203 protein-coding genes and 1 pseudogene (2 of these 204 running past the window's edge) are annotated in these 228,271 nt (G+C 66.3%); 86 read left to right on the top strand and 118 right to left on the bottom strand.

All coding sequences use genetic code 11. The annotated features are described in order from the left end of the window. The 3 genes from KHN93_RS01910 to KHN93_RS01900 form a co-directional block, all read left to right on the top strand. A protein-coding gene (locus KHN93_RS01910) for a hypothetical protein (protein ID WP_211921784.1) crosses the window boundary here: on the top strand, window positions 1–281 show its 3' portion. The gene continues 178 nt to the left of window position 1, outside the view; the window shows 281 of its 459 coding nt (coding positions 179–459); the start codon falls outside the window, past its left edge; its stop codon occupies window positions 279–281. Between the two features lie 58 nt (window positions 282–339). Beyond that, the gene (locus KHN93_RS01905) at window positions 340–672 is read left to right on the top strand and encodes a hypothetical protein (RefSeq protein ID WP_211921782.1); all 333 of its coding nucleotides are present in this window, start codon (window positions 340–342) and stop codon (window positions 670–672) included. A gap of 125 nt (window positions 673–797) precedes the next feature. Further along, window positions 798–1,151, top strand: a complete 354-nt coding sequence (locus tag KHN93_RS01900) for a hypothetical protein (RefSeq protein ID WP_211921780.1) — start codon at window positions 798–800, stop codon at window positions 1,149–1,151. 417 nt (window positions 1,152–1,568) lie between these two features. Here the strand turns inward: KHN93_RS01900 and KHN93_RS21505 are convergent, their stop codons facing one another. Further along, a complete protein-coding gene (locus tag KHN93_RS21505; RefSeq protein WP_244812189.1) occupies window positions 1,569–1,829 on the bottom strand; it encodes a hypothetical protein in 261 nt (86 codons plus the stop codon). A 1,589-nt stretch (window positions 1,830–3,418) separates the two neighbouring features. Between KHN93_RS21505 and KHN93_RS01890 the strand changes: the two genes are divergently transcribed. The 6 genes from KHN93_RS01890 to KHN93_RS01865 all read left to right on the top strand — a co-directional run bounded on the left by KHN93_RS01890 (window position 3,419) and on the right by KHN93_RS01865 (window position 8,068). Continuing rightward, window positions 3,419–4,171, top strand: a complete 753-nt coding sequence (locus KHN93_RS01890; RefSeq protein WP_211921776.1) for an HNH endonuclease — start codon at window positions 3,419–3,421, stop codon at window positions 4,169–4,171. Between the two features lie 111 nt (window positions 4,172–4,282). Then, window positions 4,283–4,603: a hypothetical protein gene (locus KHN93_RS01885; protein ID WP_146093930.1), complete on the top strand. Its 321-nt coding sequence runs from the start codon at window positions 4,283–4,285 to the stop codon at window positions 4,601–4,603. Window positions 4,604–4,991: 388 nt separating this feature from the next. Further along, on the top strand, window positions 4,992–5,300 hold the full coding sequence (locus KHN93_RS01880) for a hypothetical protein (protein WP_211921774.1): 309 nt from the start codon (window positions 4,992–4,994) through the stop codon (window positions 5,298–5,300). Between the two features lie 1,001 nt (window positions 5,301–6,301). After that, the gene (locus tag KHN93_RS01875; RefSeq protein WP_102583174.1) at window positions 6,302–6,748 is read left to right on the top strand and encodes a GNAT family N-acetyltransferase; all 447 of its coding nucleotides are present in this window, start codon (window positions 6,302–6,304) and stop codon (window positions 6,746–6,748) included. Window positions 6,749–6,820: 72 nt separating this feature from the next. After that, complete coding sequence (locus KHN93_RS01870; protein WP_211921772.1) at window positions 6,821–7,612, top strand: hypothetical protein; 792 nt, start codon at window positions 6,821–6,823, stop codon at window positions 7,610–7,612. A 99-nt stretch (window positions 7,613–7,711) separates the two neighbouring features. Next, window positions 7,712–8,068 carry a YfeK family protein gene (locus KHN93_RS01865; RefSeq protein WP_047126284.1) on the top strand — a complete coding sequence of 119 codons (357 nt, stop codon included), beginning with the start codon at window positions 7,712–7,714 and terminating at the stop codon, window positions 8,066–8,068. Window positions 8,069–8,082: 14 nt separating this feature from the next. Here the strand turns inward: KHN93_RS01865 and KHN93_RS01860 are convergent, their stop codons facing one another. From KHN93_RS01860 to KHN93_RS01850, 3 genes are all read right to left on the bottom strand, one after another. Further along, a complete protein-coding gene (locus tag KHN93_RS01860; protein WP_244812188.1) occupies window positions 8,083–10,182 on the bottom strand; it encodes a methyl-accepting chemotaxis protein in 2,100 nt (699 codons plus the stop codon). Further along, window positions 10,179–10,676: a hypothetical protein gene (locus tag KHN93_RS01855; protein WP_211921770.1), complete on the bottom strand. Its 498-nt coding sequence runs from the start codon at window positions 10,674–10,676 to the stop codon at window positions 10,179–10,181. The genes KHN93_RS01860 and KHN93_RS01855 overlap by 4 nt, the downstream gene beginning before the upstream one ends. A 499-nt stretch (window positions 10,677–11,175) precedes the next feature. Beyond that, window positions 11,176–11,610 (bottom strand): winged helix-turn-helix transcriptional regulator, encoded by a 435-nt coding sequence (locus tag KHN93_RS01850; protein WP_039513244.1) that lies wholly within the window; start codon window positions 11,608–11,610, stop codon window positions 11,176–11,178. 134 nt (window positions 11,611–11,744) lie between these two features. On the opposite strand from KHN93_RS01850, the gene KHN93_RS01845 reads away from it, so the two are divergent. Together KHN93_RS01845 and KHN93_RS01840 are read left to right on the top strand one after the other, a co-directional pair. Then, window positions 11,745–12,632, top strand: coding sequence for an SDR family oxidoreductase (locus KHN93_RS01845; protein WP_211921767.1), 888 nt, complete (start codon window positions 11,745–11,747; stop codon window positions 12,630–12,632). Window positions 12,633–13,176: 544 nt separating this feature from the next. Continuing rightward, a complete protein-coding gene (locus KHN93_RS01840; protein WP_211921765.1) occupies window positions 13,177–14,622 on the top strand; it encodes an OprO/OprP family phosphate-selective porin in 1,446 nt (481 codons plus the stop codon). A gap of 152 nt (window positions 14,623–14,774) precedes the next feature. Here the strand turns inward: KHN93_RS01840 and KHN93_RS01835 are convergent, their stop codons facing one another. The 3 genes from KHN93_RS01835 to msuE all read right to left on the bottom strand — a co-directional run bounded on the left by KHN93_RS01835 (window position 14,775) and on the right by msuE (window position 17,580). Beyond that, entirely contained in the window at window positions 14,775–15,806 is a 1,032-nt protein-coding gene (locus KHN93_RS01835) for a methionine synthase (RefSeq protein ID WP_104538886.1), read from the bottom strand. Between the two features lie 28 nt (window positions 15,807–15,834). Next, window positions 15,835–16,818, bottom strand: a complete 984-nt coding sequence (locus tag KHN93_RS01830) for a DUF1852 domain-containing protein (RefSeq protein ID WP_167704939.1) — start codon at window positions 16,816–16,818, stop codon at window positions 15,835–15,837. A gap of 168 nt (window positions 16,819–16,986) precedes the next feature. Then, a complete protein-coding gene (gene msuE / locus KHN93_RS01825; RefSeq protein ID WP_161961341.1) occupies window positions 16,987–17,580 on the bottom strand; it encodes an FMN reductase in 594 nt (197 codons plus the stop codon). Window positions 17,581–17,677: 97 nt separating this feature from the next. Between msuE and KHN93_RS01820 the strand changes: the two genes are divergently transcribed. The 4 genes from KHN93_RS01820 to KHN93_RS01805 all read left to right on the top strand — a co-directional run bounded on the left by KHN93_RS01820 (window position 17,678) and on the right by KHN93_RS01805 (window position 22,481). Then, a complete protein-coding gene (locus KHN93_RS01820; protein WP_024938835.1) occupies window positions 17,678–18,592 on the top strand; it encodes a LysR family transcriptional regulator in 915 nt (304 codons plus the stop codon). After that, window positions 18,592–19,257, top strand: a complete 666-nt coding sequence (locus KHN93_RS01815) for an epoxyqueuosine reductase QueH (protein ID WP_211921763.1) — start codon at window positions 18,592–18,594, stop codon at window positions 19,255–19,257. The genes KHN93_RS01820 and KHN93_RS01815 overlap by 1 nt, the downstream gene beginning before the upstream one ends. A gap of 114 nt (window positions 19,258–19,371) precedes the next feature. After that, on the top strand, window positions 19,372–20,238 hold the full coding sequence (locus KHN93_RS01810; protein ID WP_211921761.1) for a methylenetetrahydrofolate reductase: 867 nt from the start codon (window positions 19,372–19,374) through the stop codon (window positions 20,236–20,238). 284 nt (window positions 20,239–20,522) lie between these two features. Next, entirely contained in the window at window positions 20,523–22,481 is a 1,959-nt protein-coding gene (locus KHN93_RS01805) for a choice-of-anchor X domain-containing protein (protein WP_211921759.1), read from the top strand. 883 nt (window positions 22,482–23,364) lie between these two features. Here KHN93_RS01805 and KHN93_RS01800 read toward each other — a convergent pair. From KHN93_RS01800 to KHN93_RS01790, 3 genes are read right to left on the bottom strand one after another with little or no spacing between them, the layout of a single operon-like run. Next, window positions 23,365–24,813 (bottom strand): efflux transporter outer membrane subunit, encoded by a 1,449-nt coding sequence (locus tag KHN93_RS01800; protein WP_211921757.1) that lies wholly within the window; start codon window positions 24,811–24,813, stop codon window positions 23,365–23,367. After that, on the bottom strand, window positions 24,813–27,962 hold the full coding sequence (locus KHN93_RS01795; RefSeq protein WP_211921755.1) for an efflux RND transporter permease subunit: 3,150 nt from the start codon (window positions 27,960–27,962) through the stop codon (window positions 24,813–24,815). Before KHN93_RS01795 ends, KHN93_RS01800 begins: the two co-directional genes overlap by 1 nt. 9 nt (window positions 27,963–27,971) lie before the next feature. Then, complete coding sequence (locus tag KHN93_RS01790; RefSeq protein WP_280518752.1) at window positions 27,972–29,246, bottom strand: efflux RND transporter periplasmic adaptor subunit; 1,275 nt, start codon at window positions 29,244–29,246, stop codon at window positions 27,972–27,974. A 240-nt stretch (window positions 29,247–29,486) separates the two neighbouring features. Here KHN93_RS01790 and baeS point away from each other — a divergent pair, with 240 nt between their 5' ends. Then, the gene (baeS, locus tag KHN93_RS01785) at window positions 29,487–30,866 is read left to right on the top strand and encodes a sensor histidine kinase efflux regulator BaeS (protein WP_211921751.1); all 1,380 of its coding nucleotides are present in this window, start codon (window positions 29,487–29,489) and stop codon (window positions 30,864–30,866) included. Then, on the top strand, window positions 30,866–31,570 hold the full coding sequence (locus tag KHN93_RS01780; protein WP_126968184.1) for a response regulator: 705 nt from the start codon (window positions 30,866–30,868) through the stop codon (window positions 31,568–31,570). The genes baeS and KHN93_RS01780 overlap by 1 nt, the downstream gene beginning before the upstream one ends. Window positions 31,571–31,652: 82 nt before the next feature. Here the strand turns inward: KHN93_RS01780 and KHN93_RS01775 are convergent, their stop codons facing one another. From KHN93_RS01775 to KHN93_RS01745, 7 genes are all read right to left on the bottom strand, one after another. Continuing rightward, window positions 31,653–32,792, bottom strand: a complete 1,140-nt coding sequence (locus KHN93_RS01775; protein WP_126968185.1) for an MFS transporter — start codon at window positions 32,790–32,792, stop codon at window positions 31,653–31,655. Window positions 32,793–32,924: 132 nt separating this feature from the next. Continuing rightward, window positions 32,925–33,776 carry a formyltetrahydrofolate deformylase gene (gene purU, locus KHN93_RS01770; RefSeq protein WP_016901474.1) on the bottom strand — a complete coding sequence of 284 codons (852 nt, stop codon included), beginning with the start codon at window positions 33,774–33,776 and terminating at the stop codon, window positions 32,925–32,927. A gap of 68 nt (window positions 33,777–33,844) precedes the next feature. After that, the gene (locus KHN93_RS01765; RefSeq protein WP_047126299.1) at window positions 33,845–34,237 is read right to left on the bottom strand and encodes an XVIPCD domain-containing protein; all 393 of its coding nucleotides are present in this window, start codon (window positions 34,235–34,237) and stop codon (window positions 33,845–33,847) included. Between the two features lie 383 nt (window positions 34,238–34,620). Continuing rightward, window positions 34,621–35,496: an NAD(P)-dependent oxidoreductase gene (locus tag KHN93_RS01760; protein WP_211921749.1), complete on the bottom strand. Its 876-nt coding sequence runs from the start codon at window positions 35,494–35,496 to the stop codon at window positions 34,621–34,623. Window positions 35,497–35,533: 37 nt separating this feature from the next. After that, complete coding sequence (locus KHN93_RS01755; protein WP_211921747.1) at window positions 35,534–36,652, bottom strand: NADH:flavin oxidoreductase/NADH oxidase; 1,119 nt, start codon at window positions 36,650–36,652, stop codon at window positions 35,534–35,536. Window positions 36,653–36,712: 60 nt separating this feature from the next. Next, entirely contained in the window at window positions 36,713–37,594 is an 882-nt protein-coding gene (locus KHN93_RS01750) for an NAD-dependent protein deacetylase (protein ID WP_211921745.1), read from the bottom strand. Beyond that, window positions 37,591–38,256, bottom strand: coding sequence for a TetR/AcrR family transcriptional regulator (locus KHN93_RS01745; RefSeq protein WP_047126304.1), 666 nt, complete (start codon window positions 38,254–38,256; stop codon window positions 37,591–37,593). Before KHN93_RS01745 ends, KHN93_RS01750 begins: the two co-directional genes overlap by 4 nt. Before the next feature lie 95 nt (window positions 38,257–38,351). On the opposite strand from KHN93_RS01745, the gene KHN93_RS01740 reads away from it, so the two are divergent. The 3 genes from KHN93_RS01740 to KHN93_RS01730 all read left to right on the top strand — a co-directional run bounded on the left by KHN93_RS01740 (window position 38,352) and on the right by KHN93_RS01730 (window position 42,382). Continuing rightward, complete coding sequence (locus KHN93_RS01740) at window positions 38,352–38,618, top strand: hypothetical protein (RefSeq protein WP_146098506.1); 267 nt, start codon at window positions 38,352–38,354, stop codon at window positions 38,616–38,618. Window positions 38,619–38,789: 171 nt separating this feature from the next. Further along, complete coding sequence (locus KHN93_RS01735) at window positions 38,790–41,273, top strand: TonB-dependent receptor (RefSeq protein ID WP_230608483.1); 2,484 nt, start codon at window positions 38,790–38,792, stop codon at window positions 41,271–41,273. A 101-nt stretch (window positions 41,274–41,374) separates the two neighbouring features. Then, window positions 41,375–42,382, top strand: a complete 1,008-nt coding sequence (locus KHN93_RS01730; protein ID WP_244812187.1) for a phospholipase C/P1 nuclease family protein — start codon at window positions 41,375–41,377, stop codon at window positions 42,380–42,382. A 122-nt stretch (window positions 42,383–42,504) separates the two neighbouring features. Here KHN93_RS01730 and KHN93_RS01725 read toward each other — a convergent pair whose 3' ends face one another. After that, a complete protein-coding gene (locus KHN93_RS01725) occupies window positions 42,505–43,440 on the bottom strand; it encodes an alpha/beta fold hydrolase (protein ID WP_211921743.1) in 936 nt (311 codons plus the stop codon). Window positions 43,441–43,529: 89 nt separating this feature from the next. Between KHN93_RS01725 and KHN93_RS01720 the strand changes: the two genes are divergently transcribed. Further along, window positions 43,530–43,958 (top strand): MerR family transcriptional regulator, encoded by a 429-nt coding sequence (locus KHN93_RS01720; protein ID WP_065047153.1) that lies wholly within the window; start codon window positions 43,530–43,532, stop codon window positions 43,956–43,958. Between the two features lie 64 nt (window positions 43,959–44,022). Here the strand turns inward: KHN93_RS01720 and KHN93_RS01715 are convergent, their stop codons facing one another. Beyond that, entirely contained in the window at window positions 44,023–45,309 is a 1,287-nt protein-coding gene (locus KHN93_RS01715) for an MFS transporter (protein WP_211921741.1), read from the bottom strand. 97 nt (window positions 45,310–45,406) lie between these two features. Between KHN93_RS01715 and KHN93_RS01710 the strand changes: the two genes are divergently transcribed. Then, window positions 45,407–46,294 (top strand): LysR family transcriptional regulator, encoded by an 888-nt coding sequence (locus KHN93_RS01710; protein ID WP_102583142.1) that lies wholly within the window; start codon window positions 45,407–45,409, stop codon window positions 46,292–46,294. A 416-nt stretch (window positions 46,295–46,710) separates the two neighbouring features. Beyond that, on the top strand, window positions 46,711–47,379 hold the full coding sequence (locus KHN93_RS01705) for a VOC family protein (protein ID WP_211921739.1): 669 nt from the start codon (window positions 46,711–46,713) through the stop codon (window positions 47,377–47,379). A gap of 18 nt (window positions 47,380–47,397) precedes the next feature. On the opposite strand, the gene KHN93_RS01700 is transcribed toward KHN93_RS01705, so the two are convergent. Next, window positions 47,398–48,204 (bottom strand): TatD family hydrolase, encoded by an 807-nt coding sequence (locus tag KHN93_RS01700; protein ID WP_024939812.1) that lies wholly within the window; start codon window positions 48,202–48,204, stop codon window positions 47,398–47,400. 226 nt (window positions 48,205–48,430) lie between these two features. Then, window positions 48,431–49,348: a LysR family transcriptional regulator gene (locus KHN93_RS01695; RefSeq protein ID WP_211921737.1), complete on the bottom strand. Its 918-nt coding sequence runs from the start codon at window positions 49,346–49,348 to the stop codon at window positions 48,431–48,433. A 127-nt stretch (window positions 49,349–49,475) separates the two neighbouring features. On the opposite strand from KHN93_RS01695, the gene KHN93_RS01690 reads away from it, so the two are divergent. The 8 genes from KHN93_RS01690 to gvpU all read left to right on the top strand — a co-directional run bounded on the left by KHN93_RS01690 (window position 49,476) and on the right by gvpU (window position 58,678). Continuing rightward, window positions 49,476–50,528, top strand: a complete 1,053-nt coding sequence (locus KHN93_RS01690; protein ID WP_039511158.1) for an aromatic ring-hydroxylating oxygenase subunit alpha — start codon at window positions 49,476–49,478, stop codon at window positions 50,526–50,528. A 17-nt stretch (window positions 50,529–50,545) separates the two neighbouring features. Beyond that, window positions 50,546–51,505, top strand: a complete 960-nt coding sequence (locus KHN93_RS01685; RefSeq protein ID WP_181141987.1) for a PDR/VanB family oxidoreductase — start codon at window positions 50,546–50,548, stop codon at window positions 51,503–51,505. A 98-nt stretch (window positions 51,506–51,603) separates the two neighbouring features. Beyond that, entirely contained in the window at window positions 51,604–51,984 is a 381-nt protein-coding gene (locus KHN93_RS01680; RefSeq protein WP_211921735.1) for a hypothetical protein, read from the top strand. Window positions 51,985–52,020: 36 nt separating this feature from the next. After that, window positions 52,021–53,592 carry an adenosine deaminase family protein gene (locus tag KHN93_RS01675; RefSeq protein ID WP_211921733.1) on the top strand — a complete coding sequence of 524 codons (1,572 nt, stop codon included), beginning with the start codon at window positions 52,021–52,023 and terminating at the stop codon, window positions 53,590–53,592. 86 nt (window positions 53,593–53,678) lie between these two features. After that, window positions 53,679–54,860, top strand: a complete 1,182-nt coding sequence (locus tag KHN93_RS01670; protein WP_211921731.1) for a nucleoside hydrolase — start codon at window positions 53,679–53,681, stop codon at window positions 54,858–54,860. A gap of 4 nt (window positions 54,861–54,864) precedes the next feature. Then, window positions 54,865–56,325 carry an AtzE family amidohydrolase gene (locus tag KHN93_RS01665; RefSeq protein ID WP_211921729.1) on the top strand — a complete coding sequence of 487 codons (1,461 nt, stop codon included), beginning with the start codon at window positions 54,865–54,867 and terminating at the stop codon, window positions 56,323–56,325. Continuing rightward, window positions 56,325–57,905, top strand: coding sequence for a gamma-glutamyltransferase (gene ggt, locus KHN93_RS01660; RefSeq protein ID WP_047130218.1), 1,581 nt, complete (start codon window positions 56,325–56,327; stop codon window positions 57,903–57,905). The genes KHN93_RS01665 and ggt overlap by 1 nt, the downstream gene beginning before the upstream one ends. A 317-nt stretch (window positions 57,906–58,222) precedes the next feature. Then, window positions 58,223–58,678, top strand: a complete 456-nt coding sequence (gene gvpU, locus KHN93_RS01655; RefSeq protein WP_016901435.1) for a gas vesicle accessory protein GvpU — start codon at window positions 58,223–58,225, stop codon at window positions 58,676–58,678. An 87-nt stretch (window positions 58,679–58,765) separates the two neighbouring features. On the opposite strand, the gene KHN93_RS01650 is transcribed toward gvpU, so the two are convergent. From KHN93_RS01650 to KHN93_RS01640, 3 genes are all read right to left on the bottom strand, one after another. Beyond that, window positions 58,766–59,905: a GGDEF domain-containing protein gene (locus KHN93_RS01650; protein ID WP_211921727.1), complete on the bottom strand. Its 1,140-nt coding sequence runs from the start codon at window positions 59,903–59,905 to the stop codon at window positions 58,766–58,768. Window positions 59,906–59,985: 80 nt separating this feature from the next. Beyond that, entirely contained in the window at window positions 59,986–60,648 is a 663-nt protein-coding gene (locus tag KHN93_RS01645; protein ID WP_211921725.1) for an OmpW/AlkL family protein, read from the bottom strand. Window positions 60,649–61,085: 437 nt separating this feature from the next. Continuing rightward, entirely contained in the window at window positions 61,086–61,973 is an 888-nt protein-coding gene (locus KHN93_RS01640; RefSeq protein WP_212579576.1) for an alpha/beta fold hydrolase, read from the bottom strand. Window positions 61,974–62,366: 393 nt separating this feature from the next. On the opposite strand from KHN93_RS01640, the gene KHN93_RS01635 reads away from it, so the two are divergent. Continuing rightward, a complete protein-coding gene (locus KHN93_RS01635) occupies window positions 62,367–63,266 on the top strand; it encodes a LysR family transcriptional regulator (protein WP_167704953.1) in 900 nt (299 codons plus the stop codon). Here KHN93_RS01635 and KHN93_RS01630 read toward each other — a convergent pair. Continuing rightward, the gene (locus KHN93_RS01630; RefSeq protein WP_211921722.1) at window positions 63,255–64,454 is read right to left on the bottom strand and encodes an MFS transporter; all 1,200 of its coding nucleotides are present in this window, start codon (window positions 64,452–64,454) and stop codon (window positions 63,255–63,257) included. The two genes, KHN93_RS01635 and KHN93_RS01630, sit on opposite strands and share 12 nt — an antisense overlap. 316 nt (window positions 64,455–64,770) lie before the next feature. After that, window positions 64,771–65,664 carry a LysR family transcriptional regulator gene (locus KHN93_RS01625; RefSeq protein ID WP_024939822.1) on the bottom strand — a complete coding sequence of 298 codons (894 nt, stop codon included), beginning with the start codon at window positions 65,662–65,664 and terminating at the stop codon, window positions 64,771–64,773. Window positions 65,665–66,099: 435 nt separating this feature from the next. Here KHN93_RS01625 and KHN93_RS01620 point away from each other — a divergent pair, with 435 nt between their 5' ends. The 8 genes from KHN93_RS01620 (at window position 66,100) to KHN93_RS01585 (ending at window position 72,709) form a co-directional block, all read left to right on the top strand. Then, the gene (locus KHN93_RS01620) at window positions 66,100–67,371 is read left to right on the top strand and encodes an allantoate amidohydrolase (RefSeq protein ID WP_211921720.1); all 1,272 of its coding nucleotides are present in this window, start codon (window positions 66,100–66,102) and stop codon (window positions 67,369–67,371) included. Next, window positions 67,361–68,617 (top strand): pyridoxal-phosphate-dependent aminotransferase family protein, encoded by a 1,257-nt coding sequence (locus tag KHN93_RS01615; protein ID WP_211921718.1) that lies wholly within the window; start codon window positions 67,361–67,363, stop codon window positions 68,615–68,617. Before KHN93_RS01620 ends, KHN93_RS01615 begins: the two co-directional genes overlap by 11 nt. After that, window positions 68,614–69,504 (top strand): allantoinase PuuE, encoded by an 891-nt coding sequence (puuE, locus tag KHN93_RS01610; RefSeq protein ID WP_211921716.1) that lies wholly within the window; start codon window positions 68,614–68,616, stop codon window positions 69,502–69,504. Before KHN93_RS01615 ends, puuE begins: the two co-directional genes overlap by 4 nt. Continuing rightward, window positions 69,501–69,896, top strand: coding sequence for an oxalurate catabolism protein HpxZ (gene hpxZ, locus KHN93_RS01605; protein WP_184352970.1), 396 nt, complete (start codon window positions 69,501–69,503; stop codon window positions 69,894–69,896). Before puuE ends, hpxZ begins: the two co-directional genes overlap by 4 nt. Next, window positions 69,893–70,384 (top strand): 2-oxo-4-hydroxy-4-carboxy-5-ureidoimidazoline decarboxylase, encoded by a 492-nt coding sequence (gene uraD, locus KHN93_RS01600; RefSeq protein WP_016901424.1) that lies wholly within the window; start codon window positions 69,893–69,895, stop codon window positions 70,382–70,384. Before hpxZ ends, uraD begins: the two co-directional genes overlap by 4 nt. Beyond that, a complete protein-coding gene (gene hpyO, locus KHN93_RS01595; RefSeq protein WP_211921714.1) occupies window positions 70,381–71,802 on the top strand; it encodes an FAD-dependent urate hydroxylase HpyO in 1,422 nt (473 codons plus the stop codon). The genes uraD and hpyO overlap by 4 nt, the downstream gene beginning before the upstream one ends. Further along, window positions 71,772–72,131, top strand: a complete 360-nt coding sequence (gene uraH / locus KHN93_RS01590) for a hydroxyisourate hydrolase (protein WP_016901422.1) — start codon at window positions 71,772–71,774, stop codon at window positions 72,129–72,131. The genes hpyO and uraH overlap by 31 nt, the downstream gene beginning before the upstream one ends. Window positions 72,132–72,235: 104 nt before the next feature. Further along, a complete protein-coding gene (locus KHN93_RS01585) occupies window positions 72,236–72,709 on the top strand; it encodes a YehS family protein (RefSeq protein ID WP_016901421.1) in 474 nt (157 codons plus the stop codon). Window positions 72,710–73,329: 620 nt separating this feature from the next. On the opposite strand, the gene KHN93_RS01580 is transcribed toward KHN93_RS01585, so the two are convergent. After that, the gene (locus tag KHN93_RS01580; RefSeq protein WP_211921712.1) at window positions 73,330–75,447 is read right to left on the bottom strand and encodes a methyl-accepting chemotaxis protein; all 2,118 of its coding nucleotides are present in this window, start codon (window positions 75,445–75,447) and stop codon (window positions 73,330–73,332) included. Window positions 75,448–75,629: 182 nt separating this feature from the next. Between KHN93_RS01580 and hrpB the strand changes: the two genes are divergently transcribed. Further along, window positions 75,630–78,131, top strand: coding sequence for an ATP-dependent helicase HrpB (hrpB, locus tag KHN93_RS01575; RefSeq protein ID WP_211921710.1), 2,502 nt, complete (start codon window positions 75,630–75,632; stop codon window positions 78,129–78,131). Window positions 78,132–78,460: 329 nt separating this feature from the next. Beyond that, window positions 78,461–78,892, top strand: coding sequence for a hypothetical protein (locus tag KHN93_RS01570; protein ID WP_016903604.1), 432 nt, complete (start codon window positions 78,461–78,463; stop codon window positions 78,890–78,892). Between the two features lie 180 nt (window positions 78,893–79,072). Here the strand turns inward: KHN93_RS01570 and KHN93_RS01565 are convergent, their stop codons facing one another. Together KHN93_RS01565 and KHN93_RS01560 are read right to left on the bottom strand one after the other, a co-directional pair. Continuing rightward, entirely contained in the window at window positions 79,073–79,651 is a 579-nt protein-coding gene (locus tag KHN93_RS01565; RefSeq protein WP_104626053.1) for a pseudouridine synthase, read from the bottom strand. A gap of 354 nt (window positions 79,652–80,005) precedes the next feature. Next, window positions 80,006–80,860 (bottom strand): class I SAM-dependent methyltransferase, encoded by an 855-nt coding sequence (locus KHN93_RS01560; RefSeq protein WP_039517569.1) that lies wholly within the window; start codon window positions 80,858–80,860, stop codon window positions 80,006–80,008. Between the two features lie 232 nt (window positions 80,861–81,092). On the opposite strand from KHN93_RS01560, the gene KHN93_RS01555 reads away from it, so the two are divergent. The 4 genes from KHN93_RS01555 to KHN93_RS01540 all read left to right on the top strand — a co-directional run bounded on the left by KHN93_RS01555 (window position 81,093) and on the right by KHN93_RS01540 (window position 84,534). Beyond that, on the top strand, window positions 81,093–82,064 hold the full coding sequence (locus KHN93_RS01555) for an aldo/keto reductase (protein ID WP_211921708.1): 972 nt from the start codon (window positions 81,093–81,095) through the stop codon (window positions 82,062–82,064). A gap of 116 nt (window positions 82,065–82,180) precedes the next feature. Next, a complete protein-coding gene (locus KHN93_RS01550) occupies window positions 82,181–83,212 on the top strand; it encodes an NADP-dependent oxidoreductase (RefSeq protein ID WP_211921706.1) in 1,032 nt (343 codons plus the stop codon). Window positions 83,213–83,283: 71 nt separating this feature from the next. Continuing rightward, window positions 83,284–84,087, top strand: coding sequence for a 2,5-didehydrogluconate reductase DkgB (gene dkgB / locus KHN93_RS01545; protein ID WP_211921703.1), 804 nt, complete (start codon window positions 83,284–83,286; stop codon window positions 84,085–84,087). 144 nt (window positions 84,088–84,231) lie between these two features. After that, window positions 84,232–84,534 carry a hypothetical protein gene (locus KHN93_RS01540; protein WP_039517581.1) on the top strand — a complete coding sequence of 101 codons (303 nt, stop codon included), beginning with the start codon at window positions 84,232–84,234 and terminating at the stop codon, window positions 84,532–84,534. Between the two features lie 93 nt (window positions 84,535–84,627). Here the strand turns inward: KHN93_RS01540 and KHN93_RS01535 are convergent, their stop codons facing one another. After that, window positions 84,628–85,032 (bottom strand): hypothetical protein, encoded by a 405-nt coding sequence (locus tag KHN93_RS01535; protein WP_039517583.1) that lies wholly within the window; start codon window positions 85,030–85,032, stop codon window positions 84,628–84,630. 218 nt (window positions 85,033–85,250) lie between these two features. On the opposite strand from KHN93_RS01535, the gene KHN93_RS01530 reads away from it, so the two are divergent. Further along, the gene (locus KHN93_RS01530; RefSeq protein WP_425600165.1) at window positions 85,251–86,060 is read left to right on the top strand and encodes a DUF2884 family protein; all 810 of its coding nucleotides are present in this window, start codon (window positions 85,251–85,253) and stop codon (window positions 86,058–86,060) included. Window positions 86,061–86,314: 254 nt separating this feature from the next. Here the strand turns inward: KHN93_RS01530 and KHN93_RS01525 are convergent, their stop codons facing one another. From KHN93_RS01525 to KHN93_RS01505, 5 genes are all read right to left on the bottom strand, one after another. Beyond that, the gene (locus KHN93_RS01525; RefSeq protein ID WP_211921699.1) at window positions 86,315–87,016 is read right to left on the bottom strand and encodes an alpha/beta fold hydrolase; all 702 of its coding nucleotides are present in this window, start codon (window positions 87,014–87,016) and stop codon (window positions 86,315–86,317) included. A 283-nt stretch (window positions 87,017–87,299) separates the two neighbouring features. After that, window positions 87,300–87,728 carry an organic hydroperoxide resistance protein gene (locus KHN93_RS01520; RefSeq protein WP_039515670.1) on the bottom strand — a complete coding sequence of 143 codons (429 nt, stop codon included), beginning with the start codon at window positions 87,726–87,728 and terminating at the stop codon, window positions 87,300–87,302. Between the two features lie 107 nt (window positions 87,729–87,835). Beyond that, complete coding sequence (locus tag KHN93_RS01515; protein WP_047127839.1) at window positions 87,836–88,297, bottom strand: MarR family winged helix-turn-helix transcriptional regulator; 462 nt, start codon at window positions 88,295–88,297, stop codon at window positions 87,836–87,838. 147 nt (window positions 88,298–88,444) lie between these two features. Further along, a complete protein-coding gene (gene zapE, locus KHN93_RS01510) occupies window positions 88,445–89,539 on the bottom strand; it encodes a cell division protein ZapE (RefSeq protein WP_211921697.1) in 1,095 nt (364 codons plus the stop codon). Window positions 89,540–89,617: 78 nt separating this feature from the next. Beyond that, window positions 89,618–90,280, bottom strand: coding sequence for an alpha/beta hydrolase (locus KHN93_RS01505; RefSeq protein ID WP_166763901.1), 663 nt, complete (start codon window positions 90,278–90,280; stop codon window positions 89,618–89,620). 66 nt (window positions 90,281–90,346) lie between these two features. On the opposite strand from KHN93_RS01505, the gene KHN93_RS01500 reads away from it, so the two are divergent. Then, window positions 90,347–91,222: an EamA family transporter gene (locus KHN93_RS01500; RefSeq protein ID WP_211921695.1), complete on the top strand. Its 876-nt coding sequence runs from the start codon at window positions 90,347–90,349 to the stop codon at window positions 91,220–91,222. 97 nt (window positions 91,223–91,319) lie between these two features. Beyond that, on the top strand, window positions 91,320–92,549 hold the full coding sequence (gene xopR, locus KHN93_RS21500; RefSeq protein ID WP_244812259.1) for a type III secretion system effector protein XopR: 1,230 nt from the start codon (window positions 91,320–91,322) through the stop codon (window positions 92,547–92,549). A gap of 168 nt (window positions 92,550–92,717) precedes the next feature. Here the strand turns inward: xopR and KHN93_RS01490 are convergent, their stop codons facing one another. Continuing rightward, window positions 92,718–94,043 carry a GTP-binding protein gene (locus tag KHN93_RS01490; protein ID WP_211921693.1) on the bottom strand — a complete coding sequence of 442 codons (1,326 nt, stop codon included), beginning with the start codon at window positions 94,041–94,043 and terminating at the stop codon, window positions 92,718–92,720. A gap of 62 nt (window positions 94,044–94,105) precedes the next feature. Here KHN93_RS01490 and KHN93_RS01485 point away from each other — a divergent pair, with 62 nt between their 5' ends. After that, entirely contained in the window at window positions 94,106–94,492 is a 387-nt protein-coding gene (locus KHN93_RS01485) for a MerC domain-containing protein (protein WP_211921691.1), read from the top strand. A 4-nt stretch (window positions 94,493–94,496) separates the two neighbouring features. Here the strand turns inward: KHN93_RS01485 and KHN93_RS01480 are convergent, their stop codons facing one another. Then, a complete protein-coding gene (locus KHN93_RS01480; RefSeq protein WP_211921689.1) occupies window positions 94,497–96,215 on the bottom strand; it encodes an ExeM/NucH family extracellular endonuclease in 1,719 nt (572 codons plus the stop codon). Window positions 96,216–96,610: 395 nt separating this feature from the next. Next, complete coding sequence (locus tag KHN93_RS01475; protein WP_016902056.1) at window positions 96,611–97,129, bottom strand: c-type cytochrome; 519 nt, start codon at window positions 97,127–97,129, stop codon at window positions 96,611–96,613. A gap of 281 nt (window positions 97,130–97,410) precedes the next feature. Between KHN93_RS01475 and KHN93_RS01470 the strand changes: the two genes are divergently transcribed. From KHN93_RS01470 to KHN93_RS01455, 4 genes are read left to right on the top strand one after another with little or no spacing between them, the layout of a single operon-like run. Next, window positions 97,411–98,055 carry a DUF4198 domain-containing protein gene (locus tag KHN93_RS01470; protein ID WP_211921686.1) on the top strand — a complete coding sequence of 215 codons (645 nt, stop codon included), beginning with the start codon at window positions 97,411–97,413 and terminating at the stop codon, window positions 98,053–98,055. 25 nt (window positions 98,056–98,080) lie between these two features. Beyond that, the gene (locus KHN93_RS01465; protein ID WP_024939006.1) at window positions 98,081–98,392 is read left to right on the top strand and encodes a DUF3649 domain-containing protein; all 312 of its coding nucleotides are present in this window, start codon (window positions 98,081–98,083) and stop codon (window positions 98,390–98,392) included. Further along, window positions 98,389–100,005, top strand: coding sequence for a PepSY-associated TM helix domain-containing protein (locus KHN93_RS01460; RefSeq protein WP_211921684.1), 1,617 nt, complete (start codon window positions 98,389–98,391; stop codon window positions 100,003–100,005). The genes KHN93_RS01465 and KHN93_RS01460 overlap by 4 nt, the downstream gene beginning before the upstream one ends. Further along, window positions 100,002–100,337 (top strand): DUF3325 domain-containing protein, encoded by a 336-nt coding sequence (locus KHN93_RS01455; protein WP_104554611.1) that lies wholly within the window; start codon window positions 100,002–100,004, stop codon window positions 100,335–100,337. The genes KHN93_RS01460 and KHN93_RS01455 overlap by 4 nt, the downstream gene beginning before the upstream one ends. Before the next feature lie 9 nt (window positions 100,338–100,346). On the opposite strand, the gene KHN93_RS01450 is transcribed toward KHN93_RS01455, so the two are convergent. The 3 genes from KHN93_RS01450 to KHN93_RS01440 all read right to left on the bottom strand — a co-directional run bounded on the left by KHN93_RS01450 (window position 100,347) and on the right by KHN93_RS01440 (window position 101,952). Continuing rightward, window positions 100,347–100,874 carry an RES family NAD+ phosphorylase gene (locus tag KHN93_RS01450; protein WP_211921665.1) on the bottom strand — a complete coding sequence of 176 codons (528 nt, stop codon included), beginning with the start codon at window positions 100,872–100,874 and terminating at the stop codon, window positions 100,347–100,349. Beyond that, a complete protein-coding gene (locus tag KHN93_RS01445; protein WP_016902050.1) occupies window positions 100,871–101,245 on the bottom strand; it encodes a hypothetical protein in 375 nt (124 codons plus the stop codon). Before KHN93_RS01445 ends, KHN93_RS01450 begins: the two co-directional genes overlap by 4 nt. Window positions 101,246–101,331: 86 nt before the next feature. After that, window positions 101,332–101,952 (bottom strand): TetR/AcrR family transcriptional regulator, encoded by a 621-nt coding sequence (locus KHN93_RS01440; RefSeq protein WP_211921663.1) that lies wholly within the window; start codon window positions 101,950–101,952, stop codon window positions 101,332–101,334. Between the two features lie 128 nt (window positions 101,953–102,080). On the opposite strand from KHN93_RS01440, the gene KHN93_RS01435 reads away from it, so the two are divergent. The 4 genes from KHN93_RS01435 (at window position 102,081) to KHN93_RS01420 (ending at window position 109,325) form a co-directional block, all read left to right on the top strand. Continuing rightward, window positions 102,081–103,244, top strand: a complete 1,164-nt coding sequence (locus KHN93_RS01435; RefSeq protein ID WP_211921661.1) for an isovaleryl-CoA dehydrogenase — start codon at window positions 102,081–102,083, stop codon at window positions 103,242–103,244. Between the two features lie 10 nt (window positions 103,245–103,254). Next, the gene (locus KHN93_RS01430; protein ID WP_211921659.1) at window positions 103,255–104,865 is read left to right on the top strand and encodes a carboxyl transferase domain-containing protein; all 1,611 of its coding nucleotides are present in this window, start codon (window positions 103,255–103,257) and stop codon (window positions 104,863–104,865) included. 242 nt (window positions 104,866–105,107) lie between these two features. Beyond that, on the top strand, window positions 105,108–107,135 hold the full coding sequence (locus KHN93_RS01425; protein ID WP_211921657.1) for an acetyl/propionyl/methylcrotonyl-CoA carboxylase subunit alpha: 2,028 nt from the start codon (window positions 105,108–105,110) through the stop codon (window positions 107,133–107,135). 102 nt (window positions 107,136–107,237) lie between these two features. Continuing rightward, the gene (locus KHN93_RS01420) at window positions 107,238–109,325 is read left to right on the top strand and encodes a S9 family peptidase (RefSeq protein WP_211921655.1); all 2,088 of its coding nucleotides are present in this window, start codon (window positions 107,238–107,240) and stop codon (window positions 109,323–109,325) included. 158 nt (window positions 109,326–109,483) lie between these two features. Here KHN93_RS01420 and KHN93_RS01415 read toward each other — a convergent pair whose 3' ends face one another. Further along, a complete protein-coding gene (locus KHN93_RS01415) occupies window positions 109,484–110,668 on the bottom strand; it encodes a putative peptide maturation dehydrogenase (protein ID WP_081400588.1) in 1,185 nt (394 codons plus the stop codon). A gap of 158 nt (window positions 110,669–110,826) precedes the next feature. On the opposite strand from KHN93_RS01415, the gene KHN93_RS01410 reads away from it, so the two are divergent. Then, complete coding sequence (locus KHN93_RS01410) at window positions 110,827–111,132, top strand: NHLP-related RiPP peptide (RefSeq protein WP_039529008.1); 306 nt, start codon at window positions 110,827–110,829, stop codon at window positions 111,130–111,132. A 30-nt stretch (window positions 111,133–111,162) separates the two neighbouring features. On the opposite strand, the gene KHN93_RS01405 is transcribed toward KHN93_RS01410, so the two are convergent. The 4 genes from KHN93_RS01405 to aceB all read right to left on the bottom strand — a co-directional run bounded on the left by KHN93_RS01405 (window position 111,163) and on the right by aceB (window position 118,161). Continuing rightward, window positions 111,163–113,676 carry a putative peptide modification system cyclase gene (locus KHN93_RS01405; protein WP_104561068.1) on the bottom strand — a complete coding sequence of 838 codons (2,514 nt, stop codon included), beginning with the start codon at window positions 113,674–113,676 and terminating at the stop codon, window positions 111,163–111,165. A 3-nt stretch (window positions 113,677–113,679) separates the two neighbouring features. After that, complete coding sequence (locus KHN93_RS01400; protein WP_211921653.1) at window positions 113,680–114,756, bottom strand: GGDEF domain-containing protein; 1,077 nt, start codon at window positions 114,754–114,756, stop codon at window positions 113,680–113,682. A gap of 313 nt (window positions 114,757–115,069) precedes the next feature. Continuing rightward, window positions 115,070–116,365, bottom strand: coding sequence for an isocitrate lyase (aceA, locus tag KHN93_RS01395; RefSeq protein ID WP_211921651.1), 1,296 nt, complete (start codon window positions 116,363–116,365; stop codon window positions 115,070–115,072). A 179-nt stretch (window positions 116,366–116,544) separates the two neighbouring features. Then, window positions 116,545–118,161 carry a malate synthase A gene (aceB, locus tag KHN93_RS01390; protein ID WP_211921649.1) on the bottom strand — a complete coding sequence of 539 codons (1,617 nt, stop codon included), beginning with the start codon at window positions 118,159–118,161 and terminating at the stop codon, window positions 116,545–116,547. A 119-nt stretch (window positions 118,162–118,280) separates the two neighbouring features. On the opposite strand from aceB, the gene KHN93_RS01385 reads away from it, so the two are divergent. The 4 genes from KHN93_RS01385 (at window position 118,281) to KHN93_RS01370 (ending at window position 122,179) form a co-directional block, all read left to right on the top strand. After that, window positions 118,281–119,237, top strand: a complete 957-nt coding sequence (locus KHN93_RS01385) for a LysR family transcriptional regulator (RefSeq protein WP_211921647.1) — start codon at window positions 118,281–118,283, stop codon at window positions 119,235–119,237. A gap of 380 nt (window positions 119,238–119,617) precedes the next feature. Continuing rightward, window positions 119,618–120,880: a cation:proton antiporter gene (locus KHN93_RS01380; RefSeq protein WP_211921645.1), complete on the top strand. Its 1,263-nt coding sequence runs from the start codon at window positions 119,618–119,620 to the stop codon at window positions 120,878–120,880. 145 nt (window positions 120,881–121,025) lie between these two features. After that, on the top strand, window positions 121,026–121,754 hold the full coding sequence (locus tag KHN93_RS01375; RefSeq protein WP_104554620.1) for a helix-turn-helix domain-containing protein: 729 nt from the start codon (window positions 121,026–121,028) through the stop codon (window positions 121,752–121,754). 74 nt (window positions 121,755–121,828) lie between these two features. Then, the gene (locus KHN93_RS01370) at window positions 121,829–122,179 is read left to right on the top strand and encodes a VOC family protein (protein WP_104554621.1); all 351 of its coding nucleotides are present in this window, start codon (window positions 121,829–121,831) and stop codon (window positions 122,177–122,179) included. Between the two features lie 158 nt (window positions 122,180–122,337). Here the strand turns inward: KHN93_RS01370 and KHN93_RS01365 are convergent, their stop codons facing one another. Beyond that, window positions 122,338–122,970, bottom strand: coding sequence for a TetR/AcrR family transcriptional regulator (locus KHN93_RS01365; RefSeq protein ID WP_211921643.1), 633 nt, complete (start codon window positions 122,968–122,970; stop codon window positions 122,338–122,340). A gap of 101 nt (window positions 122,971–123,071) precedes the next feature. Between KHN93_RS01365 and KHN93_RS01360 the strand changes: the two genes are divergently transcribed. After that, complete coding sequence (locus KHN93_RS01360; RefSeq protein ID WP_211921641.1) at window positions 123,072–124,127, top strand: MBL fold metallo-hydrolase; 1,056 nt, start codon at window positions 123,072–123,074, stop codon at window positions 124,125–124,127. Between the two features lie 174 nt (window positions 124,128–124,301). On the opposite strand, the gene lepB is transcribed toward KHN93_RS01360, so the two are convergent. The 5 genes from lepB to arfB all read right to left on the bottom strand — a co-directional run bounded on the left by lepB (window position 124,302) and on the right by arfB (window position 129,715). Then, window positions 124,302–124,928, bottom strand: a complete 627-nt coding sequence (gene lepB, locus KHN93_RS01355) for a signal peptidase I (protein ID WP_211921640.1) — start codon at window positions 124,926–124,928, stop codon at window positions 124,302–124,304. A gap of 331 nt (window positions 124,929–125,259) precedes the next feature. Then, complete coding sequence (gene dcp / locus KHN93_RS01350) at window positions 125,260–127,428, bottom strand: peptidyl-dipeptidase Dcp (protein WP_054592058.1); 2,169 nt, start codon at window positions 127,426–127,428, stop codon at window positions 125,260–125,262. 108 nt (window positions 127,429–127,536) lie between these two features. Next, complete coding sequence (locus tag KHN93_RS01345; protein WP_211921638.1) at window positions 127,537–128,553, bottom strand: isoaspartyl peptidase/L-asparaginase family protein; 1,017 nt, start codon at window positions 128,551–128,553, stop codon at window positions 127,537–127,539. 98 nt (window positions 128,554–128,651) lie between these two features. Continuing rightward, window positions 128,652–129,281 carry a lysophosphatidylcholine acyltransferase gene (locus KHN93_RS01340; RefSeq protein WP_039517673.1) on the bottom strand — a complete coding sequence of 210 codons (630 nt, stop codon included), beginning with the start codon at window positions 129,279–129,281 and terminating at the stop codon, window positions 128,652–128,654. Between the two features lie 2 nt (window positions 129,282–129,283). After that, window positions 129,284–129,715, bottom strand: coding sequence for an alternative ribosome rescue aminoacyl-tRNA hydrolase ArfB (arfB, locus tag KHN93_RS01335; protein ID WP_006449817.1), 432 nt, complete (start codon window positions 129,713–129,715; stop codon window positions 129,284–129,286). A gap of 93 nt (window positions 129,716–129,808) precedes the next feature. On the opposite strand from arfB, the gene KHN93_RS01330 reads away from it, so the two are divergent. Then, a complete protein-coding gene (locus KHN93_RS01330) occupies window positions 129,809–130,354 on the top strand; it encodes a DUF2059 domain-containing protein (protein ID WP_047126714.1) in 546 nt (181 codons plus the stop codon). A gap of 221 nt (window positions 130,355–130,575) precedes the next feature. Here the strand turns inward: KHN93_RS01330 and KHN93_RS01325 are convergent, their stop codons facing one another. From KHN93_RS01325 to KHN93_RS01310, 4 genes are all read right to left on the bottom strand, one after another. Then, a complete protein-coding gene (locus tag KHN93_RS01325; RefSeq protein WP_180968578.1) occupies window positions 130,576–131,346 on the bottom strand; it encodes a pseudouridine synthase in 771 nt (256 codons plus the stop codon). A gap of 76 nt (window positions 131,347–131,422) precedes the next feature. After that, window positions 131,423–132,010: an O-methyltransferase gene (locus KHN93_RS01320; RefSeq protein WP_211921636.1), complete on the bottom strand. Its 588-nt coding sequence runs from the start codon at window positions 132,008–132,010 to the stop codon at window positions 131,423–131,425. Between the two features lie 97 nt (window positions 132,011–132,107). Continuing rightward, complete coding sequence (gene ubiB / locus KHN93_RS01315) at window positions 132,108–133,781, bottom strand: ubiquinone biosynthesis regulatory protein kinase UbiB (protein WP_024939032.1); 1,674 nt, start codon at window positions 133,779–133,781, stop codon at window positions 132,108–132,110. Continuing rightward, window positions 133,778–134,422 carry a ubiquinone biosynthesis accessory factor UbiJ gene (locus KHN93_RS01310; RefSeq protein WP_046345336.1) on the bottom strand — a complete coding sequence of 215 codons (645 nt, stop codon included), beginning with the start codon at window positions 134,420–134,422 and terminating at the stop codon, window positions 133,778–133,780. The genes ubiB and KHN93_RS01310 overlap by 4 nt, the downstream gene beginning before the upstream one ends. 193 nt (window positions 134,423–134,615) lie before the next feature. Here KHN93_RS01310 and ddlA point away from each other — a divergent pair, with 193 nt between their 5' ends. Next, window positions 134,616–135,722 (top strand): D-alanine--D-alanine ligase, encoded by a 1,107-nt coding sequence (gene ddlA / locus KHN93_RS01305; RefSeq protein WP_211921634.1) that lies wholly within the window; start codon window positions 134,616–134,618, stop codon window positions 135,720–135,722. Continuing rightward, entirely contained in the window at window positions 135,719–136,201 is a 483-nt protein-coding gene (locus tag KHN93_RS01300; RefSeq protein ID WP_211921632.1) for a GNAT family N-acetyltransferase, read from the top strand. Before ddlA ends, KHN93_RS01300 begins: the two co-directional genes overlap by 4 nt. Window positions 136,202–136,318: 117 nt before the next feature. Here KHN93_RS01300 and KHN93_RS01295 read toward each other — a convergent pair whose 3' ends face one another. Then, window positions 136,319–136,477 (bottom strand): DUF1328 domain-containing protein, encoded by a 159-nt coding sequence (locus KHN93_RS01295; protein WP_003468167.1) that lies wholly within the window; start codon window positions 136,475–136,477, stop codon window positions 136,319–136,321. Between the two features lie 64 nt (window positions 136,478–136,541). Then, window positions 136,542–137,552 (bottom strand): 2-alkyl-3-oxoalkanoate reductase, encoded by a 1,011-nt coding sequence (gene oleD / locus KHN93_RS01290; protein ID WP_047126370.1) that lies wholly within the window; start codon window positions 137,550–137,552, stop codon window positions 136,542–136,544. 198 nt (window positions 137,553–137,750) lie between these two features. On the opposite strand from oleD, the gene KHN93_RS01285 reads away from it, so the two are divergent. After that, entirely contained in the window at window positions 137,751–138,932 is a 1,182-nt protein-coding gene (locus KHN93_RS01285) for a serine hydrolase domain-containing protein (protein ID WP_244812185.1), read from the top strand. 374 nt (window positions 138,933–139,306) lie between these two features. Here KHN93_RS01285 and KHN93_RS01280 read toward each other — a convergent pair whose 3' ends face one another. Together KHN93_RS01280 and oleC are read right to left on the bottom strand one after the other, a co-directional pair. Then, window positions 139,307–140,854 carry a winged helix-turn-helix transcriptional regulator gene (locus KHN93_RS01280; RefSeq protein ID WP_104561092.1) on the bottom strand — a complete coding sequence of 516 codons (1,548 nt, stop codon included), beginning with the start codon at window positions 140,852–140,854 and terminating at the stop codon, window positions 139,307–139,309. 14 nt (window positions 140,855–140,868) lie between these two features. Then, window positions 140,869–142,521: an olefin beta-lactone synthetase gene (gene oleC, locus KHN93_RS01275; RefSeq protein ID WP_211921630.1), complete on the bottom strand. Its 1,653-nt coding sequence runs from the start codon at window positions 142,519–142,521 to the stop codon at window positions 140,869–140,871. A gap of 312 nt (window positions 142,522–142,833) precedes the next feature. On the opposite strand from oleC, the gene KHN93_RS01270 reads away from it, so the two are divergent. Next, entirely contained in the window at window positions 142,834–143,217 is a 384-nt protein-coding gene (locus KHN93_RS01270; RefSeq protein WP_039529059.1) for a YkgJ family cysteine cluster protein, read from the top strand. 145 nt (window positions 143,218–143,362) lie between these two features. Here the strand turns inward: KHN93_RS01270 and KHN93_RS01265 are convergent, their stop codons facing one another. The 4 genes from KHN93_RS01265 to KHN93_RS01250 form a co-directional block, all read right to left on the bottom strand. Then, window positions 143,363–144,265, bottom strand: a complete 903-nt coding sequence (locus tag KHN93_RS01265; RefSeq protein ID WP_039517700.1) for an alpha/beta fold hydrolase — start codon at window positions 144,263–144,265, stop codon at window positions 143,363–143,365. 127 nt (window positions 144,266–144,392) lie between these two features. After that, window positions 144,393–145,562 carry a Fic family protein gene (locus KHN93_RS01260; protein ID WP_211921628.1) on the bottom strand — a complete coding sequence of 390 codons (1,170 nt, stop codon included), beginning with the start codon at window positions 145,560–145,562 and terminating at the stop codon, window positions 144,393–144,395. A 115-nt stretch (window positions 145,563–145,677) separates the two neighbouring features. Continuing rightward, window positions 145,678–146,694 (bottom strand): 3-oxoacyl-ACP synthase III, encoded by a 1,017-nt coding sequence (locus KHN93_RS01255; protein WP_016903994.1) that lies wholly within the window; start codon window positions 146,692–146,694, stop codon window positions 145,678–145,680. A gap of 101 nt (window positions 146,695–146,795) precedes the next feature. Further along, on the bottom strand, window positions 146,796–147,116 hold the full coding sequence (locus KHN93_RS01250; protein ID WP_127159634.1) for a DUF4156 domain-containing protein: 321 nt from the start codon (window positions 147,114–147,116) through the stop codon (window positions 146,796–146,798). 395 nt (window positions 147,117–147,511) lie between these two features. Between KHN93_RS01250 and KHN93_RS01245 the strand changes: the two genes are divergently transcribed. Further along, entirely contained in the window at window positions 147,512–147,973 is a 462-nt protein-coding gene (locus KHN93_RS01245) for an XAC0231 family protein (protein WP_211921626.1), read from the top strand. Window positions 147,974–147,998: 25 nt separating this feature from the next. After that, window positions 147,999–148,475, top strand: a complete 477-nt coding sequence (locus KHN93_RS01240) for a tRNA (cytidine(34)-2'-O)-methyltransferase (RefSeq protein WP_039517704.1) — start codon at window positions 147,999–148,001, stop codon at window positions 148,473–148,475. 159 nt (window positions 148,476–148,634) lie between these two features. On the opposite strand, the gene KHN93_RS01235 is transcribed toward KHN93_RS01240, so the two are convergent. The 6 genes from KHN93_RS01235 to poxB all read right to left on the bottom strand — a co-directional run bounded on the left by KHN93_RS01235 (window position 148,635) and on the right by poxB (window position 156,488). After that, window positions 148,635–149,858, bottom strand: coding sequence for an MFS transporter (locus KHN93_RS01235; protein ID WP_104561102.1), 1,224 nt, complete (start codon window positions 149,856–149,858; stop codon window positions 148,635–148,637). A 104-nt stretch (window positions 149,859–149,962) separates the two neighbouring features. Further along, complete coding sequence (locus KHN93_RS01230) at window positions 149,963–150,595, bottom strand: hypothetical protein (protein WP_211921624.1); 633 nt, start codon at window positions 150,593–150,595, stop codon at window positions 149,963–149,965. Window positions 150,596–150,730: 135 nt separating this feature from the next. Continuing rightward, window positions 150,731–151,528, bottom strand: coding sequence for a hypothetical protein (locus tag KHN93_RS01225; RefSeq protein ID WP_211921622.1), 798 nt, complete (start codon window positions 151,526–151,528; stop codon window positions 150,731–150,733). 436 nt (window positions 151,529–151,964) lie between these two features. Next, window positions 151,965–153,305 (bottom strand): sigma-54-dependent transcriptional regulator, encoded by a 1,341-nt coding sequence (locus tag KHN93_RS01220; protein ID WP_211921620.1) that lies wholly within the window; start codon window positions 153,303–153,305, stop codon window positions 151,965–151,967. Beyond that, a complete protein-coding gene (locus tag KHN93_RS01215; protein WP_211921618.1) occupies window positions 153,290–154,732 on the bottom strand; it encodes a sensor histidine kinase in 1,443 nt (480 codons plus the stop codon). The genes KHN93_RS01220 and KHN93_RS01215 overlap by 16 nt, the downstream gene beginning before the upstream one ends. A gap of 46 nt (window positions 154,733–154,778) precedes the next feature. Then, the gene (poxB, locus tag KHN93_RS01210; RefSeq protein ID WP_181109686.1) at window positions 154,779–156,488 is read right to left on the bottom strand and encodes a ubiquinone-dependent pyruvate dehydrogenase; all 1,710 of its coding nucleotides are present in this window, start codon (window positions 156,486–156,488) and stop codon (window positions 154,779–154,781) included. Window positions 156,489–156,852: 364 nt separating this feature from the next. On the opposite strand from poxB, the gene KHN93_RS01205 reads away from it, so the two are divergent. Then, the gene (locus KHN93_RS01205) at window positions 156,853–157,449 is read left to right on the top strand and encodes an OmpO family porin (protein ID WP_016904049.1); all 597 of its coding nucleotides are present in this window, start codon (window positions 156,853–156,855) and stop codon (window positions 157,447–157,449) included. Window positions 157,450–157,721: 272 nt separating this feature from the next. Here KHN93_RS01205 and KHN93_RS01200 read toward each other — a convergent pair whose 3' ends face one another. From KHN93_RS01200 to KHN93_RS01175, 6 genes are all read right to left on the bottom strand, one after another. Continuing rightward, a complete protein-coding gene (locus KHN93_RS01200; protein WP_211921616.1) occupies window positions 157,722–158,747 on the bottom strand; it encodes an NAD(P)H-dependent glycerol-3-phosphate dehydrogenase in 1,026 nt (341 codons plus the stop codon). Between the two features lie 15 nt (window positions 158,748–158,762). Beyond that, window positions 158,763–159,278 (bottom strand): protein-export chaperone SecB, encoded by a 516-nt coding sequence (secB, locus tag KHN93_RS01195; RefSeq protein WP_016903394.1) that lies wholly within the window; start codon window positions 159,276–159,278, stop codon window positions 158,763–158,765. 110 nt (window positions 159,279–159,388) lie between these two features. After that, on the bottom strand, window positions 159,389–159,826 hold the full coding sequence (locus KHN93_RS01190) for a rhodanese-like domain-containing protein (protein ID WP_016903395.1): 438 nt from the start codon (window positions 159,824–159,826) through the stop codon (window positions 159,389–159,391). Window positions 159,827–159,902: 76 nt separating this feature from the next. After that, window positions 159,903–160,325 carry a hypothetical protein gene (locus KHN93_RS01185; RefSeq protein ID WP_039518349.1) on the bottom strand — a complete coding sequence of 141 codons (423 nt, stop codon included), beginning with the start codon at window positions 160,323–160,325 and terminating at the stop codon, window positions 159,903–159,905. Between the two features lie 28 nt (window positions 160,326–160,353). Next, window positions 160,354–160,824: a YiiD C-terminal domain-containing protein gene (locus tag KHN93_RS01180; protein WP_211921614.1), complete on the bottom strand. Its 471-nt coding sequence runs from the start codon at window positions 160,822–160,824 to the stop codon at window positions 160,354–160,356. 138 nt (window positions 160,825–160,962) lie between these two features. Further along, a complete protein-coding gene (locus KHN93_RS01175; protein ID WP_211921612.1) occupies window positions 160,963–161,772 on the bottom strand; it encodes a glycosyltransferase family 25 protein in 810 nt (269 codons plus the stop codon). Between the two features lie 206 nt (window positions 161,773–161,978). Between KHN93_RS01175 and KHN93_RS01170 the strand changes: the two genes are divergently transcribed. From KHN93_RS01170 to KHN93_RS01160, 3 genes are all read left to right on the top strand, one after another. Further along, window positions 161,979–162,755, top strand: coding sequence for a uroporphyrinogen-III synthase (locus KHN93_RS01170; protein ID WP_244812184.1), 777 nt, complete (start codon window positions 161,979–161,981; stop codon window positions 162,753–162,755). A 103-nt stretch (window positions 162,756–162,858) separates the two neighbouring features. Then, window positions 162,859–163,836, top strand: a complete 978-nt coding sequence (locus tag KHN93_RS01165) for a uroporphyrinogen-III C-methyltransferase (protein ID WP_211921610.1) — start codon at window positions 162,859–162,861, stop codon at window positions 163,834–163,836. Continuing rightward, window positions 163,833–165,098 carry a heme biosynthesis protein HemY gene (locus tag KHN93_RS01160; protein WP_211921608.1) on the top strand — a complete coding sequence of 422 codons (1,266 nt, stop codon included), beginning with the start codon at window positions 163,833–163,835 and terminating at the stop codon, window positions 165,096–165,098. The genes KHN93_RS01165 and KHN93_RS01160 overlap by 4 nt, the downstream gene beginning before the upstream one ends. 184 nt (window positions 165,099–165,282) lie before the next feature. Here the strand turns inward: KHN93_RS01160 and KHN93_RS21700 are convergent. Next, window positions 165,283–165,826, bottom strand: a pseudogene (locus KHN93_RS21700) (hypothetical protein). A gap of 122 nt (window positions 165,827–165,948) precedes the next feature. Further along, window positions 165,949–167,244, bottom strand: coding sequence for an acetyl-CoA C-acetyltransferase (locus KHN93_RS01150; RefSeq protein ID WP_024940494.1), 1,296 nt, complete (start codon window positions 167,242–167,244; stop codon window positions 165,949–165,951). 88 nt (window positions 167,245–167,332) lie between these two features. On the opposite strand from KHN93_RS01150, the gene KHN93_RS01145 reads away from it, so the two are divergent. Then, complete coding sequence (locus KHN93_RS01145) at window positions 167,333–168,217, top strand: hypothetical protein (RefSeq protein WP_211921606.1); 885 nt, start codon at window positions 167,333–167,335, stop codon at window positions 168,215–168,217. Further along, complete coding sequence (locus KHN93_RS01140; RefSeq protein ID WP_016903405.1) at window positions 168,214–168,651, top strand: VOC family protein; 438 nt, start codon at window positions 168,214–168,216, stop codon at window positions 168,649–168,651. Before KHN93_RS01145 ends, KHN93_RS01140 begins: the two co-directional genes overlap by 4 nt. Before the next feature lie 247 nt (window positions 168,652–168,898). Here KHN93_RS01140 and KHN93_RS01135 read toward each other — a convergent pair whose 3' ends face one another. From KHN93_RS01135 to glnA, 7 genes are all read right to left on the bottom strand, one after another. Beyond that, window positions 168,899–169,546: a superoxide dismutase family protein gene (locus KHN93_RS01135; RefSeq protein ID WP_065049999.1), complete on the bottom strand. Its 648-nt coding sequence runs from the start codon at window positions 169,544–169,546 to the stop codon at window positions 168,899–168,901. A gap of 49 nt (window positions 169,547–169,595) precedes the next feature. Next, complete coding sequence (locus tag KHN93_RS01130; RefSeq protein ID WP_181105515.1) at window positions 169,596–170,198, bottom strand: superoxide dismutase family protein; 603 nt, start codon at window positions 170,196–170,198, stop codon at window positions 169,596–169,598. Window positions 170,199–170,600: 402 nt separating this feature from the next. Further along, window positions 170,601–172,031 (bottom strand): nitrogen regulation protein NR(I), encoded by a 1,431-nt coding sequence (gene ntrC, locus KHN93_RS01125; protein ID WP_016903408.1) that lies wholly within the window; start codon window positions 172,029–172,031, stop codon window positions 170,601–170,603. Further along, complete coding sequence (locus tag KHN93_RS01120) at window positions 172,024–173,079, bottom strand: two-component system sensor histidine kinase NtrB (RefSeq protein ID WP_016903409.1); 1,056 nt, start codon at window positions 173,077–173,079, stop codon at window positions 172,024–172,026. The genes ntrC and KHN93_RS01120 overlap by 8 nt, the downstream gene beginning before the upstream one ends. A 264-nt stretch (window positions 173,080–173,343) precedes the next feature. Next, a complete protein-coding gene (locus tag KHN93_RS01115; protein WP_211921604.1) occupies window positions 173,344–174,786 on the bottom strand; it encodes an ammonium transporter in 1,443 nt (480 codons plus the stop codon). A gap of 22 nt (window positions 174,787–174,808) precedes the next feature. Next, window positions 174,809–175,147, bottom strand: a complete 339-nt coding sequence (locus KHN93_RS01110; protein ID WP_002808480.1) for a P-II family nitrogen regulator — start codon at window positions 175,145–175,147, stop codon at window positions 174,809–174,811. A 276-nt stretch (window positions 175,148–175,423) separates the two neighbouring features. Further along, complete coding sequence (gene glnA / locus KHN93_RS01105) at window positions 175,424–176,833, bottom strand: type I glutamate--ammonia ligase (RefSeq protein WP_016903411.1); 1,410 nt, start codon at window positions 176,831–176,833, stop codon at window positions 175,424–175,426. 221 nt (window positions 176,834–177,054) lie between these two features. Here glnA and KHN93_RS01100 point away from each other — a divergent pair, with 221 nt between their 5' ends. Together KHN93_RS01100 and KHN93_RS01095 are read left to right on the top strand one after the other, a co-directional pair. Further along, window positions 177,055–177,849: an undecaprenyl-diphosphate phosphatase gene (locus KHN93_RS01100; protein WP_016903412.1), complete on the top strand. Its 795-nt coding sequence runs from the start codon at window positions 177,055–177,057 to the stop codon at window positions 177,847–177,849. A 136-nt stretch (window positions 177,850–177,985) separates the two neighbouring features. Next, entirely contained in the window at window positions 177,986–178,798 is an 813-nt protein-coding gene (locus tag KHN93_RS01095) for an META domain-containing protein (protein WP_211921602.1), read from the top strand. A 106-nt stretch (window positions 178,799–178,904) separates the two neighbouring features. Here the strand turns inward: KHN93_RS01095 and KHN93_RS01090 are convergent, their stop codons facing one another. The 12 genes from KHN93_RS01090 to KHN93_RS01035 form a co-directional block, all read right to left on the bottom strand. Next, complete coding sequence (locus tag KHN93_RS01090) at window positions 178,905–179,516, bottom strand: YbhB/YbcL family Raf kinase inhibitor-like protein (protein WP_104595880.1); 612 nt, start codon at window positions 179,514–179,516, stop codon at window positions 178,905–178,907. A gap of 688 nt (window positions 179,517–180,204) precedes the next feature. Continuing rightward, complete coding sequence (locus tag KHN93_RS01085) at window positions 180,205–182,277, bottom strand: tetratricopeptide repeat protein (RefSeq protein ID WP_104626101.1); 2,073 nt, start codon at window positions 182,275–182,277, stop codon at window positions 180,205–180,207. Between the two features lie 58 nt (window positions 182,278–182,335). Continuing rightward, window positions 182,336–183,322 carry a YheT family hydrolase gene (locus KHN93_RS01080; protein WP_016904229.1) on the bottom strand — a complete coding sequence of 329 codons (987 nt, stop codon included), beginning with the start codon at window positions 183,320–183,322 and terminating at the stop codon, window positions 182,336–182,338. 63 nt (window positions 183,323–183,385) lie between these two features. Then, window positions 183,386–184,285 (bottom strand): lysophospholipid acyltransferase family protein, encoded by a 900-nt coding sequence (locus KHN93_RS01075; protein WP_172454346.1) that lies wholly within the window; start codon window positions 184,283–184,285, stop codon window positions 183,386–183,388. 21 nt (window positions 184,286–184,306) lie between these two features. Further along, window positions 184,307–184,735 (bottom strand): hotdog fold thioesterase, encoded by a 429-nt coding sequence (locus KHN93_RS01070; protein WP_016904231.1) that lies wholly within the window; start codon window positions 184,733–184,735, stop codon window positions 184,307–184,309. A 293-nt stretch (window positions 184,736–185,028) separates the two neighbouring features. Continuing rightward, a complete protein-coding gene (locus KHN93_RS01065; protein ID WP_026064751.1) occupies window positions 185,029–187,050 on the bottom strand; it encodes a phospholipase D family protein in 2,022 nt (673 codons plus the stop codon). After that, entirely contained in the window at window positions 187,047–187,619 is a 573-nt protein-coding gene (locus KHN93_RS01060) for a YceI family protein (RefSeq protein ID WP_026064752.1), read from the bottom strand. Before KHN93_RS01060 ends, KHN93_RS01065 begins: the two co-directional genes overlap by 4 nt. Window positions 187,620–187,622: 3 nt before the next feature. Then, window positions 187,623–188,099, bottom strand: coding sequence for a SixA phosphatase family protein (locus KHN93_RS01055; RefSeq protein ID WP_016904234.1), 477 nt, complete (start codon window positions 188,097–188,099; stop codon window positions 187,623–187,625). Window positions 188,100–188,113: 14 nt separating this feature from the next. Continuing rightward, complete coding sequence (locus tag KHN93_RS01050) at window positions 188,114–188,746, bottom strand: ParA family protein (RefSeq protein WP_016904235.1); 633 nt, start codon at window positions 188,744–188,746, stop codon at window positions 188,114–188,116. A 159-nt stretch (window positions 188,747–188,905) separates the two neighbouring features. Continuing rightward, window positions 188,906–189,979, bottom strand: coding sequence for a hypothetical protein (locus KHN93_RS01045; protein WP_211921600.1), 1,074 nt, complete (start codon window positions 189,977–189,979; stop codon window positions 188,906–188,908). Window positions 189,980–190,044: 65 nt separating this feature from the next. Next, the gene (locus KHN93_RS01040) at window positions 190,045–190,962 is read right to left on the bottom strand and encodes an AEC family transporter (RefSeq protein ID WP_065050168.1); all 918 of its coding nucleotides are present in this window, start codon (window positions 190,960–190,962) and stop codon (window positions 190,045–190,047) included. Window positions 190,963–192,064: 1,102 nt separating this feature from the next. Beyond that, the gene (locus tag KHN93_RS01035; RefSeq protein WP_039517757.1) at window positions 192,065–192,703 is read right to left on the bottom strand and encodes a tetratricopeptide repeat protein; all 639 of its coding nucleotides are present in this window, start codon (window positions 192,701–192,703) and stop codon (window positions 192,065–192,067) included. 193 nt (window positions 192,704–192,896) lie between these two features. On the opposite strand from KHN93_RS01035, the gene KHN93_RS01030 reads away from it, so the two are divergent. Next, complete coding sequence (locus KHN93_RS01030; RefSeq protein WP_211921598.1) at window positions 192,897–196,601, top strand: indolepyruvate ferredoxin oxidoreductase family protein; 3,705 nt, start codon at window positions 192,897–192,899, stop codon at window positions 196,599–196,601. A 255-nt stretch (window positions 196,602–196,856) separates the two neighbouring features. On the opposite strand, the gene KHN93_RS01025 is transcribed toward KHN93_RS01030, so the two are convergent. The 3 genes from KHN93_RS01025 to egtB are packed head-to-tail and all read right to left on the bottom strand — an operon-like array spanning window position 196,857 to window position 199,414. Continuing rightward, entirely contained in the window at window positions 196,857–197,126 is a 270-nt protein-coding gene (locus KHN93_RS01025) for a DUF3253 domain-containing protein (RefSeq protein ID WP_211921596.1), read from the bottom strand. A gap of 15 nt (window positions 197,127–197,141) precedes the next feature. Next, window positions 197,142–198,128 carry an L-histidine N(alpha)-methyltransferase gene (gene egtD / locus KHN93_RS01020; protein ID WP_211921594.1) on the bottom strand — a complete coding sequence of 329 codons (987 nt, stop codon included), beginning with the start codon at window positions 198,126–198,128 and terminating at the stop codon, window positions 197,142–197,144. Then, window positions 198,125–199,414, bottom strand: a complete 1,290-nt coding sequence (gene egtB, locus KHN93_RS01015; RefSeq protein WP_166772845.1) for an ergothioneine biosynthesis protein EgtB — start codon at window positions 199,412–199,414, stop codon at window positions 198,125–198,127. The genes egtD and egtB overlap by 4 nt, the downstream gene beginning before the upstream one ends. Before the next feature lie 65 nt (window positions 199,415–199,479). On the opposite strand from egtB, the gene KHN93_RS01010 reads away from it, so the two are divergent. Beyond that, window positions 199,480–200,661 carry an aminotransferase class V-fold PLP-dependent enzyme gene (locus tag KHN93_RS01010; protein ID WP_211921592.1) on the top strand — a complete coding sequence of 394 codons (1,182 nt, stop codon included), beginning with the start codon at window positions 199,480–199,482 and terminating at the stop codon, window positions 200,659–200,661. Between the two features lie 74 nt (window positions 200,662–200,735). On the opposite strand, the gene KHN93_RS01005 is transcribed toward KHN93_RS01010, so the two are convergent. From KHN93_RS01005 to KHN93_RS00990, 4 genes are all read right to left on the bottom strand, one after another. After that, complete coding sequence (locus tag KHN93_RS01005; protein ID WP_211921590.1) at window positions 200,736–202,208, bottom strand: ABC transporter permease/substrate-binding protein; 1,473 nt, start codon at window positions 202,206–202,208, stop codon at window positions 200,736–200,738. Beyond that, on the bottom strand, window positions 202,205–202,942 hold the full coding sequence (locus tag KHN93_RS01000) for an ATP-binding cassette domain-containing protein (protein ID WP_211921589.1): 738 nt from the start codon (window positions 202,940–202,942) through the stop codon (window positions 202,205–202,207). Before KHN93_RS01000 ends, KHN93_RS01005 begins: the two co-directional genes overlap by 4 nt. A 48-nt stretch (window positions 202,943–202,990) precedes the next feature. Next, window positions 202,991–203,233 (bottom strand): EF-hand domain-containing protein, encoded by a 243-nt coding sequence (locus KHN93_RS00995; protein WP_425600175.1) that lies wholly within the window; start codon window positions 203,231–203,233, stop codon window positions 202,991–202,993. Window positions 203,234–203,381: 148 nt separating this feature from the next. Then, complete coding sequence (locus tag KHN93_RS00990; RefSeq protein WP_016901218.1) at window positions 203,382–204,587, bottom strand: DesA family fatty acid desaturase; 1,206 nt, start codon at window positions 204,585–204,587, stop codon at window positions 203,382–203,384. A 154-nt stretch (window positions 204,588–204,741) separates the two neighbouring features. On the opposite strand from KHN93_RS00990, the gene KHN93_RS00985 reads away from it, so the two are divergent. The 3 genes from KHN93_RS00985 to KHN93_RS00975 all read left to right on the top strand — a co-directional run bounded on the left by KHN93_RS00985 (window position 204,742) and on the right by KHN93_RS00975 (window position 208,150). Then, on the top strand, window positions 204,742–205,587 hold the full coding sequence (locus KHN93_RS00985) for an ABC transporter ATP-binding protein (RefSeq protein ID WP_211921580.1): 846 nt from the start codon (window positions 204,742–204,744) through the stop codon (window positions 205,585–205,587). 189 nt (window positions 205,588–205,776) lie between these two features. Further along, window positions 205,777–206,787 (top strand): TIGR00266 family protein, encoded by a 1,011-nt coding sequence (locus KHN93_RS00980; protein WP_016901220.1) that lies wholly within the window; start codon window positions 205,777–205,779, stop codon window positions 206,785–206,787. Between the two features lie 325 nt (window positions 206,788–207,112). Continuing rightward, window positions 207,113–208,150, top strand: a complete 1,038-nt coding sequence (locus KHN93_RS00975) for a patatin-like phospholipase family protein (protein WP_211921579.1) — start codon at window positions 207,113–207,115, stop codon at window positions 208,148–208,150. Between the two features lie 362 nt (window positions 208,151–208,512). Here the strand turns inward: KHN93_RS00975 and KHN93_RS00970 are convergent, their stop codons facing one another. Both KHN93_RS00970 and KHN93_RS00965 read right to left on the bottom strand, forming a co-directional pair. Next, a complete protein-coding gene (locus tag KHN93_RS00970) occupies window positions 208,513–210,729 on the bottom strand; it encodes a TonB-dependent siderophore receptor (RefSeq protein WP_211921576.1) in 2,217 nt (738 codons plus the stop codon). 225 nt (window positions 210,730–210,954) lie between these two features. Next, on the bottom strand, window positions 210,955–211,437 hold the full coding sequence (locus tag KHN93_RS00965; RefSeq protein WP_016901223.1) for an Lrp/AsnC family transcriptional regulator: 483 nt from the start codon (window positions 211,435–211,437) through the stop codon (window positions 210,955–210,957). Between the two features lie 127 nt (window positions 211,438–211,564). Here KHN93_RS00965 and phhA point away from each other — a divergent pair, with 127 nt between their 5' ends. Then, window positions 211,565–212,455, top strand: coding sequence for a phenylalanine 4-monooxygenase (gene phhA, locus KHN93_RS00960; protein ID WP_211921574.1), 891 nt, complete (start codon window positions 211,565–211,567; stop codon window positions 212,453–212,455). A gap of 68 nt (window positions 212,456–212,523) precedes the next feature. Next, window positions 212,524–213,168: a DMP19 family protein gene (locus KHN93_RS00955; protein WP_039510571.1), complete on the top strand. Its 645-nt coding sequence runs from the start codon at window positions 212,524–212,526 to the stop codon at window positions 213,166–213,168. Between the two features lie 119 nt (window positions 213,169–213,287). Here the strand turns inward: KHN93_RS00955 and KHN93_RS00950 are convergent, their stop codons facing one another. The 12 genes from KHN93_RS00950 to KHN93_RS00895 form a co-directional block, all read right to left on the bottom strand. After that, a complete protein-coding gene (locus KHN93_RS00950) occupies window positions 213,288–214,904 on the bottom strand; it encodes a diguanylate cyclase domain-containing protein (protein WP_104561922.1) in 1,617 nt (538 codons plus the stop codon). A 2-nt stretch (window positions 214,905–214,906) separates the two neighbouring features. Next, complete coding sequence (locus KHN93_RS00945; protein WP_104561924.1) at window positions 214,907–216,373, bottom strand: ATPase domain-containing protein; 1,467 nt, start codon at window positions 216,371–216,373, stop codon at window positions 214,907–214,909. After that, window positions 216,370–216,804: a hypothetical protein gene (locus KHN93_RS00940; RefSeq protein WP_104554668.1), complete on the bottom strand. Its 435-nt coding sequence runs from the start codon at window positions 216,802–216,804 to the stop codon at window positions 216,370–216,372. Before KHN93_RS00940 ends, KHN93_RS00945 begins: the two co-directional genes overlap by 4 nt. 435 nt (window positions 216,805–217,239) lie before the next feature. After that, complete coding sequence (locus KHN93_RS00935; RefSeq protein WP_104561926.1) at window positions 217,240–218,976, bottom strand: M61 family metallopeptidase; 1,737 nt, start codon at window positions 218,974–218,976, stop codon at window positions 217,240–217,242. A 181-nt stretch (window positions 218,977–219,157) separates the two neighbouring features. Continuing rightward, window positions 219,158–220,276 carry a GDSL-type esterase/lipase family protein gene (locus tag KHN93_RS00930; RefSeq protein WP_104561928.1) on the bottom strand — a complete coding sequence of 373 codons (1,119 nt, stop codon included), beginning with the start codon at window positions 220,274–220,276 and terminating at the stop codon, window positions 219,158–219,160. Between the two features lie 221 nt (window positions 220,277–220,497). Continuing rightward, window positions 220,498–221,160, bottom strand: coding sequence for an RpiB/LacA/LacB family sugar-phosphate isomerase (locus tag KHN93_RS00925; RefSeq protein ID WP_039517782.1), 663 nt, complete (start codon window positions 221,158–221,160; stop codon window positions 220,498–220,500). A 229-nt stretch (window positions 221,161–221,389) separates the two neighbouring features. Then, window positions 221,390–222,145: a 2-dehydro-3-deoxy-D-gluconate 5-dehydrogenase KduD gene (gene kduD, locus KHN93_RS00920; RefSeq protein ID WP_016901228.1), complete on the bottom strand. Its 756-nt coding sequence runs from the start codon at window positions 222,143–222,145 to the stop codon at window positions 221,390–221,392. Between the two features lie 146 nt (window positions 222,146–222,291). After that, window positions 222,292–223,146 (bottom strand): 5-dehydro-4-deoxy-D-glucuronate isomerase, encoded by an 855-nt coding sequence (gene kduI, locus KHN93_RS00915; protein ID WP_104561930.1) that lies wholly within the window; start codon window positions 223,144–223,146, stop codon window positions 222,292–222,294. A 433-nt stretch (window positions 223,147–223,579) separates the two neighbouring features. Continuing rightward, the gene (locus tag KHN93_RS00910; RefSeq protein WP_024939515.1) at window positions 223,580–224,638 is read right to left on the bottom strand and encodes a LacI family DNA-binding transcriptional regulator; all 1,059 of its coding nucleotides are present in this window, start codon (window positions 224,636–224,638) and stop codon (window positions 223,580–223,582) included. A gap of 141 nt (window positions 224,639–224,779) precedes the next feature. Further along, a complete protein-coding gene (locus KHN93_RS00905) occupies window positions 224,780–226,363 on the bottom strand; it encodes a family 43 glycosylhydrolase (protein WP_102581745.1) in 1,584 nt (527 codons plus the stop codon). A gap of 236 nt (window positions 226,364–226,599) precedes the next feature. After that, a complete protein-coding gene (locus KHN93_RS00900; RefSeq protein WP_211921572.1) occupies window positions 226,600–227,883 on the bottom strand; it encodes a TRAP transporter large permease in 1,284 nt (427 codons plus the stop codon). After that, window positions 227,883–228,271, bottom strand: the 3' portion of a protein-coding gene (locus KHN93_RS00895) for a TRAP transporter small permease (RefSeq protein ID WP_211921570.1). 133 nt of this gene lie beyond the right edge of the window; only the last 389 of its 522 coding nucleotides appear in the window; its start codon lies beyond the right edge, outside the window — the gene reads right to left on this strand; the stop codon is at window positions 227,883–227,885. Before KHN93_RS00895 ends, KHN93_RS00900 begins: the two co-directional genes overlap by 1 nt.

The following is a 228,271-nucleotide window of genomic DNA, read 5'->3' as shown; positions in this document are numbered from 1 at the left end:
TTGGTAAAGACTGGTGGGTCTTTGCAACATCGGGCACGGGAGACGCTTGGCTTATTTCTACCGGCAACGATCAACGCGTCGCTTTTTTGGATCATGATTCCGGACTGGACGCGAAACCGCAAACTCTCGGGATCAATTTTGGCCAATGGCTTCAATTAGCCGACATCATTCGTCAATTCGAATCTGCCGACGATCCAAATCTGATCGCACACGCGGAACAGTCAATTGAGAAAATATCAATTGGCCTGTCTCTGCTGTACCCATACAGCCTTGCAGGCTAACAATTCATTCAAGCCGACGCCGCTTCGCGGCGCGGCTTAACTCAGGCGTTAGGCAGCTATGAAAAATTCCGTCTCGCGCTTTCAAGGCAAATCGTTTGGTTGGGGGTTCATCCTTTTCATCCGTTTGTTTTCGGCGTCCGCTTTCTGGGGCGAGTCGGTGGGCCTTAGTAAATTGACTGCCGCCATTCTGTTCGGTGTGAGCGGTTTTATTCCTTTCCTCATTCAGGCCTTTACTGGTTGCGCGCTTGATGGCGCGTGGGTAGCCAGATTCAGCCGCAGAGAGCATCCAACCAAGTATTGGCTGTTGCTTGCTCTTTCTGCTGCTATTGGCATCGGCTTCTCATATGACGCGTACAGCACGTACATGGAGGCTGCACATGTCGCGGCCTAACAATTCATTCAAGCCGAACCCGCATCGGGGCAGCGCTTGGGCGCTTTTTCCGCTACGCTAGCACCCAACCGCCGCCCCGCTACGGGTCGGCTTAATTCAGGCGTTAGGGCGCTCTAGTAGGTTCGATGCAGCCGAAGCCAACTGAAAACGAGCCCGGCATCGCACTAGGAGTGTCGCTTATCGCCATTCTGGGCGCCCTCCTTGTCAGCACTTTGCTCACCGGATTCAAGCCAGGCCCAGTGCGCACGGGCCCTAGCACCGTGCTATTGGGACTCTACCTGATGGCGTGGGGCACCATGTTCCTCGCCAGCTACTTCTACAGCCACAAGACATTCTTCTTACGCGCACTTATCTGGGTCTGCGAACATTGGTCCAGCCCGAAAGGGCGTGTCATGGCTTTTTTCTATGCGGCACTAGCGCTGGGACTCGGCGGCGTGGCCACATTGTCGGGTCTCGGGCTCATCAATGTCGCGCCCTAACAATTCGTCCAAGCCGACGCCGCTACGCGGCGCGGCTTAACTAAGGTGGCAGTGGTGGAGCAGATGCGTTGGTGGTTGCCGCTTCGGTGAGTTCGCAGGCATGCATGCGGTTGGCTCCGGACAGCAGTCATCACCGTTGCTTGTTGCGGTAAGTTCGGCGCTTCGCCTTGGCACATCGTTCCCGCGCTGCATTCATTGCACTTGGTTTCGGTGGCATCACGCGCCGCTGCATCGCTGGGCAAGCTCCATCCCGCAAGCTGTGGCACACTCGGTCAACGCGGCAGTGCTGGGGAGCATGGTTGCCGTCTCAACCGTTTCGGCCACTCACTGCCTAACAACTCATTCAAGCCGATGCCGCTTCGCGGCACGGCTTAATTCAAGTGTTAGGCCGCAGACAAAGGTGATTCGCTTCTCATGCTAAGCATCGTTGCAAACTCGGAAGGCAATGTCGTCCATATTCATGGTGACGTGTCTGGCCTCCTCGCGCTGGAACGGGAGATTCGCAGGCTTCGAGAGCATGCCGAGCAAGGTAGTTGCCAAGACGGCCACCTCTTTACGCAGGCCTGGGGCGGAGTCGATCTCACCGAGACCATGCTGGATAATGAGCGAGGCGAGGGCTGGCATCAGGTGCACCACGTCAAGCTTTTCAGTTGGTCCGCCGAGTGGAGCACGCGTCATGGTCTGTCGCCAGCTGTGCCCTAAGAATTCGTCCAAGCCGACGCCGCTTCGCGGCGCGGCTTAACTCAGGTGTTAGGGGGCACTGGTGAAGTTTCTCGTTGGTCTATTCCGCATGCTGCTTAAGTTCGGCATGCCTGCCTATTTGCTCCTGGTCCCGGTGGTAGCGGTGTACGACTGGCTGTCACCTTGGCCTCCAGCTTCCACAGGCCTCGCCCAATACTCCGATCAATCAGCAATTCTCGTGGGCGCTTCCTACCAGTCCCGCTACTCGACTCAGTCTCAGTACGTCAGATCTTCTCGCTCATATATCATCGTTCCGAGCGTCCTCGACGACCACAAGATCGTTACCTTCGCTCAAGAGAATGGCCAAGCCACAACGGCAGTCGAATCACGGTCTGGGTTCTGGTTTCTACTTGCGTGGCTGTTTGCATGTGGTATCGGCACATGGTGGTTCTGGTTCCGGCGCGTGCCCCCTAACAATTCATTCAAGCCGAAGACGCTTCGCGGCTCGGCTTAATTCCGGTGTTAGGGGGCAGTGACAGTTATGGATTTGCACCACGTTCTCTTTGCCGCGGAACAATGTATTCCCGGGCTCATCGGGCTCACCGTTCTCCTCCCGGCTTTTGTTCTCTCTTCGACGCCAAACCGTAAGCTCAAGGCCTCAGCCGCAGGCCTTTCTGCTTTCTTTTTCTTTGCGGCCTCATGCCTTGTGGCCGGCATTCCTGGCATTGAATCATCGCAACTCGCTAGGTATTTCCCACTGGCTGGGCTCGTCGTAACGGTCGCCCTAGTTGCCCCTTCGGTCTTGGCCCTTCGGTGGCGCTGGGTCGGCGTGCTGCACTTGCTTACTGTCGCAGCGGCTGCGTACTTGTGGTTCGTCGGCAGCCTGGCAATCAGTCATGACGCCACGTAGGCTGTCCCCTAACAATTCATTCAAGCCGACGCCGCTTAGCGACGCGGCTTAATTCAGGTATTAGACCGCCATGTACCGTCTCGGCCACCTTGTTAACGGCGAGTGGGCTGCCCACTCGCACCTGCCCGTTTTCGACGTCGGGCAGCACGTAATTGCGGGCGCTCCCGGCGGAGACCCTGTCGTTTTTGAGCGGTTAGTTGAGTGCTTGGAGCCACCGTACTACTTGCTGTACGTGCTTCACACTCCTCGCGGAGAGGCGCTGCCTGGCCGTTACCAAAGCCCAGCCTTGTCGCTGACTCAGGTCAAAGAGTTCCTAGCCCGGTTTGCGCCGTTTCTCTCTGCAGATGCACGCTTTGACCTCTGGGCATACTCTCCAGGAGACAAGGCCACTGTTGTGTGGGAGCGTCATAACCAAGTATTCGGCTATGGCCCACTTGAGCGGTACTCTTCCACTCTAAGGTCGATGGGTTTTGCCCTAGGGTGGCCTGAGGTTCCGGCACCACATGAGCATCACTACCGTGAGGAGTTCGATGCTCTGGCCAAACACGTTCTGACCGCTTTTGACTGGTCCCACTCTCCACTGCGCCCGGAAGATGAGCAGTGAGGGCGCGGTCTAACAATCATTCAAGCCGAAGCCGCTTTGCGGCTCGGCTTAATTCAGGCGTTAGCCCTCGGTATGAGCATCACGGATAAGACCAGAAAAGTACTCTGGGGCCGCTCTGGAAGTCTTTGTGCATTCTGCAAGACGCGCCTAGTGATAGACGCCTCGGACGTTGACTCTGAGTCAGTTGTCGGGGATGAGTGCCACATCATCTCAGGTGCCAAAAGCGGCCCACGCCACGACCCGACCATTGCCGCGGAGGCCATTGATGACCAAAGCAATCTCCTATTGCTTTGCCGTGTACATCACAAACTCGTTGATGATCAATACGAAACGTTTACTGCAGAGACCCTGCGGCAACTGAAAGACAATCATGAGAAATGGGTCAGAGAGCGGCTAGATCAGCGAGATCAGCCGGCACCAGTGCGAATCGTTCGGATCAAGCAAGAGATTCCAACGCACCTAGCTTTGGTCACATCTGCAAAAACACTAATAGATTTATCCTCGGACTGTCACGGCCGCTACGATGACTACCCAGAAGATCTATCAGAGGAAGAGCTAGGTTGTGTAGGTGGTTTTTTGCAGAACCTGACAGATTGGGTCGATCTCGGACTTCATGAGCCCTACGAGCGGATCAACGCTCAGAAGTCACTTGCGGAGAGCATGTCCTACCTCAACGACGCCGGCCTCCGCGTGTACGCTGCTCGCGAGAGGCAACAAATACGTGGTGGTGTTGGAGGGAACTCCGCCTTCCACGCCCTGCACATTCGCATCGTCAGGCATGGCGATCCAAGTCAAATACCACTTAGCTCAAAGCCAGAGGGCTAACAATTCGTTCAAGCCGAGCCCGCTTCGCGGCCTCGTGCAAGTTCTTGCAAGTTTCACTTGCCCAACGCCGCAAAGCGGTCCGGCTTAACTCAGGAGTTAGGCACCAGCACTATGTCCACTGAGATCGGAGAGTTCCGCCAGATGATTGAGGCCGCTCGACGCTACTTGGCAGGGACTTGTTCGATCCAGGAGCTCAATGGTCGCGTCAGTGAGCTCGCCACAGCCACAAAATTCTGGGGTGGTCACCCCGCGCTTGCTCAGGTCGCTGGCGACTGGTCCACTATGGTCGATCGCCGCTGGAACGAGTGGGATCATTGTCCCAATCCACTCTCAGAGCAGGAGTTCGTGGCATGGCTGGAGGAGCAACTCAGTTCTCTCGGGCAGATGCCTAACAATTCATTCAAGCCGAACCCGCTTCGCGGGTCGGCTTAACTCAGGTGTCAGGCTGCGGATGGAGATGGTTGTAGATGGAGCTCGCACACATGATTGATCGCCGACTTAGCCTAGGCTCGACGGCAACAATTCCGTCAGCGCTTATCGTTGCAACGCCCGCATCAAGCGCAACGCGTTTAGCATCACACCTTTCGCGCTCACTGCTCCTCGCGCAGGAGGACAAAGGTGTAGCACCAAGCCGTCGTCCTGCATCTCACGTTAGATCAGCTTGACTATGGCATGGCACATGGTCATGGGCAGCCACGCTGGCATAACGAGCGTTTGTTGCAAAAGCTTGCAGCGATTGACGGCCATGGACGACTCGGCGAGGATCGTTTTTTCGCCACACGGGCAGCCCCGGTAATAGTCAGGCGACTTGGAGGTTTGGATGAAGTTGATGCTTCTATTGGGTGTGATACTTGCGCTTGGCAATATCGTCGCATCGGTTGCCGTGCTTCGCGTTTCGGTGCTGTCGCCATCACAACGCGCATTGCAACTTGCCCTCATCTGGCTTGTTCCAGTCATTGGCGCGGTGGTTTGTGCGGCATTTGCTTCTTCTCAGGCAGCTGGCTCCACGTCGTCCGATACAAGTGACCCGCTCTATCTGTCATCCGATGGTGGCGCATCGGGTGGTCAGGACATTGGTTTTTCCGGGTGCGATGCGGGGGACTCTGGCTGTGCCGGGAGCAGTGACTAGCGGCGACGCCCAACAATTCATTCAAGCCGGATCCACTTCGCGGGCCTGTTTAATCCAGTTGCTGGACCGCTAAGATATTTCGAGAGAGACAGATGATTCTTTGGGGATGGGGCGAGCGAGTGCTGACCTTCGACCTGGCAGAGCATGAGCACTGCCAGAGGTGCGAGCAAGAGCAAGACTTTACATTGCGTCTCAAGTACACGTACGGACACTTCTACCATCTTTTTCGGATGGGTTATCTCCAAGCAGTACCAGCTCATTTGCCCCGTTTGCTCCCACGGCTGGATAGTTAACGCTTCGGCGGCGGAAGCGCAGATTGGGTGCAACCCAGTGCCGTTCCATCAGAGGTCAGGATGGATTGTCATGCTTATCCTTGCAGCAATCATTGGATTTGCAGCCGTGACGTATCAGCATGCGGCCTGACAATTCATTCGAGCCGAAGCCGCTTCGTTGGTCGACTTAGCTATTCGCTCAAGCCGAAGACGCCTAACAGTCCAACTTAGCCAGGCTATTGAAATCCATGTCTGACCCCCCACAAATATCGGCAATTGAGGCATCACACCTCTCATACAATGCTTTCCTCTTTACTGTAGAGACGTTGGCCGAGCCAGCGGAAGAGCGGTGCCAAGCGATGGGCGACTACAACACCGCTTGGGAGCTACGAGATGATGCTCTGTACGGACAGAACCTGATAGGTACTGGCTTCTTCACATAGCAGCAGGAATCTGCTGTTCTTGCATTTATGGCTGCGGCACATCTTGTTACGGCCAATGACATACAAGGAGGCTCGGGGCGCACAGTAAATCTTGTAGCAATGCAGCACCCCGCTTGGATGCAGGTTCGCTAGTTGGCTAAAGCTCTCCTGGAAATACTTGCTCCGGTGACCGAGGCAAACAGAGCATTTATTGGTTCTCCCGCTGATTCGTCCTAGAATTTCAATCAAGCCTCATCCACCCATCAAATCGAATGAGCGTAGCCGTTCGGTGCTACAGGGATTTGCAATGACTCACTCAGCGCCCTACCGCGTTGTGCATCAAACACCGACTGTCGAAGCGTATCGGCATCTTCGGCAAGCAAGCGGCTTGAGTCCGAAGGCACTTGAAGCCGCCGAGCGCGGGCTGCCCAACTCGCTCTTCAGCGTGCAGGTACTTTGCGATGGCGAGCCGGTGGCGATGGGGCGCGTTATCGGTGATGGCGGCTGTTTCTATCAGGTGGTCGATATTGCCGTCTTGCCAGAGCATCAGGGCCGTGGTCTGGGTAAGGCTGTCATGGGCGAGATCGCCAATTACATTGAGCAGGAAGTCCCTGATTCGGCGTACGTCAGCCTGATTGCGGATGGTCAGGCGTACAGGCTCTATCAGCAGTTCGGTTTCGTGTTGACTGCGCCCGCCAGTGTAGGCATGGCCTTCAAGAGGAACACCGCGAGCGCAGCGCCGAACCTTCGGTAGAGCTACCATTGTTCTGCTGCGCTCGCGCCCAGCGTTCCAATCTGTCACTCACGCACTGCCGCCAAGGAAAGCATGTTCTCCATCTTCGAGAAGAAAGCCGCTCCGTTATTGATCGTTCGCGCCGATGGGCGAGAGTTGTGCCGCGTTACCGAGAGCGATGTCCCATGTGAGCTCAAGCCTTCCGCATGGTTGAAGTCCAATAGCGTCCTGGAGTTTGCCGACTCGGCGGGAGAGGTGCATCGGCATGAACTTGGTGCTGCGACGGGGTGGTTCCACTTTTCCGTTCGCGTGCATCCCAACCTCGGGTGCCAGGCAGACTGTGTCATTTCGCAGACCGAGAAGCTCGATCCAGATGCGTTTGCGAATGGCCAAGCATCCGGGATCAGGTTTCAGCCGTTCTTTCTGCCGGGCGCCAGCGTCAGCAGTTCCGCACTTGCAGGCAAGGGGCTGTTTGCAAGGGGTCTGCACTTCAGCGGATTAGTCACCGGTGGCAACGTGCTGCTTTCTTGTGAATGCGACCACTGCAAACGTTCGTTCCTGATCCGCTCCTATCACGCGGGTTTTAGCAACGCGGGATACTTCTACTCGGGGTCCGGCAAGTACACCATCACCGTCGATAGCCATCTGCCTGGCAGCCCTGCAGCGCTGTCCGAGCCGGATGCCGAAGCGCTTGATGTGCTGGAAGACGCATTACCGTTGGCACCGGATGGGTCCCGCTACGCCTACCTCAATCCTTTTCGCTGCCCCCATTGTTCCGAGCCTTACATCGATTTTGAGGCGAACCCGGGGCTGAGGGCGAGCGAGTACTACGGGAATTACTTCGAGGGTTCGACGCTGTTGCGCTACGTCCCTGAGCCTGTTTAGCGTCAGTGGACTGAGCGATGGCTAGAAGGTCGATTGTTGTCACTGCGACCGATCGGCGTGCCTGCTGAGATGGTGGCCTGTTGCGCTAAGATTCGGCTGATGAACGCTAAATTTTTTCTAATTGCACTCCTGCTCAGCTCCTCTGCATCGGCGCAGGGTGTTTCGCCGGCCACGACACGTGAGGTTGGTCAGCTTTTCAAAGTCCTTGCGCAATCCAACTGCGAATTTTCGCGTAATGGGTCGTGGTATGCGGCACCGAAAGCCAGCGAACATTTGCAGCGCAAGTACGACTACTTGCAGAAGAAGGGACTAGTGACATCCACCGAGTCCTTTATCGAACTTGCCGCCACCAAGAGCAGCATGTCGGGCACGCCGTATCAGGTGCGTTGCGGCAACGCTGCGCCGGTATCGAGCCAATCCTGGTTCACTGGCAAGCTGCGGGAGCTGCGTAACTAATACGCCAGCGTCGATCAGGCAACGCGCAGCCTGTGCATTACAACAGCGCTGCCATCGCGCGCCTCCGCCACAAACGCACTCACTGCATCTTCCAGCTGCGCGGCATGGTCGCCCATGGCGCGTGCGGCGGCGCTGGCGTCCTGCATGCGGGTGACGCCGTCGCGCATGTCGGCGTCTACGCCGGCGAGGGTGTGATGCACCTGCGCGATGCTGCCGGCTTCCTGTTGCGAGGCGACGGCGATCCTGCTGAGCGTGCTGCTGACCTGGCCGATGGTGGCGACGATGTGCTGCATGCCTTCGCCGGCGTGGCGCACCTGCTGCACGCCGGCCTGCATATGCGTGACCGATTCGCCGATCAGCGTCTTGATCTGGCTGGCGGCGGTGGACGAGCGCAATGCCAGCGCGCGCACCTCGCCCGCAACCACGGCAAAGCCGCGGCCTTCTTCGCCGGCGCGCGCGGCCTCGACAGCGGCATTCAGGGCCAGGATATTGGTCTGGAAGGCGATGCCGTCGATGACCGAGACGATGTCCTGGATGCGGCGCGAGGCCTGTTCCATCTGCTGCATGGTGCCCATCGCCTGGTGCATGGTGTCGCCGCCGCTGCGTGCGGCCTCGGATGCGGCGGCGGTGAGCTTGTCGGCGTCGGCCGCCTGCGCGGTGTGCTCCTGCATGGTGCCGAGCACGGCCTGCATCTGGGTGGCGGTGCGGCCCAGGGTGGCCGACTGGCGCTGCACCTGCTGCTCCAATGCATCGTTGCGGGTCAGGATGTGGCCGGCGGCGTGATTGATCGCGGTGCTGGAGCTGCGGATCTGCGTAATGATGCGCGCCAGCTCGTCGGCAGTGGCATTGGCGTCGCGCTTCATCTGCTCGAACACGCCTTCGCAGTGGCGGTCGATGCGCTGGGTCAGATCGCCACGCGACATCGCCGCCAGCATGCGACGCATGTCCTGCAGGCTGTCGTCGGTGATGGCCAGGAACTGGTTGACGCCCTCGGCCAGCTGGCCGAGCGTGCCGCTCCTAGCATTCCCCTGCAGGCGGGCACCGAGCTCACCACGCGCAGCCTGGGCAATGACCGTGGCCAGCTGCTCTTCCAGCGCCAGGTCCTGGGTGCGGTCCTGCCACTCCACCACCACGCCCAGCGAGGCGCCGTCGCCATCGCGGACCGGGGTGATGTTTTCCTGCAGTTGCAACGCCGCCAGGGCGCGCGTTTTGCTGCTGCCTGCGTCATGCCCCAGCTGCACTGCATCGGCCAGTGCGGTGTGCAGCACGTGCGCATCGACCTGTTTGCTCAGTTGCTGGAACGACTGATTGCGATAGATGGCGGCGCCCTGCCCGTCGACGATGGCCACCGCCATTGCCGATGCATCCAACGCCAGGCGGATACGGCGATTTTCCAGCAGCAGCTGCTGCTGTTGGGCGATGCGCTCTTCCACCTGCACGCTCATGCGCACCAACGCCTGCGCCAGCGAGCCGCTGCGGAAGGGCTGCTGCAGGATGGCCGGCGGCAAGGTGGCGCCGGTGGCCAGGGTGTCGGCCAGTTCGGCCAGCGATTCGGCCTCGTGGTCGAGGGCATCGACCTGGCGGCGCAGCTGGATGGCCATCACGCAGACGAAGGCGGTTTCGACGATCACGTAGCCGGCATGCAGCACCACGATGCCGAAGCCGCTGCCGACGGTGAACGCCTGCACCGGCATGCCGCGCGATTGCAGCCAGTAGAACGCCAGGTGATGCACGGCGATGGCGCCTGCGGCGACCACCACCGGCAGCCAGTCGCGGTAGTACAGCAGCAGCGCCAGGATCACGAACACGCCAAAGTGCATTTCCACCAGGCCATGCGCCTGCTGGATGGTGGCCGCGACCAGGGCCATCAGCACCAGCGCGTTGGTGATGCGGGTCAGGCGCGTGCCGGGGTTGGCCTGCACTTGCCAGGCCATCAGCAACAGGCTGGGCAGCGTGACCGCCAGAAACGTGGTCCATTGACCCTGGTACCAGGCCAGGCCCAGCGAGCCGACGCTCTGCAGCACGGCCAGCCACAGAAACAGCCGGTCGGCCTTGATCGCCAGGCGGGTGGAGTAGGTGGAGGTCGGCGGTGCCGATGCGGACAGTTCCATCATGACAGCGACTCCACGGCACAGGGACAAGGGGACACCAGCGCGGCACCCGGGGTGCGCGCCAGGACATCGGGTAACCAGCGCGACCAATCCGCCGCGCCGGCCGTGCCGCACACCGCGCCGCCGTCTACGGGGCCGGCGTAGCGTGGCTGGCCGTCAGTGCCGAGCAGCCACACGGCATAGCCGCTGCCACGCAGTGCGGGGGTGTCGAGCATGCGCACCTGGCCGCCACGCGCACGTACCGCGTTGCTGAGCACGGCCCAGGCGCGATCGGCGGCCGGGTCGGTGCAGGCGCAGGCGCCTGCGACGCCGATTAGCATCGGCGCCTGCTGCGCGGCCGGCAGGCTGGCCTGGACCTGCGCCCACGCACTGGCGACGTCGGTGGCTTGCGCACGTGGCGTGGTCCAGGCCACGGCGATCCAGCCGCACCACAGCGCGAGCAGGGCAGCGCCCAGGGTGCGTCGCGTTGAGGCGGACAAGGTGCCGAAGACGGGCATGGCGCAGCGGATTCGCGAGATAAGGTGAGCCCCTTATCGGGTGCCGGTGCGTACGCTTGAGCCGGCTTGCGATTGAAATTAGCGATGGCAGCGATAGCGTGCGGCAGGCCCGTTACGCCGCAAGGGTTTGCGGGCGATGCGTGGCGTGGTCGCGCTGGTAGACGTTTATCCGGCGCGGGATTTTGTGAGCACGCGTTCACAGATCGATGGCGGGTCCGCCGCGTGCGTGGCAGGCCGTGGTGGCTGTGATGTGGCCACTCTGGAGTCGGGTCCAGGTGCCAGGGCGTGCCCTCGACAGCGGCGATGGACGGCGAGCCCGCTACTCAGCCGTCCACGCTTCCGGGCCGAGCACCGATGCTTCAACAAGGCACACCTGGCGGACGCGGAATCCATCCACCGCTGCGCCTAGTGCACGCGCCTAGGCGGTCAACCAACGCGCCGAGGCGCCCACCTGGCAGTCAGCGCCGTCAGCTCGCTTGCCATTGCTGCCGGCCGGCGCTTACGCCATCGCCTCGTCGGCATCCAGCGCAACCGCCGGCTGCTGGGCATGATCGAAGCGTTCGCGTGCGGAGCGGATGGCCGCATGATTCTCGCCTGCCCAGTTGAGCAGCTGCGAGATCGGCCCGAGCAGCGCCACGCCGAGCTTGGACAAGGCATATTCCACGCTGGGCGGCTTGGTCGCGTAGACCTTGCGGGTGATCATGCCGTTGCGCTCGAGGTTGCGCAGGGTCTGGGTCAGCATGCGCTTGGAGATGTCCGGCACGGCGCGCTGGATGGCGCTGAAGCGGGAGGGGCCGGGGATCAGCGTCAGCAGGATCAGCATGGTCCATTTGTCGCCGATCTGATCGAGCACGTCGCGCACCGGGCACTTGGTGGCGTCGAACGGCATGCCTTGCAGGGACGGCGGCGGCGGAAACAGAGCAATCGCGTTCACTGGGATATCTCACGGTAACCAGGGGGTAGAAAACTGCCTCCTTGCGGAGGTTCGAACGGCCCTGACAATAGGTGCGCGGACCAAGAGTCTAGATAGTAGACCACACCTCTTATCAATACCTACTGGAGTTCACCATGGCACACACCTCCCCCCTGATCCTCGTCACCGGCGCCAGCGGGCAACTGGGCGCATTGGTGGTCGAAGCACTGCTGGCGCGTGTCCCGGCCGCTCGGATCGTAGCAACGGCCCGCGATACTGCGTCACTCGCACAGTTCGCAAAACGCGACATCACCGTGCGTCGCGCCGACTACGCGGACCCGCAGAGCCTGGATCAGGCCTTCGCCGGCGTGGGCCGGGTGCTGCTGGTGTCGTCCAATGCGGTGGGCGAACGCGTGCCGCAGCACCGCAACGTGATTGAAGCCGCCAAGCGTGCCGGCGTGGAATTGCTGGCCTATACGAGCGTGCTGCATGCCGATACCAGCACGCTGGCGCTGGCACCCGAGCATGTGGCCACCGAGGCGCTGCTGCGCGAGGGCGGCGTGCCGCATGTGCTGCTGCGCAATGGCTGGTACACCGAGAACTACACCGGCTCGATCGCGGCCGAGGTGGCGCATGGCGCGGTGATCGGCAGCGCCGGCGAGGGCAGGATCAGTGCGGCCACGCGTGCCGACTATGCCGAGGCCGCCGCAGCGGTGCTGGCCGCCGACACGCCGCAGGCCGGCAAGGTCTACGAACTGGCCGGCAATACTGCCTTCACGATGGCCGAGTATGCCGCCGAGGTGGCGCAGCAGTCGGGCAAGCCGGTGGCCTATCACGACCTGCCCGAAGCCGACTACGCGGCGGCGTTGGTGCAGATCGGCCTGCCGGCTGCATTCGCACAGGTGCTGGCGCAGTGCTCGGCATCCTCGCGCGGCGGCAGCCTGTTCGACGACAGCCACACGCTGAGCCAGCTGATCGGCCGCCCGACCACCCCGCTGCGCGATGCGGTGGCGGCGGCCCTGCAGGCGACGCCGGCCGGCTGAGCCTAGCCCTGGCATGGTGTTGCGCGACACCGTGCAGCCGCACCGGCCTGGCGCTACGCCACACGGTGCGTGATCCGGCAAAGGCGGGCGATGACCCCGCCTTTGCCATGTTTCTGAGTCATCGTCCCTTGCCCACGCGTTGGCGACGACGACAGCACGCTATGGCCGTGCCAAGCACGCGCTTCGGCTTTTGCGTCGGCAACTGCTCCTGGCGGCACCATCTGCCCATGGCACCGCAGGCCGATGGGGCGGCAGCAACCAAAGCGTCACATCCGCGCCTGATGCCCGCGCCGCGCACCGCTGGGCCCGCCTTCTGCACGTCGCACAACTGACACGCGCCAGACACGCAGCTGACACAGCGTTGCGCTGTGCGGGGCCGCCGATGTCACCAAACTGACATCAAATCTAAATATAACTGCACGCATTGCCGCACCGTCAGGACGACCGGGCGCCTGGTGGGCGTGCCGGCGCCGTGTTCGCCGCCCGCCGGGCAGCGCCGGCCTGACGCTGCCGCCGACCCGTTTCCCTTGCACGAGCCGGACCAATGAAAAAACGCAATCTCGCCACCGTCCTGTGCGCCCTCAGCGCGACCGCCAGCGGCAGCACGCTGGCCGCCGAGCTGGAGCTGTACGTCGACCGCAAGACCAAGCAGATCTTCGCCGAGCCGGCTCCGGGCCGCGACAAGCTGGGCAAGTTCGTGCAGGTGGACGAGAACGGCAAGCTGCCGGCGTCGGCGATGCCGGCCGCACCGGCACTGCCGCCCGCCCCTGCGGCATCGGCGCCTGCCGACACCGCCATCGCCCAGGCCGCACCTGCACCCGTACCGGCTGCGGCACCGGCCAAGGCTGGCGAGGCCGGCAAGAAGTGGTACGACAAGCTGAGCCTGCGCGGCTACACGCAGATCCGCTACAACCAGGGCATCGGCGGCGACGCGCAGGATCTGCGCGCAACCGGCGACCGCTTTATCGGCAACGACCAGAGCCTGGGCATCCGGCGTGCGCGCCTGGTGCTGAGCGGCGATCTCAACGAGCACGTATCGCTGTACTTCCAGCCGGACTTTGCGAGCACGCCGACCGGGTCGACCACCTCCAACTTCGCGCAGCTGCGCGATGCGTATGCCGACATCTACTTCGACAAGAAGCGCGAGTACCGCGTGCGCGTGGGCCAGTCGAAGATGCCGTACGGCTGGGAGAACCTGCAGTCCAGCCAGAACCGTCTCACCCTGGACCGCGCCGACGCGCTCAACTCCGGCCTGCGCGACGAACGCGATATCGGTGCGGTGTTCTACTACAGCCCCACCGTGGCCAAGGGCCGCTTCCAGGACCTGGTCAAGTCGGGCTTGAAGGGCTCGGGCGACTACGGTGTGATTGGTGCCGGTGTGTACAACGGCCAGGGCGCCAACCGCGCCGAGCGCAACGACAGCATGCATGCGGTGGTGCACGCCACCTACCCGTTCAAGTTCGCCAACGGCCAGTACCTGGAAGTGGGTGCCGATGCCTACAGCGGCCGCTTCGTGCCGACCGCGGCGGCAGTCAACATCGGTGGCCGCAGCTTCACCCCGGTCATCACCGACCCGAACGGCTACACCGACCAACGCGTGGCCGCGCACATCATCTACTACCCGCAGCCGTTCGGCCTGCAGGCCGAGTGGACAGTGGGCCGCGGCCCGGAGCTGGATGTCGCACAGCGGCGCATCCGCACCCGTTCGCTGAGCGGCGGCTACGTGCAGGCGATGTACAAGCACGATGGCAGCTACGGCACCTTGCTGCCGTACCTGAAGTGGCAGACCTACCGCGGCGGCTCCAAGTTCGACACCAATGCGCCGCGCATGCGCCTGGACGAAGTGGAAGCCGGCGTCGAGTGGCAGCCGATGGATGCGCTGGAACTGGTGTTTGCCTACTCGAAGATGAAGCGCACCGACGTCACCACCGCGCCGTATCCGGTGGTGGAAGGCGACTTGCTGCGGCTGCAGTTGCAGGTCAATTACTGAGCCCTGCACCGTGATGGAAGACCAACAAGCCCCCGCATGCGGGGGCTTGTTGGTGGTTGCGTCGCGAGCCGTGGTGGCGACGTGCGTCGGCACGATGGCGCTAGCCGCAACCCTGTTGCTTCGGCCGCCGACCCAGCGCCAGCACCGACGCGTTAGCGGGCTGCCAGTTCTGCGCGAATGATGTCTGCGCCTGCACTCAGGGCCTTGAGCTTGCCTCTTGCAACGTCACGGGCCAGAGGCGCCATCCCGCAGTTGGTGGACGGGTAGAGCTTGTCGGCATCGACGAAGCGCAGCGCCTTGCGCAGCGTATCGGCCACCTCTTCCGGTGTTTCGATCGTATTGCTCGCCACATCGATGGCCCCGACCATCACCTTCTTGCCGCGCACCAGTTCGATCAGGTCGATCGGCACGTGCGAGTTGTGGCACTCCAGCGAGATGATGTCGAGCGTGGATGTCTGCAGCTTGGGAAACGACTCTTCGTACTGACGCCACTCCGACCCCAGGGTCTGCTTCCAGTCGGTATTGGCCTTGATGCCGTAGCCGTAGCAGATGTGGACGGCGGTCTCGCACTTGAGCCCTTCGACCGCACGCTCGAGGGTCGCAACACCCCAGTCGTTGACCTCGTCGAAGAAGACATTGAAGGCCGGCTCGTCGAACTGGATGATGTCCACGCCGGCCGCTTCAAGCTCCCTGGCTTCCTGGTTGAGGATGACGGCAAATTCCCATGCCAGCTTTTCGCGGCTTTTGTAGTGCGCGTCAAAGAGGGTGTCGATCATCGTCATGGGGCCGGGCAGCGCCCATTTGATCGGCTGGCGAGTCTGCTGGCGCAGGAACCTGGCATCGTCCACGAACACCGGCCTGGGGCGGCTCACCGGGCCAACGACGGTGGGGACGCTGGCGTCATAGCGATTGCGGATCCTGACAGTCTCGCGCTTTTCGAAATCGACGCCGCTGAGGTGTTCGATGAAGGTAGTGACGAAATGCTGGCGGGTCTGCTCGCCGTCGCTGACGATATCGATGCCGGCATGCTGCTGTTCCTGCAGCGACAGGCGCAATGCATCCTGCTTGCCTTCGATCAATTCCTCGTCCTGCAGCTTCCAGGGCGACCAGAGTTTCTCCGGCTGTGCGAGCCAGGACGGCTTGGGCAGGCTGCCGGCGGTGGAGGTAGGGAGCAGCTTTTTCATGATGAGTGGTGTCTTGCGTTCTTGTTGATTAGACAGCGTGATGGGAAACCCACTGCGCGAGAATCTTGCCGTAGGGCCTGATGAAGTGCTCCTCGGTGAATTTGCCCTGCGTCACCGCGAGCTGGCTGCGCTCTTCCCGGTCGTAGACGATCTGGGTAGAGGAATAATCCTGGTGCTTCAGGCTCGGCTGGTAGATGGCCCCCGCCGCGGAATTGGCGTTGTAGATCTCCGGGCGGTAAATCTTCTGGAACGTCTCCATGGTGCTGATGGTGCCGATCAGCTCGAGATTGGTGTAGTCGTTGAGCAGGTCGCCGAAGAAGTAAAAAGCCAGCGGGGCGACGCTGTTGGGAGGCATGAAATAACGCACCTGCAGGCCCATCTTCTCGAAGTAGCGATCGGTCAGGGAAAATTCGTCCTGCCGGTATTCGATGCCGAGCACGGGGTGCCGGTTGCCGGTTCGGTGATAGACCCTGCTGCTGGAGACGCTGATGCAGATGACCGGGGGCTTGGCGAAACGCGCCGTATAGGCGTCCGAGTCCACGAAGTGCTTGAACAGCTTTCCGTGCAGGCTGCCGAAATCATTCGGGATGCTGAAGCCGGACGCGTCCTGATTGTGCGCCGGCAGCAGCACGCTGAAATCGTAGTCGCGCACGTAGGAGGAAAAATTGTTCCCTGCGATGCCATCGATGCGCGCGCCGCTCGTCTTGTCGAGGAGGCTGGGCTTCAATATCTCGATCAGCGGAAATGCATCGCCGCTTTCGTTCTCACCGATGTTCATCCCGACAGAGATGATGTCCAGCTCCACCGCGTAGCGGTCGCGGGTGGGGTTATCCCAATGCGCCAGGTCGTTGCAGCGGTTGTTGATCATCGCAAGCGTGTTGCGCAGGTTTTCCTGCCGACGCTGGCCCCTGGCCAGGTTGGCAAAGTTCGTCGTGTTGCGCGTGTTGGCCGCGGGGCGGTAGTCCTCGTCAAACCGCTGACGTTTGATGCTGAAAGTGAATTCTTGAGTCATTGCAAGCTGACGCCTTGTTTCCGAAATTGATTACGAGCGCAGGTCTCGGCGCAGGGGTGGATCCCTGCTGGATGGATGCCGGGACTTTGGATCTGCGGACAGTTGCCAACCGATCCTGTAGCCGGAGAAGGGTGTGGTGGCCCGCCGAGCAACCGTGGCCGGGTGGCCTCAGGCCGCGGCCACGTTTTCTGCGGCAATGGCACCTGCCTGCCGCGTCAATGCGATCAGCGGCAGTGCCCGTTGCACCGCTAGCCTGGCCCGCTCGGCCAGGGCCTCGTTATGCACGCGGTAGTCCAGGAAGTCGCGGTCGGTGGCGTAGACGCCCAGCGCCAAGGTGCGTGCTTGGAAGAAACTGAAAAGTGGCCGCAACTGGTGGTCGATCACCAGCGCATGGCGCTCGCTGCCGCCGGTGGCCGCCAACAGCACCGGGGTGTCGATCAAGGCATCCTGGTGGATGAAGTCGAAGAAGTGCTTGAACAGCCCGGTGTAGGAGCCGCGATAGACCGGCGTGGTCACCACCACCACGTCTGCCTGCTCCACGGCCGCAAGTTCCTGCTCCACCGTTGCCGGCAGCTGCGAGCGCCAGACCGCGCCGGCGAACTGCGGCGCCAACGCCCCGAGTTCGACCAGATGTTGCTCGCACGGCACGGCATCGGCGATCAGCGCCAGCAGGTGTTCGGCCAGGGCGACGGCCTTGGAGGGGCGCTGCAGCCCGCCGGAGACCGCGACGACGCGGAGGGGGTGTGGCACGTTGACAGTCATGCGGGTTGACCTGAGACGACGAATCCCGATGCTAGGGCTCGCGTTCAATGAAGTAAAATGGTGTTATTTCAACATTCCATGAATTCGGATCATCTGAATGCTTGAGCGCATCCATCTCACCATCGTCCAGCAGGTCGAGCAGCAAGGCTCGCTGACCGCCGCCGCCGGCGTGCTGAACCTGACCCAGTCGGCGCTGAGCCACAGCATGAAGAAGCTGGAGCAACAGCTGGGCACCGACGTGTGGCTGCGCGAGGGACGCAACCTGCGCCTGACCCAGGCCGGCCAGTACCTACTGGCGGTGGCCAACCGGGTACTGCCGCAGCTGGACCTGGCCGAGGAGCGCCTGGGCCAGTTCGCACAGGGCGAACGCGGTGCGCTGCGCATCGGCATGGAGTGCCATCCCTGCTACCAGTGGCTGCTCAAGCTGGTGGCGCCCTATCTGGCCACCTGGCCGGATGTGGATGTGGACGTCAAGCAGAAGTTCCAGTTCGGCGGTATCGGCGCGCTGTTCGGCTACGAGATCGATCTGCTGGTCACGCCCGACCCACTGTACAAGCCCGGGCTGCGGTTCGAGCCGGTGTTCGACTACGAGCAGGTGCTGGTCGTGGCCAAGGGCCATGCGCTGGCGTCGGCCGCCTACGTCAAGCCCCAGCAGCTCACACGCGAGGTGCTCATCAGCTATCCGGTGGACCTCGAGCGCCTGGACATCTACAGCCAGTTCCTGCTGCCGGCCGGTGTCACGCCCAGGCGCCACAAGGCCATCGAAACCACCGATATCATGATGCAGATGGTGGCCAGTGGCCGCGGCGTGGCCGCCATGCCACGCTGGCTGGTGGAGGAATACGCCGCCAGGATGGACGTGGTGCCGGTGCGGCTGGGTGCGCGCGGCATCGCCAAGCAGATCTTCCTGGGCGCACGCGAGGCCGATATCGCCGTCGACTACCTGCGCGCCTTCATCGAACTGGCCCGCCAGCCTGCCAATGGCACCGCCACGACATCCGGAGCCCACTGATGGATACCACCGCAACCCGCACACCACTCCCACTGGCTGCCGGCCACGACAAGGTGTTGCTGCATTCCTGCTGCGCGCCATGCTCCGGCGAGGTGATGGAGGCCATGCTGGCGTCCGGCGTCGACTACACCATCTTCTTCTATAACCCCAACATTCATCCGCGCAAGGAATACGAGCTGCGCAAGGACGAGAACATCCGCTTTGCCGAGCAGTGCGGCGTGCCCTTTGTCGATGCCGACTACGATCGGGACAACTGGTTCGAGCGGGCCCGCGGGATGGAGAACGAACCCGAGCGCGGCGTGCGTTGCACCATGTGCTTTGACATGCGCTTTGAACGCACCGCGCTGTATGCGCACGAGCACGGCTTCCCGGTGATCACCAGCTCCCTGGGCATCTCGCGCTGGAAGAACATGCAGCAGATCAACGACTGCGGCGTGCGCGCTGCGGCCAGGTATCCCGGCTTGATGTACTGGGAATACAACTGGCGCAAGGGCGGCGGTTCCTCGCGCATGGTCGAGATCAGCAAGCGCGAGAACTTCTACCAGCAGGAATACTGCGGCTGCGTCTACTCGCTGCGCGACACCAACCGGCACCGCGTGGAAAGCGGGCGCAATCGCATACAACTGGGCGTGAAATTCTACGGCGATGCGGAACAGGACGATTGAGCGCAAGCGGGTCTTGGGCCGCGGCCGGGATCTCGATGTGCTCTTGGCCCCTGCCCGCTCGATCAGGGCTGACGCAGCGGCGCAGCCACTCGCCACCACAGGACGGCAACACCCTTGATCGATCCAGACACGCCCAGCCTCGCCAGCACCATCACCGAGGCCTATTCGCTGGAGGTCAGCGCAAAGCACATTGCCGGGCTGGCTGCTGCGGCGCCCCGGATCATGCATGGCGCAACCATTGCAATCCCCTACCTGCCCAACCAGGACGACGACGCGCGGCTGGCCGCGGCACGGATGGTGCGCACACTCGGCTTTCAGCCGATGCCGCACCTGTCCGCGCGCCGTATCGCCTCGCGCGAGCAGCTGCACGCCTTCGTCAGCCGCGCCGTCGAGGACGCCGGCGTCGAGCGCTGCCTGGTGATTGCGGGCGATCCGCCTGCTCCGCTCGGGCCGTTTCCGGACAGCTTGTCGCTGATCGATACCGGGATCTTTGAGCGCTCCGGCATCCGGACCATCGCCGTGGCGGGGCATCCGGAAGGGCATCCGAGCATGCCTGCAGCCGATCGATGGGAGGTGCTGCAGCGCAAGTGTCGCAGCATCGCCGAGCGCGGCATGGCGCCGCTGATCGTCACCCAGTTCGCGTTCGATGCCGACATCGTGCTGATGTGGTTGCAGGCGCTACGCGCGCACGGCATTGCACATCCCGTGCGTGTGGGCGTACCCGGCCCTGCCGGCGTGGCGGTGCTCGCACGCTATGCCGCCAGCTGCGGTGTCGGCGCATGCGCATCGATGCTGTCAAAGTACGGCATCTCGCTCGGCAAGCTATTGGGCACCGCAGGGCCGGATCGTTTTGTGGAACGGCTGGCCACTGGCCTGACTGATGCACACGGCGAGGTCCGCATGCACTTCTATCCCTTCGGTGGCATCGCACAGACTGTCGCGTGGGTGGAGCAGTACCGCTCCCGCTCCGCGCACGTTTAGGCGGACTGAGGCACGCCGAATTCGGCGCTGCATAGCGACCGCAGACCTGTGAGTTGTAGCAAGCAATGCGTCGTGGACCTCGACATGTCCACGACCTCGATCACAGTCTGTACTTTTTATTCCTGGCGGTTTGTTTGTCGCGCGTGAGGTGCTGCAGCGCACAGCAGACCTGTCACAAGCGCGCGGTATAACCATCGGCGAATCGCGGCGAGGGGGCGCTGCATCCGATGCCGTTGCCATGCGCGGCGGCATCGCTTCTGCAACGTTCAAGGAGAGATGTCGCCATGCCGAAGCCGTCGCTGTTGTCCCTGCTGTGCACCCTGTCGCTGGTCTCCACGCCGCTTGCCGCGGCCGAGCTGCAGCCCAAACAACTGGCTGGCCCACCGGAGGAGTTCGCGCAGATGCGCGCACCCGATCCGGCCGAGTCGGCGATCCTGTCCAAGAGCGCCTTGCTGCCGGTGGAGTTGACGCCGGCCGGCAAGTCCGCACGCTGGCAAGGCACCTTGCCGGTGGAAAACGGCCATCTGCGCTTCATGGTGCTGGCCGGCGACCAGCCGTGGGAGGCGGCGGTGACTGCACCACGCGTTGCCGGCGCACGTGCCGCTGCTGTTGCACCGCAACTGCAGGCACAACGCACACTGCTGGGCAGCGCAGAGAGCGGCAGCAGCGGCATGCGTTACGCGATGGAGTCCGCGCAGAACGGCAACTGGGCGCTGACGCTGCAATCGTCGACGCCGGTGGCGCAACGCGGGTATGTGCTGATGGAAGGCGATGCGCGTACGCAGCTGGCCTCGTACCCGCGCCATCGTCGGCAGCAGGTCGGCCAGTCGCTGACGCTCAACGCCTTGCTCAGCGGCAACGATGCAGGCGGCGCGAGCTTGCTGGCCGCGCAGGCGGGGCAAATCGAAACAGCGAGTCTGCGTGTGATCGACCCGCAAGGCGGCATCCGCACGCTGCCGATGGCCGATGACGGGCAGCACGACGACGGTGCTGCCGGCGATGGCGTGTATGGCGGCACGTTCCAACCGACAGCCGAAGGCACCTGGATCGCACAGGTGATCGTGCGCGGTCGCGACCAGGCCGGGCAGCCGTTCGTGCGTACCAGCGAGCATGTGTTGCCGGTGCTGGATACCTCCCTGCGTCTGCTCGGCAACGCGCTCAGCGCACGCGCTGCCGACGGCACCCGGCTCAGCATTGCCTTGCCGGTCGCCGCGCGCGGCAAGGCACCATCGCATTACCGCGTGTTTGGACAGGTCTGGGGCACCGATGCCAAGGGCAAGGACGTGCCGGTGGCGTGGATCGGCGGCATGCTGACGCCGCAGCAAGGCCAGCTGCCGTTGAGCCTGGACGAACGCTGGGTCGCGCGTGCCGGCGCGCGTGCGCCGTTTACGCTGCGCGGGCTGCGCATCGAAGACCCGGACCATTACATCCCGCTGGTCCAGGCCGACACGCTACCGTTGCAGCTGCCCGCGTTGCGCCGCGCCAGCATCGCGCGCTCTGCCGCCGCGATCGACGAGAGCATGCGCATGGGCCCGCGTCCGACGACGCTGGCCCGTGCCACTGCGATGGCGCAACCGCAGGCCGCGGGGTCGCAACTGGTGCTGGTGCATGGCTATTGCTCCAACGGCGTGTGGCCGCAGGCGCAGTTCACCAATGCGTCCTCGTTCCTTGATGCCAAACAGAACCGCAGCAACGACCAGTTCGCACAGCGCTTGGCGCAGTTCGCCAGTCAGTGGTCCTCTTTCGCAACAGTGGCGCACAGCCAGGGCGGCATGGCCGCGCTGCATCTGTACACCTACTACTGGAGCGGGCTGGATAACGCCACGGGTGGGCGGGTGATGCAGTCGGTCGGCACGCCGTACCAGGGCACCAATCTGTCCGGCATTCTGGCGGCGGTGGGCTCGTGGTTCGGCGTGGGTTGCGGCACCAATACCGACATGACTTACGACGGCGCCAAAGCCTGGCTGGCCGGTATTCCGGCCGATGCGCGCGCCAAGGTCAACTACTACACGACCTCGTTCGCCAAGACCAACTGGTACACCAACGACTACTGCAACGCGGCCTCGGACCTGGTACTGAACGACCCGGAAGACGGCACCGTGGAGCAGGTCAACGCGCAGCTGCCGGGCGGCGTCAATCGCGGCCACACCACCGGGCAATGCCACACCACCGGCATGCGCGACCCCGCGCAGTATCTGGATGCCAGCCGCAATGCAGTGATGAACGCCAACGCGGCGAAGTGATGCGGTTCTAGCAATGATTGAACGCTGTGGGTGCATCGGTTTCTAGAGCGGATGATCTGCGGCTTGGTTGCAAGGCCCTTGCCCGCCCACCATCGAAGGACACGCCGCAAGTACGTCCATGTAGGCTCTTATGCGGCATCCATGCCGCGTAAGGTCCCGCGACGGTGAGCGGGCAAGGACCCGTCGAGATGGTCGGTGTGCGTGGTTGCGAGCGGTGCATGACGGGCGCTGGTCGGATCACCGTGGGTTAGATCAACCCCTCACCATTTTTCCATCCCAACCCGAACAGCAGGCGGGCTTTCAACACACAAGCCACAGACTGTTGATTTGCCACCGCAAGCCGAGCAACAAGCTCTCAAGAAAGCAGCCGACCAACTCTCTGGTGCGGTGTCCTTGCCGGTTGCGGGACCCTCGGCGGCATGGATGCCGCCGAGGAGCCTCCACGGATGGATTCACGGCGTGTCCCGCAAGCGGTGAGGGCACCGCACGCTCGACTCACCTAGCTTTTGACTCAAGACTCGGAGCGCGCCTTGACGAAGCTAGGCTTCGAAGGCGTGGTTGCTTTATGCGTGGTGTCGCGATGCAGTGGATAGATCGGGTGTAGAGCTGCTGATCTGCGGCTTGGCTGCAGGGCCCTTGCCCGCCCACCCTCTCGGGACACGCCGCAAGTACGTCCTTGTAGGCTCTTACGCGGCATCCATGCCGCGTAAGGTCCCGCGACGGTGAGCGGCAAGGACTAGTCGAGATGGTCGGTGCATGATTGTGAGCAGCACGCTACGCGCTGCCCGATGAGGTGCGGTTTGAGCAGCTTCTTTTGATCCGGGTACTGTCGCTGCCATTGCGGATCTGACAGATGCGCTTGCGCTCGCGCATCCATGCAAGGCTACTGTTGTGCCAGCGGTTGCGATTGCGCATCGGCGCCGCCGCCGAGCACCTTGTACAAGGTCACCCGGTTGCTTGCCTCGGTCAGCCGCAGGCTGATCAAGGTCTGTTGTGCGCTGTAGAGCGAGCGCTGCGCGTCCAGTGCCACCAGATAACTGTCCACGCCGTTGCGGTAGCGCGCATCCGACAGGGTGAAACCGCGCTGTGCCGCATCCACCAGGGCGCGCTGCGCGTCCATGCGTTCGTCCAGCTGGGTGCGCTCGGCCAGCGCGTCGGCCACTTCGCTGAAGGCGGTCTGGATCGCCAGTTCGTATTGGGCGATGGTGATGTCCTTCTGCAGCTTGGCCACATCCAGTTCGGCCTTCAGCGCGCCGGCGCGGAAGATCGGCAGGCTCACGCTGGGCGTGAACGACCAGGTGTGGTCGCCATCGAACAGGCTGGACAAGGCATCGCTGCCGCGCCCGACATTGCCGGTCAGCGAGATGGTGGGGAAGAACGCCGCACGCGCTGCGCCGATGTCGGCGTTGGCGGCCTTGAGCGTGTGCTCGGCCGACACTACGTCCGGGCGCTGCAACAGCACGCGCGATTCCAGCTGCGCCGGCAACGGTGCCAATGCAACGCCGCTCTCGATCGCATCGGCAGCCGGCAACAACGCCGCCGGTACCGACGTGCCCACGACCAGGTTCAGCGCATTGCGCGACTGCGCCAGCTGGGTGGTGAAGCTGGCCACATCGGCGCGCGCGCTTTCCACGCTGGTCTGGATCTGCGCCAGATCCAGACCGGAGACGATGCCGTTGTCGTGCTGCAATTGGGTCAGGCGCAGCGTCTTGCGCTGGCTCTCCAGGGTCTGCTGGGCGAGTGCCAGCCGCTGCTGATCGGCGGCCACGGTGAGCCAGTCGCTGGCCACTTCGGCCACCAGGCTCAGGCGGGTGCTGCGCTGGGTCTGCTCGCTGGCCAGATAGGTCTCCAGCGCCTCGTTCTTGAGGCTGCGGATGCGCCCGAACAGGTCCAGCTCCCAGCTGCTGATGCCCACCTGCCCGGTGGCGCTGCGGATGATCTGTGGCGCGCCGGTGAAACTGGTCGCGGCCGCAGCACGTTGCGCCGTGTGCGAGACGGTGGCGTCCACCGCGGGAAACAGGTCCGCACGCTGGATGCGGTACTGCGCGCGTGCCTGCTCGATATTGAGCACGGCCACGCGCAGGTCGCGGTTGTTGTCCAGCGCCAGTGCGACCACCTGTTGCAGGCGCGCATCGACCAGCACCTGCCGCCAATCCAGCTCGGCCGCAGCGGTAGTGCGGCCATCGGCACTGTCGCCATGGGGCGCGCGGCCGGTGTCGCCGACCACGCCGGGCACCGGTGCGTCCGGGCGCGCATATTGCGGCGCCATGCTGACGCAGCCGCTCAATGCGATGGCACAGGCCACCGCCAGGCTGAGGGATGTGGTGCGCATCATGGCATTACCTCGGAGGTGGAAACGACGGGGGAGTGCGTGGCAGCCTTGCCGGGAAACAGGCTGCGCACCATCACGTAGAACAACGGCACGAAGAAGATGCCCAGCACGGTGGAGGCCAGCGTGCCGCCCAACACGCCGGTGCCCAGCGAATGGCGTCCACCGGAGCCGGCGCCGCTGCTGATCACCATCGGCAGCACGCCGAGCATGAAGGCCAGCGAGGTCATCAGGATCGGGCGCAGGCGCATGCGTGCGGCGTGCAGGGTGGCCTCGATCAAGGGCTGGCCTTTCTCTTCCAGCTCCTTGGCGAACTCCACGATCAGGATGCCGTTCTTGGCGGCCAGGCCCATCGTTGCCAGCAGGCCGACCTGGAAGTAGATGTCGTTGGACAGCCCGCGCATCCAGGTCGCCAGCAGCGCGCCGACGATGCCCACCGGCACCGCCAGCATCACCGAGATCGGGATCGACCAGCTCTCGTACAACGCGGCCAGGCACAGGAACACGAACACCAGCGACACCGCATACAACATCCAGGTCTGGGTGCCGGCGGCCTGTTCCTGATACGACATGCCCGACCAGGCGTAGCCCACGCCCTTGCCCATGCCGTCCACTTCGCCGGCGACCGCGGTCATCGCATCGCCCGAGCTGATGCCGGATGCGGCGCTGACGGTGATCTCCATCGATTCGCTGCCGTTGAAGCGGGTCAACACCTGCGGCGCATACGCCCAGGCGCTGCTGGCGAACGCGGAGAACGGCACCATGGCAGCGTCGCTGTTGCGCACGTACCAGCGGTCGATATCGCCGGGCAGCATGCGCGCAGACGCTTCGCCCTGCACGTACACGCGCTTGACCCGGTTGTTGTTGAGGAAGTCGTTGACGTAGCGCCCGCCCATCACCGTGGAGAGCGTGGTGTTGATGTCGGCTGCGGCCACGCCCAGCGCGCCGGCCTTGGCATCGTCGATCTGCACGCGGTAGGTCGGAGCATCGTCCAGACCGTTGAAGCGCACCGCCGTCAGGTTTTGATTGCCGTTGGCCAGCTGCAGCAACTGCTTGCGCGCTTCCACCAGCGCCTCGTGGCCGTTGCCGGCGGCATCCTGCAACTGCAGGGTGAAACCGGAACTGGTGCCCAGCCCGTTGATGGCCGGCGGCGTCAATGCAAACACCTGCGCGTCGGGAAGCGTCATCATCATCGCGCCGGTGATGCGCTGGGCCACTTCCTGCGCCGAACCCTCGCGGTCGGCCCAGTCCTTGAGGCGGATAAAACCCATGCCCGAGTTCTGGCTGCTGCCGGCCAGGCTGAAACCGGAGATGGTCATGATGCCCTGCACTTCCGGCTGCTTGAGAATGAACGCGGTGGCTTGGTCGATCGACTGCTGGGTGCGTTGCTGGGTGGCACCGGCCGGTGCACTGAACATCACCATCAGCATGCCTTGGTCTTCCTCGGGCAGGAACGCGCTGGGCAGACGCCAAAACAGCAGGCCAAGCACCACCAGCAACAGCGCGTAGACCAGCGAGCCAAGCTTGCGATGGCCGACCACGCGCTCCACGCCACGCCCATAGCGCTCGGTACCGCGATCGAAGCAGGTGTTGAACCAGGTGAAGAATTTGCCCAGCACGCCCTTGCGCGAGACATGGCCGCCCTTGTCGATGGGCTTGAGCAAGGTGGCGCACAGCGCCGGACTCAGGGTCAGCGCAACCACCAGCGACAGGATCATCGCCGCGGCAATGGTCACCGAGAACTGCCGATAGATCTCGCCGGTGGCGCCGCCGAAGAAGGCCATCGGCAGAAACACCGCGGTGAGCACCAGCGCGATGCCGACCAGGGCGCCGGTGATCTGGCCCATCGAGGTGTGCGTGGCCTCGCGCGGCGACATGCCCTGCTCGGCCATCAGGCGCTCGACGTTTTCCACCACCACGATGGCATCGTCCACCAGCAGGCCGATCGCCAACACCATCGCGAACATGGTCAGCGTGTTGATCGAAAAGCCCAGCAGCGACAACACCCCGAAGGTGCCCATCAGCACCACCGGCACCGCGATCACCGGCACCAGCGTGGCACGCCAGTTCTGCAGGAACAGGTACATCACCACGACCACCAGCACGATCGCTTCGATCAGGGTCTTGACCACTTCCTCGATGGAGATGCGCACGAACGGTGTGGTGTCGTAGGCGACCTCGTACTTCAGGCCAGCCGGGAAGTACGGCTTGAGTGCATCCAGCTTGGCTTCCACCAGCTTGGCTGCGTCCAGCGCATTGGCGCCGGTCGCCAGCTGCAGGCCCATGCCCGAGGCGGCCTTGCCGTTGAACTTGGAACTGGAGCCGTAGGATTCCGAGCCCAGCTCCACCCTTGCGACATCGCGCAGGTACACGGTGGCGCCGCCGGCATCGGACTTGAGCACGATGTTCTCGAACTGCGCCGGTGTGCGCAGCTTGCTGCGCGAGGTCACCGTGGCATTCAACTGCTGGCCCTGCAGCGCCGGCAATGCACCCAGCGCGCCGGACGAGACATCGGCGTTCTGCGCGGCGATCGCGCTGCTGACATCCGAGGGCATCAATGCGTAGGTGTGCAGTTTCTCCGGATCCAGCCAGACGCGCATCGCGTACTCGGCACCGAACACGTTGACGCTGCCGATGCCGTTGAGGCGGCTGATCGGGTCCTGCAACGAGGACACCATGTAGTCGCCGATGTCGGTGCTGTCCATGCTGCCGTCTTCGGAAGTGAAAGCCAGCACCATGAACATGCTGCCGCTGGCCGACTTGGTCACGGTCACGCCGTTGGTCTTGACCTCGTCGGGCAGCAGCGCCTCGCCTTGCGACACCTTGTTCTGCACCTGCACCTGCGCGGTATCCGGGTCGGTGCCGGACTCGAAGGTCAGTGTGAGTTGCGCAGTGCCCGCCGAGCTGCTGCTGGAGGACATGTAGAGCAGATTGTCCAGGCCTGTCATCTGCTGTTCGAGGATCTGCGTGACCGAGTTCTGCACGGTTTCTGCAGAGGCGCCGGTATAGGTCGCACTGACCGTCACCGAGGGCGGTGCGATGTCCGGGTACTGCTCCAGCGGCAGCGAGAAGATCGAGATCGCGCCGGCCAGCGTGATGACGATGGCGATGACCCAGGCGAAGATGGGACGGTCGATGAAGAAACGAGCCATGGGAGTTCCTCAGTCGGCCTTGAGCGTGGCGCTGGCCGGCGCTGCAGGCGTCGGCGTGGCCGCACGCGCAGCGGCAGCGGGTGCACTCGGTGCGACTGCAGCGGCTGCATTCGGCGCTGCCGCTGGGGTAGCTGTGGTGGCGCTCACCTCGCGCGTCTTCACCGGCATGCCGACCTGGATCTTCTGCAGGCCCTGCACGATCACGCTCTCGCCCGCAGACAGCCCTTCGCTGACCACCCAGCGATCGCCCACCGCATCGCCGGTCTTGAGCACGCGCTGCGCCACCTTGCCATCGGCGCCGACCACCATCGCCACCGCCTCGCCCTTGCTGTTGCGGGTGACGGCCTGTTGCGGCACCAGGATCGCCTGCTCGTTGACCGCCATCGACAGCACCGCCTTGACGTACATGCCGGGCAGCAGCAGATGGCCGGGGTTCGGAATCACTGCACGCAGTTTCACCGTGCCAGTGGTGGCATCCACCGCGGTATCCACCACTTCCAGCGTGCCGGTGCGCGCGTAGGCAGTGCCGTCTTCCAGCAACAGCTTGACCTCGGCCTTGCCATCGACCGCCTTGAGCTGGCCGGCATCGAGCTTGCGCCGCAGCTGCAGCAGCTGCGCGCTGGACTGACTGACATCCACATAGATCGGATCGAGCTGGTTGATGGTGGTCAGCACATCGGTCTGGTCGGCGGTGACCAGCGCGCCCGGGGTGAAGCTCGAGGTGCCGATACGGCCGCTGATCGGCGCGGTGATGCGGGTGAAATCCAGATTGAGCTTTGCGGTCTGCAACGCCGCCCTGGCCGCGGTGACTGCGGCCTCGTTCTGGCGCAAGGTGGCGGTGGCGTCGTCGCCGTCCTGCTGGCTGACCGCATCGAGCTTGACCAGCGTCTGATACCGCTGCGCCTTGGGCCTGGCCGACAGCACCGCTGCTTCGGCCTGCGCCAGTTCGCCTTGTGCGGACGCATAGGCAGCCTGGAACGGCGCCGGCTCGATCTGGTACAGCACCTGCCCGGCCTGCACCTGCTCGCCTTCGGTGAACAGCCGCTTGCGCAGGATGCCGCCCACTTGCGGGCGCACCTGCGCGCTTTGATAGGCCACGGTGCGCCCGGGCAGCGTCTGGTCCAGCGCCAGGCGCTGCACGTCCACGCGTTGCACGCCCACTTCCACTTGCCGCTGCTGCGGCGCTTGCGCAGGCGAACACGCCGCCAGCGCGATGGTGATCATGGCGGCCAGCAGCCACTGACGCGGCACCACGGCAGAACGGGAGGAAGCAACGCAACGCATACGGCGCACTCGGGAGTGATCGGAGGATGCGCACGCTACGCTGCGAATATGGAGCAAATTTGAAGATTTGCATCGGCAGACAGCAGGCGCTTGCTTTCGGGGTTTAATGAAGTCCCAATACGGTTGTGCACGACATGCGCTGCATCGGCAGCTGCAGTCGCCGCTGCTGAAACCTGCCATGCCTGCAGCAAGCGCACCTGCGTGCCTGACCTCATTCGCAACAAGGTTGTCCCAGCCTCGATGAAACTCGGAATCACCGCCAAACTCTTCCTCGCCATCCTCAGCGCCTGCATTGCAGTGCTGCTGATCAATGGCCTGGCCGGGCAGCTGCTGCTCAGGAAGCAGTTTCTCGACTATCTCAGCGAGCAGGGCATCGAGCGGATGCTGGAAGTGTTGCCGCGCGTGCAGGCCGACTACGCCAAGCACGGCGACTGGAACTTCATCCGCGACAATCCCGACGCCTGGTTCGTGCTGATGCGCCCGGAGCTGCCGCAGAACCTGCCGCCACGCGCGCCACCGATCTCCGATCAGACCGGCGCGGTGTTTCGTTTCGCGCTGCTGGATCGCGACTACCGGGTGATCATCGGCAACCCCGATGTCAGCCGCACCGACACGCTGCGCCCGGTGGTGGTGCACGGGCAGACGGTGGGCTGGATGGGCATGCTGCCCTTCGAGAAGGTGCTGACCGCCAACGACGCGCGCTTCTACCAGGCCCAGCAACGTCTGTGGTGGACCGTCGGCGCGGCGTCCATCGTGGTGGCCGCGCTGTTCGGCTGGCTGCTGTCGCGCACCTTGCTGCGCCGCGTGCGCAGCCTGACTGCGGCAACCCATCGCCTGGCGGCCGGCGACTACGGCACGCGACTGGAGGCGCGCATGCGCGATGAGCTCGACCAGCTCGCGCGCGACTTCAACCAGCTGGCGCAGGCACTGGACAACAACGAGCGCGCGCGCCGCGATTTCATGGCCGATGTCTCGCACGAGTTGCGCACGCCGCTGGCGGTGCTGCGCGCCGAGCTGGAAGCGCTGCAGGACGGCATCCGGCCGATGACGCGCGACTCGCTGACCTCGTTGCACCAGGAGGTCGGCCAGCTCGGCAAGCTGATCGAGGATCTCTACGACCTGTCGCTCACCGATGTCGGCGCGCTGGCCTACCGACGCGCGCCGATCGATCTGAGCGTGGTGCTGCAGTCCACGTTGGCCGGCATGCACACGCGCATTGCCGCAGCCGGGCTCACGCTGCAGGCCCAGGGCATCACCGTGCCCTTGCATGTCGACGGCGACGAGCGTCGCCTGCAGCAGCTGCTGTCCAACCTGCTGGAAAACGCCTTGCGCTACACCGATGCCGGTGGCCAGTTGCGGGTGCAGTGCGCACGGCGCGCGCACCTGGTGGAGATCGTGATCGAAGACAGCGCGCCCGGCGTGCCGGCAGACAAGCTCGATCGCCTGTTCGAGCGCTTCTATCGCGTGGAAGGCTCGCGCAATCGCGCCAGCGGCGGCAGCGGGCTGGGCCTGGCGATCTGCCGCAATATCGTCGGCGCGCACGACGGCGAGATCCACGCCACCGCCTCACCCCTGGGCGGCCTGCGCGTGACGCTGCGGCTGCCGGCCCTGGAGGCCTGATGGACGACACCGCCACAGCACCGAACGCGCACGTGCTGATTGTCGAAGACGAACCGCGCCTGGCCGCGGTGCTGGGCGAGTATCTGCACGCGGCCGGCTATTCGCATCATTGGGTGGCCGATGGTGCGCAGGCGATTGCCGCGTTTCACGCGCAGTCGCCGGATCTGGTCCTGCTGGACCTGATGCTGCCCAATCGCGATGGCATGGAGATCTGCCGCGAGCTGCGCAGCCTCAGCGCGGTGCCGGTGATCATGGTGACCGCGCGCGCCGAAGAGATCGACCGCCTGCTCGGGCTGGAGATCGGTGCCGACGACTACATCTGCAAGCCGTTCAGCCCGCGCGAGGTGATTGCACGGGTGCGTGCGGTGCTGCGCCGCCACCGGCACGATCCCAATGCGGTGCCCACGCATGGATTGCTGATCGATGAGGCCGCCTGCCGCGCCAGCGTGGCCGGGCGCGACCTGGACCTGACCCAGGTCGAGTTCCGCCTGCTGCGCACGCTGTGCGCAGCGCCGGGGCGTGTCTACTCGCGCGAACAGTTGATGGACCACGTGTATGTGGACCACCGCATCGTCACCGATCGCACTGTGGACAGCCACATCAAGAACCTGCGCCGCAAGCTGGCCGAGGTGGGCGGCGAAGAATGGGTGCGCTCGGTGTACGGAGTGGGCTATCGCTTCGAGTATCTACCCACCGAAGCGTAATCAATATCCCCCCTTCGTAGGAGCGTGCCTGCGCGCGACGCACTCCCGACACCCCATCAACCACAGGCGCGATCCCCAACACTCACACCTTCAACCAACGCGTCGAAACCGCCACACCCACCATCAGCACCGCAACACCGAGCAAGGCGCCGACCAGACCGATGCCATGCGCGGCGAAACCGATCAGCGCCGGCCCGGCCAGGATGCCGGCATAGCCCAGTGTGGTGACCGCGGTGATGGCGATGCTCTCCGGCATACGCGTCTGGTTGCCGGCCAACGAGAACAGGGCCGGCACGATATTGGCGCAGCCCAGGCCGACCAATACGTAACCGGCCAACGAGGCCTGCCATGGGCTCACCAGCGTGAGCACGCAGAAGCCCGCGCTGGCCAGCAGCGCGCCCACCACGATCGAGCGGATGCGCCCCAGGCGCTCCACCACCGCATCGCCCAGCAGGCGCGTCACCGTCATGGTCAATGCAAACACCACATAGCCCACGCCGGCGGTGCTCGGGGCGACCTGGTGCACATCGGCCAGAAACACCGAGCTCCAGTCCAGAATGGTGCCTTCGGCCAGGAACACCACAAACGCCAGGATGCCGATGAACAGCACGATGCCCCTGGGCAGCGCGAGCAACGGCCCCTGTTGCGCCACGCGCTCGGTCCGCCAGTGGCGCACCGACGCCACGGCGACAAGCAGCATGGCGATCACCCCGGCAACCGCCGCGCTCCGCGGGGAGAGCTGCGCCGACAGCAGCAAGGTCATCGCGCCGGCGCCGACAAAACCGCCGATGCTGAAAAACGCATGGAATCCCGACATCATCGCGCGCCCGGCATCGCGCTCGACCACCACCGCCTGCATGTTCATCGCGCAATCCATCGCGCCCACGCCGGCGCCGAACACGAACAGCACCGCGCCCAGCAACCACGGATCGGCAACAACCGCCAGCAACGGCAGGCTGAGGCAGATCAGCGCCGACGTCACCGCCATGACCGCACGGAAACCGAAGCGCGCCGACACCGCGCCGGCCAGCGGCATCGCCAGGAACGAGCCTGCTCCCAGGCATAGCAGGATCAGGCCAAGCGCGCCATCGTCCACGCCGGTCCTGGCCTTGGCGAATGGCACCAGCACCGCCCAGACCGCGGCAGCAAAGCCGGGAATGAAGAACGCCGCGCGGGTGGCGTGCTGTTGCGCGCGAGCGCTGGAGCCGGGGATTAGCGACATGCAAAAAATTCCAGAAGGAAGCGGCAAGGAGAGTGCGACGGTGGCACCAGTCCCGCGCGCTCGCTGGCCGGACTGGCCCGACCACGGCTCCATTGCGCGTGCTGCAACCGTCCGTGGGGATATGCGACGCTGCTAGCGAAACACCACCGTGCGATGGCCATTGAGCACGATGCGATGCTCGACATGGCGACGCACCGCACGCGCAAGCACCAGCGATTCGGTATCGCTGCCCAGCCGCACCAGATCGCGCGGCGTCATCGCGTGATCCACGCGCGCCACGTCCTGTTCGATGATCGGGCCTTCGTCCAGATCTTCGGTGACGTAATGCGCAGTGGCACCGATGATCTTGACCCCGCGTGCGTGCGCCTGGTGATACGGCTGCGCACCCTTGAAGCTGGGCAGGAAGCTGTGATGGATATTGATCGCCCGCCCCGCCAATGCGCGGCACAACGCGGGCGAAAGAATCTGCATGTAGCGCGCCAGCACCACCAGATCGATCTGCAGCGCCTCGACCAGCGCAAGCAGCTGCGCTTCCTGCGCGGCGCGCGTGTCGGCGCTCACCGGCAGATGGTGGAAGGCGATGCCATAGGAGGCAGCCAGCGGCGCGAAGTCGGCGTGGTTGGACACCACCGCCGCGATATCCACCGGCAATTGCCGGCTATGCATGCGGAACAGCAGATCGTTGAGGCAATGCCCCTGCTTGCTCACCAGCACCAGCAGCCGCGCGCGGCGGCGCGCATCGTGCAGCTGCCAGTCCATCTGGAATTCATCGGCCAGCTGCGCAAAGCGGCGTTCCAGCCCGGCAATGTCGGTGCCCGGCGGCTTGTCGAAGTGCACACGCAGGAAGAAGCGGCCACTTTCGTCATCGCCAAACTGCTGTGCGTCGAGGATGTTGCAGGCCAGATCGAACAGCAGCCCGGTCACGCGATAGACGATGCCGGTGCGGTCGGGGCAGGACAGGGTGAGGATGTAGTCGGAGCGCATCGGCGCAATGATAGCCAATGCGCCCGGCTGCGGGCGCAGTGCTTGCGCCCGTAACTTTCCGCTGCGACTCAGCGCGGCGGCAGGCGCAGCATCAGTCGCCGATTGATTTCGTCCAGTTGTGCCATCGATGCCTCCACCGAGGTCTCCATCGCTTCCTGGGTGGTGATGTGCGCACGCAGATGCGCCGGGTCGGCCAGCTCGCCACGCACCAGAAACACGTTCTCGCCCACCTCGCCGACGTGCCGGCTGAGCACCACGTGATCCACCTGGTCGAAGCCATGTTGCTTGGCCAGCGGTAGCAGGCGCGCGGCCATGCGGACACTGGCCTCGTCGGTGGGTTTGTTCAACTCGGCATCGAGCGCGGCCACCGCTTCGCGGATCTGCGCGAACAGATAGTGGTCCGGATGCTCGGGGTGGTCCGGGCCCACCGGGCCCTGGTCGACGACCGGTACGGCGGTCATCGTGTACCACCGGCGCAGGTCAGTGCGCGCGTTGTGCGCTCGGTCGAACCGAGCGTGATATGCAGGTGTCGCATCGCATCCTCCCTGGAGCGGCGGCTGTCACGAGCCGGCATTTTAGAAGGTCTGCTGCATGTTGAGGTGAGCAAGAGGTGGACCGTGTTGCTATGAAGCGAAGCGGCCTGAGAGTGGGGAGCAGATGGAGCTGACGGCGTGCGAAATCTGCTGCACGTGGCGTCGCCTCGTCCCCTCACCCCAACCCCTGCTCCGCGCCCCGGCCCGCGCCAGCAGCGCGGGCACTCCGAGGCACGCGCGCCAGTGACGCGCAAGCCGTGCCGCCCCACCGGGACGGGAGAGTGGCTAGCTCCGCTTTGCGGAGGCTGCGATCAGGCCTGCCCGGCCCGCCGCGCCCACACCTCTGCCAGCACCGCCCAGTCGGCGTTGCCGTCGCCATGCGCAATGGCCTCGTCCAGGCCGGCGCGCAGCAACTCGCCCAGCGGCATCGGCACCTGCTTGTCGGCGCCGGCCTGGATCGCCAGATCCACATCCTTGCGGCCCAGGGTGGCGGTGAAGCCGGCCGGTAGGTATTCGCGCTGCATGATCAGGCGGCCGTAGCCCTGGTACGCGGGCGCGGCGAACAAGGTGCTGGTGAGCATGCCCAGGAACTGGGTGGCATCCACGCCGTGGCCGCGTGCCAGCGCGCTGGCTTCGGCCATGGCGCCGATCGCGCTGGCCAGGCAGAAGTTGGCCGCCAGCTTGACCGCATTGGCCTGCTCGGGGGTGTGGCCGATCTCCCAGGTGCGTTGACCGAGCACATCGAACATCGGCTGCACGCGCGCCAGCGCCGCCTCGTCGCCGGCGGCCAGAATGTTGAGCTTGCCGGCTTCGGCCACATCGACCCGGCCGAGCACCGGTGCGGCCACGTAGGCCACGCCGCGTTCGGCATGCAGGGCGGTCAGCTCGTGCGCCAGTGCCACCGAGATGGTGGCCATGTTGACGTGCACGCTGCCGGCCGGCAGCGCGTCCAGCACGCCTTGCTCCAGCACGGTGGCACGCACCGCGTTGTCGTCGGCCAGCATCGAAAACAGCAGCGGGCCGTGCGCGGCGTCGCGCGGTGCATCCACCACCGTGGCACCAGCCTCGCGCAGCGACTGCGCGCGCTCCGGCGAGCGATTCCACACACGCAGTTCAAAACCGCCGCGCAGCAGGTTGTGCGCCATTGGCAGGCCCATCGTGCCCAAGCCCAGAAATCCTATCGGCATGCGTTGTCCTTGTTCGTTATGACGTCTATCGGATGGATCAGCTGGCAAATACGCCACGCGCATCGCGTGGCTCGCAGCGCAGGTATTGCGGCGAGGGCGTGACCGACGCGCCGAGTGCGGCAGCGGCATGCCACGGCCAGCGCGGGTCGTACAGGATGCCGCGCGCCAGCGCGATCGCATCGGCCTGGCCGTCCTGCAGGATCGCCTCGGCCTGCGCCGGCTCGGTGATCAGGCCCACACCGATCACCGGTGTGCTGACCTGCGCCTTGATCTGCTGCGCAAACGGAATCTGATAGCCCGCCTGCACCGGAATCTGCTGGCGCGGATCCAGCCCGCCGCTGGAGACATGGATGTAGTGCGCACCGCGCGCATCCAGCGCCTTGGACAAGGCGATGCTCTGCTCGAGATCCCAGCCGCCCTCCACCCAGTCGGTGGCGGAGATGCGCACGCCGATGGCAATCTTGTCCGACACCGCCGCGCGCACCGCGTCGAAGATGCGCAGCGTCAGCCGCATGCGGTTTTCCAGCGAGCCGCCATACGCATCGCTGCGCTGATTGCTCAGCGGCGACAGGAACTGATGCATCAGATAGCCATGCGCGGCATGCAGCTCGATCAGCGCCAGGCCCAGGCGTTCGGCGCGCTGTGCTGCATCGACAAAGGCCTGCACCACCGCATCGATGCCGGCCTCGTCCAGTGCCTGCGGCAACGGCTGACCGTCATGGAACGCCAGCGCCGATGCGGACACGGTCTGCCAGCCATGCGCGTGATCCGGCGCGATGGCCTCGCCGCCTTTCCACGGCAGATCGGTGGAGGCCTTGCGTCCGGCATGCGCCAGTTGAATGCCGATCGGCATCGGCGACCAATGCCGAACCGAGTCCAGCACCTCGCCCAGCGCCTGCTCGGTGGCATCGTCGTACAAACCAAGGTCGGCGTAGGAGATGCGCCCCTGCGGCTGCACCGCGGCCGCTTCCAGGATCAGCAGGCCGGCACCGGATTGCGACAAGGTGCCCAGATGGATGCGGTGCCAGTCGCTGGCGCAGCCGTCCTGTGCGGAGTACTGGCACATCGGGGCGATGACGATCCGGTTGGCGAGCGCAAGCGGACCGAAGCGGATGGGGGAGAACAGCTGGCTCAAGGGGGCATCCACAGATGACACGGGGATGCCCATTGCACTGCGCCGGGCGCGTGGGCACAACCGCTGCAATGGATCACTGCGTCATGCCGAACGCGCACTGGCATCGTTGACGCTGCGTGCACGCAGCGGATCGAACGGGGTGTGCAGGAACGCCAACGCCTGCGCGCACGACTGTTCGACCTTCAGGCTGAGCAGCTCGTCCGCACGGGTGCGCCCGAAGTTGAGCGCGGCGATCGGCAGGCCGGCCTTGGCCGCGGTCTGCACGAAACGAAAGCCCGAATACACCATCAGCGACGAGCCCACCACCAGCACCGCATCGGCCGCCTGCAGATGCGCAAATGCGCGCTCCACGCGCTCGCGCGGCACGTTCTCGCCAAAGAACACCACATCCGGCTTCAGCACGCCGCCGCACACCGGGCACGGCGGCACCACAAAGCTGTCGAAGGCCACATCGTCCAGGTCCGCATCGCCATCGGGCGCCTGCGCGGCGTCCAGGTCGGCCCAGCCGGGGTTGGCGTGCTCGAGCAGCAGCTGGAATTCGGTACGGGGCATGCGCCGCTCGCAGCCCATGCAGCGCACCACATCGAGCCGGCCATGCAGATCGATCACCGCTTGACTGCCGGCGGCCTGATGCAGGCGGTCCACGTTTTGCGTCAGCAGCAGTTCCAGCTGGCCGCGGGCTTCCAGTGCGGCCAATGCGTGATGGGTGGCATTGGGTTGCGCCAGCCCGAAGCGCGGCCAGCCGACCAGACTGCGTGCCCAATACCGCTGCCGCGTGGACAGCTCGCCCATGAAGGCCTGGAACGTCACCGGTTGCGGACGCTTCCAGCCGCCTTGCAGATCGCGGTAATCGGGAATGCCCGAATCAGTGCTGCAACCGGCACCGGTGAGCACGAACAGGCGCCGATGGCGTTCGATGAAGTCCTGCAGCGCGTTGCCGTCCTGAGCGAGTACCGCCGTCATCGCGCAACTCCGGTGGCCATGAGATAACTGTGCAGCAACACCACCAGTTGCGCCTGCAGCGGCGCAATCCGCACCGCAGGCGCACCCTCCTCGAGCAGGCTCTTTACCGGCCCGGTGATCGCCGCCATGCCAATCTCGGCCACCGCCTCGCAATCGTCGAAGCGCACATCCGCGGCGGTGGCCAGCGCAGCGGCAAACGCCTGCTGCGAGCGCTTGCGCGCCTGCGACCCCAGCGCGGCGCCACCATGCAGCTCGGCAATGGCGTACAGCGCGCGCGAGACATCCACGTGCTGCAGCTTGGCCTGCACGAAGGCATGCACCAAGGCCTCGCACTGCTGCGCCAGCGTGCGCCCGTGCTGTTGCGCGCAGGCCCGTTCCACCGCGTCGATCACCGCCTGCAGATGCCACTGCAGCAACGCGATCAACATCGCCTGCCGATTGGGGTAGTACTGGTACACGCTGCCGACCGACACGCCGGCACGCGCGGCCACCCGCGTGGTGGTGCAGCCGTGCAGTCCGTCGGCCACCAGCACCTGGATGCTGGCCTGGCGGATGACCTCCACGGTAGCGCGCGAGCGCGCTTGCTGCGGGGCCTTGCGCGGTGCTGGCAGGGGGAATGAGGTGCTCACGAAGGCGACTGTACACACGGATGGATGGCACATAGTCTGGGGGCCTTCTTGGTGATTCCAAGCAAGCGCCCCTCCAGCTCCGCACCCGTGGCGCTGCGCGACGGCGCCGAGCGCCCGATTGCTTCACCGTGTCGCTGGCGAAGGCACTGCGTAACGCAGGCTTTGCGGTCAATGCGCCGATGCGTTCAATGCGATCAATCACGCTCGCGCCGCTATCGATCTCAACGACCACGCCGGTCCAGGCAGCGTCGAACAAGGGGCTGCCAGCGTGGCGCAGCTTGCGATGTCCGAGCTGGCACCGGCGCGACGACACCGAGGGCGGAACGATTGACCGGGTGATGCGCACCGAACGACGCATAGCCGGCTACCTGCTGCGCACGGTTGAAACCGCTTGAAAACAGGTGCCACGTCACAGATCGGCACGCGCGCCCGCTAACTTAACGTGATCGGGCGCACACGCAACGCTGCGGAAACATGGCGCCGCGACAGTGGGCAGCTCCCCCGCTGACCCTACTCCTGCCATGCCCTACACCCACATCCGGACGCGCTCCGGAGTGCGTCGTGCCGTGTCGCGTCGTCCGCTCACCGTCCTGCTTGCACTGACCCTAACCACCCCCGCGCTCGCGCAGGAAGCCGCACCCGCCACGCCTGCCACCCGCAAGGGCGAGGACGGCATCTTCTCGCTGGACCGGATGATTGTCACCGGCGCCGGCCAGGCCCAGAACCAGTTCGACGCCTCGTATGCGATCACCGCGCTGACCGCCGAGCAGATCGACAAGCTGGCCCCGCTCAACCTCGCCAGCCTGATCGGCTCGATGCCCGGCATCTATGCCGAATCCACCGGCGGCGAAGTGCAGAACGTCTACCGCATCCGCGGCATTCCCGACGAAGGCTCGTTTGCGGTGATCCAGGAAGACGGCATCAGCCCCTACCCTGACAACAACGGCTACTTCTACAAGACCGAAGGCCTGGTGCGCCCGGACCTGATGGTCGAATCGGTGGAAACCGTGCGCGGCGGGCCGTCGCCGATCTTCGCTTCCAATGCCGCGGCCATCGTCAATTTCGTCACCCGCCAGGGCGGCGACACGCCCGAAGGCGCAGTGCGCACCACCGTCGGCGACACCGGGCTGTATCGGCTCGATGGCTATTGGTCGGGCAAGCTTGCCGACGGCTGGTACCTGGCTGCCGGCGGCTTCGTGCGACGCAACGACGGCTACCGCGACGTGGGCTTTCCGGCCGACGAGGGCGGGCAGTTCCGCATGAACCTCACGCACACGCTGGAGCACGGCAAGCTGACCTTCACCGCCAAGCATCTGGACGACAAGAACGCGTTCTACATGCCGATCCCGCTGTACGACCCGCGCGACACCTCGCGTTCGCTGGACCCGTTGATCGACCGTTTCACCGGCACCTTGAGCAGCGCGCAGCTGAAACGCGCCAGCATCGTCTCCAGCGATGCCAACGGCGCGCCGCAGCGCGAGTTGCGCGACCTGTCCGATGGCCGCCACATGAAGTTCAACCATCTGGGCGCCAACCTGGACCTGGCCTTCGACAATGGCTGGAGCCTGTCCAACAAGGCCATCGTCAATCGCCTGGACATGACCTTCGACGCACTGTATTCCAGCAATGCGCCGCAGGACGCCGCCGCGTATGCCAACAGCCGCCGCGCCGCCGCCAGCGCCGCGTTTCCCGGGCTGAGCTCGCTGGGCTACGTCTACACCGACGACGGCAGCCGCTTCGATCCGGCCAGCACCGACGGCCTGGTGATCCAGGGCCAGTACCGCGCCATGAACGTGCGCGCCGATTCGTTCGCCGACGACCTGCGCCTGCACCGCCGCTTCGACTGGGGCGGCGACACCCACGACATCACGCTCGGCGTGTACGGCGCCTATTACGCGCGTTCCTACAATTCGCGTTACCAGAGCTATCTGCTGGAGATGCGGCAGAACCCGCGCACGATCGACCTGCTCGGCTACGACGCGGCCGGCAACGTGGTCGGTGGCGTGACCAAGGACGGCGTGGTGATCTACGGCGCCGACCGCACCCAGGGCAAGGCCTACACCAGCATGCTGGCGCCCTACATCGCCGACACCTGGCAGGTGACCGACAAGCTGCGCCTGGAAGCCGGCGTGCGTCACGAGCGCTACCGCTACCGCGCCTGGAGCATGCTGCGCAGCACCGGCAACCTGGGCATGGCCGACACCCTGGCCGACGATGCCGCGCGCCTGTTCACCGGGGCCCGCGCGCACACCGCGCTGGACGTGGGCGTGACCAACTGGACCGCGGGCTTCAACTACGACATCAACCCCACCGTCGGCATCTACGGCCGCGCCTCGCGTGCGCACCGCGCGCCCAGCGAGGGCGCCAACGAAGGCAACGTCAACATTCCCACCGCCGACCAGTTCGAGCTCGGCACCAAGCTCAACTTCGACACGCTGGACGTGTTCGCCACCGCCTTCTACACCAAGTACGACCCGTACAACATCGGCACCAGCGCGGTGAATCCGCAGACCGGCGCGGCCGAATCCAAGGACTACCGCGGCAGCGTCACCAATCCCGGCATCGAACTGGCGGCGGTGTGGACGCCGGCGCAGTGGCTACGTCTTGATGCCAACCTGACCTACAACGACACCAAGGTGTCCGACCTGACCGAAGTGGTGGCCAATGGCGCAGTGGCCGTGGTCGACGTGGACGGCAACATGCCCAACCGCCAGCCGAAGCTGTACGGCAATGCCGGCCCGACGCTGTTGTTCACCACCGGTGCGTTCGATTGGGAAACCTCGTTGCGCTACGCCTATGTGGGCAAGCGCTACGCCGACCTGGAGAACACCACCGAGCTGGCCGCCTACGACACCCTGGCGGCCAACATCCTGGTGCGCAACGGCCCGTGGGACGTGCAGCTGTCGGTGGACAACCTGACCAACACCTTTGCGCTGACCGAAGGCAACCCGCGCACCGACACCATCTCCGGCCAGGGCACGCGCGCACCGATCTACGGCCGGCCAATCTACGAGCGCAACTCGCGGCTGGTAGTGACCTACCACTTCTGAGTGCGCCGGCGTCCGGGGTGTCGCAGCCTCGATGCCAGCGCTCCACTTCCCGATCCATCGCCTGCAGCGCCGCAGCTGCGCTGCAGGCCACAAGGACTGCCATGACAGCTTCCCGTCTTGCCTGTGCGCTGCTGGTTGCAGCAGCGACGTGTTCCGGCGATGCCGCCGCCTGGGGCCACCGCGCGCATGCCGCCATCGACAGCGCCGCGGTGCAGGCCCTGCCCGACGACGGCCCGGTCTTCCTCAAGCAGTACGCGCAGGTGATCGCCGACGGCGCCACGCTGCCGGACGGCTGGCGCAGCGAGAGCGAACCCTTCCTCAAGATTGACGAAGACCCCAACCACGGCTGGTTCCGCGAGCAGTTCGCCTTCATGCAGCATCCGCCGCGCTCGCGCTACGCCTTCGTGCTGGCGCTGTACGACGAACAACGGCGCATCGCCGGCAGCGACCCACAACTGGCGCAGCGCATGAACGTGCGTTGGGCCGGCACCTTGCCGTACGCCGCCACCGAAGGCTACCAACGCATCGTGGCGACCATGCGGCAACTCCGCACGCTGCGCGCCAAGGGCCAGGACACCCGAGAGCTCGAACGCAACTGCGCGTTCTACGTCAGCTGGTTTGCGCACTACATCGGCGATGGCGCGCAGCCGCAGCACGACAGCATCCATCACGACGGCTGGCAGGGGCCGAACCCGCACGGCTACAGCACCGACCCGAAGGTGCACGGCAAGTTCGAGAGCGATTACGTGGAGAAGATTGCGCTGACCCCGCAGGACCTGCTGAGCCGCATGCCGGCCCTGGCGCACCAGGATGGCGATGTGTTCGAGCAGATCCTGGGCTTTCTCGACATCGGCACCGGCCGTGTCGAGCAGGTCTATCGCCTGGAAAAGGCCGGCGCCTTCGACGACGCATCCAGCAGCGACGGCCGCGCGATGGTCTATCGCACCGCCGGCGACGGCGCAGCGATGCTGCGCGACCTGCTGGTGCGCGCCTGGCGCGAAAGCGCGCTGCGGCCGGGCACCTTCACGCCCCCCAGCATGGACCCACGCCATCCGCAGTACGACCCGGCGACCGGATCTGCACCTGCCGGCACCTCGCCCACGCTGTAACCGCCGATGACGCAAGGGTGTGCCGCCATCGGCGTGCCGACCTGCGCGGCGGCAACGGGCGCTGCGCGGGTCGGCAGCACAGCGCAGCGCGCCATACGGACCGCGCGTGCCATCACGCCGCGTCAGTGGGCGTTGGCGGCCTGTTCGACAAAGCGCAGCAGATCCTGATTGAAGCGCGGGCTGTCTTCCAGAAACGGGGCATGCCCGGCGTTGGGATACAGCACCGTCTGCGCACGCGGCTGCAGCTGCCGTGCACGCGCCAGCGTCGGCCCGGTGGTCACCAGTGCATCGCGCGCGCCGTACATCAGCAGCACCGGCAGCTGCGTGCGTTGCAGGCCGGCAACGTCGATCGACATGCCCTGCACAGCACGCTGCATGTCCCACGAGGCCAGCGACGCGTTGGTCAGCAAGGTTTCAAACACCGGCGCAGGCGGCTGGGTGGCAAAGCACAGCCGCAGGAAGTCCTGCACCGCCCGCAGGTGCGTGCGCAGGTCGTCGGAGACCAGATCGCGATAGATCGCCGGATGCGCGCCCAGTTGCTCTGCGCGCAATTCGATCACGCCATCGACATACACCACGCCGCCAAGCCCTTCGTCGCCGTAACGGGTGAGGTAGTTAGTGATCACCGCACCGCCCAGCGACCAACCCACCAGCACCGCATCGCGCGCGTCTGCGGCCTTCACCACGGCGGCAAGGTCGTCGGCCCAGCGCATGCCGTCCCGATACGCGGACGCTGCCGCCGGCTTGCCGGACAGCCCATGCCCGCGCAGGTCGTAGGTGATCAAGCGATAGCCTTGCAGGCAAGGATCGGCCAGCTGCGCGTCCCAATCGATGCGGCTGCCGAGCAGGCCGTGCACGAACACGATTGCCCTGCCATCGCTGGCGCCATGCTCCTGCACCGCCAGGGCCACGCCGTCGGGCGCGGTGACGGTGTAGCTGCGCGACGCCGGGGATGAGGCCGGCCCCGCCGCCGCCAAGGTTGAAGAGAACAGCAGCAGGCAGGCCAGCAGGTAGCGCATCGGCATCATGCCAATGACGGGGAGAAAGCGAACAGGCATCGGAGTGAGCTCCAGACAATGTGAGCCACCATCCTCGAGCCTCACACCAATGTGAGGGTCAAGCGTTGCGTGCAACGTATGCTGGGCGCATGACCACATCGTCCGAACCCTCACTGAGCATTGGCGCGCTGGCGCTGCAGACCGGCGCCAGCGTGCGCTCGCTTCGTCACTACGACGCGCATGGGCTGCTGACCTCCTCGCGCAGCGCAAACGGCTACCGGGTGTTTCCCGCCGCCTGCGTTGCACAGGTGCGGCAGATCCAGCGCCTGATCGCCACCGGCTTCAGCCTGGACGACATCCTCGGCTTCCCCGATTGCATGCGTCTGGTGGAAGGCGCGCAGATGTGCCCGGAAACCGCGCAGGCGCATCGGGCACGCCTGCAGCTGATCGAGCGCCAGCTGGCCGACTTGGAGCGGCGCCGTGCGCGCTTGCTGGAAACCCTGGCACAGGGTGCGGCGGATGCCGCGACCACGCTGCCGCCTGCAGCTCAGACCAGACGCAGCAAGCGGGCGCGCTAGAGCGGCTGACAGACACCGCGCAGTCTTGCAGCCAGTCGTTCTTGGACGCGGCGGTCGAACCGCGTCACTCGCCGCGTGCAGGATGCGGCGCAAAGCGCCCGTATGGCCGCGTGTCGTCGGCGCGCTGGCGCAGCACGTAGGCCGCGGCGAAGGCGAGCGCCAGCAAGGTCAGGCACATGCCGACCAGCGCGCCCCAGCCACCGTGTTGCCAGAACCAGCCGCCGAGCGCGCCGATCACGCTGGAGCCGGCGTAATACGCCAGCAGATACAGCGATGCGGCGTGACTGCGGTGCGCACCGCCGAGCCGGCTCACCCACGCGCTGGCCGCCGAATGCGCAATGAAGAAGCCGATCGTCAGCAACACGATGCCGGCCACCACCAGCGCCAGCACATGCGCCAGGGTCAGCGCCACGCCGAGCACGCACAGCACGATGCCGGTGGTGACCACCGGGCCGCGCCCGAAACGGTCCGACGCCGCACCGGCCACCGACGAACTGACGATGCCGAACACATAGGCGCTGAAGATCATGCCGATCTGGCTCTGGCTCAGGCCGAATTCCGGCCCGCCCAGCCGGAAGCCGGCGTAGTTGTAGAGGCAGACGAACACACCCATCAATAGGAACGGCAGCGCGAACAGGAACGGCAGGTTGCGGTCGCGCAGATGCCCGGCCCAGGCGCGCAGATGGAAGCGCAGGTTGATGCCGTGCCGGCGCACGAAGTTGCGCGACGGCGGCAGCAACCAGAAGAACGCCAGCGCGCACAGCAGGTCGAACACGCTCAACACTGCCAGTGCGGTGCGCCAGTCGTAGTGATCGGTCAGCACGCTCATCACGATGCGCCCGCTCATGCCGCCGAAGGCATTGCCGGCCACATACAGGCCGGTGGCCGCGCCCATCTTGTTGGCCGGCAGTTCCTCGCCCAGATACACCATCGCCACCGCCGGCACCCCGCCCAGCGCGATACCGGACAAGGTGCGCACCAGCACCAGCGCGCCCCAGTGCGGCAGGAAGGCGGCGATCAGGTTGAGCACCGCGGCCAGCGCGATCGACACGAACATTAGCCCGCGCCGGCCCAGATTCTCCGACACTGCGCCGGCACAGAAGATCGCCAGGGCCAGCGCGCCGGTGGCCAGCGACAACGGCAGCGAGGCGGTGGCCGCGTCCACGCCAAAAGAGCGCGCAAACTCCGGCAGCACCGGCTGCACGCTGTAAAGCAGCGAGAAGGTGGCAAAGCCGGCCAGGAACAGGGCCAGGCGGATGCGGCCGCTGGCCGGCGCATCGGCGGCGGCGGCGTTGTCGGCACGGCCGGCGGTGGCCGGCAGGCTGCTGGTGCGGCGATCGGGAGAGGACACAGGCGCAGCATCGAGACGTGGGACGGCAAGTATTCGCCTGCGCTGACCCCCTGTCCAATATATGATCCTGGCAGTTGCCATATGCAGAACAGATAGCATGGAACTTCGCCACCTGCGCTACTTCCTGGCTGTCGCCGAGGAGGGCAACTTCACCCGCGCCGCAGCGCGGGTCGGCATCGGCCAGCCGCCGTTGAGCCAGCAGATCCAGGCGCTGGAGCGTGATCTGGGCACGCCGCTGTTTCGGCGCACCCATAGCGGCGCCGAGCTGACCCCGGCCGGCGAGGCCTTTCTGGTCGAGGTGCGCCGCGTGCTCGCCGATGTGGAGCGCGCCGCGGAAACCGCACGGCGGGTGGCGCGCGGCGAATCCGGCCGGCTGCGGCTGGGCTTCACCGCCTCGGCCGCGTTCAACCCGGTGGTGCCGCACCTGATCCGCGACTTTCGCCGGCAATGGCCGCAGGTCGAGCTGTTGCTGGAAGAAACCAACACTGCCGGGCTGCTGCTGGCCCTGGCCGATGGCCGCCTGGACGCGGCCTTCGTGCGCTACGGCCTGAGCACGCCGCCCGACCTGCAACTGCTGCGCTTTGCCGACGAACCGATGAAGATCGCCGTGCCCACCGCGCATCGCCTGGCCGCCCGCAACAGCGCACCACTGGCGGCGCTCGCGGGTGAACCGTTCATCCTGTTCCCGCGTAGCTTCGGGTCCAGCCTGTACGACGAGATCCTCGCCGCCTGCCGCGCATCCGGCGTGACCTTGCGCATCACCCAGGACGCGCCGCAGATGTCGTCCATCGTCAACCTGGTCGCCGCCGAGCTGGGCGTGTCGGTGGTGCCCGCCTCCACCGCGCAGCTGCAGCTGCCCGGCGTGCGCTATCTGGATATCGAAGGACAGATGCCGCTGGCCAGGCTGGCCCTTGCAGTCGCGCCCGGCGCCTTGGACACCGCGCCGCTGGTCCGGCATCTGTGGGCGCTGGCGGAAGTGCTGTGAGCCAGGCTGGTCTTGAGCCGACAGCACCACGGTTGTTGTAGGAGCGCACCCGTGCGCGACGTGGCTCTCCCGGTAACGCCCTCGCGCACAAGTGCGCTCCTACACCTGCCCAGGCGGAAAGATGCTGGATTGCGTTGTCTGCCACCAGCGGTGGCGCTTGTTCTCTTGATCCGAGGTCTGATCCACACACCCTCAGCCGCACCCGAAGCCATTGATCCTGTGGAAGCACGCATGCCCGCAATGCTGCTTGCCTGGCGACATCATCGCGGCCAGGGCCTTCGCTGCAGACAGCATGCACGTTGCCAGCGCGCGCACGTGCCCTGCCGAATCCAGGTAACACCATCCGGGCACACCGCTTGACCTCAACCGCGATTGAGGTCGTTCAATGTCTGCACCTTCCATCACCTGCGCCCGCCATGCATCTTCGCCATCTGTTGCTGCCCTGCCTGGACCCCGACCTCAGCCTGCGCTTCTATCGCGAGGTACTGCAGCTGCCGCAGCACGGCAACAGCATCCGCATCGGCTGGAGCAGCCTGGAATGCGTGCAGGCGCAGCAGCCGGTGGGCAGCGTGCATCTGGCGTTCAACGTGGCGCCGTCGCGCTTCGACGCCGCTGCGCAGTGGATCGGCGCGCGCAGCAAGCTGCTTGCCGATCCACATGGCCGCCGGCAGTTTCAACTGGACGGCGTATGGCAGTCGCGATCGGTGTATTTCGCCGGCCCCGATGGCGCGGTACTCGAGTTGATCGCGCGTCGGGCGGTGCAGGACGTGGCCACCGGCGACGGCGCGTTCCACGGTGACGAGTTGCTGTGCGTGAGCGAGATCGGCTTACCCAGCAACGATGTCGCGGTGGTGACCAGCAGTGTCGCCCATCACTTCGGCGTGCGGCCGTTTGCGCCGGCGCTCGAAGGTTTTGCCGCGCTGGGCGACGATGATGGCTTGTTGATCGTGGTCGATCAGGCGCGGCGCTGGTTTCCACAGCAGCGGCAGCTGCCCTGGGCCAGCGGCGTGCGGGTCAGCGTGGATGCACCGCAACCGGGGCTGCGCTTGCGCGATGCGCAGGGCTGGGAGTTGCTGGCGGCGTGATCGCCCACGCCGCGCAGGTCATGCCGCAGCTGCAGGCGCGGGCAGACGGAAGAACGCACGCGCCGCCGCGGTGCTGTTGGCCGCGGTCAGCGCCACCTCCTCGCCACGATCGCGCGCGAGTTCGTCGACGATATGCGACAGGAACATCGGCTCGTTGCGGCGATCCTTGGGCATCGGCTTGAGCGTGCGCGGCAGCAGGTACGGCGCGTCGGTTTCGATCATCAAGCGGTTGGCCGGGATGTTGCGTACCAACTCGCGCAGATGCAGGCCGCGGCGCTCGTCGCACAGCCAGCCGGTGATGCCGATGTAGTAATCGCGGTCCAGGTAGTCGAACAGTTCTTCGCGGCTGCCGGTGAAGCAATGCACCACCGCCGGGCCGAGCCGGCCGTCGAAGCTGCGCATGATCGACAGGAAATCGTCGTGCGCCTCGCGTTGATGCAGGAACAGCGGCTTGCCGTTGTCGGCAGCCAGTTGCAGCTGGCGCTCGAAGGCCTTGTGCTGGGCCGGACGCGGGGCGAAATCGCGGAAATAATCCAGCCCGCATTCGCCCACCGCCACCACCTGCGGGTGCGCCTGCAGCGTGCGCATTTCGGCCTCGCATTCGGCGGTGAATTCCACGGCGTGGTGCGGGTGCACGCCGGCGGTGGCGTAGAGGAATCCGGGATGCTGCTGGGCCAACTGCAAAGCCAGCGGCGAATGCTCGCGGCTGGCACCGGTGATCACCAATTGCGCAACGCCTGCCTCGCGTGCGCGTTGCAGCACGGCGTCGCGGTCGCGGTCGAAGGAGTCGTGGGTGAGGTTGGCGCCGATATCGATCAACTGCATGCTGCGGTGTCGTGTGGGGAGAGCCGGGCAAGTGTAACGAGTGGGGGTTGTGTGCGCTTAGCGCTTCGCGTCCCTTCTCCCGCCGGGAGAAGCTAGCGCGCAGCGCCGGATGCGGGTGCAAGCAGAGCCTCGCATGACCAACCACCCAATGTGGCGTCGCCCCGTCCCCTCACCCCTCTCCCGCAGGAGAGGGGCTTTGCTCCGTTCTTCCAGGAGAGAGAGGGGTTCAACCCACCACCGGCACCGCCATCGCATCGATCTTCGCCGCCAGCGCCTGGATCGTCAGCAGCGCCGAACGCGACAGCTGCCGCTGCGGGGCCACGCACAGCGCCAGCGTCATCGGCTTGGTCAGGTGGCGGCGGAACGGCACGAATGCCAGACGGCCGTCGGCCACATCCGGCGCGGCATCCAGCCACGACATCAGGCCCACGCCGGCACCGGCGCGCACCAACCCGCGCAGGGTGCGCACATCGTTGCAGTGGGTCAGCCGCTTCACGTCGATGTGCTGGCGTTGGTACAGCACCTTGGCATGCTCGCCGACGATCAGCGGGGCGGCCGGCAGCAGCAGGCGGTGTTCCAGCGTTTCGCTCAGCTGCAGCTCGGTGCGGGTGCTGAGCGGGTGGCCGACCGGCATCGCAATCCCCAACGGGATGTCGGCAAAGGCGCGCACCTCCAGGTCCACGCTGCTCACCGGGTCCAGCAGCAGGCCGATGTCCACATCGGCCGAGGTCACCATTTCCATCACCCGCTGGTTGCGCGCGGTGGACAGGTTGAAGGTGATGCCGGGGTACTCCTGCACCAGCGCCGCCACCGCCTCCGGGACCACGCCCTCGCTGAGCGCGTCGATCATTGCGATCTCCACATGCCCGCGGCGCAGCCCCTTGAGCTCGTCGAAGCGCTCCAGGGTGCGGGCGTAGGCCTTCTCCCAGCCGCGTACGTCCACCAGCAGCAGCTCGCCGGCGGCGGTCAGCCGCAGCCGGCCCGGCAGGCGCTCGAACAGCTGCGCGCCCAGCTCTTCCTCGGCCTTGAGGATCTGCCGGTCGATCGCCGAGGCCGACACGTGCAGCACATCGGAGGCCTTGCGGATGCTGCCGCAGCGGGCCACTTCGATGAAGTAACGGGTGAAGCGGGAAAAGGTCAGCATGCGGCGGGGCTCGGTTGGCGTTGCATTTTTTGCAATGGCTTGGCTGAAAATCGATGTTTGATAACACACCCCGGGCTTCCTAGAGTCAATCCGGCACCGCTCCCGCCCTACGCCAGAGACTGGACCCATGGATGTCGCCGTCCCCGCCCTGCCGCTGCACTGCACCTTCGAGGCCGCCGACTGGCAGCGCCTGGCCCAGCACTGGCACGCGGTGGCGCTGAGCAGCGAGGTCGGGCAGGCACCGTTCAAGGCCACCCTGCTGGACGAGCCGCTGGTGCTGTACCGGCTGGGCGAGGAACTGGTGGCCGCGCGCGATGTCTGCCCGCACCGCGGCGTGCCGCTGAGCATGGGCACCGCCGATGGCGGCGGCGTGGTCTGCGCCTACCACGGGCTGCGCTTCGGCTCGGGCGGGCGCTGCAACCATATCCCCGCCAGCCCCAGCCAGAACATCCCGGCCAAGATGCGCCTGCACACCTACGCGGTGGCCGAGCGCTACGGGTTGATCTGGGTGTGCCTGGCCAAACCGGCCGGCGTCAGCGCGGCCGAGGTGCAGATTCCACCGATGCCCGGCTGGGACGAGGACGGCTTCCAGCAGATCGTCTGCCCGGCCTTCGACATCGGCGGCAGTGCCGCGCGCCAGCTGGAGGGCTTCATCGACGTGGCGCATTTCGCCTTCGTGCACACCGCCACCTTTGCCCAGCCGGACAAGCGCGAGGTGCCGGCCTACACCACCACCGAGACGCCGACCGGCTTCAATGCCGACTACCTGAGCTCGGTGGCCAACTATTCGGTGGACATGCCGCTGCCGGACGTGGACCCGGATTTCCAGTGGCTGCGCCATTTCGAGGTGCATCTGCCGTTCACCGCCACCCTCACCATCCACTTCCCGGTGCCGGGCAAACGGCTGGTGATCATGAACGCGGCCAGCCCGGTGTCCAAGCACAAGACGCGCCTGCTGGTGCCGATCGCGCGCAACTTCGACACCCATCTGCCGGTGGAGGACGTGCACGCCTTCAACCTGCGCGTGTTCGAGGAAGACCGCGCCATGGTCGAGGCGCAGCGCCCGGAATACCTGCCGCTGGACCCGCTGCTGGAAGTGCATATCCCGGCCGACCGCAGCTCCATCGCCTATCGCCGTGGCCTGCGCAGCCAGGGCTATAGCGACTTCTTCCTGCGCTGACCGCCAAGGAGCACGCCATGCAGTTGCACGAGGTCCGCGTTGCCGAGGTTTTCGACCAGGGCCATCGCCAACGCGCGATCCGGCTGGAGCCGGTCGGCGCGGAATTGCCGGCCTTCGAGGCCGGCGCGCATGTGGACCTGCATCTGCCCGACGGCATGATCCGCCAGTACTCGATCGCCAGCGCGCCGCATGTGCGCGACCACTACCTGCTGTGCGTGAAGCTGGCCGACGCCTCGCGCGGCGGCTCGCGGCATCTGTGCGAGCAGCTGAGCACCGGTGATCGCCTGCGCATCTCGACACCGCGCAACCTGTTTCCGCTGCATCCGGGCGAGCGCCACGTGCTGCTGGCCGCCGGCATCGGCATCACCCCGCTGCTGTCGATGGCCGAAGCGCTGGAAGCGCGCGGCGAACCCTTCGTGCTGCACTACTACGCCCGCCGGCACGCCGACGTGGCGTTCGGTCAGCGGTTGCAGCAGGGCTTCGCGCATGGCCAGGTGCAGGTGCATCTGAGCGACGGCGGCGAGAGCCCGCGCGTGCATGTGCCCGAGGAATTGGGCCAGGCGCGTGCGCGCGACCAGCTGTACCTGTGCGGGCCGGCCGCCTTCATGGACCACTTCACCATGCTCGCCAGGGCGCACGGCTGGACGGCGGAGCAGCTGCACCGCGAACACTTCGCCGCCGCCGAGTCCGGCATCGCCCACGCTGCCGACAGCGCCTTCGAAGTGGAGCTGGCCGCCAGCGGCCGCGTGGTGCAGGTGCCGGCCGACTGCAGCATCGCCAGCGCCCTGCTGGACGCCGGCATCGAGGTGCCGCTGTCCTGCGAGCAGGGCATGTGCGGCGCCTGCCTGACCGGCGTCCTGGCCGGCACCCCCGATCACCGCGACAGTGTGCTCAGCGACAGCGAACACGCGCAGAACCGGCAGATCACGCTGTGCTGTTCGCGTAGTCGCTCGCCGCGGCTGGTGCTGGATCTTTGAGGCGGCCTGGGTGTGGCGGATGCCTGTGCAGCGTTGCTGCGAGTGCAGCCATTGCCCCATGCCGATGGTCCTGCCGATGCGATCGCTAGGCACTGCAGATGACGATGCGTTTTGCTGCCGATCGTCATGACCTGCACGCAGCCGCAGTGCATCACCCGTACATCGCGTACCCGCTGCCGGAAAAGGCCTGGTCGCTGCAGCGCGCTTGTCTGCGCTGGTCTGGTGTGCAGCAGCAAGCCTGGCATGCCGACGTGCAGGACGCTGCGGGAGATTCGCAAGCGACGAAGAAAACCAGGTGCAGCGCTTGTCGATCCGCAGGCATTGATGGTGGCACGGAGCCTCATGCAGCACTAAGCCGCCTTGCAACCTCACCCAGCCATCCGCCCACCAACACGAGCTTCGGCACCAGCAAAAAACCACTCCAGCGCTGGCCGTCCACCACGCATGCAAGGCATGCTTCGCATCTACCGGCGGCGTAATCGCGCCATTGCCGTTCTTTCCGAGCTTTCCATCGCATGTCCATCGTTCATCGCAGTCTGATTGTGGCGCTATGCCTGCTGTTGCCCACCGCCGCACCGGCACGCAGCCAAGCCACCCCTGCACAGCAACGCGAGCAGCAGGTGGCGCAGCTACTGCGCACCGCCGCCGATCAGCCTGCGCAGCTGCGTGCCTGGCTGCAGGCGATGCCCAAGGGCGGCGACCTGCATAACCATCTGTCCGGCTCGGTGTATGCCGAGGACTACCTGCAGTGGGCCAGCGAGGATGGCGCCTGCGTGCAACTGGATGACCTGAGCCTGCGCGCGCCGCCGTGTGGCAACGGCCAGGAGCCGGCACGCGACCTGGCAATGCGCAATGCCGCGCTGTATGGCCGGGTGGTGGATGCCTTGTCGATGCGCAAGTTCCTGCCCAGCCCGTCGCAACCCACCGGACACGATCAGTTCTTCGGCACCTTCGGCAAGTTCGACGCGGTGGTGCGCACGCGCGTTGCCGACACCGTGGCCGCAGTGCTGGAGCAGGCCGCACGCGACCGCGTGCCCTATGTGGAAATCATCGCCAACCCACCGCAGATGGATGAGGCGGCCAGACAGATGCAGTCCTTGCCCTGGAAGGGCGACGACGACGCGGCCAACCTGCGCGCCTTGCAGGATGCCTTGCCGCCGCTGGTGCAGGCCGCACAACGCGCGCTTGCCGACACCGATGCCCAGGTGCGGCGCGTGCTGCACTGCGACCAGCCCGATGCACGTCCCGGCTGCCAGGTCACCTACCGCTACGTGCCTTACGTGCTGCGCGTGTTGCCGCAGCCGATGGTGTTCGGGCAGATGGCGCTGGCGCATGCGCTGATCGCCGCCGGCGGCAGCCGCGCGGTGGCGTTGAACATCGTCGCGCCCGAAGACAACCCGGTGGCGCTGGCCGATTACGCGCGGCACATGGCGATGTTCCACTTCTTTGCCGCGCGCTACCCCGACGTGCCGCTGTCCCTGCACGCCGGCGAGCTGGCCCTGGGCCTGGTGCCGCCGGCGCAACTGCGCTCGCATATCCGCCAGGCGGTGGACGCCGGTGCGCGCCGCATCGGTCATGGCGTGGACCTGCCTTATGAAGACGACGCCGACGGCCTGCTGCAGCGCCTGCGCCGCCAGCAGATTGCGGTGGAGATCAACCTCACCAGCAACGATGTGATCCTCGGCGTCAAAGGCCCCGCACATCCGCTGGCGATGTATCTGCGCGCCGGCGTGCCGGTGGTGCTGTCCACCGACGACGCCGGCGTCTCGCGCGCGGACATGACCCACGAGTATCAACGCGCGATGCAGGAACAGGGCATCGATTACCCCACGCTCAAACAGCTCGCCCGCAACGGTCTGACCTACAGCTTCCTGCCGGGCACCAGCCTGTGGGATGCCGACGGTAACGCTGCGCAGGCCTGCGCCACTGCGTTGCAGCGCGAAACCGATGATGCTGCCTGTCGCGCATTCCGCCAGGGCAGCGAGAAGGCCCGGCTGCAATGGCAGCTGGAAACCGACCTGGCCCAGTACGAGCGCACGTTGTTGCAGGTAGGAGCGCGCCAGAGCGCGAACGGGCTTTACCGGTAACCCGCCGTCGCGCGCAGGCACGCTCCTACCAACGCCCTTGATCCATCGCCGCTGCAATGCATTCAACCTTCCACGACAAAAGCGCAATGACCGACCCGCACGCCACCACATCCAGACGCCGCGTCATTCTCGAAGACGACATCGACGGCTTTACACCCGCGCAGCTGCTGCTGTTGCAGTCGCCCGAGGTCGAGGTGCTGGGCATCAGCGCGGTCAGCGGCAACATCTGGCGCGACGGAGTGCTGGCGCATAGCTGCCGCCTGCTGGAATTGGCCGGTCACCCCGACATCCCGGTGCTGCCCGGCCCGGTGCATCCGCTGCTCAACAGCGAACTGGCCACCGAGCGCTGGGAAGCGCTCTACGGCAAGCTGGTCTGGAAAGGTGCCTGGACCAGGCATTGGGTGGATGGCGACACCGTGCAAAGCGCGCCGCGTTATCACGCTCACGACGTGGTGCCCGACCTGCCGTTGGGCAATCCCAGCGTGGTGCGCGCGTCCGACGAGCCCGCCGCATTGTTCATGCTGCGCATGGTGCGCCAGTATCCGGGCGAGGTGAGCATCATTGCCACCGGCCCGTTGACCAATCTGGCGCTTGCGCAATCGCTGGATCCGGCCTTCGCCACGCTGGCGCGCGAGCTGGTCTACATGGGCGGCAGCCTCAACCCGCGGCAGCAACGCAACAGCATCAGCGCACAGCAATTCGCACGCGAGTTCGTCAACTCGCCACGCCGCGAATTCAATATCCGCTGGGATCCGGAAGCGGCCAGCATCGTCATGCGCGCCCCCTGGCGCAAGATCACCATGGTGCCGGTGGACCCATCGACCGCGACCGAACTCACGCCCGACCTGCTGGCGCGCATGAGCGCGGCCGATACCCGCATCGGCCATGCCTTGCGCCGCCGCGAACCGGGCTTTCCGATGTGGGACGAGCTGGCCACCGCGGTATGGCTGCGGCCCGAGCTGGCGACACGGACCGAGACGCTCTACGTCGATACCAACACCGCCTTCGATGCCGGCTACGGCGACATCCTGTCGTGGGCACCGGGGTACCAGCCGGGCCTGGGCGAGCAGGCGCAGACCGTGGTGCACGCGGTGGATATCGAAGCGTTCGAACAGCTGCTGGTAGACCACCTCACCGCGCCGCAGCCACCAGCAGTCGGCTTGCCGCTCCCCCTTGTCCCCTCGGGAGATGCTGCCCGAAGCGCGGATGAGGCTGCGGCATCCCAATCCCTAATCCCAACTAGCGAATCCCCGCTCCCAACCAGGTGACCCCATGCAACTCCCAGCGCAGTGGCAGGCCGGCATCGATCGCAATACCGAGGTCCTGCGTGGCCACGCGCAGCTGCTCGCCAGCTTCAACGCGCCGCGCCCCGCAGCGCCGGACACCACCACGCCGCGCGGGCTGATCGCCTCCATCGTCAGCACCACCCGCAGCCAGCCCAGCCTGGCTGCACGCCTTGCCACCCAGACGCTCACGCGCATCAACCAGGCCAACGACGGCCTGCGCGCGATCACCCGCCTGCTGCCCGCACGCGCCGCCGCCGATGCCGCGCGCGTGCAGGCCGCGCTGGCCGGCGGTAGCGACGGCGGTGCATTGGCCGGCGTGCCGTTCGTGGTCAAGGATCTGTTCGACGTCGCCGGCCAGGTCACCACCGCTGGCGCCGTCATGCGCGCGCAGTGCGCGCCCGCCAGCCGCGATGCGGCCGTGGTGCAACGGCTGAGCGATGCCGGCGCGGTGCTGGTCGGCACCGCCAACATGGACGAATTCGCCTACGGCTTCGCCACCGTCAACGCGCACTACGGCACCACCGCCAACCCGCACGATCATCGCCATCTGGCCGGTGGCTCGTCGGGCGGCTCGGCCGCCGCGGTGGCCGCCGGGCTGGTGCCGTTCGCGCTGGGCTCGGATACCAACGGCTCCATCCGCGTCCCGGCCGCGCTATGCGGCGTATACGGCCTGCGCCCCACGCACGGCGCGTTGCCGCTGGATGGCGTGTTCGGCTTCGTCGATGCGCTGGATGTGGTCGGCCCGTTCGCCAGCTCCATCGCCGACCTGCGCCGCGTCCATGAAGTCATGCTCGGTCGCCCATTGGCGTCGTGCAATGCCGGCAGCCTGCGCATCGCCCGCCTGGGCGGCTGGTTCCAGCACAACCTCGACCCCGAGCTGGATGCCGGCCTCGGCACATTGCTGACCGCCTGCAACAGCAGCACCCTCATCGAATTACCCGAAGCAGAACGCGCCCGCGCCGCCGCCTTCGTGCTCACCGCCGCCGAGGGCGGCCACCGCCATCGCGCCGGCCTGAGTACGCAGGCCGAGCGGTTCGACCCGGCCACCCGCGACCGCCTGCTCGCCGGCCTGCAACTGCCCGCCAGCGCGGTGGCCGATGCGCACCGCTTCGCGCAGTGGTTTGGCGCCGCCATGCAGCGCCTCTGGGACGAGGTGGATGTGTTGATCGCCCCGGCCACACCCTGCGTGGCACCGCGCATCGACCAGGACACCATCCAGATCGACGGCCTGCCGGTGTCCGCACGCGCCAACCTGGGAATCTTCACCCAGCCGCTCGGCCTGGCCGCCTGCCCGGTGCTGGCCGCGCCGTTGCCGCGCCCCAGTCACTTGCCGTTGGGTGTGCAGCTGATTGCCGCACCTGGCCGCGAAGACCGCCTGTTCGCGCTCGCCGCGCAACTCGAACGTGACGGCCTGCTGGCCTTCAGCCCACCGGCGGAGACACGCTGATGCTGCACACCTTGCGCGCACGCCGCGGCATGGTCGTGGCCCCGCACCATCTGGCCGCACAGGCCGGGCGCGATGTGCTGCGCGACGGCGGCAATGCCATTGAAGCCGCCGTCGCCACTGCCGCCTGCCTGGCCGTGGTCTACCCGCACATGACCGGTATCGGTGGCGACGGCTTCTGGCTGATCCACGACCCCGACGGCCGCGTGCACGCCATCGACGCCTGCGGCCGTGCCGCACAGGCTGCAACACTGGAGTTCTATCGCGGCCACAGCAGCATTCCGTGGCGCGGCCCGGGCGCGGCCAATACCGTCGCCGGCACCGTCTCCGGCTGGGCGCTTGCCCTGCAGCACGCAGGCGGCAGCCTGTCGCTGCAGCGCTTGTTGCAGGACGCCATCCACCACGCCAGCGCCGGCGTGCCGGTGACGCTGGGCGGTGCGCACATCGCCACCAGCAAGGGGGCCGAGCTGCGCGTGCAACCCGGTGCCTACGCGGACATCTTCGAACCCCACGGCACGCCGCTGCACGAAGGCGCACTGCTGTATCAGACGCAGCTCGCACACACCCTGCAACGGCTGGCCGACCAGGGCCTGGACAGTTTCTATCGCGGCGCACTGGCCGACGACATCGCCGCCGACCTGCAGGCGCTCGGCAGCCCGCTACGCGCGCACGATCTTGCTAGCCACCACGCCGACGCCAGCGTACCGCTCTCGGTCGCCATCCACGGTGCACGCCTCTACAACCACGCACCGCCCACGCAAGGCCTGGCCTCGCTGCTGATCCTTGCCCTGTTCGATCGCCTGCAGGTCGAACAGCCCGACAGCTATGCGCACCTCCACGGCCTGGTCGAAGCCAGCAAACAGGCCTTCCTGATCCGCGACGCACACCTCGGCGATCCCGACTGGATGACGCTGGATGCACAGGCGCTGCTCGATGACAGTGCCGCACTGGATGCGCTCGCCGCACGCATCGACATGCACAGCGCGCTGCCCTGGCCGCAGCCCTCGCAGGCCGGCGACACCGTCTGGTTCGGCGCCATCGACGCGCACGGCCGCGCGGTCAGTTGCATCCAGTCCACCTATTTCGAATTCGGCTCCGGCCTGGTGCTGCCACGCACCGGCATCACCTGGCAAAACCGCGGTTGCAGTTTCCGCCTCGCCCCCGACGGCTGGAACGCACTCGCCCCGGGCCGTAAACCCTTCCACACCCTCAACCCGGCGCTGGCCACCTTCGACGACGGCCGCGTCATGGCCTACGGCACCATGGGTGGCGAAGGCCAGCCACAAACCCAGGCGGCGATCTTCTCCCGCTACGCACGTTTCGGCGTGCCGCTGCAACAGGCCATCACCGCACCACGCTGGCTGCTTGGCCGCACCTGGGGCGAAGAGAGCACGTCACTCAAGCTGGAAGACCGCTTTGATCCGGCACTGGTGCAGGCACTGCGCGATGCCGGGCATGCGGTGGACCTGTTGCCCGCCTACACCTCGGTGATGGGACACGCAGGCGCGCTGGTGCGCGAGGTGGATGGCGTGATCAGCGGGGCAAGCGATCCGCGATCCGATGGTGCGGTGGCTGGGTGGTGATGGTTGGGGCGCGATGATGCTTGCTGCGCCTGCGTGGTGACGGACGGACATCGCTGGCAACCAATCAAGCGATCAGGTCAGAGCGTCCGCTTGCACGCCAGCACCGGCTAGCACTCAGGACCGAGACTCCAGCCAGTTGCAAGCCGACAAGGTGAACATGTCATAGACTCTGGACATGCTCTCCAAGGCGACGATGGCGGACTCAACCACGCCGATCACTGGACAAGACGTACCTGCTTTCTTGGGCATGCATGGCGATCGGTACTTCGCCGCGCTTATTTCGACAGACGCATCAACCTTCCACCAAGGAGAGCCACATGACAGAGCAAGAAGACAACCAACCCAGCCTGGAAGACGTCAAGCTGGCGTTTGATGGCCAGAGCCTGGACTGGTATCTGCAGAAGCTGGTCGCAACCGTCAACAGCTCGAACGTGCAGTTCGGCATCACGCTGTTTGTCGAGGGCATCATCGTGTCCGGCCAGCTGGTCAGCGGCAAGCAGTACTTCGAGGCGTTTGCGCAGGAATTCTCTGCCGCCTACCCCGGCGATGCCGAGGAAAAAGAGGATATCCGTCGTGCGTTTGCCAGCCACGCCAGCATCTACGACACCGAGGAAGATGCGCAAAGCAGCCGGCCGCCGCAGTTCATTCACCTGATCGACTCGCGTTGCTTCTCGCCCGGCGGCCAACCCCTGCCCAGCAACCGTGGCGTGCTCTGGCGCGGCAAGGTCAATGCCGTGTCCGGCTTCACCCTTGGCTTGCTTTCATCGGAGTAACAAGCCGGTACCGGCCGATGCGCTGTGAGGTGCTCTCATCTCACAGCATGCATCAGGTGCCAATCCCCCCATCGAGTGCGAGACGTGTCAAAACCGGCAGACCCGGTTGCGTCCCTCGTGCTTGGCGCGATAGAGCGCTTGGTCCGCACGCAGGATGACCGACTCGAAGCTCGGGTCGGCCGGCACCATTTCGGCCGCACCCAGGCTCAGGGTGACGGTGAGTTGCTGCTGATCGACATCGAATGGAACGCTCTCGATCAGCACGCGCAGGCGCTCGGCGAATAGTTCAGCTTCATCGATGCCGGCGTCGGGTAGAACGATCAAAAACTCTTCCCCGCCCCAGCGCACCGCCCTGTCTCGGTTGCGCAGGCTGCTCTTGAGCCGCTCTGCCAGTGCAATCAGCACGGTGTCGCCGGCATCGTGCCCCAGCGTGTCGTTGATGTCCTTGAAATGGTCGATATCACCGATCACCACGCTGCATGACGCACCCTGGGACAACCGCAGGTGCAGTCGTTCCAACAGCTGACGGCCGCCGCGCCGGTTGGACAGATCGGTCAGCGGATCGCTCTCGGCCAGGCGCTGGAAACCGAGGTTGGCGCGCTCACCCGCCATGGCGATGTAACCAAAATAGACCAGGATGCTGCTGACTTGATCAAAGATCATCGGCACCTGCCCGCTGTGGCTGACGTCGGCCGGAATCAGGCCGAAGGGGATTAGCAACGCCGGCAAGAGCAGCACGAGGAAGTAGCAGGCGAACCCAAACCCGACCACGTACTGAGAGATCAATCGGCGGTCAGGCGCGTTGACGATCTCAACCAGCACCATGCCCGCCGAGAAGGCGGCACTGAGGAAGATGATAGGCAGCGCAAACCGGTTGGGGACACCCACGGCAAGGGCCACGACGTAGGCCATCGCCGGCACCAAGGTCAGTAGCATAAGCAGGAGCACAGGCAGTGCTCGCCCGTAAAACAGGCGCATGCCGCTCCAGGAACCGACCAGACTCAAAAGGAACAGTGTGTAGATGATCAACGCCGGCAAGGGCGGGAGCACCACGCTGGCGTGATAGTTGATGATGATCAGCGAGGCCAGGGTGGAAGCCAGCAACGCCGCAGTCCAATGGTGCAAATAACGTGCTCTGGGCTGACCCAGCAAGGTGACCAGGAAGATCACCAGAAAGGCGGCACGGCCCAGCGCGCTGCTGAAATAGAGGGTTTTGATGTCGAGCATGAACGATCGCCTTACTCTTCGAAACGCGGGTGACACGCCAGGCGCAATACTCGCTTCAGTGTCCGAACCCAGTTCATGCGTCAAAACCGGTATCCGATTCCGGCCCCGACCACCAAGGTGTCGAGTTTGACGGTGGTGTTGAAACCGTGCCCGCGGAATTGATAAGTGGGGCTGAGCAGGTAGCGCACACTGCCACTGAGAAACCAGCGATCAGTCACGCGGTAATCCACCCCCAGACTGGCGATGCCGCTGGTGATGTCTGAAACCTTGAAATCCGGGATGCCTGCTGCGGGTTCGACATCGCCTGACCAAGCATAGTTGAGGCCCAACCCCAGATAGGGCTTGAGCTTGGCAGACGGGCGCAAGTGATACTGGAGCACCAGCGAGACGGCTCTCGTATGGATGCGGCCTACGTCGAAATCGCCGATAATCGACTGCCTCACCCGGTAGACGCGGACGAACGGCCCGCCTTGTCCTTCCACTGCCCAGTGGTCGGTTATGAAATAGCTCAGGTCTGCACCTGGAACGAGCTTGTCGGGCGTATTGACCTTGCCGCCGATGGAGGGGATCGTCGAGTCGATGTGCGCCACCGTGACATCGAGCGCCATCACCCGAACCAGCACATCGCCGCGCGCAGGCGCTGCCGCAGCTTGCTCCCCGGCGGCAAGACTTGGCGACATCGACAGCACCACCGCGCCAAGTAAGAAGCCGAGCCGAGAGATTCGCACCCATGGTCGCATCATGACCATCGACTGACTTCATTCTGCAAGGGTCGGGATGCCCCATTGATACAGCGGCAAGCGTCGCTAAAACTTTAGTAATGAACGATGAAACAACGCTGCACCCTATGCGCAGGCCCGATCGGTGCGGGAGACCTACAGCTGCAGCAGGCTTGCCCATGCGCACACACAACCGACCGATCACCCTGCTTGCGCCGGCCACGCGCGCCTGTCATTCACCCCGGATATCGAGCGGCGGTGGGGTCGAGTGAGAGGCGCGAAAGCAACCTCGACTGGCATCAAGCCACTTCAGCTGTGACGTCGGTGATCACTCCGGGTGACAGGACACATGCCGAGCGCGCGACAAAGCAACTACCGAGTCGGCCAGCTGCACCATCGGTGAGGACAGGTCTGAGCGTTGGCGGCGTCACACGCTGCAGCTCCCGGCGCGTGCCATGCGATTACGAAGACATGCCAAGCGCGCGTCCCAGAAAATCGCGGATGTACTGTGCAATCTCGACCGCATGCGTTTCCAGCGCGAAGTGTCCGGCATCCAGCAGATGCACTTCGGCGTTCGGCAGATCCTTGCGATAGGCCTGCGCACCCGGCGGGATGAAGGCGGGATCGTGCCTGCCCCACACCGCCAGCAGTGGCGGCTGATGGGTGCGGAAATACGCGTGGAAGCTGGGATAGGCCGCCACATTGCTGCGGTAGTCGAGAATCAGATCCAGCTGGATCTCTTCGGCATCCGGGCGGGCCATGTACGCGATGTCCAGGGTGTAGCCATCGGGCGACAGCCTGCTCGGGTCGGCACCGGTAGCGTACTGCCAGTCGCGAATGGTCTGCGGCGACAGCGAGTCACGGCAGGCGTCGCGGTTGGCTGCAGTCGGCTCACGCCAGTACGCCTGCCACGGACCCCACTGGTCGCTGAAGCCCTCCAGATAGGCATTGCCGTTCTGGCTGATGATGGCGCTCACCTTGTGCGGGTTTGCCGCAGCCAGGCGAAAACCCACCGGTGCGCCGTAATCGAACACGTACACGCTGTAGCTGGCCAGTCCCAATGCCTCGGTGAAGCCTTCGATGACTTTGTAAAGATTGTCGAACGTGTAATCGAACTGCCCGCGCGGTGGCGCCTTGGTGTTGCCGAAGCCGGGCAGATCAGGCGCGATCAGGCGGTACTGGCTTGCCAGCAGCGGCATCAGATCGCGGAACATATGGCTGGCACTGGGGAAGCCGTGCAGCAGCAACAGCACCGGCGCATCCTTGCGCCCGGCCTGGCGATAGAACACCTCGATATCGCCGACCTGTTGCGTGTGGAAGCTGACGCGGAATGCTTCATCGTTCGGCATGGTGTCCTCTTTGAGTGCAATCGTGGTGCTGGAAAGGTCGGCAGCGTCGAGCGCACCGGCGCCCAGTGCGAATGCGGTGCCTATGCACGACGCCCGCAGCAGGTTGCGGCGGCCGATATCTGTGCTGGCGTGAGCGATGTTGTCCGCGATGGGCGCATCGGAATGCTCCATGGGAAATCCCAGATCGACGAAGTGACGGCCATGCTAGGTGCGCAGGCAGATGCCGAGAACCACCAGGGAGGTCAATTCACCATTGACGTTGCTGCAATGCTGCGCACAGGTGCACAACCGCGTGCGATCGCCAGGCCGTGGTGTGTCGCGCAAGGTGCATCGGCAGGCTGTTAGGCTGCTGCCACATCCATCTCTGAGACGCACGTGGACCGCATTCAGGAAATGACGCTGTTTGCCGCATTGGCAGGGCAGGCAAACTTTGCCGGCGTTGCGCGGCGTCTTGGCATTTCCACCGCAACGGTCACCCGCACCGTCGCGCAGCTGGAAAGCCGCCTGGGCGTGCTGCTGGTCATGCGCAGCACGCGCAAGATGCGGCTTACCGTGGCCGGGCAGCAGTACGCCATCGACTGCCGGCGCCTGCTTGCCGATTTGGAGGATGTCGAAAACAGGGCGGCCGGCTTGCACGCACTTCCCAGCGGCTTGCTAACGGTGACGGCGCCGCAGATGTTCGGCGCATTGCATGTCACCCCGGTGGTGACGCGCTTTCTCAGCGAATATCCGTCGATGACTGCGCGCGCCATCCTGGTCGACCGCGTGCTGCCGCTACTGGACGAAGGCATCGATGTCGCCGTGCGCATTGGCGCCCTGCCGGACTCATCGCTGACCGCGATCCCGGTCGGCAGCGTACGTCGCATGGTCTGCGCCTCGCCCGGCTATCTGGCAGCACACGGTACTCCGCAGCAGCCGGACGATCTGCCGCAGCACGCCACCATCTCCACCGCACCGTCCGAGCGCCCACCCAAGTGGCCGTTCCGCATCGATGGGTGCGAGCATCTGGTCGATGTCGCCTCGCGGCTGAGCGTGACCTCGTTCAACGCCGCCATCACCGCCGCAGTACAGGGTTGGGGACTAACGCAGGTACCGGCTTACCAGATCCGCGAACACCTTCAGAGCGGCAAGCTCACCTGCATCCTCGACACGTTCGAAATCGCACCGGAGCCGGTGCACGTGGTCTACGTGGAAGGCCGTCGCAGCTCATCCAAGGTACGCACGTTTGTCGACTACTGTGTGGATGCCCTGCGCCAGGATCTGGATTTTCATCACCATCCCTCACGGTTGTAAACGATCGCCCCGTCCTGCAACCAGTGACGCGGCCAGCAGCAACATGCTGGCACCGACAAAGGTGGCGCCGATCGACACATGATCCAGCAGCACGCCGCCCGCGGCACCACCCAGCATGATGGAAAGCTGGATTGCGGCAACCATCAGGCCGCCGCCGCTTTCCGGTGCGTCCTTGACGCAGCGGCTCAACCAGGTGGACCAGGCCACCGGCATCGCCGAGTTGAGCGTGCCCCAGGCAATCATCGCCACGGCCACGGCCCACACCAGGTGACCGGCCAGCAGCATGCTGATGGTCGCCACACCCAGCGCGACCGGCAGCACGCTGAGCAGGGTGAACAAGCGCTTCGGCACCAACGCGGTGGCGGCATAGGTACCGACGAATCCGGCCAGGCCCAGGCCGAGCAACAGCAATGACAGTTGCGACACATCGACCTGCGCAACGGTTTCCAGAAACGGGCGGAAGTAGGTGAACGCAGAAAACGCACCAGCAAATCCGAGCATCACCGCGAGCATGGCGCGCGCCACATAGCGACGCTTCAACAAGGTGACGATGCCACCCAGCGAAGTTGTGCCTTGCGCAGGCATCGATGGCAGGCTGCGCCATTGCCAGGCGATGGTCAGCGCAACCAACGGCAACATGCCCCAGAACACCCCGCGCCAGCCGATGGTGGCGCCCAGATAGCTGCCCAATGGCGCGGCGAATGCAGCAGCGACCGCGTTACCGATAAATATGATGCCCAAGGCCTTGGGCACCGCATGCTCAGGCATGATGCGCATCACCGTGGCAGTGGACAACGCCCAGAAGCCGCCGATGGTGATGCCGAGCAACGCGCGCGCCACCATCAACATGCCGAAGCTGTGCGCATTGGCGATCAACAGCAGCGACAACAGCATCACCCCGGTCAGGGCAATCAACACATGGCGCCGGTTGAAGCGCGACGACAGCGGTGCGATCAGCAGGCTGGCGACCACCGCGAACAGGCCGGAGATCGAGATCGCCTGGCCGGCCATGCCGGCACTGGCGTGCAGATCTGCGGCGATCGGCGTGAGCAGGCTGACCGGCATGAATTCGGAGGCGATCAGCAGCGCAACGCAGAGCGACATCGAGCCGACCGCGCTCCAGGTCTGGCGGGTTGCGACGGCTGCGGCGCGCGAGGATGGATCGGTAGCGAGCGTACTGGCTTGCATGTGGGGTCCTTGTGCGAAGTGGGATGCGAGACGAACGCCACGCCGCAAGCGCGCTGATGCCGCGCTCGATAGCGAACCTGGTGTTCGGAAGGGATGCGCTGCAGGCAGCGATGCACTGCATCGACCTGCCACCGCAGCGACGCACGACGGGCGCAATGCAGCAACGGATGCTGCGGCTCGGGCGTGCGCGTGTCTGGATGTGCTGCAGCTTACGCAGGCAGTGGGCAGCGATAAAGATGGTGGATGCGCACGGGCTTATGAAGCCCGCTCATCAACGATGTGCCTGCGTCAAACGCCTCTCCCTGGCGCAGGTCCTTCAGCCCTTGTAGCGCAGCGCATCCACGACGAGGTTGAAGGCGGACGAGGAATGGCGGCGGCTGGGATAGAACGCGTGCAAGCCCGGCCAGGTCGGCGACCAGTCCTTCATCACCCAGCGCAGCCGTCCGGCCTTGATATGCGGGCGCGCCAGATCCTCCTGCACGAACGCGATACCGAAGCCGTCCACTGCCGCGTCCAGCGCTTCGTAGGTGCCGTTGAAGGTCAGCTGGCCATCCACGCGCACGATGACTTCGCGGCCATCCTTTTCCAGCTCCCAGGCGTAGATGCCACCGGCGGTTTTCATGCGCAGGTTGATGCAGCTGTGCGCGGTGAGGTCCTGCGGCGTCTTGGGGATGGGCCGACGCGCGAAATAGGACGGCGCGGCGACGATGGCCATGCGCATGTCCGGCGCGATGCGCGCGGCGATCATGTCCTTTTCCACCTGGTCGCCCAGCCGTACACCCAGGTCGTAACGGTCGGCGACGATGTCGGTCAGGCCGTTGTCGACCACGATCTCGACCTTGATCTCCGGGTAGTCGCGCAGCAGCCTGGACAGCTTGGGCCACAGGATCGCGCGCGCGGCGTAGTCGGTGGCGGTGATGCGCACGGTGCCTGCGGGTGTGTCGCGCATTTCGCCGAGCGCAGACAGTGCCTCCTCGATCTCGGCAAAGCGCGGCGCCACCGTCTGGATCAACCGCTCGCCGGCTTCGGTGGGCGCCACGCTGCGCGTGGTGCGGGTCAGCAGGCGCAGACCCAGCGTCGCTTCCAGCCCGCGAATGGTGTGACTCAGCGCCGACTGCGAAACGCCCAGCTTGGCAGCAGCGCGGGTAAAGCTGCCCTCGCGAACGATGGCGATCAGCGCCAGCAGGTCCTTGAAGTTGTCGCGCGCCATTGGTGAATCTCTTTCATGGAATCCGCATGACTGTAGCAGCCGGTGAAAAAGGAATCCCAAAGCCCCGCTCATGCGGGAGAGGAGTTGGGGTGGGGGTACGGCTGCTCAGCTACCTTGATGCTGCCGCACCCGCATCCGCTCTGCTGGAACCTGCTCCCGGCGGGAGAAGGAACAAAACGGGCCACAAGCTGCCCGTCGCATTTTTTGCAACGCCCAGCCCTAAAAAAACCGCTTTGGGGTGACGGGGCCGGTTCGTATAGTCGATTCGACGGCCGCCGCCGGCCGCGCAAGCACCTGATGCCATTGCTGCGAGGCGACCAACGTTGGCGATACCCGCCCCCCTTTCCACACCGCCTGCGGAGGCTCCATGCATCAGTCCCTGTCGCATCGCGGTCCTGGCAGCTGCGTTAAAACAACACTCCTGCACGGCACCCCATGCTGAGCGCGCAACGCAGCTCACCCGTCCACAGCTCGGGCGCACGCGCGGTCGACCGCTGCGACGCATTGGGCCTGCCGCCCTACAGCGACACATCCGGCGGGCTGTTCCGCGCCTGGCTCAGCCCGGCGCATCGCGCCGCCGTCGCACAGGTGGGCGAATGGATGCGCCATGCCGGCATGCAGGTGCGTCTGGACGCAGCGGCCAACCTGATCGGGCGCTACGAAGGCGCGCGTGCCGACGCACCGGCGCTGCTGATCGGCAGCCATCTGGACAGCGTGCGCGATGCCGGGCGCTATGACGGCCCGCTCGGCATCCTGCTCGGCATCGAATGCGTCGCCGCGCTGCATGCCCAGGGCCGGCGCCTGCCGTTCGCGATCGAGGTGATCGCTTTCGGCGACGAGGAAGGGTCGCGCTTTCCTGCCTCGATGTTCTGCAGCCGCGCAGTCGCCGGCACGCTCGACCCCGCCACGCTGGCGGTCACCGACGCGGCCGGCACCGACGTGGTCAGCGCGCTGGCCGACTGGGACCTGGACATCGCGCACATACAGCAGGCCGCACGCGCGCCCGGCAGCGTGCTGGCCTATCTGGAAACGCATATCGAACAAGGCCCGGTGCTGGAAGCCGAAGGCCTGCCGGTCGGCATCGTCACCGCGATCGCTGCGCAACGGCGCTTTGCCCTGCGCTTCGACGGACGTGCCGGCCACGCTGGCACCACCACCATGGCCTTGCGTCGCGATGCATTGAGCGCCGCTGCCGAAGCCCTGCTGGCGATCGAAGGGATCGCACGCGCCGGCAGCGACGACCTGGTCGCCACGGTCGGCAAGCTGCAGGTCGCACCCGGTGCCACCAACGTGGTGCCCGGCCGGGTGGACTGCTCGCTGGACGTGCGCGCCGGCGACGATGCAACGCGCGATGCGGCAGTGCTGGAGATCGAACGCGCACTGGCCCGTATCAGCAAAACCCGCAACATCGCCATCGCCATCGACCCGTTGCAGACGCTCGCCGCCAGCCCCTGCGCACCGGTACTGATGAGTCGCCTGGCACACGCAGTCGCCGCACAAGGCATCGCGCCGCGCCAGTTGGTGTCCGGCGCCGGCCACGATGCGATGGTGATGGCCGCGCTCTGCCCCACCGCGATGCTGTTCGTGCGCTGCGCCGGCGGCATCAGCCATCATCCGGACGAACACGTGGCCCCGGCCGATGCCGAACTCGCACTGGCGGTCATGCGCCACTTCATCGAACACCTGGGAGATCCCCTTGTCACCTGATCTGCGTCACCTGCACACCTTCGGCGAGCTCGATCCCCCGCAACGGCTGTTGATGGGCCCGGGCCCGGTCAATGCGCATCCGCGCGTGCTGCGTGCGATGGCCGCCGATCTGCTCGGCCAGTTCGATCCGGAAATGACCACCTACATGAACGAGGTGATGGCGCTGTACCGGCCACTGTTCGGCACCGAGAATCGCTGGACGTTTCTGGTCGACGGCACCGCGCGCGCCGGCATCGAAGCGGCGCTGGTGTCGCTGGTCAGCCCGGGCGACCGCGTGCTGGTGATCAACTTCGGTCGCTTCGGCCTGCTGCTCACCGAGATCCTGGGCCGGCTCGGTGCCGACGTGCACACCGTGGATGCGCCCTGGGGCGAGGTGGTGCCGCTTGCTGCAATCGCCGAGGCGATCGAGCGCGTGGCACCCAAGTTGGTCGCTACCGTGCATGGCGACACCTCCACCACCATGGCCCAGCCGCTGGATGGCCTCGGTGCGCTGTGCCGCGCGGCCGGCGCGCTGAGTTACGTCGATGCCACCGCCACCATCGGTGGCATGCCCATCGCCAGCGATCGCTGGGGCGTGGACGTGGTCACCGGCGGCCTGCAGAAATGCCTGGGCGGGCCGTCCGGCTCGGCGCCGATCACCGTCTCCGACGCGGCGGCCGAGGCGATCTTCGCGCGTCGCCATGTCGAGCGCGGCATCGTGCGCGAGGACATCGTCAACGGCAGCGGGCCGCGCATCGCCTCGAATTATTTCGATCTGGCGATGATCATGGATTACTGGTCGGACAAGCGCCTCAATCACCACACCGAAGCCACCACCATGTTGTACGGCGCCCGCGAATGCGCGCGCGTGGCGCTACAGGAAGGCCTGGACGCCCGCTTCGCCCGCCACGCCGCCGCCGGGCGTGCGGTGAGTGCCGGCATCCGCGCGCTGGGGCTGGAGGTGTTCGGCGATGATGCGCATCGCATGACCAATGTCACCGGCGTGGTGATTCCGCACGGCATCGACAGCGATGCGGTGCGCCGGCGCATGCGCGAGGATTTCGAGATCGAGATCGGCACCGCGTTCGGGCCGTTGCAGGGCAGGATCTGGCGCATCGGAGCGATGGGCTACAACGCGATGAAACACAAGGTGCTGATCACCCTGGCCGCCCTGGAAGCGGTGCTGCGCGCCGAAGGCTACGCCTGCACACCAGGGCTGGCGGTGGAAGCCGCACTGGCTGCCTGGCACGCGGAGCCGCATGCATGAACACAGCGCGCGACCTGGTCGGCTATGGCGCCACCCCGCCTGCAGCACAGTGGCCCGGTGGCGCACGCATCGCGGTGCAGTTCGTCATCAATTACGAAGAGGGTGCGGAAAACTGCGTACTCAACGGCGATACCGGCTCGGAGGCCTTCCTGTCGGAGATGGTCGGCACGCAAGCACAGCCCGGCGCGCGCGCCATGGCGATGGAAAGCCTGTACGAATACGGCAGCCGTGCAGGCTTCTGGCGGCTGCACCGGCTGTTCACTGCGCGCAATGTGCCGGTGACCGTGTTCGGCGTGGCGCAGGCATTGGCCTCCAATCCCGAAGCGGTCGCCGCGATGCAGGCCGCCGACTGGGAGATTGCCAGCCACGGCCTGCGCTGGATCGATTACCAGCATGTGGATGAAGCCACCGAGCGTGCGCATATCGCCGAAGCCATCGCCGTGCACACCCGCGCCACCGGCAGCCGCCCGCTGGGCTGGTACCAGGGCCGCACCAGCCCCAACACCGCGCGGCTGGTCGCCGAGGAAGGCGGCTTTGTCTACGACGCCGACAGCTACGCCGACGATGTGCCGTACTACAACCACCGGCATGGCCGTGCGCAGTTGATCGTGCCGTACACGCTCGACGCCAACGACATGAAATTCGTCGCCTACAACGGCTTTGCCGATGGCGAGCCGTTCTTCCGCTATCTGCGCGATGGCTTCGAGCAACTGCGCAGCGAAGGCGGGCGCATGCTGTCGGTCGGCCTGCATGGGCGCATCGTCGGCAAGCCGGCGCGCGCGGCGGCCCTGGCACGTTTCGTCGATCATGTGCTGGCCAGCGGCGATGCCTGGATTGCGCGCCGCATCGATATTGCGCGGCATTGGCTGCAGGTCCATCAGGCATGAGCATCGACACCGCCGACATCGACCTGCCCGAGGTGATCGCGCAAGTGACCGCCGCCTTCCATGCTTACGAACAAGCCCTGATGGACGACGACATCGCCGCAATGGATGCGCTGTTCCACCCCGCACCCAGCACGGTGCGCTACGGCGTGGGCGAAGTGCTGTACGGCATCGAGGCAATCCGCGCCTTCCGCATCGGCCGCGGCGGCTCGCCACAGCGCCAGCTCGCACATGTGGAAGTGCATGGCTTCGGCCACGACTTCGCCACCACGCATGCAGAATTTATCCGCGACGGCAGCATCGCGCGCGGCCGCCAGAGCCAGAGCTGGGTGCGTTTTGCCGACGGCTGGAAAGTGGTGGCCGCGCATGTGTCGCTGCAGGGGACGCATGCATGAGCGTGATCGACGACAGCGTGCTGGACGATGCCGCCTTCGTGGCGCGCTATCGCGAGCTGTTCGAGCATTCGCCGTGGGTGGTCGAACGCGCTGCGCGGCGGCGCCCGTTCGCCGATGTGTACCGCGGGCTGATGCAGGTGGTGTTCGACGCGTCGCAGGAAGACCAGGTTGCGTTGATCCGCGCGCATCCGGAGCTGGCCGGCAAGGCGGCGATCGACCGCACCCTCACCGCCGCGTCGGCCGCCGAGCAGGCCTCGGCCGGATTGGACCGGCTCAGCGAAGCCGAATTCAAGCGCTTCCACGCGCTCAATCAGGCCTATCGCCATCGCTTCGGATTTCCGTTCGTGATCTGCGTGCGGCTGCACGACAAGGCCGGCATCCTGGCTGCGCTGGAACGCCGGCTGGATGCCTCGCGCAGCGAAGAACTGTCCACCGCCCTCGCCGAGATCGGCAAGATCGTGCAACTGCGCCTGGAGGCACTGCCATGAGCCTGGCCCAACTCGAACGCGAGCTCCACCACGACCTGCAACGCCTGGCCCATGGCGGCGATGCCTGGGTGCAGCCGCGCGTGCATCCGGCAGGGCACGTGTATGACGTGGTCATCGTCGGCGCCGGCCAGAGTGGCCTGGGCGCGGCCTTCGCACTGCAACGCGAGCGCGTGCACAACGTGCTGGTCATCGATGAGAACCCGGCCGGGCAGGAAGGCCCGTGGGTGACCTACGCGCGCATGCAGACCTTGCGCACGCCCAAGCAGATCACCTCGATCGACCTGGGCGTGCCGTCGCTGACCTTCCGCGCCTGGTGGGAAGCGCAACACGGCAGCGCCGGCTGGGACGCGCTGGACAAGATCCCGCGCGGCAGCTGGATGGATTACCTGCGCTGGTACCGCGCGGTGCTGCGCCTGCCGGTGCGCAATGCCACGCGGCTGGCGCGGGTGGAGCCGGACGTGGCGCCGGGCATCCACCGCCTGCATCTGGCGATGGGCGCGCCGCTGCTGACGCGCAAGCTGATCCTGGCCACCGGCATCCAGGGCGGCGGCCAGTGGATGGTGCCGGACTGGATCAGCCGCGCCCTGCCCGCACAGCGCTATGCGCATACCTCCGGCCACATCGACTTCGCCGCGCTGGCCGGCAAGCGCGTGGGCATCCTGGGCGGTGGCGCCTCCGCGTTCGACAATGCCTGTTTCGCGCTGGATCAAGGCGTCGCCAGTGCCGAGGTGTTCGTGCGCCGCAGCGCATTGCCGCGCATCAATCCATTCCGCCACATGGAACAGGCCGGCATCATCCCGCGCTTTCTGACGCTGCCGGATGCGGACAAGTACCGGATGATGGCCAGCTTCTTCGCACACAACCAGCCGCCGACCAACGACACCTTCCAGCGTGCCTGCGCGCATGCCGGCTTCGCGCTGCACCTGGGCGCGCCATGGCTGGAGGTGGCCGAGCGCGATGGCGAGGTGGTGGTGCGCACGCCGCAGGGCGAGCACCGCTTCGATTTTCTGGCCGTTGCCACCGGCCTGGTCACCGACCCGCAACTGCGCCCGGAACTGGCCGCGCTGTCCGGGCGCATCGCCTGCTGGGGCGACCGCTACCAGCCGCCGCCGGGCCAGGCCAATCCGGTGCTGGATGCGCACCCCTACCTGGGCCCGGGCTTCGAACTGCTGCCGCGCACGCCCGACGATGCCGCGCTGCTGCACGGCTTGTTCGCCTTCAACTATTCGGCGCTGATCAACCACGGCCCGTCGGCGGCGGCGCTGTCCGGGCTCAAGGTCGCGCTGCCGCGGCTGGCCCGCGCGGTGGCCGACCAGCTGTTCCTGGACGACCGCCAGGCCATCGTCGAGAGCTACCTGGCTTACGACCAACCCGAGTTCATCGGCCAATGGCCGCAACCGACCCAGGCGGTGGCATGAGCACGCTGTCCACCCACGTGCTGGATACGGCCACGGGCCGCCCCGCCGCCGGTATCGCCTTGCGCCTGTTCGCCGGCGCCACGCTGCATTTCGACGGCGTCACCAACCAGGACGGGCGCTGCCCCGAACTGGCCGCACTCACGCTGCAACCCGGCCGCTACCGGCTGGAATTCGAGGTGGCCGGCTATTGGCGGGCCGCCGGCACCGCACTGCCCGACCCGCCCTTCCTGGAACAGGTGCCGATCGCGTTCGGCATTGCCGACGACGGCCATTACCACGTGCCGCTGCTGCTCTCGCCGTACGGGTATTCCACCTATCGCGGCAGCTGAGCGGCAGCCGGTTCGGCAACGGATCGGCGGGGCACACGCCGCGTTCCGCGTCGGCCCCGTAGAATGGCGCCTTTCCGGCGACAGGCCGGGGCCCCGGAATTGTCATGATCCACAACGATGTACTGCGCAGCATCCGCTACATGCTCGACCTCAGCGACGACAAGGTGGTGGAGATCACCCACCTGGCCGACCCGGAGTTCGCGCTCGACAAGCCGCAGGTACAGGCCTGGCTGAAAAAGGAAGACGAGCCCGGTTTCGAGCCCTGCACCGACGCGATGCTGGCGCGCTTCCTCGACGGCCTGGTGCTGCGTTTCCGCGGCCGCGACGAGAGCCAGCCGGTGCGCCCGCTGGAAACCCGCGTCGGCAACAACCTGGTGCTGAAGAAACTGCGCGTGGCCTTCGAGCTGAAAGACGTGGACATGCACGCCATCTTCGCCAGCGCCGGCTTCCCGCTGTCCAAGCCGGAACTGTCCGCGCTGTTCCGCCAGCCCGGCCACAAGAATTTTCGCCCCTGCGGCGACCAGCTGCTGCGCGCCTTCCTGAAGGGCCTGACCGCGCGGATGCGCGAAGCGGGTTGATGACCGGATACTGAGGTCGGACTGGTTTGGCCTGGCTTGGTCGTCCGACGACGCTGCGACTTGAATCCGCAGGTTTTTAGCGCAGTTTTCGTGTGTCTCGAAGTGACTGGATGGTGTCGGTGGATCGATCGTGGAGCGGTCGATCTGCGGCTTGGTTGCAGGGCCCTTGCCCGCCCACCATCGCAGGACACGCCGCAAGTACGTCCATGTAGGCTCTTACGCGGCATCCATGCCGCGTAAGGTCCCGCGATGGTGAGCGGACAAGGACCAAGCGAGATGGTCGGTGTGCTTGGTGCAAGCAATGCATGACGTGCATTGTGCGAATTATGGGCGTCCAGTTAGCCTCTTAATCGACGCCTAGCAACAGGCAAGCTTTGAACAAGGCGACCTCGAACTCCTCGGCGTCCCAAAGCAAACACAGGTTTTGACCGGGCCACCGACCACCACTCTGGTGCGGCGTCCCCGCCGCTTGCGGGACCCTTGGCGGTATGGAGGCCGCCAAGGAGCCTCCACGGACGGATGCACGGCGTGTCCCGCAGGTGGCGAGGGCACCGCGCCCTCGACGCACCGGGCTTTTGATTCAAGCAGCTGCACCTGGGCCGCTACAACGCCTCACGCAATCAAGCCGCAGCCGCCAGGCTTGGCCGGCGTGCATCCAGGCGGAACACCGATACCGCTTCGCTCAGTTCCACCGCCTGCTCTTCCATCGCACGGGCTGCGGCAGAGGCTTCTTCCACCAGTGCGGCATTGCGCTGGGTGGTTTCGTCCATGTCGTTGACGGTGCGGGCGACCTGCTCGATGCCGGAGGATTGTTCGCGCGATGCGGCGGAAATCTCCGCAATCAACGTGGTCACCTGCTGCACCGACTGCACGATCTGCTGCATCGTCTGCCCGGCCTGATCCACGCGCGCGCTGCCGCGCTCCACGCTGTCCACCGAGGCGTCGATCAGCTGCTTGACCTCCTTGGCTGCGCCGGCCGAACGCTGCGCCAGCGCACGCACTTCCGAGGCGACCACGGCAAAGCCGCGGCCCTGTTCGCCGGCACGCGCCGCTTCCACTGCCGCGTTCAGCGCCAGGATGTTGGTCTGGAAGGCGATGCCGTCGATGACGCTGATGATCTCGGCGATCTTCTTGGACGACACCTCGATCTCGCCCATGGTGTCGACCACGCTGGCCACCATCTCGCCGCCACGGCCGGCAATCTCCGCGGCCGCCTGCGCGCCGCGGCTGGCCTGCTGCGCGGTGTCGGCGTTCTGGCGCACGGTGGAGGTGAGCTCTTCCATCGAGGCGGCGGTTTCTTCCAGGTTGGCAGCCTGCTGTTCGGTGCGCTGCGCCAGGTCGTTGTTGCCGGCGGCAATCTCTGCCGACGCGGTGCGAATGGTCTGCGCGGCCACGGTGATGTCGCCGACGATATCGGTCAGGCGCTGCACGGTGGCGTTGGCATCGTCGCGCATGCGTGCGAACACGCCTTGTTGGTTGCCGTGCATGCGCGCGGTCAGGTCGCCATCGGCGATCGCCTTGAGCAGCTGCGACAGCTCGGCCAGATTCTGGTCCACGTTCTGCATCAGGCCGTTGACGCCGCTGACCATGGCGCGGAATTCGAACTGGTAGGCCTCGGCATTGCCGCGCGTGGCGAAGTCGCCGGCCGCAGCTGCGTCGACCAGGCCACGGATTTCGCCATTGATCGCCGCCAGGTTGCGCTTGGTGGTGTCCATCGCCTCGGTGATCTGCGCTTTCTCGCCCGGCAGGCGCGGCATGTCCACCGACATGTCGCCGACCGCGTAATGCTGCATCACCTGCAGCATGTCGCCGATCAGACCGACCTGCGCGCCGATCAAGCCATTGGTGTCGTCGACCATGCGGCCGTATGCGCCCGGGAAGGCCTGCGCGTCCATGCGGTAACTCATCTGCCCGGCTTCGTGGCGCTGCGCCATGTCGGCCTGCGCGGTGGAGACGTCGGTGAGCGTGTTGACCACCTGGCCCATGGCCTGGCCGAGCAGACCGATTTCATCGCGCGTGCTGACCGCTGCACGCGCCGACAGATCGCCGGCCGCCACCTGGCGTGCCGCACGTGCGACGTTTTCGATCGGGCGCACGATCGAGCGACGGATCCACCAGCCCAGCACCGCCACCAGGCACAGCGCCGCGGCGATCGTGGCCACCGCCGACAACACCAGCTTGTGCTGCGCCGATTGCGAACTGGCCAGCACCGCCGCATCGGCCAGGGTCTTGCTGCGCTTCACCAGTTCTTCGAGGGTGTGGCTGGGCGCGCGGTCCTGGCCCTTGACCAGCTGGTCGCCCACCTGGGTGTCGTAGCCGGCCTCGGCAAACTTGCCCAGCGCCGCTTCGTAATTGCGCTGCAGACCCAGATGCGCCTTGGCAAAGTCCTGCGCCAGCGTGCGCGCCTGCGGGTCCTGGGTTGCCTTGGCCAGCGCCTCGGTGCTGGCCTGCACCTTCCTGCCCTGCTCGCGGAAGGCGCTCAGGTGCTTGTCCAGCAGCGCCGGATCGCGCCCGCGGATCAGCACGTTCTTCCATTCCTGCACCTGCAGGCGGAAATCGCGGGTGATCTCTTCGCTGCTGGAGGCTTGCGCCACCTCCGGCGGCACCTTGCCGGACAGGCTCAGCCACGCCGTGCCCAGACCGCCCAGGGCACACAGCAGGATGACCGACAGACCCAGCGCGAGCGCGCCGAGCAGCTTGCTTTGCAGGCTGACGAATTTCGGGGTGGCAGCAGACATGGGGCGTCCAAATCGGGGAGTAGAGCGGTTATCGACAGGCACGCTGCCGGCCTGAAGCAGCGCCGGCGCCAAAGTCAGCCTTGAATGCCTAAAAGGTAATAGCACCTCCGGATTCCCTGACAGGCTTCACCCGACGGCCCGACCGTCGCGCCATCTGTGGCGTGCCCGTATCCTTCCCGCGCATGACCGAGCCTGCCTTTCCGATCTCCCCCCTGCTGCCGCAGCTGTGCGACAGCCTGGCCGCCCATCCGCGGCTGGTGCTGGAAGCCCCGCCCGGCGCCGGCAAGACCACCCAGGTACCGCTGGCCTTGCTGGACGCACCGTGGCTGGCCGGTCGCAAGATCGTGATGCTGGAACCGCGGCGCGTGGCCGCCCGCAGCGCCGCCGTGTTCATGGCGCGCCAGTTGGGCGAGCCGGTCGGCGAGACGGTGGGTTACCGCATCCGCTTCGAGAACAAGACCTCCGCGCGCACCCGCATTGAGGTCGTTACCGAGGGCATCCTGACCCGGCTGATCCAGGACGACCCGATGCTGGAGCACATCGGCGCGCTGCTGTTCGACGAGTTCCACGAGCGCCATCTGGCCGGCGACCTCGGCCTGGCGCTGGCGCTGGACGTGCAGGCGCAGGTGCGTGAGGACCTGCGCATCGTGGCGATGTCGGCCACGCTGGATGGCGAGCGCCTGGCCGGTTTTCTCGACGCACCGCGCCTGAGCAGCGCCGGGCGCAGTTTCCCGGTGGAGATTGCGCACTTCCCCGCGCGCCGCGACGAAGCGCTGGAGCCGCAGACCCGGCGCGCGGTGGAACACGCCTTGTCCACCCATCCGGGCGATGTGCTGGTGTTCCTGCCCGGCCAGCGCGAGATCGCACGCGTGCACAGCGCGCTGCAGGACGTGCTGGACCCAGCGGTGCAGGTGCTGCCGCTGCATGGCGAGCTGTCGGTCGAGGCGCAAAGCCAGGTGCTGCAACCCGACCCGTCCGGCCGCCGCCGCGTGGTGCTGGCGACCAACGTCGCCGAGTCCTCGGTGACCCTGCCCGGCGTGCGCGTGGTCATCGACAGCGGGCTGGCACGCGAGCCGCATTACGATCCCAACAGCGGTTTTTCGCGCCTGGACATCACCACCATCGCGCAGGCCTCGGCCGACCAGCGTGCCGGCCGCGCCGGACGTGTGGCCAGCGGCTGGGCGTACCGGTTGTGGCCGCAATCGCAACGGCTGGAACCGCAGCGGCGCGCGGAGATCACCCAGGTGGAACTGGCCGGCCTGGCGCTGGAACTGGCCGCCTGGGGCAGCGCCGCGCTGCGCTTCGTCGATACCCCGCCGGCCGGTGCATTGGCCGCCGCGCACGAATTGCTGCAGCGGCTGGGCGCGCTCACCGGCAGCGGCGGCATCACCGCGCTGGGCCGCCGCATGCTCGCGCTGGGCACCCATCCGCGCCTGGCCGCGATGCTGGCGCAGGCTGGCGACGCGACACGTGTGGCGCTGGCCTGCGACCTGGCCGCCTTGCTGGAAGCGCGCGACCCGCTGCGTCAGGGCGGCGATGGACTGGCTGCGCGCTGGCGCGCACTGGCCGCATTCCGCCAAGGCCGCAGCGCGCACGATGCCAACCGCGGCGGCCTGGCCGCGATCGACAGCGCCGCCAGACAATGGCGCCGCCGGCTGCGCTGCGACAGTGCCCCGCCCGCCAGCGTGGAGGCGCACGCGCTCGGCGACCTGCTCTCGCACGCCTTCCCCGACCGCATTGCCGCACGCCATCCCAACGACCCGTTGCGCTACCTGCTGGCCAACGGCCGCAGCGCGCGCCTGTTCGACCACAGCGACCTGCGCGGCGAACCCTGGCTGGTTGCCAGCGAGTTGCGTTACGAAGCCAAGGACGCGTTGCTGCTGCGTGCCGCGCCGGTGGACGAAGGCTATCTGCGCCGCAGCGTGCCCGAGCGTTTCGTGCAGCAGGATCTGGTGCAGTGGGACGCGGACAAGCGCGCCCTGGTCGCGCGTCGGCAATCCAGCTTCGACCGCATCGTGCTCGACAGCCGCCCGGCCGGCCGCGTCGATCCGGCGCAAGCCGCCGGTGCGCTGACCGAGGCGGTGCGGCAGCTGGGCCTGGATGCCTTGCCGTGGACCGACGGCCTGCGCCAATGGCGGGCCCGCCTGCAGTCGTTGCGTGCCTGGATGCCCGAGCTTGCGCTGCCCGACCTGTCAGACACCGCGTTGCTGGAGACACTGGACACTTGGCTGCGCCCGGCCTTCGCCGGCAAGACCCGCCTGGATGCGCTGGACGAGGCCAATCTGGGCGAAGCACTCAAGGCCGCCCTGCCGTGGGACCGCCGCCAGCTGATCGACCGCCATGCGCCCACCCGCATCAGCGTGCCCTCGGGCATGGAGCGGCAGATCGTCTACGCCCTCGACCACGCCGAGCAGCCGTTGCCGCCGGTGCTGGCGGTCAAGCTGCAGGAACTGTTTGGCCTGGCCGAAACCCCGCGCATCGCCGACGGCCGCATCCCGCTGACCCTGCATCTGCTCTCACCCGGCGGACGCCCGTTGCAGGTGACCCAGGATTTGAAGAGCTTCTGGGTCACCACGTACTCGGATGTCAGGAAGGAGATGAAGGGACGGTATCCCAGACATCCGTGGCCGGAAGATCCATGGACCGCGACTGCAACCCATCGGGCAAAACCGCGCGGTACCTGATGTAAGCCCCTTTCCCCTCGGGAGAGGGGTTGGGCTGCGGGTACGGGGCGAAGCCCACGCGCTGCTCAAGTGCACGTGGCTTCGCCCGTCCCCTCATCCGCTCCTGCGGGGCACCTTCTCCCGGCCTGAGAAGGGAGTCGACGTCGACACCGGCCAGGGCAGGCTTCTGTCGCACCCAGGTAACTACCGAAGCCAGGTAAGCACCGATTACAGCGTCGCCTAACTTCATTACTTAACCGCAACCCAAACAAGCCCTGCCACCGCTAACACCGTCTATACGCAGCAGCCCACACACTGCGGCCCACGTACTCAGAAAGGAAACGCCTCCAATGAGCAAGCTGACTGTGATCACCGAACGCGCCCTGGAGCGTGCCCTGGAACTGGCTGGCAATGCTGGCGACCACCTGCGTCACGCCGCTTCCAACGCTGGCGATCAGGCCCGTCATGCAGGCAGCAGCCTGCGTCATTTCGGTCCGGGCGCCAGCGAATGGCTGAAGACCGGCGCTGCCCTGGGTGCCGTGCGCACCGGCGGCAAGGTCGTCAGCAAAGTGGTCAAGCGCAACCCGGCCGTCACTGTGGCCGCTGCGGTCGCCGGCCTGGGCCTGATCGGTTACGCCGTGTATCGCAAGCGCCAGCGTGACCAGCAGGTGCTCGGCGGCAACGTCCACCGTCTGGACCGCGAACACGCCAGCAACGCCAGCGCACGTCGCGCCGCCTACCAGCGCCGCGGTGCAGTGACCCCGAGCGACGGCATCGAGTAAGCCGTCGTTCCAGGCACAAAACATGACGCCACGGCCCTGCGCCGTGGCGTTTTTGTTTGTGGATCGGTTCCACAATGAAACGGCTAGTCATCGCCGCATGAACGGTTCTGTAAGCAGCACCGTCCAAGATGCATCGAGCTCAGCACCGCGTGCGGTGCAGCGACCGCTGTACCGGATGCATCAGGCGCCGCGTCGCGTCCTGCCCGGGCGCGCGCCATGCGTTTGTTCGATGCGCCACTGGCCGGGCGCGAGCGCATCCAGGGTCCAGTCGCCGATCGCCACGCGGATCAGACGCAAGGTCGGAAGGCCCACCGAGGCGGTCATGCGCCGCACCTGGCGATTGCGCCCTTCGGTGATCTGCAGCTCCAGCCAGGCATCGGGCACAGTCTTGCGCACGCGCACCGGCGGATCGCGCGGCCACAGCTGCGGTGCCGGATCGAGCCTGCGCACTTCGGCCGGGCGGGTCGGGCCGTCGTTGAGCAGCACGCCATCGCGCAAGGCTTGCAGTTGCGCAGGTTCCGGGTCGCCTTCCACCTGCACCCAATAGGTCTTGGGTTGCTTGTGGCGCGGGTCGGTCAAGCGATGCGCCAGTGCACCATCGTCGGTCAGCAGCAACAGGCCTTCGCTGTCGTGATCCAGGCGACCGGCTGCATAGACGTCGGCCGGCAGGCCGAATTCGGCCAGCGTGCGCTTGGGCGGCTGCGAGCGGTCGCTGAATTGCGACAGCACGCCATAGGGTTTGTTCAACAACACCAACATGCCAATCCTGTTGCGCAAGGTCGTTGCAGGCCCCGCGCGTGGCGCGTGGGTCGTGCACCGGGTTGAAGAGGCGCGCCACCAGCGGCAGGCGATGTGCTGCTGCCTGCAACCGCGTTGCACGCTGAGCCGACGGCATCGCTACGCGGGGCAGTTGTGCATCAGTGGCCTGACGCATGCAAACCAGTGCAGCGTTGGTCCAACTGGCCATCGTTGCGCTGTCCGTGCCGTCCTTACAGTCGTGCAGCCGATTGCGCAGTCATCGCATGCCGCGCGCCATGACAGCATCGACGCACTGCGGCAGGCAGCCAAAGACCTGCATGCCGACGCGCGGTGCGTCGGCATGCAGGCCGCGTCTCACTGCTTGACGAACTTCAAGGTCATGCGGTCGCTCTCGCCGATCGCCTTGTACTTGGCATCGTCGGCCTTGTCGTGGTTGTTGCTCGGCGGCAGGGTCCACACGCCACCGGCATAGTCCTTGGTGTCGCGCGGGTTAGCATTGACTTCGCTCTTGCCGGCGAGCTTGAATCCGGCCGCTTCGGCCATCGCGATCAACTGCGCCTGGCCGACATAGCCGCTCTTGTCGTCGGCCGGCACGTCGGCCTTGGCACGGTGCTCGACCACGCCGAGCACGCCGCCGGGCTTGAGCACCTTGTAGAAGCCGGCAAACATCGCCTCGGCATTGCCGGCCATGCGCCAGTTATGCACGTTGCGGAAGGTCAGCACCAGATCGGCCGAGTTGTCCACGCCGAATGACGGCGTCTTGGGCACATAGGAAACGAACGACGGCTTGCCGTACACCTCCGGCTTAGCGGCAAACTTCTTCTCCAGCTCGTCGCGCCCACGCTGTGCCGAATCGCGGCCGCGCCCCTCCGGCACCGCCGCCGGGTCGACCACCGCGGCAACATACTTACCCTTGTCGCGCAGGTACGGCGCCAGGATTTCCGAGTACCAGCCGCCGCCCGGCGTGATTTCGATGACGGTCTGGGTCGGCTTGATGCCGAAGAACGCCAGCGTCTGGCCCGGATGACGATAGACATCGCGCTGCACGTAGACACGATCGCGCCAGTTGCCGTCGATGGCTTTTTGCAGCGCCGCATCGGGCGCCGGCAAGCTGGCGCTATCGGCTGGTTTCATTGCCATTGCCAGTGGCGCGCTCATCGCCACTGCCATCCCCACCACACATGCACACACCAGCTTGTTGCGGATCATTGCAGCGCCCTTTGCGGGAAAAAGTAGCGCGAGCCTAGCATGCGGCCCGAAGCCTGCCATGTGCACGGATCCGTGCGCCGCATGACGCGCCGCACCAGGCGCGTCGGGCGACATGTTCAGACGACGTGAGTCGATGAGGGCGATCTGCGGAACGCTGAATCCACGCAGGTGTCACACGCAACATCGACACGCATGACTATCCTGTCGGCAGTTCGAATCAGGAGCAACCGTGATGACCCACTCCCGCGCGCTAGGCCGCTCCGGCCTGCAGGTTCAACCGATCGTGTTCGGTGGCAATGTGTTTGGCTGGAGCGCCGACGAGGCGACCTCGTTCGCGTTGCTCGATGCCTTCGTCGATGCCGGCTTCAACCTGATCGACACCGCCGATGCGTACTCCGGCTGGGTGCCGGGCAATCGCGGTGGCGAGTCGGAAACCATCATCGGGCGCTGGCTCGCAGGCAGCGGCAAGCGCGACAAGGTGCTGATCGCCACCAAGGTGGCCAAATGGAGCGAGCATCCGGGCCTGTCGCCGGAGAACATCGCCGCCGCGGTGGAAGATTCGCTCACCCGCCTGCAGACCGATGTGATCGATCTGTACCAGGCGCACGAAGACGACGAATCGATTCCGCTGGAAGCCACACTGGCCGCGTTCGGCCGCTTGATCGAACAGGGCAAGGTGCGCGCGATCGGCGCGTCCAACTACAGCGCCGCACGCCTGCGCGATGCCCTGGATATCTCCGAGCAGTACAAGCTGCCGCGTTACGAAAGCCTGCAACCGGAATACAACCTTTACGACCGCGCCGGCTATGAGGCCGAGCTGGAGCCGCTGGTGCGCGAACGCGAGCTCGGCGTGATCAGCTACTACTCGCTGGCCAGCGGCTTTCTGACCGGCAAGTACCGCAGCGCCGACGACGCCGGCAAGAGCAGCGCGCGCGGTGCGTCAGTGGTCAAGCAATACGTCAATCCGCGCGGCCTGCGCATCCTGCAGGCGCTGGACGATCTGGCGGCCACCCACCGCGCCACGCCGGCACAGATCGCACTGGCCTGGTTGATCGCACGCCCGGGCCTGACCGCACCGATCGTCAGCGCCACCAGCGTGACCCAGTTGCACGATGTGCTGGCCGCCGCGCAGCTGTCGCTGAGCGCCGATCAGATTGCACAGCTCGATGCCGCAAGCGCCCCCGAGCCGGCCGACGCCGCCTGAAGCATCGGCTTGCGCCGCATATGTAGTCGACCACGCGTGTCTTTCCGCGCGCAGCCGCCATTGCGGCTGCGCTCCCCCGGTCGCGTACGCGCGGCCCTTTCCGCAAGGAATCCCCCATGAAATCGATCACCAATCGCCGCATCGTGCTGGCCTCTCGCCCGCACGGCGAGCCGAGCGCCGACAACTTCCGCATTGAAGACGTCGCCTTGCCGCCCACCGGGCACGACCAGATTCTGGTGCGCAACCGCTTCCTGTCGCTGGACCCGTACATGCGCGGACGCATGGACGACGGCCCGTCCTACGCCGCACCGGTGGAGATCGACGCGGTGATGGAAGGCGGCACCGTCGGCGAAGTGCTCGAGTCGCACCATGCCGGCTATCAGCCGGGCGACCTGCTGGTACTGCCCGGCGGTTGGCAGAGCCATAGCCTGCTCACGCCCACCGCGCCGTTGCGCAAGCTGCCCAAGGACGATGCCCTGCCGCTGAGCACCGCGCTCGGCGTTTACGGCATGCCCGGCTTCACCGCCTACGCCGGCCTGCACGAGATCGGCAAGCCGCAAGCCGGCGAAACACTGGTGGTGGCGGCAGCCAGCGGGCCGGTCGGCGCCACCGTGGCCCAGCTGGCGCGTCTGCAGGGGTTGCGCGTGGTGGCCATTGCCGGTGGCGAGGAAAAGGTGCGCTACCTGCGCGAGGTGCTGCGCGTGGATGTGGCGCTGGACCATCGCGCCGACGACTTTGCCGAGCAGCTGCGCGCGGCCACTCCGGACGGGATCGATGTCTATTTCGAGAACGTCGGCGGCAAGGTCTTCGACGCGGTATTGCCGCAATTGAACGACTTCGCGCGCATCCCGGTGTGCGGCGTGATCGCCACCTACAACAGCCGTGGCCAGGCCTTGCCGGGGCCGGATCGGCTGCCGGAGTTCATGGGCCAGGTGCTGCGCAAGCGGCTGACCGTACGCGGCTTCATCCAGCACGATTTCATCCGTCTGATGCCCGCCTTCCTGCGCGAGATGGGCCAGTGGCTGCGCGATGGCCAGATCCAGTACCGCGAACATGTCCTGCACGGTCTGGACAGCGCCCCCCAGGGCCTGATCAGCCTGCTGCGCGGCGAGAACTTCGGCAAGGCCGTCGTCGCACTGGACCAATAGCTCACAGCGCCCCGCACGACATCAGTTTTTGCGATTCACGATTCCCCATTCCCGATTACCAAAGGAACACAATGACAGTCCCCGCATTCGGCCTCGGCACCTTCCGTCTCAAGGACCAGGTCGTCATCGACTCGGTGCGCAATGCACTGGAGTTGGGCTACCGCGCCGTCGATACCGCGCAGATCTATGACAACGAAGAACAGGTCGGCCAGGCCATTGCCGCATCCGGCCTGCCGCGCGATCAGCTGTATCTGACCACCAAGATCTGGGTCGACAAGTTCGACCGCAGCGCCTTGCTGCCCAGCCTGCAGGAAAGCCTGCGCAAACTGGGCACCGACGACGTCGACCTGACCCTGATCCACTGGCCTTCGCCCAAGGATCAGGTGCCGATGCGCGACTACCTGGAAGCCTTGAATGAGGCCCGGCAACAGGGCCTGACCCGCGCGATCGGCGTCTCCAACTTCACCATCGCGCTGATCAAGCAGGCCATCGAGATCCTGGGCGCCGAGGCCATCGCCACCAATCAGATCGAAGTGCATCCGTACCTGCAGAACCGCAGCCTGATCGCGTTCCTGCGCGAGCAAGGCATCCATGTCACCTCGTACATGACGCTGGCGGTGGGCGAGGTGCTGAAGGACCCGGTGATCCAGGCGATCGCCGCACGCCATGACGCCACCCCGGCGCAGGTCACCCTGGCCTGGGCACTGCAGCAGGGCTATTCGGTGATTCCGTCCTCGACCAAGCGCGACAATCTGGAGAGCAATCTCCAGGCACAGACGCTGCGGCTGAGCGAGCAGGACATGAGCGAGATCGCCGCACTGGACCGCGGGCAGCGGCTGGCCAACCCGAAGGCCATCGCACCCGACTGGGATTGAGATCCCGGCTGCCACGGGTCGGCACTGTCCGGCCCGTGGCATCACCACCGCGATGACCGCTCGTCGTCGCGTGCTGGTTGCACGCGGCAGGCGCTGCTACGGTGCTGGACACAGGGGGGTAGTCTCGGCAACGGAGTCCTACCCATGCACAGCGCATCCGTCTTGACCCGCCGCAGCGTCGATCTCGACACGGAGATCGCCTATTGGCGCGATGTCCACGCCGAAGGCCATCTGGGTGGTTACGCCTTTGCCGATTACGCCCGGCTACTCACGCTCGGCTACGACATCTATCTGGCCTATCCGCGCGCGACCGAGGCGCAGCTGTATCGCGTGCTGCAGGACGGCTATTACCACTATCAACCGCTGCTGTCGGTGCCCTGGGACCAGGCGCGCTGGATCGTGCGGCATGCCTGGCGGCATCTGGAAGAGGCCGCCGTCCGGCATTGAAGCAAGCGTTCTGAGAAGCAAGCCTTCTGACATGAAGCCAACGCTTAGACCGCCGCACAGCCCGTGCGGCCGCGCAGCGCGGTCAGCTCACTGTCACAGTGCCATCGCCTGGCGGTCGATGCGGTGTTTGTCGGCCAGTGCCTGCATGCCCTGCAGGGTGGCGGCGATCAGGCTGGCATAGCGCAGCCGCCACAGCGTGGCGCGGTCGTTGTCGTCGTGCGTATTGCCCAGGCCGTCGAGCACCTGCGGCAGACGGCGGTCGGCCAGCGCGGAGGCGGCCAGATAGGGCTTCTCGGGTGCGATCACATCCACCGGTGCGCGCCAATCGTTGGCAACCTGCTGGGAAATGCCAGCCAGGTGCGAGAGCTGGTGCATGCCGATCAGCGTCTCGTGCAGCATCTCGCGGCACGCCCACTGCCACAGCGCCACCTTCTCCGATGGGTCCTTGGCAATCTCGGTGAGTGCCAGATCAACCTTTTCGATGCGTGAGTCGAGCATTGCTGAGCTCCGATGCTGCTGTGCAACATAATTCACACCATACACCGTGAGAATCAAGTGAGCCAAACGTTTGCAGGATGTCGGCGCACCGATGCTCGACCCGGTTCACGCTTTGCGCCGTCGAGGCCAAGACGCCGCTGCGGCACCCTGACTTCCTGCCCATGGCAGGCGTGCAGCCGCGCGCCATGCTGCCGCATCACCACTCCCGGGCATCCGCCATGCGCATCCGCACCGTCCTGGCCCCCCTCCTGCTGCTGGCGGCCTGTAGCGCACAGGCTGCAACCGCCAGGCCGCAGGTGTCCGCACAGCAATGTGACGTCAGCACCTCCTACGATGTGCTGACCGACAGCGGCGGCATCTGGCTGCGTCGCAAGCAAGGCGTGCCGCGCGAGATTTTCTTCCACGGTGGCGAACTCAATATCGATCGCCAACCGCAAGCGGTCAGCGCTGCCGACGCGCAACGCCTGCGCGAACTTGAGCAGGGTGCCCGCGCACTGATGCCGGCCGTGACCGCCGTTGCCCACTCGGTGGTCGACATCAGCTTCGACGCACTGGCCGGCGTGGTGCAGATGCTGACCGACAGCACGCGCCAGGAGCGCAAGGTGGAGCGGCTGCGCGGCACCGCACTCGCGCAGATCGATGCCACGCTGGGGCGTGGGCGCTGGGAGCAGGCCCTGTTCGACGAACGTTTCGAAGCCAGTGTCGAACGCGCTGCCGACGACCTGGCCGGCAGCCTGACCCGCAGCGTGATGTGGACGGTGATGACCGGACGCGCTGCGCAGCTGGAGCGACGCGGCGAGCAACTGGACGCGCGCATGGAGCAGCAGATGCAGGTACGCAGCCAGGCGCTGGAAGCGCAGGCACAGACGCTGTGCACGCAGGCGCAGGCCCTGTATGGGGTGCAGCAGGCGCTGGAATATCGCTTCCAGGGCCAGCCGCTGCAGATGCTGGAACTCCACACGCATCAGCAGAAAGACGACGCCGATGCGCCGGTGTCCAACAGCGTTGTGGCGACGGCCACGCGATGACGGCGCCGATGCAGCGCAGGCGAACTTGCACGCCTTGTGGCAGTCCAACGAGTCGCTTCGGCCAGATGGCTGCCGTGACTGCGTATGACGCCTTGCATGCATGAATGCAGGCATTGCGTAGCAGCCGACGGCGCACTGATCGTCTTCCCAAGACCGCTGGTTCAGAGCCCCTCATCGCGCACTGCTTGATGCCATCCCGCCGCATGGGATCGCACGGCGGCAGGCCTGGCTGTGTCGGCTCGGTCGTCGCCGTATCAGGCGAGCAGCCATTGCCGCAGTGCATCCGACACCGCCTGCGGCTGTTCCAGCGGCGACAGATGGCCACACGCAGGCACTTGCACCAAGCGCGCCTGCACTGCGAGTGCGGCCATTTCCTCGTGCAATGCCGGCGGGGTGATCGCATCGTCCTTGCCGCACAGCACCAGCAGCGGGCCGGCATAGGCGCGCAGCAGCGCGCGGCCGTCTTCCCGCTCCAGCCGGTTCTGCCGCAGGAACACCTCCCCGCCCAGTCGCTGGGTCATGCCACGCACCCGCTCCAGCAAGGCCTCGTCCTGCCAGCGCGAGGGATGCACATAGTGCCGCAGCAGCCGTTCGCCAAATCCGTGGAAGGCACTGGCGCCACGCACGCTCGCTTCCTGCGCGCGCCGTTGCGCCGCACGCTCGGGCGAATCGGCACGTGCGGAGGTATCCAGCAAGGCCAGCCGCTCCACGCGCTCCGGCGCGATACGCAGGATTTCCTGCGCGACGTAGCCACCCAAGGAAAATCCCGCCAGTGCAAAACGCGGCGGCATCTGCGCCAGCAGCTGGGTTGCCAGCGCGCGCATGCTCTCGCCCTGGGTGATGTCGCCGACCACGCAGTCGGCAAGCTCGGCCAGGGCCACGCGCTGTGCCTGCCACAACTGCGCATCGTTGAGCAGACCGGGGAGCAGCAACAAGGTGGGACGCGTTGCGCTCATGCGCAGGAAAGTCCGATCGGGATCGCAGAAGCAGGCACTGTCATCGCAACAGTGTGCCGCGCGGTGACGCGCATCGCCAGCGCGTGCATGTGCGCCTCGAGGCGGGTGCATCGACTCGTTGGCGTGTCTTGCGTCCACACTAGGTCGCGCTGACACAGCGACGCCGGCTGCCTGTGTTCTTCAGGGCAGCGCTCCTGCTGCTGCAACAAAAAAAACGGCCCGACGCAGGCGCCGGGCCGTTGCTGACTCCACCACGTGTGACGCGTGGTGGTGCTGGCGTGGATCAGGCCAGGGTCAGGGTGACGTCGATGTTGCCGCGGGTCGCGTTGGAGTACGGGCAGACCTGGTGGGCCTTGTCGACCAGCGCCTGCAGTTCAGCCTGGTCCATGCCCGGCACTGCGATGCGCAGTTCCACGGCAATGCCGAAGCCGCCCGGAATCTGGCCGATGCCGACGCTGCTGTCGATGCTCACTTCGCCCGGCAGCTTGAGCTTGTCCTGCGCCGCGACAGCCTTCATCGCGCCGATGAAGCAGGCTGCGTAGCCGGCAGCGAACAGCTGCTCCGGGTTGGTACCGTCGCCGCCGGCGCCGCCCAGCTCGCGCGGGGTGGACAGCTTGGCGTCCAGCGCCTTGTCGGAAGACACGGCGCGGCCTTCGCGGCCACCGGTGGCAGTGGCGTGGGCGGTGTAGAGGACTTTTTCAGGTGAGGCCATGGTGGTTCTCCAGAATGAGCGCTGTCAGCGCGTGATGTAGCTGAGTAGTTGACGATTAAATCGTGTACGACATGTTGCAAAAAACGTGCGGACCTTGCGGGGCCGGCTCACCCGGTGCCGAGGTTTGAGCGCAGCGTTTCCAGCTGCTGCTTGAGTTGACGCAATTCGTCCAACGAACACGCTGAGGCGCACAACACCTGCTCCGGCACCGCCCCGGCCTTGGCGCGCAGTGCGCGGCCGGTATCGGTCAGCGCAATGATCACCTGGCGCTCGTCGCTGGCAGCACGCGTGCGGGTGACCAGTCCAGCAGCCTGCAGACGCTTGAGCAGCGGGGTCAGCGTGGCCGAGTCCAGGTACAGGCGCTCGCCGATCTCCGATACGCTGCGGCCGTCGGTTTCCCACAGCACCAGCAGCACCAGGTATTGCGGATAGGTCAGGTCCAGCGTCTTCAGCAGCCCGCGGTAGAGCTTGTGCATCGCCAGGTTGGCCGAATACAGCGCAAAGCACAGCTGGTTGTCGAGCTGCAGCAGCGCATTGGTCCGGGCGTCAGTGGCTGTGGCGGTGTCCATGGCTGCAATTTACATAGCGCACAATTTAATTGCAAGCGATTTTTTTATTGTCGTGCAACCGGGTGCTATCACCGACCCGGCTCAGGCCGCCGTTCTGATCGGTCACAACGATCTTGTGCAATCCAGGGCCGGGCCGCGTCTGCATGTCTAGGCCCGATGTGCGGTCGCCAGATACTCGGCGCTCTGCATCTCGATCAGGCGCGAGGCGGTGCGCTCGAAGGCGCCGGCCAGGCGCTGGCCGCTGTACAACGCGGGCGGGGCGTCCTGCGCGGTGCAGACGAGGTTGACGTGGCGGTCGTATAGCTCGTCGATCAGATTGACGAAGCGGCGTGCGGCGTCCTCGTTCATGCGGTCGAAGTGCGGGATGCCGCCCAGCAACACGGTGGTGAATTCACGCGCGATCTCGATGTAATCGCCGGGGCCACGCGGGCCCTCGCACAGCGCGGCAAAATCAAACCAGGCGATGCTCTTGCCGCGCGCACGCACGGCAATCTTGCGCGCCTCGATTTCGATGTTGCCACTGCGCGGCTCGGAATTTCCGCTCAGCTCGCCCCAGCGCTGCGTCAGCCACGCATCGGCCTGCGCATCCAGGGGCGCGCGATACACCGGTGAGCGCGTCAGCGCGCGCATGCGGTAATCCTCGGTGCCTTCGGCATAGAGTTCCACGCAGAATTTCTGCAGCAGACCGATCGCCGGCGTGAAGCTGTCGCGCTGCAGGCCATTGGCGTAGAGGTTTTCCGGTGCGGTGTTGGAGGTGGTCACCAGGGTCACGCCTTCGGCGAACAGGCGTTCCAGCAGACGCGCCAGCAACATCGCATCGCCGATGTCGGTGACGAAGAATTCGTCCAGCACCAGCACGCGCAGATTCTCGCGCCATTGCTGCGCGATCTTGGCCAGCGGATCGCTTTGCCCGGCGTGCTCGCGCAGTTGCTCGTGCACCCCGCGCATGAAGCGATGGAAGTGCGTGCGGTACTTCTGCTTGATCGGCAACCCGTCGTAGAACAGGTCGACCAGGAAGGTCTTGCCGCGCCCCACTCCACCCCAGAAATACAGGCCGCGCACCGGCTCGGGCTTTTTCCAGAACGCCGACAGCCGATCCAGCCAGCCGTCCTGCGCGCTGTCCACCAATGCCTCGTGGATACGATCCAGCTCGGCCAGGGCCGCTTGCTGCGCGGGGTCGGCGCGCCAGTCGCCGCGTTGTACGCCGGCGGCGTAGCGCTGCGACGGGGTCATCTCACTCATCGTGTTCTCCGCGGTCCGGCTGCTGCCTTGCCCGCTCAACGGCGCATCGCCGGGCGATACGCATGGGCCCTGCCGCGGTCAGACGGCCGCCGGCAACCAGCGCCGGACACCATGCTGGATCGCACCGCGCAGGTCGATCAATTTGCGGTGGAAGAAGTGGCTGGTGTCGGGCATGCGTACCAGCTCGGGCTGCTGCTCCAGAGTCTCCAGCCAGTCATACACCGCCTGCGGGTCGACGATTTCGTCGGCATCGCCCTGCACCACCAGCCACTGTGCCGGCGGCTGCATGTCGCTGAAATCCCAACGCCCGGCCGGCGGCGCGATCGAGATCAGCACCTGCGGTTCAAGCGAGCCGGCGGCGCGCAACGATACATACGCCCCGAAGCTGAAACCGGCCAGCCACAGCGTGTCGCCCGGGCGCTGGCTGCGCACCCATGCAGCGACCGCACGCAGGTCGTCCTGCTCACCTTCGCCATGATCGAACGCACCGGCCGAGTTGCCGACACTGCGGAAATTGAAGCGCACCACGGTGATCCCCAACTCGCGCAGCGCGCGCGCAGCCATGGTGACGACCTTGTTGTGCATGCTGCCGCCCTCGGTGGAGAGCGGGTGGCAGACGATGGCGGTGACCGGTTGCACGGCAACGTCCGGCTCGGGCAGATCGACCGCGACATCAAGCGGGCCGACCGGCCCATCCAACGTCAGTGCAGACGATTCGGTGGGGAATAAGGGATTGGACATACCGTCATAATAGCCGCCCCGCCGGCCGCGTTCATCGCCCTGCCTGCACACTTCGTTGCGTTGCCCATGCATTTTCTGCTGTTTGCCGTCGTTTGCAGTGTCCTGGTGTCGGTGGTTCTCAAGCTGCTGCCGCGCTATCGCCTGGACGCTGCGCAGGCGATCACCTGGAATTACGCCACCGCCGCGCTGCTGGCGTGGCTGACCCTGCATCCGTCACTGGACACGCTGCGCGCGCCGACCACGCCCTGGCTAGCACTGTTTGCATTGGCGGTGGCGCTGCCGTCGATCTTCATGCTGCTGGCACGCGCGGTCGCCACCGCCGGCATCGTCCGTACCGACATTGCCCAACGCCTGTCACTCCTGCTCTCGCTGGCGGCGGCGTTTACGCTCTTCGGTGAACCGGTCAATGCCTGGAAGCTGGCGGGACTGGGTCTGGGTCTGCTGGCCATCGTCTGCATCCTGCAACGGCCACGTCAGGCCGCCGGTGCGGATTCAGCGCCGGCCTCGATCGGCTGGCCATGGCTGGCAGGCGTGTGGTTGGGCTTTGCCCTGATCGATCTGTTGCTCAAGCACATCGCACAAGCCGGTACGCCGTCGCTGACGTCGTTGACGCTGTGCTTTGCGCTGGCAGGTGTGCTGATGCTTGGCCTGCAAGTCGTTCGCCGGGGCGGTGTCGCGCGCCTGAGCTTTCGCAACCTGCTCGCCGGCGTGCTGCTGGGCGCGCTTAATTTCGCCAACATCCTGTGCTACGTGCGCGCCCATCAACTGCTGCCACACAGCCCGGCCACCGTCTTTGCCAGCATGAACCTGGGCGTGGTCATCCTGGGAGCGCTCGTCGGCAAGCTGGGGTTCGGCGAACGCATCGGCCGACGCGGCTGGGTGGGGCTGTTGCTGGCGGCGCCGGCAATCGCAGCGATCGCCTGGGGCATGCGGCTAGGCTGATGGCGGCATTCGGCCGGCGCGACGCCGGTTCGCAACTCGCCTTGAGGGGGATGCAGCGCTGGCTATCATGCGTGCAGACGACCCACGGGAGTGTGTGATGCGCCTGAGTCAGTTGTTTAACAGCCGTCATCGCGTCGCCCCGGAACCGCATGGCGCCAATCCGACCAAGACGACGCCGTTGATTCCAGCCGCATCGTCGCAGCACCCGCTCTCTCAGGCTCCCAAGTCAACAACAGCACAGGGCGCGTCGAAATCCCATCGCAGCATGCTCGCCTCGGCGCGTAAATCGCTGGCATCGTTACGCAAGCAGTTGCCGTTGACGTGCATGGGCTCTTCTCCAACGCTTGAAACAGTGGAAAGCCCACCTGCGCACACGGCAGCCGTGACGCCCGGTCGCACACAGCAACTGCACGGAACGCAGGCCCGCGTCGATCAGCGTCGGCAGCCACCGGTGCCCAACGCAACGGATCATGAGCGGGCGCAGCGACCGCAACCGCAACAGACCCCGCCCAAAAGACAGTCGATGTCGGTTCCGCTCAAGCCAGCGCCTGCGCAGCAACTGCACGGGCCGCAACGTCCCGTCGATCGGAGAATGCAACCGCCCATTCCCGAAAGAATGCGCCGTGACGAGTGCCAGCCGCCGCAGCACGGCAAGCCGGCATCGCCCCCGGTACCGATCACGCCCACACAATCGTCGCCGCCCTCCCCACGTCCCCAGCCCGGACGGCAGCCCTCGTTGCGCCGCCTGGATCTGCAACTGGAAGAGATCACCAGGCAGTGCAGCGATATTCAAAAGCAGCTGTTCATGGAGGACCGCGAGGCAACTCCACAGGAGCAACACCTGCTCAAGACACGGGCGGCCCTGATCGCGTGGCGCAACGAGGTCCGCGATAGTCAGCTCGAGGCACTGCTGGTCGCACTGGCACCGATGGAAGACATCCGCGCACCGCGCACCACGAGCAGCGGCCTGGCCATGGTGCAGATGGACGCCATGCAGCACAACCGGCGCGAAGTGCTCAAGGCACGGCGTAAATCCGTCGACAGAGCCGCCCTGGCCAGAAACTACGCACGCGCGCAGCGGCGCCTGGAGTCATTGAAGCAAGGCGACGCACCCAAGGACCAGATACGGCGCCTGCAACGCATGATGCAGGGCTACCAGAACATGCTTGCGTTGGAACAGATCGTCAGAAGCACCGACGACCAGCTGGAAAGGTTGGGAGCGCCGTGCCTGATGTCCGGCATCCCCACCACCGCCGAACAGCGTCGACAGTCGCTCGAAAAAGAAAGAGATGCCCATCAAGAGGCAATCGACAACGGCTACTACTGAAGATCCTGGCAGCGCAGCTTGCACGTGCACGCCGCGCGCAGCCACAGGTAGGGCATGCGACGCCGCTCAGTGCGGCGCATCCGCACGCCGCACTGAAGGATACAAGCCCGCTTCCGATTGCATCCGGTACCAGGCGAACGGATGTCGACAGCGTGATGCAATCCACCATCAACGCTGCCAGTGCGGAAACGGATCGTCCAGCAGTTGCCATTGCGCCGGGCCCTGGCGCAGTTCGTGATCGCTGAGCAGGCAGGCATCCAGCGCAGCGCGCGTGCGCGGCGCGTCCATGTCCACGCCGATCACCGCCAGCTCCTGGCGACGGTCGCCCCATAGCGGGTGCCAGAGCCGCTGCATCGCGGCGTATTCGCTGGCATCGCCAACCTCGTGCAGTTGCGGCAGCGGCGCGGTCCAGCATTGCGTCTGCTGACGCTGCCAGCCGATATCGGTATACGGCAATGGCGTGATGCTGGTCTGCAGTGGCTCGCCGATGGCATGCGCATCCACGCGGTGGCGTGCGGCAAACCAGAAGCCCGCTGCGTTGGTCTGGGTCGCGCCACCCACGCTGGACAATTCGCCGACCCAATCCATGCGGCTGGCCAGCCAGAAAAATCCCTTGCTGCGAATCACCTGCGGCAGCCCGCCTTGCACCATGCGCGCAAAACGCTGCGGATGAAACGGCCGGCGTGCACGATAGACGAAGCTGCTGATGCCGTATTCCTCGGTTTCCGGCGTGTGCTGGCCGCGCAGTTCCTGCATCCAGCCCGGCGCCAGCTGCGCACGGGTGAAATCGAAGCGGCCGGTGTCGAGCAACTGGCGCAGCGGCACCTCGCCATGCACCGCGTCCACGATCGCCGCCTCGCGATTGAGCGCACGCAACACCGCACGCAGGCGTTGCAGCTGCTGTGCATCGATCTGATCGCACTTGCTGATCACCAGCACGTCGGCAAATTCCACCTGTTCGCCCAGCAACTGCACCAGCCCGCGGCTATCGTCCGGGCCGGCCTGCTGGCCGAGTTCGGCCAGCGTGGCGGCCGAGCCGAAGTCCTGCAGGAAGCGGCTGCCGTCCACCACCGTCACCATGGTGTCGAGCCGGGCGATGTCGGCCAGGCTGAAGCCGTCGGCATCGCGCACCGCAAAGGTGGCCGCCACCGGCATCGGCTCGGCGATGCCGGTCGATTCAATCAACAGATAGTCGTAGCGCCTCTGTTCGGCAAGCTTGCGCACCTCCTGCAGCAAATCGTCGCGCAACGTGCAGCAGATGCAGCCGTTGCTGAATTCCACCAGCGTCTCTTCGGTGCGTCGCAAGGCCGCGCCGCCCTCGCGCAGCAGCTGCGCGTCGATGTTGACCTCGCTCATGTCGTTGACGATCACCGCCACGCGCAGGCCGTCGCGGTTATGCAGGATGCGGTTGAGCAAGGTGGTCTTGCCGGCGCCGAGAAAGCCGGACAACACGGTGACGGGGAGGCGTGAATCGCGCTTGGGGGACAGGGACATCCTGAGAGCCTGGCTGGAGTGAAGTGTTACTATATAACATTCGCTCGACAGGACACCCCCCGATGCGCGTTACCGCTTCCGTGCTGGACAACTCGGCCATCGCCTTATCCAGCCTGTGCCTGCTGCACTGCCTGGCGCTGCCATTGCTGGCCGCTGCACTGCCGCTGCTGGGTGCCTGGAGTCAGGCCGAATGGGTGCATGTGGTGTTCGCCACGGCTGCCGTGCCGCTGAGCGGCTACGCGCTGTGGAGCAGCCATCGCCGGCATGCGCTGCCCGCGCCGGTGTGGGCGCTGGCGGTCTTCGGCCTGAGCGACCTGGTGCTGGGCGCCAGCGGGCTTGCCGGCGGCAGCTGGGAAACCCCGATCACGGTGACCGGCAGCCTGCTGCTGGCCAGCACGCACCTGCTCAACCTGCGGCTGCGCCGCCGTGGCGGAACGTGCGCCAGCTAGCGCGCTACAGCGAAAAACCCAGCAGCACCGGGTCGTGGTCGGAACTGCGCCACGGGCCGGGCAGGTTGCGCTTGGCATAACCGGCATCGTCCATGACATCGGCATTGACATGCCATTCCACCGCGCCGCGCAGTTGCCTGGCCATCGCCGGGCTGAGCAGGGCGTGGTCCAGCCGCCCGCTCATGCCATCGTAGACGTAGCTATAGGGCTGCTTCACGCCGGCCACCGCAAAGGCGTCCTGCCAGCCGCTGGCGCGCAGGCTGCGCATCGGCGTTTCCATCGCGTAGGCGTTGAAATCGCCCAGCAATACGGCCAGCTTGGTCTGCGCGCCGGTGGGGTCGGTCTGCAGCCACTGGTGCAGGCGCTTGGCCGATTCGGTGCGGGTGGCGTTCCAGCAGGCCTGGCCGTCGCGCTGGTCGGCATCGGCGCCGCTGGCGCTGCCGCAGCCCTTGGACTTGAAGTGATTGGCGACCACCACGAAGGTTGCCCCGCGGGTGCTGCGAAACGCCTGCGCCAGCGGCACCCGGCTGTGGCTGTCGAACGGCCCGCCGGTCAGCGTGGCCGGCTTGCCGACCGGCGTGACCTGCGAACTGCGGTACACGATGCCGACCCGGATCGCGTCATCGCCCGGGCCGCTGCCGGTGTCGACGAACTGCCAGTCCTTGTCCTTGTCGGTCGCGTTGAGCGCGGCGACCAGTTGCGCCACCGCCGCATCGGCGCCATTGCCGTCGTTTTCCAGCTCCATCAACGCGGCCACATCGGCGCGCAACGGCACGATGGTGGACACCAGCTTGGTCAGCTGCGCCTGGAACTGCTCGTGCGTGCGCGCACCGCGCTTGGTCGGAAAGCCGCCACCGCGGCCATTGCCGTTGAAGAAGTTCTCCAGATTGAACGAGGCGATACGTAGGTCACCGCCAACCTGCGGCGCCACCGCGGTCGGCATGGCCGGCAGCGTCAACGGACTCAGCACCTGGATGCGGTAGTTGCCGTCGTAGCGCTGGTCGACGATGCCGTCGACCGACTTGAGCAGGCTGCCACTGCGCAGCACCGGATCGACCGGCAGATAGGCCACCGTCTTGGGGCTGCGGCCATTGCGCGCGTCGTCCAGCAACACCTGGCGACGGGCGTTGTCGGCCTGCACCTGCGCGAAGGCCGGGGTGCCGGCGGCGGCCACTTCGCTGGGCTGCCACAAGCGCCCGCCGAACGCGGCGATCAACTCGCCATAGGTGTCCAGACGATCGCTGCCATTGAGCGTCAGCGCAGCGATGCGCACGTGCTCGCCCTCCAGCGCTTCCCAGTTGGCCGGCGGCCCGCTGAGCATGCGCACCGGCACCGGCTGGCCGCTGGCGAGTCGCTCGATGCTGCTGGCATCCACCGTGGTCAGGCTCGCCTCGCCGCCTGCCGACACCTCGCGCACGGTGCCGACGACGCGCACGCGGTCACCCACCGCCACTTCGGCATCGCCGGCACCGGTGACGAACAGACCGTGCGAGCGCCGCGGCTCGAAGCCGGGCTGCTGCACGAACAGCCCGGCCAGGCCGGTACGCGTATCGGCGGTGACGATGCCCTCCACGTCGACCACACGGCCGTCATAGGGGCTACGGGTGTCTTCGCCCTGCACGTCGGCGATCGACAGACGTTGCGGCGCGCCCTCGGCGGCGCTGCCCAGCAGTGGCGCCAACAGACCGATCACACCGAGCACAACCAGCGAGCAACGCGACATCGACACACTCCAGAAAGACGTAGACCACATGCAAGCGCCGCCCCGAAGGCGGCGCGCGAGAACCGCGACAGGCTAGCAAAACGTTGCGAGTGGCGACCAGCTGCTGCGTGGGTAGCGTGGTCGATCTGCAGGTGCCGGCAGTTGCGGGCATTCCCCGAAGCAATTGCACTGGCGTGGGTGACCAAGGCTGACGTCAGCTTGCAAGCACGTCGTGCAGCGAGTGCAAATGCTCGCGCAATGGCTGCCGCCCTACGAAAGCAAAGCGTGCTCCAGCGCGCGCAAGCCTCACGATTGACCGGTCGACGCACCCGCGCACGGCAGGCGCTGCAACTTGGCCGCACCCCGACCGCTTGTGTCAGTCGCTTGTTGCGAACGCTTGCTACTGCTGCAGGCGCTTACTTCAGATTGCTCAGCATCCAGTCGACCGTGGCCCGCACCTGTTCTTCGGTCAACGCCGGGTTGCCGCCCTTGGGCGGCATGATGCCGCCATCCGGGCCGGTGTAGCCCTCGATCGCATGCTTGTACAAGGTGTCCTTGCCTTGGGCGATGCGCGCGTCCCAATGCGCGTGGTCCAGCGTCGGCGCCTTGCCCACGCCGGTGGTGTGGCAGGCGGTGCACAGGTTGTCGAAGATGGTCTTGCCATCGGTGCTGCCGCCGTAGGCAGACTGCGAGGCGGCCTTGGCCAGCGCTGCCGCCTGGGCTGCGGCCTGTGCGGACGCGCCAGTGGTGCCGGCATAGACCGCGCCGGCCGGAGCGATGCGTTGCTGCACGCGCTTGGCCGCGGTGGGCGAGACTTCGTCGGGAATGGCGCGTTGCAAATAGGCTGCCAGGGCAATCAGGCCCAGGGTGATCACCACCAGTAGTCCGATCACCATCGAGAATTTCTTCAGGAACTCGAGGTCGTAATTCCGCACGCGCTCACCCCTGGCTGTTGGTCGAAGACCTCTGCTAGCGCCGGAGTATAGAGCACAGTTCGCGCCCGTCTGGCCACTGTGCATGACAGTGATTGCAGCGGTGTGCGCTGCGCCCTGGCGCGCTATGGGTCTTGCAGGCACGCCGGTCTGCGCAGCCCGATGAATTGCCGCAATGCCGCATGGGACATTGGTCTCGCTTGAGGGAATTGCGTATCATTCCCATCAATCCACGGTGACGCGGTTCTCGCCTCGCCCGGTCCCGCTTACGAGGAGTCGCCGCGATGAAGTCCTTCCTGCTGTCCTGCCTGGCCTTGGCCAGCATCAGTCTGTCAGCCCAGGCCCACGAGATCTGGATCGAGCGCGACGGCAGCGGCCCGGTGCGCATCTACTTCGGCGAGCCGGCGCAGGAGGCCCTGGATCACGGCGAGGACGAGATCAAGCGGGTGGTCAAGCCGACTGTGTTCGGCAGCGCCGGCAAGGCTGGCGCCCTGCAGCGCGGCAGCGAGTTCCTCACCGCGCCGTTGTCCGGCACCGGCGATGCCTGGCTGAGCGATGACAGCGTGTTCGAGCCGTGGAAGGGCGAGGCCGGCGGCTTCGAGACCGTGAGCTACTACGCACGCGCCGGGCGCGCCACGCCCTCGGCCAAGCTCGATTTCGAACTGGTGCCCACCGCCGCCGACAGCAGCACGCTGACCGTGCTCTATCGCAACAAGCCGCTGCCCAAGGTTGAGGTGACGGTGATCGACCCGCAGAAGTGGCAGAAGACGCTGACCTCCGACGCCAAGGGCCAGGTGACCCTGCCCAAGCTGCACGCCGGCCGGCACATCCTGGTCGCCACCAACAAGGAGCCGGTGAAGCGTGAGATCGCCGGCAAGCAGGTGTCGATGATCCATCACATCAGCACGTTGACCTTCCTGGCCGAGTAAGTCGGCCACACGCCTGGCTGATCCGATGTCCACCGCACCGTCCCTGCCGCTTCCCTGGTTCAGGCGTCCCTGGCTGGGCGTGCTTGGGCGCACGCTGGCGGCGATGTTTGGCGGCTATGCACTCGCCAGCGCCACCAATCTGCTGCTGGCGCTGGTCCTACCGATGCCACGCAGCGAGGCGGTGTTGACCAGCATGCTGGTCGGCATCGTGGTGTGCGCCTGCGCGCCGCTATGGGCCTTCGCCACCGCCAGCGTGTGGCGCGCCTGGGCCGGCATCGCGGTACCGGCGGCGCTGATGTTCGCACTGGCCGCATGGCTGCAACGGGGCGTGGCATGAAGCAGGGATTCCGCCAGTCGATGGCGTGGCTGCACACCTGGACCGGTCTGCTGGTCGGCTGGGTGCTGCTGTTGATCTTCATGGGCGGCACGGCGAGTTATTACCGCGACGAAATCAGCCGCTGGATGCGCCCGGAATTGCCCACCACCACGGTGAGCAACGCAACCGCGCTGCGTAGTGCCGAGCAGTATCTGCAGACGCATGCAGCCGATGCGCAGAGCTGGAACATCACCTTGCCGGACACGCGCAATCCGGTAGTCAGCATGTACTGGCAAAACCCTGCGCCAGCCGATGGCAAACCGGCCAGCCGCCGCGAGATGTACGGCAACGCCATCATCGACCCGGCCACCGGCAAGGAGATCGCCGCACGCGACACCCTGGGCGGCGAATTCTTCTACCGGCTGCATTTCGATCTGCATTATCTGCCTGTGATGTGGTCGCGCTATATCGTCGGTTTCTGCGCGATGTTCATGCTGGTGGCGATCATCAGCGGCGTGATCACGCACAAGAAGATCTTCAAGGATTTCTTCACCTTTCGCCCGGGCAAGGGCCTGCGCTCGTGGCTGGATTTCCACAATGTCAGCGCGGTGACCGCGTTGCCGTACCACGCGATGATCACCTACACCGGTATCGTGACCTTGATGTTCATGTACCTGCCGTGGGGCATCAAGGCGCAGTACCCCGACAACGAAATGCGTTTCTACGAAGAGTCCGCCAACCGGGTCGCCGATACGCGAAGCGCCTCTGGCACGCCGGCGCGCATGCTGCCGCTGGAACAATTCGTGGCGCGTGCGCGCAGCGACTGGCGCGGCGGTGAGGTTGGCAATGTGGCGGTGTCGCTTCCCAACGACGCGCATGCGGCGGTCGGCGTCACCCAGCGCGCTGGCAACCTCTCCACCGATGCGCCGTCCATCCTGTTCGATGCAATCAATGGACAGCGCCTGCAGCGTAGCGGGCCGCCGGGCGGTGCCAGCCAGACGCGTGGGGTGATGGTGGGCCTGCATATCGCCCACTTCGCCGGGCCGTGGATGCGCGCGCTGTTCTTCGGCTCCGGCTTGCTCGGTTGCCTGATGGTGGCCAGCGGCGTGGTGATGTGGGCAGTGAAGGAACGCCCCAAACACCTGAAGGCCGGGCGCATCGGCTTCGGGCTGCGGTTGGTGGATGCGCTCAACATCGGCACGGTCGCCGGCCTGCCGATCGCCTTTGCCAGTTTCTTCTGGGCCAACCGCTTGTTGCCGGTGGGCCTGGAGGGGCGCGCGGCGATGGAGGCCAATCTGTTCTTCGTCGCATGGGCCACCGCATTGCTGGCCGCGTTCGTGTGGCCTCGGCGCGCGATGTGGAGCTGGCAGCTGTATCTGGGTGCGGCCTTGTTCGCGTTGGTGCCGGTGGTCAATGCGATCACCACCGATGTGCATCTGGGCGTGACGTTGCCGGCCGGGCAATGGACGCTGGCCGGGGTCGATCTGGTCTGCCTGTTCCTTGGCGTGTCCCTCGGGATCGCGGGATGGCGCCTGCAACACTGGAAGGCGCCGCAACCGGCATCGGCACGACGCGCGCGCGCCACTGCCGCCGCGCCTGCGCAAGGCAGCGTGCCGATGCAGGAGAGCGCATGAGCGTGTGGCTGTTGCTGGCGCTGAATTTTTCCGGATTCGCCGCGCTGTGCCTGGCGATGGACAAGCATCAGCAGGAAGTGCGTGGCCGCACGCTGGGCGCCGCGCGTTCGCGGCAACTGCGCGTGCTGGGTTGGTTGCTGTTGCTGCTCACCTTCGGCATGGCGGTACACGCGCAAGGCTGGGGCATCGGCCCGGTGTTGTGGCTGGGCACATTGACCGGCGCTGCCGCGCTGCTGTCGCTGTGGCTGCTGCCGTATCGGCGTGGGTTGATTCTGCCCACAGCTGTGGCCGCGCCGGTGCTGGCGGGTGCGCTGCAGCTGTTGCTGGGTTGAAGGACGTCGCTACGCCTCGATCGGCGGATCGCCCCAACTACGCCCGTCGCGCGGCAGGCGGCCATCGTCGAGCACGCGCAACACCTGTTCGGGCTGCAGCATGTCCAGAAACAGCACCACGTTGATGCCCTCCGGCAACGCCATGCTGGGAAAGATCACGCCAGGGATCTCCGCCTCGCGCAGCATGTCGCCGAGCACCCAGCTCACCGGTTCGATCTTGTTGACCAGGGCCTTGCGCCAGTCCTCGGTCCAATCGGCCCAGAGCGGATCCCAGCTTGCATCGAGCAGGCGCAGATCGGCCAACGCCGGCAGCTCGGCGGCGTAACTGACCAGGGTCAATGGCGGCAGGAACAGCGCGGACTGCGCGTATTCGGCAGCAGCGGTTTCCAGCTGCAGCGATAGATACAGCGCCGGCTGCCCAAAACGATTGAAACGCCCGCCCGAGCGTGCCGCACCGGCGCCGCTCAGCGGTTCGGCGGCCCAGCGCGGGGTGAAGGCGCGATACAGCGTGCAGTGCGCCGGGGCGCTCAGCTTCAACCGGCGGCCCCCGAGGCGACGGTGCGCAGATAGGTCAACGCATCGTCGGTACGGCCCTGTTTGACCACTTCCAGCAAGGTGGCGAATTCGAACGCGGGGATCGGGGTGTTCTTGAGGTGGAACACCACCTGGCGTTCGTCCGGCTGGAGCTGCGTCATCGCCACCAGCAGGCGCGACAGGTTGCGTAGCAGGTCCTGCACGCGCGGGCTTTCCGGATGCACGCGCAGGCTGTTGCGATGCACACCGGCCAGCTCGGCCAGCTCCTGCTGCGACAGATCCAGCAGGCCGGCCATGGCCGAGGGCGACAGGATGGTGCGATCCGGTACGCGCAGGCGTTCGGTCAGGGCCAGGGGATTGAGAACGGCGACCATCGCACGACTCCAGCAGGACGGGTGCACAGTATATGCACAGTCAGAAGCATCCATACAGCCCAGCTGGACGCTCAGTCAGTGCACTGTCAGCCCGTCGGCTGGCGCGCGCCGACCGCGCGCAGGCAGAACCCGCAGATCGCCTCGACCAATTGCTCGCCCTGCTGCGGGTCGCCGCGACTGGGAGCGATCGGTCCCACCAGCGCCTCGGTGAAGGCGCCGACGATGCAGGCCGCCGCCGCGTCCAGCGATTGCGGCGGGAACTCGCCAGCCGACACGCCTTCGGCGAGCAACTGACGGAACACTTCGCCAAACAGGCGTCGGCCACGGATGCGCTCGGCATCCACCTCGCTTTCCACCGGCTCGGCGATGAAGGCGTACGCCAACGCCGGGCCGGCCAACGCGCGCCGCACAAAGGTGGCGATCGCATTGCGCAGGCGCTCGGCAGCGCTGGCCTGGGTGGTGGTGATGGCGCGCAGGATGGTCATCTCGCGCTGCACTGCCGCGTTGAGAACTTCCACGAAAAGCTCGGCCTTGGACGGGAAGTGTCGATAAATCTGCCCGGTGGACACGCCGGCGGCAGCGGCAACGGCGGTCACCGGCGCATTGCGGTAGCCGCCTTCGGCGATCAGGGCGCGGGCCGCGTGCAGGATGCGTTCGCGATTGCCGGCCAGGCGTTCTTCCATCAGGGCGGAGCGTCGATAAGCCATGGTGTGATTCTGGGTTCAATAGTTGAATTTTAGTTCACTTTTTCATTGCGGACCGCTAGGCTGCGCACAAACGCCGTGCGGCCTGCCCGCTCCCACCCGGCACATCCCGATCCCTGCGGAGTCGCTCCATGCACGTGCCGTCCCTGAATTTTGCGCTTGGCGAAGACATCGATCTGCTGCGCGAAAGCGTGGCAGCCTTCGCCAGCCACCATATTGCCCCGCTCGCCGCTACGGCCGACCAGGACAATGTCTTCCCTGCCCAGCTGTGGCGCCTGTTCGGCGAGCAGGGCCTGCTCGGGCTGACCGTGGAAGAAGAGTACGGCGGCAGCGGCATGGGCTACCTGGCGCATGTGGTGGCGATGGAAGAAATCTCGCGGGCCGGCGGGGCCATCGGCCTGTCGTACGGCGCGCATTCCAACCTGTGCCTCAACCAGCTGCGCAAGAACGCCACACCGGAACAGAAGCAGCGTTACCTGCCCAGACTGTGCACCGGCGAGCATGTCGGCGCGCTGGCGATGAGCGAGGCCGGCTCCGGCTCGGATGTGGTGTCGATGAAGCTGCGCGCCGATGCGCGCGGCGACCGCTATGTGCTCAACGGCAGCAAGATGTGGATCACCAACGGCCCGGACGCCGATGTACTGGTGGTGTACGCCAAGACCGACCCGGATGCCGGCGCACGCGGCATCACCGCCTTCATCGTCGAGAAGGGCATGCCGGGATTCTCCACCGCGCAGAAACTCGACAAGCTGGGCATGCGCGGCTCCAACACCTGCGAGCTGGTGTTCACCGATTGCGAAGTGCCGGCCGAAAACGTGCTGGGCACGCTCAACGGCGGCGTGCGCGTGCTGATGTCCGGGCTGGATTTCGAACGTGTGGTGCTGGCCGGTGGCCCGTTGGGCTTGATGGCAGCGGCGATGGACGTGGTGCTGCCGTACGTGCACGAGCGCAAGCAGTTCGGCGCGCCGATCGGCACCTTCCAGTTGATGCAGGCCAAGCTGGCCGACATGTACGTCGGGCTCAACGCCTGCCGCGCGTACGTCTATGCGGTGGCGCGCGCCTGCGATGCCGGGCTGACCACGCGCCAGGATGCGGCCGGCGCGATTCTCTACGCCGCCGAAAAAGCCACCTGGCTCACCGGCCAGGCGATCCAGGTGCTGGGCGGCAACGGCTACATCAACGACTACCCCACCGGGCGCCTGTGGCGTGATGCCAAGCTGTACGAAATCGGCGCGGGCACCTCGGAGATCCGACGCATGCTGATCGGCCGCGAGCTGTTCGAACACACCGCCTGACGGAGCCACCATGAGCGCGATCACCAGCCAGCTGCAGGTCAGCGGCGAGAGCTTCCAACAAAACGCTGCTGCGATGCGCACCGTGGTCGAGGATCTGCGCCGCACGCTGGCGCAGACCGCGTTGGGCGGCAGTGAGGCTGCGCGTGCCAAGCACAGCGCACGCGGCAAGTTGCTGGTGCGCGAGCGCATCGATGCCTTGCTGGATCCGGGCAGCGCCTTGCTGGAAATCGCGCCATTGGCCGCGCACGGCATGTACGACGATCAGGTGCCATGCGCCGGTGTGGTGGCCGGCATCGGGCGCGTGTCCGGGGTGGAGTGCGTGATCGTGGCCAACGATGCCACCGTCAAGGGCGGCACCTATTACCCGATGACGGTGAAGAAGCATCTGCGCGCGCAGGAAATCGCGCAGCAGAACCGCTTGCCGTGCATCTACCTGGTCGATTCCGGCGGTGCGTTCCTGCCGCTGCAGGATGAAGTGTTTCCCGACCGCGATCACTTCGGGCGCATCTTCTACAACCAGGCCAACCTCTCGGCCAACGGCATCCCGCAGATCGCCTGCGTGATGGGCTCGTGCACCGCCGGCGGCGCCTACGTGCCGGCGATGAGCGATGAAACGGTGATCGTGCGCGAGCAAGGCACGATCTTTCTCGGCGGCCCACCACTGGTCAAGGCGGCCACCGGCGAAGAAGTCAGTGCCGAAGACCTCGGCGGTGCGGATGTGCATACGCGCATCTCCGGCGTGGCCGACCACTTTGCCGACAACGACCTGCAGGCCCTGGCACGCGTGCGCGCCATCATCGCGCAGCTCAACTGGCGCAAGCCGCCTGCATCGCTGGCACTGCAGGCACCGCTGCCGCCGCGCTACGCTGCCGACGAACTGTATGGCGTGATTCCCGCCGATACGCGCAAGCCCTTCGATGTGCGCGAAGTGATCGCTCGCATCGTCGACGACTCGCAGCTGGACGAATTCAAGCCGCGCTACGGCAGCACCCTGGTCACCGGCTTTGCACACCTGCATGGCTACCCGGTGGGCATCATCGCCAACAACGGCATCCTGTTTTCCGAGTCCGCGCTCAAGGGCGCGCACTTCATCGAACTGTGCACGCAACGCGGCATTCCGCTGGTGTTCCTGCAGAACATCACCGGCTTCATGGTCGGGCGTAAATACGAACATGGCGGCATCGCCAAGGACGGGGCCAAGCTGGTGATGGCGGTGGCCTGCGCCAAGGTGCCCAAGTTCACCGTGGTGATCGGCGGCTCGTTCGGTGCCGGCAACTACGGCATGTGCGGCCGCGCGTACTCGCCGAACTTCCTGTGGATGTGGCCGAATGCGCGCATCGGCGTGATGGGCGGCGAGCAGGCCGCCAGCGTCTTGGCCACCGTGCGCCGCGACGGTATCGAAGCCAAGGGTGGCGCCTGGTCGGACGAAGAGGAAGCTGCGTTCAAGGCGCCGATCCGTGCGCAGTTCGAGCAGCAGGGGCATCCGTATTACGCCAGCGCACGCCTGTGGGACGACGGCATCATCGACCCGGCCGATACCCGTCGCGTGCTGGGGCTGGGACTGTCGGCCGCATTGAATGCACCGATCGAGACGACACGCTTTGGCGTGTTCCGGATGTGAGGTGGTGATGTCCGTTTGCAGGTGCTGCTCTTGGCTGTCTGGCGGTGCACACGCACCTGCGAGCAAGGTATTGCGTGTCGTCTGGAGCATTGCATGAGGGCGCGTGCGTTGTCTGCGTCGAGCAGCGCATCGCGCTGGGGCGCAGCGGCGTCAGCTGCCATCGCACGGCGTGTCGCGCAATCCATGCAACCGTCTTTCCATCGCAGCGCCCGCCAGCATGGCGGCGTGCAGAGAACTTCGTCATGACCCAGCGCGAACTCACCACCGCAGCAAGACCGCCCTATTTCGACAAGATCCTGATCGCCAATCGCGGCGAGATCGCGTGCCGGGTCATCGCCACCTGTAGCAAGCTCGGCATCGCGACCGTGGCGGTGTATTCGGATGCCGATCGCGATGCGCGGCATGTGCGGCTGGCCGATGAGGCGATCCATATCGGCGCCGCACCGGCGCAGCAGAGTTATCTGCGTGGCGATGCGATCCTGGAGGCGGCACGCGCAAGCGGTGCGCAGGCGATCCATCCGGGCTACGGCTTCCTGTCGGAAAACGCGGCGTTTGCCGATGCCTGTGCGCAGGCCGGCATCGTGTTCATCGGCCCACCAGCGGCAGCCATCCGCGCCATGGGCGACAAGAGTGCGGCCAAGGCGCTGATGCAACGCGCCGGCGTGCCGCTGACGCCGGGCTACCACGGCGACGAACAGGCGCCGGCCTTCCTGCGCGCGCAGGCCGATGCGATCGGCTATCCGGTGCTGATCAAGGCCAGCGCCGGCGGTGGCGGCAAGGGCATGCGCCGGGTGGATGCCAGCGCGGCCTTCGAAGAGGCCTTGGCCAGCTGCCAGCGCGAGGCGCAATCGGCGTTCGGCAATGCGCAGGTGCTGGTGGAAAAATACGTCGAGCGGCCGCGCCATATCGAGATCCAGGTGTTTGGTGATACCCGGGGCGAGGTCGTCTATCTGTTCGAACGCGATTGTTCGGTGCAGCGCCGGCATCAGAAAGTGCTGGAAGAGGCGCCTGCTCCCGGCATGAGCGAACAACGCCGCGCCGCCATGGGCAAGGCCGCCGTGGATGCCGCGCGCGCTGTGGGTTATGTCGGTGCCGGCACGGTGGAGTTCATCGCCGGCCCGGATGGCGATTTCTATTTCATGGAAATGAACACCCGGCTGCAGGTCGAGCACCCGGTCACCGAGTTGATCACCGGCACCGACCTGGTTGAGTGGCAATTGCATGTCGCCGCGGGAGAGCCGTTGCCACTGCGGCAGCAGGACTTGCGCATCCATGGCCACGCGCTGGAAGCGCGCCTGTATGCCGAAGATGCCGACCGCGGCTTCCTGCCGTCGACCGGCACGCTGCGGCAGCTGCAGTTTCCCGCAGCCGGTGCGCATGTGCGCGTCGATGCCGGGGTGGAGCAAGGCGACAGCATCAGCACGTACTACGACCCGATGATCGCCAAGCTGATCGTATGGGATGTGGATCGCCCCGCTGCACTGGCACGCATGCGCGAGGCGCTGGCGCAATTCCATGCGGTGGGCGTCACCACCAACAGCGCGTTCCTTGCGCGCCTGATCGGCACCGCGTCGTTTGCGTCTGCCGATCTGGATACCGCGCTGATCGAACGCGAGCAGGCCGCGCTGTTTCCCCAGGCGGTCAGTCCGGCCAATGCCTGGTGGTGTGTGGCAGCGGCGTTGAATGCCGACGCGTTGCCGAAGGCCGCCGCCGATCCGGCCGACCCGTTTTCGCCATGGCAACACACCGATGGCTGGCGCATCGGCGCGCATGCGGCGCGCAGCATGACGCTGGAGGCCGCGGGCGAGCGCCGCCAGTTCGGCGTGCGCCCGCTTGGCGATGGCTGGCAGGTCACGACTGCAGGCGATACCCACACGTTGCGCTACCACCTGAAGGGCGATGCGCTGCGCGTGGAAATGGATGGCCGGCAATGGCGCATGCAGGCACTGCGCGACGGCGACACCCTGACGTTGCGCGATGCCACGCAGCGGGCGACCTTCCGCCACCATGACGCGCTGGCCGAAGCAGATCAGCCCGCGCACGACACTGGTGGCCTGACCGCACCGATGCCGGGCCGCATCGTGTCGCTGGTCGCCCCGGTGGGGCAGTCGGTCACCCGCGGGCAGGCCCTGGTGGTGCTGGAAGCGATGAAGATGGAGCACACCTTGCACGCGCCCGGCGACGGCACCGTGGCGGCGTACCTGGTGGCCGAGGGCGAGCTGGTCGCCGAGGGGGTCGCGTTGGTGGAATTTGTGTCCGCGTCTGCGTAGCGGCACCTGCCGGCGTGACCAACGGCACGTCCGCAACGGCCGGCCTTGGCCCTAGCGTGGGGAAAGCGGCTGGAGTGGCCGCGCCCCAGACCGGAGACGTCCATGCAACGCCTGCTTCTTGTTTCCAGCATGCTGCTCGCGCTGTCTGCCTGCAGCGACAACGCCGCACCCACCACCGACAAGGCTGCCACGCCAGCCCCGGCCGCTACGCAAGCACCTGCGGCGCCACCCGAACTGATCACCCGCGATGCGCTGTTCGGCAACCCGGAACGGGCGAACGTGAGCATCAGCCCGGACGGCAAATACCTCAGCTGGGTCGCGCCGCTGCAGGGCGTGCTCAATGTCTGGGTCGCCCCGGTGGATGCACCGGATCAGGCGCGCGCGATCACCAAGGACACCGCACGCGGCATCCGCACTTATTTCTGGACCTATCAACCCAACACGCTGCTGTACCTGCGCGACAACGGCGGCGACGAAGACTTCCATCTGTTCTCGGTGAATCTGAGCGATGGCAGCAGCAAGGACCTCACCCCGTTCAAGAAGACCAACGCCGAGGTGTATCGCGTCAGCGCGCAGCACCCCGAGTCGATCATGGTCGGCATGAACGACCGCGATCCCAAATGGCATGACCTGTATCGGGTGGACCTGGCCTCGGGCAAGCGCAGCCTGGTGCAGCAGAACACCGACAGCCTGGATTCCTATCTGCTCGATGGCAACTACCAGCTGCGCTACGCCACGCGCGCCACCGACGATGCGGGCAGAGAGCTGCTGGTGCCGGACGGCAAGCGCTGGAAGAGCGTGGACCGCATCCCGTTCGAGGATGTCAGCAACACTTCGCCCGATGGACTGACCGACGACGGCAAGACGCTGTACATGCAGGATTCGCGCAATCGCGACACCGCGGCGCTGTATGCCATCGACACCGCCAGCAATGCGCGCACGCTGCTGTTCGAAAACCCGCGCACCGATGTCGGCCCCACCTTGAACGACCCCAGGACCGGCGTGGTGCAGGCCGTGTCCACCGACTATCTGCGCGAGGAATGGAAGGCGCTGGACACCGGCATTGCCGCCGACCTGCAAAAGCTCAAGTCACTCGGCAGCGGTGATGCCAGCGTTGCCGCACGCACGCTCGACGATCGCATCTGGATCGTGGGGTATTCGGCGGCAGAGACACCGCTGAGCTACTACCGTTACGACCGTGCAGACGGCGGCAAGCTGACCAAATTGTTCTCCGCCCGCCCCGCGCTCGACGGCAAACCGTTGGTCCCGATGTGGCCGCAGGAACTGACCGCGCGCGACGGCCTCAAGCTGGTCAGCTATCTCACCCTGCCCTCTGAGGCTGACGCCAATCACGATGGCAAGGCCGACAAGCCGGTGCCACTGGTGCTGTTCGTGCATGGTGGCCCGTGGGCGCGCGACAGCTATGGCTACGGGCCGTATGAGCAGTTGCTGGCCAATCGCGGCTATGCGGTGCTGGCGGTGAATTTCCGTGGCTCCACCGGCTTCGGCAAGGCCTTCACCAACGCCGGCAACGGCGAGTGGGCCGGCAAGATGCATGACGACCTGCTCGACGCCGTGCAGTGGGCGGTCAAGCAAGGCGTGACCAGGCCCGAGGACGTGGCGATCATGGGCGGCAGCTACGGCGGCTACGCCACGCTGGTCGGCCTGACCTTTACCCCGGACGCGTTCAAGTGCGGCGTGGACATCGTCGGCCCGGCCAACCTCAACACCTTGCTCGGCACCGTGCCGCCGTACTGGGCCAGCTTCTATAAGCAGCTGACCAAACGCATGGGCGACCCGGCCACCGAGGCCGGCAAGCAGTGGCTGACCGAACGCTCCCCGCTCAGCCATGTCGACAAGATCAGCAAGCCGCTGCTGATCGGCCAGGGCGCCAACGACCCGCGCGTCAAACAGGCCGAGAGCGACCAGATCGTCAACGCGATGAAGGCCAAGAACATTCCGGTCACCTACGTGCTGTTCCCCGACGAAGGCCATGGCTTCCGCCGCCCGGAAAACAGCAAGGCCTTCAACGCGGTGACCGAAGGGTTCCTGGGCCAGTGCCTGGGCGGCCGCGTGCAACCGATCGGCGACGACCTGACCGGCTCCAGCATCACCGTGCCGGAAGGCGCCGACAAGGTGAACGGTCTGAGCGATGCGTTGAAGACGCATACGCAGGCGATTCGGCGGTAGGTGGGCAGTCGTGGCGCCATCCGCCGAGGATGCGTTGGCGTCGCACTGCATCTGCACGTGTTGTCGGGACCGGCGGCTTGGCCGCCGGTCTTTGACTTGAAAGCTCTTCAATCAAAATAAGACGGCTGGTTCAATAGCGTGCGTGTTCCTACACGGAGCTACTGCTGATTGAGTTGATCGGAATCGCTTGCTCCAGTCCAGATCGCACCGGCTGGATCCAGCTCTGTAGTGACCATGGTCTGTGCGCGCCAACCAAAGCCACAGACAGCTAAAACACCTTGCGATACCGGGTCCAGTCCCAACGCGCGTTCGAGATGTTTCTCGTTGACAGCGCCGGTGATGAATGCACCCAGGCCAAGATCGGTGGCCGCAAGGTAGAGGGTCTGCGAGAGGTGACCAGCCTCCAATGCGACCACACGATAACCTTTGGCGTGTTGCCGGTATTTCCAGAAGGTCCTATCGAAACGCGGAACCAGCGCAATCAGTACGTGTGCATCTGCAAACCAGTGCTGCTGCCCGACAGCCTGCATGACGAAATCATCCGAGCATTCAACCCCTGCTACAAGCTCGAGCGCGTGAACATCTGCACGATAGTGATAAACGCCTGCCGGCAACCCTTCCACACACCTGACCAGGATATACGCCTCGATCGGATGCAAACCGCCGCCGGATGGGACGTTTTTTTTCAAAAAGACCAGATCGTCGCCGACCTTCACCTGAGCCTGTGCGGCAAAAACCCGCTGCAGCATGTGGGAGAACATCTGAAAGGGAACTGCTTTGTTCCGGTCAAAATTACGGCATGTGACCCGGCGACCCAGCAAGTCGTCGAAATCGTTCCGGGGCATCGATGGCAAGCCGATCAATGCATCGTTATCAACGGTCCGTTGAACCTCCGGAGGTGCGGGGCCGAGGACACGACGCATCGCCACAGCCGTTTCGGTTCCAGAGTCCCGTGTGTTCTTGACCGCATCCACACCATCCCAACGCGTAAAAGCATGCAGCACGGCCGCGAGCGGATGCCAATGCGATTCCCTGAGGCGTTCATCGTTTTGGGCAAAGGACGCATCTGGTGCTCGCTCATCCAGCACCAGGCCTTGGTCAATCAACCCCTCCAGTGTTTCCTGGTCAAAATGCGATCGGTCCGTCCAATGCGAAGGACTAAGTTCACCCAATAACCGGCGCTGATCTTCCGTCACTGCTACTGGTGCATCGAGATGGGGCGCTAGCGCAAACCACTCCATGACATGCTGTAGCCCATTGCCACCCTGCAAAAGACTGTCCAACGTATAGAACACGGTTTCCCGTGGCTCCAGCAGGACAACTGCACAACGTCTGATCCGCATCAGCTTCTCCAGCGAAATGAAGTGCACCTCACGCAGGTGTACCTGAGGTAGCTATAGCGTCTCCCAGCAGCCCAAACTTGAGTCTGTTGCATGATAGCCCTCAAGCCGACAACGCTAGCGCCGCTAAGTGATACTTCACCCACTTGAAGAATTCAAAGATGCCGACGCTGAAGCTTGATCCTGCGGTTGCAAGCAAATTGATCGACCTGCTCTCCACAGACGACACCTTTCGCGCGTTATTCGTCTCAAACACCATGACAGCGTTACAGCAGGTCGGACACACCGCCGCACCTGAAGACGACCTTGAGGCCTTTGTGCGCGATTGCGCAAGCAGCATCCAACTTGCCGACAAGCATGTGATCGCGAGCGCCCGTGCACAAATCAACACCATGCTCACGTCAGGAACATCCCACATCGTTCCCCAACTGGATGCTGGCTATGACGGCGACAGGACTCTCAAATAATTCGATGGATTCGCGACACCGGTAGCAGGGTCAGCCCTGCGCCTCCGCAATCCAGGAGGCTTCTGCGGCTTTCAGATCCACTACGTTGAGTGGCTGCAAGCAGTATCCACACTCGATTTCTGCGTAGGCCAGGCCCCGGTGCTGCCGCATCCAGTCATTTTGGATGCGTGCATCTTCATTGCGTTGCGCTAGTCGTGCCGCACGCATTGCGGTGGCCCGTGTCTGGAAGCGGGATGCTGAATCCAGATAGGGAGCGAGCGAGCGGAATGCATCGTCCGGCCTCCGATTTGCCAACAGGATTTCGGCATCCACTACCGCGCCCAGTTCGACGATCAGGCGGTTGGCATAGACCAGCGGCGCTGCTCTGACCTGTTCCCGAACCTTCGCCGCACTCGACGCATCTCCCGCACGCACCATCACCAATGCTGCTGCCAGGGCAGTGGAAAGATTGTCGATGGTATCGATTGGCACGTCCTTGCTTACGTCGTGCAGCGCTAGCTGTGCACCTTCTTTTGCTACCTCTACAGCTTTAAGGCGCTGCCCCGACGCCAACAATGCAGTCGCCAGCGGAACGTAGTAATTGATGCGGTCAGTCCCTCGCTTGGCCAGGCCCGCGTTCAAACCGGCTTGGGCGTGCGTGATTGCGCCACGCAGATCACCCTCGTCCAGAGCGACAGATGCCCGGGTGATGCCGGCATGAAAATTGGTTGTCTCCACTTTTGCAAGCGCACTGCGCGCACTGAAGAAATCACGCTTGGCGGCGGCTACGGCGGCCTGGCGGAGCAGCGCGCCATTCCAACCCGCAGTCACTGCTTGTGCCACTGCATGATCGGCTTGATCGTATTGCCCCAGAGCAAGCAGGATACGCCCATGCATATCGAGCGATATGCTGGAGAGATCGTATTTGCTCTGCGTCGACATACGCGCATGAGGCAATGCCTCAGTAAACCGGTTTGCAACAAATAGATCCATTGCTGCATTGGCTTGAGCAGGAGCATAGTCTGGATACAGCTCTGCCATCTGGACCCAGGAATCGGCTGCCTGCGCCGGGTCAAGAATCTGCACCCCCCAGCTTTTAACGTAAAGCGCCTCACGCGGCGGAAGCCTGGATTTGAATTTTTCAGCGACCCTGAGTGTCTCGGTCGCCTTTCTGTAATCGACATTGGCAAAGTAAGCACGCACTTGGCCCAGCCAAGCCAATGCGAAGTGAGGATCTATCTCTACTGCTTTCTGGAAGAAATCCAATGCAGCGGCATATTTCCCCTCCGCATAACGCTTTTGGCCAAGCGCGTACGCACGTAGGGCGTCCAGACTGGAAGTCGTTACATCCGGCAAAGCAGGGCTATTGTTACGGATGCTCTCGCGGTTTTCGCCAAGTTGATTTCTTAATTCGCCGGTGACCTTGTCGACAGCAGCAAGAATAGAAGGGTTGGAACCGAAAGCAGTGCTTACTGCTACTGTCTGCTGTGTCTTCGGGTCAACGACTTCCACAATGAAACGCGTGCGTCCACCAACGTAGCCAACCGAAGGAAGCAACACCGCACGCGCGCCACTTCGAAGTGCAACATCTGAGGCGTTCTTGCGATCCAAGGGCTCCTTGTAAGGGTCCTTACGCATCAGCGCCAGCAGCTTGAGCGTTCTGTCCTCACTCAGCACATTGACGTAGCGCGACTGCTCCAGACTGATTCGGAAAGCCTGGTCCAGCGAACTTTCCAGCATGACGTCGTCGGTAAGGTTGCGTACTGTTCCCACAACTACCCAATCCCGCTCGGCGAACGCAAGCGCCGGCTGCGGGCGCGCAAACAGCCAGACAGCAAGACTGATGCCGAGGACGACTCCCAACTCTGCAACTAATGCCGCCGGCCGCCGCCACAGCGGAATATCTCGCCATGCCTTCGGCGAATGTTTCGGCGCGCGTAATGGCGTGACATCGATCTCGCCAACCTCATAGATCTCCATCGGCGTGGGCACGCCCTTGAAGCGCCAGCGGCCGTGGGATTTCCACAGGATGCGTTCGCCGCGGTCGCCCAGTTCGCGTGCGGCGCGGTGGGTCAACGACTCGGCCACCGCCGACAACAGGATCTGCCCGGGCCGCGCCATCGACATCAGGCGTGCGGCGGTGGGCTTGGCCAGGCCTTCGACTTCCAGCGGCTTGGCACCGATGCTGACCGCTTCGTCGCTGTTGCGCCAGGTCAGCACCTCGCCGACGTGCAGGCCCTGGCGTGCGCATAGCGTCAGCGCGCGCGCATCGCCCATCGCCTTGAGGCCGCGGGCGTAATCCAACGCAAAGCCCAGGCCGTCGATGGGGCGATCGAACAACAGCAACAATCCGTCCGAGCGGTCGATCAGCCGGCCGCGCCACTGCTGCTGCAGTTTGACCACCAACCGATCGTGCTCGCGAAATAGCGCGGCGGCGGCATTGTCACCGATGCGCTCGACCAGCGCGGTCGAGTCGCACAGGTCGGTCAGCAGCAAGGTGCGCAAGCGCGGCGCCTGGATCGCTTCCGACGACGCATCCTTGCGTGCGTGGGTGCGGGCGCTCATTGCTCAGTGCTTGTCCGACGTGGCTGCGTTGCCGGGTGGCTGCGTGCTGCCCGACCCCAGCGCTTCATGCATGCACAGCACATTGCCGCCTTGCCGCTTTGCTTCGTACAGCGCGCTGTCGGCCAGCGTGTACCAATCGTTCCATGCCGCGTCGGCATCGATCATGCACAGGCCCAGGCTCACCGAGCAGCCCTGCTCGCTCTGGCCGTTCCACAGCCGCGCTTCCACTGCGCGCACGATGCATTCGCCGATGTGATGCAGCAGCTCCCGGGTGCCCTGCGCGACCAGCACACAGAATTCGTCGCCGCCGAGCCGGCAGGCCAGGTCACCGTCGGCGATCACCGAACGCAGCGCGTGGGCGACGTTCTGCAGCACGCGGTCGCCAGCGAGATGGCCGAATTCGTCGTTGATGCGCTTGAAGCGGTCGCAATCGATCAGGATCAGGCCCACCCCGGGCACGCGACCGGCGCGCCGGCATTCCTGCAGATGCAGGGCGAGCCCGCGGCGGTTGTGCAGGCCGGTGAGTTCGTCGGTGCGGCTGAGTTCTTCGGTGTGGTTGAGCTGGTGCGAGGTGACGTAGAGGTTGTCCAGCGCCGCTTCCAGGTCGTGGTTTCGCCGGCGCAACTGGCGGATCAGCAGCTGCTCGTTGTTGACCACCCGCACGATGGAGCGGCGCAGGAAATGCGCCACCATCGACGGGTCGTGATCGACCAGGCGCTGGAAGTCCTCGTGCGCCAGTTCGATCAAACGGGTGTCGGTGGATGCGCTGGCGCCGGCACTGCGCGCATGGTCGCCGATCAACAGGCCAAGTTCGCCGAAGAATTCGCCCGGGCCCAGGTGCTTGAGCATCAGGTCTTCGCCGAAATCCAGATCGATCTGGCCACTGACCACGATGAACATCTGCGTGCCCACTGCACCGCGCTCGAACAGCGCCTGGCCGGCGGCCAATTCGCGGGCGCGGCCAAAGCGGGCGAAAAACCCCAGCTCTTCGGCAGTCATGAGCGCATGCAGCCCGTCCGACAGCGTCTTTGCAACGCTCCCCGTCGGCTCCACTGCGCCGGCAGTGTTATGGCACGTCATCCCAAAATCCCTTAGACCGACCTGCAGCGCCGGCCTGCCTCAGCATCGTACAGGAGCGTTTTGTTCAGCACCAGGTCACACTCCCTCTCATTGAGCTTGAGACGAAATGACGGGTATTGGCAAAAAAAATCGGGCTCGGTTTCCCGAGCCCTTCTCCCCTGCTCCCGGCAGAGCCCGCCATCCTCTTCGACAGGCCACCACCACCCCCAGCGTTGCTCTGCGGTGCTAGCGGGGGCTTGGCGGTGGGCGAAGCCCGCTGCTCCGTTTCACCCGTCAGCCGGCCGGCACGCGGTCGCGGCGCCTGCGCGCTGGGTTATGCGGCCTTTTCGCCGTGAAACTGCTCTTCCTCGGTCGAGCCACGCAGCGCGGTGGTGGACGACTGGCCCTGCTGGATCGCCTGCGTCACCGCGTCGAAATAGCCGGTGCCCACCTCGCGCTGATGCTTGACTGCGGTAAAGCCCATCTCGGCCGCCGCAAACTCGGCCTGCTGCAACTCGACGAAGGCGCTCATCTGGCGGCGTGCGTAGCCGTGCGCCAGGTTGAACATGCCGTAGTTCAAGGCATGGAAGCCGGCCAGGGTGATGAACTGGAATTTATAGCCGTAGCTCGCCAACTCGGTCTGGAATTTGGCGATGGTGGCGTCATCCAGGTTCTTCTTCCAGTTGAAGCTCGGCGAGCAGTTGTAGGCCAGCAATTTGCCGGGGAATCTGGCATGGATGGCTTGCGCAAAGGCGCGCGCAAATTCCAGATCTGGCTTGCCGGTCTCGCACCAGATCAGATCCGCGTACGGCGCGTAGGCCAGCCCGCGGCTGATGGCCTGATCCAGCCCGTTGCGGGTCTTGAAGAAGCCTTCGACGGTGCGCTGCCCGGTAGTGAACGGCTGGTCGTTGGCATCCACATCGCTGGTGATCAGATCGGCCGCCTCGGCATCGGTGCGCGCGATCAGCAGCGTGGGCACACCCAGCACATCGGCCGCCAGACGCGCGGCATTCAATTTTTCGATTGCCTCGCGGGTAGGCACCAGCACCTTGCCGCCCATGTGGCCGCACTTCTTCACCGACGCCAGCTGATCCTCGAAGTGCACACCGGCCGCGCCGGCTTCGATCATCGCCTTCATCAGCTCGAAGGCGTTGAGCACGCCGCCAAAGCCAGCTTCGGCATCGGCCACAATCGGCTGCAGGAAGTCGATCTCGTCATTGCCTTCGGCGTGATGCAGTTGATCGGCACGCAACAAGGTGTTGTTGATGCGCTTGACCACCGCCGGCACCGAGTCGGCCGGATACAGCGACTGGTCCGGATACATCTGCCCGGCCAGGTTCGCATCGGCGGCGACCTGCCAGCCGGATAGGTAGATCGCCTTCAACCCGGCCTTGACCTGCTGCATCGCCTGGTTGCCGGTCAACGCGCCCAGCGCATTAACGAACGGCGTGGCGTGCAACGCGCTCCACAACTTGTCCGCGCCCAGCCGCGCCAGCGAATGCTCGACATGCACGGTGCCGCGCAAGCGCACCACGTCGGCGGCGGTGTAGTTGCGGGTGATGCCGGCCCAGCGCGGGTTGCTGGCCCAGTCTTGCTGGATCTGTTCGGCGGTCTGCAGTGTGCTGCTCATGGTGCGTTCTCCTGGCAGGGATACGACGGATGCAACGAGGAAGGAAGGGCGCATTGACACGCGCGCCGGGCATGGCAAGGCCGTCGTTGCGCGCGTGGGCGCAACCGGCGGTGTGGTGCATGACGTGGATAGATTGCAGCGGCAGCGGGCAAGCGCTGGCGTGTCGCTGCAGCGTTGGCTCAATCGATCAGGCGATACGCCGGCACGGTGAGGAAGTCGGCCAGCGCATCGGCGCGGCTGAGCGTGTCCAGCAATGCAATGGCGTCGTCGATGCGCGCGGCGCCCGGCAGTGCATCGGTCGCGCCCAGGCGTGCCGGCAGCGCACGCAACGTGGCCTGCAACAGGGGCTGATCGATCGCAGTGCCGTCGTCCAGGTGCTGGCCGTGATGCAACCACTGCCACAGCTGCGCGCGGCTGATTTCGGCAGTGGCAGCGTCTTCCATCAGGTTGTGGATGGGCACGCATCCATTGCCGTCCAGCCAGGCGGCCAGATAACGCACGCAGACTTCGACATTGCCTTCGAACCCGGCGCGGGTGACGGTGCCCGGCGAAGGCGCGATCAGCATGTCGCGCGTCACCTGCACGTCGTTGCGCAAGACATGCTGCTGATGCGCGGTGGGCATGTGTTCGTCGAAGATCTTCATCGCCACCGGAATCAAGGCCGGATGCGCCACCCAGGTGCCATCGTGCCCGGCGCTGACTTCGCGCAGCTTGTCGGCACGCACGCGCGCCATCGCCTGCTCGTTGGCGGCCTCGTCGTGATTGATCGGAATCTGCGCGGCCATGCCGCCCATCGCATGGGCGCCGCGGCGATGGCAGGTCTTGATCAACAGTTCCGAATACGCCTTGAGGAAGGGCTGGGTCATGGTGACCTGGCCACGTTCGGGCAGCACGCGGTCGCGATGCGCGCGGAAGGTTTTCAGATACGAAAAGATGTAGTCCCAGCGGCCACAATTGAGCCCGACGATCCGCTCGCGCAGCGCGTGCAGGATCTCGTCCATCTCGAACACCGCCGGCAGCGTTTCGATCAGCACGGTCACCTTGATCTGCCCGTGCGGCAGGCCGAGCATCGCTTCGATATGCGCCAGCGCGGTCTCCCACAGCGCGGCTTCTTCCATGCTCTGCAACTTGGGCAGATACAGATACGGGCCACGGTCCTTGGCCAGCAGCGCGCGGCCGTTATGGAAGGCGAACACCGCCGCATCGAACAGGCCGCCGGCCAGCGGCTGCCCATCGATGAGCACGTGCTTCTCATCCAGATGCCAGCCGCGCGGGCGCACGATCAACACCGCGCGCTCGGCTTCCGGACGCAACGCGTAATGCTTGCCGTTGGGCGCATCGAAGCTGAGATCGCCGCGCACCGCAGCGGCCAGCGTGCGCTGGCCGGCCAGCAGGTTGCGCCAGGTCGGCGCGGTGGAATCCTCGAAGTCGGCCATGAACACCTTGGCGCCGGAGTTCAGCGCGTTGATGACCATCTTCGGATCGGTGGGGCCGGTGATCTCCACCCGGCGGTCCTGCAGCGCCGATGGCAGTGCGGCGACGCGCCAGTCGCCATCGCGGATGGCGCGGGTGTCGGGGCGGAAATCCGGCAGCTGGCCGGCATCGAATTCGGCCTGGCGGGCGCGCCGCTGGGCCAGGCGCTGCTGGCGACCAGGCTCGATCGCGCGGTGCAGCGACACCAGCAAGGCCAGCGCGGCGGCCGGCAGCAGTTCCGCCTGGCCTGCAACCTGCGTGGTCAGCGACAGACCGGGCGTGGCGCGTTCGGCGGGACGTGGGGCAAAAGCGGTGGCAGACATGTCGGGGATTCCTTGTGCATCCGGACCTGCACCGTGCGCCGCCGGCAACTATTTGACAAAGCAGTTTTATCAATGCTGTAAATAAGCCTGACTTATATTGCGCTTCATAACATACCCAGATGTCGCCAACCCCGCGATTTTCCTACAAATCCGACCGGCTCAAACCGCTGCGCGCGTTCTGCCAGACGGTGCGTCTGGGGTCTGTCTCACGGGCAGCTGAGGCGCTGTATGTGAGCCAGCCGGCAGTGACCCTGCAACTGCAGTCGCTGGAACGCGACCTGGGCGTGGCCTTGTTCGAGCGCTCGGGGCGACGCATGGCGCCCAGCCGCGAGGGCCAGCTGCTCTACGACATGGCACTGCCGCTGGTGGAGAGCCTGGACGGGCTGGAGGCGAGCTTTCGCGAGAAGGTGCGCGGGCTGGATGCGGGCGAGCTCAATATCGCCGCCAACAGCTCCACCATCCTGTACCTGCTGCCGCGCATCGTGGCGAACTTCCGCGCGCGCCACCCGGACGTGCGGCTGACCCTGCATAACGCCATCAGCGCCGACGGCACCGACCTGCTGCGCGAAGACGCGGTGGACCTGGCAATCGGCTCGATGCTGGACGTGCCGGCCGACCTCAACTATGCGCCGGTGTATCGCTTCGAACAGCTGCTGATCACCCCGCCCGACCACCCTTTGGCCAGCAAGTCAACGGTCACGCTGCAGGATCTGTCGCCGTATCCGCTGATCTTGCCACCGCGCCGGCAGGTGACCTATCGCTTGGTCGATCTGATCTTCCAGCAGGCACGCGTGCCCTACACCGTGGCGCTGGAGGTGGGCGGCTGGGAAGTGATCAAGCAATACGTGGCGATGGACATGGGCATCTCCATCGTCACCGCAATCTGCGTCACCGATGCAGACCGCGACAAACTCGCCACTCGCTCGCTGAAGGACTACTTCCCCACCCGCAGTTATGGCGTGGTGGTGCGCAAGGGCAAATATCTCTCGCCGCAGGCACGCGCGTTCATCGAGTTGATCCAGCCGGACCTGTTCACCCCGCGCGGGTATGACGAGAGCGGCGATTCGGAGCGGTGAGTCTGCTGCCTGCTGTGCGCGCGTGAGCTCGCATCGCACCTGAGCTTGCTCGCCAAGCACGGCGCATGAGGCCGTTACGCGCGCTCCATCTGCGATGCCGTGTGCGACATGCGGGTTGCCGTTGAAGGCGTCGTTCGATCAAGCCGTGCAAGCGCACACAAGCAGCACCGACGGGTGGTTCCTGCTGCAGTACGAATCACTCCGCACTGCGCCGCATCATGTCGGCTCGATGCCACTGCACGGCGGTTGTCGTCATAGACTAGGCCGATGCTATGAGGACGGCATGTCACTGCTGATCAGTCCGGGGGAAACAACTGACCAGATGCGCAGCCGTCCCGCACTGCAGAAGCGAGCCGACTCAACCAACCAAGGCTGACGCAATGAATCCGACCATGCTATTGCTGGTGCAGTTGGCGCTGATACTGGGCGCGGCGCGTGCATGCGGTGCGCTGCTGCAACGCTTCGGGCAGCCGCCGGTGATCGGCGAGATGGCCGCCGGCCTGCTGCTGGGGCCGATCGCATTCGGCGCGTGGCTGCCGGAGTTGCATGGCGTGTTGTTCGCCTCCAGCAGCTTGCCGCCACTGTCGGGCCTGGCCAACATCGGCGTGGTGCTTTTCATGTTCATCGTCGGCGTGGAGTTGCGTGCGCCGGAAGGCACCACTGCGCAGGTGCGCGCGTCAGTACTGGTGGGGCTGTCCGGTATCGTGCTGCCGTTGCTGCTGGGGCTGGCCGCCGCACCGTGGTTGTTTGCGCGCTTTGCTCCGCAAGGCATCGGCTTCTGGCCCTTCGCCTTGTTCATTGCCGCAGCGATGTCGGTGACTGCGTTTCCGGTGCTGGCGCGCATCCTCAAGGACCGCAACATGACCCGTACGCCAGCCGGCCGCCTGGCCCTGGGCGCGGCGGTGATCGACGATGCCACGGTGTGGATGTTCCTGGCGATCGTGCTCACCCTGACCGGCGGCAACAGCCATGGCGGCGTTGCGTTCACTGCGGCCGGTGCGGTGGTGCTGATTGCGGTGGTGTTCGGCGTGTTGAAGCCGATGTATGCGCGCGTGCTCACCCCGCACGCAAGCGATGGAGGCTATGCTCCGACTGCGCTGGTGTGGGTGCTGATCGGTGTGCTGGCCTGCGCCGCAGCGGCTGAATGGATCGGCCTGCATGCGATCTTCGGCGCATTTCTGTTCGGCATCTGCGTACCGCGCGATGACCGCCTGCTGGAACACCTGGCCGGGCGCATCGAACCCCTGGCGATCAGCTTGCTGATGCCGGTACTGTTTGCGGTCGCCGGCCAGGCCACCAGCCCCGGTGTGTTCGTCGGCGCAGGTGTGGCGGGCTTTGCGTTGGTGGTCGGCGTGGCGGTCACCGGCAAGCTGCTCGGCTGCACCCTGGGCGCGCGCCTGAGCGGCCACGATTGGCGCGATAGCCTGAGCGTGGGTTCGCTGATGAACGCACGCGGCCTGATGGAACTGGTGGTGATTAAGATCGGCCTGGATAGCGGCGTGATCGGGCCGGACCTGTTCACCCTGCTGTTCGGCATGACGCTGGTGACCACGGTGATGGCCTCGCCGATGGTGGCCTGGTTGCAACGCGGCCGGCACACTGTCACCGCCAACGTGCTGGGCGCGGGCAACCGGCCGCATTGACGATGCAGCGCCAGCCTGCCGGATGCGGCCACGATGGTTGCGTCGGCGCGGGCCTGCGATGTCGACCGAATGCGGTCGACGCCATGCACTCTGATCGCCGCGGCCACCGAGCCGCACGGCATCCACCTCTTCGCACAACACACTGATGTCCGAACTCTCCGAGTCCTGTTATGCCGAAAGCCCGGCACCGCCGGCGTTACACGCGCAGCTGCAGTGCAGTTGGCGGTTTCGCCAGGGCACGGCCGCAACGGACCCCGTGCTGGTCTTGCCCGATGGCAGCGTCGATCTGATCTGGGATGGCACGCTGCTGTTGGTTGCCGGGCCCGATCGCACCGCCGCCATGGCAGCGCTGGCACCGGGCAGTGCGCTGAGCGGGGTGCGCCTGGCAGCGGGTGCGGCAGCCGGCCTGCTGAAGCTCCCGCTACATGCCATTGCCGACCAACGCGTTGCACTGGAATCGCTGTGGGGCGTGCAAGGGCGCACCTGGCAACACCGCCTGGAAGACGGTGCCGACCCGCTGCACACCTTGCAGGCGCTGTGTCGACAGCACGGCACATCGCAAGACCGCCAGATGGCGTGGCTGTTCGATCGATTGAGTGCCGGCACCCCCGCCCGGCTGAGCGAATTGACCCAGGCGCTGGGTCTCAGCGAGCGCTCGTTGCGCCGCCGTTGCCAGGATGCGTTCGGCTATGGCAGCAAGACGCTGGAGCGGGTACTGCGTCTGCAGCGCTTTTTGCGTATCGCCAGCCAGCACCGCAGTCTGACCGACGCAGCGCTGGATGCCGGTTACGGCGATGCGCCGCACCTGGTGCGCGATGCGCGCCAGCTCACCGGCCTGAGCCCGCGCGTGTTGGTACGGCGCCACGCACGCTAAGTTGGCCGTTTTCGCCAAGCCGGGCACGTGCACCGACTGCATGCTGTACCTCCACTCCCGGAGGAAGCCACGCCATGACCGACAACACGCCGCAGCACAGCATCGACTACCTCGAACTCGCCGTCGACTCGATCGCCGTCGCCAAGGCATTTTACGGGCAAGCCTTCGACTGGACGTTTCAGGATTACGGCCAGGATTACTGCGAATTCCGCGACGGCCGGCTGAGCGGCGGCTTCTTCCACGGCCCCGCCCAGCCCGGTGGTGCGCTGGTGGTCCTGGCCTCCGACGACCTCGCCTACAGCCAGGCACGTATCGAAGCGGCGGGCGGGCACATCACCAGGCCGGTCTTTGCGTTTCCCGGCGGGCGACGTTTTCATTTCACCGATCCGCATGGCTATGCGCTGGCGGTGTGGTCGAAGGACTGAGCGTGCAACATGCGCAGGCTGCAGCGGCATGGGTTGCACAGACAGCGCGGCGCAAGACGCAGTCGTTGCACCTGCAGCGCTGCGGTCGACCTGCAATGCGAGGAAGGTCCGGCCTGCGATGCGGGGCGGCGCTGCGCGGGCACCCGCAACGCAGGCCATCACTCGCGCCCGTACAAACCCAGGAACATCGCCACTGCCGATTCGGCCACCTGGGTGCGTTGCTGTGGCGACAGCGGCGGCTGGCCCATGGCGATCTGCGGCCAGAACGCGAAGCCCTTGATCAGTGCCTGCAGTTGCTGCGCGCCGACCTCCGGCTCCACGCCCACCAGCCGGCAGTCGGCCAGTGCGGCGCGCACCCAGGTGGTGGTGCCTTCTTCCTTGCTGCCCAATTGCGCGATCAGCGCACGTGCGCGCTCGGGCGAATGGATGCCTTCGGCTATGGCGACACGCGACAGGTCGATAAACGCCGGGTCGTCGAGCAGGTGTAGCTTCTGCTGCAGCAGCTGGATCAGCTGAGCGCGCAGCGGCTGGTCGGACCGGTAGACAAGATTCACCGCGTCGGCGCTGCGTTGCCACAGCCCGCGCAGGATCTCGCCGAACAGCGCATCCTTGCTGGGGAAATGGTTGTAGACGGTGCGCTTGGACACGCCCGCAGTGGCCGCCACGCGGTCCATGCTGGTGGCCTCGAAGCCATGCTGGCGGAACTCGACAATGGCCGCCTCGACGATGGCGTGGCGCTTGCGGTCGGTCAGCCGCTGCGGAGCGGGCCGGGGGGAAGATGCGCTCGACATCGGATCATTTTACACCCGACAGTTTACTTTCAGCGGAATGAAACTACACTGCTCAGTGTAATTTCCTCCTGTTGTCGCTCCCTGCCCCGGTCGGACTCCCCATGGCTTCCTCTCGCCCTTCCCCGTATGCCGATTCGCCGCAGTTTCGCGGCGGCCGGTTCCGCAATGCGTTGCCGCTGCCGACCACCGCGCTCAGCTTGCGCAAGCAAATCGGCCTGATCTGGACGTTCCTCTTCGACAAGCCCAGCACCACGGTGCCGTCCGCGCCGCTGCCGGTACAGCCGCTGACACGCACGCAGCTGCTTACCGCGCCCGATCGCAGCCTGTATCGCCTGGGCCATTCCACCGTGCTGATGAAGCTGGCCGGTGGCCTGTGGCTGACCGACCCGGTGTTCTCCAGGCGCGCCTCGCCGGTGCCATTCGCCGGGCCCAAGCGCTTCCATGCGCCACCGATCGCGCTGGACGAACTGCCGCCCCTGGCCGGGGTGATCCTGTCGCACAACCATTACGACCACCTCGACCGCGCCAGCATCCGTGCCCTGGCCGACCGCGTCGGCGTGTTCGTCGCGCCCCTGGGCGTGGGCGATCTGCTGGTGCGCTGGGGCGTGGACCCGGGCAAGGTGCGCCAGCTGGACTGGTGGGACACGATCAACATCGATGGCCTGCAACTCACCGCCACTCCGTCGCAGCATTTTTCCGGGCGCGGCCTGTTCGATAGTGGGCGTTCGCTGTGGTGCTCCTGGGCGATCCAGGAGCGCGAGCTGCGCGTGTTCTTCAGCGGCGACGGCGGCTATGGCCCGCACTACAAGACCATCGGCCAACAGCTCGGTCCGTTCGATGTAGCGCTGATCGAAAACGGCGCCTACGATCAGCAGTGGCCGCATGTGCACATGCAGCCGGAGCAGAGCCTGCAGGCCTACCTGGACGTCGGCGGGCAGACCCTGCTGCCGATCCACAACGGCACCTTCGACCTGGCCATGCACGCGTGGCAGGAACCGCTGGACCGGATCGTGGCCTTGGCCGACAGCGCCGGCGTTGCGCTGGCGACGCCGCGCATGGGCGAGCGGGTGGATCTGAACGCGCCCGGCAATCGCCTACGCTGGTGGCGACAGGATGCTGCGACTCAGGCGTCGGATGGCCTGGTGGCGCCGCGCTAGCCAGTGCATGGCGGCGCGGCGCATGAGCAGGTGGCGGTCGCGCGTTTGCCCTGCGTCATCGTCATGGTCATCGAAGCAACGTGCGCGATTGCTGCCGACAATGCCATGCGCTGCCTCGCTAGCGCAGGGCGCTAACGCCGTTGCTTCTGCTGGCGTCTACGCGCAGACCATGCATCACAGGCGCTGCCACTCCAGCCCTTCGCCACGCCGGTAATACACCGCCACCGCCTTGCCGTAGACAGCCGCTGCATCGACTAATCCGAAGTAACGTCCATCCAGGCTGTTGCCGCGGTGATCGCCCAGCATCAGCAGCTTGCCGGGCGGCACAGTCAGCCCGGCGATGTTCGGGCCGCCGCCATTGCCAAGATTCAACTGCGCCAGGTGCGCGCCGAAGCGTTCGGCATCGCCACCTTCCACTGCCAACGGCTTGTGGTTGATCTGCAGATGGCCATCGATCAGGTCGACCCGGTCGCCTGCCACCGCCACCACACGCTTGATCAGGCGTGTACCATCGCGCGGCGAATCGAATACCACCACCTCGCCACGCTGCGGTCGATCGCTATCGACGAGGATGCGGTTGCTCAACGGCAGTCGCCAGCCGTAGGCATGCATGTCCACCACCACGCGATCGCCCGGCTCCAGGGTGGGCTGCATTGAGCCGCTCGGCACCTGATAGTGATTGGCGAACGAGGAACGCGCTGCAGTCATCAGCACCAGCAGCACCAACAACGGCAGCAGTTCCTTGCGCGCCCAGTGCGCGGCGCGTTGCAGACGTGAGGTGGTCGCAGTGGCTTGGCTCATGAGGCACCTGTTGGTGTGAATGGTGGCGCGGGGATGGCCTGTTGAAGATGCGCTTGCGCAGCGGGTCGGTGGAAGTGACGAAAGGCATGGCACCAGTTGGGTGTTACTTCGAATGCTGCTTAGGTCACTGCCCCGTTATTGCCAGTTCCGCTAGGGACTGGCGGCCCCAAAAGGCAACAGCAAGGCGCCACCGGCAAAGGCAGTCGCAACACCATCACCTGATGCACCATCCACAAACAAAAACGGGATGGCGCGTGGCCATCCCGTTTCGATTGCTGTTGCAGCTACTGCACACGCATGCGCCAACGACGCAGGCGCGTCATCCAGTCGCTCACTCCGTCAGACCGCGATTTTCCAGCAACGCCTTGACGCTGGGATCCTTGCCGCGGAAATCGCGATACAACGTGGCCAAATCGACGGTATTGCCGCGCGAAAGGATCTTGGCGCGGAAGGTGTCGCCGTTCTTGCGGTTCAAGCCGCCGTTTTCCTTGAACCATTCGAATGCGTCGTCGTCGAGCACTTCCGACCAGAAATACGCGTAGTACCCAGCCGAATATCCGCCGCCCCAGATGTGGTCGAAATAGCTGCTGCGATAACGCGGCGGCACTTCGGCCAGGTCCACCTTGAAGCGCTTCAGGGCGTCGGCTTCGAACTTGCTCACGTCCTGCAGCGGCGCATCGGCCGGCTGGGTGTGCCAGGCCAGATCGAGCAACGCGGCCGATAGGTACTCGGTGGTGGCGTAGCCGCTGTTGAAGGTCTTGGCCTTCTTGATCTTCTCCACCAGCTCGGCCGGCATCGCCGCGCCGGTCTGGTAGTGCTTGGCGTAATTGGCGAAGACCTTGGGATCGGAGGCCCAGTGCTCGTTGAACTGCGAGGGGAACTCGACGAAGTCGCGCGAGGTGCTGGTGCCGGCGATCGAGGGGTACTTCACCTTGGAGAACATGCCGTGCAGCGCGTGGCCGAACTCATGGAACAAGGTGGTGACGTCATCGAAGCTCAGCAGCGCCGGCTGGCCGGCGGCCGGCTTGGTGAAGTTGCAGACGTTGTAGACCACCGGCTTGGCGCCGGTGAGACCGTCCTGCTCGACGAATACATCCATCCAGGCGCCGCCGGACTTGCTGTCGCGCTTGAAGTAGTCGGTGTAGAACAGCGCCATCGAGGTGCCGTCCGCGTCGAACACTTCATACACCTTCATGTCCGCGTGATAGGTCGGGATGTCGGTGCGCTGCTTGAAGGTGATGCCGTACAGCTGCGTGGCCGCGTAGAAGACGCCGTTCTGCAGCACGTTGTCCAGCTCGAAATACGGCTTGATCTGCGCCTCGTCCAGGTCGTACTTGGCCTTGCGCACCTGCTCGGCGTAGAAGTCCCAATCGGAGGCGGCGAGTTTGAAGTCTCCCTTCTGCGCGTCGATCACCTTCTGCATTTCGGCCACTTCGCGGCGTGCCTTGGCGGTGGCCGCCGGCACGGTGTCGGTCAGCAGCTTGAGCGCGGCGTCCGGGGTCTTGGCCATCTGGTCGCCCAGGCTGTAGGCGGCGTAGTTGTCGAAGCCGAGCAGCTTGGCCTTCTGTGCGCGCAGCTGCGCCAGGCGCTGGATGGTCTGGCGGGTGTCGTTGGCATCGCCTTTTTCCGCGCGCGTTTCCGAGGCCTTGAGCACGTCGGCGCGCAGCTGGCGGTCCTTCAGCGAGGCCAGCACCGGCTGCTGGGTGGTGTTCTGCAGGGTCAGCAGATACTTGCCATCGAGCTTGCGCGCCTTGGCCGCATCGGCGGCAGCGGCAATGTCGCCCTCGCTCAGGCCGTCGAGCCTGGCCTTGTCGTCCACCACCACCGCACCGGCGGCCGAGGCGGCCACCAGACGGGTATGGAACTGGGTGGAGAGCGTGGTTTCTTCGATATTGAGCTTGCGCAGGCTGGCCTTGTCGGCCTCCGACAGCTGCGCACCGGCACGCACCAGCTCTTCGTAGTCGCGCTCGACCAGACGCTTCTGCTCCGGCTCCAGGTTCAGCGTGTCGCGCTGGTCGTAGATCGTCTTGACGCGTGCGAACAGCTTCGGGTCGAGATTGATCTCGTCCTGGTGCGCGGCCAGCTTGGGCGCGATCTCTTCCTGGATCTTCTGGCGTGCGTCGCTGGTGTCGGCCTGCACCAACCCGAAGAAGATGCGCGACACGCGCGTGAGCGTTTCGCCGCTGCGCTCCATCGCCTCGATGGTGTTGTCGAAGCTGGGCGGCTCGGGGTTGTCGGCGATCTTGCGGATGTCGGCCAGGTGCAGGCGCATGCCTTCTTCGAAGGCCGGCAGGTAATCGGCGTCCTTGATCTTGTCGAACGGCGGCGCCTGGAACGGCAGCGTGCTGGCGGTCAGCAGCGGGTTCGGCGCAGCATCCGCGGCCGGGGTGGTGGCGGTCTTTTCGGGCACGGTGGTGGACTCCTTACCGGACGAATCTTTTCCAGAACAAGCAGCCAGTGCCAGGGTGATGGCAGCGGCCAGAACGACGGTACGCGACATGGCGTGTGATTCCTGAGTGGGTAGCGCAGCCGGTCACGCTAGCGGGTTTGCGCAGCGTCGGCATGTGCCGTTGGATTGGGAAGATGGGTGCGATTGAGGATGCGCGCGCTACAGCGTCTCGTCCTTGAAGATCGCCACGTGCGGGGTGCCGTCGGCGCCGATCCAGCCGCGGTACATGCCTTCGTTATTGAACGGGAATGCGGCGTTGCCCTGCGCGTCCAGCGCGATGGCGCCGCCATCGCCGCCGGCCTTGGGAATCTCCTGGTCGATCACCGTGTCGGCGGCCTGTTGCAGCGACTGCCCGGCGTATTTCATGCGTGCGCAGATGTCGTAGGCGGCCACCGCGCGAATATAGAACTCGCCCCAGCCGGTGCCGGACACCGCGCACTGGCTGTTGGCGTAGGTACCGGCGCCGATGATCGGCGCATCGCCGACGCGGCCGTAGCGCTTGTTGGTCATGCCGCCGGTGGAGGTGCCGGCGGCCAGGTGTCCTGCGCGATCCAGCGCCAGCGCGCCCACGGTGCCGAAATGCTTGGCGGTTTCCAGGTCCAGTTCGGCCTGCGCCTGGCGGTCGCCGGCTTCGGCCTTGCGCGCTTTCTGCAGTTGCTGCCAGCGCTTGTCGGTGCGGAAATAACTGGGGTCGACCAACGTGACGCCCTGCTCGCGCGCGAATTGTTCGGCGCCGTCGCCGACCAGCATCACGTGTTTGGAATGGTCCATGACGCTGCGCGCCAGCTGGATCGGGTTCCTGACCGTGTGCACGCCGGCAATCGCACCGGCCTTGCCGGTGGCGCCGTCCATGATCGCGGCATCCAGTTCGTTCTTGCCGTCATGGGTGAACACCGCACCGCGCCCGGCGTTGAACTGCGGCGCATCCTCCAGCACGGAGATGGTGGCCGCCACCGCATCCACCGCGGTGCCGCCACGTTGCAGCACCGCGTGCCCGGCGCGCAGCGCGCGTTGCATCGCCTCGCGCGCCTGCGCCTGTTCCTCGCCGGAAAGGCTGGATTTTTCCACCCCGGCGCCTCCGTGGATCACCAGCATCGGCGTGGCCGCCAGCAGCGGGCCGGCAGCAAGCAGGAGCGAGAGCGACAAACACAGTGCGCGTGCGGACAAGCCCATCATGGTGTTTCCTCGGTGGAGGCAGCGAGGTGCCTGGCGGCGCCGGTCATGAACGCAGTCGACCGGCAGCGACAAAACCTTTCAAGCACGCGGCCGCATTCTCACAGCGTATCGCGATGCTTGCCGCGCCATGGCCGGTACCAGGTGCGGATGGCGGCGATATCGGCGGCCATGTCGGTGCCGGTCCAGAATGGCTCACCGATACCCACGGTCTTGCTGGGGTAGTCGAAATACACCGGCAGGATCGGCACTTTGGAATCGGAGGCGATCTTCCAGAAGCCGGCCTTCCAGTGCTCCACCCGCTTGCGGGTGCCCTCGGGGGTGATCACGTACCACATCTGTTCGGAATTGCGGATCAGCCGCACCGCCTGGCCGATGGTGCCCTGCGGCGAGCTGCGGTCCAGCGGGATGGCGCCGAGCTTGCGCAGCAGCGGACCCAGCGGCCACCAGAACAGCTGCGCCTTGCCCAGCACGCGCACGTCGAAGCCCAGCGCGAACTTGGCCGCAAAGCCCAGGAAGCCGTCCCAGTTGGACGAATGCGGGGCGACGATCATCACCAGCTTGGGTTCGTCGGGCAGCCGCCCGAGCAGGCGCCAGCCGGTCAGACGCAGTGCCGTGCGCCCCAGCCAGCGGCCGAAGCGGCCATGGGCGCGTGGCATTCTGGGTGGAGAGGGCTGCAGCAGGATGTTGGCCTGTGTTACCGGTGGCAACGACGGGTCGGTCTGACTCACGCTTACTCCCAGTGGGACGCAGAGCGTCCACGCTTGATATGGCTGCGCTCACGCTTGGCATCCAGCCGCCGCAGCTTGGCACCATGACTCGGTTTGGTGGCGACCCGGCGCTTGGGCACCGACAGGCAGGCACTGATGATCTCGACCAGCCGCTCGCGCGCATCCTCGCGGTTGCGGTCCTGGGTGCGGAAGCGCTGCGCGTCGATCACCAGCACGCCATCGGCGGTCATGCGCCGGTCGCGCCGCGACAGCAGCCGCGCGCGCAGGGGTTCGGGCAGCGACGGCGACCCGGCCACGTCGAAACGCAGTTCCACCGCGGTGGAGACCTTGTTGACGTTCTGCCCGCCCGCGCCGCTGGCGCGCACGAAGCGCTCGACGATCTCGCTGGGCGGGATCGTCAGGCTGGGGGTGATCTGGATCGGGTCGCTGGCCATCGGGCCGATTGTATCGGCACCGGCATGGACGCGCGCGCGAACGCCGGCTTCCCGTATGCTGCGGCCGGTTCCCCGACTCTGCAGGATGCTCCGATGACACCGCCCCGTTCCGTTGCCGCCGCCCGCGCCTTGGCGCGCCGCCTGATCGTGCTGGCCGCGCTGGCACTGGCCACGCCCGCCGCGTTTGCGCAGGCGCCCAGCGATGCCGACATCAACCGTCTGCTGGCCGCCTCACGCGCGCAGACCATGCTGGACACGATGCTGCCGCAGATCGAGGCGATGCAGCAGCAACAGTTCGCCCAGCTCACCGCCCAGCGCCAGCTCGACGCCGACCAGCAGGCCCAGCTGCAGCGCATTCAGGAGCGCACCCGCCAGACCGTGCGCAAGGCGCTGTCGTGGTCGGAGCTGCGCCCTATGTATGTGGACATCTACAAGCGCTCGTTCTCGCGCGAGGACGTGCTGGCCATGGCCGAGTTCTACGAGAGCTCGGCCGGCCAGAGCCTGCTGGACAAGACCCCGGCACTGACCCAGAACCTGATGGGCGCGATCCAGCAGAAGATGCTACCGCTGTTTGCCGACCTGCAGAAGGATCTGGAGAAGATCGTCAATACGCCGGCGGCGGCACCGCAGAAGCCCTGAAGGGCGGGGATTGGGGAATCGGAACAGCGTGCCTGCTGTGGCGGTTGCTGCTTGCGACGGTGGCGGTAGTGGCGCTGACGACGATTGCGCCAACCCGCTTGTCCCACTCGGTGAGGAGGCGCTTGGCCCCTCTCCTGCGGGAGAGGGGATGGAGTGAGGGCACGGTTGCGCGGATTTCCAGCAGATCGAGTGGGCGTGTTGACTAGTAGCCGCAGACCGCATCAAGCCGTCTGCACCGCTCCCAGCGCGGCCATCTCCCACCCGAGCAATGCGCAGGCCTTGGAAAATTCCACATCCAGCGGCGCGGTGACGCTGATGCGCTGCCCATCGGCCGGATGCGGAAACCCCAGCCGCTCGGCGTGCAGCAGCATGCGGTGGATGCCAAGCATGCGGAAGCTGCGGTTGTGCCGGCCATCCCCGTGGCTGGTGTCGCCGATCATGTGGTGCGACAGGTGTTTCATGTGCCGGCGGATCTGCCGGAACCGCCCGGTCTGCGGCTGGCAGCGCAGCAGCGCATAGCGCGAGGTGGCAAAGCCGGTGGACGGGATCTCCAGCTCGCCGGTGGCCAGGCGCTGGAAGTGCGTCACCGCCGGCTTCTTGACCGGCTTGCCGGGGCCGCCGTCCAGATCGTGGTCGACGATGAAGCGCTCCTCGGCCGGCCAGCCGCGGCAGACGGTCAGATAGTCCTTCTCCAACTCGCCGGCCATCAAGGCCTTGCCCAGCGCGCTGGCGGCCTCGCGGTCGAACGCCAGCAGCAGGCAGCCGCTGGTCGCTCGGTCGAGCCGGTGCACCAGAAAGATCGGCCGGCCCAGCTGTTCGCGCAGGCGGTCGGCCAGGAAGTCGTCCTCCCCGCGCGCCAGCTTGCTGTCGTGGACCATCAGGCCGGCGGGTTTGTCGACGACGGCCAGGAGCTCGTCCTGGAAGAGAATCTGCAAGTGCTTGGGGGATGTGCTCACCGGCGGATTATCCGCATCGTCGACACCGCATGCCACTGCGCCGCCGCGCCGTATGGCGCATGCCGACCACGCGCCTTGAGGCCTGAGGGCGTGGCAGCTCGGCGGCGCACCCTCAGGCCGCGCCGCACACCGCCAGCAATTCGCCCTTGCCCACCGGCACCACGCTGCAGGTGACTGCCGGATCGTCAGCCAGCAGCGCGGTGAATGGCGCCAGTTCGTCGGCATGCGAGAGCGCATTGTCGACCACCAACAGGCCACCACCGCGCAGCACGCGGCGCAGTGCCGGCCACCAGCGCACGTACTCGCCACGCGCCGAATCCAGGAAGACCAGATCGATGCTGGCGCTGGCGGCCTGGGTCAGCCACGCGCCGCCGTCGCCGTGTACCACATCCACCGACGCGGCCAGGCCGCTGCGTGCAAGCGTGGCCTGCGCCAGGGCCACCTTGTCGGCCGCAAGCTCCACCGTGGTGACCTGCCCACCGATTGCGGCCGCCGCTTCGGCCAGCCACAGCGTCGAATAACCGTTGGAGGTGCCGATTTCCAGCACGCGCCGCGCAACGGTGGCACGTACCAGCACGGCCAGCAATTGCCCGGTGTCGTGCGTGATGTTGAGCATGCGCCGGCCACGCTCCAGCTGCTGCGCATCGTTGTCGCTACCGAACCGTGCCAGTTCGTCCTTCAACGCCTGCAGATCGATCATCACTACCTCGCCGGGGACGGCTTCGTCATCGTGCCGCTGCAGGCGCTGCCGCTATCCAGCCGGATGCGGCAGGCCGCCTGCGCAGTGCTTGAGTGCTTCAGCGCCGCAGCCAGGCGACCAGCAGGGCCACCGAGCCGGCGCCGCCGCTGACCCAGCTCCATACCGGCACCGTACCCAGGTACCAGCCATTCGGGTGCAGGCCATACAGCACGGCAGCCACCACCAGCAGGCCGCTGCCGGTGATGGCAGTGACCACGCGCGTCTGCAGCTTGCGCAGGCTCAGGTCCAGTGCGCGCAGCTCGGCCGAGCGGATGTCGATCTGGTGGCGGCCTTCCACCTGCTGCTTCAACCAGCTGTGCACCAGGCGCGGCATGTCCGGCGCATGGGTCATGATTTCCGGCAGGCGCTTGCGCAATTCGCCGAGCACGCGGCGTGGGCTGTAACGCTCGCGCAGGATGCGTTCGAGCACCGGCCGCGCCACCGCCCAGATATCCAGCCTGGGGTCGAGCTGGCGACCGACGCCTTCGATGTTGAGCAAGGTCTTCTGCAACAGGATCAGCTGCGGCTGCAGCGTCAGTTCGTAGCGCTGCGCGACGCGGAACAGCTTGATCAACACTTCGGCCAGCGAAATTTCCGACAACGGGCGGGTGAAGTACGGTTCGCACACCGAGCGCGCGGCCGCCTCCAGTTCGTCGATGCGCACGTTGTCGGGCATCCAGCCCGCCTCCACGTGCAGCTCGGCCATGCGGCGGTAATCCTTGTGGAAGATCGCCATGAAGTTCTCGGCCAGGTAGTACTGATCTTCCTGCGAGAGCTGGCCCATGATGCCGAAATCCAGCGCGATGAAACGCGGATTGAGCCGGCGCTCCGGATCACTGTCGACCCAGATGTTGCCGGCATGCGCATCGGCATGGAAGAAGTTGTCGCGGAACACCTGCGTGTAGAACACCCGCACGCCCTTGGCCGCCAGCGCCTTGCGGTCGATACCGGCCGCATCGAGCTTGGCGATGTCGTCGGACGGAATGCCGTACACGCGCTCCAGCGTGAGTGCACGCTCGGCGGTGTGCGACCAGATCACCTCGGGCACGTACAGATCGTCCGAGCCTTCCCAGAACCGGCGTAGCACGCTGGCGTTAGCGCCTTCGCGCTGCAGGTCGAGTTCGGCCGACAGGGTGCCTTCGATCTCGGCCACCACTTCGCGCGGCCGGATCTTGTCCGCGCGCGGGTGGGTGCGTTCGACCAGCGTGGCCAGCGACTGCAGCAACGCGATATCGGCATCGATCTGGCGCTCGATATCCGGGCGCAGCACCTTGACCACCACCTCGCGGCGCACGCCGTTGGCATCCGGCGGCAAGGTGGCCGCGTGCACCTGCGCGATCGAAGCCGAGGCCAGCGGCACGGTATCGAACGCGGCAAACGCCACACTCACCGGCAGGCCCAACGCGCGCTCGACGATCAGCCGCGCCGCTTCGCCGTCGAAGGGTTTGACGCGGTCCTGCAGCAGGGTCAGTTCATCGGCCACGTCGGCCGGAATCAGGTCGCGCCGGGTCGACAGGATCTGCCCGAACTTGACGAAGATCGGCCCCAGCTCCTGCAGCGCCAGCCGCAGCCGCGCACCGCGCGATTGCGCGGCGATCTCGGCACTGGCGCGTGGCACGAACGGCTTGGCCAGGCGCAGCCAGCGCTCGGCCGGCGTGTCCTGCAACAGGTCGTCCAGGCGATAGCGCAGGATCACCCGGCCGATGCGGCTGGCCCGCAGCAGCGCCTTCATGCCGCACCTCCGGCCGCGCGCAGGCGCGCCACGCGTGCGGCCAGCCGTTCGACGTCGTCGCGCAGTTCATCGACATCGTCGTGAAAGGCGTCCAGTTCGGCGCGCGGCACCACGTCGCGCGATTCCTCGGTCACGAATTCGGCCGCGCTATGCGCCAGATCCACCGCGCTGCGCCGCGCCTGCTGCAGCGCTGCACGCACCGCATTGGCGATCTGCACGCCGAGGATCTCGCCGAACACCGCCACGAACGGCAGCTGCCAATCCGGATCGAAACGGCCGGCCAGTTGCTGCAGCTGGCGCGCCAACTCGGCATCGCCGGACACCTTGAGCCGCCCGGCCGGTGCGCCGCTGCGGCGCGCGTTGGCCAGGAACGGCAGCTGGCCGAGCAAACCGGCCAGGCTGCTGCGCACGGCTAGGTCCGGCTCCTGCGCCTGGTCGACCGGCCCGACCAGCAAGCGGCGCTCGTGCACGCGGATCTGCAGGGCCAGCGCAGGTGCCTCCAGGGTCAGTGCGATGCGTTGGCCTTCCAGTGGCAGCAGGGCGTCGCGGGTATCGGGGTCCAGTGCCAGCGCGCGGTTGAGCGCGGCTTGCAGGGCCTGGCCGGCGAGCGGCTTGAGTGAGTTGAACAGGGATCCGGGCATGGGCGCATTCTACCGTCCCCGCATGTCGCCACTGCTTGACGGTGGTGTGGCACGTGCAAGCCGGAGGCCGGGGTGGCGATCATGGCAGGGCGCCTTGTGACCAGGCCGCGTGTCTTGGTCAGGCAGGACTTCCTTCGGCGCGCCTGCCGCGGGCATGCTGGCGACCTCATCATGCAGGTGGCAGGAGCAGGCAATGCGCAAGATCCGGGTCGGTCTCATCTTCGGCGGCAAATCGGCCGAGCACGAGGTCTCGCTGCAATCGGCGCGCAACATTCTCGATGCGCTGGATCCGCAGCGCTTCGAGCCAGTGCTGATCGGCATCGACAAGCAGGGCCAGTGGCACGTCAACGACCCCGACAGCTTCCTGCTCAATGCCGATGACCCGACCCGCATCGCCCTGCATCGCAGCGGTCGCGGCGTGGCCCTGCTGCCGGGCGCGCAGCAACAGCAGCTGCGCCCGACCCAGCCGGAGCAGGCGCTGGCGCAGATCGATGTGGTGTTTCCGATCGTGCATGGCACGCTCGGCGAAGACGGCTCGCTGCAAGGGCTGCTGCGTATGGCCAATCTGCCCTTCGTCGGCTCCGGCGTACTCGGCTCGGCGCTGGCGATGGACAAGGACCTGGCCAAGCGCGTGCTGCGCGATGCCGGGCTTGAGGTGGCGCCGTTCGCCTGCTTCAACCGCCACACCGCCGCACATGCCGACGTGGATGCATTGATCGTGCAGTTGGGTTTGCCGTTGTTCGTCAAACCGGCCAACCAGGGTTCGTCGGTCGGTGTCAGTCAGGTGCACAGTGCCGATGCATTTGCCGACGCGCTCGCACTGGCGCTGGCATACGACCACAAGGTGCTGGTGGAAGCGGCGATCGCCGGGCGCGAGATCGAATGCGCCGTGCTGGGCAATGCCACCCCACAGGCCAGCGTGTGCGGCGAAGTGGTGGTGCACGACGCGTTTTACTCCTACCAGACCAAGTACATCAGCGAACACGGCGCCGACATCGTGATCCCGGCCGACATTGATGCGCAGACGCAGCAGCGCATCCAGCAGATTGCGGTGCAGGCCTACCAGGCGCTGGACTGCGCCGGCATGGCGCGTGTGGACGTGTTCCTGTGCGCCGATGGCCGCATCGTGATCAATGAGGTCAACACATTGCCGGGCTTCACCCGGATCAGCATGTACCCCAAGCTCTGGCAGGCAAGCGGGCTGGACTACCGCAGCTTGATCACCCAGCTGATCGAGCTGGCACTGCAACGGCATGCTGACGATCAGCTGCTGCGCAGCGCGGTCGAGCCAGGCGCATGAGCCAGGCCCTTGTGCGCACCGTGCAACCGCACGACCACGGCGCACTGCTTGCGCTCAACAATGCGCACGCCACCGAGCTGTCGTTGCTGAATGCCGACGGGCTGGCTGCATTGCTGCAACTGGCGTGGCACGCACGCCTCGTCGCGCCGGCGGATGGCCTGCTGATCGCGCTGGATCAAGGCGCGGCCTACGCCAACCCGAACTTTGCATGGATGGCGCAGCGCTTCGCGCGCTTTGTCTACATCGACCGCATCGTGATCGCCGCGCATGCGCAACGGCGCGGGCTTGCCAGGCAGCTGTATGACGAGCTCATCCACGCCGCGCGTGCAGCGGCACAACCGCGCCTGGTCTGCGAGGTCAACCTGCTTCCACCCAATCCGGCATCGCTGGCGCTGCATCTGCAGCAGGGTTTCCAGCCGGTCGGCGATGCGCTGCTGGGCAACGGCAAGCACGTGCAATATCTCGAAAAACTGCTTTAAAACAAAAGCGATTCAACGATGGAGCGTCCAGAATGCACATGGCCCGCCTCCTTGCGGAAGCGGGCCATGCGAGCGTCGACCGGCAGCGCCGCTGCCGTGACGTATCGCAGCTAGGCGTTATACCTTGCCGCGACGGAACATCGAGATCACAGCCAGGATCAGGAACACCACGAACAGGATCCAGGCGATGTTGGTCGCCGCACCGGCGATACCGCTGAAGCCCAGCACGGCGGCGATGATGGCGATGACGAAGAAGATGATGGCGTAATGCAGCATGGCAAGGATTCCAGAAGTTGTCGTGCCGAATCGGCGCAGACGTATCCTGAAGATGTGGCGGTCTTTATCGAGTGATGGCGATGTCGTTGGAAGATGAGGATCGCAGTCGTTGCAGCCCTTCTTCGATGCTGACCTGCGGCACATAGCCGAAGTCGCGACGCGCCGGCTCCATGCTGTACCAGTGCGGCGTGCACAGCTGTTCCACCAGAAAACGCGTCAACGGCACTTCGCCAGGCAGACGCAACAGTGGCCACATGGTCTCGCAGATTGCACCAATTCTATACGCGGTCTTGAACGACAACGAACGCGTCACCGCCGGTGCATCCACCGCAGCCAGCAGGCGATTGAGCAACTCGCGCATCGGCAAGGGCTCGCCGTTGGAGATGAAGTACGCCTTGCCCGCACACGCAGCACCTGCAGCGAGATGTGCGAACGCATCGAAATGCGCCTGCGCGGCGTTGTCGATGTAGGTGCTGTCCACCAAATTGCTGCCGTCGCCGACCATGCGCAGCCGCCCGGCGCGCGCGCGCGCGGCCAGACGCGGCAACAGATGATTGTCGCCCGGCCCCCAGATCAGGCGCGGACGCAAGGCCACCGTCGCCAGTTGCGCATCGTTGGCCGCCAGCACCGCGCGCTCGGCGATCGCCTTGGTCGCCGCGTACGCCGCGCGCAGGTCCTCGCCATACGGCACTTCGTCGGCGCCCAGCCCTTCCACCGGATTGGTGGCGCGGTGGGTCACGCTGGGCGTGGAGGTATAGATCAGGCGCGACACACCATTGGCCCGACACGCGTCGAGCACGTTCTGCGTGCCCACCACATTGGCTTGGTGATAGCTGTCATAGCTGCCCCACGCACCGGCCTTGGCCGCGTTGTGGAAGACCGCATCGATGCCGGCGAAGGCATGCCGCACCGCCTGCGGATCGGCCAGGTCGCCACGGATCTGGCCCACGCCCAAACTCTGCAGCACCGGATAATCGCCGCGCTGGAAACTCACCACCTCGTGCCCACGCGCGATCAAGCCGCGGCACAACGCCTGGCCAAGAAAGCCACCACCACCGGTTACCAACACCTTCATTGCGCCACACCCATTGCTCCTGCAGGGCGCACACAATAGCCGGACCGGACCGTTATCGCGACGCGGCGCAGACGGGTAACCGTTTGCGCCAGACGCAAGCCATTGATCGCAAAGAGCTTCATAAATCTTCATCGAGACATCAGGCAGTTCATTCGCACCGCTGGCGTCATGGTGGCTCCGTCGATCTCTGGAGCCACCATGACCCGCCCGTCTCTGCTGTTACCCGCGCTATTCGCCATCTCTGCGCTGCACGCCGCACCACCTGTTGCCACGCCCAGAGCTGCCACGCCGACGGCCACCACTCCGGCACCTGCAGCTTCAACGGCCGCCACGCCACCTGCTCTGGATGACGGCTGGCCGGTCGCCAGCGCGGCCGCCCGTGGCTGGAGCCGCACCGTGCTCGCGCAGATGGAACAGGCGCTGGCCGCCGATCTGGCGCCATCCACCACCAGCGTGCTGATCGTGCGCGACGGTGTGCTGGTCTACGAAAACTACCTGGGCGGTGCCGATCGCCAGATCTTGCACGACACCCGCTCGCTGACCAAAAGCGTCACCGGGTTGCTGGTCGGTGCGGCAATCGAGCGCAAACTGATCCCAAACGCGCAGGCCAAGGTCTACGACTACTTTGGCGATCGCCAGTGGCAGCATCCCGATCCGCGCAAGCGCGTCATCAGCATCGAGGACCTGCTGACGATGAGCTCGCAGCTGGAATGCAACGACGACAACGAATTTTCTGCCGGCAACGAAGAGCGCATGTACGTGAGTGCAGACTGGACCCAGTTCGCCCTAGATCTGCCGATCCGTGGCTACGCGCCTTGGATGCAGCGGCCTGCGCAAAGTCCGCACGGCCGCGCGTTTTCGTACTGCACGGCAGGCTCCTTCCTGCTCGGTGCATTGCTGGAAAAAGCCACAGGACAGCGGTTGCAGGCATTCGCAGCCCAGGTCCTCGAAACGCCGCTCGGAATCACGCAGGCGCAATGGAACGTCTCGTCCGAAGGAGTGGGTATGGGCGGTGGCGGCACCCGTTATCGCAGCCGCGACCTGGCCAAACTCGGTCAACTGCTGCTCGCACAGGGGCGTTGGCAAGGCCGCCAGGTCATTCCCGCAGACTGGGTGCGGGCGATGACCAGCGTGCATGCGCAGGCACGCGAGGATGCCGATTATGGCTATCAACTCTGGCACTTCCTGTTTCCTGTACGCGGCGTACAACGCGACACCTGGGCGATGTCCGGCAATGGCGGCAACTACGTATTCGTCGTGCCCGAAGAGCGGTTAGTGGTCGTGCTCACCCGCCGTGCCTACAACACCCGGCAGATGCACCAGCAATCACACCGGTTGCTGACCGACTATGTGCTCAATGCGCTCCCCGAAAGCAACTGACAGACGCATCCACACCGCTCGATCACTTCTCGACGTGGCCAAGAGTTTGCGCTTTTAGCGTCGTTTGGATGCTGCCAAGGGAATCCAATGCCCTAACGCTTGCGGGACGCGCCGTAACTCCGTCCCCAAAGGCTCCTTGGCAGCATCCATGCCGCCAAGGGCCCCGCAAGCGGTAAGGACATCTCACCTGCCAACATGGTCGTGTGCGGATGGGAACCACAAGCCGGCTGCGCCCGGCTGGCGGCGTGCTTAGCAGTTTTCCAAGGCGGCTCACCATACGACTGCGCAACCAGCAAGCGCAGTTGTTCTATGAGGCACGCAGCGCATGCAATGCGATTTGAGCATGCAGCGCACAAACGACACATTGCAGTGTCTTAGCCCCGCTCGGACGTCGCTTCTGCCGGCGGCAGATTGCGCTCACGCAGCTGCGCACGCTGGGCAGCAAGATCGGCATCGATGCGTGCCAGCAGCGCAGCAAACTCCGGTAGCGTGCGCAGCGGTTGCAGCAGCGGTGACTGCCGCAGATAGCCGGCGTTGCGGTAGCCGGCGGCTTCGGCACGCTGCAGGGCGCGCATCGCTGCATCCGGCGCCTCTGCACACAGCAGCAATACCGCCGCATCGACTGCATCGAACGGATCGCCACCGCGCTCCACGCTGACCAGCAATTCCTGTGCGCGCGCCTGCAGCGTCGCGGCTGCCGGTGGCGGCTGCGCCTGCAGCGTCCACGCCACGGTCTGCGCAAAGCTGCCTTGTGGACGCAGCTGCGCCGCCCGTAGCACCGCTGCATGTGCAAGCGCCTTGTCACCACGCACCCAGGCAAGTTCGGCCTGTAGCAACGACAGCCCCGCATACTCGGTGCCGCGGCCCAGCGCCTCGCTCAAGGCGGTCTGCGCTTCAGCCGCGCGGCCATGGTCGAACAGGAACCTGGGCCAGGCCAGATTGGAGAACGGGTCGTCCGGATACAGTTGAAAATTCTTTCGGTAGCGCGCCTCGGCGGCACTCGCATAGCCGAGCAGGCTCAGATTGCTGGCGATCTGGATCCGCAAGAACCGCACGCGCGAGGGATCGCGCACCGCCAGATTGGCCACCAGCGCCTGCACCAGTTTCCCCTGGCGTTCGTACAGATAGGCGGCCGAGCCGCGCACCGCATCGGCAGCGGGATCCAGCTGCAACGCCTGCTCGTAGGCCGCCAGCGCATCGCCATTGCGACCCTGACAATCCAGTGCGTAGCCACGCGCCGCGTATGCCGCGGCAAGACGCGGCTGCACGGCCAGCACCACATCGGCCAGTTGCAAGGCCTGCTGCGCAAACGCCGCATCGGCGTCGTATTGGCACACGCGCGCACTGTAGGCGTGACTGAGGCCGAGTTGAGCCTGCCGATCGTCCGGTGCTTGCTGCAAGCGTTGCCGATACAGCCCGATGGCGCGTTCGTTGTCGTCGCGCTGACCGATGCCGGCATAGTAGTCGGCACGCTGCAACAAGGCCGATTGTGCTGGCGGGGTGTCACGCGACTGCAGCCGCCAGGTCGCGCCAACGCAGAGCAGCACCACGCCTGTCGCAATGATCCAGGCACCACGCCGCCGCACCCCAAATGCAGGCGAAGCCTCTTCCAACTGTACCGGCACGCATAGTTGATAGCCCTGCCCGCGCACCGAGCGCAGGTAACGCGGCTGGCGCGAGTCGTCGCCCAAGGCCTGCCGCAGCAGGCGCACACGTTGGGTGACGGTTTCTTCGTTGACCAGCGCAGGTGCCCACACGTTCTGGATCAACTCGTCGAAACCGACCACCCGCTGCCCCTGCTGCAGCAAATAGTGCAGCAGGCGGAAACTCAACCCGCCGACCTCCAGTGCGACGCCGTCACGCTCCACACGCTGGCGCGCCACATCGATGCGCAGGTCATCCAGTCGATAACGCGCGCGCATCGTGAGGCTCGGCGCTACTGCTGCGACGCCCAGATCGCCAGCGTTTCGCGGCCGATCTTGGCGTTGTGGCGAATATCCACCGGAAATCCGGAATGGCGCAGGAAACGCGTGACTCCAGCCGTGTGCGGGTGCGCAGCGCCCAGCGCGCGCAATGCGGTTTCCACTTGTGCAAATGCCGATGCCGGCACGCCAGGCTGCAATTCCACGCACAGCACCGGCTGTTGCTGTCCGGGTGCGCCGACACCGACCAAGGCGGTGCGCCGCACCTGCGGATGCACGTTGAAGACCGGCTCCACCTGCTCCGTGTAGAGCGGGCCGGTGGCGGTTTCCACGCGGTGGGTCTTGCGCCCGCAGAACCACAAGCGCCCTTCGGCATCGAAGTAGCCCACATCGCCCATGCGATGCACGATGCGTTCGCTGCCATCCGCGTTGCGCTCGCGGATCTTGGCAATCCGCGTGGCCGCGTCGCGGTTGAAGTAGGTGTCGGTGGTGGTGGGGCCAGCGACGGTGATCTCGCCCACCTCGCCCGCCGCCAGCACGCGCGCGCCGCTCCACTCGGGAATGGCCGCATCGTCGATGGCGATGATGCGCACCTCGTTCGGCGCGACGACCTGACCGACGCAGGTGCCGGCACCGGCCTCGGTGGCCGCGCGGGTGGCGTCCAGCGTACGCCCTTCAATCGCTGCCACCGGCAGGCATTCGGTGGCGCCATACGGCGTCCAGAATTGCGCATCTTCCGGCAGCAACGCGCGGATCTTGGCCACCACGTCCGGCGGCACCGGCGCACCGGCCGAGGTGGCCAGGCGCACGTTTGGCAAGGGCTGGCCGTAGTCGGCCAATACGCGCATCAATGCCGGCGAGCCGAACAACTGCGTGACTCCGAAGCGGTCGATCGCATCGTGCAGCTTGCGCGGATCGGCAGTGGCCGGGCGGGTCGGATCCATGTCCGGAATCACTGAGGTCAGCCCCAGTGCCGGATCGAACAGGGCAAACGGCGGGAATGTCGGCAGATCCACACCGCCGGGCTGCATGCCGAAGGCATTGCGCAGCAATTCGATCTGGCCGACGAAATGCCGGTGGCGGTACACCACACCCTTGGGCACGCCGGTCGAGCCGCTGGTGAACAGGATGGCGGCCACATCGTCCGGCCCGGTGTTGGCCAGCTGACTGCCGGCGCCGGCGCCATCGCGCTCCACGCGCGCCAATGTCACCCCGCCCCAGCCGTAACGGCCACCGACGCTAACGATCTGCTTTGCAGAGCGCGCCCACCGCAACAGACGACGCGCCAGCTGCGCAAGCGGAATGCCGATAAACGCCTGCGGCTGCGCTTCGTCCAGGCATTGCTTGAGCGCACGCTTGTCGATGCCCGGATCCACCAGCACCGGCACCGCACCGGCCTTGAACAAGGCAAACATCAGCAGGAAGAATTCCGGCGACGGGCGCACCATCACCACCGCGCGCGCACCGCGTCCGATGCCGTGCAGGGCCAGACCGGCAGCGATCGCATCACTGCGCGCGTCCAGCTCGGCATAGCTCAAGGTCACATCGTAGGCGGCAAACCCGTTGGCGGCGCGGCGGCCCGGGCAACGGATGGCGATCTGCTCGGGGCGCTCGCGCGCGAGTTCCGGCAGGGTGGCGGCGATATTGCAGAGAGTTGTCGTAGTCATTGCCGCATTATCACCCATGCGCCGACGGTGCCGGCCGCTTGATCGCGCTCAAGTCAGCTGCGCTGGTGCGTGCCCCCATCGCAGCGATGGCTGACGCGGTGATTGCGCGTCATCGAGCCGCAACGATGCAGCGTAGTGCTCACTCGACATGCCCTGCCCTGCGCAAGGCGCAGCGCCTTGCACACACGCGCTGCGTCGAGCGACGCAGATGAACCACTAACCGGCGCATGGCGGTGCCACTTGTATCGCAGCGTGGTTCGGTCAGAATGCCGCGCTCACCACGTTGTTTCGCCGCGCAAGGCCCGGCATTCCATGGCACATCCCTGCCTTACCTGCGGCGCCTGCTGCGCCTACTTCCGCGTCAGTTTTCACTGGAGCGAGGCCGATCCCGCATTGGGCGGCAGGGTACCGATCGAGCTGACCGATGCGCTGCGCACGCACGAGCGCGTCATGCGCGGCACCTCGCAATCGCAGCCGCGCTGCATCGCGCTGGACGCAGACATCGGCCGCTACAGCCGCTGCAGCATCCATGATCGCCGGCCCTCCGCCTGCGCCGCCGTGCCGGCCTCGCTGGAATTCGGCCAGCGCAGCGCGCAATGCGACAAATCCCGGCTGGCGCACGGCCTGCACGCGCTGACTGACGCCGACTGGCTGGGCGTGGACGAGGCCCAACGCAATCCGCTGCCACCGTTGTAACGGCCATCGCTGCGAGTGACTACACCATCCACTCGCAACGTCCAATAGAGCGACGGCATTGCCGGTCCCATCCACTAGTGCATCCGCGTTCTGCACACCGCAGGCCCTCACCTAGCGAGCGCCTGCGCGGCGATGCCAGCAGCGCTTACAGCGGGTTGCGCTCCAGAAATGCACGGATCGCCGGCACCAGCACTTCATGCTTGTCTTCCAGCACGTAGTGATTGGCATCGTCGAACGCGGTGACCTCGGCATTCGGTAGTGCCTTGCGGAAGCCGGCCAGGAAATGCTTGTCGAAGCAGATATCGCGCAGGCCCCAGGCGATGAACGCCGGGCGATCGGCGAACGACGGCAATGCCTGCGCCGAGCGCTCCAGCAGTGACCAGGCCTGGTCGGCGGGCGACAGCGGAATATCCTGCATGAAGCGGATGGTGGAGATGCGGTTGCGCCAATTGTCGTAGGGCGCCACATAGGCGCGACGCACCTCCGCCGGCATCCGCCGCGACACGCCGAACCAGGACGCGCCGGAGGAAAACGCATTGAACGTGCGGATGAACCACTCGCCCGGCCCCCAATGCCGGCCCATTGCGATCTGCCACGGCATCGGTTTTTCCGGCGGCAACGGGAACGCAGCGGTGTTGGTGATCACCAGCCGCTTGACCTGCGCATGATGTGACAACGCCCAGCCGAACCCGATCATGCCGCCCCAGTCGTGTACCGCCAGCGTGACCGGACCGGTGATGCCCAGATGCCGCAACAACGTGTCCAGATCATCCACGCGCGACTGCAGCGTGTAGTCGTAACGCGGCTGCGCGTCGGGCGCATCGTCCGGCTTGTCGGACAGCCCCATGCCGATATGGTCCGGCACGATGCAGCGGTAACGATCCGACAGGCCGCTCACCAGGTGTCGCCACAGATAACTCCATGACGGATTGCCGTGCAGCATCACGACCACCTCGCCATCGCGCGGACCTTCGTCCAGATACGACATCGCAATGCCGGGACGCACCTCAAGGCGCTGGGGAGTGAAGGGATAGCCGGGGTAGTTCATGGATCTCTCTATTTGCTAAAGCTTGGGCTGGGTGAGTGGCAAGTCGCCAGCTACATCGCCACGACAGTATCGAAAATACGCTGGATGTCCCTGCATCGTCGGCAACGGCCGTGCGCAAACGCATCGCTCACAGCGGCTGCGCTCCTTCGCTGAGGATGTCGAGATAGGCGTGATAGGCAAAAATACGATGCCGCTGCTGGCCGGTGAGTTCGTTGACGATTTCCAGCTCCTGCAGGGTGCGTACTGCGGCACGGATGGTGGGCGCACTCAACGACAGGGCGGGCGCCACTTGCGGCACCGCCAACACCACGCGCCGCGCGAACTGCTCAAACACCAGGCCAACGTTGCCTGCTCGCTGGCCCAAAGCGGCAATGCGGGCCCGATCACGTGCCAACAGTGCCAGCAGGCGCTGCGCGGTGTCGACGGCTTGTTGCGCGGTCTCTGCCACACCATCCAGAAAGAAGCCCAGCCATCCTTCCCAGTCACCGTTGAGTCGCACCGCATTGAGGCGATCGTAGTAATCGGCACGACGGCGCTTGAAATACAGGCTCAGATACAGGCTGGGCTCCCGCAGCACGCCTTCGCTGCACAGGATCAAAGTAATCAACAGCCGTCCCAGGCGCCCATTGCCATCGCTGAAAGGATGGATGGTTTCGAACTGCACATGGGCAAGCGCCGCCTTCACCAACGGCGGCATCTGCCCCTGCGGCGCATGCAGAAACTGTTCGAGTGCCGACAGCGCGTCGGGCAATGCATCTGGCGGTGGCGGAACAAAGTGCGCAAGTGCAGGCGAGACCCCGCCTACCCACACCTGACTCCGGCGGAATTCACCTGGCTGCTTGCCGGCACCACGCCCACCCTGCAGCAACAGCGCATGCATCTCGCGGATCAAACGCAGCGACAGCGGGAAATCGTCCTCGCGCAGGCGCCGCAAGCCATGGTTGAGGGCCGCGACATAGTTGGACACTTCTTCGACATCGTCGACAGGCACGCCCGGTGCCGCATCCATCTCGAACAGCAACAGGTCCGAGAGCGATGACTGGGTTCCTTCGATCTGGGACGACAGCAAGGCTTCCTTGCGGATGTACTGATAAAGAAACAGTTCCGGGTCGGGCAGCATCAGCGTGATGCCGTCCAGTCGCCCTAGTGCCTGGTCGGCGCGCTCTTTGCGCGCCACCAGTTCGGCCTGTGCGAAATCCAGCGCCGGCACTGGCGGCAACGGATCAGGGACGAACGCCTGGTAACGGCTCCCTGCGAGAGCGCCAGCAACATAGTGTCCGGTGATGCGCGGAGCCATCGTCTTTCCTTACAGACCGCAACTGTTCCTGCAAGGAAACTTAGATACCACTTTTTTTCCTAAGCAGTGATATTGCCCGGCGTACAAGAGCATCGGCCGGGCACTATCACACGCATTACCAGACCACTTCCGCCATCGAGCAGTTCAGGCCAGAACCAATCCCCATCAGCGCGATGCGGTCGCCCTTCTTCAAGCGGCCGAGTTCCTTGAGCTTGCTCAGCACGATCGGTACCGAAGCAGGGCCGATATTGCCGTGTTCGCCGAAGATCGTCATGACCTTGGCCGGGTCGATGCCGAACGACTTCACGAACGAAGCGGTATGCGGGCGGCTGACCTGGTGGATGACGAACTGGTCCAGCTCGTCCACCGCCCAGCCCATTGCCTGCTTGGCAGCCAGGAAGGTCTTCTGCGCCAGCTTGATGCCTTCGATCAGCAACAGGCGGGTGTCGGTGACCATGCGGTCCAGGTTGCCGCGGCACAGCTTGTTCCACTCGGTGGCCGAGCGGGTCACGCCACCCTTGTAGCGCGGGGCGTCGGGCACCAGCTCGGTGCGCGCCATCACCATCGCTGCGGCACCGCAGCCCAGGGTCAGCGCGGCGAGTTCATTGCGGAACTCTTCTTCGGTGACGTCGGGCGAGGTCATGCGCTCGAGGGTCTTTTCGTACACCAGGTTGGCGGTTTCGCCATCGACGACCAGCGCATAGTCGATCTCACCGCGCTCAAGCATGCGGGCGGCGATGTCCATGCCATTGATGAAGGCAAGGCAGGCGTTGGCGACGTCGAAAGTGACGCAGTGGTCGCCGACCCCGAGGTTGCCGGACACGATGGAGGCGGTGGACGGCTCCAGGTAGTCGCGGCTCACCGAGGTGTTGACCAGCAGGCCGATCTTCTCGATGCCGATGCCGGCGTCGAGCAGTGCCTTGCGCGCAGCCTGGGTGGCAGCGTCCGAGGCCTGGACATCTTGGTCCCACAAGCGCCGTGCATGAATACCGGCAACGTCGCCCAACACGTCGGTTCTGATGCCGAGGCGGTCGTAGGTCGGTTGCAGGCGCTCGTTGATTTCCTTGGAAGTCAGCGTGTGCGGCGCATCAATATGCGCCAGTCCCGCGATGGAGACATTCTGGAAGAGCATCGAAGTAGCGCCATGGCGTCAGGCGAGGGGGCGCTAGTCTAGCCGCTGGCTGGTTTTACCGCATCTTTACAATTGCAGCGGCCGCGCCCCAGCCCAACGGTTCAGCGCGGCGGGCAGCGGAAGGCGTTGAAGCGCTGGCTGCCATCGGCCGGCTGACCCTGCGCCTGCACCGTATTGGCGCTGGCGCCCGGCGCCTCGTTGCGTGCCAGCGTTTCCAGTTCTTCCTGCACCCGCAACGGGTTGCGGTTGTAGAAGCCGACCTTGCTCTTGACCGACACCACCACCTCGCCCTGCTGCTGACAGCCAGCTGGCACAGGGCCTGCGGGCAGCACCTGCACGCCTTTGCCGCTTTGCTCGATCGGCACCCAGGTGCAGGCCGTGGCAGTGGTGGCAACCAGAACAGACAGCATCAGCACGCGCATAAGTCTTAGACACCTGAGGACGAAGCCGGATTGTGCCGCAGTTGCCGGGTGGCGATCGGCGTGCGCTGCATGACCGCACGCCGCGCATTCAGCGCGCTGAACACCAAGCAGATCGTCGTGTTCTCTCGCTTCGGCCGGTGTCCGGCGCCCGCAACCGCGTCCGGGTGTCCGGACGCGGACACCGCTGCGGCGCATAAATCCCTTTAAAAACAATCCACTGGAACTGGCACGTGGTTTGCTGCATGGAATGGGCAAGCAGCGGGAAGCGACCTCGATCAATGAAAATGACTGCCAGCTGAATAAATAAAACTGCGCCGCGAAAATTATTGCATTTACCGGAACGGTGTACTACCTTACTACCACACCACTGATCGCCCACACCAAGAGACCTCGCCATGAAGACCCAGACCCTGCGCATCGCCCTCTCCGCCGCCCTGTTTGCCGGTACCGCCCTGGCCGGTTTCGCCCAGGCCGCCAGCCTGACCACGCTGGACACCGTGCAGGTCCGCCCGTCGGCCGACCAGATCGCCCAGCAGGCGCTGGAGCGCAGCAGCGACATCCCTACCCTGGCCGCCGTGCAGGTGCGTCCGTCGGCCGAGCAGCTGGCCGCCCTCGCCGCCGAGCAGGCCGGCCCGCGCATCCTCACCCTGGCTGCGGTGCAGGTGCGTCCGTCCGCCGACCAGCGCGCCGACCTGGTGACCCGCAACGCCGCTGCCAGCGCGCAGAGCACCTCCGGCCAGGCTGCTGCCGCCATCGGCGCGCTGATGGGCCAGGTCATCGTCAACCTGCCGGTGCCGCAGCTGCAGCCGTCGCCGGTCGAACTGGAAGCGCTGGTCAACGCCGCCATCCGCCTTTGAGCACGCGCGCAGCTACACTGCGCGCATGTCAGCCCCCGTCCTCGATGTCATCCTGTTTCAGCCGGAAATTCCGCCCAATACGGGCAATGTGATTCGCCTGTGCGCCAACACCGGCGCGCGCCTGCACCTGATCGAGCCGCTCGGCTTCGACCTCAGCGACAAGCAGCTCAAACGCGCCGGCCTGGACTATCACGAATACGCAAGCCTGCAGGTGCATGCCGACCTGCCCACCGCCCTGGCCGCGATCGCGCCCAAGCGCGTGTTTGCACTGAGTACGCGCAGCACCGTGCGTTACGACACACCGCAATTTGCCGATGGCGATGCCTTCCTGTTTGGCCCGGAAACACGCGGCTTGCCCGCCGACGTGCTGGAGTCGATCCCGCCACAGCACCGGCTGCGCCTGCCGATGCGCCCGGACAACCGCAGCCTCAATCTGTCCAACACTGTTGCGGTGATGGTGTTCGAAGCCTGGCGTCAGTGGGACTTCAGCGGCGGCCGATAACCGTGGCGATGCAGACGGCTGGCTGACTGCGGCATCGTCCGCCCCGATCCCGGCGCGCAGCATGGTTCCCGTACCGGTCTGTCACTCAACGCGTGCTCCGCGCGTATGTCAGTCGCGGGCGTTGCCGTTTGCGTGCTGCTCCGCGCCGCTGCCATGACCTCATTGCATCACCTGGGCATCGGTCGCTGCCTGCAACATGCCGCGGCAGCCTGCCCAGAGCGCCACCGCCAGCAGGGCGATGGCGCCCAGCGCTAGAAACGCGATGCGATAGCCGAAGGCGTGCGCCAGCCAGCCGCCCAAGGCCGGGCTCAGCGCCGCGCCCACACCTTGCACCGTCATCACCGCGCCCTGGCCGACATTGACGCGCCCGGTGCCCTGCAGCAATCGCGCCACCAGTGCCGGCACCACCACGGCCTGCAGGCCGGCGCCAAGTCCGTCGAGGATCTGCACCGGAAACACGCCCCAGCCATGGATCAGCGACGCCGCCACCAATGCACGCAGCGGCAAGGCCATGAAGGCCACCAGCAGCACCCACCAATGTCCGTGCACGCGGATCCAGCGCATCGCCAGCAAGGCCACCACCACCATCGTGGCCTGCGCGACCACGATGGTGGTCGCCGTCAGCGCGTTGGCATCGCCCGCATGCGCGGCCACGATGGCCATGCCGTAGAGCGGCAGCATCGCCGCATTGCCCAGGTGGAACAGCCCCAGGGTGATGGCCAGCAAGGCCAGTGGCCGGCAGGTCAACAACACCCGCCACCCGCTGAGGGTGTCCGCGCCGTCGGCATGGCCCAGGCCGCGCGCGGCACGATGGTCGATGGCCGCAGCTGGAATCATCAGCACCGCCGCGATCGCCAGCACACCGAACGCGGCGGTGAGCACGAACACCGCCGCAAACCCGTAGCGCCAGCCCAGCCAGCCGGCCAGTACCGCAGCCAGCATGTTGCCGGCGTGGTTGGCGACCTGATTGCGCGCCAGTTGATGATCGAATCCGCGCGCGTGCACCAGCCCCAAGGTGATGCCGGTGAGTGCCGGGCCGATGCCGGCTGCCGCCAACGCCGAGACGATCTGCGCGGTGACCACACCGGAGGAGGTCGGATGCAGCCAGATTAGCGCCGTGGCCAACAGGATCGCCAGGCAACCGACCACCACCACGGCGCGCTTGCGCCGGGTGCTATCGACCAGTGCACCGGCCGGGGTGGTGGCGAGCATGCCGGCGATGCCGCCCACGCTCATCACCGTGCCGATCGCCGCCACCGACCAGCCCCTGGATTGCAGGAATACGCTGAGAAATGGCCCCAGGCCGTCCTGCACATCGGCCACGCTGAAATGCAGCGCCTCCAGTGCGCGACTGCCACGGGGACGCGGTGTGCTCATGCGCATCGGCGCTCTCCACGAAACGATGAAAGGCGACTGCGCGCGCCGGCCTGCATGTGCGACCCGATTGCGGTCGCACGGCGCCAGCACGGCAGTCGCATTGCAGGCTGCTAGCGCTTCGGCTTCGGCTTCGGCTTCGGCTTCGGCTTATGCGCACCCGGACCATGCGGATGCTCGATCTGCTTCAGCGACGCGGCCTTGGCGCCCAAGGCATGCGCGTGGACCAGCACGCCGTGCGGGGTCGTCCTGGTATCGCCTTCGGCCACCAGCGCCTTGCCGACCACCAGCTGTTTGGCGAAGTCCTCTCCGGCATGCGGTGGGAACCGCACCGTGACCTCGTCGTCCAGCAACACGCCGTGCACCTGCCCGTGCGGGCCGTGCAGCAGGCGCGCGATGGTGCCGCTGTGCTGGGTGAGCTGCGGCTTGGGCGGCTTGCCGGCGGGCGGCTTGGGCTTGGGCTTGGCATGCGGCCCATGCGGGCCTTCATCGACGATGCGCTTGCCACCCTCCGGATCAATCGCCAGGGCCACCAACATGTCCACATCGCGCGGCTTGAGGCCACGCACGCTCAAGGTGCTGCCGGGCTTGAGTGCCTTGAGCAAGGCGGCGGACAGGTGCGGCGGCGTGTGCACCTCGGTGCCGTCGGTCAGCAGCAGGCCGTCGATATCGGCCTTGGGATTGAGCAGAAAGCGCGCCAGCGTGCCGCGGGTTTCGGGAAGGAAATCAGGGTCGACCCAATGCATGAAAAACTCCAGAGAAGTGAGAACCGGCCGATGCCGGCAAGCCGCGCCCGTCGCCACGCATGCGGCGTGGTGAACAGGTGCGTAGAGGGGAACGAAACGATGTGAGCGCCGCCGCGTGGGCGGCGGCGCCCTGGATCAACGCGGCGCCGGAGCCGGCGCTGGTGGTGCGGCCGGCGGGACAGGCGGGGCCGGTGGTGCGGGCGGCACCGGGCCGTCGGGTCGCGGCGGGCTGAACAACGCACGCTGCGAGGCGCGATCACGGCCCAGTTGGGTGGCTTCGATGGCGCGGCCGTTGGCGGTGGCAACCCCGAAGCCGCTCACGCTCAATGGCGCACCGGCCCGCAACAGATCGCCGAACTGCAGCGCCAGATGCGGCGGCATCCGCACCAGCGTGCCATCGCTCAGCAACGCGCCATTGGTCTCGCCACCCGGGCCGTAGACCAAGCGCTCGATGCGTCCTTCCGCCTGCAACGGCGTCAACGCGGCAGGTGCTGGCGGCACCGGCGGCATGGCGCCTGTCGGCGGCTGGTCGACCACTTCGCGCCCACCACGATTGGAGCGGATGCTGCTGGCGCGCAGCACCGGCAGGCTGCCCAGGCGATAGCCCTGCACGCTCACCGTATCGCCACGGCGCACCGCAGCCTGCAACTGTGCGGACAGATGCGGTGCAAACGCCACCTGGGTGCCATCGCGCAACCACAGGCCGTCGACCTCGCCATTGGGATTGAGCATGAAGCGCTCGACCGTGCCGGTGATGCGCACCGGGGTGGCGGCCAACGGCGCAGGCGGTGCGGGCGGCACCGGCGGGGCCGGCGGTGGCGTGCCGACCGGCGCACGCGGCGCCACCGGTGCTGCCGGCGGTGTGGGAGCCTGCGCGGCAGCGGTCGCCACGCTGCAGGCCAGTGCAAAAGCAAGTGCGGTCTGACGAATCATGCGATGTCTCCAACGCGGCAGGAGCGCCGCTCGCCCTGGAGATAAAGCAGCAATCGTGCCAACAGCGAGTCCGTTGTTTTATAAGGGTTTTGTGTCTGCACGCGCGCGGACAATCGTCTGCGTTTCATCCACCACTGTCCGCTTTGCAGACACTTTGCAGCTGGTTGCGTGTCACCCCTGCAAGGCAAGAACGTGCCTAGCATCCTCGACGGTAGCGTGCGCGTGCCGATGTCCGGGCTGGATCTCGAACGCGTGGTGCTGCGCTTTCCGGCTGCACCGTTTGCTGGGGGAAGGCCATTGGCCAATGCTGCGAGTGGCAGCGGCGGCATGCAACCAACAGGTGCGCATGACAACAGGTGCACGTGCTGCTGTGCGCGTACTGCGTCGTGACCGAAGCGGCAGCCTGCAACCATCGCGTCCGGTCTGATCGCTGCAACTACTGCAGGCCGTACTCATCGAGCTTGCGGTACAGCAGCTGGCGATGAATGCCGAGCCGGCGCGCGGCTTCGGCGCGGTTGCCGCCACTGTGCGCCAAGGCGTCCTGGATCATCTGCCTTTCCAGCCGCGCCACCGCCTCGGGCAAGGTGCCTTCCAGTGGCGCTGCAGTCACGGGCTGCTCGGCATCGTACTCGAGCGCGTCGTCCAGATCCGCGGCAACGATGCTGTGGCCGCGCACCAGCAGCTGGCTGCGTTGCATGACGTTACGTAGCTCGCGCACGTTACCGGGCCACGGGTAGGCCAGCAGCCGCGCTTGCGCGTCCGCCGACAGCGCGCGCGCCGCGCCTTCGCCGCTGCGCAAAAAATATTGCGCAAGCAGCACGATGTCCTGCCCGCGTTCGCGCAGCGGCGGCAGTTCGATCGGCACCACATTCAGGCGATAGCGCAGATCGCTGCGGAACTGTCCTGCCGCCACCCACGCCGCCAGATCGCGATGCGTGGCTGCCAGCACGCGCACATCCACTTTTTGCGCGCCGCGCCCGCCCAGCGGCGTTACTTCGCCCTCCTGCAGGAAGCGCAACAACTTGGCCTGCATCGGCAGCGGCATGTCGCCGATCTCGTCCAGGAACAACGTGCCGCCATCGGCTTCGCGAATCAGGCCGATGCGATCGCTGGTCGCCCCGGAAAAGGCGCCCTTGCGATGGCCGAACAATTCGCTTTCCATCAACTCCAACGGGATCGCCGCACAATTGACTGCCACGAACGCCGCATTTGCGCGCGCGCTGGCGCGATGCAGGGCGCGCGCGACCAGTTCCTTGCCGGTGCCGGTTTCGCCGGTGATCAACACCGGCAGATCGGAAGCTGCCGCCAGCCCGATGCGTTTATGCACGGTACGCATCGCCGGACTGTGGCCGACCAGGCCGTCGTCGTCGTCGGAAGGTTCGCTCGCTGCGGCATCGGCGTCGGCATCGGCGCGACTTGCCAATGCACGCTCCACCACCTCGACGATATCCGCACGCCCCACCGGCTTGACCAGGTGATCGAATGCACCCAGCGTCATCGCTTCGATGGTGTTGCCGCTGGAGGCGTACGCGGTGAGCATCACCAGCGGCACCTGGCGCGCGCGGGGATCGTCCGCACGCGCACGCAGCACCTGGATTCCGTCCATGCCGGGCATGCGGAAGTCCACAAACGCCAGCTCGATGCCGCCCTCGTTCAGGCGCAGCAAACCGTCGGCGCCGTTGTCGACCGCGATCACCGTATGGCCGAGTGAGCGCAGCGTTGCCTGCAAGGTGGTCAGAAACGCCGCATCGTCGTCGATGATCAGGATGCGCGCCATGGCAGCTCCAGAATGAAATGGGTCATACCGTCGGCGTGTGCGTAATGCACCTGCCCGCCATGCGCACGGGCGATCTCGCGCACCAGCGCAAGCCCCAGGCCATTGCCGTCGGCGCGACCGCTGACGAACGGCTCGAACAATTGCGAAGCGATGGCATCGGCGATGGCCGCGCCACGATTGCTCACCCGTAGCTGCAACAACCCATCGCTGGCGCTGGCCTCCAGTGTCACCGCGCTGCCTGCATCGGCGTGCTGGAGCGCGTTGCGCAGCAGATTGTGCACGGCACGGCCGAGCTGCTGCGGATCGAGCATCCACTGCAGCGGCGCGTCCGGGACGCGCAGCTGTGGCGCCGGCGCGCCCGGCGGCAGCACGGCAGGATCGAGCAAGCTCGCCAGCCAGTCCTGCACCATCACCGTCTCCAGCTGCAGCCGGATCGGCTGCACCATGCCGAGCAGGCTTTCGACCACCCCATCCAGGCGACGGATCTGCCCCAGCATCAGCTCACCGTGCGCGGCATCGTCCGGCGTGCCCTGGCGCGTGGCGATTTCGTTCTCCACGGCCAGGCGCATCGTGGCGATGGGGTTGCGAATCTCATGCGCCACCGTGGCGGTCAGGCGCCCGAGTGCGGCCAGCCGCTCGTGCCGTGCCAGCTCGTCGGCCAGCCGCCGCGTCTGCGCCAAGGCCTGCGCATTGCGCTGTGCGTAATCGCTGACCGCAGCGCCCAGCCGGTCCAGCTCGGGTGCGCCGGTGACCGGTATCTGCGGGAGTTCGGTATCGGCGGCCAGCGCCTGCTGGATGCGCTGCAGGCGCTGACTCCAGCGCCGTACCACCACGCCAAGGGCAATCGCCGACACCGCCACCATGGCGAAGATCAGCAGCATGCCGATCGCCAGTGGCCGCCAGGCATCGGAGGTGCTGGCCGGCACCCGCGACATGGTCCAAGCGGCGGTTCCCGCGGCCAATGGGCAGGCGCTGATCAACACCACTTCGCGGCTGCCGTCGCGACGAAAATCCACGGCCTTGTTGCCCACCGCACTCTGCCGCGCGGTACTGACGATCGTGGTCCACTCGGCGGCCGGGATATCGGTCTTGTGATCGCTGCCGTCGTAGGTGGGATAGGCGTAGGCAACGAATCCCTTGTCGAGGTTCCACACCCCGCCCTCCACACCGGGCGCATCGGCCAGCACCAGTTGCACCACCACCGCGGCCAGCCCGGCGCCATTGTCGCCGCTGCGCGCCGCCTCGCTTGCGCCGGCGTAGCGCTGCACGATGCGTGCGCATTGCGCGGTCAATTGCTGGCGCGCATCGTCCAGTCGCACGCCTTCGGTCTGTCGGTACAGGCCATACAGCATCGTGGCCACGCCCACGCAGGCAGCCAGGATCACCACCCAGATCAGCAGCAGCTGGCGCAACAACGAACGAGGCATGCGAGGGTCCGGTAAAGACGTACAGTTTCAGAACGCGGTAACTGTGTCAGCGCATGTTGGTCTTGACCAGATCGATCACCTCGTCGCCGCGCCCGCTCATCACTGCCTTGAGCAGATACAGGCCCATGCCCTTGGCCTGTTCCAGCTTGATTGCCGGCGGCACCGCCAGTTCCTGCGTGGCGATGCGCACATCCACCAGCGCCGGACCGGAATGCGCGAAGGCCTGGCGCAATGCCCGCTCCAGCTGCGCGGATTCATCGACCCGGATGCCCAGGATGCCCATCGCATTGCTCATCGCCGCGAAGTCCGGATTGCGCAACTCGGTGCCGGTATCCAGATAGCCGGCGGCCTTCATCTCCATCGCCACGAATCCCAGCGAGGCATTGTTGAACACCACGATCTTCACCGGCAGGCGCAGCTGCGCCAGCGAGATGAAATCGCCCATCAGCATCGCAAAACCGCCATCGCCGGACAGCGCAATCACCTGACGGCCCGGATACGCCGACTGCGCACCCAGCGCCTGCGGCATCGCATTGGCCATCGAGCCGTGGTTGAACGAACCGAGCAAGCGGCGTTGTCCGTTCATGCGCAGGTAGCGCGCGGCCCACACCGTCGGCGTGCCGACATCGCAGGTGAATACTGCATCCTGGTCGGCGATCTGGCTGATCATGCGCGCCACGAATTGCGGATGCAGCGGCTCGCCTGGATCGGCCGGCACCGCCAGATCGTCCAGCCCCTCGCGCGCCTTGCGGTAGTGCGCAAGCGACTTTTCCAGGAAGTCGCGTTTCTCGCGTCGCTGCAGCTGCGGCAACAAGGCGGCAATGGTTTCGCCTACGTCCGCTGCGATGCCCAGCTGCAACGGCGTGCGCCGTCCCAGCGCGCTCGGGTCGCGGTCCACCTGCACGATGGTCGCGTCCTTCGGATAGAACTGCCGATACGGGAAATCCGTGCCCAGCATGATCAAGGTGTCGCAGTTGAGCATTGCGTGGTAGCCGGAGCTGAAACCGATCAGGCCGGTCATGCCGACATCGAACGGGTTCTCCCACTCCACGTGTTCCTTGCCGCGCAAGGCATGCACAATCGGCGCGCCCAGGGTGTCGGCCAATGCCACCACCGCATCGTGTGCGCCCGCGCAGCCGCTGCCGCACAACAGCGTGATCGCTTCACTCTGTTGAAGCAGCTCGGCCAGTTGCTGCACATCTTCGGGAGCCGGCAGTACGCGCGGTTGGCGCAGTTGCGGCCACGCCGTGGGAATGTGCTTGTCCACTTCCAGCAGTGCGATATCGCCGGGGATCACCACCACCGCCACGCCTTGCTGCAGGATGGCCGCACGCATCGCGCGGTGCAGCACTTCCGGCAGCTGCGCCGGATTGGTCACCAACTCCACAAAGTGACTGCACTCGCGGAACAGTTCCTGCGGATGCGTCTCCTGAAAATAGTTCAGCCCGATCTCGGACGAGGGAATATGCGCGGCGATCGCCAGCACCGGCTGGCGGCTGCGATGGCAATCGAACAGCCCGTTGATCAGGTGCAGGTTGCCCGGCCCGCAGCTACCCGCACACACCGCCAGCTTGCCGGTCACCGCCGCCTCGGCGCCGGCAGCGAACGCGGCCACCTCTTCGTGGCGCACGTGCATCCATTCGATCGTCTGCATCTCGCGCAAGGCATCGGTCAGGCCGTTGAGGCTGTCGCCGGTCAACCCCCAGATCCGCTCCACCCCCGCGCTCTGCAGCGTCTCGGCCAGAAACCGCGCCAACGTCTTTTTCTTCGTCACGATGCAGCTCCACGCTTGTTCGACAAGCCTGGCATGCTCCCAGTCACGGTGTCAGCGCAATGTGCTTGCACGCTGCAAACACGGTAAAAATCACTGAAAAACAGCCACTCCTATACATGCGCGTCACATCGACGCGATGTAACCGCCAGTGCATCACGCTTTGCATGTGCGCTACGCGCATTGCAGTTTGATGACAAGGAAGCGGAGCTGAACTGGGCGCGATGATTCATGGACCAGTCAGTCCAAAATTCATGTCGCGTTCCATCGAATAACGGAGAATTTACATCTCGGCAGCGAACGGCATCCGCCTCAGCGCCGGCCCAAACCATAAGTACAGGTATCGATCATGAAGAATTCCCTGCTGGCCCTCGGCCTTCTCGCAGCCCTGCCGTTTGCGGCCTCCGCTGCTGAAAACCTCTCCTACAACTTCGTCGAAGGTGACTACGTGCGCACCCCGACCGAAGGCCGCGACGCTGATGGTTGGGGCGTGAAGGCGTCCTACGCCGTCGCTCCCAACTTCCACGTGTTCGGCGATTACAGCAAGCAGAACGCTGACGACAACGACAACGTGTTCGAAAGCTCCAACTCCGACTTCCAGCAGTGGGGCGTCGGCGTGGGTTACAACCAGGAAATCGCCACCAGCACCGACTTCGTTGCTCGCGTTGCCTACCGCAAGCTGGACCTGGACACCCCGAACATCAGCTTCGACGGTTACAGCGTTGAAGCCGGCCTGCGTAACGCCTTCGGCGAGCACTTCGAAGTCTATGCCCTGGCTGGCTACGAAGACTTCTCCAAGAAGCGCGGCATCGACATCGGCGACAACTTCTACGGCCGCCTCGGCGCCCAGGTCAAGTTGAACCAGAACTGGGGCATCAACGGCGACATCCGTATGGATGGCGACGGCAACAAGGAATGGTCGGTCGGCCCGCGCTTCAGCTGGTAAGCCGCACGTTTGACTGCAACGCGACTCTCTCTCCCGCGTTGCATTGGAAGCCCGGTCCCCCGACCGGGCTTCTTTCTTTTGGGCGATCGGCTGGCGATGCGCACATCGCGCTATAGCGGCATGTGCGCAATGCGGCTGCCGTAGAAGCACGGTGCAGCGCGCTCAAGCGGCTACAGCTTGCCGCCAACCTTTGCGATCGGCAGCAACAAAAAGCCCGGCAATGCCGGGCTTTTTGTTGTTTCTGCGCAGCGCGTCAATGCGCGATGCCACGATCAGGTGAACAAGGTCTGCGGGTACTCGGGCTTGCGCTCGCGTGCCAGCAATTCCTTCAGGCCCGCTTCCGGGGTGATCTCGCCATGCAATACCGCACGCACGGCGTTGGAGATCGGCAGCTCGATGCCGTGATGCTCGGCCTGACGCATGACTTCGTCGGCGGTCTGCACCGATTCCACCACCTGACCGATCTCGCGGATCGCATCGTTCAGGCTTTGTCCGCGTCCCAGGGCCAGCCCCAGCCGTCGGTTGCGCGACAGGTCACCGGTGCAGGTCAGCACCAGATCGCCCAGACCCGCCAGACCCATCAACGTCTCCGGCCGCGCACCGATCGCCGCCGCCAGGCGCAGCATCTCGTTCAAGCCGCGCGTGATCAGGCCGGCACGTGCGTTGAGACCCAGCTGCATGCCATCGGCCACGCCGGTGGCCACCGCCAGCACGTTCTTCATCGCACCACCGAGCTCGGCGCCCACCATGTCATTACCGGTGTAGGCGCGGAAGGTGGGGCCATGCATGGCATCGGCCACGACCTGCGCAAACGCCGCATCGTCGCCGTGCACGGTGATGGCGGTCGGCAGGCCGAGCGTGACTTCCTTGGCGAAGGACGGCCCGGTCACCACGGCCAGCGGAACGCCGGGGCCGAGGATGTCGCGCGCCACTTCGTGCAGGAACCGCCCGGAACCGGGCTCGAAGCCCTTGGTCGCCCACGCAACGCCGGCACCGGCCGGACGCAACGGGGCGATCAACCGGATCGTCTCGGTGAATGCGTGCGAGGGCACCACGACCAGGATCCAGCCGGCATCGGCAATGGCCAGTTGCAGGTCCGTGGTCGCGCGCAGGCTCTCGGGCAGTGGAATCCCCGGCAGATAACGCGCGTTTTCGTGGGTGCGGTCGATGGTATCCACCATCGCCGCATCGCGTCCCCAGAGCACGGTCGGGTGACCGTGCCTGGCGAGCAGCGCGGCCAGGGCCGTGCCCCAGGAGCCGGCGCCGAGAACCGCGATCTTCTGCGTCGAATCGCTCATCGGCGCACGCAAGGCTTAGGCGTTGCCAGCCGGCTCGGAATCGGCCAGCGAGGTGCCTTCGCCCTGCGAACGCTGGCGCAGGGTTTCTGCATACAGCGCTTCGAAGTTGATCGGCTGCAGGTAGAACGGCGGGAAGCCGCCGGCCTGGATCAGGTCGCTGACCAGGGTGCGCACATACGGGAACAGGATGTTCGGGCACTGGGTGCCGAGCAGCACGTCGATCGCCTGCGGCTCCAGGCCGACCAGGCCGAACACGCCGGCCTGCTGCACTTCGGCCACGTAGGCGGTCTTGCCACCGGCGGTGCAGGTCAGCGTCACGGCCAGCACCACTTCGAAGGCGTTGTCGTTGAGGCGCTGCACCTTCTGATTGAGGTTCAGCTGCAGCTCGGGCTGGTTGGCGTCATTGAAGACGGACGGCGCGTTCGGCGATTCGAAGGAAACGTCCTTGACGTAAATCTTCTCGATGGTGAAAGCGGGGCCAGCAGCGGCGTCGGCCGGCGCAACCGCGCCGTTGATGATTTCGTCGGACATTCCTAACTCCAGAAACGGTTCGGTGGATGCAGCGTTGAATGATGCAGACGTGAAAGTGCGAGTCTCTCACGCCAGCAATGGGGACTTGCCCGGCGCCTCACAAGGTGCGGTCAGGCGCGGCCCTTGACCAGCGGCAGCTCGGCCATCTGCCAGGCGGCCACGCCGCCATCGAGCCAGTAGACCTGCTCGAAACCGGCTTTCTTCAGCGTCTTGGCCGCGCCTGCGGAGGCATTGCCGTTACGGCACACCACCACCACGGGCGAGGACTTGGCGTTGGCGAGCAGCTTGCCGGCCGGGTCGAACTTGGCCAGCGCCACGTTGCGGCTGCCGGCGATGTGGCCTTTTTCGAAATCGGCGGTCGGCGACAGGTCGATCACCAGCGCGTTCTCGCTGTTGATCAAACGGGTCAGCTCGGCCGGCTTGAGTGCGCGATACCCACGGAACAGGCGCGCGACCTCGGTGACGATCAGGGCGATGGTCAGGCCCACCAGGGCCAGCGACAACATGGGGTTGCGGCCGACAAAGGCCTGCAGCTCTTCGAAATTCACGGGGTCAGGGTCAGTCAAGCGGGCGGGAATTGTCGCACAGCTGGCGCGCGCGACGGCCAGGCACCGGTGGCACGGGCTACTGGCCCTGCCACAGATCGGGCAGGCCGCTGGCCAGCCACCAGCGTTTGCGCTCGGCATCCCAGCGCCACAGCTCGATGCTGCGCACCAGCCGCTCGGCCTGGGTATTGCGGTTGATCACCCGCAACTCGACCTCGCGGCGCAGGTCGCCGTTGCCATCTTCGCCCACCCGCAGCTCGCGGTAGCCGGAGATCTGCACCTGTTCGTAGCGCGAGCGTTCCAGATCGCTGAGCGGATGCGCCTGGGCGTAGGTCGGCTCGACAAAGCCCTGCGCGGCATCGAAATCGCTCCAGCGCACCGCGGCGGTGTAGGCGGCCTGAGTGGTTTCCAGCGCGCGTGCCTGGGCACGGCTGCCGGCAGACGCCACCCCGCTGACCATCGCCAGCCCGAGCAACAGCATTGCCCCGATCACTGCACGCATGCGCATTCCCCCAAGTCCAGCGCGCATCCTACCGTTTTGGAAACGCCACGAAGCGCCCGCTCAGGGTGGCCGCCGCCGCACCGGACCCCAGCACGATCTGCGCACGCATGCCGATGCGCGCCTTGCCGCGCTGCCGGAAGGTGGCCAGGAACGCCTCCCAGCTGCCGAGTTCAGACGGCTCGGCATTGGCCACCAGGTCCTCGTAGACCGGCGCGACGTAGCGCAGCTGGCTGTCGGCCACGTAGACATCGGCGCTGTGCCCGGCCAGTTGCAGTTGCAGCGTCAGCCAGCCCCAGCTGGCCAGCGTCATCAACGAAGCCAGGCTGCCGCCGAACGCGTTGGCCTTGTCGTTGACGTTGGCCTGCAGCGGCGCACGCAAGCGCAAGGCGCCGTCATGCAAGCCGTCGACGGCAATGCCCATCGACAGGACCGGCGGCATGGCGATGAACTGTTGCTGCAGCGACTGCAGGGCGGATGCGAGCGTGCACGAAGGAGTCATCGGCGAAGGCTGGAAGACGGCGAAGGGCGGCATCATGCCGCAATGTTCCGCGAGCGTCTTGTGCACTGGAATGACATGCGGTACCGCATGGTGAACGCGTACGGCATCGCGTCGCCGCACGCCTGGGTCTTGCCCGGCTCAGGGCGCGAACACGACCTTGCGATAGCCCTGCGCCACCCGCAGCAACGCGGTGGCCTTGGCCTTCCAATGCGCGCTGCGCTGCCTCTGCGCGTGCGTCAACGGCGCATCGATGGTGCTCGTGAACACGATCTGCTCCGGAGCGGCGTGGAAGAACTTGTCCTGGATGCAGGCCGCCGGTGCCAGCTGATAGGTGGACAGCTGCTGTGCGACCGGCGATTCGTTCCAGCCGAACAGGAAAATGTCGGCCATGGTGTGCCAGCGCGCGTCGGCTGCGAGCAGCAGGCGCGCAGCATCGCGACTGAGGATCAACGCACCGGTGCAGACCGGCCAGCAGTGTTGATGGGTCGAGGGACGCACCAGGCGCAGCTGCCGGCCACCGACCTCGGCGACCTTGGCATCGAGCTTGATGCGGTTGTAGGACGGTTCCAGCCGCACGATGCTGTTGCCGCCCGGCAGCCACTCGCTGCTGCGCAGCAGCGCCGGCAGCGCGTCGGACAGATGCATGTCGTCTTCGAAGATGGCGGTGTAGGCGTCGTCGGAGTCGGCTGCGATGCGCCACGCGGCCTGATGGCTCAGGAAGCACCCGATGTTGGAGGCGGTCCAGTTGCGCGGGCCGGTGCTGAAGGCATCCCCGGAGCCTTCCAGCGGCCGCTCGCGTGCGAAGTCGGCAATCTGCGCAGGCGTCAGGGTGGCGCCATCCACTGCGGGAATCCGCTCGAACGGCAGGCCCAGTGCCTGGAACTGCGTCGACATCGCCTGCAGGCGCTCGCCGCTGCGCTGCATGTTGATGAGGTAGGACTTGATCACGGCGCCACTCCAGCTCGATTGTCGTGGCGGATCGTGGGCGGTAGCGGTCATCGACACAGACCCGGGGACGAGGTTCTGGCCGCAGAAACGCAGGCATCGCGTCGAGCAGGCACGCAAAGGCCAGACAGCGCGCGAGGATCGAATCGCCGCCAGCGCAGCGCGCGACACCCGCCCCCGATAACGCACGGCTCTCGCATAATCACTGGATGACACCTCCCGCCCCAGCTGCCAACGCCTGGACCCTGATTTCGCTGCGGCCCAGCGGTGAACACGCGCCGCTGCGGCGGGCCGCCGCGCGGCACGGCGGACGGCTGCTGGCGCTGTCGCCGTGGCGGCTGCAGACCAACGACACCCCGCGGGCACGGGCTGCATTGCGGCAGGCCTTGCACGCGCCGATCGCGGTGTTCACCAGCCCGGCCGCAGTGCACGCGGCGCATCGCCTGGCGCCGCTGCAGCGGCCGGCGCAGGCGCAGTGGGTGAGCGTGGGAGACGGCACTGCGCGCGCGCTGCAGGCCTGCGGCATCGACACGGTGATACGCCCGGCGCGCATGGACAGCGAGGGCCTGCTCGCATTGCCGCTGTTCCGGCAACCGCTGCAGGCCGTCGGGCTGATCACCGCCCCGGGCGGGCGCGGCATGCTGGCGCCGGCACTGGAGCAGCGTGGCGCCCGCATCCTGCGCGCCGATGTCTATCAGCGCGTGCCGCTGCGCCTGCGCGCATCGGCAATGCGTGCCCTGGCGGACGCGCTGCCCGCTAGCGTGCTGGCGCTGAGCAGCGCCGAAGCGCTGACGCTGGTGCTGCAGCAACTGCCTGGACCGCTGATCGACGCCTTACAGCAACGCCCGCTGGTGGCCTCCAGCGAGCGCATGCTGCAAGCCGCACACGCCGCCGGCTTCCAGCAGGTGCTGCGCGCCGCAGGTCCCTTGCCCGAGCAATTGGCCGCTGCCGCCGCCGCGATCGTGACACCATCGCGACCTTGCTGAACTTCGAACTCAAGCACGGCTTGCGGCTGTCTGCCGCTGCACGCCATGCTGTGGCAGATGACTGCGGCACCTGCACCCGTCGTGACCGCGCGAGGATGGACGAATGACCGAAATGCCCGCTTCCACGCGACGCTTTCCCCTGGCATGGCTGCTGCTCGTCGTCGCGCTGGCCGCCGTGGGCGTGGCGCTGTTCCTCGGTTGGCGCGCATGGCAGGGCTATCAAAGCGCGCAGCTGCAGGCCGCCGAGGCGCAGCAGCAGCGCTGGGATGGCACGCAGCAGATGCTGGAGACGCTGCGCCGCGACCAACGCCTGGCCAACGAACGCCTGGCGGATGCGGCAGCGACCAACCGCGTGCTGCGCGACGAGATGCTGGGCCTGAGCCAGCGCAGTGCCTTGCTCGAAGAAACCGTGCAAAAGCTTGCCGATCCCAACCGCCACGGTGCGCAGGCGCTGCGGCTGGATGAAGTGGAGCTGCTGCTGCGGCTGGGCCAGCAGCGGCTGAGCATCGCCGGCGATGCAGACGGCGCGCGCCGCGCCTACGCGCTGGCCAATGCCGCGCTCAATGGCATCGACGATCCCGGCTATCTCAATCTGCGTCAGGCGCTGGTGCAGGAACGCGACGCACTGGATCGCCTGGGTGCCGGTCCGCAGGCGCAGGCCGGCCACACCCTGGACCAGTTGGCCGGCGACCTGCTGCGCCTGCCCGAACAGACCGCTCAAGAGAGCGAAGCAGCGCAGCCGTGGTGGCAGAAAGCACTCACACCGCTGGTGGACATCCGTCCCAGCCGTGGCGATGCGCTGCTGACCGGCGGCGATCGCCACGCCGCGCGCGACGCCTTGCAGATCGAGGTCAGCCTGGCCCGCGCCGCAGCCGAGCGCGGCGACTCCGCCGGCTTTGCGCAATCGCTGCGCCGGGTGGACACCTGGACCACCCGGCTATGGCCGGATTCACCACAACGTCGCCAGGCACGTACCCGCCTGCGCACGCTGCAACAAGCGCCACTGCGTCCGCGCCTGCCGGAACTGGGCACCACCCTGCTGCAACTGCAGGCCATGCGTGAAGGGAGATCCACCCAATGAAAGTGTTGCGTACCGTCTTGATCCTGTTGGTTGCCGTGGCGCTGGGCGTGCTCGGTGCGCAATGGCTGTCGCATCAGACCACTTACGACCTGGGCAATGTGGTGGTCAGCGTCGGCGGCAACGACTACCGCGCCGCCATGCCGCAGGCGCTGTTGATCCTGGTCATCGCGCTGTTGGTGCTGTGGCTGGTGTGGACGCTGGTCAGCCTGCCGTTCCGGGTCTGGGGTAAGTACCGCCGCAGGAAGGGCCGCGCCCGCCTGATCGAAGGCCTGCGCGCAGCCGATCACGGCCAGTGGCAGCGTGCCGAGCGCCTGTTGGTCAACGCCAGCGAGGATGCAGAGGTCAGCGGCATCGCCCTGGCCAGTGCAGTGCGGGTTGCCGATGCACGCGGAGACGAGGTGGCGGCCAACGCGCTGGCCCAGCAATTGGCCGAGTGCGACCCCACCGCGCATGCGTTGCTGCAGGGCGAGCGGCATCTGGCGCGGCAACGCCCGGTCGAGGCGATCAATGCGCTCGACAGTGCCAACGCGCAACCGCTGCCGGCGCGCGGCCTGCTGCTGCGCACGCATGCCCTGGCGCAGATCGGTCGCGCCGACGAGGCCTATGGTCAGCTAGGCGCATTGCGTCAGCAGGCGGTGCTGGCACCGGAGGCCTACAGCGCACTGGAAGCCACGCTGGCCGAACAGACGCTGTTGCAGGCCGGCGATGCCAATGCCCTGGCCGAACGCTGGGAAGCGCTGCCCAAACCGCTGCGTACCTATCCCGCGGTGGTGGGTGCCTATGCACAGCGCGCGGCAGTGCTGCACTGGGACGATGCGGCGGTACATAGCCTGGAGCAGGCGCTGGATACGCAGTGGGACGAATCGCTGGTGCGCCTGTATGGCGTGCTGCCGCTGGAAAAATACGATTCGCGCCGCGCCAGTGCGCAGCGTTGGCTGACCCAATACCCGGACAGCCCGGGCCTGTTGCTGACCCTGGCGCGTCTGGCACGCCACCAGCAGCAGTGGTCGCAGGCCGAGGAGTTCCTGCATCGCGCAGTGGCCAATGGCGCGGGCAGCGAGGCCTGGGAAGAACTCGGCCACGGCTTCGCCGCCGCCGGGGATCTGCTGTCCGCGCAGCATTGCTACGCCAACGCCCTGCGCGCCGCACGCGGCGAGCCGGTGCACGAGGGCTTACCGCAGCAGTCGCTGCGCGGGCCGATCGTATCGGCCTATGCAACGCCGCCGGCCGATCCGCTCGCACCGGACGATCGCGTGCTCTGATCTGAGGTCTGATCGCTGCTGCGGCGATGCGTGGATTCACCAGGAGCCCCGGCATGTCCGGGGCTTTTGTTTTTCTAGATCCGAGCAGAAGCGCTACCGGCAACATTTGCCGGCCTGTCATCACACCTGCAGGGATGGCAACGCATGGACGTTACGAAGGTATCTGCAAACGCAGCAACGCAGATCACCAATCGCGCGATTCTCGGGGCGGCGCCGGCAATGCGCGCAAAAAACGCGTCACAGGCACCGAGATAACGTGCCTGCTCGTGATCGACCGATTGCGCCGACAACACGTGCGAACCGCGTCTGCCGATCAACAGCATCACCGCCATCACACCGGCACCGGTCAGCCAGCCGGTCGCGCCACCGATCCACAGCACGCCGACCAGCAACGGCACGATCGACGCCATCGCGATGGCGACACACTGCACGCGGCGGCGCTCATGCCACGCGCACAGGCTCAGCACATGCGCACTGCGCTTGCGCAGCACGATGGCCAGGATCAGATACGGCAGCACCCCCATCAATAGGGCCAGATAGATCGCCGGGTGGTGTCAATGGAAGATGTAGCGGCGCGGCGAGATGTCCGCCGGCGCATTGCACTTGACGCAACGCGGCGGCAGATCGGCGCCCGGCGTGCACACCAGCACATCGCCCTCGCGCCACACGGCGCCGTGCGTCGGAGGCAGATAAAGCGTAGGGGGCTCGCGTGAATCAACGTTCGACATCCATGCGTCCTTGCAGGTTGGAGATTCGGGATTGGGAATTGGGAATTCGTAAAAACCAGGAGTCCGCGTCTGCTTTGCGAATCCTCAATTCCGAATGCCCAATCCCAGGCTGCGCAGCAGCGTCAGCGCTCGACGATGGCCACCACGCCCATGCCGCCAGCGGTGCAGATCGAAATCAACGCACGGCCGCCGCCGCGTTCTTCCAGTTGCTTGGCAGCCGTTGCCACCACGCGTGCGCCAGTGGCGGCGAAGGGGTGGCCGGTGGCCAGCGACGAACCCAGCGGGTTGATCTTGTCCGGGTCGATACGGCCGAGCGGCGCTTCCAGCCCCAGGCGATTGCGGCAGTAATCCTCGCTTTCCCAGGCGCGCAGCGTGCACAGCACCTGCGCGGCAAAGGCCTCGTGGATTTCGTAGATGTCGAAGTCCTGCAGGGTCAGGCCCTGACGCGCCAGCATCTGCGGCACCGCGATGGTCGGCGCCATCAACAGGCCTTCGCCATGCACGAAATCCACCGCCGCCACCTGCGCATCGCGCAGATAGGCCATCGGGGTATGGCCATGCGCCAGCGCCCAGGCTTCGCTGGACAGCAGCACCGCGGCCGCGCCATCGGTGAGCGGGGTGGAATTGGCCGCGGTCAACGTGCCGCGGCCGGAGGTCTTGTCGAAGGCCGGGCGCAGCGTGGCCAGCTTTTCCAGCGAGGTGTCGGCGCGCAGGATGTTGTCGCGCGAGACGCCGCGGAACGGCGCGATCAAGGTGTCGAAGAAGCCGCGCTCATAGGCGGCGGCCAGCTTGTGGTGCGAGGACACCGCCCATTCGTCCTGCGAATCACGCGAGATGTTCCATTCCTTGGCCATGTCCTCGCAGTGGTCGCCCATGCTCTTGCCGGTGCGCGGCTCGGCCACGCCGGGGAATTCGGGCTTGAGCTCGCTCAGCTTGAAGCCGCGCAGCAGGGCCTTGAGCTTGTCGCCAGTGGCCTTGGCACGGTTGGCGGCCATCAGCCGCGCGCGCAGCTTCTTGCCGTAGACGATCGGGACTTCCGAGGTGGTGTCCGAGCCGCCGCCGATGCCCGAATCGATCTGGCCCAGCGCGATCTTGTTGGCGATGGTGATCACCGAATCCAGGCTGGTGCCGCAGGCGCGCTGCAGGGTGATGCCCGGCGTCAGCGGCGACAGCCCGGACGACAGTGCCGCCTCGCGCGCCAGGTTCCAGTCCGAGGAGTGCTTGATCACCGCCCCCATTGCCACTTCGCCCAGTTGCTGCCCGTGCAGCCCGAAGCGCTCGACCAGCGCGCCCAGCGTGCGCACCGACATGCCCAGGTTGCCCACGTCCGCGTAAGCGGTGTTCTGACGACAGAACGGGATACGGACGCCGCCCAGAATGGCGACGGGACGGGCTGCTGGCATCGGTTGACCTGGCATGGAGGACTCGGGGACATGGCCTGCACAGGGCCGGCAGGCATAATGGCCGCAGTGTAGCTTCGACCCCGTGATGGGCCAACCGCGAATCATGAGCAAGACCGAACACGGCGTGACCGCCATGGGTGTGATGGCGCTGGAATTGACGGGCGGCACCGCCCCCGAGCGCGGCGCCCTGGCGCCCGAGCAGGCCGGCATGCTGGCCGAACGCATCGGCCGCGACCTGGCGCAGTGGATCCCCGAAATCCGCGAGCTCGAGCTCAGCGTGGCAATGGCGCACTTCGACCCGGCCGAAGTGCTGCGGCCGGGCTGGCCGCTGCATCGCCGGCTGGACGAGCTGCATGCGCGTGCGCCCGGGCGCGACCAGGGCCCGCGTGTGCTGGCGTTCGGCGCCGATGCGCAGGGCGAGATTCCCCTGCCCTTCCAGGCCGACGCGCAGCTGACCGGCGGCGGCCTGCGCGTGCTGCCGTTCCTGCTCTCCGGCGATCCGCAGATCGTGGCGACGGTGGCCGATGCGATGGAAGAAGTGCTGCTGGCCCAGGGCATGGCGCAGGCCGATACCGCGCTGCTGGCGCAGGAAAGCTTCGGCGCACGCATCGAACATGCGCGGTATCTCACCGCGAACGATCTGGCCGCGATGATTTCCATGCAGTACGACAACCAGGGCCTGGCCCCGTTGTGGCCGCTGATCGAAGCCGCCCTGCTGGCGCCGCACAGCGAAGAGTGGCTGGAACAGCCGCCCGAGCCGGTGCTGCGCTATGTCGACGGCGAAGTGCGCATCGCGCTGTTCGACCCGGCCGGCTGGTGCGATTACTACGCGTACGACCGCGAGAATTGCGAGCGCCTGCGCGGCGTCTACGAACAATTCCTGTCGCGTCAGCGGCAGATGGCCGCAGTGCTGGAAGCGCACGGCCTGCCAGTACTGTACGTGCATGTGGAACCGGGCCAGGATCCGCGCCAGGCACTGGCCGCATGAGCCAGACGCCGGCGTCCGTGGCGCCGGCGTTGCAGGGCGTGCTGGAAACCGGCGTGTATGTGGCAGATCTGGAGCGCGCCTGCGCGTTCTATGCCCGCGTATTGGGATTGGCAACGATGTATCGCGACGCGCGCATGGCCGCGTACGCAATCGCACCCGGGCAGGTGTTGCTGCTGTTCCTGCAGGGCAGCACCGCCGCCACGGTCACGCTGCCGGGTGGCACGATTCCGCCGCACGATGGCAGCGGGCGCGCGCATTACGCATTCGCCATCGCCACCGATGCGCTGGCCGGATGGGAGGCACATCTGCAGGCCTGCGACGTGCCCATCGAGGGCCGTACGCAGTGGCCGGGCGGCGGGCACAGCCTCTACTTCCGCGATCCGGATGCGCATCTGCTGGAGCTGGCGACGCCGGGGCTGTGGCCGAATTATTGAGTCGTTGATGACGCGGGTCTTGCGCAAGCGAACGACTTGGTCGCCTGTGCGGTGCGCCCGGTGTGAGGTATACCGACAGTTCAATGCGTACCGACAGGAAGCATGCAGCACGCGACATGCGGCGTGCCGGATGCTCTGCGCGCCTGCACCACGCATGACCGGATCGCTCCCTCACCGCAACCCAGAAACAACAACGCCGCGGTGATCGATCACCGCGGCGCTTTACCTGACTGCTGGCCTGTCCTGCTTACTTGGCTGCAGCTGGCGCGTTGTCGGTGGTGATCACACCGCAGGCCAGACGGCCGCCGGCGTTGCCGGTGGGCTGGGTTTTGTAGTCGTCTGCATCGGCATGCACGATCACCGCGTGGCCGGCGATATCGAACTGGTCGGCCTTGCCCAGATTGACGTTGCTCGACACCGGGCCATCGATGCTGGCATTGCCCTGCGCATCGGCCTTGATGTTGGGCATGTCGCCGCCGTGGTGCGGGTCTGCACTGACGGCGCCGTGATCGGATTGCGCCGGGTTGAAGTGACCGCCGGCGCTGCTGCCGTCCGGTGCGCTGCAATCGCCCTTTTCGTGGATATGGAAGCCGTGTTCGCTGTCGGGCTTGAGGCCACTGAGCTGGCCGGTGACGCGCAGCGCGCCGTCGACGATCTTGAAGCTCACCGTGCCTTTGACGTCGCTGCCCTTGGTCGGCTTGAGCTCGGCGGTGGCGGTGGTGGTGGCCGTCGCTTCGGTGACCATGGACGCGGCGTGCTCACCGCCATGCGCCGCTTCGGCCGCTGCGCCGGCCTGCGGTGCGGGTGCAGGATCGGCCGGAGCGGGTTCGTCGCGCTTGCACGCGGTCAGCACCAGCGCGGTGGCCAGGAACAACGTCGTTGGAAGAATGCGCATGAGAAAACTCCTGTAGAAAGGCCGCAGCTGCAGCCAGGGGTGCCCCGACTCAGGGCTGCGAAGGGGGTGTGCGCCACTGGGTGACGCGGATGACGCCGCAGGCCAGGCGTGCGCCGGCATTGCCGCTGGGTTGGCTGCGATAGTCGTCGGCGTCGGCATGCACCACCAGCGACTTGCCGACCACGTCGGTGGGCGCGGCATCGCCCAGGGTGATGCCGGCAACGATCATGTCCAGATGCGCGACACCTTCGGCATCGGCACGCAGGTTGTCCATGTCGCCGGCGTGGTGGGGAGTGTTGCCGACACGTCCGCCGTGCGCCGCACCGGTCGGATTGAAATGCGCACCGGCACTGCTGGCGTCGGCGGCGCTGCAATCGCCGCGTTCGTGCACATGGAAGCCGGCCACGCCGCCCGGGCGCAGGCCACCAACCGTGCCGGTGATGCGGATACCTTGCAGCGCGGGGACCAGCACCACCCGACCGCTGACCAGGCTGCCCGACGCCGATGCCAGCGCCGCTTCGGCCTGCTGGACCGGACGCACAGGCACCACGCGCGCCGCCGGGGGCGGTGGTGGCGGAGGCGGTGGCGTGCTGCTGCAGGCGGCAAGCGCCAGCGCGGTGAGGGCAACGATCGTGGACGACCGGTAACGCATCGAGCTGTTCTCCTGATCAGGCTGAAAACCTATGCGGGCGCATGTTCACATGTCATGAAATGCGCCGCTGGCAGCACAGGAGTTTACGGGGTTGGTGTGGATGCTCGGGTTGTTGGAGGTGCGGGTCGATGGGACGCGGGTTGTTGGGATGGTGTGCGAGGCGCCGAGTACACGTGTCGTGAGCTGCTTGGACGATGGCGTCGGCACGTTAGAACTGCGATGGCGTCATCGAGAGCAAGGATGCGGCGGCGTGCCACTCAGCAACGCTTGCCGCGGGCAATGTCGGGCAGCCTCAGCTCGATCAAGGCATCGTTGGAATAGATGCGCGTGCAGTAGCACTTGCATCGGCACAGGGACCCTCACCCCAACCCCTCTCCCATGGGAGGGGGGCTTAGATTCAGATCACCGGCGTTTGCGGCCCGGACCGAGTTTGCGGGTGACGGTGTTACGGCCCAGACCCAATCGGGCGGCGGCTTCGGCACGGCGGCCCTGGGTGAGTTGCAGGGCGGCTTCGAGCAGGGTCTTGTCCAGGCGTTCGCGGGCTTCGGCATGCAGGCCCTGGGCGCCTTCGCTCAGGCGTTGTGCGGCCCAGCTGGAGAGCATCTCGTCCCATTGCCCATCGCCACGGCCGGCACGCTGGCGGCGGCCGCCGCGCGCCAGTGCCGATTCCACGTCGACCACGTCGATGATATCGGCAGTGGCCAGGGCCGCCAGGCGCCAGCAGACGTTTTCCAGTTCGCGTACGTTGCCGGGCCAATCGTATTGGCGGAGTTGTTCCAGCGCGGCCGAGGACAGCCGCTTGGGCAGCATGTCGAGCTTGCGCCCGGCCATGGCCAGGAAATTCTCGGCCAGCTGCGCAATGTCGCCGCGGCGCTCGCGCAACGGCGGCAATTGCAGGCGCACCACGTCCAGGCGATGCAACAGGTCGGCACGGAAGCGGCCTTGCTCCACCAACGCCTCCAGGTCCTGGTGGGTGGCGGCGATCACGCGTACATCGACGCGGATCAACTCGCGCCCGCCGACACGGAAGAATTCGTTCTCGGCCAGCACGCGCAGCAGGCGGGTCTGCAGCGGCAGCGGCATGTCGCCGATTTCGTCCAGGAACAGCGTGCCGCCGTCGGCCTGTTCGAAGCGGCCGATATGGCGTTTGGTGGCGCCGGTGAAGGCGCCGGTTTCGTGGCCGAACAACTCGCTTTCCAGCAGTTCCGCGGGGATGGCGGCGGTGTTGAGCGCGACGAAGGGCTTGCGCGCGCGCGGCGACTCGTTATGCAGCGCGCGCGCCACCAGTTCCTTGCCGGTGCCGGTCTCGCCGTTGATCAACACAGACAGCGGTGCCTGCGCCAATCGGCCGATCGCGCGGAACAGCGCCTGCATCGCCGGGGTGTCGCCGATCAGCGAGGCCGAGCCTTCTGCCAACGGTGTCCCGATGATCTCCTCGACGCCGGCATCGGCATCCGGCAGCGCGCGTGCGGCCAAGGCCACCGCATCGTCCAGATCGAAGGGCTTGGACAGGAACTCGTGCGCGCCGCCGCGGAAGGCGCCGGCGGTACTGGCCACGTCGGTGTAGGCCGACATCACGATCACCGGCAGTTGCGGGTGCCTGGACTTGAGCTTGTCGAGCAGGCTCAGCCCGTCTTCGCCGGGCATGCGCACGTCGGTGAACAGCAGATCCGGGGTGGGCCGCATGGCCAGTGCCTGCAGTGCGGCGGCGGCACTCTCGAAGCCATCCACGGCGTAGCCGGCATCGCGCAAGGCGGTGGACAGCACGAAGCGGACCGAACGGTCGTCGTCGACCACCCAGATGTGGTGGGATGCGGCGGCGGCCTCAGCCATGCAGATGCTCCTTGTCGTGATCGCCGGCCAGCTCGGGCAGCAGCAGGGTGAAAACGGTATGTCCCGGCCGCGAGCGGTAGGTCAGCGTGCCGTGGTGTTCGCGCGAGACCTGCTGGGCCAACGCCAGACCCAGGCCGCTGCCCTCGGCGCGGCCGCTGACCAGCGGCAGGAACAAGTGCTCGGCCAGTTCCTCCGGCACGCCGCCGCCGTCGTCGATGATCTCCAGCCGCAGCGACATTGCATGCACGCGGTCGCGGATGCGCTGGCCGTGCTCGACGCGGGTGCGCAGGGTCACCCGCGTGGCGCCGGCCTGGAACGCATTGCGCACCAGATTCCACACCGCCTGGGTCAGGCGGTCGCCATCGCCAAGGATGTCGGGAATGCTGGGGTCGTAATCGCGCTGCACCTGCACCGACCAGCCGCCCTCGGCCTCGGCCAGGCGCAGCACACGCTCGAGCACGACGTGGATGTTGAGGCGGTCGTGCGGGCGCGCCGGCGTGGGCGAGAGCAGGCGTTCGAGCAAGGTATTGAGGCGTTCGATCTCGGTGCCGATCAGCTCGATCAGCTCGCGCTCGTCCTCGTCGCGCCCGGCCGAGCGCCGCGCCAGCAACTGCGCCGCGCCCTTGAGCCCGGCCAGCGGATTGCGCAGCTCGTGCGCCAGCCCCTTGAGCGCGGCGCTCAAGGCGTTGGGCAGCGCATGGGTGGGGTCCAGTGCGGGGAATTCGTCGACCGGATGGGTTTCCAGCAGCCAGCCGCCGTCGTCCAGCCGCGACAGCCAGCCTTCGGCAAAGCGCGGCGCGTCATTGGGCAGGCCCAATGCCAGCCGATGCAGGCGCAGCACGTCGCGCTCGTCGTTGAGCAGGAAGCGGGCCAGCGCATCGCCCTGCACTTCCAGCGCCGCCAGCGGTTGATCGACCAGACGCCGCGCACTGACCCCGAGCCAGCGCGCGAAGGCCGGATTGACGCCCAGCACGCGACCCTCGCGGTCGGCCCAGGCCACCGGTGTGCCCAGGCTGTCCAGCGACGGGAGGATGGACGACATCAGCATTGCACCAATTTAGTGCAAGCACGATCGGCCTGCGCATATAGCGCGCAGAACGAAGCGTGCAAGCAAGGAATCGGGGCCGGATGGCAGCAGGTCGCACCGATCCAGCGGACATCCGCGCCGACAGTCACAGGCGTGGGGCTGGTCATGCAGGCACCTCGGCAGTTGGTCCGCGCCCGATGGGGCAACGGGGAAAACGGACCCGGCACGGCTGTCCCGGCCGGGTCGTTGCGCCACCCGCGGCAGCGTGGCCGCGGGTGTGCATGCTCAGGACTCGTATGCCGCTTCGCCGTGCGAGGTGATATCCAGGCCCTCGCGTTCGGCTTCTTCGGTGACGCGCAGGCCGAACACCAGCTTGGCGACCAGGAAGCCCACCACCGACACCACGCCGATCCACACCAGGGTGATGCCCACGCCCAGTACCTGGATGCCGACCTGATGCACGATGTCGTAATCGCCGCCCTTCTGGCCGCCCAGCGAGGCCGCCGAGAACACGCCGGTCAGGATGGCGCCGATGATGCCGCCCAGGCCATGCACGCCGAACACGTCCAGGCTGTCGTCGGCGCCCAGCAGGCGCTTCAGGCCGGTGACGCCCCACACGCACAGCACGCCGGCGGCCAGGCCGATGACGATCGCACCGAACGGACCCACCGTGCCGCAGGCCGGGGTGATGCCGACCAGGCCGGCGACCATGCCCGAAGCCACGCCCAGCGCAGACGACTTGCCCTTGATGATCTTCTCGGTCAGCGACCAGCCCAGGATGGCAGCGGCAGTGGCCAGCAAGGTGTTGAGGAAGGCCAGCGCCGCACCGGCATTGGCTTCCAGGTTGGAGCCGGCGTTGAAGCCGAACCAGCCCACCCACAGCAGCGAGGCACCGACGAAGGTCAGGGTCACGTTGTGCGGCTTGATCGCCTCGCGGCCCAGGCCGGCGCGCTTGCCGACAAAGTAGGCGCCGACCAGGCCGGCGATACCGGCGTTGATGTGCACCACGGTGCCGCCGGCAAAATCCAGCGCACCCAGGCCGAACAGGTATCCGCCGGTGGCCCAGACCATGTGCGCCAGCGGCAGGTAGCCGAAGGTGAACCAGATCACCGAGAACAGCAGCACCGCGGCGAACTTGGCGCGTTCGGCAAAGGCGCCGACGATCAGCGCACCGGTGATGCCGGCAAAGGTCGCCTGGAACGCCACGAACACGTATTCCGGCAGGCTCACGCCCTTGGTGAAGGTGGCCGCCAGCGTCTCGATGGTCACGCCCTTGAGCAGCGCCTTGTCCAGATTGCCGATCCACGGGCCTTCGCCGGAAAACGCCAGGCTGTAGCCGTACACCACCCACAGGATGGTCAGCAGCGAGAACACCACCGCGACCTGGATCAGCACCGACAACACGTTCTTGGCACGCACCATGCCGCCGTAGAACAACGCCAGGCCCGGCACCACCATCAGCAGCACCAGCAGCGTGGAGGTCAGCATCCAGGCGACATCGCCCTTCTCCACCACCGGCGCGGCTTCGGCGGCGGCCACCGGTGCGGCGGGCGGCTGCGCCGACGGCAGCGGTTCGGTGGTGACCGGTTCGGTCGGCAGCGGAGTGACCTGCGGGGTGGACTGCGCGTGCGCGCTGCCCATGCCGCCCACCACCAGCGCGCTGAACAGCATCAGCATGCAGACACTGTAGAACCGGGCTTTCCACCCGGCAAAAAAGGCTGTCTTCATAAGAACTCCGGGGGTGGGGGACTCAGAGCGCATCGGCGCCGATCTCGCCGGTGCGGATGCGCACGACTTGCTCGATCGCGGTCACGAAGATCTTGCCGTCGCCGATCTTGCCGGTGCCGGCGGCGTTCTGGATCGCCTCGACCACTGCGTCCAGCCGGTCGTCGGTCACCACCGTCTCGATCTTGATCTTGGGCAGGAAATCGACGACGTACTCGGCGCCGCGGTACAGCTCGGTGTGGCCTTTCTGGCGTCCGAAACCCTTGACCTCGGTCACGGTGATGCCCGACACGCCTGCTGCGGACAAGGCCTCGCGGACCTCGTCGAGCTTGAACGGCCGGATGATGGCGGTGATCAATTTCATGCGCATACCCCGAATGGTGGAAAAGACCGGCCGGCATTGCGCCGCCCGGCGGTGTCATTCACCTGGATGCCAACCCCGGCATCCGCGCGTTCGCGATTACGCAGACCTCGGCCGATGCAGATGCATCCGCCCCGTGGGAGAGGTCAGGCCCGCGCGTCGCGAACTGTGTGCTCTCTCAATACCCCTTCGCTCCCCGGCCGATGCCGTGGAGCGATCAAACATGTGCGGCGATGGCGGAGGTGGGAGGGGGGGCCTCCGCCATCACCGCGGTGGAACTCAGTTGCCGTAGTACAGCTGGTACTCCAACGGGTGGGTCGCAGCACGGAACTTGGTGACTTCCTGCATCTTCAGCGCGATGTAGCCGTCGATGAAGTCGTCGCTCATCACGCCGCCGGCCTTGAGGAACTCGCGGTCCTTGTCCAGCGCTTCCAGCGCCTGATCCAGGCTGGAGCAGACCTGCGGGATCAGCTTCTCTTCTTCCGGCGGCAGGTCGTACAGGTCCTTGTCGCTCGGCGCGCCCGGGTCGATCTGGTTCTTGATGCCGTCCAGGCCGGCCATCATCAGCGCGGTGAAGGTCAGGTAGCCGGACTGCAACGGATCGGGGAAGCGCATTTCGATGCGGCGCGCCTTCGGGTTGGTGACCCACGGAATGCGGCACGAGGCCGAGCGGTTGCGGGCCGAATAGGCCAGCATCACCGGCGCCTCGAAGCCCGGGACCAGGCGCTTGTAGCTGTTGGTGCCGGAGTTGGAGAAGGCGTTGATCGCACGTGCGTGCTTGAAGATGCCGCCGATGTACCACAGCGCCATCTGCGACAGGCCGCCGTAGCCGTCACCGGAGAACAGGTTGACGCCGCCCTTGGTCAGCGACTGGTGCACGTGCATGCCCGAGCCGTTGTCGCCCACGATGGGCTTGGGCATGAAGGTCGCGGTCTTGCCGTTGCGGTAGGCGACGTTCTTGATGATGTACTTCATCGTCAGCAGTTCGTCGGCCTTCTGCACCAGCGAGCTGAACTTGGTGCCGATCTCGCACTGGCCGGCGGTGGCCACTTCGTGGTGGTGCACCTCGGTCTCGATGCCGACCTGTTCCAGCGTCTTGATCATTTCCGCGCGCAGGTCGTGCAGCGTGTCGGTCGGCGGGACCGGGAAGTAGCCACCCTTCACGCCCGGACGGTAGCCGCTGTTGCCGCCGTCGTACTTGGCGCCGGTGTTCCAGGCAGCCTCTTCCGAGCCGACCTGGAAGAAGGTGTGGCCCATGTCGTTGGCAAAGCGCACCGAATCGAAGATGAAGAATTCCGGCTCCGGGCCGAAGAACGCCTGGTCGGCGGTGCCGGAGGACTTCAGGTAGGCCTCGGCACGCTTGGCGATGCCGCGCGGGTCGCGCTCATAGCTCTGCATGGTGGCCGGATCGAGGATGTCGCAGGTCAGCACGATGGTCGGATCGGCGAAGAACGGATCCAGGTACGCAGTGCCGGCGTCCGGGAGCAGGACCATGTCCGACTCGTTGATGCCCTTCCAACCCGCGATCGAGCTGCCGTCGAACATCTTGCCTTCTTCGAACAGCGCCGGCTCGATGATGTTGGCCGGGAAGGTGATGTGCTGCTGTACACCACGCATATCGACGAAGCGCAGGTCGACAAACTCGACCTTGTTGTCCTTGATCAGCTTTTCAACATTTTCCACGGACATCGGAAGAAACCTCTGCAGGAGTTAAGTGGCTCGTGAGCGGAACTACAGCAGGGACCATGCCAAGCGCCGGATCTTCACAAGTCCTTGATTTTGCTTGCATCGCTTGAGGCCGCTCACATCTAGCTAGCACCTTTTAGGTGCTAAGCAATCGCATCGTGCACCGATATGGTGCATGCCGCAATGCACTATCCTGACGCCTCCCCCATCCCCTCTCCAGTCCGATGTCCGATCTGATTTCCGCCCTGCTGTTGGGCATTCTCGAAGGCCTCACCGAATTCCTGCCGATCTCCAGCACCGGCCACCTGCTGATCGCCGAACAATGGCTCGGACGCCGTTCTGACTTCTTCAACATCGTCATCCAGGCCGGCGCGATCCTGGCGATCTGCCTGGCGCTACGGCAGAAGCTGTGGACCCTGGCCACCGGCCTGGGCCAGCGCGACAACCGCGACTACGTGCTCAAGATCGGCGTGGCCTTCCTGGTTACCGCAGTGGTCGGGCTGATCGTGCGCAAGGCCGGCTGGCAGCTGCCGGAAACCGTGCAGCCGGTGGCCTGGGCGTTGCTGATCGGCGGGCTGTGGATGCTGGTGGCCGAGCACTTTGCCGGCAAATTGCCTGAGCGCGATGTGGTGACCTGGAAAGTGGCCATCGCGGTCGGTCTGGCGCAGGTGGTGGCCGGTGTGTTCCCCGGCACCTCGCGCTCGGCCTCAGCGATCTTCCTGGCCATGCTGCTGGGCCTGAGCAAGCGCTCGGCGGCGGCGGATTTCGTGTTCATGGTGGGCATCCCGACCATGTTCGCGGCCAGCGGGTATGCCCTGCTGGAGATGTACAAGGAAGGTGGCTTCGGCAGCGAGAACTGGGCCGATGTGGCCGTGGCCTTCGTGGCGGCGACCATCACCGGCTTTGTGGTGGTGAAGTGGTTGCTGGGCTACATCAAGAAGCACCGCTTCACCGTGTTTGCGGTCTACCGCATCGTGCTGGGCGCCGCCCTGCTGCTGTGGCTGCCGGCGCTGGCCTGAGACGGCCACGCGGTCGCGTGTCGTGCCAGCTAAGCCGGCGCGGCATGCGAGGCACATGGCCGGGCAGTGACTTGCGTCATTGCCCCGGCCGCGCGGTGGCGGTATCACTGACATATCGATCACCGGGAGCCGCCGCATGCGTGCCGTGTTGTTTGCCCCTGCACTGCTGGCAGCGGGCGTGACGGCCTGCGGGTCGAGCGCGCCGCCGCAGGCGCCCGGATCCAGCGCCGACGCCGCTGCCGCCGAGCCGGCCGCGACCAGCTCAATCGCCGCCGACAACGCGCCACTGCAGGCCGCGTTGCGGGCGCAACACTGGCAGCTGCAGCAGGCCAGCGATGCGCACGGCACCGCCTTGGGTAGCCTGTTCGTCGCCGGCACACCACCCTTGCAGCTGGATTTCGGCGATCACCGCATCCAGGTCAGCCAGACCTGCAATGCATTGGGCGCCGATTACAGCGTGGCGCAGGCGCATTTGCAGATCGGCCGGGTGGTGTCGAGCAAACGCCTGTGTGCGCAACCGCGGCGGATGGCCCAGGAGCGCGCAGCCAGCGAGTTGCTGTCCGGCCGCTTCGCGGTGGCGCTGAACACCGCGCAGACCTCGCCGCGACTGACCCTGACCCGCAGCGACGGCACCCGGCTGGTGTTCGGCGGTGTCGCCACGGCCGACACCCGCTACGGCGGCCCTGGTCAGACGCTGCTGATCGAAGTGGCGGCCGATACCGTGGCATGCGGGTCCGACCCGGCGCGCCAATGCCTGCAACTGCGCGAGCAGGATGCGGCAGGGCAGCCCGTCACCCAGACCTGGCAAGCCTTCGAGGGCAAGATCGAAGGCTTCGAGCACGAAGCCGGCATCCGCACCCTGCTGCGCGTCACCCGCTACCCGGCCGCCGCAGGCACGGACGGCGCGCCGGTGTACGTGCTCGAGCAGATGATCGAAGCCAACGGTTGACCAGTGTGGCGGCGATCGTGCGATTGACGCCGCACGCACCAGGTCACCATGGGCCGCAGCCGGCCCCGCGCCGACCTGACCGGTGGCGCAGGACCGTTCGTTACCGTCAGCGCAGCGCCGGATTCAACGTGTAGGTGCCGTGCAACGCCGCCTCGGCCAGCACATGGCCCTGGATCGCCGACAGCACATCGGCCGCGGTGAAGGTCTCGGGCAGGCTGAGCTGCGCCACGCCCAGCGCAAACACGCGGAAGAAATAGCGGTGCACACGCAGGTCGTTGAACGGCGGGTACGGGCCGTCGTAGCCCAGATAATTGCCGGCCATGTCGGCATTGCCGGCAAACCATTCGGTATACGAATTCAGGCCCTGGCGCGCACCGGCCGGGCCGGCCGGCTGCTGCTTGCCCTTGGGCACGAAACCGTCGCTGCAGCTGCCTGCGGCGATCTCATGCACGTCGGCGGGGATGTCGGCCATGGCCCAATGCACAAAATCGGTGCGTGGCTGATCGACCGGAATCTGCACGTCGTCGCGGCCCACGGTTTCCGGCACGGTCGGCACATCCGGATCCAGGCACAGCAGCGCGAACGAGCGCGTGCCGCCCGGCACCTCGCTCCAGGCCAGATGCGGGTTGCGGTTGGGCGCAAAGCCCTCGGGCGTTCCGGCGGCAAATTCCACCGCGATGGGCTTGCCGTTTTCGATGCTGTTGCTGGTCAGGCGCATGCAGGAGTCTCCGGGGCAATGAGGCCGACCAGGGTGCCTGGGTCCGCGTCGCAGAGGAGGCCATCGGCATGGAACCCTCTGGTGCGCCCGGCCGGGTTTATCGCGGCCGGTTCACCACGCCGGCGAACACCGCGGCCGCGTGATCGTGCGTCTGCAGCGTGGACGTGCGCGTGCGGCGTGCGCGTGGCAGGGAGCGCCATATTCAGCCGGCCAATCCGCACCGAGCGTAGGAGCGGACCCGGCCGCGACAGGGCCTTCTCGGTAACGCCACATCATTCGGTAACGCCACATCATTCGGTGGCGACGCATCGTCGGTGGCCGCGTCCATCGGTAACGCCTCGTCGCGGCCGGGTCCGCTCCTACGAGGCAGTGCGAGCTGCGCCGTCGATGGCATGCCGCCCCGGCGCCGACCGCAGCTACCAGGAAATGAGCTCCACATTCGGTTGCTGACCGATCTACACCGACTGTAGGAGCGGACCTGGCCGCGACGGACCTACCGGTGACGCTGCATCGTCGGTTGCCGCGTCCATCGGTAACGCCTCATCATCGGTGGCGACGCATCGTCGGTAACGCCTCTTCGCGGCCGGGGCCGCTCCTACAGGGAAGTGCGAGCTGCGCTGCCGATGGCATGCCGCACCGGGCGTCGGCCGCGCCCACCGACAGTGAGCGCAGCCGTGCTGAGCGGCGCTCAGTCCTGCGGGTAGCCGAAGCGCACCGCGATCAGCGTGAGCAGATCGAATTGCGCGCCCAGTACGTTGCGGTAGTTGCGCCAGCGACCCGCGGCCAGGCGGGCCGGGCCGCGCGGTTCGACCAGCGGAAAGCGCAGGCCGAACGCCTGTTCCAGCGCGGTGGAGATGCCTTGCGGATCGCTCTCGATGCCGTCCAGGCGGATGATCCGGTGTGGATAAAGATCGCGCTCGTGCAGCACGGCGAGCTGTTCCAGCGCCGTCAACAGCCAGTCGGCGGCCTGCTGCGGCGATTGCACGGCCAGCGGTGCCGGCGCGCCGGCCGACAGCCAGTCCAGCAGCATGTCGCGCGGGTCGCGCAGCGCGATCGCCAGCCGGCCTTCGGGCAGGTGCGGGCGCAGCGCGGTCAGCAAGGTATTGTCCCACCACAGCAGCCAGTCGATGACGTTGCCGTCGTCGATGCCGCGCCGCGGCAGTTGCGCCTTCCAGCCCTCCACCAGCGCCATCGGCGCCAGCTCGCCCGACGCCAGCTGCTCGACAGTGCGGTAACTCTGCAGCGCATCGGACGGCGGCGTGCTGCCATAACGGTCGTCGCGCACCAGCGGGGTGGCCGCGCCCATCACCGCGACCAGGCGTTCGACATGCGAGCCGGGCGTGCCCCATACGAACAGCGGACGTGCCGTCACCGTCTCGGGAATGGTCCCCAGCTCCGGCCACTGCATCGGCTGCTTGGCGGCCTGCGGCGGCAACGGCAGGCGGTGCTGGGCCTGTTCGCGCTGGAACTGCATCCAGGTCGCCACGGCGGCGTCGGGCTGGCCGGCGCGGTCCTGCACATTGCCCAGCCACGGCCGCAGCACGGTCTGCTGGGGCTCGGGCAGCGAGTCGATCAGCGATTGCACGCAGGCGATCGCCGCCGGCGGGTCGCGCTCCAGCAGCGCCTCGACGATGCGCTGCTCGCCGCTGATGCGGCCCGGCTCCACTGCCACGATCTGGCGCGCCACCATCTCCGCCTGTTCGGCATGGCCCTGCATGTCGTGCACGCGCATCAGCGCTTCCAGTGCCGGCAGATGCTCGGGCATGGCCAGCAGCCAGCGCTCGATCACCGCCTGCGCCTGCGGCCCGCCGACCGGCTCCACCGCCAGCCGCGCCAGCCACAGGTCGTGCGCATTGGCCGAGGTGGCCAGCGCCGCGTCCAGGGTGTCGCGCGCATCGTCCACCGCGCCCAGCCGCTCCCAGGCGGTCAGCAAGGCATGCAAGGTGCGGCGGTCGGCCGGCCAGTGCGCCAGCGCCAGGCGCAGGTGCGCGGCGGCCTGGTCGGGGCGGCCGGCCTGCAACTCCATCTCGCCGGCGAGCCGGCGCATGGCCGGGAGATCGCCGCCGGGCTGGGCGAACACACCCTGCATCGCGGCCAGCGCATCGTCCAGGCGGCCCTGGCGCTGGGCCAGTTGGGCAATGAAGGCACGCAGCGCGGTGCCGGGCGGATTGAGCTCGACCACGCGCTCGAAGGCGCGCTCGGCAAACGCAAAATGCTCCTTCTGCAAATACGCAAAGCCCAGCGCGAACATCACCCGCGGGTCGTCAGGCAGTTGCTCGGCGGCGCGGGTCAGCAGCGACAGCGCGCGGTCGCCCTGGCCGCGGCGCAACTCCACCACGCCATCGACAGCCAGCAGCTGCGGGTGCTCGGGCGCCAGACGCGCGGCGGTGCGGCTCAGCCGCTGCGCCTCGTCCAGATCGCCGCGCGCCACCGCCAGATGCGCCTGCATCACGTAGGCGTTGAACTGGTTGGGGTCGAGCGCGGTGGTGCGCGACAGCGCATCGTCCGCGGCGGACAGCTCGCGCATCGCCAGCAGCAGGCCGGCGCGCAGCAGATGCAGGTCGGCATCTTCCGGCGTCAGCGTCAGCGCGGTTTCGATGCTGGCCAGCGCCAGTGCCGGTTGACCCTGCTGCTGCAGGGCCAGGCCCAGCCAGCGATGCGTGGCGGCGTTTTCGGGCGCGCTGAGCACCCACTCGCGGGCCAGCGCCACCGCATCGTCGGCCGCATTGCGGCGCAGGGCTTGGAGAATGGCGTCTTGCATGGCGGAGGGCGTGTCCAGGACAAACGCCTATTGTAACGATGCGCGGGGTGGCGCCGACCTACGCCTGCGCCGCCAGCCGCTCGGCCACCCAGCGTTCGGCGAATCCATCGCCGCGGGCGTTTTCCAGAAAACCGCAGTGGCCGCCCCAGCGCGCGATTTCCAGCTGTGCATGCGCCGGCAGCTGCCAGGCGGCGAAATCCTCAAACGGAATGACCGGGTCGTCCTCGGCCATCAGGATGTCCACCGGCACCTGCAGGCCGGCCAGGCGCTCGCCGGCGATCGAATAACTGTCGAAATACGCTTCCAGCGAGCCATGCCCGGTGTGCTGCTCGGCCAGCCAGGCCATCAGCCCGCGCATGTCCAGCGCCAGCGTGGCGTCGTCGTAGCCGTGCTGATCGGGGAACAGCTTGCGCTTGCGCAGCAGCGACTCGCGCCACTTGCGGCGGAAATACCAATCGTAGAACTGCGGGCCCTTTTCCAGTTGCAGCATGGTCGCCGCCGGATCCAGCAACGGGCACACCGCCGCCACGCGCGCCAGCGGCAGCCCGGCCGCCGGTGCCCGCAGCGCCAGCCGCAATGCGAAATTGCCGCCCAGCGAATAGCCCGCCGCCAGCAGCTGCGGCGCGGGAAACCGCCGCCACAGATCGCCCGCCGCATTGACCACTTCCTCGATGCGATCGGAGTGGAACAGGTCCACGTTGAGGTGGTGCGTGCCGCCGTGGTCGCGGAAATTCAGCCGGAACACCTGATAGCCCAGGCCGAGCAGGCGCGCGGCGGTCAGCCGCATGTAATTGGAATCGGCGCTGCCTTCCCAGCCGTGCAGCAGCAGCACCGTGCCGCGCACCGGGGCATCGCCGGGCGGGATGCTCATCCAGCCCTGCAGGCGCACGCCGTCGCCGCCGTCGAGAATGTGTTCGCTGGTGACCGCGCCGCTGGCGGCCAGCAACTGGCGGCTGCGGAGCCGGCGCAAGGCACTGCTGCCCAGCACCGATTGCACATGCGGATTGCGCAGCCAGCGCGGCGGCAGATAGTCGGAGGCGTTCATGCGCTCATCGGGCCAGACAAGGGGGTGCTGGCCGCAGGGGTGATGAGCGCTTGCATCGTCGGCTCAGGACTCCATTGCCGCAATGATGCGTTGCCGCGAGGTATCGGCCAGGCGGCGGCGGCCTTCGATATCCAGCGCGCGGATCGGCTCGAGAAAATGCACCTCGGCCAGTCGCGACGGCTCACCGAGCAGACGCACGATATTGGCGAAGAAACTCTCGCGCTCGCCGAACGCCACCACCGCCTGCGCATTGCCACGCTCGCCGTAGCGCAGCGCCACCGGCTGCACCGGCACACCGGCCTCGACCGCGGCCTGGAAGATGCGCGCATGGAACGGGCCGACTTCGGTACCGCCACGGGTGCGACCTTCGGGGAACACGCCCACCGGCTTGCCACTTTGCAGCCGCAGCAGCATTTCCTGCAGCACCCCGCCCAGCGATTCGGTATTGCCGCGCTGATGGAAGATGGTCTGGCCCTTGGTCGCCAGCCAGCCGACCAGCGGCCAGCCGGCGATCTCGCGCTTGGCCACAAAGCCCATCACGCGCTGACTGTGCAGCATCGAGATGTCGACCCAGCTGACGTGGTTGGCCACGAACAGGGTCGCGCCCGGCAGCGGGGTGCCGAAGCGCCGCAGGCGGAAGCCGAAGATGCGCATCAGGTTGCCCTGCCACCAACGGATCATCAGCTCGTCCAGGGTGTCGTCGCGCCCGGTACGGATGCGCGCCAGCGGCGGCGCCACCACGCACAGCATGGTGATCGGCAGGCAGATGCTCAGATGCATCAGCAACAACGGCACCCGATACAGGTACCGGAACCAACGCAGCACGCTGCCAGCGTCGCGCGTGGCGTCCAGGGATGACTCGCTCATTGACGGAACGGGACCGGTACCAGGGGAAGGAAGCGCAACTATTGTGACAGCAGCGTGGCCTGCGCGCAGTGCCCGCAGCGGGTGGCGCTGTTCCACCCATGCACTTGCACGGCGTGCTCAGCCATTGCTGCGCGGGACCACGGCCAGGGTCAGCCGCGAGACGCAGACGCGCTTGCCGGCCGGATTTTCGATGGTGATGTCCCAGACCTGGGTGCTGCGCCCCACATGCACCGCGCGCGCGGTGCCGGTGACCAGGCCATCGGTGGCGGCGCGCAGGTGATTGGCATTGATCTCCAGCCCGACGCACATCTGCGCGGTCATATCCACGCACAGGTTGCCGGCGCTGCTGCCCAGGGTTTCGGCCAGCACCACCGACGCACCACCGTGCAGCAGGCCATACGGCTGCTTGGTGCGCGCATCCACCGGCATGGTGGCGCTCAACCAGTCGTCGCCGGCGGCGGTGAACACGATGCCCAGATGTTCAATCAGGGTGTCACGGCTGGAGGCGTTGAGGGCGGCCAGGTCGACGGGTTCGCGGAAGGTCATAGGCTGGGATTGGGGATTGGGGATTGGGGATTGGGGATTGGGGATTGGGGATTGGGGGAATCGGGAATCGGGAATCGGGAATCGGGACAGCATCTGCGGCGCTGGGGTCTGATGCAACTGCCTTTGGCTGGCGCTGCACGCCAGGCCGCGATGGTGACTTCGGCGGATGGCGGTGTGTGGCGCGCCGCCCATCTACTGCAGCGCACCGCGCTATTGCAGCGGTGCGGCACTCCACGATGCACCGGCTGCCTCGAGACGTCTCGATGCCGGCCCGGGTCGACACGCCGCTGCGATCAGAGGATCGGCACCAATCCTGCACCGAAGGCGGTCAGCATCCGCACCAGCAGCCACTTCGGGCCGACGTTGACCTCGGGGAAATCGCCCACCGCCACATAGCACTGCCGGAACTGCGGGTCCTGGCGCTTGAGCGGGAACGGGCAACCCGGCCCCGGCTGGAACTCGTAATTGGTGGCGTAGCGCCAGGGCCAGAAATCCAGCACCGGCAAGGCTTCGGACACCTTGCCCACGCTGTAGTTCAATCCGCTCAGCACCGGCGGCTTTTCGCGCGGGGCCACGGTCCAGGCGTTTTCCGGCGCCATGTCGCGCTCGATGCTGGCCGCCAGCGCCTGCGCAAAGCGTGCATCGTCGATCACCACCGCCGCTTCGGTGTTGTAGTTCTCGCTGCGCGGATCGAAGTTGTGCGTGCCGATCACGCCGATGCGGCGGTCCACCACCAACGACTTGGCATGCAGGCCCATGCGCGCACCGGCACGGGTCACCGGCAGCGGCTTGTTGACCGCGCGCGTGCCCAGGAACGAAGGCCGTGTCTCGGTGCGCAGCACGCGCCGATCAACCTCGCTGCCGCCGGGCGCACGGCCTGCGCCACCCCCGCTGCCGCGGATCGCAGTGCCGGCTGTGCCACCGCCACCGCCACCACTGCCACGCATGGCGTTGCCAGCCGCACTGCCGCCGATCACGCGGTTGACCCGCCCATCGTCTTCGGCCGGCTCGGCCGCCGCGGGATTGAGCGGATCGGGCACCAGGTTGGCGTACTCCACCGGCGCGTTCAGCGGGAACGGCTTGAACTCGTAGACGTTGAAGCCCAGCTCGCGCATGTTGCGGCGTTTGAACTTGTACGACAGCGCATACACGATCGGGTTGTCGGTGGCGGCCAGGCTATTGGTCGACACCACGATCCGCGGCGGCTGCGGGCGCTGGCGCAATGCGCGGAAGATCGCCTGCGCCTCGTCGGACAGCACCAGATACGGCGTCTGCAGCAGCACTTCCTGCTGCGCGCCGGCGATCAGGCCGTCCAGCTCGGGCGCGGTGGATACCGCCTTGGCGGCGTGCTCCTTGCGGTGCTTCTGCGGCAGATCGGCCACATACAGCACGCGCTGCACCGGCATAGCCGGGGTCACGAACGCATCGCGCACGAACTGCGGATCGCGCGCCTCCTGATCGACCCGCTCCACCCGATCGGGGCGGCGGAACGTGGCCGGCGGCATCTTGGGCGCGCCCTGCTCCAGCAGCAGGCGCCCGACATCGTTCAGACGCTCGGCCGGCACGCTGCGGCGCGCGCGCCAGAACGCATCGAAATTGGCCGCCATCGCGCGCACTTCCGGCCCGGCCAGGATCACGTCACGGTCGCGGAAGTTGTACTCGCTGTCCCAGTCGTAATAGTCGTCCTGGTAATTGCGGCCGCCGACCACGCCGAGCACGTCGTCCACCACCAGCAGCTTGTTGTGCATGCGCTGGTTGAAGCGACGGAAGCAGCACACCACGCTGCCGGCATAGTCGAAGTAATTGAGCTTGACCTTGCCGAAGGTCGGGTTGTAGATGCGCAGCTGCAGGTTTTCGTGGGTGCTGGCCAGCGCACCGAGAATCTGCAGATCGGCGATCGCCGAAAGCTGATCGATCAGGATGCGCACCTTGACCCCGCGCTGCGCCGCATCGGTCAACGCATCCAGCACCATCCGCGCGCTGTCGTCCTTGTCGAAGATGTAGGTCTGCAGGTCGATGCTGCGGGTGGCGCTGCGGATCAGGTTGAGCCGCGCCACCAGCGATTCTTCGCCGTGATCGACGATGGTGGCGTAATGCCGCGGCGCGGCCGGGGTGGAGGCGGTGATCGCCTCGCCACCCAGCGCGCGCAGCGGCGAGAGCTGGGCACAACGATTGGCCTGCGTGCAGCTGACCACGGTACTGCGGGCAGCAGCCGCCACCCCGGCGGCACGGTTGCGCTCGATTTGCGACAGGCCGGCGCATCCGGTGCCGAGCAACAGCGTTGCCAGCACAAGCACCCTCAACAGGAACCTCACGGGCGCCGCGCCTCCTGCAACCGCCCACGCAGAATGAACGTCACCCTGTCGCCCAGGGCCATCTGCCACGCATTCATTCCGTAACGTCCACGCAGGACCGTACCTCGACTGATTACATCGCAATCATAGCCCGGCCGCGCGCATTCAGCCGGTACCACGTGCAGGGTCTCGACGTGGGTGATTCCGCGAATGGTCAGGTTGCCGGTGATGTCGCCGCCCTTCTTCACCACCTCTGCGGTGTAGGGAAACGACTCGAATTCCACCACCGGATACTGCGCGACGTCGAAAAAATCCTCGCCGCGCATCCACGCCGTGTAGCGGTCCTTGCCCGGAATTTCCACCTGCGTGGCATCCAGACGGAAGCGCACCTGCTGGCGCCCGTCAGGCAATTCCGCCAATTCACCCCGAAAACGCGGGAAGAACCCCTCGATCTTCATGCCGAAGCGCGTCCTGATCTCGAACCCGAAGCGCGATTGCACCGGATCGATGGAATGCAGCTTCTGCTGCGCCATGCAGGGAAGAGCGACCCAGAGCGCGAGCCAGGCAAACCAGCGCAGCGACGATGACACGGATCAAGGCCACCAGAAGGCGGTCAGGCGGGCGATGCCCGGTTCGATGGCCGCATCCAGCGGCAATGCCAGCAGGGCGATCGCGGCGGTCGGCATGCCACGGTAGTCGCCGGTCTGGCCGCTGTGCATCAAGGCGGCCAGCCGTTCCAGGCCCGGGTTGTGGCCGACCAGCAGCAGGCGCTCGGCATCGCGGTGCTCGTCCACCAAGCTGGCCAGGGTGCCCGGCGTGGCGTCGTAGATCCGCTCGTCCAGGCGTTGTTCGATGTAGCCGGTGAGTTCCAGCACCGCTTCCAGCGTCTCGCGCGCACGTCGCGCCGGCGAGCACAGCACGCGGTCGGGCACCAGGCGCTGCTCGCGCAGCCAGCGGCCGGCAGATTCGGCCTCGGCGATGCCGTGCGGAGACAACGGGCGATCCAGATCGGCCTGGCCGGTATCGGCCGGCTCGGCGTGGGCGTGTCGCAGCAGTATCAGTTCGCGCATGAAAACACTCCGGTCTAGGACTTCTTGAGCCACTTGAACAGCGGCTCCCAGTCCTGTTGATGGTCGCGCACCTGCGCCGAGCGGTAATCGAACAGGCTGCGCCCCAACCCGGCCATCACCACATAGGCCTGGGTGTCGCGCAGCTGGGTTACCAGGGGATAGGGCCAGGCGCCGATCATCTCGGCAGCTTGCTGCGAGGTCTGGGTCCAGGGACGGGCGCGGTTGAGCACCAGGCCCACCGGCAATTTGCGCTGATGCACGCGCGGCACCTTGGCCAGCGTGTTGAGGAAGCCGACCACCGCTTCGATATCCAGCGCCGAGGACAATACCGGCACCACGATGGCATCGACGTGGTCGAGGAAGCCGCTCAGGTCGTCGGCCATCGCACCGGCCGGAGCATCGATGACCAGCTGGTCGGTGCCGTCGGGCACCGCGGCCTGCCAGTTGCGCCGGCGGGTGGCGTCGATCGGCAATACCGCACTTTCCAGGCTGGCGCGACGCTGCGCCCAGCGCGTGGACGAGCCTTGCGGATCGGCGTCCGCCAGCACGGTGCGCTGGCCCTGCAAGGCCGCATGGGCGGCCAGATTGGTGGCGATCGTGGTCTTGCCGACGCCGCCTTTGGAGCCGGCCACCAGGACTGTCTTCATGCACGCCTCGCTTCCGGGAGCAAGCCGGCAGCGTACACCGCGACGAAGTGAGGAAGTAGTCGAAAGGCGTTAAACGTCCACCGTGATCGCTCTCGCACCGCAGCATCGTCCGCTGGAAGATGGCCGAGGCGACATGCGCCGGCCAAGCGGATTAGCGGATTAGCGGGTCTGGTGGCCCGGTGCGCCCGGCTGCCAACCCGCTGGCGGCTGCACTGCAAGGCCTTGACGCTGTAACCGCGCACGCAACGCCGGCACTTCGCCCTGCGTCAGGACGGCCTCCAGCTTGTCGGCCAGGCCGTCGACGGTGGACGCGCGGGGCTGCTCCTGCTGCTGCAGCCACTGCAGTTCCCGCACCCGCGCCTGCCAGCGCGTGGCATCGGCGCCGCTGCTCAGTGCCGCCATGCCTCTGCTGCCGATCATGGCGGTGGCCAAGGTGGACTCGTCATTGGCCACGTTGTTCAGCACCGCCATGCACTCGTCGCGTAACGCGGGCGTGGCAACGGTGGGGCTGCAGCGCCGCATCAGATCGCCCAGCGCGGGAAGTGCATGTGCAGACCAGGCACCCATCACGAACATCGCCGCCATGCCCGCGCCCGTGGAGGGCATGCCTTGCGCGTCGAGTTGCGCGCGCAAGCTGACCGAGGCCAGCGATGGCCATTGCACGCCGTCGTAGCTGGCATGCAGAGCCTTGCCGAGTGCCAGCGCACCGCTGTCGAAATGATCGGACTGCACGGCCGCCTGCCAGGCGCGTTCGGCAGCCGCCTGGTCGCCGCGGCGCTGCGCACCCGTATAGGCACGCAGATGCACACTGGCGTTGCCGGCATCGGCCTGCTCCAGGAAAGCCAGCGCAGCGCCTGGGTCACAGCGCAATGCAGGTGCGCAACCGGCGGATTCCATGCGCGCCACCAACGGGTCACGCGGCCGCGCGTCCAGGGCACGCTGCAGCCAGACCCGCTGGATGGGGGCATAGCCTCCGACTGCAGCCGACGCCGCGTCGTTCTCGGCATCGACCCACAACAGACCGGCCAGATACAACTGCCTGGGCTCGCCGCTGGACGCCATGCTGCGCAGGCGTGCCTGCATGGTCTGGCCGACCTGGCGCGCCCATTGATCCACCAGCGGATCGTTGGCCGCAGCCGCTGTGCTCGCAGGCGCTGCCGCCATGGCCGGATGTGCCACGCAGACGCTGCCAAGCCATAGCAACGCAGTGGTGATCAAGCGATATCCGTGCATGGATTGCTCCTGTCCATGTGGGCGCGCAGTGTTGCGGGCCAGCATTTCATACGGACCAGGCCCTATCAAGCCACCAGGCGTGCCAACAGCCAGGCCCATGCGGGCAGGGTCAGCAGCGACAGCAGGATGCTGTAGCCGACCATCGCTGCGGCCAGGCGCGGTGCCAGCCGATGCGAGATGGCCAGCGCGGCGGCGGTGATCATGGTGGGCATGGCCGATTCGAGCACGTTGGTCTGCAGCATCGCGCCATGCAGGCCGAGCGCCAGCGACAGCGGCAACGCCAGGATCGGCATCACTGCCAACTTGAAGGCCAAGCCCACGGCCAAGGGTTTGAGTTCGTCCGCAGGTAGACGCAACTGCAGCGAAAAGCCCACCGCCAGCATCACCAGCGGCAACATCGCGTCGGCCAGGCTCTTCAAGCCCGCGCCGATCCAGGTCGGTGGCTGTTCCGGCATCACGGTCAATGCAAACAGCAATGCCCATAGCGGCGGGAAGCGCAGCACGCGCAACAGGATCAGCTTTGCGGTCGGCGGAGTGTCGCCGCTGTAGCGGGCCAGCACATACAGCCCGAACGTCGATAACAGCACGAAGGTGCCGAACTGGTCGTAGACCACCGCATACGGCAGGGCATGATCGCCGATCAACGCGCGCACCATCGGAAAGCCAATGAAGCTGGAGTTGGTGAACACCACGCACATCAACAGCGCGGCGTATTCCTCGCGCTTGAACCGGAACAGGCGGCTGCAGCCCCACAGCAGCGGCACGATGATTGCGGTCAGCAGCCACGGGGTGGCGATCACCCCACCCAGCGAGGCATCCAGGTGCAACCGCGGCACATAGGTCAGCACCGAGGCTGGCAGGCAGATGTACAGCACGATGCGATTGAGTACATCGGCGCTGTTGTCCGGCAGCACCCGCAAGCGCGCGAACAGCAGGCCGAGCCCCAACATCGCCAGAATCAACGCAAATGCATCCACCGCCATGGCGTGGTCAGGTCCGTGGGAAAGCGACACTCAGCATCGCATAGTGGGCGTCGTGCCTGGATCGGCGTCCGTCTGGATCGGCGAGCGTGCCCACGTGTGGCCGCACATCGTTCGCTCAACGCCTGGCGACAGGCATGTCGAGGCTTGCCGCTTCTGGAATGTGCCAAAGCTAGTTAGTCGAGGGCTCGGTGGTCGAAAAAAGCTGCTTGCTAGACATGCATCGGCCACTGAGCCATTGAGCCGACCCATCATTCTCCAGCGATGCAGATCGCGCACCGCTCTTGACCGTGCACACCGACCATCTCGACTGGTCCTTGCCCGCTCACCGTCGCGGGACCTTACGCGGCATAGATGCCGCGTAAGAGCCTACATGGACGTACTTGCGGCGTGTCCCGTGATGGTGGGCGGGCAAGGGCCCTGCAGCAAAGCCGCAGATCAACCGCTCTGCAACTGATCCATCCGCGCTGACCAGCGCTCTTTGAGCACGGCACCCAAAACAATCGAGGCTTGGAGCGATGGCTTCGTTTCGTCGCGATCAGATGCTTAAGTCAAAAGCTCGGTCCGTCGCGTGCGCGGTGCCCTCACCGCTTGCGGGACACGCCGTGAATCCGTCCATGGAGGCTCCTTGGCGGCATCCATGCCGCCAAGGGTCCCGCAACCGGCAAGGACACCGCACCAGAGAGTTGGTCGGTAGTCGAATGAAAAGCTGCTTGCTCGATGCATCGACCACTGCGCCAGCCCATCATTCTCCAACGATGTACATCACGCACCGCTCTTGACCGTGCACACCGACCAGCTCAACTGGTCCTTGCCCGCTCACCGTCGCGGGACCTTACGCGGCATGGATGCCGCGTAAGAGCCTACAAGGACGTACTTTCGGCGTGTCCTGCGATGGTGGGAGGGCAAGGGCCCTGCAGCAAAGCCGCAGATCATCCGCGCTGCAACTGGTCCATCAGCGTTGACCAATCCTTCGAAGCACGACATCCGAAGCAATCGACTTGGAGCGTGGCCGCGTTGCCCGCTGGCGCCGGCCGCAAGACGACGTGCGACGTGATGCATAGCGACGCGCTACGGGGCTTTCTGCAGCGCGCCCGCAGTCGAGTTACGGAAACGCAGGCGGGTTGGCCTGCCATGCCGCAAAGACCTCGGCCAGGCTGGCGCGTTCGGCCTCGCGCCAATCCGGCAGCAAGGTGGCGTAGCTGGCGGTGCTGCTCCAGCGATCCGGCCAGGTGCGCACTGCAGCGGCGTACCACTCGACCGCTTCCTGCTTACGCCCGGTGCGCCATAGCGCCAGGGCGGCGGTGGTCGGCAACCAGGCCGGCGCGGCCGGACGGCCGTTGGCCAGGCTGGCCCACTGCTGCAAGGCCTTGTCAGGCTGGTCGGCGCGCAGCAGATCCCAGCCGTAGTTCCAGGTGATGGCACGGTATTGCTGGCTGCCGTTGGAGACCAGCCCCAGGGCGCCCTGGTAGAGCTCGTCGCCCAACTGCGTGCGTCCACCGGCATAGGCCAGCGAGGCCAGCTGTGCGCGCGGCTCGGCCGCGCGGGCGTCACGCTGCACCATCGCCGCCAGGCGGTCGACCACCGCATCGCCCTGCCCCTGCACCGCGACCACGGCCTTGGTGGTGCCGCGATCTTCGTCGAAATAGAACTCCTTGGGCTTGGGCAGGTTCTGCGCCTGCGCCATCGACCACACGCCCCCGAGCAGGGCCAACATCGCGGCCCATGCGTATTTCCTTTTCACTGGCTTTATCCCCTGACAGCAAACGACCCTTCCCGTCCCCATCGTAACCGCAGCGCGACGGCTGTGCATCCGCATGCAACGGGCGCGTGAAGAGCGACTGTTACACTTTGCATCGCCGTTTTGGAATCCGTCGGGCGGGTCATTGGTTTCAGATGACACGCACCGGGTCCCAGCCACCCTTTCCGGGCACGCCATGACCAGTACTGCTGCACTCTCTTCTCCCGACTCTGCCAACACGCCGGAGCTCGGCCAGGTGGATGCGGATTACACGCTGGAGCACAAGTACACGCGTGCCGATGGGCGCATCTACTTGTCCGGCGTGCAGGCGCTGGTGCGGCTGCCGTTGATGCAACGCCTGCGCGATGACGCCGCCGGGCTTGCGACTGCCGGCTTCATCAGCGGCTATCGCGGCAGCCCGCTGGGCGGTTTCGACCTGGAGCTGTGGCGTGCGCGCAAGCATCTGGACGCGGCCAGGGTGACCTTCACCCCCGGCCTCAACGAAGACCTGGCCGCCACCATGGTCTGGGGCACCCAGCAGACCAACCTGTTCCCGGGTGCCAAGGTGCAGGGCGTCTACGGCATGTGGTACGGCAAGGGCCCGGGCGTGGACCGCAGCGGCGATGTGTTCAAGCACGGCAACGCCGCCGGCACCTCGCCGTATGGCGGCGTGCTGGCACTGGCCGCCGACGACCATGCCTGCCGCAGCTCCACCCTGCCGCACGGCTCGGAAGAGGAATTCGTCAGCGCGATGATGCCGATCCTCAACCCGGCCGGAGTGCAGGACATCCTGGACATGGGCCTGCTCGGCTGGGCGATGAGCCGCTATACCGGGCGCTGGGTCGGCTTCAAGACCATTGCCGAGACGGTGGAGTCGTCGGCCTCGGTGGATGTGGATCCGTTCGCCCGCAGCATCGTGTTGCCGGAGGACTTTGCGCTACCGCCGGGCGGCCTGAGCATCCGCTGGCCGGATCCGCCGGTGGACCAGGAAATGCGCCTGCACCGCTATGCGATTGCCGCCGCACAGGCCTTTGCACGCGCCAACCAGATCGACAAGGTGGTGCTGGATTCGCCGCATGCGCGGCTGGGCATCGTCACCACCGGCAAGAGCTATCTGGACGTGCTGCAGGCGCTGGAATACCTGGGCCTGGATGCGCAGGCCTGCGCGCAGATCGGCATCCGCGTGTACAAGGTCGGCATGACCTGGCCGCTGGAGCCGGTGGGCATCAGCGCGTTCGCGCGCGGGCTCGACGACATCGTGGTGGTGGAAGAGAAAAAGGCCTTCATCGAGCGCCAGATGAAGGAGCTGTTCTACAACTGGCCGGCCAGCGCCGGTGCGCGGCCGAGCATCGTCGGCAAGTACGACGAGCAGGGCGAATGGATCCTGCCGTCCACCGGCGAGTTGACCCCGGCCACGATCGCCGCGGTGATCGGCAAGCGCATCCAGCGCTTTGCACTGCCGTCCAGCGCGATGACCGAGTCGATCGAACAACGGCTGCGCTGGATGGACAGCAAGGAGGCCGAAATGGCCTTGCCGCGCGCGCTGTTCCCGCGCGTGCCGCATTACTGCTCCGGCTGCCCGCACAACACCTCCACCGCGGTACCGGAAGGCTCGCGGGCGCTGGGCGGCATCGGTTGCCATTACATGGTGACCTGGATGAACCGCTCCACCGACACCTTCACCCATATGGGCGGCGAAGGCGTGACCTGGTCGGGGCAGGCGCCGTTCACCGAAACGCCGCACGTGTTCCAGAACCTGGGCGACGGCACCTATTTCCACAGCGGCTCGCTGGCGATCCGGCAGTCGGTCGCCAGCGGCGTCAACATCACCTACAAGATCCTCTACAACGATGCGGTGGCGATGACAGGCGGCCAGCCGGTGGACGGCACGCTCACCGTGCCGGACATCGCGCAGCAGCTGCGCGCCGAAGGCATCCACACCATCGCGGTGGTCAGCGACGACATCGGCAAATGGACGCGCCGGCGCGAGCGCTTCCCCAGCGAGGTGGCGTTCCACGATCGCAGCGAACTGGATGCGGTGCAGCAGCAGTTGCGCACGGTCAAGGGCGTGTCGATCCTGATCTACGACCAGACCTGCGCCACCGAAAAGCGCCGCCGCCGCAAGCGCGGCAAGCTGGTCGACCCGCCCAAGCGCGTCATGATCAATTCGCTGGTGTGCGAAGGCTGCGGCGATTGCGGCGAAAAGAGTTTCTGCGTGTCGGTGCTGCCCAAGGAGACCGAATTCGGCCGCAAGCGGCAGATCGACCAATCCAATTGCAACAAGGATTATTCCTGCGTGTCGGGCTTTTGCCCGAGCTTTGTCACCGTGCATGGCGGTGCGCCGCGCAAGGGCCAACAGCGCGATGCCAGCGCCTTGCTGGGCAACCTGCCCGCGCCGCCGCAACGCACCACGCTGCAACAGCCCTGGAACATCCTCATCACCGGCGTCGGCGGTACCGGCGTGGTGACCATCGGCGCATTGCTCGGCATGGCCGGGCACCTGGAAGGCAAGGGCGCCACGGTGCTGGACCAGACCGGCCTGGCGCAGAAGGGTGGCGCGGTGACCACGCATATCCGCATCGCACGCCGACCGGCCGATATCCACGCCGTGCGCATCGCTGCCGGCGAAGCGGATCTGGTGCTGGGCTGCGACATGGTGGTGGTCAACGATTACTGGGCGCTGTCCAAGGTGCGCGACGGCCGCACCCAGGTGGTGCTCAACACCTACGAAGCGATGCCGGGCAACTTCACCACCCAGCCGGATCTGCAGTTTCCCGCCGCCGAGATCATTGCCGGCGTGCGCACTGCATTGGGCGGCCAGGAGCCGCTGTTGCTGGATGCCACGCAACTGGCCACCGCACTGCTGGGCGATGCGATCGCCAGCAACCTGTTCGTGCTTGGCTATGCCTGGCAACACGGGCTGGTGCCGTTGTCGCACGCCGCGCTGATGCGCGCCATCGAGCTCAATGGCGCGGCGGTGGCGATGAACCAGCAGGCGTTTGCGTGGGGGCGCCTGGCCGCGATCGACCTGCCGGCGGTGCAGCAGGCCGCAGGACTGCGCAAGGGTGGCGAGCGTGCGCATGCAGGCGATACGCCGCCAGCGCGCGCACCCGGCAGCTGGGAAGAACATGATCTTGGCGGGCAGACCGCACCGCATGCGCTGGCGCAAGGCGACGGCAACACGCTGCATGGCGATGTCGATGCGCCCACGCATCCGCTCGACGACGAGCAACTGGCGCAATCGCTGGACGAAGCCATCGCGCGGCGCGTGGCGTTTCTGACCGACTACCAGGATGCCGCCTACGCACAGCGCTATCGCAGCCTGGTCGAGCGCGTACGCACGCGCGAAGCGCAACAGGCACCCGGCAGCAGCGCATTGAGCGAGGCGGTGGCGCGTTACTTCTTCAAGCTGATGGCCTACAAGGACGAATACGAGGTGGCGCGGCTGTATACGCGTGGCGACTTCCAGCGCCGGCTGCAGCAGCAGTTCGAAGGCGACTACACGCTGCGCTTCCACCTGGCACCGCCGCTGTTGGCCAGGAAGGATGCGCACGGCCACGCGATCAAGCGCGAATACGGGCCGTGGATGTTCACTGCGTTCAAGCTGCTGGCGCGGCTGAAGTTCCTGCGCGGCGGCAAGCTGGATGTGTTCGGCTACAGCGCCGAACGGCGTGGCGAGCGTCAGCTGATTGCCGATTACGTGGCGACAGTGGACACGCTGCTGCAACGGCTGGATGCCGACAACGTCGGCCTGGCCGCGCAGATCGCCAGCATTCCCGAACATATCCGCGGCTATGGGCATATCAAGCACGCGCATCTGGAAGAAGCCAAGGCACGCGAAGCGGCGCTGCTGGTGCAGTGGCGCAATCCCAAGGCCTTGCATGTGGTGCAGGCGGCGTAGGGCTGGCGGAGCGGCGTTGCAGGATCAACGCGTTGCGCACTGATCCGGTGGAGCGTTGCCAGTAGTGCAGCAGTGGCGGGCTGGTGTGTTGTGGCGAAGATGCCGCGCAACGGCTGCTGCTGCGGCGACTGATCGTGTTGCCGCATGACGGCGGTCAGTGCCGGCTGGGGCGATGGGCTACCGGCGTCACGATCGGCTAGCCAAGGTGCCCCTGCAGCGCACGCGAGCGGTGCTGCGCATGCAGCGCCCCACCCTTCATTCGAAATGCCGGCCGCGTCTCAAGCGGACCGGCCCACGCACAGTTCCCACATCGACCACTTCGCCACGTTGGGTGATCTGCACCACGTCGCTGCCGGCCAGATCGGCGGCAACGCTGCGGATCTGCGGCATCAGCGCGCGCCAGCGCATTTCGTCATCGCTGAGTGAGCGGGCAACCTCGGACGGGCAGATCGATTGCTCCGGCAGCCGGCGCGCCAGCAGCGCGCGGATGGTCGCGACGATCTGCGCATCGTCGATCCGTTGCACGCCAGACGCCAGAACTTAGAGCGGGCGCAACACGCGCAGGCCGAACCAGTCCTTGGCATCGTTCCAGCCGTGGGTGACTTTCAACCCCGCAGCGGCGGCAAGTTCGGCAAAGCGCGCGTCGGTATACTTGTAGCTGTATTCGACCTGCATCGCCTCGCCTTCGGCAAATTCGAATGCCTTGCCGCCCACCTGCACGCACTGGGCGCGCTGGCTGATCAGGAAGGTCTCGATGCGGCCGCGCTCGCGCGCATACACCGCGTGGTGGCGGAAGCCGTCCAGATCGAAGTCGCTGCCGATCTCGCGGTTGAGCCGCGCCAGCAGATTCAGGGTGAACTCGGCCGTGACGCCGGCCGCATCGTTGTAGGCGGCCTCGATCAGGCCAGCATCCTTGTCCAGATCGATACCGATCAGCGCGCACCCGTCGCTGCCCATGGTCTGCCGCATCGCATCGAGCAACTGGACGGCGGCATCATCGGTGAAATTGCCCAGCGTCGAGCCGGGGAAGAACACCAGATGCCGGCGCGCCGGGCGCTGCGCCTGCGGCAGCTGCAGCGGCTTGGTGAAGTCGGTGCATACCGGCAGCATCTGGATTTGCGGGAACTGCTGCGCCAGCCGCGCGGTGCTCTCAAGCAAGGCGGTGCGCGAGATTTCCAGCGGCGTGTAGGCCACCACATCGCGCAGGCCCTGCAGCAGCAATTCGGTCTTGCGCCCGCTGCCGCTGCCGTATTCGACCACGTGCACGCCTGCGCCGATCGCCTGCGCGATCGAGGCCATGCTGGCCTCCAGCAACGCCAGTTCGGTGCCGGTGAGGTAGTACTCCGGCTGCCGGGTGATCGCCTCGAACAACTGCGAGCCGTGCGCATCGTAGAAATACTTCGACGGCAGCGTCTTGGGCGTTTGCGACAGGCCGGCCAGCGCGTCGGCGGTGATGTCGTCCGGTTGCGGGCGCAGGTCGGTCAGCGCGGCGTGCGCGCGTTGCATGGCATGGGCGGCGGCGTTCAAGGCAGATCCTTGGCAAGGCGCACGCCGGCAAACTGCCAACGCGCGTCGGAGGGGAAAAAGTTGCGGTAACTGGCGCGGACGTGGCTGGCCGGCGTGGCACAGCTGCCACCGCGCAGCACCCATTGCGCATTCATGAATTTGCCGTTGTATTCGCCCAGCGACCCGGGCCACGGCGCAAAGCCGGGATACGGCAGGTAGGCGCTGCCGGTCCATTCCCAGACATCGCCGAACAACTGCTGCAGCCCGGTATCCACCGCGTCGGCGCCGCGCGGATGCAAGGCGTCGCTATCGACGAAATTGCCCTGCACCGGCACACCGGTGGCGGCCTGTTCCCACTCGGCTTCGGTGGGCAGGCGTGCGCCGGCCCAGCGCGCGAACGCATCGGCTTCGAACAGGCTCAGATGGCATACCGGCGCATGCGCGTCGCGTGGGCGCCAACCATCCAGGGTGAATTCGCGTCCGTCCGCGTCCCAATACAGCGGGTGCTGCCAGCCTTGCGCCTGCACCATCGCCCAGCCATCGCTGAGCCAGGCACCGGCACTGCGGTAGCCACCGGCGTCGATGAACTGCTGGAACTCGGCGTTGCTGACCACACGATGCGCCAACGCATGCGCACCGACCAGCACGCGATGACGCGGCGACTCGTTGTCGTAGGCGAAGGCATCGGCCTGCGGCCATGCCGCCGCGCCGATCTCCACGATCTGTTCGTCGCGTGCCTGCCAGCGCAGCGTGCTGGCGACGGCGGCAGGCGGTGCCGGCGCATCGCGGTACGCCGGCTGCAGCGGATTGCTCCACAGCGCGTGCTTGATATCGGTCAACAGCAATTCCTGGTGCTGCTGCTCGTGCTGGATGCCGAGCTGCACAATGGTGCAAGCCTGCGCATCCAACACCCCATCGCGCAGGCGCTGCTGCATCTGCGTATCGACTGCGGCACGGTAGTCGCGCACCTGCTGCAGCGACGGCCGCGACAACACTCCGCGACGCGCGCGCGCGTGCATCGGGCCCACGCTCTGGTAGTAGCTGTTGAACAGGAAATCCCAGGCCGGGTCGAACACGCGGTAGGCCGGATCGGCCTGCAGCACGAAGCGTTCGAAAAACCAGGTGGTGTGCGCCAGATGCCATTTGCTGGGGCTGGCGTCGGGCATGCTCTGCACCATTGCGTCTTCAGCGCTCAGGGGTGCGGCGAGGCGATCGCTCAGCGCGCGGGTCTGCGCGTAGCGTTCCAGCAGCGTCAGCTGCTGTTGTTGGTGGTGGCCCAGCAGAGGTGAGAGTGCAGACATCGCCATATGCTTGAGGAGCGCCTGTGAACGCGCCGTGTCGGCAGCGTGGCAGCCAGCGGTAAGCTGTCGCCATGTCTTCTTTTTCTCTGTCCAGCCTGCTCCCCGCGCCCGTCGAATGGGAACACCACCAGCAGGCATTTGCGTTACCTGCCGACATCACCTATCTGGATGCCGCCTCGCGCGGCCCGCTGCTGCGCGCGGTGCAAGCGGTCGCGCATCAGGCGGTGGATGCGCTGGCCACCCCGTGGCAGCTGCCGTTCGATGCCTGGCTGCAGGACATCGAGCGTTTGCGCATGCTCGCTGCAGGCCTGTTCGACGCCGATGCCGACGGCGTGGCGATGCTGCCCTCCGCTGCGCACGGCCTGGCGACTGCCGCACGCAACCTGCCGCTGCAACGCGGCGAGGCGGTGCTGCTGCTGGAAGGCCAGTTCCCCTCGAACCTGTTGATCTGGCAACGCCGCTGTGCCGAGGTGGGTGCGCACATCGTGGCGGTGTCCACTGCCGGTGGCGATGCCTTGACCGCGGCGGTGCTGCAGGCCATCGCCCAAACACCGGCCTTACGCATCGTTACGTTGCCGCATGCGTACTGGCTGGATGGACGACAGCTCGATCTGGACCGCATCAGCGCCGCGGTGCACGCACGCGGTGCGGCGCTGGTGCTGGATCTGAGCCAGAGCCTGGGCGTGCTGCCGACCGACCTGCCACGCTGGCGGCCGGACTTCGTGGTCAGCGTCGGCCATAAATGGCTGCTGGGGCCGATGGGGCTGGCCTGGCTGTGGGTGGCCCCGCAATGGCGGGCGCAGGGGGTGCCGATCGAGGAACACTGGATCGGCCGCGATGCCGGCAGCAGCTGGGAATTTCCGGTCGCCCAGGCGCCGTCCTATCGCAGCGGTGCGCGCCGGTTCGATGCCGGCGGCGTTGCCGATCCAATGAGGATCGCGATGGCGACGGTGGCCTTGCAGCAGGTCGCTGCCTGGCAACCGGCGCGCATCGCGCAGGCCCTGGGCGCGCTCACCGCGCGCTGGGATGCGGCGTTGCAGGCACGCGGTCTGGGCAGTTGGTGCACGCCCGCCCACGCGGCGCATCTGACCGCGTTGCAGCCGCCAGCTAATCAGCTGGATGCGGTGGCGACGGCGTTCGGCGCGCGCGGGGCGATCTGCACACGCCGACACGGACGTCTACGTATCGCACCGCACCTCAATGTCACCGAGGATGCGCTCTCAGCCCTGATCGCAGCGCTGCCAACCGCCTAACCGTAGGAGCGGACCAGGCCGCGACGGGGCGTTACCGACTAAGCCCGGTCGCGGCCTGGTCCGCTCCTACGGGCTCAGCCGCGCTGGCGGATGCGCAGCCCACGCGGCGTGACCCAGCGCTCCAGGCCTTCGAACAGCGCCTGCACGATCAGTGCGAGCACCGCCGCAGGAATCGCGCCTTCCAGGATCAGGCCGATATCGTCCAGGCGGATGCCGGTGAGGATCGGTTGGCCGTAGCCGCCTGCGCCAATCAAGGCGCCCAGCGTGGCGGTGCCTACGTTGATCACCGCCGCGGTCTGGATGCCGGCCACGATGGTGCGACGCGCCAGCGGCAGTTCCACCCGCCACAGGCGCGTCCATGCCGGCAGCCCGATCGCCTCGGCGGTCTGGCGCAACTCACGCGGGATCGAGGTCAGCCCGGCATGCGTGTTGCGCACGATCGGCAGCAAGCTGTAGAGAAACAACGCGGCAATCGCCGGTTTGGCGCCGATGCCGAACAACGGAATCATGAAGACGAACACCGCCAGCGACGGCAAGGTCTGCAGCACGCCGGTCAACGACAGCACCACCTGCCCAAGCCGCGGCCGCCGTGCCGCCAGCACGCCCAGCGGCAACGCGATCAGCAAGGCAAAGCCCAACGAGATGCCGACCAGGGCCAGATGCTCGCGCGTATGCCGCAGCAGACGCGCCACACGCGAATCGGCTGCCGATGCCGGCGCAACGCCCAGCCACTGCGCAGCCACCGCCGCCTCGGACTGACGCTCCAGCTTCACCTGTGCGTTGAGCCGCTGCATGGTCGCCTCGTCGATGCGCCCCCGCAGCCCCTGCAATGCCTTGAGCATCGCCGGTGAGCGCTGCGCCAGGTCCTTGCGATACAGGAACACCGCCTGGTAATCGGGAAAGTAATGGCGGTCGTCGCGCAGCACCTGCAGCCGGTAATACGGAATTTCCGCATCGGTGCTGTACAGATCGGTGACCTCGATCGCTCCGCTCTGCAGCGCGCGATAGGCCAGATCGTGATCCAGCCCGGTCGCGGTCTGCGGCAGTGCATAGGCGGCGCGCACGCCCGGCCAGCCATCGGCGCGCTGCATGAATTCGTTGCTCAGCCCGATCTTGAGCGATGGATGCCGTGCCAGATCCGACATCGAGGCGATGCCAAGCGCCTGCGCGCGCTCGACGCGCATGCCGAAGGCATAGGTGTTCTGGAAGCCGAGCGAATCGGTCATCGCCAACCCGCGTGCATCCAGTGCGGCGCGCAGTTCGGCCTGGCTGGCCTTGGGCAGCTGCAGCAGTTCCTGCGCCAACGTGCCGGTGTATTCGGCGTACGCATCGATCTGCCCGGTCTCCAGCGCGCGCCACAGGATGCGCGTGCCACCGAGCTGCGCGCGGTGTTGCACGTCCACGCCGTCGCGCTGCCCGGCGGCGGTGGCGATCTCGCCCAGCAGCACGGCCTCGGTGAAGTTCTTCGAGCCGATCGTCACCTGCGCAGCCTGCGCACCGACGCTTGCGATCAGCAGGGCAACGGCCAGCAGCACGCGCGCAATCATGCGGCGTCGCCGATGCTGCGCTGCGCAGTGAGAAAGCGCTGCACGAACGAATCGGCCGGCTGTTCCAGCAAACTGCGCGCACTGCCCTGCTGCACCACCTGGCCGGCCCGCATCAGCACCAGGGTGTCGGCCAGGTAGGCGGCTTCGGCAACGTCGTGGGTCACCAGCACCACGGTCTTGCCGAGATGGGCGAACAGCGCGCGCATCTGCGCCTGCAGGTCGTAACGCACGATCGGGTCGAGCGCGCCCAGCGGCTCGTCCAGCAGCAGGGCCGGTGGATCCAGCATCAGCGCACGGATCAAGCCCACGCGCTGGCGTTGACCGCCGGACAGCTCGGCCGGATATCGCGCCAGCAGCTCCGGCGGCAACTGGCAGAGCGCGCACAGGGTCTGCAGGCGTTGGTCGATGCGCTGCCGCGTCCAGCCCAGTGTCTGCGCCAGCAACACCACGTTGCTGCGTGCATCCAGATGCGGGAACAGCCCGCCCTCTTGAATCACATAGCCGATGCGCTGGCGCTGCGCCTGCAGGCCGGCGCGTTGCAGCGGCGCGCCATCGAAGGCGACCGTGCCGCTGTCCGGCCACTCCAGCCCCACCAGCATCCGCAGCACGGTGGACTTGCCGGCGCCGCTGGGGCCGATCAAGGCGGTGGTGATGCCGCTGGCGAACTGCAGGGAGACGGAGTCGAGGGCAATGGCCTGGCCGTAGCGCCGGCTGACCTGGTCGAGAGTGAACATGCGCTCGAGCTTGCCGAACGCAGCGTCAGACGCGCGCGAAGGTACGCATCAGCGCGGCGGCGCCAGCAACTCGCGCGCGCTCAGGTAGCCGTCGCCGTTGGCATCCTGCCGCGCGAAGCGCTCGATCAGCGTTGCAAGATGCGCGGCACGGGTGATCGGCTTGCCGCGTCGGCCAGGCAGTTCATCGCCCTGCAGCACGCCGTCATGGTCCAGGTCGCGCTGCTCGAAGGCATAGCTCATCCAGGCCAGATATTCGTCGCGGCTGACCCGGCCATCGCCATCGGTATCCATGCGTTGCAGATACTGCTGGCTGTCCTGCACCTGGGCCTGCGCCCGCGCAAGAAAAGCCGGGGCGCACACGGCACCCGCCAGCAGCAGGCCGCGCGCGATCAAGCCATACGATCCGCGCACACACACAGCAGCACGCGTGCCCCGACGATTACGACCCACTCAGCGCATAACCCTTCAGCCGCGCCGCATAGGCCTGCAGGGCGGCATTGCCGCTGGCTTCGGCCTCGTGACACCACTGCTGCAGGTGCTTGAGCCGTTCGGACGCATCGTGGCTGCGCGCCTCCAGCACCGCAGTCAGGCGTGCGCGGTACTCGACCAGCGTGCGCATGCGCGGGCGCTCGGCCACCCAGTGCTGCAGTTGCGCGCGCGCATCGGGCTTGAGCCACCGCCCGTCATCGACCAGGCCCTTGCGCAGCCGCCGCGGCAACAGCTGCCGCAACTTGGCGCCGGTGGCCGCGGCCTCTTCGCGCAGCGCCGGGGTGAACACATTGCGCTGGTAATCGGTCATCGCCTGGAAGCGATGCGACAGCAGGGCCTTGAGCGTGTCGGCATCGGGCACGGCGATGTTGGGGCGGATGTCCAGCGACGGCGCCACCCGCAGCACCTTGGCCAGACCGATCGCCTGCAGCCCGCGGATGGCGACCCAGCCGATATCCAGCTCCCAGCGCCGCATCGAAAACCGCGCCGAACTCGGGAACGCATGGTGGTTGTTGTGCAGTTCTTCGCCACCGATCCACAGCGCCCACGGCGTCAGGTTGGTGGAGGTGTCGGCCGACTCGAAATTGCGATAGCCCCACCAGTGGCCCAGGCCGTTGACCACGCCGGCGGCCCAGAACGGAATCCACGCCATCTGGATCGCCCACAGCGCGATGCCGGGCAAACCGAACAGCACCGCGTTGATCACCAGCAGAGCGATCGGGCCGGCATTGGCATGCGGGGTGTACAGATGCCGCTCGATCCAGTCGGTGGGCGCGCCCTTGCCGTATTGCTCGATGTCGGCACGCTGCGCGCGTGCTTCGCGGTACAGTTCCACGCCACGCCAGAACACCTGGCTGATGCCCTTGGTCTGCGGGCTGTGCGGGTCTTCCTCGGTCTCGACCTTGGCGTGATGCTTGCGATGGATCGCCACCCATTCGCGGGTGATCATTGAAGTGGTCAGCCAGGTCCAGAAGCGGAAGAAGTGCGCCACCACCGGATGGAAGTCCACACCACGATGGGCCTGGCTGCGATGTAGGTACAAGGTCACCGCGAAGATGGTGAGCTGGGTGAACACCAGCAGCACCGCCAGCATGCCCCACACGCCCAGCCCGGCCACGCCGGAAGTCAGAAGGTCGATGATCGGGTCGGACAACATCGGCATCTCCACAGCGGCGCCATCGGGTTAGGTCGATGCAGACATGATGGGGGCGATGGCGGCAAACTTCACCCTTCGGATGCGTAGGGTGCGCCCTACATTTCTAAAGCGGTTCACACGCTCCCCTTCCCCCCCTGCGCCTGTTGTCACCCGTATGACGGTTACTGCCGAAATGTCCACCAATCCTGCTGCTGTTGCCAACGCCATCCTGTTGATCGAGCTCGACCAGGCCAGCGTGATGCGCGGCCAGGTGCGCGTGCTGCATGCGCTCAGCCTGCGCATCGCGCTGGGGCAGCACACCGCCATCCTCGGCCCCAATGGCTGCGGCAAATCCTCCTTCATCAAACTGATCACCCGCGAGCTGTATCCGCTGGTGCGCGCCGACGGCCAGGCGGCGGTGAAAGTGCTCGGGCAGGTGCGTTGGCAGGTGGACCGCCTGCGCTCGCAGCTGGGCATCGTCACCGGCGACCTCAGCGTCAACCTGGCCGACATGCCGGGGCTGGATGTGGAAAGCGCGGTGCTGTCCGGTTTCTTCGCCAGCTATGTGGTGCCACCGCATCGCGAGATCAGCGACGACATGCGCGCGCGGGCACGGGAGGCCTTGGCCCTGGCGCGCGCGCTGCCGTTGCTGGACCGGCAATTTGCCGAACTGTCGGCCGGCGAGACCCGCCGCGTGCTGATCGCGCGCGCACTGGTCAACCGCCCGCAGGCGCTGCTGCTGGACGAGCCGTCCACCGGCCTGGACCTGGTGGCGCGACAGCACCTGCTCGACACCATGCGTCACCTGGCCCGGCAAGGCATCACGCTGATCCTGGTGACCCATCACATCGAGGAAATCGTGCCGGAGATCGCACGGGTGATCCTGCTGCGTGCCGGCACCGTCGTGGCCGATGGTCCGCGCGATGCGCTGCTCACCGACGCCAGCCTGTCGGACGTGTTCGGAGGCCCGGTGCGGGTGCAGCGCGACGGCGAGCGCTATTGGGCGACGGTGGGCGAGTAGGCGCCATCCGCCCTACCGCGCGCGCAGCCCGGAGTCTTGCGCAAGCTGCGCGGCGACAGCCGTCAGCGACGCGCTCCTTACAGTCCACAACCGCGCCCAACCGCACCTTCCAGGCATGACCTTGGACACGGGACGCCGTCACCGCGGCTGCGCTTAGACTCGGCGCACGCACAGACAGGAGTCATCCCGATGGCCCAGTGGTATTTCCATGTTCCCGGACAGGCCGATCGCATCGGCCCGCTCGACGATGCCAGCGCCCGCGCGCATGCCCAGCGCCAGCCCGATGCGCTGGCCTGGCGCGACGGACTCGATGGCTGGACGCCGGCCCGCCAGCTGGCCGAGCTGCAGGGCGGCAGCGGCCTGCCGCCGCCGCTGACCGGCGCGGCCGGGCGCGCCGACGAGATCGACTACCGCATCGTCGGCAACGACATGCAGTTCGTCGAGGTCGAGCTGGACCCGGGCGAAAGCGCCATCGCCGAGGCCGGCGCGCTGATGTACAAGGACGCCGCAGTGCAGATGGACACCGTGTTCGGCGACGGCTCGCATGCCGGCCAGAGCGGCGGCGGCGGGTTGATGGGCAAGCTGCTGTCGGCCGGCAAACGCGTGGTCACCGGCGAGAGCATGTTCACCACAGTGTTTACCCATGCCGGCAGCGGCAAGGCCAGGGTCGCATTCGCCGCGCCCTATCCGGGCACGGTGCTGGCGCTGCGCCTGTCCGAACACGGCGGGCAACTGATCTGCCAGAAGGACAGCTTCCTGGCCGGCGCGCGCGGCGTGTCGCTGGGGATCGCGTTTCAACGCAAGATCCTCACCGGCCTGTTCGGCGGCGAGGGCTTCATCATGCAGAAGCTCGAAGGCGACGGCTGGGTCTTCGTGCATGCCGGCGGCACCGTGGTGGAACGCGAACTCGGCCCCGGCGAACGCATCGATGTGGACACCGGCTGCGTGGTCGCCTACCACGCCGGCGTGGACATGGACGTGCGCCGCGTCGCCGGGCTGAAGAGCATGTTCTTCGGCGGCGAAGGCGTCTTCCTGGCCACCCTCACCGGCCCCGGCAAGGTGTGGCTGCAATCGCTGCCGTTCTCGCGCATGGCCGGCCGCATGCTGCAGGCCGCCCCGCAGGCCGGTGGACAGCAACGCGGCGAAGGCTCGGTGCTGGGCGGCCTGGGAAGGTTGCTGGATGGCGATAACCGGTTTTGATGGAGTGACGCGGCAGGCGGGTGTGCGGGCACCCTTCTCCTGCCGGGAGAAGGTGGCGCGTCGCGCCGGATGAGGGGACCGGCGAAGCCTGCTGCGATCCCATGTGGCCTCGCTCCTTACCCTCCCCCCCCGCTCCGCGCCCCCGGCCCGTGCAGGTGGCTGCGGTCATCGCCCAAACGAACCGGCTCGCCCTTCTTGCCGGGACAAGGCAGTGCAACGCCTGCAAACGATGCCGTTCTGAACAATCTCCACGCACGCCTACCATCAGCGCCACCGTGACGGCACGCGTGTATTCTCCCTCGCCTTTCCCATCGACGTCTTCGCCATGACTGCGCTCCGCCGCCCACGCTCGCTTGCCCTGTTGTCCATGCTCGGTCTGCTCTCGGCCTGCGGTGGCGAGCCGCGCCCGGCGGCACCGGCGCCGGTGGTACAGGCACCGTCTGCCGGCGCGGTCAAACCGGTGAAGATCGGCGTGGCGCTCGGCGGCGGCGCGGCCAAGGGCTTTGCGCATATCGGCGTGATCAAGATGCTCGAGGCCAATGGCTTTGCGCCGGTGGTGGTGTCGGGCACCAGCGCCGGCAGCGTGGTCGGGGCGCTGTATGCCAGCGGCATGGATGCGTTCCAGATGCAGGAAAAGGCCGTCGCGCTCGACCAGACCAGCATCCGCGATGTGCGGATCTTCTCCGGCGGTTTGGTGCAGGGCCAGAAGCTGCAGGACTACGTCAACGAACAGCTCGGCGGCAAGCCGATCGACAAGTTGCGCAAGCCGTTCGCGGCGGTCGCCACGCGGCTGGAAGACGGCGAACGCACCGTGTTCGTGCGCGGCAATGCCGGCCAGGCGGTGCGCGCGTCCAGCAGCATTCCTGGCGTATTCGAGCCGGTGACCATCGGCCAATACCACTATGTGGACGGCGGCGTGGTCAGCCCGGTGCCGGTGGATGCGGCGCGCCAGCTCGGTGCGGAATTCGTGGTGGCGGTGGATATTTCCAGCAAGGCCAGCGGCAAGAATCCCGGCGATCTGCTCGGCACCGTCAACCAGTCGATCTCGATCATGGGCCAGCGCCTGGGCGAGGCGGAACTAAAGCGTGCCGATGTGGTGATCCGCCCCAAGGTCAACGACATCGGCTCGGCCGATTTCAACCAACGTGGCGCGGCCATCCTGGAAGGCGAGCGTGCCGCGATGGCGGCGATGCCGCAGATCCGCGCCAAGATCGCGCAGTTGCAGGCGCAGCGCAGCAGTGCCACCCGCACCGCCGCCAAGCAGGCTGCCGCGGCCAAGGCAGAGGCGTATCAGCGCTGCCTGCAAGAGCGCTCGCGCTGGCAGAAACTGCGCGGCAAGGACGAGGCCTGCGTGGCGCCGTGAGGCGGAGGCGGTGCGATGCGCAGCTGATGCGGGTGCCGCGCGAGGTCATGCGGAGCTGAGTGGGCGTGGGCGCCTGTTTCGAGACGCGCGCATTTAAAGCCGATGCGTAGGCGACTGCGTTGTTGATGCCTTGTGTTGATGCACCGAGGGTGTGCCGGACAAGGTCGCGGCCTGGGCCGCTCCTACGACGGCGTGGCATTTTTTTCAGGTGCGCTGAGGCGTGTCGGGATCGGGTCGCGGCCGGGGCCGCTCCTACCGGAGGCGGGTGTATCGGCGACGTCGGCGCGGCCAGCACCGCTCCTGTAGGAGCGGCCCTGGCCGCGATGCCTTACCGGCAACGCATCCGCTTCATCTGCAACGCCTCAATAGCGCCAACGCAACGACAGGCTGACAAACCGCGGCTCGCCGTAGTTCTGGTAATCCAGGTTGGCCCAGTAGGTCTTGTCGAAGGCGTTGCGTACCGCCAGCGTGGCGGTCCATTGCTCGCTGATGCGGTAGTTGGCGTTGAAGTGCACCAATGCATACGGGTTCTGCACCACGGTCACCGGCGTGGTGGCGCCGGTACCGTCGCCGGTGGGGCGCTCGATGTTGAAGCCGCGCACCGCGCTCTGCCAGCTGACGCCGCCGCCAATGCTCAGGCGCTCCCAGGCGCCGGGCAGGCGCAGCTGGGTGGACAGCTGCAGGTAATCTTCGGGCAGGTTGGCGTAGATCGCATCGGTGGGCGGGCGCGTCACCTTGACGTGGGTAAAGCCGGCATTGACGGTCCAGCCGGGCAGAATTTCGCCGTTGAAATCCATTTCCCAGCCACGGCTCTTGGTGCCATTGATGCCGATGTAGGCCGAATTGCCGTCCGGCAGCGAGGATTCCGGCTGGGTCATGTCGCGCACGGCGAAGTTGTCCTGCTTGGCCTCGAACACGGCGGCGGTGGCCATCGCACGGCCGTCGAACAACTGCGCCTTGATGCCGGCTTCCAGGTTGGAGCCTTCCACCGGGGCGAGCAGGTTGTTGTCCTTGTCGCGGTAATTCTGCGGGTTGAAGATCTCGGTATAGCTGGCGTAGAGCGACACATCCGGCACGATGTCGTAGACCAGTCCCACATACGGGGTGACTTCGTCGCTCACCTCGTACCGGCCGCTGGTGCCGGTGTAGGCGCCGCTGGCGTCGAAGGCCTGGGTGCGGGTTTCCCAGGAGCTCAGGCGTGCACCGGCGATCAGCGACAGCGGGTCGGCCAGACGCAACCGGGTGGAGGCGTAAACACCACGCTGGGTGGTGCGCGCTTCGCTGCGGCGGCCGGTCCGCGCATAGGTCACTTCGGAAATATCGCCATCCCAGTTGCGGATATTGGGAATGAAATAACAGCGCTCGGGCGGGCCAAAGTCGTTAGGGCAGCTCGCCCAGTCATCGGGATAGGTCTGCGCGACGCCGTAGGAGGTCGACTGCAGATCCTGCCAGCTGCCGCCGACCACCACATCGTGCTGGCGGCCGAACAACGAGAAACCGCCGGACAGGTACACGTCCACGCCATCGCGCGCGTCGCTGGTTTCGCCGGCTCCGGTGCGCAGAAAGATGCCGCTGCCATCGGCGGCCGGATAGCCGGTGCCGTACACGCGCAGGCTCTGCACATCGCCCTTGGTGTGCGCGTAGTTGACGCGCAGCAACCAGTCCTCGCCGAAGCGTTGTTCTAGGTTGGCGAAAGCGGTGCTGGTCTCGCGCTGCCAGCGGCTCCACTTGGGCGCCATGTTGGTCGAGCGCGGCAGGTTGGCCGGCGAACCATCGGCGGCGAAGAACGGCACCGTGCCCCAGGTCGAGCCGATCGGGCTATTGTCCTGGCGCTGATAGCCGACGGTGAGCGTGGTGCTGTCGGTCAGGTCGCCTTCCAGCACCGCCATGCCCGACATCTTGTTGTCGTGGTACCGGTCGTAGTAGTAATCGCGGTCCTGCCAGGCCGCGACCACGCGGCTGCGCCAGCGCCCGTCTTCGGTCAGCGGCGCATTGACATCGGCCTGCATGCGGCGGAAATCCCAGGTGCCGGCACTGACTGCGAACGAGGCATCGAAGTCCTTGCCCGGGCGCTTGCGCAGCAGGTTGACCGTGGCCGAGGGAATGCCGGCGCCGGTGAGCAGGCCGTTGGCGCCGCGGATCACCTCGATGCGGTCGTAGAAGACCGTGTCGTATTCCTGGTTGGTCGCACCGCTGTAGGTGGGCAGGCCATCGACCTGGAAGTCGGTGATCTGGAAGCCGCGTGCGAAATACAGCGGGCGCTGGGTGTCGTAGAACGACACGTTGACGCCGGTGACGTTGCGCATCACATCGTCGATGCTGAACAGCGATTGCTCTTCCAGCCGCTGCAGCCCGATCACGCTCACCGATTGCGGCGTTTCCTGCAGGGTCAGCGGCAGGCGCGTGGTGGTGGCCGGCTGTGCGCGGCTCACCGCGCCGTTGACGTTGACCTGGTCCAGCGTCTTGGCATCGCTTGCATCGGCGGCGGCATCGTCGGCACGGGCAGCGCAGGGCGTCAGCGCCAACGCGCACAGCAAGGCAGCGGACAACGTGGCCAGGGGGGCGGAAATCGCGGGCATTGGAGGGTTCTCGTCGATCGGTGCGGGACGCGCGGCGTCACCGGGCAAAAAAACGCAGGCATGCGCGGCGCGTCCCACTCGGGCGACGAGCTGGCTGGCCCTGTCGGGCTGGCGGATCGACGAGAAGACATGCCGGGCGCAGCCGGATGTTACGCAAATGTAAATCGTTATCGTTTGAGAGGCAAGTCACAGTGCACGTGTGCCTGCCTCACACAGCTCGCCGGATCAGCCCAGATGCGAGAGTGGCAAGCCTTCCGGCGCCTTCACCGTGCGCAGCACGAAGCTGGAATTGACGTCGGACACGCCGGTCGCATTGAGCAGGCGGTCGAGCAGGAAGCGCGAGAAATGCTCCAGGTCGCGCACCTGCACCTGCAGCAGGTAATCCATGTCGCCAGTGAGCGCCCAGCAGGCCACCACCTCGTCCCAGCCGCGCACGCCGTCGGCAAAATGTTCGATATCGGCCTGGCCGTGCTGCTCCAGCTGCACCCGCACGAAGGCCTGCAGCCCCAGCCCCAGAGCCTTGGCATCCAGGCGTGCGCCGTAGCCGGCGATGATGCCGGCCGCCTCCAACCGCTGGGTGCGGCGCAGGCAGGCCGAGGCCGACAGATTGACCTGCACCGCCAGCTCCGCATTGCTGCTGCGGCCCTGCGTCTGCAGCAGCGCGAGCAGGCGCAGATCGGTGCGGTCCAGGGCGATTGGCTGGTCCATATGTTGCGCAGCAGCAGCGGGTGACGCACGAATCTTGCGCCCGGAAGCATCGGACACGCAAGATTCGCAATCCCGTTGCGCGGCCATCCGGCTAAGGTGAGCGCTGATCATCGGGAACCGCCGCCGCATGAACATCGCACCGCAACGCGTCGAGAATCAGCTGACCGACAAGGGCTATGTGCCGGTCTACACCACCGCCGTGGTCGAGCAGCCGTGGGAGGGCTACAGCGCCGACGACCACGCCACCTGGGGCACCCTGTATCGCCGCCAGCGCGCGCTGCTGGTCGACCGCGCCTGCGACGAGTTCCTGCAGGCGCAGGATGCGATGGGCATGGGCGAGACCCATATTCCGCGTTTCGATGCGCTCAATGCAGTGCTGCAGGCGGCAACCGGCTGGACCCTGGTCGGCGTGCAGGGCCTGCTGCCGGAGCTGGATTTCTTCGAGCATCTGGCCAACAAGCGCTTTCCGGTGACATGGTGGATCCGCCGCCCCGATCAGATCGACTACATCGCCGAACCGGACCTGTTCCATGACCTGTTCGGGCACGTGCCGCTGCTGATGAATCCGCTGTTTGCCGACTTCATGCAGGCCTATGGCCGTGGCGGGGTCAAGGCGCACGGCATCGGCGCGGACGCGCTGCAGAACCTCACCCGCCTGTACTGGTACACGGTGGAATTCGGCCTGATCGCCACGCCGCAGGGACTGCGCATCTTTGGTGCCGGCATCGTGTCGTCGAAGGGCGAATCGCTGCACTCGCTGGAATCGCCGGCGCCCAACCGGATCGGCTTCGACCTGCAACGCATCATGCGCACGCGCTACCGCATCGACAGCTTCCAGAAGACCTACTTCGTCATCGACAGCTTTGCGCAGTTGATGAGCGCCACCGCGCCGGATTTCACCCCGATCTATGCGGATCTTGCGCAGCAGGCGCAGGTACCGGCCGGGGAGGTGCTGGAGACCGATCGGGTCATCCAGCGCGGCAGCGGCGAAGGCTGGAGTACAGACGGCGACGTGTGAGGCTGCACCGACTCGACACCATCGCCGAGCCGGACTATGGTCAAACCTCCCCATACCGCCTTCGCTCAATGGACCTGACGCAGCTTCGCATCCGGCGCTTGGAGCTGGACGACACCCGCCTGCTGTTCACCCTGGCCAACGGCATCCGCATCGACGAGCCGATCAAGGCGCAGCGGCTGTTGTTGAAGGCAACGCCGCCGCAGCGCGCGCAATGGCAGCTCACCGACGACGGCTTCGGAGTGAACTGGCCGGCGGTGGCGCCGCCCACGGATGAGGGGCTGCTCAACATGCCCGAGTTGCTGTGGCGCCGCCGCAGCGCACGCGCGCAAACCAAACTGACCGCGCTGCGCGGACGCATGGATGCCTTGTCGCCGGGCGAGCGCGAGCTGGTGGCATTGGCGCGGCTGGATGCGGACATGAGCGAGAGCGGCTATGCACGCTACTTCGACCGCTGGGACGCCGCCACCCGGCGTGATGCATTGCAGGGGCTGGGCGCGATGGGCGCAGCGCAGGCGCGCCAGGCGATCGAAGGCCTGGGCACGGTATTCGAACGCCTGGAAGAAGACCCCAACCTGCTCAGCATCGAAGACATTCTCGATGCGATGAGCGAGACCGACCGCCAGCGCGTGGATGGCTGGGAAGAGGTCTACTACCGACGCTCCGGCGAACTGGCCCGACTGGGCCTGACCCACTACGGGGTCGACAAGGCGTAAGCACGCGTGCGCTCGCTGCCGCACAGGCGCGGGCGCTGTGCAGCGACGCTGCAGGTATTGCCAGGCGCACGCCTCTGATCGCCGTCAGCTTGCGCACGCCGCCGCGTCCCTGGGCAGGCTCACTGGCTGCGCGGCACCCGTGGGCTACGCGGACGCCGGCCCAGTGGCAGGGACAGCGTAAAGGTGCAGCCCTTGCCGATCCCGTCACTGCTGGCGACGACGTTGCCGCCGTGCGCCTCGACGATCTGCCGCACCACTGCCAGGCCGATCCCCAGCCCCGCACCGTTGAATCCGATCGCGTGGTTGTCCTGCATGAACGGCTCGAAGATGCGCTGCAGCGCGTCGTCGCCGATACCGATGCCGTTGTCGCTGACCACGATGATCGCGCGGCGGCCGTGCAGGCTCAGCTGCAGGCCGATGCGGCCGCCTTCGGGAGTGTATTTGGAGGCGTTGTCCAGCAGGTTGCGCAGCACTTGCGACAGGCGCACACCGTCGCCGCGCAGCAGGGTCGGCTGCGGCGGCAAACGCAGCGCGAACGATTGCTGGCGTGCTGTGATCAGCGGCAGACACGCCGCCGCGGCTTCTTCGATAACCGCATGCAGGTCGATGGATTGCTTGAGGATGCGCAGCTTGCCGGTGCGCACGCGCGACAGATCGAGCAGGTCGCCGATCAGGCGCGTCATGTGCTGCACCTCGTGCTCGATGATGTGCCGCATCCGCGGCAACTCCGCGCCGGGCAGGCTGTTGAGCATCGAACTGGCGACCAGGATCGGGGTCAACGGATTGCGCAATTCATGCGCGACGAAGGCCAGCATCTCGTTCTGTCGTTGCACCCCTTGCTCGGCTGCCGCATGCAACTGCTGGGCGCTCAGCGCGGCCAGGATCAAGGCGCTGTTGGCCTGACGCAGCGCATCGTGCGGATCCTCCGGCAGCGGTCGCGGATCGGCAGCGGCCGGCGCCGGAGCGGCATGCTCTAGGTCCAAGGCGATGCAATCGCGGTAGAACATGAAACGCGCCGCGACGTTGCGCTTGGCGCAGTACATCGCATCGTCGGCATGCTGCAGCAGCGTCATCCCGGTCTCGCCATCGTCCGGGTACACGCTGATGCCGATACTCGCACCCAGGTGCAGCTCGTGCTTGCCGACCAGGCAGGGCGTGTCCAGGCTTTGCACCAGCTGGCGGGTGATGGTGGCGGCCGCATCGTGGCTGTCGACACCGTCCAGCAACACCACAAATTCGTCGCCGCCATAGCGCGCCACGATGCCCGAGGGCGCCGCCGCCGCGGTGAGCCGCTGCGCGGCCAGGCGCAGGAATTCATCGCCGGTGCTGTGCCCGAACAGATCGTTGATGCGCTTGAAATCGTTTAAGTCCACAAACAGCAAGGCAATCCGCGTGCTCTGGTGCTGCGCGGCGACGATGGACTGTTCCAGCCGCTCGAACAGCAGCGCGCGGTTCGGCAATTGCGTCAACGGATCGCGGTTGGCGTTGCGCGCCGCTTCGCGCAATGCGTGCGCGTGGTCGTCCAGCTTGCTGTGCGCCAGCAACGAGGACAGCACCAGCTGTTCGTTGGCGGCCTGCAGGTCGGTATGCAGCGCAGACGGCAACTGGCTCTTCAGACTCGTCAGATCCTGATGCAGATGCCGCAGTTGCCGCCGGACGCTGCGCGTCTGGCGCCGCAGCTCCGACAGCTCGCGCCTGGCGAGGTCCGTGTCGGCGTTGCGGGGCGGCTGCTCCATGCTCATCCGCCGTCGGCGGCAGCCGGCTTGCGGGTGGACCTGCCGCTGAGCAGGCCTTCCTGCTGCAGCAACGGCGCACCGAGATGCAGACCGGCCTGGTCGATATGGAACTCGCGCAGCTCGTCCGAATGCGCGCTGGCCCGCACCTTGACCACCGCCAGGATGCGCCGCAGCCGGCTGTCCACTTCGACGTAGCGCTGCACGATGATGGCGTCGGTCATGAACGCGGTGCCGTAGGGGCTGAAGCGCAGATCGGTGTAACGGTCCTCCAGCTCGGAGGTCATCACCACGGTCACGCCGGTGCCGGCCAGGGCCACCACCAGGCGCGACAGCGATTCGCGGAAGTCCTCGCGGAAGGTGGGCGCCAGCGCCAGCTCGAATGCGGACAGCGAATCGATCACCACGCGCGAGGCGCCGAGTCGCGCGATTTCCTGCAGCAGCAGCGCCAGGATCTCGTCGATCGACAGGTCTGGCGCGCGGCTGTCCACCACCCCGACCTGCCCCCCGGCGATCAGCGCCGACAGCGCCGGGATGCGCGAACGCGGGCCATGCTGTTCAAAGCGCGCCAGCACCCCGGTCTCGCCATTGCGCACGCCTTCGATCAGGAAGGCCGCTGCCAGCAGGCTCTTGCCCGACCCGGACGGCCCGGCCACCAGCAGCGAATAGCCCTGCGGCAATCCGCCGCCGAGCATGGCATCGAGCCCGTCGATTCCCATGCCCAGACGCGGTGCCACGTGCGCCGGCAACGCGTCCTGGCGGCCGCCCACGCTGGGGATGGGGGCGAACACGCGCAGGCCTGCGCTGTCGATGCGGAAACTGTGCAAGCCCGGCAGGGACGGCCTGCCGCGCATCTTCATGACCTCCACCTTGCGCACCATCGAATTGCGCTGCACGCTCTGGCGCAGCCAGATCAGCCCGTCGGCGACCGTGAATACCGGGTTGGCATCGGTCTCCACGAAGTACTCGCCGATCAGGAAGGTGGTGGATTGCCAGCTGGTCATCAGCATGCCCAGCTGCTGCACGAAACGCTGCAGGTTGTTGTGCACGTTGCCGTCGGCATTGCTGGCCAGCACCACCGAACGGAACGAATCCACGAACACCATCGCCGGCCGATGCGCCTGCACCTCGGCCACGATGCGCAGCAGCACCTGGTCCAGATCACCGGCCAGGGTTTCTTCGGACAGATTGATGAAATGGATCGCGCTGTTGATCGCCTCGGCGTCGAAGAAGTCGAACTGCTGCTGGTAGCGCAGCATCTTCAACGGCGGCTCACCCAGCACGGTGAAATACAGTGCAGGACGCTCCGGCGTTGCCAGTGCGAACATCAGCTGATGCGCCAGCGTGGTCTTGCCACATCCGGGCGGGCCGGCGATGAGATTGAACGAAAATTCGGGCAACCCTCCACCCAGCACCTCGTCGAGCCCGGGTACGCCGGTCTGCAGGCAGTGGATGGCGACTTTGCTGCTCATGGAATGTCCTGCGCGGAAAATCCGCTGGAAAAAGTGACCCAGACCGAACGCAACAAGCGCTCGGTCAAGGTTGGGCCGATCATGCTGACCAGCACCGCATGGAAGGTGTGCACGAAGGCAGCGCCGCCAGCGGCGGCCGTCTCCGTACGCTGTTGACGCAGCACCACGCCGACGGTCTCGACCGCATTGCGGTCATCGGACGCCTCGACCGCAGCGAAGGCCTCGTCCAACCACGGAAACTCGTCCTTGGTCAGAAACAGCGCACGCTTGAACAGCGCCGCGACACCGCGCGGTCCAAGGATGGGAGTCAGCACCTTGTCGATTTGCTGCAACATCGCCACGACGGTGGACGCGATCGTCGATGCTTCAGCACCCGCAGCGACCTGTCGTTCGAGAATTGCTACGGCTGCGGCTAGTGCAGGATGATCCATGCCTATGCGCGGGCCTGCGAGAGTGTCGGTCCACTGTATACCGTTTCCGCAGTCGCAACCGGTCGCAGAGCAGGCACCTGCATGAGGCTGCTCGCTCGCGCGCCGTCCACGCTGCACGCGAAAGCGAATCCATGCCGCCTGCCCGGTTACGCGCATCAGCCAGGCTGATGCGCGGCATTGATACGTTGCTACGCAGTGCAGTGGTTTGCTGGTGCCGGCCGTATCCGAGGCCTGAGCGCGCCATGGAACGCAGCTGCGTGCGCGATCAATTGCAAGGCTTACTGGCTCGCCGCCTGCCCTGCAATCCAGACAATCTGCAGCCGCTGATGACAGCTCTGCCGCACTGTCACCGCAGTGCGATGGTGCCGACGCTGCAACGCGTGCGTGTGCGTTGCGCGACGTTGGTCAGGTGCCGGCAAGCGATGCCGCGCAGACTCACAGCCGGCATTGCGCATCGTCCACACCCGCCACGCGCTCCCATTGCCAGGTGTCCACCTGCTCGCCGCGTGGCAGATAGTCCACGTCGAATTCCTTGCCGTCGCGGCGCAGGCGCAGCTTCAGGTGCTGGGTCTGATTGCCCTGGATGCCGTCCTGCGGCACCGGCCGCACGATCTCGTCGCCATTGCGTACTCCTGCCTGCGCAGCCGCAGACTCCGCCATCAGGCCGCGCACGATGCGCCTGGGTTCGGCCAGCACCGCCGGTTCGAATCCCAGCACGTAGCGCCGCAATGGCTTGCTGGTCCTGCGGAAGCACGGCCCGAACGCATCCGATGCCGGCAGCGGCGCAGTTCCGGCCAGGAAGGCGTGGAAGTCCTGCACCGCTGTGTCGCCCAGCTCTGCTTTCAACAAGGCCTCCCAATCGGCCTGGGTTGCCTCGCGCTGCTGCCCGATCTCCAGCAGCGCACGCAACAGGTCATCCAGCGAACGCCTGCCCTGCGATCGCTTGCGCAGCGCATCGTTGACCGTGGCCAGATACAACATGCCGCGATCGTAGGCGAGCGTGCGGATGCGGGTGTCCTTCCAGAATCCCTCATCGATGCGTGCATTCGGCAGATTTCCCAGCGCATTGGTGTAGTAACGCGCCGCGGTCATGTTGAGCGTATCCAGGAATTGCTGCGGAGTGAGCAAGCCGAATCGCAGCGGCAGAAGCGCCTCGTAAAACACCGCCGAGCCTTCGCTGAACCAGGTCGTGGACTCGGCCCCGTGCCGGGACAGGTGCGGCTGGTAGGTATGGAACATCTCATGCGACAAGGTGATCTTGATCAGGTCCAGATCGGCCCCGTCCCCTTCGCCATAGGTGGTGACGAAGGACTGGTTCAATGCGGTCCCGCCGCCGGCGTTGACCGGGTTGTAGCGCAGGAAGATCGTGTAGGGCGCGGGCTCGGGCTGCGGAAACAGCAGCTCGAACTGGTCGTGCAGCTTGCCCACCCACGCGGACAACGCGGCCGCATCGAAGGGCGGCTGCCCCTGCCAGGCGACCGAGAACCCGTCCGCACGCGGCACCGCCGGCCAGCGTCCAACCTCCCCGGCCATGAAGAACACGCCGGACAAGCTGTTGTTGTCGATCTGCGCGACCTGCACCGTGCCCTGGCCGAACGAGCTCACTCCCTTGGCGCCGTCGGGCAGTTGCGACAGATCCCAGCGAATGGTCAGCGCGTAGCTTTGTTCTTCCGGCGGCAGCGCCAGAAACATGCTCGACAGCGCAGAAAAGGCATGGTCATCGTTGCGGAACGAAATTGGCGGTGCCGGGCCGCGCGGCGGCCGGGTCGCATTGGCCGGGACACGGTAGTGCAGGCTGAGCGGGCCGCTGAGCGCGCGTGGCGCGATCCAGACGCGCAGCGGGCCCTGGTCACCGCTTTCCTGCGCCGTGGCCGCGCGCCCGGCTAGCTGCACCGTCCCCTGCGCATCGGTGGCTTCGATTGCGGCGATGTGCTCGGCAGCGGTATCCACGTTTTCCACCTGCATCGGCAGCTGCGCCACGATGCCGCCGCGCGCAACGCGAAGCGTCGCCAGGCGCAGACGCACCTCCACCGTGCTCACTTCGCCCTCGCCTGCGTGCGGTGCCAGCTCCAGGTCCAGCGCAACCGGAGCAGGCTCTGCTGGCGCCGGGCTGGCCACTGCGCCAGCGGCCAGCGTGAGGAGTACACACAGCAGCGACCAGGGAGTTTTCATGCGCGTCGGGCGGTTGGGGATGGCCGATCATGCCGCCGGTCGAGGCCGCCTGCCAGCATGCCGAAGGTCATGCTGCGCAATATGCAGCGATGGCTGCCGGCCTGGACCGAATGACACCGCAGTACAGCGGTGGGGCGGCGCAGTTGCGGTGCCGGCGCGTGCGGTGCACCGGGGCGACGGCTCAGCCTGCCGGCTTGGCGAGATAGGCCAATAGCAGCACCAGTGGCTCATCGCCGGTCTGCTGCAAGGCGTGGGTGCTGCCCGGGCGCGTCAGCAGCGCATCGCCGGCAGTCACCTGGTACTGCTTGCCGTCCAGCGCGTACAGCCCGCGCCCGCTGACGATGTAATAGATCTCGTCCTTGTCGTGCAGATGCAGGCCAATGCCTGCGCCCTTGTGCAGCACGCGCTTGCGCAGCACGAACGACAACTGCGGTGCGTCGGCGAAGAACGGATACGCCGTGGTCGGCCCGGCGCCGCCATGCGGGCCGGGTTGCGGGCGGGCGAGATCGCGTTCGTGCACCACCAGCGAGGGATGCGCCTGCGCCGCGCGTTGGATGGCGGTGTCGGGAGCAGCGCCGCAATCGGCATCACGGCGCAGCTGTGGCGTGAGAGCGGGTTGCAACTGCACCCAGCCATGCACGACCAGGCACGCCACGGCGATGGCGCCGGCGCGGCTGAAGTGGGTGCCGTCGGCTTTGCCTTGTTCGGGAACGAACAGGAAGTACGGCTTGGCCGCCTGTTCGCCGAGGGCACGGATCCAGTCGCTGGAACTGGCGTTGAGATCGATCAGGCCAACGTGTTCCTGCGCGGCGAGTTGCTGCATGGCCAGGGTGTAGCGGCCGTGGGTGTCGAGCAGCGCGCCGAAGTCGTAGAGCAGACGGGCGGCGGGCGTGATCAGGATCGGCGTGGCGCCCTTGTCGCGCGCGGTGGCGATATAGCGGCGCAGGAACTGCTGATAGTCGCCCTGCGGGTCGGTGTAGCGGGTTGGATCTTCGTGTTTGGCGTCGTTGTGGCCGAACTGGATCAGCAGCACGTCGCCGGCACGGAAGTCCTTGGCGATGGCATCCAGGCGCCCTTCGGCGATGAAACTACGGGTGCTGCGGCCGCCCTTGGCGTGATTGCGCACCTGCCATTGCGCCGGGTCGAACCACTCCTGCAGCATCTGGCCCCAGCCGGCCTGCGGCGCACGCTCGGCACCGTATTCGGCGGCGGTGGAATCGCCGGCGATAAAGATGCGGTGTGGGTCGGCGCGGGCGCTATTGGCGCAGAGCAGCAGCAATGCGAACAGCAGCAGACGCATGGTGGGCTCCGGTAAAAATGCTAAGTGCGCGACGCTGTTCCTTCTCCCATCGGGAGAGGGTGCCCGAAGGGCGGATGAGGGTGCGGCGGCATAGGAAATGTTGGACGGCCGTACTGTCGTCTCAAGCCTTTCAAGCCTCCCCGTTCAGGGCAGCTGTCTTCCGCCTTACCCTCACCCCAACCCCTCTCCCGGCGGGAGAGGGGCTAGAACGCAGTGGCTAATTACGCAGCTGCTGCAGTGGCTTCGGGCTTGCCCAGCACGCCGGCGACGAAGTTGCGGATCTCGGCGTCCTGCGCGTTATCGAAGAAGCACTGCTGGAAACGCTCGCCGCCCACGGCCTGCTTGATCAGCTCCGGGTCGATGGCGCGCAGGCCGTCGAGGTAGGACTTGGCGGTGGCCTGCTTGACCTGGGTCAGGATGCCGGCATTGGCGGCCTGCGATTCGCGACGCTCGGCCGGGTAGCCCATGCCGCGCTCGCCGCTGAAGGCCTTTTCGAAGATGTAGCGCACGTTGATTTCCGCGCCCCAGCCGTAGCCCTTGGCGAACGCCAGCGACAGCGCGTTGCCGTTGTTGACCTGGGCGAACAGGTAGGCGTCGGTCGGCTCGATGCAATAGCCGCAGAACACGCCCGGATGCGCGTTGAGCGACATCATCGCGCCCTGGCCGGTGCCGCAGCCGGCGACGACGAAGTCCACGGCCTTGGAGTTCAGCAGCAGGCTGGCGACGATGCCCAGGTGGATGTAGGTCAGGCGGTGGTCGTTGTCGCCGTCCATACCGACGTTGAAGACGCTGTGGCCCTGCTCGCCGGCGACGTCGTTGAGCTGCTGCAGGATCACCGGGTTCTTGCCGGCCTGACTGAACTCATTCATGAGTGCGATTTTCATGGGGATGCTCCGATTGGTTGGGGAAGTTGTGTGGACTGTGCGATTGGATTGGGTGTGCGCGCCTGGATGCGGTCTTGCTTCGCTTTTCAGGTGCCTTGTCGGTAAGCGATCAGGTGCTGAAGAACTTGTCGGAGCTGCGGCACGCGTCTGGTCATGTACGTGCATGCCGGCCCTCATCCGCCCTGCGGGCACCTTCTCCCGGAGGGAGAAGGCACCGGGTGGGTTTGACTCAGCGTGCCAGCCAGCCGCCGTCGACCGGGATGATGGCGCCGTTGACGTAGTCCGAGGCGCTGCTGGCCAGGAACACCGCGGTGCCGCCGAGGTCGGCCGGCACGCCCCAGCGCGCGGCCGGGATGCGGTCCAGGATGGCCTTGTTGCGGTCCTGGTCGGCACGCAGCTGGGCAGTGTTGTCGGTGGCCATGTAGCCGGGCGCGATGGCATTGGTGGTCACGCCCTTGCTGGCCCATTCGTTGGCCAGCAGGCGGGTGATGCCGGCGATGCCGGACTTGCTGGCGGTGTAGGACGGCACGCGGATGCCGCCCTGGAACGACAGCATCGAGGCGATGTTGATGATCTTGCCGCTGCCCTGAGCGATGAAATGGCGGCCGGCGGCCTGCGCCATGAAGAAGGCCGATTTCAGATTGACGTTCATCACGTCGTCCCAATCCTGCTCGCTGAAATCCACCGCGTCGGTACGGCGGATCAGGCCGGCGTTGTTGACCAGGATGTCCAGGCGACCCAGGCCGTCCAGCGTTTCCTTGAGGATGCGCTCGACCGGCTCGACGCTGATCAGGTTGGCCTGGATGGCGACGAAGCGGCGGCCCAGTCCCTTGACCAGTTCCTCGGTCTCGGTCGGCGCCTGGATGCCGGCGGCGGCGATATCGGCGCCGGCCTGCGCCAGTGCCAACGCGATGCCCTGGCCCAAGCCCGTGTTGGCACCGGTGACCAGTGCGACCTTGCCTTCGAGACTGAACGGATTGCTCATTACCTTATCGCTCCTGCTGGGTGTGCCACGTTGGATGAGTGCGTGCGTCCGCGCGATGCGCGGCCGCTGGCATGGGGTGGAACTGGCGCGTTGATGGCGCTAGCGCATCGACGCGGTGAGTGCGGTGCTGCCCGGCACGCATGGCCTTACTTGAGCTGGCAGATGTCCAGCACGTGCATGTCGGTGTAATCCAGGTTTTCGCCGCCCATCGCCCAGATGAAGGCGTAGTTGCTGGTGCCGGCGCCCATGTGGATGGACCACGGCGGCGACACCACCGCTTCGTTGTTCTGGATCACGATGTGGCGCTGCGCGTCCGGCTCGCCCATGAAGTGATAGACGCGGTCGTTGGCGCCGAGATCGAAATAGAAGTACACCTCGCTGCGGCGGTCGTGCAGATGCGGCGGCATGGTGTTCCAGACGCTGCCCGGCTTGAGCACGGTCAGGCCCAGCAACAGCTGCGAGGACTGGCAGGTGGTCGGCACGATGTACTGGTAGATGGTGCGCTCGTTGCTGGTTTCCAGCGCGCCTCGCTCCAGCGCCACGGCATCCTTGATCGACAGTTGCTTGGTCTCGAAACGCGCATGCGCCGGTGTCGAGGCCAGGTAGAACCTGGCCGGGGTGGCGGCATCGTCCGAGGCGAAGCTGACATCGGTGCTGCCCATCGCCACGTACAGGCCATCCTTCGGCCCGAGCGTGTAGACGGTGCCGTCCACGGTCACGCTGCCGGTACCGGCGCCGACATTGAGGATGCCCAGCTCGCGGCGCTCCAGGAACGGATGGCCGGCGGCAGACGCCGGTTCGGTCTGCCTGGGCAGTTCCAGCGTGGTGCCGAGCGGTGCTGCGCCACCGAGCACGAAGCGCTCGTAGTGGGTGTATTTGAGCGTGACCGCATCGTCGACGAACAGGCCATCGAGCAGATAGAGCTCGCGCAGGTCGTCGTTGCTGGCGCCCTTGATGGCGTCGGGATGGGTGGCGTAGTGGGTCTTGCAGTACAGGGACATGCGCGATCTCCGGTGCCAAGCGCGGGGGGATTGGCTTGCACCAGGCCATTCTACCGGCTCTGGTTAACCGGTGTCATTGCGCAGTGCACGATAGCCGCATGGCGGCGTGGCAGCGTGGGAATTCCTTCTCCCCTCTGGAGAAGGTGGCGCATGGCGCCGGATGAGGGGACGAGGCTGCACGTGGTGTTGGGTGCGGGGCTTGATTGGTCGGGTGGAGGCCTATGTGCCCTCAGCTCATGGCTGAGCTTTCTCAGATGGCTGTCTGCCGCCCCCACCCCCGCCCCGCGCCCCGCCCCGCGCCCCGGCCCGCGCTGGCGGCGCGGGCGCTCCAAGGCACGCGCGCCCATGGCGCGCAAGCCGTGCCTTCTCGCCCCGACGGGAGAGGGGCTTTGTTGCTCGCCTGGCGTCCCCCTTGCCTGGGCTTTGACCTCGCTCAATCTTCCGGCGGTTGGCAGGAATCGCGCACGATCAGGTGCGGGCGCACGCTGGCGGTGGGCAATTGCGGGGCGTTGTCGGGCTGGATCAGCATCGCTGCGGCGGTGCGGCCGGTGTCGCGGGTGTGGCGGCGCACCGAGGTCAGCGGCGGCCACAGGCGCGAGGCCAGCGAGCTGTCGTCGTAGCCGATCACCGACAGCTGGCGCGGGATGCTGATGCCGGCGCGCAGCGCGACCTTGTAGATGCCGGCGGCCATTTCGTCGTTACCGGTGAAGATGGCGGTGGGGCGCTTCTTGCCCAGCAGCAGCTTTTCGGCCGCGGCCACGCCCGATTCGAAGGTGTAGCCGGCTTCGACGATGCGCTCGGGCGGCAGTTCGATGCCGCGCCGGGTCAGCGCGTCGGCAAAGCCGGAGGTGCGCTCGATCGAGGAACGGTAGGCACTGGGGCCGGTGACCAGGGCGATGTCGCGGTGGCCGAGCGAGAGCAGGTAATCGGCGGCCTCAGCGGCGCCGTCGCGGTCGTGGGTGATCACCGTCTGCGAGGTGGTGTCCAGCGCGACCGAAGCGATGCGGGTGTAGCGGCAGCCGATCTCGGCCAGCATGTCGGCCAGCGCCTGGTCCTCGGAGGCGCGCGGCACCAGGATCACGCCGTGCAGCTTCTGCGCCTGGGCGAAGCGGCGCACGCCTTCGATGTAGCCGGGGCTGCGGCTGTCGCAGGGGTGCACCACCAGCTCGAAGCTGGAGCCGCGCAGCGCGTCCAGCGCGCCGTACTGCATGTCCACGATGTACTGCGCGGTGGGGTTGTCGTAGACCATGCCGATCAGGAACGAGCGCCGGAACGCCAGCCCGCGCGCGAGCGGGTCGGGCGCGTAGCCGACCTCGCGCATCAACGCCTCGACCTTCTCGCGGGTGTCCTGCCGCACCAGCGGCGAGTTGTTGATGATCCGCGACACGGTCTTCTTGGACACGCCCGACATCCGCGCGATGTCGTTGATCGTGGCTACCTTGCCCTTCGGCAGGCCGGGCATTCCCTCTTCAGGCATCTTGCGGGCGGGCATAGCGGTCAACCAGTGAAGTTGATTGGATTCTACCGGCCAGACGGCCGGCAGACCTGAGCGAAGCCTGCCGCCACCCCGGACCCGCCGTGCAGGACACGCCGCAGCCGGCAGTGCCGCGGCATGCCCGGCGATGCAGAACGGTCAGTCCAGGGCGCGGTAGCGGAAGTTGCGGAACTCCACCTGGCCCTGCCCGGCGGCATACAGCGCCGGTTTCAGTGCCAGGAACTTGCCGGCCACGTTGTGGTGGTAGCCGGACACTTCCATCTGCACCGGGTACTTGGTCCAGGTGGTGCCGTCGGTGCTGCTGTGGATGGTGACGATGTGGCGGTTGTTGGTGACCCGCAGCCACAAGGTGCCACCGGTCGCACTGGGGGCCAGCGTGCCGGGGCGTTCCTCGCCGTAGCGGTGCATGACGAAGTTCTCGCCATTGCTGCCCACGCCGGCATAGAGCTTGTCGCTGTAGAACAGCAGCGCCCCGCCCTGCCCGCCCGGCGCCACGGTCATCTGCACCTCGAACTGGTAGGCCTGGTCGGTGGCGATCACCGTCAGCGGCGAGGCGTTGCGCGGGGCGCTGCCCTTGCCCTGCAGGCGCAACACACCATCGCCGACCTGCAGCCGCTTGGCCTCGTCGGCGGCGGGGTTGAAGAACGCCCACTGCGGGCCCAGCGTGCTGGCGCGGAAGTCGTCCGACAGCGCCAGCCCATGCGGCAAGGCCTGCCCGCTGGGCTTTTTCAGCGGCGTGCCCAGGTCGCCACCCTTGGCGACGAACCAGCCGTCCGGGGTCCACTCGATCGGGTCCAGCAAGGCCTGCCGGCCCAGCGTCCAGTAGCCGTGTTCGTAGCCGTGGTAGAGCATCCACCAGCGCTGGTCGGTGCCTTCCACCAGCGTGGCGTGGCCGCGCGACCACCACGGCTCGTCAGCGCTCCTGGTGCGGGTGATCGGGTTGTTGGGCGCGTTCTGCCAGGGGCCGTGGATCGAGCGCGAACGCGCGGTGATCACCATGTGCCCGGTCGGCGGGCCGGCGGTGCCGCCGACGGCGGTGGTCATGTAGTACCAGCCGTTGTGGCGGGTGATCTTGGGGCCTTCCTGCGCGTAGCCTTCCACGTCCCAGCTTTCCGGGTATTTCCAGCCGTCGTAGACGTGCTTGGGCGTGCCGACCACCTTGAGCCCGTCGTCGGAGAGCTGCACGTAATCGCCACCGCTCAGGAACAGATAGCGCTTGCCGTCCTCGCCCACTGCGTGGCCGGGGTCGATGTACTTGCCCAGGCCGATGTCGATCGGCGCGCTCCACGGGCCGGCGATGTTGTCGGCCCAGACCACGAAGTTGCTGCGCTCGCCCTGGTCGCCACGGCGCGCCGGGAAGTAGATGTAGTAGCGCTTGCCGTGCTTGATCAGGTCCGGCGCCCAGATCGCGCCGACGTTCTGGGTGATGGCATGGCCCAGCGGCTGCCAGTTGACCAGATCGCGCGAATGCCAGATCGGCAGGCCCGGGTAGGCGTCGAACGAGGACAGCGTGAGGTAGTAGTCCTGCCCGTCCTTGAGCACCGACGGGTCGGGGTGATCGCCGGCCAGTACCGGGTTGAGGAAGGTGCCGTCGCCCTGGTCGGCGATGCGCTGGTGTTCGAGGCCGCGCTTCCAGTCGGCCGCGGCAGCGAGCCCGGCACACAGCAGCAGGCCGCCGGCCAGCAGCCAACGCAAACGGGTTGAAGCGATACGCACACGCATGCTTGCTCCTAGTCCCCGCACGGCGGGGCGATGCGGCGGCCAGCGCCTGGAGCGTCGGCCGCCTGGATGAGGGCGGAACTACCTGCCAGCAACGACGCCGGGCAGCGCGCCGGTAACGTCGCCAGGCGTTTGTCGAGCGAGGCGCGGCGTGCGGACATCGCATCGCATGCGCCGTGCAGGCCGCTGCCACGCACCGACGACGCCCGCCTGACGGACGCAGTCGGGATCGCGGGCACTTACGCGCGCAGCGCGCGTGGCAACCACAGCGACAGTTCGGGGAAGAACGCCACGATCAGCAGCACACCCAGGGCCGCCAGCCAGAACGGCCAGATGGTGCGCATGCTCTGGGCGATGGTGATCTGCCCGATCGAGGTGCCGATGAACAGCACCGAGCCGATCGGCGGGGTGATCAGGCCGATGCCGCCGGCCAGCACCATCACCAGACCGAAGTGGATCGGGTCGATGCCGTAGGCCTTGACCACCGGCAGGAAGATCGGCGTACAGATCAGGATCTTCGGCGCCAGGTCCATGAACATGCCCAGCAGCAACAGCATCACCACGATCATCAGCAGCACCGTGTTCTTGCTGTCGGCGATGGCCTGCAGGAACTTCACCGCCGCCGCCGGCACCTGCAGGTAGGCCAGCAACCAGCCGAACACCGCCGCAGTGGCGATCACGAACAGGATCACGCCGGTGGTGCGCGCGGCATGCGTCACCGCGGCGAAGAACTCGGCCCACCGCAGCTGCCGATACAGCAGCGCGGTGACGATCAAGGCGTACACCACCGCGATCGCCGCGCTCTCCACCGCGGTGAAGATGCCGGCACGGATACCGATGAAGATCAACGCCACCAGGCCCAGGCCCGGCAACGCGCCGATCATGCGCAGCGCCACTGCGCGCCAGCCGGGGAACGGCTCGGTGCCGTAGCCGCGATGGCGCGCCACCGCATAGCCGGTGACCATCATCGCCGCGGTCATCAGCAGCGCCGGGAAGATACCGGCCGCGAACAGATCGGCGATCGACAGCCCGCCACCGGCCGCGGCCGAGAACAGGATCAGGTTGTGCGAAGGCGGCACCAGCAACGCCACCAGCGCGGCGGTCATGCTCACGTTGACCGCGTAGTCGCGGTCGTAACCACGCTTGATCATCTGCGGGATCATGGTGCCGCCGACCGCCGAGACGTCGGCGATCGCCGAGCCGGACACGCCGCCGAAGAACAGCGATGACAGCACGCTGACCTGGCCCAGGCCGCCACGCACGCGCCCCACCAGCGAGGAGGCCAACGCGATCAGGCGTTCGGAGATACCGCCGCGCAGCATCAGCTCGCCGGCGAAGATAAACAACGGGATGGCGATCAACGAGGCCGAGCCGCTGCCGGCGGAAATCTGCTGCACCAGCACCACCGTGGGCAGGTCCAGATACAGCAGCGTGGCCAGTGCGGCCGCGCCCAGCGCATACGCCACCGGCACGCCGATCAGCAGCAGCACCACGAAGGTTCCCAACAACATCGCAATGCCCATCAGCGCACTCCTCCGGCCTGGATCGGGCGCAGCACACGCCACAGCTTGTACAAGGCAAAGATCACCATCAGCGCACCGCCGATCGACAACGGCAGGTAGTTGATGCTCTGTGGCATCTGCGCGCCGGCCATCTTGATATCCAGGCCATCGAGCAGCAGCGCCGCGCTCCACCACGCCAGCACCGCACCGATGGACATGATCATCAACGGGCGGATCAGGTCGAACACCCTGCGCACCAGCGGCGGCACGTGTTCGCCCAGCAAATAGAAGCCGAAGTGGCGGTTGGTATGCACGCCGGCGGCCGCGCCCAGGCTCAGGGCGGTGCTGAGCAACAGCAGCGTCACCGGCTCGGTCCAGCTGGGCGAGTCGTTGAGCACGTAGCGGGTGA

The sequence above is a fragment of the Xanthomonas arboricola pv. juglandis genome (assembly GCF_905367715.1).
Classification (GTDB): domain Bacteria; phylum Pseudomonadota; class Gammaproteobacteria; order Xanthomonadales; family Xanthomonadaceae; genus Xanthomonas; species Xanthomonas arboricola.
Note: the sequence above shows the minus strand (reverse complement) of the source record. Positions and strands in the feature narration are given on the sequence as shown.

Bases quoted from the DNA above. Each gene is read 5' to 3' on its own strand.
- KHN93_RS01905 (WP_211921782.1), top strand. From the start codon at position 340: ATGAAAAATTCCGTCTCGCGCTTTCAAGGCAAATCGTTTGGTTGGGGG.
- KHN93_RS01900 (WP_211921780.1), top strand. From the start codon at position 798: ATGCAGCCGAAGCCAACTGAAAACGAGCCCGGCATCGCACTAGGAGTG.
- KHN93_RS21505 (WP_244812189.1), bottom strand. From the start codon at position 1,829: ATGACGCGTGCTCCACTCGGCGGACCAACTGAAAAGCTTGACGTGGTG.
- KHN93_RS01890 (WP_211921776.1), top strand. From the start codon at position 3,419: ATGAGCATCACGGATAAGACCAGAAAAGTACTCTGGGGCCGCTCTGGA.
- KHN93_RS01885 (WP_146093930.1), top strand. From the start codon at position 4,283: ATGTCCACTGAGATCGGAGAGTTCCGCCAGATGATTGAGGCCGCTCGA.
- KHN93_RS01880 (WP_211921774.1), top strand. From the start codon at position 4,992: ATGAAGTTGATGCTTCTATTGGGTGTGATACTTGCGCTTGGCAATATC.
- KHN93_RS01875 (WP_102583174.1), top strand. From the start codon at position 6,302: ATGACTCACTCAGCGCCCTACCGCGTTGTGCATCAAACACCGACTGTC.
- KHN93_RS01870 (WP_211921772.1), top strand. From the start codon at position 6,821: ATGTTCTCCATCTTCGAGAAGAAAGCCGCTCCGTTATTGATCGTTCGC.
- KHN93_RS01865 (WP_047126284.1), top strand. From the start codon at position 7,712: ATGAACGCTAAATTTTTTCTAATTGCACTCCTGCTCAGCTCCTCTGCA.
- KHN93_RS01860 (WP_244812188.1), bottom strand. From the start codon at position 10,182: ATGATGGAACTGTCCGCATCGGCACCGCCGACCTCCACCTACTCCACC.
- KHN93_RS01855 (WP_211921770.1), bottom strand. From the start codon at position 10,676: ATGCCCGTCTTCGGCACCTTGTCCGCCTCAACGCGACGCACCCTGGGC.
- KHN93_RS01845 (WP_211921767.1), top strand. From the start codon at position 11,745: ATGGCACACACCTCCCCCCTGATCCTCGTCACCGGCGCCAGCGGGCAA.
- KHN93_RS01840 (WP_211921765.1), top strand. From the start codon at position 13,177: ATGAAAAAACGCAATCTCGCCACCGTCCTGTGCGCCCTCAGCGCGACC.
- KHN93_RS01835 (WP_104538886.1), bottom strand. From the start codon at position 15,806: ATGAAAAAGCTGCTCCCTACCTCCACCGCCGGCAGCCTGCCCAAGCCG.
- KHN93_RS01830 (WP_167704939.1), bottom strand. From the start codon at position 16,818: ATGACTCAAGAATTCACTTTCAGCATCAAACGTCAGCGGTTTGACGAG.
- msuE (WP_161961341.1), bottom strand. From the start codon at position 17,580: ATGACTGTCAACGTGCCACACCCCCTCCGCGTCGTCGCGGTCTCCGGC.
- KHN93_RS01820 (WP_024938835.1), top strand. From the start codon at position 17,678: ATGCTTGAGCGCATCCATCTCACCATCGTCCAGCAGGTCGAGCAGCAA.
- KHN93_RS01815 (WP_211921763.1), top strand. From the start codon at position 18,592: ATGGATACCACCGCAACCCGCACACCACTCCCACTGGCTGCCGGCCAC.
- KHN93_RS01805 (WP_211921759.1), top strand. From the start codon at position 20,523: ATGCCGAAGCCGTCGCTGTTGTCCCTGCTGTGCACCCTGTCGCTGGTC.
- KHN93_RS01800 (WP_211921757.1), bottom strand. From the start codon at position 24,813: ATGCGCACCACATCCCTCAGCCTGGCGGTGGCCTGTGCCATCGCATTG.
- KHN93_RS01795 (WP_211921755.1), bottom strand. From the start codon at position 27,962: ATGGCTCGTTTCTTCATCGACCGTCCCATCTTCGCCTGGGTCATCGCC.
- KHN93_RS01790 (WP_280518752.1), bottom strand. From the start codon at position 29,246: ATGCGTTGCGTTGCTTCCTCCCGTTCTGCCGTGGTGCCGCGTCAGTGG.
- baeS (WP_211921751.1), top strand. From the start codon at position 29,487: ATGAAACTCGGAATCACCGCCAAACTCTTCCTCGCCATCCTCAGCGCC.
- KHN93_RS01780 (WP_126968184.1), top strand. From the start codon at position 30,866: ATGGACGACACCGCCACAGCACCGAACGCGCACGTGCTGATTGTCGAA.
- KHN93_RS01775 (WP_126968185.1), bottom strand. From the start codon at position 32,792: ATGTCGCTAATCCCCGGCTCCAGCGCTCGCGCGCAACAGCACGCCACC.
- purU (WP_016901474.1), bottom strand. From the start codon at position 33,776: ATGCGCTCCGACTACATCCTCACCCTGTCCTGCCCCGACCGCACCGGC.
- KHN93_RS01765 (WP_047126299.1), bottom strand. From the start codon at position 34,237: ATGACCGCCGTACCGGTCGTCGACCAGGGCCCGGTGGGCCCGGACCAC.
- KHN93_RS01760 (WP_211921749.1), bottom strand. From the start codon at position 35,496: ATGCCGATAGGATTTCTGGGCTTGGGCACGATGGGCCTGCCAATGGCG.
- KHN93_RS01750 (WP_211921745.1), bottom strand. From the start codon at position 37,594: ATGACGGCGGTACTCGCTCAGGACGGCAACGCGCTGCAGGACTTCATC.
- KHN93_RS01745 (WP_047126304.1), bottom strand. From the start codon at position 38,256: ATGTGCCATCCATCCGTGTGTACAGTCGCCTTCGTGAGCACCTCATTC.
- KHN93_RS01730 (WP_244812187.1), top strand. From the start codon at position 41,375: ATGACAGCTTCCCGTCTTGCCTGTGCGCTGCTGGTTGCAGCAGCGACG.
- KHN93_RS01725 (WP_211921743.1), bottom strand. From the start codon at position 43,440: ATGCCTGTTCGCTTTCTCCCCGTCATTGGCATGATGCCGATGCGCTAC.
- KHN93_RS01720 (WP_065047153.1), top strand. From the start codon at position 43,530: ATGACCACATCGTCCGAACCCTCACTGAGCATTGGCGCGCTGGCGCTG.
- KHN93_RS01710 (WP_102583142.1), top strand. From the start codon at position 45,407: ATGGAACTTCGCCACCTGCGCTACTTCCTGGCTGTCGCCGAGGAGGGC.
- KHN93_RS01705 (WP_211921739.1), top strand. From the start codon at position 46,711: ATGCATCTTCGCCATCTGTTGCTGCCCTGCCTGGACCCCGACCTCAGC.
- KHN93_RS01700 (WP_024939812.1), bottom strand. From the start codon at position 48,204: ATGCAGTTGATCGATATCGGCGCCAACCTCACCCACGACTCCTTCGAC.
- KHN93_RS01695 (WP_211921737.1), bottom strand. From the start codon at position 49,348: ATGCTGACCTTTTCCCGCTTCACCCGTTACTTCATCGAAGTGGCCCGC.
- KHN93_RS01690 (WP_039511158.1), top strand. From the start codon at position 49,476: ATGGATGTCGCCGTCCCCGCCCTGCCGCTGCACTGCACCTTCGAGGCC.
- KHN93_RS01685 (WP_181141987.1), top strand. From the start codon at position 50,546: ATGCAGTTGCACGAGGTCCGCGTTGCCGAGGTTTTCGACCAGGGCCAT.
- KHN93_RS01680 (WP_211921735.1), top strand. From the start codon at position 51,604: ATGACGATGCGTTTTGCTGCCGATCGTCATGACCTGCACGCAGCCGCA.
- KHN93_RS01675 (WP_211921733.1), top strand. From the start codon at position 52,021: ATGTCCATCGTTCATCGCAGTCTGATTGTGGCGCTATGCCTGCTGTTG.
- KHN93_RS01670 (WP_211921731.1), top strand. From the start codon at position 53,679: ATGACCGACCCGCACGCCACCACATCCAGACGCCGCGTCATTCTCGAA.
- KHN93_RS01665 (WP_211921729.1), top strand. From the start codon at position 54,865: ATGCAACTCCCAGCGCAGTGGCAGGCCGGCATCGATCGCAATACCGAG.
- ggt (WP_047130218.1), top strand. From the start codon at position 56,325: ATGCTGCACACCTTGCGCGCACGCCGCGGCATGGTCGTGGCCCCGCAC.
- gvpU (WP_016901435.1), top strand. From the start codon at position 58,223: ATGACAGAGCAAGAAGACAACCAACCCAGCCTGGAAGACGTCAAGCTG.
- KHN93_RS01650 (WP_211921727.1), bottom strand. From the start codon at position 59,905: ATGCTCGACATCAAAACCCTCTATTTCAGCAGCGCGCTGGGCCGTGCC.
- KHN93_RS01645 (WP_211921725.1), bottom strand. From the start codon at position 60,648: ATGATGCGACCATGGGTGCGAATCTCTCGGCTCGGCTTCTTACTTGGC.
- KHN93_RS01640 (WP_212579576.1), bottom strand. From the start codon at position 61,973: ATGCCGAACGATGAAGCATTCCGCGTCAGCTTCCACACGCAACAGGTC.
- KHN93_RS01635 (WP_167704953.1), top strand. From the start codon at position 62,367: ATGACGCTGTTTGCCGCATTGGCAGGGCAGGCAAACTTTGCCGGCGTT.
- KHN93_RS01630 (WP_211921722.1), bottom strand. From the start codon at position 64,454: ATGCAAGCCAGTACGCTCGCTACCGATCCATCCTCGCGCGCCGCAGCC.
- KHN93_RS01625 (WP_024939822.1), bottom strand. From the start codon at position 65,664: ATGGCGCGCGACAACTTCAAGGACCTGCTGGCGCTGATCGCCATCGTT.
- KHN93_RS01620 (WP_211921720.1), top strand. From the start codon at position 66,100: ATGCTGAGCGCGCAACGCAGCTCACCCGTCCACAGCTCGGGCGCACGC.
- puuE (WP_211921716.1), top strand. From the start codon at position 68,614: ATGAACACAGCGCGCGACCTGGTCGGCTATGGCGCCACCCCGCCTGCA.
- hpxZ (WP_184352970.1), top strand. From the start codon at position 69,501: ATGAGCATCGACACCGCCGACATCGACCTGCCCGAGGTGATCGCGCAA.
- uraD (WP_016901424.1), top strand. From the start codon at position 69,893: ATGAGCGTGATCGACGACAGCGTGCTGGACGATGCCGCCTTCGTGGCG.
- hpyO (WP_211921714.1), top strand. From the start codon at position 70,381: ATGAGCCTGGCCCAACTCGAACGCGAGCTCCACCACGACCTGCAACGC.
- uraH (WP_016901422.1), top strand. From the start codon at position 71,772: ATGGCCGCAACCGACCCAGGCGGTGGCATGAGCACGCTGTCCACCCAC.
- KHN93_RS01585 (WP_016901421.1), top strand. From the start codon at position 72,236: ATGATCCACAACGATGTACTGCGCAGCATCCGCTACATGCTCGACCTC.
- KHN93_RS01580 (WP_211921712.1), bottom strand. From the start codon at position 75,447: ATGTCTGCTGCCACCCCGAAATTCGTCAGCCTGCAAAGCAAGCTGCTC.
- hrpB (WP_211921710.1), top strand. From the start codon at position 75,630: ATGACCGAGCCTGCCTTTCCGATCTCCCCCCTGCTGCCGCAGCTGTGC.
- KHN93_RS01570 (WP_016903604.1), top strand. From the start codon at position 78,461: ATGAGCAAGCTGACTGTGATCACCGAACGCGCCCTGGAGCGTGCCCTG.
- KHN93_RS01565 (WP_104626053.1), bottom strand. From the start codon at position 79,651: ATGTTGGTGTTGTTGAACAAACCCTATGGCGTGCTGTCGCAATTCAGC.
- KHN93_RS01560 (WP_039517569.1), bottom strand. From the start codon at position 80,860: ATGATCCGCAACAAGCTGGTGTGTGCATGTGTGGTGGGGATGGCAGTG.
- KHN93_RS01555 (WP_211921708.1), top strand. From the start codon at position 81,093: ATGACCCACTCCCGCGCGCTAGGCCGCTCCGGCCTGCAGGTTCAACCG.
- KHN93_RS01550 (WP_211921706.1), top strand. From the start codon at position 82,181: ATGAAATCGATCACCAATCGCCGCATCGTGCTGGCCTCTCGCCCGCAC.
- dkgB (WP_211921703.1), top strand. From the start codon at position 83,284: ATGACAGTCCCCGCATTCGGCCTCGGCACCTTCCGTCTCAAGGACCAG.
- KHN93_RS01540 (WP_039517581.1), top strand. From the start codon at position 84,232: ATGCACAGCGCATCCGTCTTGACCCGCCGCAGCGTCGATCTCGACACG.
- KHN93_RS01535 (WP_039517583.1), bottom strand. From the start codon at position 85,032: ATGCTCGACTCACGCATCGAAAAGGTTGATCTGGCACTCACCGAGATT.
- KHN93_RS01530 (WP_425600165.1), top strand. From the start codon at position 85,251: ATGCGCATCCGCACCGTCCTGGCCCCCCTCCTGCTGCTGGCGGCCTGT.
- KHN93_RS01525 (WP_211921699.1), bottom strand. From the start codon at position 87,016: ATGAGCGCAACGCGTCCCACCTTGTTGCTGCTCCCCGGTCTGCTCAAC.
- KHN93_RS01520 (WP_039515670.1), bottom strand. From the start codon at position 87,728: ATGGCCTCACCTGAAAAAGTCCTCTACACCGCCCACGCCACTGCCACC.
- KHN93_RS01515 (WP_047127839.1), bottom strand. From the start codon at position 88,297: ATGGACACCGCCACAGCCACTGACGCCCGGACCAATGCGCTGCTGCAG.
- zapE (WP_211921697.1), bottom strand. From the start codon at position 89,539: ATGAGTGAGATGACCCCGTCGCAGCGCTACGCCGCCGGCGTACAACGC.
- KHN93_RS01505 (WP_166763901.1), bottom strand. From the start codon at position 90,280: ATGTCCAATCCCTTATTCCCCACCGAATCGTCTGCACTGACGTTGGAT.
- KHN93_RS01500 (WP_211921695.1), top strand. From the start codon at position 90,347: ATGCATTTTCTGCTGTTTGCCGTCGTTTGCAGTGTCCTGGTGTCGGTG.
- xopR (WP_244812259.1), top strand. From the start codon at position 91,320: ATGCGCCTGAGTCAGTTGTTTAACAGCCGTCATCGCGTCGCCCCGGAA.
- KHN93_RS01490 (WP_211921693.1), bottom strand. From the start codon at position 94,043: ATGTCCCTGTCCCCCAAGCGCGATTCACGCCTCCCCGTCACCGTGTTG.
- KHN93_RS01485 (WP_211921691.1), top strand. From the start codon at position 94,106: ATGCGCGTTACCGCTTCCGTGCTGGACAACTCGGCCATCGCCTTATCC.
- KHN93_RS01480 (WP_211921689.1), bottom strand. From the start codon at position 96,215: ATGTCGCGTTGCTCGCTGGTTGTGCTCGGTGTGATCGGTCTGTTGGCG.
- KHN93_RS01470 (WP_211921686.1), top strand. From the start codon at position 97,411: ATGAAGTCCTTCCTGCTGTCCTGCCTGGCCTTGGCCAGCATCAGTCTG.
- KHN93_RS01465 (WP_024939006.1), top strand. From the start codon at position 98,081: ATGTCCACCGCACCGTCCCTGCCGCTTCCCTGGTTCAGGCGTCCCTGG.
- KHN93_RS01460 (WP_211921684.1), top strand. From the start codon at position 98,389: ATGAAGCAGGGATTCCGCCAGTCGATGGCGTGGCTGCACACCTGGACC.
- KHN93_RS01455 (WP_104554611.1), top strand. From the start codon at position 100,002: ATGAGCGTGTGGCTGTTGCTGGCGCTGAATTTTTCCGGATTCGCCGCG.
- KHN93_RS01445 (WP_016902050.1), bottom strand. From the start codon at position 101,245: ATGGTCGCCGTTCTCAATCCCCTGGCCCTGACCGAACGCCTGCGCGTA.
- KHN93_RS01440 (WP_211921663.1), bottom strand. From the start codon at position 101,952: ATGGCTTATCGACGCTCCGCCCTGATGGAAGAACGCCTGGCCGGCAAT.
- KHN93_RS01435 (WP_211921661.1), top strand. From the start codon at position 102,081: ATGCACGTGCCGTCCCTGAATTTTGCGCTTGGCGAAGACATCGATCTG.
- KHN93_RS01430 (WP_211921659.1), top strand. From the start codon at position 103,255: ATGAGCGCGATCACCAGCCAGCTGCAGGTCAGCGGCGAGAGCTTCCAA.
- KHN93_RS01425 (WP_211921657.1), top strand. From the start codon at position 105,108: ATGACCCAGCGCGAACTCACCACCGCAGCAAGACCGCCCTATTTCGAC.
- KHN93_RS01420 (WP_211921655.1), top strand. From the start codon at position 107,238: ATGCAACGCCTGCTTCTTGTTTCCAGCATGCTGCTCGCGCTGTCTGCC.
- KHN93_RS01415 (WP_081400588.1), bottom strand. From the start codon at position 110,668: ATGCGGATCAGACGTTGTGCAGTTGTCCTGCTGGAGCCACGGGAAACC.
- KHN93_RS01410 (WP_039529008.1), top strand. From the start codon at position 110,827: ATGCCGACGCTGAAGCTTGATCCTGCGGTTGCAAGCAAATTGATCGAC.
- KHN93_RS01405 (WP_104561068.1), bottom strand. From the start codon at position 113,676: ATGAGCGCCCGCACCCACGCACGCAAGGATGCGTCGTCGGAAGCGATC.
- KHN93_RS01400 (WP_211921653.1), bottom strand. From the start codon at position 114,756: ATGACGTGCCATAACACTGCCGGCGCAGTGGAGCCGACGGGGAGCGTT.
- aceA (WP_211921651.1), bottom strand. From the start codon at position 116,365: ATGAGCAGCACACTGCAGACCGCCGAACAGATCCAGCAAGACTGGGCC.
- aceB (WP_211921649.1), bottom strand. From the start codon at position 118,161: ATGTCTGCCACCGCTTTTGCCCCACGTCCCGCCGAACGCGCCACGCCC.
- KHN93_RS01385 (WP_211921647.1), top strand. From the start codon at position 118,281: ATGTCGCCAACCCCGCGATTTTCCTACAAATCCGACCGGCTCAAACCG.
- KHN93_RS01380 (WP_211921645.1), top strand. From the start codon at position 119,618: ATGAATCCGACCATGCTATTGCTGGTGCAGTTGGCGCTGATACTGGGC.
- KHN93_RS01375 (WP_104554620.1), top strand. From the start codon at position 121,026: ATGTCCGAACTCTCCGAGTCCTGTTATGCCGAAAGCCCGGCACCGCCG.
- KHN93_RS01370 (WP_104554621.1), top strand. From the start codon at position 121,829: ATGACCGACAACACGCCGCAGCACAGCATCGACTACCTCGAACTCGCC.
- KHN93_RS01365 (WP_211921643.1), bottom strand. From the start codon at position 122,970: ATGTCGAGCGCATCTTCCCCCCGGCCCGCTCCGCAGCGGCTGACCGAC.
- KHN93_RS01360 (WP_211921641.1), top strand. From the start codon at position 123,072: ATGGCTTCCTCTCGCCCTTCCCCGTATGCCGATTCGCCGCAGTTTCGC.
- lepB (WP_211921640.1), bottom strand. From the start codon at position 124,928: ATGAGCCAAGCCACTGCGACCACCTCACGTCTGCAACGCGCCGCGCAC.
- dcp (WP_054592058.1), bottom strand. From the start codon at position 127,428: ATGTCGCGTACCGTCGTTCTGGCCGCTGCCATCACCCTGGCACTGGCT.
- KHN93_RS01345 (WP_211921638.1), bottom strand. From the start codon at position 128,553: ATGATGGGCTTGTCCGCACGCGCACTGTGTTTGTCGCTCTCGCTCCTG.
- arfB (WP_006449817.1), bottom strand. From the start codon at position 129,715: ATGGCCAGCGACCCGATCCAGATCACCCCCAGCCTGACGATCCCGCCC.
- KHN93_RS01330 (WP_047126714.1), top strand. From the start codon at position 129,809: ATGACACCGCCCCGTTCCGTTGCCGCCGCCCGCGCCTTGGCGCGCCGC.
- KHN93_RS01320 (WP_211921636.1), bottom strand. From the start codon at position 132,010: ATGATCGATCTGCAGGCGTTGAAGGACGAACTGGCACGGTTCGGTAGC.
- ubiB (WP_024939032.1), bottom strand. From the start codon at position 133,781: ATGAAGGCGCTGCTGCGGGCCAGCCGCATCGGCCGGGTGATCCTGCGC.
- KHN93_RS01310 (WP_046345336.1), bottom strand. From the start codon at position 134,422: ATGCCCGGATCCCTGTTCAACTCACTCAAGCCGCTCGCCGGCCAGGCC.
- ddlA (WP_211921634.1), top strand. From the start codon at position 134,616: ATGCGCAAGATCCGGGTCGGTCTCATCTTCGGCGGCAAATCGGCCGAG.
- KHN93_RS01300 (WP_211921632.1), top strand. From the start codon at position 135,719: ATGAGCCAGGCCCTTGTGCGCACCGTGCAACCGCACGACCACGGCGCA.
- KHN93_RS01295 (WP_003468167.1), bottom strand. From the start codon at position 136,477: ATGCTGCATTACGCCATCATCTTCTTCGTCATCGCCATCATCGCCGCC.
- oleD (WP_047126370.1), bottom strand. From the start codon at position 137,552: ATGAAGGTGTTGGTAACCGGTGGTGGTGGCTTTCTTGGCCAGGCGTTG.
- KHN93_RS01285 (WP_244812185.1), top strand. From the start codon at position 137,751: ATGACCCGCCCGTCTCTGCTGTTACCCGCGCTATTCGCCATCTCTGCG.
- KHN93_RS01280 (WP_104561092.1), bottom strand. From the start codon at position 140,854: ATGCGCGCGCGTTATCGACTGGATGACCTGCGCATCGATGTGGCGCGC.
- oleC (WP_211921630.1), bottom strand. From the start codon at position 142,521: ATGACTACGACAACTCTCTGCAATATCGCCGCCACCCTGCCGGAACTC.
- KHN93_RS01270 (WP_039529059.1), top strand. From the start codon at position 142,834: ATGGCACATCCCTGCCTTACCTGCGGCGCCTGCTGCGCCTACTTCCGC.
- KHN93_RS01265 (WP_039517700.1), bottom strand. From the start codon at position 144,265: ATGAACTACCCCGGCTATCCCTTCACTCCCCAGCGCCTTGAGGTGCGT.
- KHN93_RS01260 (WP_211921628.1), bottom strand. From the start codon at position 145,562: ATGGCTCCGCGCATCACCGGACACTATGTTGCTGGCGCTCTCGCAGGG.
- KHN93_RS01255 (WP_016903994.1), bottom strand. From the start codon at position 146,694: ATGCTCTTCCAGAATGTCTCCATCGCGGGACTGGCGCATATTGATGCG.
- KHN93_RS01250 (WP_127159634.1), bottom strand. From the start codon at position 147,116: ATGCGCGTGCTGATGCTGTCTGTTCTGGTTGCCACCACTGCCACGGCC.
- KHN93_RS01245 (WP_211921626.1), top strand. From the start codon at position 147,512: ATGAAGACCCAGACCCTGCGCATCGCCCTCTCCGCCGCCCTGTTTGCC.
- KHN93_RS01240 (WP_039517704.1), top strand. From the start codon at position 147,999: ATGTCAGCCCCCGTCCTCGATGTCATCCTGTTTCAGCCGGAAATTCCG.
- KHN93_RS01235 (WP_104561102.1), bottom strand. From the start codon at position 149,858: ATGCGCATGAGCACACCGCGTCCCCGTGGCAGTCGCGCACTGGAGGCG.
- KHN93_RS01230 (WP_211921624.1), bottom strand. From the start codon at position 150,595: ATGCATTGGGTCGACCCTGATTTCCTTCCCGAAACCCGCGGCACGCTG.
- KHN93_RS01225 (WP_211921622.1), bottom strand. From the start codon at position 151,528: ATGATTCGTCAGACCGCACTTGCTTTTGCACTGGCCTGCAGCGTGGCG.
- KHN93_RS01220 (WP_211921620.1), bottom strand. From the start codon at position 153,305: ATGGCGCGCATCCTGATCATCGACGACGATGCGGCGTTTCTGACCACC.
- KHN93_RS01215 (WP_211921618.1), bottom strand. From the start codon at position 154,732: ATGCCTCGTTCGTTGTTGCGCCAGCTGCTGCTGATCTGGGTGGTGATC.
- KHN93_RS01205 (WP_016904049.1), top strand. From the start codon at position 156,853: ATGAAGAATTCCCTGCTGGCCCTCGGCCTTCTCGCAGCCCTGCCGTTT.
- KHN93_RS01200 (WP_211921616.1), bottom strand. From the start codon at position 158,747: ATGAGCGATTCGACGCAGAAGATCGCGGTTCTCGGCGCCGGCTCCTGG.
- secB (WP_016903394.1), bottom strand. From the start codon at position 159,278: ATGTCCGACGAAATCATCAACGGCGCGGTTGCGCCGGCCGACGCCGCT.
- KHN93_RS01185 (WP_039518349.1), bottom strand. From the start codon at position 160,325: ATGCGTGCAGTGATCGGGGCAATGCTGTTGCTCGGGCTGGCGATGGTC.
- KHN93_RS01180 (WP_211921614.1), bottom strand. From the start codon at position 160,824: ATGACTCCTTCGTGCACGCTCGCATCCGCCCTGCAGTCGCTGCAGCAA.
- KHN93_RS01170 (WP_244812184.1), top strand. From the start codon at position 161,979: ATGACACCTCCCGCCCCAGCTGCCAACGCCTGGACCCTGATTTCGCTG.
- KHN93_RS01165 (WP_211921610.1), top strand. From the start codon at position 162,859: ATGACCGAAATGCCCGCTTCCACGCGACGCTTTCCCCTGGCATGGCTG.
- KHN93_RS01160 (WP_211921608.1), top strand. From the start codon at position 163,833: ATGAAAGTGTTGCGTACCGTCTTGATCCTGTTGGTTGCCGTGGCGCTG.
- KHN93_RS01150 (WP_024940494.1), bottom strand. From the start codon at position 167,244: ATGCCAGGTCAACCGATGCCAGCAGCCCGTCCCGTCGCCATTCTGGGC.
- KHN93_RS01145 (WP_211921606.1), top strand. From the start codon at position 167,333: ATGAGCAAGACCGAACACGGCGTGACCGCCATGGGTGTGATGGCGCTG.
- KHN93_RS01140 (WP_016903405.1), top strand. From the start codon at position 168,214: ATGAGCCAGACGCCGGCGTCCGTGGCGCCGGCGTTGCAGGGCGTGCTG.
- KHN93_RS01135 (WP_065049999.1), bottom strand. From the start codon at position 169,546: ATGCGCATTCTTCCAACGACGTTGTTCCTGGCCACCGCGCTGGTGCTG.
- KHN93_RS01130 (WP_181105515.1), bottom strand. From the start codon at position 170,198: ATGCGTTACCGGTCGTCCACGATCGTTGCCCTCACCGCGCTGGCGCTT.
- ntrC (WP_016903408.1), bottom strand. From the start codon at position 172,031: ATGGCTGAGGCCGCCGCCGCATCCCACCACATCTGGGTGGTCGACGAC.
- KHN93_RS01120 (WP_016903409.1), bottom strand. From the start codon at position 173,079: ATGCTGATGTCGTCCATCCTCCCGTCGCTGGACAGCCTGGGCACACCG.
- KHN93_RS01115 (WP_211921604.1), bottom strand. From the start codon at position 174,786: ATGAAGACAGCCTTTTTTGCCGGGTGGAAAGCCCGGTTCTACAGTGTC.
- KHN93_RS01110 (WP_002808480.1), bottom strand. From the start codon at position 175,147: ATGAAATTGATCACCGCCATCATCCGGCCGTTCAAGCTCGACGAGGTC.
- glnA (WP_016903411.1), bottom strand. From the start codon at position 176,833: ATGTCCGTGGAAAATGTTGAAAAGCTGATCAAGGACAACAAGGTCGAG.
- KHN93_RS01100 (WP_016903412.1), top strand. From the start codon at position 177,055: ATGTCCGATCTGATTTCCGCCCTGCTGTTGGGCATTCTCGAAGGCCTC.
- KHN93_RS01095 (WP_211921602.1), top strand. From the start codon at position 177,986: ATGCGTGCCGTGTTGTTTGCCCCTGCACTGCTGGCAGCGGGCGTGACG.
- KHN93_RS01090 (WP_104595880.1), bottom strand. From the start codon at position 179,516: ATGCGCCTGACCAGCAACAGCATCGAAAACGGCAAGCCCATCGCGGTG.
- KHN93_RS01085 (WP_104626101.1), bottom strand. From the start codon at position 182,277: ATGCAAGACGCCATTCTCCAAGCCCTGCGCCGCAATGCGGCCGACGAT.
- KHN93_RS01080 (WP_016904229.1), bottom strand. From the start codon at position 183,322: ATGAACGCCTCCGACTATCTGCCGCCGCGCTGGCTGCGCAATCCGCAT.
- KHN93_RS01070 (WP_016904231.1), bottom strand. From the start codon at position 184,735: ATGACCTTCCGCGAACCCGTCGACCTGGCCGCCCTCAACGCCTCCAGC.
- KHN93_RS01055 (WP_016904234.1), bottom strand. From the start codon at position 188,099: ATGCGCGAACTGATACTGCTGCGACACGCCCACGCCGAGCCGGCCGAT.
- KHN93_RS01050 (WP_016904235.1), bottom strand. From the start codon at position 188,746: ATGAAGACAGTCCTGGTGGCCGGCTCCAAAGGCGGCGTCGGCAAGACC.
- KHN93_RS01045 (WP_211921600.1), bottom strand. From the start codon at position 189,979: ATGCACGGATATCGCTTGATCACCACTGCGTTGCTATGGCTTGGCAGC.
- KHN93_RS01040 (WP_065050168.1), bottom strand. From the start codon at position 190,962: ATGGCGGTGGATGCATTTGCGTTGATTCTGGCGATGTTGGGGCTCGGC.
- KHN93_RS01030 (WP_211921598.1), top strand. From the start codon at position 192,897: ATGACCAGTACTGCTGCACTCTCTTCTCCCGACTCTGCCAACACGCCG.
- egtB (WP_166772845.1), bottom strand. From the start codon at position 199,414: ATGGCGATGTCTGCACTCTCACCTCTGCTGGGCCACCACCAACAACAG.
- KHN93_RS01010 (WP_211921592.1), top strand. From the start codon at position 199,480: ATGTCTTCTTTTTCTCTGTCCAGCCTGCTCCCCGCGCCCGTCGAATGG.
- KHN93_RS01005 (WP_211921590.1), bottom strand. From the start codon at position 202,208: ATGATTGCGCGCGTGCTGCTGGCCGTTGCCCTGCTGATCGCAAGCGTC.
- KHN93_RS01000 (WP_211921589.1), bottom strand. From the start codon at position 202,942: ATGTTCACTCTCGACCAGGTCAGCCGGCGCTACGGCCAGGCCATTGCC.
- KHN93_RS00995 (WP_425600175.1), bottom strand. From the start codon at position 203,233: ATGGATACCGATGGCGATGGCCGGGTCAGCCGCGACGAATATCTGGCC.
- KHN93_RS00990 (WP_016901218.1), bottom strand. From the start codon at position 204,587: ATGTTGTCCGACCCGATCATCGACCTTCTGACTTCCGGCGTGGCCGGG.
- KHN93_RS00985 (WP_211921580.1), top strand. From the start codon at position 204,742: ATGACGGTTACTGCCGAAATGTCCACCAATCCTGCTGCTGTTGCCAAC.
- KHN93_RS00980 (WP_016901220.1), top strand. From the start codon at position 205,777: ATGGCCCAGTGGTATTTCCATGTTCCCGGACAGGCCGATCGCATCGGC.
- KHN93_RS00975 (WP_211921579.1), top strand. From the start codon at position 207,113: ATGACTGCGCTCCGCCGCCCACGCTCGCTTGCCCTGTTGTCCATGCTC.
- KHN93_RS00970 (WP_211921576.1), bottom strand. From the start codon at position 210,729: ATGCCCGCGATTTCCGCCCCCCTGGCCACGTTGTCCGCTGCCTTGCTG.
- KHN93_RS00965 (WP_016901223.1), bottom strand. From the start codon at position 211,437: ATGGACCAGCCAATCGCCCTGGACCGCACCGATCTGCGCCTGCTCGCG.
- phhA (WP_211921574.1), top strand. From the start codon at position 211,565: ATGAACATCGCACCGCAACGCGTCGAGAATCAGCTGACCGACAAGGGC.
- KHN93_RS00955 (WP_039510571.1), top strand. From the start codon at position 212,524: ATGGACCTGACGCAGCTTCGCATCCGGCGCTTGGAGCTGGACGACACC.
- KHN93_RS00950 (WP_104561922.1), bottom strand. From the start codon at position 214,904: ATGGAGCAGCCGCCCCGCAACGCCGACACGGACCTCGCCAGGCGCGAG.
- KHN93_RS00945 (WP_104561924.1), bottom strand. From the start codon at position 216,373: ATGAGCAGCAAAGTCGCCATCCACTGCCTGCAGACCGGCGTACCCGGG.
- KHN93_RS00940 (WP_104554668.1), bottom strand. From the start codon at position 216,804: ATGGATCATCCTGCACTAGCCGCAGCCGTAGCAATTCTCGAACGACAG.
- KHN93_RS00935 (WP_104561926.1), bottom strand. From the start codon at position 218,976: ATGAAAACTCCCTGGTCGCTGCTGTGTGTACTCCTCACGCTGGCCGCT.
- KHN93_RS00930 (WP_104561928.1), bottom strand. From the start codon at position 220,276: ATGCGTCTGCTGCTGTTCGCATTGCTGCTGCTCTGCGCCAATAGCGCC.
- KHN93_RS00925 (WP_039517782.1), bottom strand. From the start codon at position 221,160: ATGAAAATCGCACTCATGAATGAGTTCAGTCAGGCCGGCAAGAACCCG.
- kduD (WP_016901228.1), bottom strand. From the start codon at position 222,145: ATGAGCAATCCGTTCAGTCTCGAAGGCAAGGTCGCACTGGTCACCGGT.
- kduI (WP_104561930.1), bottom strand. From the start codon at position 223,146: ATGTCCCTGTACTGCAAGACCCACTACGCCACCCATCCCGACGCCATC.
- KHN93_RS00910 (WP_024939515.1), bottom strand. From the start codon at position 224,638: ATGCCCGCCCGCAAGATGCCTGAAGAGGGAATGCCCGGCCTGCCGAAG.
- KHN93_RS00905 (WP_102581745.1), bottom strand. From the start codon at position 226,363: ATGCGTGTGCGTATCGCTTCAACCCGTTTGCGTTGGCTGCTGGCCGGC.
- KHN93_RS00900 (WP_211921572.1), bottom strand. From the start codon at position 227,883: ATGGGCATTGCGATGTTGTTGGGAACCTTCGTGGTGCTGCTGCTGATC.